Here is a 163,705-nt window from a genome sequence, read left to right on the forward strand (position 1 = left end):
TGAGGAGATCAAACTGGTGCTCCTGACACACCTCTTCAATAATTTGTTTGAGTCGTGTATCTATTGGTTCCACAAGGACTTTCCGTCTGTACTTGGGGCACCAGACCACATGATATTTGCAAGAATAGAGCACATTCTTGTTTGATTTGTAACTCATCCTACTCATGGGAGTAGTATACAGCATGAGGCTACCTATTGTCAATATCTTGAGCTATCTAGTGTTGCGACTTTGACGCAATCCTCCTACGCGGCCCTTCCACAATCACCCCATAAGGAACGCCCCTTCTATCCCCATAGCTAAAGCCAGGGGGGGTACGGGGCGCTTTGCTAAACATAGTGAAACCTTTAAGGTCCTGCCCGAGCAAGAAGCGACCGTTACCGCTGTGGTACAGATGTATTCAGAGCCAACAGTGATCCCTACGGGTCCTGAAACCAGTACCGGCGGAGGCGGAAACCCGGGCGGAACTATCCCACCGGTTGAAGATTCCTCGGGGAACCATTTCTACCCCTGAAACTGTACATGGTGGGCGGCACAATACTATCACAGGGTGAATAATGTCTGGATCCCCTGGTATGGAGATGCCTACGAATGGGTAGAGGGCGCAAGGGCCGCGGGCTGGCATGTCTCGACGACACCCGTTGTTGGCTCGATCATTGTTCTGATGGCGGGCGTGCAGGGAGCTGGCTCGGTCGGGCATATGGCCTATGTTGAGGGCGTTTCTGGCAATGTCGCTCATACCAGCAATATGAACTGCGCGGCGAATGGTGGCGGTTTTGGCATCGTATCCAGCTATGATTTTACGGCCGGTGATGGAGTCTTCTTTGTCTATCAATAATGAAAAAAGAGAAGAACCAGAAATACGAGTATATCGGTTCTTCTCCCCTGTTCCTCGCATCAGTTATGTAGTGGCGGTTTACAGGTAAAAATCGGAATTTCGCCTGTATCCTGCTCCTTTTGCTGCAATTCCAGTGCCAGATGCGCGGCGGTTTCGGATGGTGTGGTCTGGGTGGCGCTGGGCCACGGCTGGAAGGCATCTGCATAGTCGGTCTGTGACTGTTTATATGTTGGAACGCGGTGAGCCGTTGTACGTTGGTAGGCTTCCGCTTTGTCTGGCTCCATGATTTGCTCTAACCAGAGTGCACCGCAAACTCCACAGATGCCATGACTGGCCTTATAGAGCTTGGGTAGTGGGAGATGAGACACGCGCTCGCCCTCGCTATCTATCAAGCGCAAACACCATGCGCACTGTCGCACCATATCTTTTTTTTCCTTTCTTAGAGGATCGGCAGAGGGAACGGCTGGCCTGCTCTGGTAGATCCGAAGCATAGGGGGATCCGTAACGGTCGTTCCATATCTGGTTTTGCTCCCTCACGGTTTATCAGGTTGAAACCCCTCTTCCTCCTACTGTACAGAATACTGCTGAGCTAAAATACTCCTGCCCCGGTTGGTTTTGCGGTCGGTCTTTTGCTGGCATGCTGAAAAGGGAAAGCGGCTCACTGAGCGGTCTGGAGAAGAAAACAAGAAGAACCGCTTCCACTTTGCACCCCGAAAAGAAGAACCAGGGAAAGAGCATCATAAACTTTACCCTGTCTTAAAAGCACAGCTTACACTGCATGTCGCTTTGTCGTTTGCGCCGACTGCGACATTTCACGACCCCTTTTTATCATAGCGAAGCAGGCATACAGGCTTTCTCTTCCTGGAAACCTTTGTGCCCGTCCTACTAAGGTAACGAATAAGAAGCGGAAAAGTCTCGTTAAAATTCTGTATATTGTGTAACAAATTGCGCAACTCAGGAAGATAAAGAGAGCAGATGTAGATGTAAGAGGGAATGACGTGAGCATGAGCCTGAGAGTGTTTTGCTCTCAGGCTCGTTTCGGCTTTTTATTGATTGTTTGCGGTCTCGGTTTGGAGGACGGGAACAAAGCCCTCACCCGGCTTGTAGTCGGGTGATTGGTGTCGGAAGTAGGTGTTATAGAGTTCCGCATAGTGGCCGCCACGATGCATCAAGGCCTCATGGTTGCCCTCCTCCACGATTCGGCCACCGTTCAGCACAATAATGCGGTCGGCGTGCTTGATCGTTGAGAGGCGGTGTGCGATCAGAATCGCGGTCCGGTTCTGCAAGATCACGTCCAGCCCTTCCTGAATCTGGGCTTCGGTCAGCGGGTCGACACTTGCTGTTGCCTCATCCAGAATGATAATGGCGGGGTCTTGTAGGAGAACGCGCGCCAATGCGACAAGCTGGCGCTGGCCCATTGAGAGTGCCTTTCCGGCCTCACCAACCATTGTGTTCAGCCCGTTTGGCAACGCTTCCAGCCAGTCACCCTGGCCAATCTTGTTGGCAACCTCGATAACCTCATTCTCGGTCGCGTCCGGGCGAGCGTAGCGGATATTGTCTGCGACGGTTCCCGAGAAGAGGAAAGGAACCTGTGGCACAATGCCCAGCCGCCGTCGATAATCACGCAGGTTAAATGTACGAATATCCTGTCCATCAATCAGGAGTTCTCCCCCCTGATACTCATAGAAGCGGGCGACAAGGCGGGCAATACTGGACTTTCCTGCCCCGGTATGCCCGACAAAGGCCACTGTTTCTCCCGCTTTGATCTTAAGCGAGAAGTCAGGAAGTACTGTCTGTCGATCGTCGTAGCTGAAGTGCAGATGCTTGAACTCAATCTCTCCACGCAGGTTATGAACCGGGACATCATCTGTCTGATGTACGCGTGGTTCAGCATCCAGCAAGGCAAAGATACGCTCGCTGGCCGAGAGCCCGAGCTGGAACTGGCTCCAGAACGAAGCAATACTGGTAACTGGTGCCCAGAGCGCTTGAATGCCCTGTGTGAAGAGGAACCAGTCTCCGGCTGAGATCGAGTTATTCAGGACGCCTTTGCCGCCAAAGTAGACGACCAGCACTGTTCCGAGGTTGGCGATCGCAACCAGTACCGGAAACACGCCATTGTAGAGGAACCCGGCCCGAACGTTGACATGATAGGACTGGCCATTGATCTTTTTGAACTCGTCATACATGTTCTGTTCCTGCCGGAAGTTTTTGGCGACGGTAATGCCGCTGATCACTTCCTGCACGGTCGAGTTCACGCGGGCAAGCGAGCGTTGAGTGCGCTGGGTGGCCTTACGGGCGATGTAACGGAACCCGAGCGCCACTGCCAGAATCACCGGGATGATTGCCATTGAGATCAACGCCAGTTGCCAGTTACGGGTGAACAGGATGCAGACGATCAGGATGAACAACAAGACCTGGCTCAGCAGGTTCACTGAGAGTGTGACCACGGTCGCAAAGCTATCCGTATCGGATGTCACGCGGCTGACAATCTTACCTGAGGCAAACTCGTCAAAGAACGACATATCCCGATCCATCACTGCGTTAAAGGCATCTGTGCGCAGTTTCAGCACGACATCCCCGATCGCTTTTGCGGTCAGCCACTGACGCAGCATGTTAAAGACCCAGGAAAGCACGCTTGATAGCAGGATCAGACCTACAATCCCGAGGGCAAGATTCCAGGCATCTTTCAATGCAGTAAGGGCATCCAATCCCTGCGAAACCAGGATCGGAAAGGCGGTATCCAGGAGCGAACGCAGGACCACCAGAACCGCGACAAAGATTACCAGCCCGAGTTTCGGTTTAAAATAGCCAATAATGCGCTTGATAAGTGTAATGTCTGAATATGTACGGTCATATGCTTCGGCGTCGAGGCCGTCCATAATAAAGCCCATAGAACCTTCGCTCCTTTCCTACTCTCCACCAACTGCGGTTGCTTTTTCGACTTGCTCTGTTGCCGGAGCTGAATCATAGTGTGAGAAGATACGGCGATATGTGTCGCAGCGCTCCATTAATTCATCATGGGTTCCCTGATCGATCAACGCGCCGTTTCGCATGACCAGCACTTTATCTGCCCAACGGATCTGTGAGAGTCGATGGGTAATCAGCAAGGTTGTGCGTCCCTGAAGTACCCGCTTGATTGCTTTTTGAATCTGATCTTCGGTGGCGCTGTCGATGGCGCTGGTCGAGTCGTCCAGAATCAGAATGCGCGGATCAGTCAATAGTGCACGCGCGATCGCTATCCGCTGACGCTGACCTCCGGAGAGCATGACACCGCGTTCGCCAACCACCGTGTTATAGCCTTCTTTGAAACTCATAATGAATTCGTGGGCCTGAGCATCTTTGGCTGCATTCTCGATCGCAGCCTGATCTGCTTTACTGCCGAAACCATAGGCGATGTTTTCAGCAATGGAGCGAGAGAACAGGAAGATATCCTGCTCGATGGTTGAGATCTGTGAGCGCAACGAGTCAAGGTTCCACTGGCGTACATCCTTGCCGTCAATCAGGACACGGCCTTGTTGAGCGTCATAAATGCGGTTTACGAGCTTGGTCAGGGTACTCTTGCCCGAACCCGTTTGGCCGACAATGGCGATGGTCTGCCCCGGTTTGGCGTGGAAGGAAACGTTCTTCAGAATAGGGGTTGTGCCATAGCCAAAGGAAACGTTTTCAAAGACGATATCGCCCTGCATCTCGCCCTGATAGCCGCCATCGTTTTCATCAAGCTCGGTTTCTTCTTTCATCAGGTCAATGATTCGCTTTGAGCCTGCCACACCGAGCTGAACCAGGTTGAAGCTCCAGGTGGACATATCGGTAACAAAGCGCAGGTTCCCGGCCAGCGCCATGAAGGAGACGAGCGTACCCAGGGTAATCTGGTGGTTCAATAGCAGGAAGAGACCATGCAGGAAACACAGCGCCAGTGCGATGCCAAACAGCAGGGTTGGCAGGTAGCGTCCCTGAATCTGACCGCTGCGCACAAAGTAATCACGGTATTTGGTGGCATTCTCGGCGAACTTCTGCTTTTCCTGTTCTTCCTGTGAGGTCGATTTGACAACCTCAATGCCCGATATAGCTTCGTTTAATACCGCATTGGTGACGCCGAACTGCTCGCGGAGCTTCCGCGAGACCGGGTTCAGTGTGCGTGAGTAGAAGTACAGCGCGATCAGGAAGCCAATTACGTATAGCACAGGAACCAGTAGTAGCTGAGGATTCAACAGACCAATATAGATGATAACCACAGCCATGCTGGAAAAAGAGTCGAAGATCACATCAAAGCCCGGCACGACCATATCCTGTAGCTGATTCATGTCGTTTGCAGCGCGGGCCATAATGTCGCCGACGCGCTGTCGGTTGTGAAAGGTCTGGCTTTTCCCGAGCAGGCTGATATAGAGCTCCTCGCGTGCGTCTCGGGCGAAGCGGCTGCCAAGCAACTGGACGACGCTGCGCGCACCAAGATCGACGCATGCGCAAAGAAGAATGGATGCAAGCATCGCAACGGCTATGAAGACAAGTTGACCTTCATTGTGCTGTAGCACTGCGTCAAAGGCACTGCCTGTAAAGACCCGCAACTGTGAGTAGAGGGTATTTGTCGCCAGGGCAAGGACAATGAATGTGATGATTAGAAATTTATAGCGAAAAAGGTGTGAAATAATCCAGCGTGTTGGACTGGATGTGTTGTAGTGATATTCGTTCGTGACGGTGAATTCGCGTTTAGCCAAGCATATACCTCCGCCATGTCAAAAACGGCCTACAAATAGACGAATTGTTCCAGGAACTGGCAAGAATCCTGTACTTTCTTCTTTCCGTGGGACGGGTCGAAATACGGAAAGTGGCTTCCCCATTGCCTTCAGGAGGAACAGCAATCGCTGTTATGATGTGTGTGAAAGAAGTGTGTCGTGTTTCCTCTACTTCACCATGCTCTGAAAACTCCCTGCAAGCTCTTCTATCAGAGCTCTTCTACACTCCCGATTCTACTAGCGGTGTTCTTTACTACAATTGAACGAGTGTTCCATATGGGAGGGTTTGAAGTGCTATTGATATACCCCGCTTATTTACTATACACTATATTCCTGACATCTGCTGTCAGGATTTTGTGTTAGTATTAATGACATCTGGAAAAATGAGCGAGGGCTATTTTAGTGACAGATCTGGTGACAGAATGACACCCTGTCCATAAAATCAAGGAGTAAGAAAAGGGGGAGAACACGTATGCGCCTCGGCTTACAATCACTATTTTACAAAAATGCCTGGCATCCGAACGATAGGTACCGGGGGAAAACCGATACCAACAGCAAGGAACGCGTGATCTATAGCGGACGACGGGATAGTAGCGCCCTTCAGGCGATTGTCTGGGATGAAGACGCGTTCCTGCTCACTCTCAGTAAAGAAACGGTGTTCTGGAAGGGAGGAGCACTGCCTATCGGACGGCTTGAGGTGACGCTTGATGCCCCTTTTCCGGTTGAAGTGAAACTGGTAGGCCGTGTGGGCGACAACCTGCATACGCCAACCTCGGATGTGCTGCTTGAACAGAAGACAATCTATGTGACAAAGCAGCGGCTTCAGCAGGTCTGGATCGAGTGCCATGTCCCTGTAGAGGCCATGTCGGGCACCTATACGGGCACAGTGAAGCTCTATACGCATACGATGTTTGAGGATGAGCGGCTTGAGGATGAGGCCCGGTTTACCCTGATTGTGAAGGATGTTGTCTTACCCGAGGCCCGGGACTATCGCTTCTATCTGGATCTCTGGCAACACAGCTCGAATATTGCCCGTCAGTATCAGGTTGATCTCTGGTCGGATGAACACTTCACGCTTCTTGAGCGCTACCTTGCGGTTCTGAGTCAGCTCGGGCAGAAGGTCGCGACGCTGATAGTCTCGGAAATTCCCTGGTCGGGGCAGGGTAGCTTCCATGACTGGGAACCCGCTGATTTTTACGAGTACAGCATGATCGGGGTGACGCGCAAACGGGATGGCTCTTTCCAGTATGATTTCTCGGCGCTTGACCGCTATGTGGCTCTTGCCGAACGCTATGGCATGGCTCAGGAACTTGAGGTCTTTGGCTTGCTGAACATCTGGCAGATGCCCGAAGATGGTTATGGGGCCATTGTCGAGGGCTACCCTGACGGTATCAGGGTGCGCTACTATGATGAGGCAAGCGGCATCTATCGCTTTATTCGAGAGTATGAGGCACTCGCGGCCTATATTCGAGCGATTGAGGCGCATTTTGTGGAACAGGGCTGGACAGAACGCGCTCGTATTCTGGCCGATGAACCGGCGGATGTGGCGGAGTTTATGAAGCGCTGGAAGAGTCTGAAGCAGCTTGCTCCCTCTTTTCGGATGAAGGTTGCAATCAACCATGTCGAGTTCTTGCAACAACAGATCCCGGATATGTATGACGCTGTACCGGCTCTGAATTATGCGGCGCTGGAATATCACCAGTTGATGGAGGCACGCGCCCAGCTTCCCGGCAAGATCCTCTATTATGTTTGTTGTTCACAGCCGCATCCCAATACGTTTATTCACTCGCCTGCCTTTGAAGCGCGGGTGACGCCGTGGCTGGTTGAGCGGCTGAAGCTGGATGGCTTCTTGCGCTGGAGCTTCACCTGCTGGACAGATCGTCCGCTGGAAGATGTCTATACGCGTGGTGGCAACTGGCCTGCCGGTGATACACATCTGGTGTATCCGGGGGCACAGGGGTGGCCAATGCTCTCGTTGCGCTATAAATGGTTGCAGCGGGGGATCAGAGATTATGAGTTGCTGCAAATGGCGAAAGAGGCCGGGCGTGAGGCTTGGGTTGAGGAACTCATCAACGGTGTGTTCCGGTTCACGGACCCGACTGAAATTAAAATGGAAGTATCGGCAACCAAATTCTACAGCGACAATCTGGAAGACTATGAGCGCCTGATACGGGAGTGGTAGTCTACCGGAGAAAGGAACAGCCATGCGAGCTGATCGCTTGCTCTCTCTCCTGATGATCTTACAGATACATGGACGTATGACTGCCCGTGAATTGGCGCAACGACTTGAGGTATCTGAGCGTACGGTCTATCGAGATATAGAGGCGCTGAGCTCGTCTGGTATTCCTGTGTATGCTGAGCGGGGACCCGGTGGAGGCTGCATTTTGCCTGAAGGATATCGAATCAATCTGACCGGCCTGACCGAAGATGAGCTACGCACGCTGTTTATCACGCCTCTGGCAGATCTGGGGATGGAAAAAGCTCGCGATGCCGCGCTGTTAAAGCTGCTGGCAGCGCTGCCCACGACCCAACGCCAGAGCGTCGAGTATACCCGTCAGCGGATGTATTTTGACCCGGTTGGCTGGTTCTACTCCACCGAGGCCTCGCCGTTTATGCCGTTGCTTCGTGAGGCTGTGTGGGGAAATCGGCGCGTGATCTTGCGGTATCGCAAACGTAATACCGATCTGGTTGATCGCCTGGTTGAGCCGCTTGGCCTCGTCTGCAAAGCCGGAATCTGGTATCTGGTCGCGCTATCCAATGGCAACAACCGGGTCTATCGTATCTCTCGGGTGCGAAATGTGGCCCTGACCGATGAACACTTTCAGCGACCTCATGACTTTGATCTTGAACACTACTGGAAAGCGTGGTGCGTGGAGTTTCAGGCGCGGCTGCATCCCTATGAGGTTTGTTTGCGGATCGCGCCGCAGTTCGTCCCGATTTTACCCTATGTCATGGGGGAGTCCATTTATCAGGTACTGGAAGAGGCAGAGCCGCCCGATTGTGAGGGCTGGCTGACGATCAAGTTGCGCTTTGAGTCGCTAGAAGTAGCCTGTGGCTTCGTGCTTGGCTTTGTCTATAATGCCAATGCGGGGACGACGGTCCCTCCCGACTTTGAGACGGTGGTTGAGGTGCTGGAACCGCAGGAGCTTCGGGAGGCGATTATTCAAATCGCTGACCGGCTGTATACCTTTTATCGCAAGCGGGAGTAAGCCGTTTGGGCTATGGGGGAAAAGCTCCGTATCGTTGCGGTTGATGTTCCATTCTGCGTGAGAACGCTTCCTGCCTATTTGACGATTGGGAGTTGAGCGTTTATAATCGGGCCGGACGGATTTTTTTGTGTATTGATGACTTTGAGTTTCTGAACTCCACGATTTGTTGCTACATCGAGGGAAAACTGATGCCAAAACTATATGGATGGGTGCGTGAGGTTGTACCTGAAAGCCCGGCTGATCGTGCCGGCATACAGCCAGGAGATTTGATTAAGACGATTAACGGCCACCTGATACGTGATCTGGTCGACTATCGTTTCTATGTTGCCGATGAAGAGCTTGTGATAGGTTTGGAGCGCCAGCAGGATCAGCACGAGATTCGTCTGACGAAGGCTGCCGACGAGAATTTAGGCGTGCTTTTTGGCGAGGAGCCGACGCCCTACATTCGTCAGTGTGCCAACAAGTGTGTGTTCTGCTTTATTAAAGGGCTGCCGGAGCGCTATGCACCGCAGCGTGGCCTGCCAAACGGAATGCGCTCTTCTCTGTATATCAAAGATGACGATTACCGCTACTCGTTCCTTTTTGGCAACTTTATTACCCTGACCAACCTGAAAGAACTTGACTGGCAGCGCCTCGATGAGCAGAAACTGACCCCGCTCTATGTCTCTGTCCATTGCACCAATCCAGAGCTCCGCCGGAAAATGGTTGATGGTCCGCGAGCTGGAGAGATTCTTGAGCATATTCAGCGACTCGGCTCAATCGGGATTTCCTGTCATACACAGCTTGTATGCTGTCCGGGAATCAATGACGGCGCGGAGCTTGATCGCAGTATCCGCGAGCTGGCAGAGCTGCGCCCGATTGTGGAATCTATCTCGGTTGTGCCTGTTGGTCTGACCAAGTTTAACAATATGATTAAGACCGGCGAGTTGCCTCCCTTGCGCCACTACACACGTGAAGAAGCAATCGCTGTTGTGGAGCAGGTAGAGGCCTATCAGCGCGAGTTCAGCGCCAGCGACCCCGAAGGCTCCCCCTTTGTCTATCTTTCCGATGAATGGTACTACCTGACCGGTCGCGAGTTCCCGCCTGCTCAGCACTATGGGCTTTATTCTCAGATCGAAAACGGTGTCGGGATGACCCGCTTCCTGCTTGAGCAGTGGGGCCGCACAAAGCGTCGTCTCCCTCATGCAATGCCAGAGCCGCGCCCGAAGCGTATTACACTGGTTACAAGCACGATGGCTGCTCCGATTATCGAGCAACTGGCCGAGGATATACGACAGATTGAAGGGGTTGAGGTTAAGGTCCTGCCGGTAATCAATAAGTTCTTTGGCGCTGAGGTCACGGTTGCGGGCCTGCTGTGCGGTCAGGATGTGCTGGATACTCTGCATGCACAGGAAGAGATCGGGGATCTGGTGCTGCTGCCGCGAGTGATGCTCGATAACGAGGGTGTACGTTTCCTTGATGATGTCACCGTTGAGGACTTTAAGGCGCAGCTTCCTGCGAAGGTCGAGTTTGTGCGGAACGCGCAGGAGACCATCGAGGCAATTCGGTTACTTGCTGGACTTCCCGGGGCTACCCGTGGACGGCAACTGGTGCGCTTGCAGTCACGTTTGTAAACGCATCAGAGGAGAAGAACAAAAAGAACAGGGCACATATAGCGGCCCTGTTCTTGCTTTTTTGGCGTTTTACCCGTTGAGATGGGCTTAGAGGCTGTTGCCACGAATGGCGCGAACCAGATGCCATATAGTGGGCATAAGAGCAGCAGCTACGAAGATCTTCAGGATATCGCCGGGAATGAAGGGAACAGTACCGGCCATTGCCGCGCTTTGCAGGCTGAGCCAGAGATTATGGCTTACGTTCAAGCTGAGCAGGGCCAGCCATGCGACGCCGAAGGCGTGAATGATGAGCGAGGCAGGAATCATTGCCAGCACCGAGGTCAGGTAGCTGCGCTCAAGTCGCTTTTCGCAAAGCAGACCGACGACAAACGCGGCGATTGGCCAGGAGATGATATAGCCTGCTGTGGGCCCGAGGAGATACACCAGACCACCGCCACGTGCGAAGACGGGCAGGCCGATAGCCCCTTCTGCCAGATACAGCAGGATTGCCAGCGCACCGCGCTTACTGCCAAGTGCAGCGCCGATTAGCATAACGACCAGCGTTTGCAATGTGAGGGGGACCGGGGTAAACGGCAGGGGGATCTGTGCTTTGGAGGATAGCGCGAGCAGCAGACTGGCCCCGATAATAAGTCCACTATCACGGACGAGTGCGAGCCGCTGTGAAGAGGGCTCTGGAAGCACATAATCTGCAAGGGTGGCTTTGCGATACATTGCCATAGGGAAAAGCTCCTTCTTACCATAGCAAGATGAAATAGCGCTCAATACATTCTCAAGCTACATTGAGATGTATGAGCATGTGTCAATATATGCACATTATATCGCATAGCCTTTGGGTTGTGGCAACTCGGAGCATGGGGGCCCGGCGCTATTGCACGGTTGCGATCAGCTCCGGGCTATCATAAGCCGGGTTATTGACTTGCCGCGAGACGGGATGCGCCGCCATTTCATCCGAGGCGTAGGGTTTGAGCAGTGAAAGCAATGGCCCGGCCTCGTGAATGGTGGGATCAAGCCAGATATCACGCTCCTCTGCTGTCAGAATGGCGGGCATGCGGTTGTGAATCGGGTTCATAAACTCATTGGCATCGGTGGTGATAATGGTGCAGGTACGAATGATCTCTCCATCGGGGTTTTTCCAGGCATCCCAGAGCCCGGCAAACGCGAAGATATCCTGATCTTTCAACGTGATGTACATGGGGGTCTTGGTTTTGGCCTCTTTTTTCCACTCATAGAAACCATCGGCGACAATCAGGCAGCGCTTATGACCGAGCAAGCGTTTGAAGCTTGGCTTCTCTGCCAGAGTTTCGGCACGTGCATTAATCATTCGTGAGCCAATGCTGAGATCTTTTGCCCAGGAAGGTACCAGACCCCAACGTAACATGTCCAAATGCCGCTCACCATTTTGCATCACTGTCACGATGTTCTGAGTCGGGGCAATATTAAAGCGCGCGCTGTTCTGGAAGGAGGCGGGAACTGTGGCTTGAAACGCTCGCGCAATCGCATTGGCATCTCTGGTTAACGTAAAACGTCCACACATAGGGATGTGCTCCTTTCGCTTGTCTATCTGGTACGACGGTCTCATCAGTATACAGGGAAAAGGACTCTTCTTTCCTGTTCTTTATGAGATACGAAGAAGCGGTAACGAGCGGCTACGCTGCGTTTTTTTTGTGGGGGGCAGTCGAAAATTCTTTTTTTTCTTTGGCAACCGACAACGGGAATTCTTTTTTTTGAGGCCCACGCTTTTTTTTATATGAGGCAAGCTGTAGAGCGGGTTCAAAGGGGTAATCGCTACGACGTTTTTTTTCTTTGGTAACCGAAGTTGTGGAACAGTAATGATGCCAGAAGGCCGCCAGATCAAACTGTTCCGGGCGCTGGAATGACTGATCTGTGGGTGCCAGCCGAAGGATAGTATGGAGCGCGATCGCGGTGATCGTCTCGCCCAATTGGCCGACAAGATGCCAGCTCTGCTCTTTCAGTACCAGCCCATAAGGAGCAATGGTTCCAAGCACAAGCGCTCCATCGGGCTCACGATAGAGAAGGCTGAGCCTGTGTTCCTGCCAGAGAGCCTGCTGTATCAGATCGAGATACTGACGCTCCTGTGTCGACTGCTGTGCTGTCGCTGTGTCCAGATGGAAATAGCGGTGTGCCTGTTCTGCCTCGGCGCGTGAGGGATGGGGCAGAGCTGCCGCCAGTTTGAGCATAGCAGAATCTCGTGCCTGTTCCAGTCCGAGGGTATCCAATGGAACCGCTTTTGCTGCCAGGAAGAGGGCTCGTATTTCTGGTGTGGTCAGGCCAGTCAGGCGCGTCTGATAGCCACCAATTAATGAGATGCCGCCACCCGGGCCACGTTCGGTATAGATGGGAACACCGGCAGTGTCGAGGGCTTCAAGGTCCCGATAAATGGTGCGCTCGGATACTTCCAGACGCTGAGCCAGCTCTTGCGCCGTCATACGGCCTTTACTCTGGAGCAGCATGAGGATCGAAAGTAGTCGATCCGCTCGCATAAAGAAGACCTCCCTTGCTGAGTGAGTCACAGGGAAGTGTACCATAGAAAAGTGGAAAATTCCAGAGAAGAGCCGAGAAGAGAGGAGCTCTTCCCGGCAGTTATTTAACGATTGAGGAAAGAAACCGCGGAACGGATCAGGACTTCCGCCGCGATGGGCAGAGCATCCTCATCAAGATTGAAGCGTGGGTGATGATGCGGGAAGGTTGTTTCCTTCTGCTCGTTGCCCATGCCAACCACGAAGTAGCAGCCGGGAACCGCGTCGAGGAAGTAGCCCATATCATCGCTCCCAGTCGTTTGAATGTTCTCGCTGCTGTCAACGTGTTCCTCTCCGACCGTTTCGATGGCTGCGCGATGCACATACTCGGTCATTTCCGGGTTATTGATGCAGGGCGGACAGCCTTCGTGGAAATGCACCTCGCAGGAGCCGCCCATAGCGCTTGCCACCCCATTGATGATCTCGGGAATGCGCTTGAGCAGGTAGGCGCGATGCTCTTTGGTGTAGGCGCGCATCGTGCCGGTCAGCGTGACCTCTTCAGGGATGATATTAAAGGCGGTGCCGCCGTTGATTGTGCCGATGGTGATCACTGCCGGGCTAAATGGAGAGGTCTCGCGGCTAATCAGCGTTTGCAGGGCCTGAATCACATAGGATGAGATCACGATAGGGTCGACGGCTCCATGCGGCATCGCGGCATGTCCACCTTTTCCTTTGATGATAATGTCCATGTGGTCGGCGCTGGCGAAAACGGTTCCTGCTCGCACGCCAACAAGGCCAATCGGGTAGTTGCTGAACAGGTGCAGGCCGATCACGCCATCGACACCCTGCATCACTCCAGCCTCAACCATTGGCTTCGCGCCCCCGATCCGCTCTTCGGCTGGCTGAAAGATAAATTTTACATCTCCCTTCAGTTCGTCCCGGTGCCTGGTCAAAATATCGGCCACAGCCAGCGCAATCGCGGTATGGCCATCATGACCACAGGCATGCATCACTCCATCATTCTGTGAGCGATACTCGACGGTATTTTGCTCGTGGATGGGGAGCGCGTCGATATCGGCACGAATTGCGATGGTGCGCGAGGTATCGCTTCGCTGCCCCCCTTGCAACAGGCCAACAACGCCGGTTTTGGCGATGCCCGTCTGAACCTCCAGCCCAAGCTTTTTGAGGCGCCCGGCAATAATGCCGGATGTTCGCACCTCTTCAAAGGAGAGTTCGGGATGCTCGTGCAGGTCACGACGCATCGCAACCATATCGGGAACGAGCTCATCGATTTCGGCCTTCAGATTCTCGATCATAGCAGCTCCTTCTACAGAGATTATGAAAGCAAGAAGTGGATAGCTGTTTCCCAGCCTGCGTTTTACCATATCCAGTGTGAAGCGCTCGTGTGGTCGAGTGAAAACGCGCACTATCAGTCGGTCACGCGGGAATCCTTTTTCCGTGCTGTAGCAAGGCGTGTTGCGCACGCGCTTTGTTACAGGTAGATGAGCTATCACTTCTTCTGTAACAGACACAATACGGCGAAAAAGCGTACGAGTGTGAACGCAAAATTCGGATAGATATTGTTTGACTGGTGTTCTATCATAGTATCATATTCATTCGGGATGTTGCCTGATCGGGCGTTGAAGGAGGTGCACAGTATGCAAGCGGAAGCATATAGAGCAGATCAGCAAGAGCGATACTGGCAGGCAGTACAGGAAAATGATGTAAGGATGAACGGAGTGTTTGTCTATGCGGTTAAGTCAACTGGCATCTATTGTCTGCCCTCCTGCCCCTCGCGCCTTCCCCGGCGGGAACATGTCGCCTTTTTTGCGGGTCCAGAGGATGCGGAACGGGCGGGATTTCGGCCCTGTCGACGCTGCCAACCAAAGCGTGAGAGCGCAGAGAGCGAGCATATTGCTCTGGTAAAGCGGCTGTGCGCCTATATTCAGGAGCATCTGGAAGAGCCGTTGACGCTTTCTGACCTGAGTGAGCAGGCCCATATGAGCCCCTTCCATTTGCAGCGGGTGTTCAAGCGAGTGATGGGGATAACTCCCTATCAATATGTGGAGGCAAGTCGGATGCGCTATCTGAAGGATCGGTTGAAAGATGGTGAGCAGGTGACGACAGCGCTCTATGAGGCCGGGTTCAGCTCACCAAGTCGCCTCTATGAGCGGAGCGCTGCTCAGATGGGAATGTCGCCCGTAGTGTACAGCAATGGGGGAAAGGGTATGACCATTTCCTATACCCTGGTCTCTTCACCCCTCGGGCGTCTGCTTGTGGCCGCGACAGAGCGTGGCATCTGCGAGGTGCGTATTGGTGAGAACGATGAAGAACTGCTTGCAGGCCTGCGTGCCGATTATGAGGCGGCCCAGATGCAGAAAGATAACGTTGTGCTCACCGAGTGGGTGACGGTACTGCTTCGACATCTGGAAGGCCAGCAGCCTGATCTTCACCTGCCTGTTGATGTGCAGGCAACTGCCTTTCAGTGGAAGGTCTGGAAAGAGCTGCTCAAGATCCCCTATGGAGAGACGCGCTCGTACGGAGAGATTGCCCGGGCGCTTGGTGATCCAAAGAAAGCGCGGGCTGTGGCAAATGCCTGTGCCTCAAATCCGGTCGCGCTGGTGATCCCCTGTCATCGAGTGGTGCGCAACAATGGTGCGCCTGGTGGCTATCGTTGGGGGATCAAGCGAAAACAACAGTTGCTTGACCAGGAGCGCCATCACAAAGACGTATAGGCCAATTGGCTCGCATTCTATTCACATTGGCTGTAGGAACCACCTTCAGAATCGGGTACTCTATAGGCATATGTGTTCTAGTTCTGGTACACCGTTCCTGTATGGTATTTACCCGTAGCATTTTTCCCTTTGTCTTATATTGAAGGTGATCTATGGAGATGCTTTTTGTCCTGTCGTTCTTTCTTCTGCTTGCCCTCGCTGCCCGGATATGGGGTGCTGATAGTCGAGACGGTCTCTGTAGCCCTGAATGGGAGAGAAGGCGCTACTGGCGGGGGTTTGCTGGTAGTTGATAGATCAGGTAGAGTGGAAGTAGATCAATGAGGTAGGTGAAGAAAGTCTGATGAAGAAAGAACCTGGAAATCTGACACTGGCTGGTAATGCGAATAGTACGCTTGAGGTGAGTTCCCGGCTTCAGGAAGCTAGCACGGTGCAAGCAAAACAGGAGCGGCTCCTGATTGGGCTGTCGTTGCTGACGCTCTTTGTGATCTGGGGCTCCACGTATCTTGGAATGCGGATTGCCATCGAGACCTTTCCTCCCTTCTTGATGGCTGGAATTCGCTTTGTGGCTGCGGGCGCGATTCTCTATCTGATCTTGCGGGTACGTGGAGCGCCTGCGCCGACGCTGAAACAATGGGGGGGAGCGGCTATTATTGGTTTCTTCTTGCTTGTTGGAAGTAACGGCCTGGTCTCCTATGCGCAACAATGGGTGGCATCCGGCATATCGGCCATTGCGCTGGCAGCGGTGCCTCTGTACACGGCGCTGATGATGGGCGTATTGGGGCGCTGGCCCACACGCCTGGAGTGGGTGGGGCTCGCGATCGGCTTCTGTGGCGTCGTCCTGCTGAACTTGCAGAAGGGGATCTGGGTGAATCCACAGGGAGCGATTGCCTTGCTGCTAGCTCCTCTTAGTTGGTCACTTGGCTCAGTGCTCTCTACGCGTATCACACTGGCCTCGGGGCTGATGGCAAGCGCGATGCAGATGTTGCTTGGTGGCCTTGAGCAACTGGTGATGGGCGTTTCGCTTGGCGAGCGCCTGACAATCTGGCCGACATGGCGTTCGTTGACTGCATTGATCTATTTGATCCTATTCGGGTCACTTGTCGCGTATTGTGCGTATGGCTATCTGTTGCGGAAAGTCCGCCCTGCGCTGGCGACAAGCTATGCATATGTGAACCCCGTTGTCGCCCTGATACTCGGTGTGGGGCTCGCGAACGAGTCGTTTACTCTGATGAGCGCCGGAGCAATGGTCGTGATTCTGCTCGGGGTGGCGCTGGTATCGCTCCGCAAGAAACGAGAAACATAATAAAGTGGCCGGGTGCAAGCTTGCTACCCGGCTTTCTGATCTTATTTGCCCTTGTTGAAGCGGAAGTGGGCAATATCGCCATCTTGAATGACGTAGTCGCGTCCCTCCAGGCGTTGCACGCCTTTTTTGGCGGCAGCGGCAAAGGAGCCACATGCCATAAAGTCGTCAAAGCTGGTAACCTCGGCGCGGATAAAGCCTTTTTCAATATCGGTGTGAATCTTCCCGGCTGCTTCAGGAGCCTTCGCGCCTCTGGTGACGGTCCAGGCGCGCACCTCATCCTCTCCAGCGGTCAGGAAGGTAATCAGGTTCAACAGGCGATAGCCAACCTGAATGACGCGATCAGCACCCAGTTGTGGGAGCCCGAGCGCCTCAAGATACTCGTTGGCCTCCTCCTGCGGCAGCTCATTCAGCTCGGCCTCCAGCTTGGCTGAGACAGCAACAACCTCAGCACCTTCCTCTCTGGCTCGTTGCGCGATCTGGGCAAAGCCTTTGGCCTCGCCCTGGAGTGCATCGATCTGTACATTTTCTCCTGCGCGGATCTTTTCCAACAGCTCGTTCGCGGTTGCCAGCATGTCCTCGCTGGTGTTCAGCACATACATACGGGGCTTCATCGTGAGCAAGAAGAGCTCATTCAGGACAGCCTGATCTTGCTGGCTGAACTCAAGGGTGCGTGCAAGCTGCATGTCTTCCAGGGTCTCCTTGAGGCGCTGCAACAATTCGAGTTCCTGAAGATACTTCTTATCGCCCGATTTGGCGGCTTTTTTCGTGCGCTCAATGCGACGCTCGACGGTGCTCAGATCGGTGAGGGCCAGTTCAGCATTCAGCGAATCGAGGTCGCGGTTCGGATCGATCGTGTTATAGATATGGGGGACGTTCTCATTCGCAAAGGTGCGCAGCACAATTGCAAGTGCATCTGCATTGCGGATATGCCCCAGGAATTCGGGGCTCAGGCCTTCTTGTTTGTCTTTCCCGGCGGCTCCTGCCTGTCCCATACCAGCAACATCGACAAACTCGACGGTCGTATATGTCTTCTTCTTTGGCTGAAAGATTTCTGCCAGAGCGTCAACGCGTGGATCAGGTACCGGGACCACTGCAAGGTTTGCCTGAACTGTTGTTGTGGCGTAGCCGCTGATCGGGGCGTTCGATTTGGTTAACGCATTGAAGAGCGTTGTTTTTCCGCTTTGCGGCAAGCCGATGATACCGATTGTAAGAGCCATAAGTGTCCCTTCTTTAGAATATCTGAAACCATGAAAACGAGTATGCTATATCGGGAGGTTTTTCGTAACGCCCCCTATTGTACTATCTTTGCCCTGATTGTGGTACATCTTCGGGAAAGCGGCTCATGTAGCAAGGGAAGCGGGAGAGGCGCTAGCCTGACCTCTCCCTGCACCTTATTCGTTTTCGACCTCGACCCGCGTGCCTGTCTGGGAGGCTTTCAGCGCAGCTTCAATCACAGACTGGACATGGAAGCCCTGAACGAAGTCGGGATCATAGGGCTCATGGTTGACCGTCTTGCGGATAAACTGGGCCATACTATCGATATAAAAGCGCATCTCGCCAACCGGAATATCAGCACCCGGCACAATCGCCCCTGGATAATTCTGGAAGGTGGGAATAGCCAACCAGCCGCGCTCATCAGAGGGCATACGCTTTTCGGCAAGATACAGATAGTTCGGGTTGGTCACGGACCAGCGCAGGCTGCCCTCACTGCCATAGATCTCAATGGAGATATCATTGATGGAGCCGGTGATCAGGCGACCGGACTCGATGGTTCCGATGCCGCCATCTGGCAACTCTGCTTGAATGATAATATGGTCATCGGTGTCAATCGGGGTGCGTTCAGCACTTCCTTTTGCCACCGGACGCTCTTTAATAAAGGTGCGAGCCTGTGCTGTCAGGCGCGCGGGCTTGCCTATCAGCCAGAGAACGAGGTCTGCAATGTGAGGAACCAGATCGTTGCTGACGCCGCCACCGCTGGTCTTCATGCTGCCCTTCCAGCGCAGCGGCTTCTCCGGGTCGATATAGCTCGGGCGATAATAGACCGCGCGGAACGCGTAGATATCGCCAATGCGCCCCGCCTCAATAACCTTCTTCGCATACGCCATTGCGGGGCTGTGGCGCAAGTTGAAGCAGATCTGGCCGTTTCGGTTGCGCTTGCGAGCCTCTGCAACAATCTCACGAGCCTCGGCCAGATTATTGGCTAGTGGCTTATCTGCATAGATGGCTTTATCGGTTTGCAGTGCCGCTAGAAGCATCTCGCGGTGAAGGTGATGGGGCGGTGCGATGATGACAGCGTTAATATCGTCGCTGTTAAGTAGCTCCCGATAATCGGTTGTGTAGCGCTGAAATCCATATTGTTCAACAGCCGCCTTGCCGCTTTTCTCGCTGGTGGTGGCAACGGCGACCAGATCAACCGGAGGGAGCTCAGGATAGTAGAGGCCAGCGCTGCGAATGGCTGCCGTGTGCAGTTTGCCAATACCATACCCGATCAGACCGATACGGAAGCGATCGTATTCAGGCATATTCTCTCTTCTTCCTCTCTCTCTAGTGTATCGAGCAGACAGTTTTCTTTCTATTGTATCCTCTTTCCTTTATGAGAGAAAGCAGAACGCAAGATCCCTCAACCCGGGGAGGGAAGAGGGATCTTGCTGAAGGCCCGTGCGGTTCGTGTTAGTCTAGCAGATACTGAAACAGGAGTAACGCAAGCGTACTCAGTGTGACGACAAAAAGAATAAGAATGATGAAGAGAAGCAAGCGTACTGTATATCTATGCTTTGTTGAGAGAAATGACATCTCTTCCTCTTTGAGAAGTTCCGTAGAGATTTTCTGCTATTGACTATGCATATTGAGAAAAGGCATCTATCCACAACACTCAACCTCCTACATAGAAAGTATGGAATTTTTTGGCGTGAAATACTGTGAAATACATCACAGGAAATGAGTGAAATTGCTTACATAGTGTAAGATTATGCTTCCTGCCTGCGATGCGCGTGTGTGGACGGAATCATTCACACGTTTTTGCCTTGACGAGAGGTAGGTCAGCAACTACAATATTTTTGTAGCGACGAGTTCCCCATAGTGAATGGAGGTCATACTACTTATGCCACTTTACGAGTATTATTGTTCTGATTGCCGTTCAAAGTTTGAGCTTCTGGTAAGCCATAAGCATGCTGATGATGTGGTCTGCACCAAATGCCATAGCGAAAACGTTCGCCGAATGCTTTCCCTTTTTGCGGCTCGTGCGGGAAACAGCGAGGGTGATTTTGACGATTACGCGCCTTCGATGGGCAGTTGTGCCTGTGGCGATGGAGGCTGTGGCTGCCACTAGTCCCGAAAGAAGGATATTGAAGCGTCTGGCACGTTGATGAACGGGCGCGAGGAGCCTGAATGTGCTGACGCTTGTACAGGGATGGATATCTTCCTATGTTCAATAAGACAAGTTATCGTCGAGGTATTATCGAAGGCGTTATTCTGTATACGCTTGGTCGGCTTGGATCATTAATCAGCCCCGTGGTATTTCCCGGGTGGCTTTTTTTGATCCTGCCGTTGATATTCCTTGTGCTACAATATGTGATTGCTCCTGTCTGGGCAACGCGGCGAATCGCCTCGACAAAGCGTGAGCGCTTGAGTAAGCGTTTCTGGCTGCTTGGTCCACGAATGGCGCTTATCTGTTTTGGAATTGACCTTGTGCTCTCTTTATGCGTGGGCTTGCCGACAGGCCCCTTTGGGGTGCAGCTTGGCCCCGGGATTATGCGGCTGATGAGTCATGGCAAAGAGGCGCTTACATGGCTTGATTTCGCGGGGACTGAAGTGCGCTCGTTGGTCACGCTCCTGGCTTTTTATGTCATGGCGGTGGTCTGCTCACGTCTGGCAATGGGCGGCTTCCTGCGCTTTACGATGCCAGCAGGGGGGAACCGGGTTACGCTCTAGGTCTCCCCTTTTCTCTCTCTTTTTCTCCTGTCAGGACCGTATCGTTTGTAAAAACGGTTAGATGCTCTCCTGTGTCGTTCAAAGGTAGCAGGCAAGTTTTCCCTGTACACCGGGACTTCTTGCTTACAACTGGACCATTTGTTACAATGTCGAACAGAGAGTGTCTTCCTGATTATTTTCCTCTGGCAAGGCGAAACGGAAGGGACGGTAGCAACCCGTGTCAAAAGTATATGCGATTACCAATCAAAAAGGTGGCGTCGGCAAGACGACCACTGCAATCAATCTGGCTGCGTATCTGGCCGCCGCGGGACGCCGCGTTTTGCTAGTTGATATAGATCCACAGGCAAACACTTCGAGTGGAATTGGCGTTTCAAAGAAACGACGGAAACATACTATTTATGACTTGCTGATCCAGCAAGATGAGAAACTGTCTATCTTTGATGTCATCGTGCCCGGTTCGCGTCGTGAATTGGTCGTTGCTCCCTGCACGGTTGATCTGGCGGCTGCTGAGATCGAACTGGTGGGAGCTATTGCGCGTGAAAGCCGCCTTCGCCAGGTCTTAGAGCCCATTCGTGAGCGTTGCGACTATATCATTATCGATTGTCCTCCGTCGCTTGGCCTGTTGACGATTAATGCTCTGGTTGCTGCTGATGGCATTTTGATCCCCATTCAGTGTGAGTATCTCGCGCTTGAGGGGTTGACGCAGTTATTGAATACCGTGAACATTGTCAAAAGTAAGTTGAATCCATCGTTGTATATTGCGGGTGTGGTGCTGACAATGTTTGATCCGCGCACCCGGTTGGCTGGTGAGATTGTGCGCGAGGTTCGTAATTATTTCCCGAAAGAGGCTTTTCAAACGATTATTAACCGCAGTGTGCGCTTGAGCGAAGCCCCAAGCTTCGGTCAGCCCATTCTTGATTATGATCCTACGTCGCCCGGCGCTCTGGCCTATCGCGCACTCGCTGAGGAGGTTATGGCTCGTGGCTAAGCAGAAATTCGGCCTGGGGCGCGGCCTGGATGCGCTCATCTCCGGCGCATCTGAAGTGATATCGGCACAGCAGCAATCTGGACAGGCCGCTTCGGGTGCACTCCCTCTTCTCCCCATTGAGAGTATTATTCCCAATCCCCAACAGCCGCGTCGGACATTGCGTGATGATGACCCGCGACTGTTAGAGTTAAGCTCTTCTATTAAAGAGCATGGACTGCTGCAACCCATCGTCGTGAAGCGCCTTGAGCAGGCAGACACAGAGGCAGCTCCCCCTGCATGGTTCTCGGCCGCTGAGGAGCAGCCGCAGAGTGAGCCAGAGCAACCGGCGCCCCAATATCAGATTATTGCCGGTGAAAGACGCTGGCGAGCGGCTCGTCTGGCTGGATTAAAGCAAGTTCCGGTGGTGATTAAAGAGGTCACGCCACAGCAGATGCTGGAATTAGGGCTGATCGAGAATATTCAGCGGTCCGATCTGAACCCGATTGAGGAGGCTCTGGCCTATCAGACCTTGATTCAGGAGTATGGCCTGACACAGGAGAAGGTCGCGCGCCAGGTGGGAAAGGATCGCTCAACTATCGCGAACTCCCTGCGGCTGTTGCAGTTGCCTGAAAAGATCCGCGAGGCGCTTGTTACGATGCCCGATACCTTCACTGAAGGGCATGCCCGGGCCCTGCTTGGCCTTGCCAACGAAGAAGATCAGCTTGCGGTCATGAATCAGGTGATCTCGCTCCGCATGAGTGTACGCCAGACCGAGGAACTGGTTGCCAGAATGAAGCAGGTACAGGAGGTCGCTTCAGAGGTCAAGCCCGCTTCCCTATCAGAGCAGCGAGCTGCGGAGCTTGAAACCTGGGAAGAGCAGTTTCGCAATGCTCTGATGGTCAAGGTTGAGCTGAAGTGCAATCAAAAAGGCAAGGGGACACTGGTCCTGCATTTTAATGATCAGGATGAGCTGGAGCGCCTGTACAATCGGATCCTCAATCGAGGACAGGAGTAAGCGCGAACACGTTGTTCTGTTGAGGGAAGTGTGAGGTGTATGGAGTGGGTGAGAGACCATTTGAACTGGTTCGTGGCAAACTGGTATCCGCGCGCATTGAAGTGCTGGCTCAGTTAGCGAAATTCTCGCGTGAAGAACAAGCGTTGCGTCCTGCAAGGGGGAAGTGGACACCCTTGCAGGTTGCCAACCATCTCTATATCTGTGATGGGCTGATTCTAACCCAGATGCGGCGTGTGCAAAGTGAAGAGAACCCGCTGCTCCCTGCAATAGAGGAAGATTCTTCTACCTTCTACGAACCCCCTGATATTCCTTTAACCCCCGAAGTTGTGTTGAACGGGATGGCGGCCCGTCGTGAGGAACTCTATCATTACCTTTCTACATTGCCTGCGGAGGTCTGGCGGCGCCCATTTCGCCACCCCGAATGGGGGCAATGTGCCTTCTATCAGTTGATCGATTTTCTGATTGACCATGATCAACTGCATGCACACCAATTGGTCGCGATGAAAGCTGCTCGCCAGTAGGAGGGCAGCCTTGCTTCCCTTCTCGAAATCTTTGTAAAAAGTGAATTTGAGATAGAGGTTTATGAAGATTTTGGTAGATTTCCTGTTGTCAAAAGCGATCACTCCACGCTATTATATGTGAGAGAAAGAAAGTTGAGGGTCCAGGAGCGTAATCGGTCAGGCAAACCGGTTTCTCTGCAATGCATGGACCCCGGAAAATGAAGGTTTATCGTATGCAAGAAGGACAGAAAACACCGCATACCGGCGTGGCTCGCTTTATGGCTGCATGCCGTCGTGAACAGCCGGATATGACCCCTGTATGGTTTATGCGTCAGGCCGGGCGCTGTCTGGCTGAATATCGCGAGATGCGACGCAAATATGACATTCTCTATATGGCGAAAAATCCAGAACTGGCCACTGAAGTCACGTTGATGCCTATCAAAACCTTAGGTGTGGATGCGGCTGTGCTCTATGCTGATATCATGTTGCCCCTTGAAGGAATGGGAATCTCCCTGGAAATCCAGCCAGAAGTGGGCCCGATTATTCATAATCCGGTGCGCTCGCTCAAGGATGTGGAGGCGTTGCGGGTTATCAAAGCGGAGGAGAGTGTTCCTTATGTGCTGGATGCACTGCGCCTGGTACGCCGTGAGCTTGATGGTAAACAGGCGGTCATCGGTTTCTCTGGAGCTCCGTTCACCCTGGCCTGTTATATGATCGAGGGAAAGCCCTCTCGCGATTATGGGCTTGCCAAGTCGTTAATGTATGGGCAGCCGGAAATCTGGGACGCCTTGATGAACAAGCTCAGCGATGTGGTTGCCGATTATCTCGTCGCTCAGGTGCGAGCAGGCGCCCAGGTCGTTCAGCTCTTCGATAGCTGGGTAGGAGCGGTGAGCCCGAGTGTGTATCGACGCGCTATCCTGCCGTATACCCGTCGTATCTTTGAGACTGTTAAGGCTCAGACCGATGTGCCCACGATCCATTTCGGCACTGGTACAGCGGCCCTGCTGGAAGCGATGACGGAGGCAGGAGGCGATGTCATCAGCGTTGATTGGCGGGTTGACCTGGATGATGCATGGAAACGCATTGGTTATGATCATGGCATTCAGGGGAACCTTGATCCAACCCTGCTGCTTGCTGATTGGTCTGCTGTTGAGGCAGGCGTCAAAGATATTCTGCGGCGTGCAGAGAACCGCCCTGGCCATATCTTTAACCTCGGTCACGGAGTGCTGGCCCAAACTGAGCCGGACCGCCTGCGCCGCCTGGTTGATACTGTCCATGAAATGAGCAGACGATAAAAGACGCTCTTGTTGAATTGAAGAGGGTTGCATATGAAACAGATAGGCGTTCTGTTGATGACCTATGGCTCGCCCGAGCGCTATGACGATGTTCCGGCATTTATGAAGAATGTGTATGGCGGGCGTGAGCCTTCTCCTGAACTGGTCGCCGAGTTTCGGCGGCGTTATGAACTGATTGGTGGTTCTCCGCTGGTTCGGATTACGCGTGAGCAGGCTGCTGCTTTGCAGGAAGAACTGAACAGCCAGAGTACAGACGGCACCCGCTATCATGTCGGGGTCGGTATGCGCTTCTCTCCGCCGTTTATTACCGATGCTGTCCCTGAGGTAGCGGCGGATGTACAGACTCTGGTCGGGTTGGTGATGTCGCCACAATTCTCGCCAATTATCATGAATGGCTATGTACGGACACTGGAAGACGCAGTAGCCGATCTGGAGCGTTCAGATCTTTCGCTGAAGATTGCTCGTGACTGGCACCTGCAACCATACTTTATTGAGGCGACGGCCCGCCGTGTGAAGCAGGCGCTTGAACAGTTCCCGGCAGAGATTCGCGAGAAAGTACCCGTGCTGCTCTCCGCCCATAGCATGCCGAAGCGCGTTGTTGAGAACGAGCCCGACTATATCAACGCCTTAAAGGAGACTGCCGCAGCGGTGGCGCAAAAAGCTGGTCTGGCTAATGATCGCTGGATGTTCTGCTATCAGAGTGCCGGACACACCCCTGAAGAGTGGCTCAAGCCAGACTTCGCTGACCTGATGCCTGAACTCAAGCAGGCAGGTCACACGCATGTCTTGATCGCCCCGGTACAGTTTCTGGCCGACCATCTGGAAATTCTCTACGATATTGAGGTTGGAGCCCGCGAACAGGCTGAAGAACATGGGCTGGTCTTTGCACGGACCGAATCGCTGAACACAGATCCGCTCTTTATCAAGGCCCTGGCCGCAGTGGTACAGGAGACGCTGACCGCGAACAGCTAGAACAAGATATTTGATGCCGCTCTCATTGCAGAGCGGCTTTTTATTGTGCGGTGATTTCAAAGGTGACGGTGATCGGTTGCTCTCCCGAAATAGCGATGCGGGTATGTAAGAGCCAGGGACCACTCATCGAGAAGCGAAAGTGGGCAAGGTACAGATTGTTGTTCTGGCTTTGAGCTTCAAGCGGCGTTGTGCCCATATCCATTGCTTGCATTGTTGTTTCGAGCGTGATGCGCGCGTTGGTGATTGGCTGCTGCTCGCGTAGCACTTGCAGGGCAAGTGTGGCTTCTCGGGATGGCGTGGGCGGATTTGGATCAACCTGTAAGCGGATCAGGTATGGGCCACTGTGCGCCTCTTGAACTGCCGGTGAGGGAGCAGTGGTATGAGGCGTTTCCATGTTCGAGACCCAGGCCCCAAACCCGCTCATCACGGCGAGAAAGAGCACGCCTGCCAGCAGGATCAGGAGTTTTCGTTTTCGCTGCATATAGTTTTTCTCTTCTGGTTCTGATTGATTTCTGCTTTTCAGAGTATCTCAATGGAAGGGGAGGACGCAAGAGGCCGGCGTTGTACGCCAAAAACGAAAGGTGGGTCACGCTTTCTCACCCTCGCACAAAGAGAACCATTCTTGCCATTTCGCGGTCAAAGCACACAATGAAAGGGCAAGTGTTCTACTATCTTCTGTGGCGAGGGCGAAGCGCGACCCACCCGGTTAATGATTCTGCTATTTCTCTGTAAAAATACGTTCGGCTCTCTCTACAAATCTATTATAGCGTATTTCGACAAATTTTGAAAGGGTGAGGGAGCCAAAAAAGGAGAAAGCAGCGAAATAAGGTGAATACCCGATGACAGGTGATGTGACTATGCTATAGTATGAAAAACTGTCCTATCAACTGTTATTGCCAGGTCAAAGAACGATGCTTGGGATGGCACCAGTTAGCTAGAAAATGTGATAGGAGAAGGCATTATATGCATGACATCGCGCCAGAGGTGGTCTCAATAGCGGAAGCTTGCCTCGGTGGTCTGCAAGGTCGTTCAGCATTACTGATCGGGCCGAAGGAACGTCGCTGTCCGTTTATTGCACTGTTGCAAAGATCTCGCATGAAATCAATCTATCAGGAAGACACGCCGGTTCGTGTCCCTTTGTTGTTGCCTCAGGTTGAGCTTGTGATCAGCACTCCCTCGATGGCTGAGAGAGAAGCGGACAACTGGTTAAGCGCTGCCAGCATTGCAAAAGGTTGTGAGGGTCGGCATTCGCCATTGTTGATTTTCGATTTAGCGGCCTCTTCCTCGGTTGAAGAACTGGTGGGTTTGTTGCCACCGGTGTGCCTGTATACGCCTGATGATCTGCGTCAAATTCTGAGTAGAAGGCGGGAGATGAAAGCGTCTTGAATTTGTGGTACACTCGGGATAATTCTTGCAATCTAAGGTAGACACCTTAAGGTATTGGGATGGCATGACCATCTCTCTATGTTATAGATCGAGATAGAGGACGCAATGGAAGTAATCAAAATCTCTCCTCGTGGCTATTGTTATGGTGTAGTAGATGCCCTGACGATCGCGCGTAAGGCCGCTAAGGATACGGCACTTCCCAGACCTATCTATATTATTGGTCAAATTATTCATAATCGCCACGCTATTGAAGAGCTCTCGGAGATGGGAGTGATAACGCTCGATGGTCCAAACCGTCTGGCAATTCTGGAACAGGTGCAGGAAGGCACCGTTATTTTTACCGCTCATGGTGTCTCTCCCCAGGTGAAGCAGCGAGCTCAGGAGCGCGGCTTACATTGTATCGATGCGACCTGCCCGGATGTAACGGTGACGCATAATCTGGTGAAAAAGCTGGTAGCCCGAGGTTTCTATATTTTATATATCGGCAAAAAAGGTCATCCAGAGCCTGAAGGCGTCATGGGAGAGATTCCCGGCCATATCAGTCTGATTGAGACAGAAGCCGATGTTGATGCGCTGCAACTTACACCCGAGCAGGCGCAGAAGATCGCGGTTTCTACCCAGACCACGCTCTCATTATGGGATACACAGCGGGTGATTCGCTATATCAAGGACAAGTATCCACAGGCCGAGGTGCATGTTGATATCTGCAATGCCACGCAGAAGCGACAGGAAGCCGTTGCGGAGCAGGCAAAAGGCGCTGAATTGACGATTGTCGTTGGCGATCCACGCAGCAACAATACCAATCGGCTGGTTCAGGTGTCACAGGAGCTTGCCGGAGTGCCAGCCGTGCGTATTGAGGATCTCTCACAACTGGATGTCAGCCTGTTGAAAGGCAAGAAGCGAGTCGCGGTTACTGCCGGAGCATCAACGCCAAGTCAGTTGACGCGTGAGGTTATCCGTTTTCTGGAACAGTATCCAGCGGAAGAGGCCTGAAAAAAAGCGGAGAGTGTTTCACGTGAAACACTCTCCATTCTTTTGTGCGTTTCTCGGGAAAGCGGTTGGATGACGATAAAATAAGGGCGATCCGCTTTTTGAGTTGCCCTTTCTTGCATAGCCGAAAAATAAACGTTCACTGACAAAGGGCACTGATCGAGAATACTTATTGACGGCACGCCTCGATGATCTGCATGGCCTGTTCACGGGCGCCGAGCTCGGTGAGTGTGACAAGCTGCTGAAAGATGGCGTGGCTGAGCAGGTTGCTGCGCTCTTCATATTCGTCTGCCTGCAACGAGATCTTGTTCTGTTCAAGCTTGCGCTGCTTCAGGGCGAAGAAAGCCAGGCGAAGAAGCTCAAAATTGCGAATCTGCTCCCCTGACTTGAGCTGACTGCTATCCGGTAAATGTGAGATACTGAGCGGAGCCAGATCTTCTGTGATATTGGGTTGAGTTGTCGTTCCGGGCTGTTGGGTCATGCCTGTTCCCCCCTTTTCCTGATAAACTGAGTACGCCACTACCGTCGTTACTCTAGACTCTACCATGAGAAATCCAGCATTACAAGAGTATGCCTGAGTATCAGCAGCAGATAAGAGGAAAGAGACCGTCTGCGCCGGCTTCGAGAATCATTATTCGCGTCGTATCAGTCTGTTTCTAAGGCCATGCGGAGAGAGACCCCGCTTTTTCTCGCTCTGGACAACAGCCGGGGTAGTACTTTTGGAATATTTGCTTCGGATCAGGCGGAGATATTATTCCGGGATGCCCGGACCGAGCAAGGTATGGCGTAACAGTGTCAGATGGATGATCGGTCCCAGGCCACCAGGAACCGGAGTCAGGAACGAGGCGACCTCCCGAACGTGCTCCGCATCGACATCGCCAACAATGCGACCCTCAACCGGATTGATGCCTGCATCAAAAACGATAGCGCCCGGCTTGAGCATCTCGGCGGTCAGAAAATGCGGGCGCCCGACGCTCACTACCACGATATCAGCGCTTCTGGTGATGCGGGCAAGGTCTTCGGTCCGCGAGTGGCAGATGGTCACGGTGGCGTCCTGCCCGAGCAGGGCAAGTGCTATCGGTTTTCCCCCAATATTGCTTCGCCCGATAATTACGGCATGCTTTCCTTGAACCGGGATCCGCGCGTCTCGGATGACCTGTAAAAGCGCATCAGCAGTTGAAGGGACAAAGTTTGGAAATCCGAGTAGCAGGTTGCCAGCATTGCGGGGCCCCAGACCATCAACATCTTTTTCAACAGGGAAGACGTCAGTAATGGCTTGCTGGCGGATATGCTCGGGGAGTGGGAGGAGCAGGAGCACACCGTTGATCGTGGGATCGCGCATGAGTGTAATCAGGTATTGACGTAGCTCGGCTTCGGTGGTCGCGAAAGGGAGAGCAAGCGTCAGGCTGTTCATGCCAATGTGGTAACAGGCATGCTCAAGCTGCTGACGGTAGACCTCCGCCGCATCGGCTTGTCCTACAATCACCTGGGCCAGACGAGCGGCACGCCCGTGCTGCTGTTGAAAACGCTGTGCCTCGTGACGCAGTTCAGTGAACAGATGATGGGCTAATGGCCTGCTATCATAGATTGTGGCTTCCATAAGGCAGACCTCCTTTCCTGGTGCAGCTTCTTAATCATTATATAGAGAAGCTCGGAGAGGTATCGAGTCTCCCGATAGCGTTTTTTTATGATAGGAGAGGTGAAATAGGCTTTCTCTGTCGTAAGGTGTTCTTCTTGTGAAAATGTGCCAGATATCACCAGAATGTACCCTCTTGGGGGAGGAGAGTGGCAATCATGAGAGAAATGAGTTACAATGCCTCCAAAAGAAGACAGGACAATGAAGCCTCAAGACTGACTCTTTTGTGAATGAACAATTCCTCTCTTTCCAGTTCTTATGACGGGCCTCTTTGTTCTGATGCTGGAAGTAAAAGAAAGGGAACTCATGGCTTCCGAGTGTTCTTTTGATATAGTATCACAGTTTGATGAACAGGAGCTGGTGAATGCTCTGGATCAAGCGCAGCGAGAAATAAAGACGCGCTATGACCTGAAGGATACCGATACCCAGATTGAGCATAACAAGGATACCGTGACAATTGTGACGGCTAATGCACTGGCTCTGAAGAGTGTTCGCGATATTATTGAGTCAAAAGCCGTGCGGCGTGGGCTCTCGCTCAAGATCTTCAAGTTCGGGAAAGAGGAACAGGCCGCCGGTGGTCGCGTGCGCCAGACCGCGCAATTGCAGCAGGGGATCACACAGGATCAGGCGAAGGAACTGAGCAAGTTCATCCGGGAGAAATTCCCGAAGGTCAAGCCGCAGATTCAGGGACAGGCTGTGCGCGTAAGCAGCAAGAGTCGCGATGAGTTGCAGGCGGTGATCACGATGCTCAAAGAGAAGGATTATCCGATCGCGTTGCAGTTTACCAATTATCGCGGGTAACGCTCTACGGGTAAGGTCTGTAGATAGGAAAAGAACGCGAACAGCATAGACGTTCTTTTTGTGGGTGGAAGGGATGGGGTGGGGGGCATCTCTGGTTGTGTTTAAACTACTACAATAGCGTATATTCCGGTTTTTTCTAAGTCGCAGGTACTTTAGTACCAAAACGAGTGTCCAGGAGGGGGAATTGTAGTACCCTGATTTTTGATTAGACCAAGCCTGCTAATACACCTGAGTGTAGAAATCCTTTTGTTTTGTGCGTACAAGCGCTCTTAAATAGAGAAAGAGACTATATGCCTGGGAACCGAGAAGTTTATAGCGCAGCAATAAATGCAGCCGACCGCCATCGTTGGGATAGTCAGTGGATGGAGGCGTTGCGGGAGTACCAACGAGCGCTTGCGGAGTTCCCAGAGGATGCGACCGCACGTAGTGGGCTAGGGTTCTGCTACATGCAGCTAAAGCAGTGGCAGCAGGCGCTCAACGAATATGAATATATCCTCAGGCGCGACCCGAGCAACATCATTGCGTTAAGCAAAACCGCGGAACTATACGGGATTCTAAACAGGCGTGAGGATGCATATCAAGCATATTTACATCTAGCAGATCTTTATTCTCAAGCCGGACAAGGTGCGCGTGCTGAAGCAGCCTGGCTCAAAGCAGTGCAGTTGTCCCCTGGCAATCCTGAGCCTCATGAACGACTCGCCAGCTACTACTTTGAAAAGAAAGATATCGCTGCAATGATGCAGCAGCGTCTGGCAGCGGCACAGGGATATTTATATCGAAATGAGCTAGAACTGGCACGCCAGCAGTGTGAAGAGGTTTTACGCGCTGATAATTCAAACGTCCAGGCTCGCCAGTTGCTCGCACAGATCCAACAGGGATCGGGGCCGCCTTTGGGGACAGCCTGGCCTGACTCCGTATCGAGTGCAGGGCCCCCGGCTCACATGCCTCAAACGACGAACAGCCCTTTCTCTCAAACAACGAATTCAGATCATTCTGTAGCCAATACCGTTTCATCGGGTAATACAAGCGGAGGTAATACTGGCATCATGGGTAACATGGGTAGCGCGGGCAACTATGGCGGAGTGAATAATATGGCCTCTTCCGCCGCTCTTACCGGCTCCGGTGGGATGCCTCGCAGGCGCATTACTGCCAGTCAGGTCACAGAGGCGTTGAAACAGGCCCAGATCTTTCAAGATCAGGGACGATACAATGAGGCCATTGATCTCTGTGAACAAATTTTAGAAAGTGGCTTTGACCGTCCTGATGCCCGCTACTTTCTAGGATGGCTCTATCAGGAGCAGCAGCGCTGGGATGATGCTATTCGGCAGTTCCAGATGTTGCTGAATGATCCTGATTATGCTCTTTCTTGCTATTATGCTTTAGGCCAGTGCTATCGAGCACGTGGCGATCTTCGTACTGCGACGGTTCATTTTGATGAAGCTGTTGACCGGGTTAATCTGGACGCGCTTACCGTTGAAGAGGCTGACCAACTGGTTCAGCTCTGTCAGGAAGCCGCGGAGGCTCATCGCTTGCTCGGTGAACAGGAACAGGCACTGACCGTTTATAACGCTCTTCTTGGTTTCCTGCGTAGCCGTGGTTGGAACGACAAAGTTGCTCAGGTAGAGTTTATGTTGCAACAGGCGCAAAATGCACCTGCGCCTGCTCGCCCTGTTACCCCCCCTGTCACTCAGAATGGCTCACCGATGCAGGGGCCGCCATCACAGATGCCGCCACAACAGCCGATGGCCGACGCGGCAACGATGATGTTTAATGCTCCTCCACAGGCCCCTATGCCGCCGCAGCAGCCACAGCAGCCACAACAGCCAGCGGCAAACCAGGCGAATAATAACGTGGGCGAACTTCCAGATTGGTTGACCGGCATCCTGAATGAAGGCGAACAACCACAGATGGCGGCTCCACAACAGCCACCAATGTCACCGCCGCAGGCTTCAGTGGCCGAACAGCCAACAATGATGCAGCCGAGTATTGGCGATCAAATGGCGCCTCAACAGTCAGTTCCTTCACAGCCGTTGCAGGCTCCACAGCCTGAACAGCAGGCAGCTCCTTCCTGGCTAACAGAGGATATTCCGCCTGCCGCGCCAAACTCAACGCGGGTGCTGCCACAAGATCAGTTTGGTGGCGATATCTTTGGCCAGCCGATGCAGCAGCCGACGCCGCCTCCGGGGCAACAGCCAGCCGTACAGCAGCCGACACCACCTCCGGGGCAGCAACCAACGGTCCAGCCGATGCAGCAACCGGCAGCACCGCAGTCGATGCAGCAGCCGACGCCGCCTCCGGGCCAGCAGCCGGCAATGCAATCAATACCGCAACAACCAACTATGCCGCAGCAGCCGGCACCTGCACAGCCAGCGGCGCAACAGTCGAGCTTCTTGTTTGAGCAGCCGACACCGCCGCCAGGCCAGCAACCGGCAATGCAGCAACCGGTGGCACCGCAGCCGCAGCAACCGACACCGCCTCCAGGTCAGCAGCCGGCTGTCCAGCCGATGCAGCAACCGGTGGCACCGCAGCCGCAACAGCCGACACCGCCGCCGGGCCAACAGCCGGTGATGCCGCAAGGCTTCCCGTTTGAGCAGCAGCCGCAACAGCCGACGCCGGGCCAACAGCCGGTGATGCCGCAAAGCTTCCCGCTTGAGCAGCAGCCGCAACAGCCGACGCCGCCGCCGGGACAACAGCCAGCGGTCCAACCAATGCAGCAGCCAGTGGTAGCACAGCAGCCAGTTATGCCTGCTCCAGCAGAGAAATCACCGGTTGTCTCGCAGCCGTTACAGGCCGCGCCAACTCCTGCCGACCAGGTTAGCTTGTTGCTGCCGAACACGCCGCAGGAGCCACAGCTAAGCACACTGGCGGGCATGATTGCGGGGACTGCGTCACCTCAGCCGGAGACAAAGCCTGCTGAAGATCTGTTGAGTCAGCTCGCTGGCAGCACAAATACGGTTCAGGTTGAGGATGCCATTACGGCAAGTACCTATAATCTGCCGGAGAATGTGCGGGGGCGGGTTGCCCAGTCGATGCGCGACATTCAAAACTATGTCAATCATGGCCTGCTGACACCTGCAATGGAAGAGTGTCTGCGCGTGATCGAGATGGCGCCACAATATCTGGATGTCCATCAGGTACTGTGTGAGATCTATGTGCGACAGGGTAAAATCGAGCAGGCCATTACCAAGTATGCCATTCTTGTTGATACCTATATTGTGAACGGGCGTACCGAGGATGCGATTGCTACCTATCGGCGTATCTTGCAGCTTGAGCCAAATAACCTGACCTATCGCATGCGTCTGATCAATCTTTTGTCGTCGCATGGGAATAAAGAGGATCTCTTGCGTGAGCGAACGCTGGCAGCGGAAGCGTATCTGCGCCTGGGCTATATGGATCGTGCGCTGACCGAACTGGAGCAGGCGCTACAGGAGAGCCCGACCAGTGTTCCTACCCGCCTGAACTATGCACTGGCTTTGCAAAAGCTCGGACGCAGTCAGCAGGCGATGGCTGAGTATCAGCGCGTCTTGCAGGTTGATCCTCGCAACATCACCGCGTTGGTCAGGCTACATATCATGCAGATTACGGCCCTCGGTACTGCACGCTCGAACTCGTTGGAACTGCTTTCTCGCATTCGCTGGCAACTGCGTGGTGAAGGCCAGAAGAACGCGAACGCGGTTGTCCGTGAGTATCTGCAGGCAGTTGATATCTATCCGAATAATGCGGATGTTCACTATTCGCTCGGACAGATTTACCAGCAGTGTGGCCTGTTTGATAAAGCGGTCGATTCGTACAGCCTATCGCTGCGTGATAGCTCGGTGGAAGTGCTGGCACGGGTTGCGTCCGCGCATTGTCTCTTGCAGCAAGGGAAGCCCGAACCTGCAATTCAGCATCTCGAACAGGCTCTTCAGGCCGTCCGGCGCTCGCCCGTGGCGATTGATCCGGCTACCTGGGCCGCCCGTCCCCGTGAGGAGGGTGAGGAGCATAAAGCGCCAGAGGTCGAGATCTCGAAGTTACTGGCGGATGCCTATGCTCGTACAGGTCGTATGGAGCAGCGCGATGCCCTGTTACGCCAGTTGAAGCAGACTCGTGCCGCTCAGGATGAGGTTGCCTCGACACTGGCGGAGATCTCGGCGCGTCAGAGCGACCCTGAGACAACGCTGCGTGAGTATCTGGAGCTGGTGAACCATTATCGGAGCAGTCGACAGGGAGACAACGCGATCAAGGTGCTGAACGAGATGGTGCGGCTTGCTCCTCAGGATCCTCGCGCTCATGAGGAACTGGCCGAGATCTATATCAACCGTGGTCTACTCGAAGAGGGCATTGCAGAGCTACGCCTGCTGGCCGATATCTACTTACGTCGGAATCGCTCGAGTGATGCCGCGCTGGTGCTTCAGCGTATCGCCAGTATCTATGATGAGATGGGCGACAATGATGAGGCTCTGGCGAACTACTGCCGGGCCGCCGAGCTTGACCCAACCTCAATGGATCTGATGCGCGAGGTGGTTGGTTTCTGTTATCGTGTTGGCCGATCTCATGAGGCCGCCAGATATCAGGAAGCGATTGCGCGCCACTACTACGAAACCCATCAGGTGAAAGAGGCGGTCGCCGCGCTACAGCAGTTAATCACTATCGATCGAACGAACTACGATGCCTATGATATGCTCGGTCAGACCTATCAGTCTGTTGGTGAGTATGAACAGGCAAGCAGGGTATATCGTAACCTGGCAAAGGTGAATCCAGGGAGCACAGTAGCGCGTGAACGCCTGGCGACATTGCAGGAGTTGCGTTCAAGTTCCCGCTAAGGTTTGTTCTTGGAGAGGGGCAATAATTTGCCTCTCTCTTTTTTTATTTTGACCGGGCTCGCTCGTGGTTCTGCTTCCAGGAAGGGCTTGACGAATCATGTTAGGGTGTGCTAATATCCGAGTAGGTTGGTAAGATTTAAAGGGGAAAATGAAGGCCAGATATATTCCATTTTCCCTCCTTCTCGCTGTTTTTCACGTCAGGGAATGTGTTCGGGAACTCGTGGGTACCGAAACACATTCCTTTCTTTTGGGGATCAGGCGTCATCTGGCGAGAATGCTTCTTATATGCAAGCGAGTAAGAAGAAGTATTTGGTCCTATCAGTATAATATCCTTAAATGCGTAATAGTACCCATTCTTTCATGTGCATATGCTTTACCTCCCCTCGCCTCTGCTAAGCCTCCTCTAGCGAGGCGAGGTTTTTTTTGCCGGAGGGAAAAAAGAGCGCAAGAGGAATCCCTTCAGAGGGGAGGCCTGCCCTTGCGCTTTTACTCTTTTGAGGGTGAAGAGTTTACTTGCCTGGTTTTTCGCGGGCTTTTTCCGCGTGAGCCACGGTACGGGCGGCAGCGGCTTTACGGTATGCCATCTCATCGCGTTTTGTCTTGATCTCAAGCAAGGCGCGATAGGTCTGATAGACGACCGGACGGTAGGCGAGGTCATGCGTGTCCATAAAGCGGATGGGATAGCCGCCAAACCCGCGCTTGAATTGATAGACGCCCCAGAGCTCCTGACCTTCTTCGAGGATATCAGGAATACCCCGGAAGTTGTAGTACCAGCAACCATGTTGTTTAGCCCACTGGATGCCAGTCCATTGCAACAGGTGGTTTGGCATGCGCTCACGATGCTCGTTGCCCGATGCTCCGTACATATACCAGCTCCAGCGCCCGAAACACAGAACAATGATCGCAGCAATGGGCTTGCCTTCATATTCGGCTACAAAAAGCTGACCCATGTCCTGTGAGCGGAAGGTTTCGAGTACGTTGCGGTAAAACTCTTTGCTATTAATATGGAAGCGATCGCGCTCGCTTGTTACCTGATAGAGACGGAAGAAGGCATCAAAATCAGCGTCGCTGGTTCCGGGACGGACGGTGACGCCTTTCCGGCCTGCCAGCCGAATATTGTATCGCCACTTCTCTTTCATCTGAGAAAGCAGCGTTTTCTCGTCTGGCTGGATATCCAGCACCCATTCGTGACGGATATGGACATAGTGCGGGTTTGCATGAAAGCCAAAGCGGCGCAAGGCCGAGGACCATTTCAGGTTGCGATCAGCAACGCTTGGCTCCACTTTTAGCATAAAAGCGCCCCGCTTATGCGCCTCTGCCTTCACGAAATTGAGGAGGACGGTCATTGCGGGAGAATGAGGGTCCTCAATAATCGGTCCACGTGGTGCGTAAAAGTAGGTCTGCTTGATAATTGGTGCCTGAGAGACCAGGATCAGCATTGCGGCGCATAGCTTGCCGTCGTTGTCTACAACGCCGACACGAAGTGTTTCCTGCACGCCGTCAAGCTGAGTGGCGTAGTCTCCCCACTCATAGGATTGTGTAATATTGCAGCAGACTGATGAGGCGACGAAATCGTTCCACTGCTGACGGTCAGTAATAATACGGGCTTCCATTTCCAATCCTTTTATTCTGTGTCCTGTTTTACGCCGATTTTTCCGCCTTCTTTTGCTGTTCTACGGGCGGTTTCTTCTTGCTACCGGCTATCTGTTTCTCGGCGGGATTCTGCGCTGATTTGGCCCCATTCTGGGCGGCTGCCGGTGAGGTTTTCTCAGGGCGTTTGGTCTGAAGCTGACCGCTGGCGGCTCGCTCAAGCTCGACTTTTCGGCGTTCGCGTGCGCGGCGGGCGCGTTTCCATTCGACAAGCGTTGTCCAGAGCGTATAAATGGCTGGCCGGTACACAAAGTCCTGTGTAGGGATATTCAGGCGGGAGAAGCCCCCAAAGCCCTTCTTATATTCGTAGACGCCCCACATTTCCTCGCCGGGCTCCAGAATCTCTGGAATGGTACGGAAGTCAAAGTGAGTGCATCCCTTTGACTGTGCCCACTGGATACAATGATATTGCAGCAGGTAGGTGGGCTTGAGATTGCGCTTGTGGTTGCTTGAGGCGCCGAACATATCCCAGCACCAATCGCCAAACCGGATCAGCATTTTCGCCGCGATCGCTTCGCCCTCGTGTTCTGCGAGGAAGAGTACCGCATCACCCTTGCTGGCAAAGTGCCGCAGGATCTCCTTATGATACGCTTTGTCGTGAATGAAGAAGGCGTCACGCTCGCTGGTAATTTTCATCAATTCGTAGTAGGCATCGAAATCGGCATCGGTGGTTGCCTCACGAATAACGACGCCTTTACGGGCGGCGGAACGCACGTTCTGACGCCATGTCATCTTGAATTTTGCAAGCAGTTCCTCAGCGGGAGGGCGGATGTCCAGGACCCAGCTTCTACGCCCGTGAACGGCTATCGCGTTGTTACGGAAGCCGAGGCGCTGATAGGCGTTGATCCATTCCTGCTGATTGGGATCGTCATCGGCGATATTGGGTTCGATACGAAGAACGACGGCCCGTTCTTTGCGAGCAATCAGATGAGCATGCTGGATCAACGCTGGCAGTGCAGGCGAATCGGGGCTGGTAACGGTTGGCCCTCGAACGCTATACAGCCACTTGAGCTCGACGCCCGGGATTTTGACAGGCAGAGGAACCGGATTGACGGTCAGTAGCATCGCGCCGATCATTTCGCCTTCCTGAAGGGCGCCCAGACGGTAGATGCGCCCTCCGAGATATTTGTTGAGTTCTCCCCACTCATAGGACTGTAGAAGATGCCCGCGAGGCTGTGCCTGAAGGAAGTTATTCCATTGTTCGCGATCGGTGATTTCTTCTATGGTAAGAGACATACGCAATTACTTCTTTTCTTCTTGCTCCAAAAACTCACTTCTCAAAAGGCTGTATACACGAACGTTGTTATATTTGCCGAAACGGAAAATGGCTTCGCGCAATGTACCTTCATACTTGAAGCCCGCTTTTTCATCGGCTTTCCATCCGCCTATATTCTCTTCCATGTCCTGCGTCTGGATGCGGTTCAGATTTAATTCCATAAATCCGTAGCGGATCATAAGCTTTGTTGCCTCAGTGCCGTATCCCTGCCCCCAGACGCTGCGATCTCCGATAATGACGTAGAATTCGGCTGTCTGATTGAGGGTGTTGATGTCCTTTAAGCCAACCAGACCGATGAGGCGATTATCACTCTTCCGCACGACACCAAAAATAATATGACCGAAGCTTTTGTACAGGTTCTCGATGCGTTCTTTTCCGCGGTAGTCGCTTGTTGGGTAAACGGAGAAATAACGGCGGATCTCCTCATCATTTAGCCAGGTGGAATACAGGTGGTTGTCCTGGGCCGGTTCCAGAGGACGGAGGTAGAGACGGTCTCCAATAATAAAAGGGTTTTGCATCTCGGTAATATTTTCAGACATAGTTTTGTACTCCATAGCTTCAATGTTCTCATGCATACAAGTTACTGGTTTTGAGGGCAGTATAACATAGCGAAAAATTCGAGGCAATTTGATCGTGCTTTTCTAGGGAGAAAGGGATACTATGCACAGACAGGTATCCTATTTCGCTCTTTATCCTGCGGCCTCACTCCTGTTTCGTCAACTTGCTGTCTATCTTTGCTTGCTTGCCTCTTGACAGCGAGATTTCTCTATGTCTATAATTGACTAAACTGATCAACTAAATTAAAAATCCAGGTAGCGTGCCCCTTGGTACGACTTCAACAGGGAAAAGTAGGTACGGAAAAATGTTTGTGATTGAGTCCGAGAACCCCCTTCGGAGGTTCGCTTTGACGCCGCTTGCGCCACGCGTCAACCTATCTATGATTCGTGCTATTCCTCATATGTCCTCCCTCTCTCAGCGTTGTATGCCCTGTTCCATGTGTGCCTGTTGTTGTTAGGGCCTGGCTGCATTCTTTCATTCCTTTCTCTTGAGTCTTCTCTTTTCATTCTATGGCATGGAATAAAATCCTGTCATTGATGTGTCTTATGTTATAAACTAGAGAAAATAACACCGCTCGGTTATTTTCATTCTTTTCTGTTCATCCCTGAAGGGAAACACTATTTCTCAAATAGGTATTCCCTGGCTGGCAGTGTAAAGGAGTTCTTATCGATGTCATTACGACGTAGCCCAATGCGAAAATACTCTTACATCCTGTTGGGCTTTCTGGCTCTGCTCGTCGTCGCCTGTGGAGGCGGGAACACAACCACAGCAAATGATGGCGGGAAAGCACCCGAGAACAGGCAGGTTCTGGTTCAGCCGATGGTCGGCCCTGGATCATTGAAGACGCTCGATCCGCCGATCGCTGGCGGTCCGCGTGTGGTGAGCATGCTCTATACCGGCCTGGTGCAGCTTGACGAGAATTTACAGGTGATTGATCAGCTTGCACAGACACACGAGGTGGCAAGTGATGGCGTGACCTGGACATTTAAGCTGAAACCCAATCTGAAGTTCAGCAATGGAGATCCCCTGACATCTGAAGATGTTGTCTACAGCATTGATCGAGCTCTCCAGCCTGCGACAAAGGCTCCAGATGCGCTTTTCTATTTGCGCCTTATCAAAGATGCGGACAAGCTGGCAACAGGCAAAATCAAGACGCTGATCGGTTCCAGTCTGCTGACTCCTGATCCGCAGACCGTGAAGATCATCACCAGCAAGAAGGCCAGTCACTTCCTGTATGCGCTGGCCTATGAGACGGCTTTTGTAGTGAATAAGAAGGTCGTTGAGAAGTATGGCTCAAGCTATACCCACCATATCAAGGAGGGCGCTGGAGCCGGTCCGTATATTCTCTCTGAGGCTGATGAAAACAAAGCGTTCGTTTTTGTTCCCAATCCGAACTACAATGGACCAAAGCCACAAATTAAGAAGGTGATTATTCCTTTCTACAAGAGCCAGGACACGATGTATCAGGCCTACCAGACCGGTGAGGTCAGCTACACGAACGTGCCTCCCTCTCAGCTCGAAGCTGCCCAGAAACTGCCCAATAACCAGTTCTACAGGGCAGCTATTCAGGGGACCACGTACTACACGATGAACTATCTGATCAAGCCGTTTGACAATCAGAAGGTTCGTCAGGCTTTTGCCCTGGCCCTGGATAAAGAGCAGATCGCGCGCTCGGTGTATAAGGATACGATTATTCCGACAAACCATATCGTCCCTCAGGGAGCGAACAGCTACAACCCGAATCTCAAAGGTCCGGCTGGTGTGAATGATTTGAAGGGCGATAAGGCCAAAGCAAAAGCGCTCTTTGAAGAGGGACTCAAAGAAGAGGGCCTGAGCCGCGATAAACTGCCCCCGATCACGCTTTCGATACCCCAGGGTGATACGCTGGTGCAGCGTGAGGCTGTGGTGGTGCAGCAGATGTGGAATGAGACGCTTGACCTGGACGTCCGGGTGAGCGTTGTTGAGACCTCGAAATATTACGAAGATATGGACGCCACAAAGAACAATCCACATGGAATGATGATCTGGCGCTCCTACTGGAAAGCAGATTATGCGGATCCGCAGAACTGGCTGACCTTGCTGTTCGATAAAGAGTCGACTTTTAACAATGAGAACTATGGTGCAAACAATGCCTCCAACAAGGCAGAGCAGCAGAAGGCCATTGATCTCATGTATACTGCTGATGCAAACTTCAATCAGGATGAGCGCATCAAGCAGTATCAGGAGGCGGAACAGATGGTTGTCGATCATGCTGCCTGGATCCCTCTGTTCCAGATGACAAAGGTTCAGGTGCGCAAGCCGTGCGTAAAAGGCATGATCAATTCGGCCCCGTTTGATCCGGCTCCAGACAACTGGTCGAAGATCTACATTTCAAACGACCAGCCGTGCATTAGCTCAAGATATACTGTCTGAAGAGACTTTCTCACAACTTTGACGGCGTAGCGTGTATGTCTTGGTGACGATGAAGAGGGACAGCGAGAACAATGACGTTCTCCTGTCCTTTTTTTCTGCGTTTTGGCCTGAGGAGGAGAGACGCTGACCTTGAATGGCCCCGGCATCTGGTTCTGCCAGCGCGACGGAAAGCAGCTCTGAGAGAAACGGTGAGAGGGGGGAACAGAAAACGAGAGAGAAACAGTCTGCTGGCTGTTTCTCTCTCTGCACGGGCTCAATCGGTATCTTTGGTTTCCTGGGGGGTATCCGTGCCATATGGCCTGATGGGAGGCGTTGCATTGATGATGCCTGCCTGTGTTTCAGCGTCATAGGCCCCGTGTTTGCGCATAATTGCCAGGGCATCACGATACCCTTCCGCACTTGGCGTTTTTACGACGATAACGGTATGACCGGCTTCCAGTTCCTGCTGATAAAACTGTGCATCTTTCTCTGGAATGCCGAATTTGACGAATGAGCCGATAAGCCCGCCGGCGGCTGCTCCGAGCGTGGCCCCGCCAAGTGTGGTCGCGAGAATGCCGCCTGCCACTGCCGGGCCAATGCCAGGAATGAGTAATGAGGCGGCTGCACCCAGAACGCCTCCGATGACACCTCCTTCGAGGATACCGGCGGCAGTGTTGGCTGCTTTGGCTGCATCTTTGCCGACCACGCGGCTGCGAGCTAGAAAGCCGATCTCATCATCATTGAAGCCTGCCTGCTTGAGCTCTTCTATGGCCTGGTTCGCCTGGGCTTTGTCATAGAAAACACCCACGACAACGGTATTTTGTGTCATTGCCATCGCCCTTTGCTCCCTTCCTGTACGGCTGTTCCAGGGCTACGAAAGGCTACTTCCTGTGTGATTAACACGGGAATGGTTCGGGTAAAGTTTCACAAAGCGCTTATTGATTCTGTGGCGTTTCCGGGGTTATCAGATTGAGGCGAGCGGCGTAAAGTGCTGCCTGAGTGCGACTCTGGACACCGAGTTTCGCCAGAATATGGCGTACATGTGTCTTCACGGTATCTTCAACGATGTGCAGGTGTCGGGCGATGTCTTTGTTAGTCTGCCCCTGGGCAAGCAGCCGGAGCACATCGGCCTCACGCTCCGTCAGGCGATCAATACGGTTTGGGATGCGCATTTCCTGACGCAGAAAAGCAGTGGCCTGAGGAGACATATGGAGTTGCCCTTTGCTGGCCGCTTTAATGGCTGTACAGAGCTCCTCGGCCTCAGTATCTTTAAGCAGGTAGCCAATCGCTCCCGCTCTGACAGCCGAGATTACTGCCAGACGTTCCAGAAAGCTGGTCAGAATAACCACTTGCGTTTGCGGAAATTCCTGACGAATTCTGCTTGTTGCTTGAATGCCATCAATAACAGGCAGAAGGAGATCCAGTAAGACAACATCCGGGTGATGCTCTCGTACAAGTTCCAGCGTTGCTGCTCCATTGGCAGCTTCTCCAACAACCTCGATTGCTGGATCGTCTGTAATGAGATGGCGTAATCCTTCGCGTACAATGCAGTGGTCATCTGCGATCACCACGCGAATCATCTCTGTTCCTCCTTCCGGGTACAGGCTTCGTGCTCCTTTTTTATTCTACACCGTCTGACGAATGCTTTTTCGTGCATGTTCTGCGAGTGATCTTGACTCCTGTTCTCTCGCTGGAGGGGCTGTCATTCGGGCTAGAACTTGTGATAACGGACAAAGATATGCTGTAATAGTTCTGGGCAGGCCTACCAAACAAATTGTATGTGTATTTTGAAGCACGATCTGGAACAAGAGAAAGTATTGTAATGGAGAAAGAAATTGTATTACGGACAGAAGGGCTGTCAAAGCGTTTTGGAAAGCGTGTTGCTGTTGATAATCTGCCTCTAGAAGTATATCGGGGTGATGTTTTTGGGTTACTGGGGCCGAACGGATCAGGTAAGACAACGACGATTCGGATGATCCTCAATCTGATCCGGCCAACGAACGGGCGGGTGATTCTCTTTGGCTGTCCTTCGACCGAGAAAGGAGCCTATCGCGAGGCATTGCGCGGTGTGGGCGCGATTGTTGAGCAGCCGCTCTTCTATCCTTTCCTTTCGGGATGGGAGAATCTGCGGGGGATCGCGGTCTTTGCCGGGCTCCCTGATAACAGTCAGACAAGAACTCGGATTGACGAAGTGTTACAGATGGTCGGGCTTGCGGAACGGGCGCGGGACACCTTTCAAAAGTATTCATTGGGTATGAAGCAGCGTCTGGGGATTGCCGCGGCCCTGCTCAACAATCCAGAATTGGTCATCCTCGATGAGCCAACAAACGGCCTTGATCCGGCCGGGGTTGTGGAGATCCGAAACTTTATTGGGCTGCTGGCAAAGCAGGGCATTACGGTGATTGTGTCCAGCCATATCTTACATGAGATCCAGCAGGTCTGCTCGCGGGTTGCCATTATCAAATTCGGGCAATTGCTGGTACAGGGCGACGTGCATTCGCTGTTGGCCTCTCAATCGGGGGTACGAATGCTCTTCAGGAGCACGGAACAGGCGTACATGGCCGAAAAGTTGCTCAATGCTTTGCGCGGTGAGCGCGCTCCCTGGCTAAATGGTGCGCACTGCCTTCAGGCGGAAGCAGGGTCGTGGGCTCCGCCAGGCAGTGTATTGTTGCATGTTGATGTATCGGTTGAGCACTCGGCTGATCTCAATGCGTATCTCTGCTCTCAGGGAGTGGTGCCTGCCGAGATTCGGCGTGTAGAGGCCAGCCTTGAACGCTACTTCCTGGAACTGACGGGCGAGGCTGCGGGCTATATGACGAACCATATACAGGGAGCCTCAATGATGGCTCTGGGGAGGAATGGCTAAGATGCAGAATGCATGGATAGAAGCGTCGCCGAGGCAGAGACGGCGAAGAAGCTGGTTTGGGGAAGTTGTGAGCCTGATTGGCTGGAACTGGTTTGTGCTGCGTCGTCGGGCGAGCATGACCGTAATTCTAACGCTTTTCTTTGGAATCGCAGCGCTGATCGTGATTGGCCTGTTTCTGTTGGGAAGCGGGTTGTTAGCCTATCCCGGCTCATTGAATATCCTCTCACAATATACGGTAAAGCTCGGTGCATTTCTCTTTCCTGTGCTTGCAGCTATCCTGGTCGGGAGCGAATACAGTCAGGGAATGCAGCGTCAGATCCTTTCTCGGGGCTTGAGTCGAGCGCAGGTGTTGATTGCGCAACTTATTTCGCTCTTCCTGCTCCTGCTTGTACTGGTGGTGATTATGTTTCTGCTGGCGCTGCTCATCGGATTCGCTGTGCCAATGCTGAAACAGATGCAATGGGCGGTACCATCATCATATCACTGGGAGCTCTTGCCGGTCTTTCTGCTTGGCTGTGTGCTGGATCTCTTCCTCTATATGACGATGGCCGTCTTCTTTGCGACGCTTGCGAGAACGCCGGTTGGTGGCGTGGCCTTTGTCCTGGTTTATGAGATGCTGGAACTGGCCCTCTGGGGGACGCTTCAGGCCTTTCTCGCGATGGGAGTTATTCAGGAGGATGCGGCTCGTTGGATTCAGAACATCGGCCCCTGGCTCCCGGGCAATGTAGCGAATCGGGTTGCAGCGTTGACCTCGGATCTTCTGCCAGGCAACTTTGAGCAGGCGACTTCGCTGGCTGTTACAGGGCTGCCAATCTCGCTGTTGACCCTGCTTGGCTATTGTGTCATTCTGATTATCGCTGCCTATCTGCTCTACAGCCGACGCGATATTCTTGAATAATATCCAAACAGGAGGCTGACAAGCGCAAGCTGCCGGCCTCCTGTTTTTGTTGTCCGCTGCTATTCGACTGTTACCGACTTGGCAAGGTTACGCGGTTGATCCACGTTACAGCCACGGGCGACGGCAACATGATATGAGAAGAGTTGAAGCGGAATAATAGCCAGTAGTGGGCTGAACGCTTCCAGCGTGGCCGGAACATACAGCACATCGTCAGCGAACTGCTTCACCCGCTCATCTCCTTCGGTAGCAACCACGATCGCACGGGCGTCTCTGGCCCGAACTTCCTGAATATTGGTGATGACCTTCTCATAGATGTGTGAGGAGGTGGCGATACCAAGCAAGGGTGTATCAGGGTCAAGGAGCGCGATTGAGCCATGTTTGAGCTCGCCAGCAGGAAACCCTTCGGCATGAATGTATGAGATCTCTTTGAGCTTGAGTGCCCCTTCCAGCGCGGTGGGATAACCAACGCCACGCCCGATGAACATCATATTGCTAACGGACGCCATGCGCCTGGCAAGCGGTGCGATCACATCATCTGGGCCTGCTGCCTGATCGAGAATGTGCTGTACCTGATCCGGGAGATGCTCAAGCGCGGCCAGAAAGGCGCTCATCTGCTCCGATCGAATGCGCTTGCGTTGCTCACCCAGATAAAGCCCGAGCAGGTAAAGGACCACCACAGAAGTGACGAAGGTCTTTGTTGCCACCACGCCGATTTCTGGACCGGCCTGTAAGTAAAGTACCGCATCTGAGAGGCGGGTGATCGCACTGGCGACAATATTGGTGACGGCGATCACCGGTGCTCCTTGCTCACGTGCCTGCCGAATGCCGACCAGCGTATCAGCGGTCTCGCCTGATTGGGTGACAGCGATACAGAGGGTTTCGGGTCCAACGATTGGGTTGCAGTAGCGGAACTCTGAGGCGGTAATAGCCTCAACCGGAATGCGGGCCCATTGCTCAATCACGTATTTCGCGAGCAGGCCCGCGTGATACGAGGTGCCGCAGGCCACGATAATGATGCGCTGAACTCGATCAAAAAGCCCTTCTTTGCGTAGCTTTTCCAGTTCTGGCAGATGAAGCTGTCCATCTCGGATGCGCCCGAGCATGGCCCGGCGTAGGGCGTCGGGCTGTTCATTGATCTCTTTCAGCACAAAGTGAGGATAGCCGCCTTTTTCGGCAGCTTCGGCGTCCCATTCAATAGTGATGTGGTCGCGCTCAACGACTCGCCCATCCAGTTTCTGTAAAGAGACACCGTTTGAGCGCAGAGTGACGACCTCCCCGTCTTCCAGAATCAGGATCTTGCGCGTATGCTTGAGGATCGCCGGGATATCTGAGGCCAGAAACTGCTCGTTCTCTCCCAGACCCACGATCAGGGGCCCATTGCAGCGTGCACCAACCAGAATATCAGGTTGTTCGCGACAGACCACAGCGATGGCATAGGAGCCAATCACGCGCTGTAATGCCTGGCGAACGGCCTCGGTCAGATCGCGCTTTGCCGGGCCAAAGTAGGTCTGTTCGATGAGATGAGAAAGCACCTCGGTATCGGTTTCTGAACGGAAGGTGTGCCCGAGGAGTTCAAGTTCCTGGCGCAACTCGGCGTAGTTTTCGACGATACCGTTATGCACCACAGTAAGGACTCCCGTGCAGTCGGGGTGAGGATGCGCGTTATCGTCGCTTGGACGCCCGTGGGTTGCCCAACGGGTGTGGCCAATGCCCAGGCCGCCTTTCTGAGCTTCCAGGCGGGTGGTAATATGGGCGGCCAGATTGGCGATTTTGCCAGCTCGACGATGGAGCTCGAGTGTACCGTTTGCTGTCAGAACGGCTATTCCAGCGGAATCATATCCGCGATACTCTAATTTGCTAAGGCTTTCAAGCAATATGTCAGTAACATCAGAGCCTTGAGGCCCGACGTATCCTACGATGCCGCACATGGATGACTGGCACCTTTCTCTATTGTATTCGGGTTCTGCCTGAAAAGGGCAGAATACACCCGGCTACATCACTGTGAGCGTTTTGTTCCGATCGTTACCAACCGGGTTTGTGCGCCCACTTCACAGGGACGTGATCGCCCCTGGAGGCTCCCCGCTGATGGTCCGAACAGCCTCCACCTCGTCAACCGGGCTTCCTCCAGAGCCCGGCCCATGCGCTACTCTCTCTACAACACTACAAACAATAGACTTGATAGGTTTAGATCTACAGTTCTTTTGGCGCGTATCCCCTGCTCGAAGGGGGGCACCTGATCCTCTCTAAAGTGAGTATATCATATAGGTGGTTGAGATATTAGGAAATAGCACATTTAGATGAGGCAATCTTCTGACGCATTCGTGATGAGAGTTTCCTGTGCGGTACGATATACTTTACAGAGACCCTAGAAAACATCCCCTGGAGGCGATGAAGTGTCTGTTGATTATATCATTCTGGGTATCCTCAGTCTGGCGCCGCGTTCTGGCTATGATATGAAGGCTGAAGTGGAAAAGGGCAGTGTAGGCATGCTCTCAGCGTTAAGTTTTGGCAGTATCTACCCTCGGTTGAAATCGCTGGAACAGGCAGGCCTGATAACGGTTCAGGAAGAAGAGCAAGCAGGCCGTGGCAAGAGAATGTATGAGCTGACGGCGGAGGGCTGGCGTCAGCTTCAGAACTGGCTTGATTTGCCCTCGGAGTATCCCATTCCCCAAAAGGACGAACTGCTCCTCAAAATGCTCTTCTGGGGCGCGGCAGGGGCTGACCGGACAACGCTGATCGAGCACCTGAAGCGGCGGCGTGACGAATCCTCTGATTTCTTACGTTATCTGGCAGAGCGTCCACAGGATGGTCGTTCTTTTATTGATGAGTATGGCATGCTGGTGCTGGAATACATGCAGTCAAGGTTGGAAGCTGAAATAGGCTGGATTGATAAAGCGATTCGGCAGCTAGAGGGTGAGCCCGCTGTACCGATTCAGGACCCGCACTGGCTCTCAGTCTTACAGAAATCGCGGCGCACAAAGGCTCTGAACCCTGAGGCGGATGAGGAGCCCGAAGCTAAAGAGTAGCGGGCTGTTGAGAGGGACAATACGTTCGGGCGAGGCGCTGTGCTTTCGCGGAGATATCGAATGGTCTCCTCTTGACGAAGGGACGGAATCCCATTACTGTATGCGGTAAGGAATAGAATTGTTTCCATTATCTGCTTGAACGAAGAGTTAGGAGCATCTCTCGCATGGAGGTTTTAACCTTTGCCGTTCTGGTCACGCCATTTATTATTGTTTTCTATCTAGCCGTGCTCTTGATTGTACGTCCATCGAGGGCTGTGCTCTTGTCATCTTTGCTTGGTGGCCTGATTCTCGGCGTCGTGAATTTCCTGTTTGATCTAGCCGCATCCTCTGCTCATTGGTGGCATTATAACCTGACAATACCAAGCCCACAGCAGAAGATTCCGTTTGATATCCCGGCTGAGACGTTTACTCAGTTTATGTCACATCTTCCCTTTCCGTATTATCTGACACCTATCCTGATCTTTGGCAGCCTTGCCTACATGGTCATCTGGAAGCTGTGGCGGGGGCCAAAGCACCGCATTGCCCAGATTGTTCTGTTTGGTGTTCCTGTGTTTTGTATTCTGCGTGATATTTTGGTGGCGCAGAGTGGCGGAACGTATGCCACCAGTTGGGATAGCCCCATTGCCCCGCTGATGGTGGTGTTGATGTGGCTGATTGGCTTCTTCGTCGGCTATCTGGTCTTTAAGAAGCTCTCTCCCACGCGCGAGAGCGTTGAGGCGCGTCGTCAGGCCGAGCATGAGCGTCTGCTTGCCGCCATTGAGGCACGAAAGAAAGCAATGCAGCAGAGCTAAAGAAGAGGAACGAATTCAGGCGGGTTGCACCAGATGCAGCCCGCCTTTTTTCTGGAAGAGCACAGTTAGCCGTACAGCGCATGATCGATTGCGATCGCCTCGCCATTCCAGATCTTTTGTGCGGTCCACGGGGCCGATCCCTGCCAGAAGGGGTCTTGCTCTGGCAGACCGAGGGGCAGGAAGATCAGGGAACTGAGGTACAGGCTGCCAGTTGAAATATATTCTTCGGCTAACACGGCCTGATGTCCGCAAACACCGATCTGAAGCCAGCCATGCTCATCAAAGGTGCCCGGCGCCTCAAGCATGCGCTTCATCAGAGCGGTGAGGGCGCAGCGTACCTGAGCGGGTTGCAGGGTCTCATCAAGGCGATGTTGTAAGGCTATCTGGCTGAGTGCATGCATCGTGCCGGTTCGATAGGTGACAGAGCGCCCGATAACCGGAATGGTGCCTTCTGGCGAGATGAGCCGTTCAAGGATGGTGGCATAGCGTCTGGCTCGCTGGATAATGGGCTCTTTAAGGGCTTTCCAGTCGTGATACTGGTCCCCAACTGTCTCAATAATATCGACAAGCATAGGATGGATGACGTAGCTGTTATAGTAGTCCCAGTGGAACTCGACCCCATCTTTATAATGGGCATCTCCCACATACCATTGCTGGAATTGTTTCAGGGCAAAGTCAATGCGCATCGGGTCCCACTCTGCCCCCATACGGAAAAGAGCGGCCTCAATGGTGGCGCTAAAGAGCAGCCAGTTGTTATATACCGGCTTGCGGCTGCGTGTCATCTGAAGCGCCTTGATCACATTTTGTTGAACACGGGGTTCCAGCTTTGCGTAGAGCTCGTTTGGCGCACGTAGAATGGCCTCAGCGACATAGGCTGTATCTACGATCGGCTGCGAGCCCTCAGAGAAGTTCAGGAAATCCGCTGAAGCGGGTTCGGTTGCCATATCCAGCGCTTTACGGGTCAGCTCTATATACGCGTGGCGCAACTCGCCCTCAGCTCCAGTGTCCGGCCCGGTTTCCAGCCAGGGCGCGAGACCTGCGAGCAAGCGGCCAAACGCCTCAAGATGCGAGAACTGGCTGCGTGAATACTCATCCCATTCCCATTCGCCCGGTTTGCCTTCAACAGGCATGCTCGCTCTCAATTGCTGGTTTGCCAGCGCCTGTAGAACCGGAGACGCAAGCTTGCAGAGCATCTGTAGCCAGTAGCATCTATCGGCGTTGTTAATCTGCGCAAGCAGGTGTTGGTCATCGCTCATTTGCTATTCCTTGCACTCATTTCTTCAAAAAAGTGGTTGTTTGCTTGTAGTTTATATCGACTGATATCGTTCTATAGTCACATCTTTCCGCAATGGGCATGGAGTTTCGATCTGTGATACCGTATTAGGAGAGAATGAAGCTGTTCTATTTTGTAGTGTAGAGGGAAAGGCTATGGAATTCACTCAAGAGGAGATCATTGAACGGATAAACAGCAGCCGCGCCGGGTCTGTCTGGGAGGTGCTTGACATCAAGCTGGTTGTCGCAGAAAAGCAGCGGGTGGTGGGAACCATGCCCATCGGACCGAATCAGCGGCAACAACTGGGGTATCTGCATGGAGGTGTCTCGGTCGTGCTGGCCGAGTCGCTGGCCTCATTTGGTAGTGTGCTGAATATTGACAATAGGCGACAGATGGCATTTGGCCTGGAAATCAACGCGAACCATATTCGGGCCAAACGCGATGGGATGCTGACCGGAACCGCGATCCCGCTGCATCTCGGACGAACAACGCATGTCTGGGAGGTCAAGATCACCGATGAGCAGGAGAAACTGATCTGTGTTTCTCGCTGCACCATCGCGATCGTGAATCGACCGCCCGAGAACGACAATATTTTGACTGTCGAGCGATAAGCTATTCCAGGACATCAGCCAGAGCTGCGCCCAGATTCTCATACACCAGATCGGGCTTGATCGGTGAGCGAGCCAGACTCTCACGGCTCTCTTTGCCAGAGAGAACGAGCATGGTATGGGTTCCGGCAGCTTTGCCTGCCTTGATATCGATCTCCAGACCATCGCCGATCATCACCGTTTCTTCAGGGGTGCTGCCAAGCAGGTTCAGCGCCTCTTGCAGCAGCGCAGGCTGAGGCTTGCCGATCACTTGAGGGGTCACGCCACTGCCCGCCTCAATCGCGGCAACCATTGTTCCGGTTCCGGCGGTAAAGCCACCTGCGACGGGCAGCAGCGGATCACGGTTGATGGCAATAAAGTGCGCTCCGCGCCGGACCGCGAGAACGGCGGCTGTCAGCTTCTGATAAGTGATGGTGCGGTCGAGGCCGACCAGAACAACATCTGCATCGCTGGCGTCCTCTCGGGCAAGCGGCAGGTTGTACGCGATGACCATATCAATCAATGGTTGCTCGCCGATCACAAAGACATGGGCGCCGGGAAAACGGCGGGCAATGTTGCGGACCGAAGCCTGACCCGCACCAAGCACATGCTCTTTGCCGGCGGGAATGCCCAGGCGGTTCAATTTTTCCACAACCTGGGCCTCGCTGGCAAAAGAGTTATTCGTTGGGAAGAGATATTTTTTGCCAGTGCGCTCAAGCCAGGAAATAAAGTCTTTTGCGCCCGGGACAAGGGTCTCGCCTCGGTAGACGACGCCATCAAGATCGATAAGATAAGTCGTATATGGTGGTAACATAGCGCTCCGTTGTTTGTGTGTTTACTCTTTATTCTCTAGAAAAAAGACATCCTTGCGGCTGCTCAAGAGTGCCGCAAGGCTGGTAGAGTACTTGCTATCAAGACAAAATGCTGCTTACAGTTCAAGCCCTAATCGCGTAAGAGCTGTTCGCGAATGGCCTCAATCTCCTGACGCAAGGTTGAATTGTTTTTCAGCGCCTTCTCAATTTTTTCACAGGCATACAGAACTGTGCTGTGATCGCGTCCCCCAAAGAGCTGCCCGATTTCCAGCAAAGACGTCTGGGTCTCATGGCGGACCAGATACATCGCGACCTGTCGTGGTTTCACAATGAACTTGTCTCGTTGCTTGCTACACATCGCCTCAAAGGACACATGATAGAAGTGGGCGACGGCCTGAGCGATCTGCTGTCCACTGAGTTGCATTTCACGCTGATCGCTGTCCAGCGATGACATTGCGGCCCGAGCGATATCAAGGGTCAACTCGGTGCGATGCAACTGCTGGTAGGCGATCAAGCGGTTCAGGCAACCTTCCAGTTCGCGGATGTTCGTTTGAACCCGGCTGGCGATATAGGCAATCACCTCATCTGGAACGCGATAGCGCAGCATCTCCGCTTTGGCCCGTAAGATGGCCATACGGGTTTCAAGGTCGGGCGGCTGAATATCCGCGATCAGGCCCCATTCAAAGCGAGAGCGGAGGCGCTCTTCCAGGCTGACAATGGCCTTTGGTGGGCGGTCACTGCAAATCACAATCTGCTTGCTCATTTCATGCAGGCTATTGAAGGTATGAAAGAACTCTTCCTCGGTTGATTCCTTGCCTGCAATAAACTGGATATCATCGACCAGCAGAATATCAACTGAGCGATACTTGGCGCGAAACTCTTCGGTGGTACGATAACGAATAGCATTGATGATTTCGTTAGTAAATTGTTCCGAAGAGACGTAGAGGACAGCCAGACCGGTACGCACACCCTGATGGCCGATAGCGTGTAGCAGGTGTGTTTTGCCCAATCCCACGCCTCCATACAGGAAAAGCGGGTTATAGGACTCTCCCGGAGCTTCTGCGACGGCCAGAGAAGCTGCATGGGCCAGCCGGTTGCTATTGCCGACAATAAAGGTCTCGAACGTGTACCGCGGATTGAGCCGATTATGCATCAGAATGTTAGCGCGTTGCTCGTTGTCCCACTCTTCGAGTGGGGGTGTTTCATAGCGTGGCTCTGCCTGTTGCGCAGGTTTTCGCATTGTGTAGAACGAGTAGCCATTCTTTTTTGCAGGCTCATCGGCCGGGGGCTGCTCGAAGGAAGCAGTGCTGCCTCGCGTGCGTGTGTCTGCTGTCCGCTCGTCGGCTGGTAGGCGGACCGTAAGCGTGACTGGGAGCCCGGTAACTTCTTGCAAGGCCTCCTCGATGGTCGGGCGCCAGCGGGTATTAATGACATCTTTCGCGATCTCATGGGGCACTTGCAGTTCCAGATACAGGCTATTGCCCGGGCTCTCGCCATCCGAGATATTGGTCAGATGAGCTTCCTGAAGCCAGACCTTGCTGGTAGCGTCAAGTGACGCATGCTCTAGCCGTTCAAGGGTTGTACGCCAGATGGTAGCAGTGTTCACCGTTGTCTCCCAGTGGCTAATCTTCAACCAGGGCAACGCACTCAATTTCGACTAATGCCTTGCGCGGTAGTTCAGCGACCTGAATCGTTGAGCGGGCCGGAGTTACCCCACTGTTGAAATACTGAGCATAGATGGCGTTCATGGTCTGGAAGTCACCCATATTGGCAAGGAAAACGGTGGTTTTGATTACCTTGTCAAGGGACGTGCCGGCGCTTTGGAGGACGGCTTGCAGGTTCTTCAAGACCTGATGAGTCTGGGTTTCGATGTCGGAGCCGACCATCTCACCGGTAGCAGGGTCCAGGGGAATCTGTCCGGACGTATACACAAATTGGCCGCAGCGGATTGCCTGGCTGTAGGGACCAATCGCCGCCGGCGCTTCCGTTGTATTGATCTTCTTGATCTCCATAGTTTTTTATCCTGGTCTCTCTCTCTTAGTAGTGGTTTTAGAGCGGGCAAAGGCTGCCCGAATCGGCTGGCTCTTTTTCCTTGATTATATCTGATGCGCAGACAGACAGGCAGCAATGTGCAGGCTGCATGTCTGGAAATTTCGGGCGCACCGCGCTGATAGAAAAGGAATGCCTGTTACTCAGGAATACTGCCGAGGTCCAGCGGGAGGGATCCTTCCCTGACCGTCGGCACCAGGGTACTGGTGAGGGTACATCTGGCTCTGCTGTGCCACTGGCGCGTTTTGCTGTAATAGCTCGCGGGCACTGCGTTTCAGGGCAAGCTGCATATCCGAGGCGGAAGAGAAGCGGTCTTCCGGCTCTTTCTGAAGTGCCTTACTGATAACGCGCTCGACAGAGGGCGGGACGGTCGGGTTAAACTGGCGCAACGGTGGCGGATTGGCCGTTGCATGTTGCATGGCGATCGAGACGGCAGTTGGCCCGACAAATGGGGGCCGTCCGGCAAGCATCTCAAACATCACAACCCCTAATGAGTATAGATCGGAAGATCCGGTGAGCGTTTCACCGCGTGCCTGCTCTGGAGAGAGATAGTCTGCGGTTCCCAGAACAATACCGCTATTGGTCAGACCGGCATCCTCCGCGACACGGACAATACCGAAGTCAGTTAGCTTCACCCATGCCCCCCCGTCACTGAGTCCTCGACCGCCTCCACTGCGGGCTAGCATAATGTTTTGCGGCTTGATGTCGCGGTGAATGAAACCTCGTGCATGGGCTACCTGCAAGACCGAGCAGACCTGAATCGCAACTTCGAGCGCCTCACGCGGCTGCAACTGACGGCGCTGACCAATCAATTGCTTGAGCGTAGGTCCGTGAATGTATTCCATGACAAGGAAATACTGGCCTGCCTCTTCAACAAAGTCATAAATAGTGACGGCGTTCGGGTGCGCAAGCGCGGCCGCTGCACGGGCTTCACGGCGGAAACGCTCTACGGCTTTTTGATCGTTCTTATCCAGGGACCGCAGAACTTTAATTGCAACAATCCGCTCTACGCGATGATCCCAGGTTTTAAAGACGCTTGCCATTCCTCCGGTCGCGATATGCTCACGTATTTCGTACCGTCCAGCAATGAGTTTGCCTTCGATTTGATTCAATGTTCTAACCTCAAGCGACCTGGGCGACTAGACCACAAGACAAATATACAACAAGAGTCCTTCTGTCTCACGCTAGTATACCATCATTGCGTTATGCCGTCGAGTTTTGTGACCTTCAGTATACCTGTCTCTTTTTGCCTGCATGGTCCCCTTGGGTTCGGTAACACCGGAAAAGAGTGGCTGGCGCTTTATCCTTTCACCCAGGCAATGCGCGAGTCCGCGTCAAGTCTGGCCTGCTGATCGCTGGCCTTCAGCAACAGTATCGGGTCGCCTTTCCTCTGATAGGTGTCATTTGCTTTTTGGACCTCAAGCAGGTACAGATTGAAGGTGTTGTCCTCATATCCAATATAGGCGATATACTTGCTGTCAGGAGACCAGACAGGCTGACTGATAAGATCGGCTTTCAGCAGCAGGGTTGAGTGATTATAGGGCTCCAGCGCCTTTTGTGCAGTTGCTTTATCATCGGGCCTGGTGATGACGTCTTCAGCGATTGGCATCACATAGAGCTCCATGCCGGGCGTCGCAAGATCGGGCTTGCGCACATAGGTCAGAAATGCGCCATCGGGCGAGAAGGCGGGCTGAATGTTCATCAGATCTGCTTGAGCCGGAGTCAGAGCAACCGAGGGATCACGATGCACGCCCGGAGCTCCGGGCTGATAAGTTCCCGGCTCAGCTTTTGCGATAGCGTTGATGTTCTGGGTGAAGAGTTGAATCAGTTGCTTGCTCTGTTGATCCTGGGTGTATTGATAACCTGTAAAGACAATCTGATCGGGGTGGTTCGGACGGATAATCAGGTCTCGTTGGCCCCCATCTCCCAGGACCGCGTAGGTGACATGTTGCAGGACACCGGGATAGTCGTCAACGTTTTGCGGATTGATGCGAGATAATTGCGGGTTGTTGATATCGATGCTATAGGCCATCAGATCCAGCATAAAGGTATCCAGTCCGGAGTTGATCTGAAGCTTGCGAATGTCGCTGAGAAAAACAAGGTGGGTATTATCGCGCCAGGTCGGTTGGGCGAACCAGGTATGTGTACTGATCGCTGAGGCATAGCGGGGATTGGGTGTAAAGTCACCTTTGCCCGTAAGCAGGACGCGAGGCTTCCCGCCGCTGGTTGGCATAATGGCAAGATCCGCATAGTTCTTGTAGCGGATCACGAAAGCAAGCATCTTCCCATCGGGCGAGACTGCCGGGTCGCGGATATCCATATCATGGGTCAGCCGGCGGGGTGTACCTGAGGAGTCGAGCACATAGAGATCGCGGCCAATGGTAAAATAGAGCTTTCCCGGAAGCTTCAACTCGTTGTTGATGTCGACGCTGGTCCCATTGCCGAGGGTGGTTGATTGGCTTTTCCGAACCGGGCTCTGGCAACCAGCCAGCAGAAGCAGAATCAACAGAAGAAGCCCTGTTTTGATATACTTCGATGTTTGCATGATAACGCTTTCCTGTCAGGGGGTATGAGTGGTCTCTGAATTCACTACGTTTCGGGTACCAATTTGGTTGACGAACACAAACGTTTCCTGAGAAAAACGCAGGTGTGTGCGGTCTGATCAGACAGGAGACGAGAGAAGAGCCTTCCCCTTCTCTCGCCCAACGGGTTTATTTCGTCCAGATGAAGCGTGAATCGGCGTTGATCTGCGCTTTGGGATCGGTTGATTTGATCAGGGTGGTAGGCTCCCCTTTTTTGCTATATTTGCCGTTCTCTTTCGCTACCTCGATAAGTGAGAGCTGAAAGGTGTGATCGCTATAGCTGATGTAGGAAATGTATTTGCCATCGGGTGTCCATGCAGGTTGTGTGACATACTCGCCACTGAGTATGAGCGTTGACTGATCGTAGGGCTGGAGCGCTTTTTGCGTCGTTTCCTGTTCATTGGGTGTCTGTAGCAGGCTGTCATCAATCACAGGCATGACCCGAAGCTCGGCCTGGGAGTTGGTAACGTTAGGCTTTTTGATATAGGCGATCGTGTTGCCATCGGGTGAAAAGGAGGGCAACATATTCGCCATATCGGTCTGCTGCGGGGTCAGTGCGAGTGAGGGATCTCGCTGTATGCCATTGAGTCCCGGACGATAGGTTTCGGTGGGTGGAGCGTTCTTGATCCCGTCCACGTATTGCAGGCAGATTTGAATCAGTTGATGCTCGTTGCTGCTGTCATATTGATAGTTGGTAAAAATGATCTGGTCAGGGTGGTTGGGCCGCAGGCTGATGTCCCGGTGCCCGCCATCACCAGTAATAGCATAGGTGACCGGTTGTAACACATCGGGATAGTCGCCGACAGTGTACGCGTTGATCTGTTGAAGTGTCGGGTTGTTGATATCGGCGCTGAAGGCCATGAGTTCTAGCGAGCGTGCGGCAAACGAGCGCCCCTCGTCGGCATTGGGCCAGTACTGGTATTTCCAGATATCACTGAGGAAAATAAGGTGTGTATTGTCGCGCCAGATGGGTTGTGCATACCAGGCATAGGATGTATCAACAAAGTCATCTGTGCCATCTCCGTTGGTATCATGGCCGACAAACTTTCCGTTCCCGCTCAAGATAACCTTCGGTGTGCCCCCCCCTGCCGGCATAATGGCGATTTCTGAGTAGTTTTTGTGGCGAATCTCAAAAGCGATATTTTTGCCATCAGGTGAGATCGCCGGGTCGCGCACATCAAGTCCCTTTGTCAATTGTTTCAGGCTGCCGGATGAATCCAGCATATAGAGATTGCGGTTCAGTGTAAGATAGAGCTTCCCCGCAAGCTTGATATCTTTATTGATTTCGATATTTGCGCCGTTGTCCAGTTTGGTTTGCTGGTTGTTTGGGCCAAGACAAGCCGTCAGGAGCAGTGAGAGCGCCAGTAGTAAGAGCGGTGTGTGAAAATATCTCGATCTTTTCATCTTCTGGTTTTCCTGAGATACAGAAAATAGTGAACAAAAATGGGGAGGGTAGCCACAGCTACCTCTCCATCACCTTCTACTTAAAATATATCCCTTAACTATTCAATTCGGCTATTTCGTCCAGATCAAACGAGAATCAGCATTCAGTTGTACTTTTTGACCGTCGGTCTTGATCACTTGAATCGGATCGCCGTTTTTTTTATAGGTTTTCCCCTCCTTGACGACTTCGAGCACATACAGGTTAAAGATGTTGTTTTCATAGCCTATATAAGCGATATATTTGCTGTCCGGTGACCAGATTGGCTGACTGATGTACTGAGACTGGAGCAGCATCGTCGACTGACTATAGGGTTGCAGCGCCTTTTGTTCTGTCGCTTTATCATTGGGTGTGGCTGTGACATCTTCGGCCACCGGCATGGTGTAGAGCTCCATATTGCTGGTGGGGTTGGGTTTGCGAATATACACAAAGGTATTGCCATCGGGCGAAAACGATGCCTGCATATTGAACAGATCTGCCTGATCGGGTGTCAGTGCCACGGCGGGATCTTTTTGTATCTCCTCAATGCCGGGCTGATAGGTGCCCTGTGGCGCATGCGCGATTGCATCGGCGTCCTGTAGAAATAGTTGTACGACCTGATGCGTGCGAGAAGCATCATATTTATAGCTGGTAAAGACGATCTGCCCGGGGTGACCGGGGCGCACGCTGAGATCACGGTGTCCGCCGTCGCCCGCGATGGAATAGGTCACGTGCTGGACTACATCGGGGTAGTCATCCACAGTCTGTGCATTAATTTGCGATAATCGGGAGTCATTGATATCTATACTGAACGCCATTAAATCCAGCATAAAGGCATCCTGCCCCGGGTTGATTTGGAGCTTGCGCAGATCGCTTAAAAAGAGAAGGTGTGTATTGTCGCGCCACGCAGGCTGGGCGTACCAGACATGGGTGCTTTTGGGTGCCGGATAGTTTGGATTGGGAATGTATTCTCCCTTGCCGGTCAGCAGCACTTTCGGCTTGCCACCTGTTGCGGGCATGATAGCGAGATCCGAATAGTTTTTATAGCGGATAATAAAGGCAAGCGTTTTGCCATCAGGTGAAATGGCAGGATCAACAACCTCCATTCCTTTGGTCAGTTGTTTGGGCCCCGATGCATCCAGCACATAGAGATCATGATTCAAGGTAAAATACAGCTTCCCCGCTAAGGGAACCTGTGTATTGAGTTCTAGCGTCTTCCCATCACCGAGATCTTTTTGTTGATAGGTTGTATCTGTACCCAGACAGCCCGTCAGCAGCAGTGCGACAAGCGTCAGGAGAACGAATAGCTCTCTTTTTTTCTTCATAATGATAGCCTGTTTTCCCATAACCACATGCTATTTTAGAACAGGGGAGAAGGGGGCAGTATAACCTTGCTCCCCTTCTCAAGCATTGTTATTGTTGACTCTTCTGATGATAAGAACGCCAGTGTGTGGACATTTGTTACGGCCTGTTTATGACCAGACGGAAAAGGACCCTGTGACACCCATCAGCATCAGTTTGACGATGTTCTGGGCTCCAGTAATCTCATCATTGAGCAGGAGCGGTTTCTGTTGCGGAGATGAAGCGGTCACAGCGGAAGGCTGCTGTGCCTGGCTGGCGATCTGGTTTGGCGTGCTGGTGTTCCCGGTCTGGTTGCAGGTGCCGGTGCCGAACATCTTTTCCAGAACCGGTTGCATCTGCGTGCAGACCGGGTAGTAATCTTCGCTTTTCTCATCCAGTTTCTGAGAATAGGGCGGGCTGAAGACCATGCGATCAACTTTGTTCATATCGACCTCGCGGCCAAAGTTCCCGAGCTGAATCAACTGGTTCAGGGAGAGGTCAGTTTTCACATAGCCTTCCATATCTTTCATCAGTTCAGGAAGCTTACCGATCGTGTCGATGGTAGCGAGCTTGGTCTTCAACTGGTTCAAGACCTGCTGCTGGCGCTGGGAGCGTCCAAAGTCACCGATCAGGTCTGCGTGGCGGGTTCGCACATATTGCAGCGCTTCCACACCGTTGAGGTGCTGAGGGCCGGGAGCGATGTAGAGGCGCCTGTACCCTGAATGGTCAGAGCTATGCACATCGTCAGGGTAGGTATCATCAACCATCGGGTGGATGACATCAACATCGACGCCGCCCGCAGTATCAATCACCTTAATAAAACCATCAAGGCCAACCCAGGCATAATAGTCAATGGGGATGCCAAACTGATTCTCGATGGTATCCATCGTAATGCCTGCTCCGGCGGCCAGAGCCTTATCTTTGCTCTTTGTCTCGGCAAATTTAGGCGTGTAGCCCGCTGAGAAGACGCGCATCATTTTCTCAGTGGTGCCGTCTGGCATGCGGACCATCAGGTCACGAGGAATCGAGAGCATACCCACGTATTTTGTTTGTGGATCGATCGTGACGATAATCACCGATTGAGTGAGCAGATCTACTTTAAATTTATCGTCATTATCGCTTCCAAGCAACAGAATATTGAGGCGTTTCCCGCTGAGAATATTATTTGGGTCAACATTATGATCCACTTTGTCATTCTTGTTTTTTCGGTCTGCCTGCTGCCCGAGAATGTTCCCGATGGAGCTGGCAAAGTTGATCTGGTAGTAGGCAAAGGCGCTACCACCCAGAATAACCAGGACCGCCAGGACAGCAATCAGGATCCGTGCCCACATGGGGAGGCGCTTCCCTTTCTTGTTTTTACCTGTTGGAGGCTTTGTCGATGGGGGTTCTCCTGCTGGTGAAACCAGATTCCCCGATATTTTTACATTACCAACCGGTGGAAGCGTCACCGGGCCTGGAGTCTGTTGAAGTTGGCCTGATTTGGTCGGACTGACAAAGGGAGCCGCGAACGAATGATTTGCCTGGGAAACCGGGTTCTTGACGGCTGGATGGCTATGTTGTGCAAAAGGACCTGTGACCGGCCTGTTCCCCTGCGGAATACCGGATAAGGAGGTTGCAGAGCCACCAGGAAGCTGTTGTGAGAGTGTTTTCTTTTGAATGGCGGACTGATCGGGCGAGAACGCGCCTCCCCAGCTCGGGCCGATGCCTGGTAGGGTTGATGGATGTTGCTGTTGGGTTGTATGGTTTTGATCCAGGTTCCCGGTCAATGGCCTGGTAAATAGTGGTTGTTTTCCGGGTGCCTGAAATTGTTGTCCCCATTGTGAAATAGGCCCCGCTCCCGAAATACCGGAAAGGGATGCGGGATGTGCTGCTTGAGACTGTGCTTGTTCGGGGGGAATCGTAGGTGTCGTCCCGGCTTGCGACACCTGTGGACTGCTAGACGCTTTATCTTTCAGTCCAGGTTGTATTGGTTTAAATTGCCGTTTCACAGTCCTTTACCTGCTTCCTTTTCTGTGCTGCGAGTATATTACGTTTGCTGTTTTCTATACCCTCTTCTTTCCTATTCGTCATCGTATAGGGTTTCGTCACCCATTCCACGTAGTCCCTGTGTACATATTTCTCAGTCTGCTTAGAAAGTAGCTTTGCTGTTGAGTATAACGTATAAGATTGTTGAACCATGACGATCTATTGTGGAGAATAGGACATTTGGTATAAGGCATACGCTGCCTTTAACCTCTTTTTAGCCATGTTTTTACATTTCTATTACTGTGACTTAAAATCCCTCTAATGAATACCGAATATGCTGGAAACGAAGTCACCTGTCTTGTCTTACTTTCTGCGTTCTCTGGCATATTTGCTGACCGAAAGAGGGGGGTTATGCGTGTTGCTCTGATTACTGAAAACTTTCTACCTAAATTGGATGGGGTCACACGCACGCTTGCCCGTCTTCTGGAACATTTACAGCTCACCGGCCATCAAGCGCTTTTGCTTGGTCCTGACTCTGGCATGGAACGCTATGCAGGAGCTGAAGTACTCGGGACTGCCGGTATCCCGCTGCCTTTTTACCCTGAGCTGCGAGTCAACTTCTTTCGACCGCTCTTTGTACGCCGTCTCTACGAGTTTCGACCTGATATTATCCATGTAGTTGATCCGGTGATTCTAGGCGCTACTGGCCTGGCGGCAGCTCGGCTCCTTGGTACACCAATTGTTTCGTCATATCATACCAACCTGGCGGCTTATTGTACACACTTCGGTTTTCCCCTGCTGACTCGACCCATGTGGTTCTATAACCGTTTTATTCATAACCAGTGCGAACTGACTTTCTGCCCTTCCGCGTCAACTGCGACGATGTTGCGGCAGCAGGGCTTTACGCATATACGCATCTGGCCTCGTGGCGTGGATACAGCACTCTTTACGCCTCAGCGGAGAAGTGCCGAGCTTCGGGCCCGCTGGCTTCAGGATAAGCGTGACAAGTGCCTGCTGCTCTATGTCGGGAGGCTTTCGTACGAGAAGAATCTGCGCCTGCTGGTTGAGGCATATAAGGGGATGTCTCATGAGCGCTGTCATCTGGTGCTGGTCGGGGATGGGCCGGCGGCGGCCGAGTTGCGGCAGGAGCTGGCGACTGTTCCGGTGACATTTACAGGCTATTTGCAGGGGGAGGAACTGGCAACGGCGTATGCCTCGGCTGACCTCTTTGCGTTTCCCTCAACAACCGAGACATTCGGGCAGGCGGCACTTGAAGCGCTGGCTTCGGGCTTGCCGGTGGTGGGATTACAGGCTGAGGGCATCTGTGATCTGGTAACGGATGGCTCTAATGGGCTACTGCTTGAGCTTCAGGGGAAGCAGCCAGAAGAGCAGATACGGCTCTATCGGGCTGCACTTGAGCGACTGATTGAACAGGAGCCTTTTCGCCTGCAACTGGGCGAAAACGCGCGCCGGGCTGCCAGTCGATATAGCTGGTTTGAGGCAATGGAATGCCTGCTTCAGGGCTATCGTGATGTGATGCAGAGGACCGCGCCGCTGGTTGCGGCCTGAGGCCCGGGAAGGAAAAGGGCGATTATCCCTTTTCTTCCCGCTGTTTCTCTTCTCTCCAGGTCTGAATCAGGGAAAGAATCAACGATCCCAGCAGAAACACGAGCAAGAAGAGCTCCATTGAACTAAAGACTTTTTTCTTTTGCATGCTCCCTCCTCTCGCGCGTAAGACCCGCGCTCTTTATATTTTAACCCATAGCTCTTTGTTTTGCCCGTACGATTTGACAAGCCTATAGTGCTGCTTGACCCAGGTATGGAACGCGGAATCCTTATCGAGAATCAGGCGTCCGGTATAGAAGAGGACAGCCTTGACCTCTGTTTTACTGGCTTCCTTTTGCAGCATCTCTGTGGTCAGATAATGGGATGTCAGCCGTACCGAGGAGGTGTCAACCAGATCGGGTGGCGTGTCGCGTCCCGCAAGGGCGACAAGGAATTGTGCGTCGCTGATGACGTTTTGTCCACGCTGTGTATAGCGCTGCAAATCATTGATGACCTGCTGATCCTGACGCGAGATGCCATGTTGCATCTTATAATAGCCACGAATGGGGCGGGCATTGGTTGCAGCTGTTAGCGCGACAAGCACCAGCATTGCAGCCATCGTAATCTGAAGCGCCGATTGCCACTGCTTGAGATCAAGCTCCCATTTCGCGGGAGCCAGCCCGATCACGGCCAGGCTGATCAGCGGCACAGTGATAGCAACATAATGATGTGGGAAGAGAGGCACTTGCTGCCAGAGCACATAAATAGTGGCAAGCGTCCAGGCAATCAAGGGAAGTACGCGCCAGTCCTTGCGCAGACAGGCGATCACGGCCCCGATCAAAGCAGGGAACGTCAGAAAGCCGGTCAGCAGGCTGCGAATCGCACCAAAGTTCTTGCTATGCTCTTGCTTTAAAGCGTCTCCTGCAACCACGTGGAAGGAGACAACGCTATCCCAGAACTGGGGCCAACTGCCAAGAAAGGGGAGAATCAGCAGCAGACAGGTCGCCGCGCAGGCCAGCAGACCAAACAGGATGGGCCTGAATGGTTTGGGCTTGACCGGCCCCTTCTTGCGGATCTGGAGCCAGCTAAAGGTGAGAAGCAGCAGGCCAATGGGGACTACTGCACCTACCGTTAAGAGCTTGCTCATCAGGCTCAGGGCCAGAGAGATGCCGCAACCGATAGTGTACCAGTATGCCAGGCGTCCTGTTGGCTCTTCCCACCACATCAGGGCCAGCCCAACCGCCAGCGCGGCGAACGCCACACAGGGGACATCTGCCTGTAGCGTCTGCGATTGTGCCAGATAGCGCTGATCGGTGACCAGAAGAAAGAGGGCAACCAGTGCCCCCATGCGTCCTGCCAGTGCTCGACCGATCAGGAAGACACCGACCAGACCGAGAAGAGAGATCAGGACAATACCAAACCGGGCCGCCCAGAGCGAGTGGCCGAAGAGCACATAGGATGGAAAAACCGATAGAATAAAGAAGGGCGTCTGTGAGTAAAATGTTTCCTTATATAGCGGGTGTCCGGCACTCATCGCACGTAAGGTTTGCCAGTAGACACCTTCATCGTAGGTATCGCGATCAAAGGGCGCATCCAGATGATACAGCCGCATGACGAGGCCAATGAGGAGTAAGAGAACGGCACTTCCATAAAAAAGGATATGTTGCCATTGCTGAGATATGGTGATGCTTCTGGGTATAGAAAGCTTTTTCTTCTTGGTTGCTGCTTTGCTACTCATTCACTTTTACTTCACTCTCTTCAATCATACTCTGGTCTGGCAAATTGCCGCTTTTACGATAACAAAAATAGAGGATATCTTCAATATCGAAAACGGAGCAGTCACAAAAAGGTGCAGGCAAGCGGGCCTTATCTCCCATTCCAGAGGGCTGGTTCATCAGTACTGGTAGAAGCCTTTCCCTCTCCCTGCTGTCCGTTGTACAATACCGCTGTGATGCGTTCACACCGTTGATTTTGCCGCTTTTCATATGCTGAACTGTTTTTCGCAGCTTGCTCAAGAGAGCATACGTCCATTTGTGAATAGGGATTGTTGACGTTATAATAAAGATCCGAAAACTCGAAACAGCTTGAAGTGCGCCCGCGAGCGGGATGCATAGCCTATGTGCAGGAGCATGTGTAATGAATATGAGAGTTGAGAAGCCCGAGGGGGGAAAAGACTATATCTGGCTTCGTTATGCCACAGAATTTATAGTTGAGGGTCGCAAGCAATCAGTGGAAATGGGCATCCCCGTGCCGCTCGGGGCAACCGCCGAGGCACGAGAACAGCTCTTCCGTGAAGCAGAAGAGGGGATGGAGCAATTGATTGCTCATGTAGAGCAGCGCCTTCCCTTGTTTCTTCAAGAGAAACAGACAGCTCCTGCGATCCCGGCCCGTGCCAGTCGTGCTATTCAGAGCCAGCCGCCAGCGGCAAAGCCTGCGTCCGAGGCGGCTCCACAGACGGTCCAGCTACCGGCGGCCGAACCGGAAAAGCCCATGCCGCCTCGTCCAGAGCGTCGCGCGACGACTCCGCCTTCTCCGCGCTCTTCTTCTGGGATCAGTATGCCGACAGTCGCGGCAGGACCCTCGGAGGGGGTAGCCAATATGTCGCTGCCCGAGTTCTTGCATGTGGCGCAGGAAGAGCTGAACTTGAAGCCCCGCGACATTCTGAATCTGCTTGGGCTTCGCACATTACAGGGTGTAAACTATCGACAGGCGTTGCAGCAGTTACGGATGGTGCAGGCTCACAAAAACGGAGAGAATTCGGCGGGTCGGCAGGCTGAGCCAGAGCGACGGCAGTCTGCTCCTCAGGCACGCATCTTGCGCGAGCAGGGCGCCGAAGAAATCGCTATCGAGCAGAAAAAAACGGAAGCGCTCGAACGGCCATCTGCTCCCTTGCGTTTTGCTGAAGAGACGGAGCCGGAGGAGGAGGAAGAGATCTTTTTTGACGAGGAAGAAGATGAACCCTATAGCGAGGACGAGGAGGAAGAGGAGATCGGGCCGCCTCCTGCTACCTCAGATCCAGTGGAGCGGGCTCACTATCGCTTGCGGCGCTTGCGGGCGGTTCGCGGGCGGGAGGCCCCGTCTGCTGATCGCTGGCGCGCGTTTCAGAACCTGATCCTCTCTTCTTTGAGCGAGCAACAGGTGATGACGCTGGTTCGGGGCGTCTGGAGTGTTGATTCGCCCAGAAAGCTGAAGGCTGAACAATGCGAAGAATTGATCTCCTGGGCGAAGGAGGACAACTTTCCTGCTGAGGCCGAGGCTCTGATCCAATTGTTAGAGGAGGAACATTATGCGCGTGGTAACTGGTGAGGCCAAAGGCCGGAAGCTCAAATCTCCGAAGTCGGCAGGAACACGTCCGATTATTGATCGGGTGAAGACCGCTCTGTTCGACATCCTTTCGACGCGGGTGGAAGATTGCCGGTTTCTGGATCTGTTCGGAGGCGTGGGGAATGTGGGGATCGAAGCCCTGAGCCGGGGCGCGGCCCATGCAACCTTTATCGAGATGAATCATAAGGTCCTGCGCATCTTGCGGGAAAATCTGGATATTACCGGGCTGGCTGATCGGGCGGAGACGATTCGCGGCGATGCCTTTAAATTCCTGCAAGCTCCTGTCGGGGTGCGGCCCCCGTATGACATCATCTATGTCGCGCCACCTCAATATCAGGAGATGGCTGCCCGGGCGCTGGCGCTCCTGGATGGCTCTCCACTGGTTGCCCCCGCTGGACTGGTGATTGTGCAGATTCATCCGAAGGAGCGACCTGGAGTGGCCGCGGTGGCCTGTCAGCAGCTTGAGCTCTATGATGAACGTCGATATGGTAGCTCATTGCTGATGTTCTATCGGGCCGTTTCAGAATAGGATGACGATTTCTCACTGTATCGTTGTTGCCCGATCCCGGGGAGGGTGAAGCAGAAACTGCTCCCTTCCCCCGGAATACCCCGGCTCTCAACCCAGATACGCCCACCCATAACCTCAACCAGATGCTTGCTGATATAGAGCCCCAATCCACTGCCACGAACCGGCCCACCCAGATCGCGCTGTAAGCGGACAAACTGCCCGAAGAGCAGCGGAATCTCTTCCGGAGGAATACCCGGCCCGGCGTCCTTCACGCAGATACAGACGTTCCCTGTTCCCTGCTCAACATGGGCACTGACACGCACCTGACTCTGTGGAGGTGCATATTTGAATGCGTTGGAGAGCAGGTTATAAAGGACATGGCGCAGGCACTGGGCGTTCGCATGCACAAAGAGGTGGCGGGAGATCTCAAGCTGAATCGACTGCTGGCGCTCTCCAAGCGTGTTAAAGTGTTGGATTACCTCCTCGACGCTTTTCAGGAGATTGAGCGTCTCTACCTGAAGCTGACCGTTGTCATTGCCGATTGCCATGCTATCCAGCACATTATTGACCAGCCGGGTGAGCTCCTCACAGTAGTTTAATGCGTTTTTGATATATACGCTGTGCGCATCTTTTTCAAGCGTGCCGTTTTCTTCCAACAGGTGAAGCAGGAGCTCAAGATAGCCATAGGCGGCGGCCAGTGGAGTGCGGAGCTCATGGTTGACGTTCAGGATGAACTGATTTTTGAGCTGGTTGAGTTGTCGCTGCTGTTCATACGCCGCTTTGACCTGTTGAATCGCCTGGTTGGTCGTCTGTCTGGCAGCCTCTGACTCATTCAGAATATATCGAAGCGAGACCATCAAGCAGCCCTCGATGCTGAGCAGCAACGTGCTCCCGATGAAAGAGGTCAGGTAGGTGGCGGGCCAGTAGTGCAGCCAGAATATGGCATAGAGGCAGCTAAGCAGCATGTGACCAAAGAATACGGTACAGGCTCCTCGCTTCTCAAAGGTCCAGCTTGCCAGGAACATAGGTATAGAAATAATATATCCGCTGTTTATTTGAGGAATAACCAGCATATGGAGTATGGCACAGATGAGGAAACTGAAAATACAGAGTGAGAGGCGCACTAGAAGCGGGCTCTTGAGGAAATAACGTGGCCATGGTCCGGTAAGCCATTTGCATATAATCATCTCAGCTTCTCTCCCTTCCCACATAGATCTGTTTGGTCTCTCCGCAGTGCTATCACACAATGCACTTCTTCCGACAAGTATTCTAACATGCTACGCTTCGGTTTTATAGGGGATAGACATTAATATTGTATTATTATTTCTGCTCTCCAGATAGAAAATGAAGTTTTTGTAATAGAGGTTCTACTGCAATGTACTACAAAGTTCTATGTCTGGTAGGAAAAACGAGAGTCGCTTTGGCCATCCGGGGAGAGTCGAAGTGGAGCAGTTGAATGCGCTATAATAGAAACCAGAGACAAAGCAATTGCGAGAAACGGATAGACTTTTTGTCTGTCCTGAAAGGATATCAGTACAATGTCAAAACAGTGGCGAGAGCCGGGGGTTCTCTTTGCTGGCATACTAGTACATGGAGGGATATGCTGATGCTTGGAAGACCGAGCCGCTTTGCGTTTATTGATGCCAGTGAAGCCGCACGGAAGCTAGGTATTACTCGTGTCACACTGGAGCAGTGGGTCAAAGATGGGCGTTTAAAGCCAGTGCGCGGTATGGGCAAGGAGACGTTTTTTCGTGCCTCTGATGTGGATGCGCTCTACCGTGAACTGCATCCTGATGTGGAGCTGGCGGAAGCGATTGCTGCTGATGAGCAGGAAAGCGCGGGCGATGCCAAACAGCAGGCCCTTGCCCGACGCAAGAACGATCCGCAGATGCGCGTCTATTTGCGTCTTCAGGCCGATGCAAAATGGTATGATACCTCGGACGAGGATATTCGTGCCTGGTTTATGCAGCTTGATCCTGATGGCTATGAGCGCAACAAGCGCAATGCTCTGCATGCGATCAAGAAGCTGCAATATCTGGTCAGTCTGATTGAAGAAGAGCAGCAAAAGCTGTCAACCGGGGAATAAGGCGTTTTCCCCGGTCTTCTCTTATTCCGCAACACCTTCGGGCAGGCACAAGAGCAGATCATCTATCGATTTGACAATGAGATCTGCGCCGCGCTGCTGGTACAGCTCTATCTCTGAGGGATTGACCATCATCGCACTGAGAAATTCTGGCTCGCCTGCCTGACGGCTTTCCATATAGTAGCGAACGAGATCGCGGTCATCCGCAGTATCGCCGATAAAAAGCCCTCCCCTGGCACCGGTTTGAGCGATCGCCATACGCAACGCTCGCGGATCGGGCTTCGGACAGACATCCCCCGGGATCACCACCTCCCACCAGCGTTCTTCGGTATACCGTTCGAGCATTGCCAGAGCGACCTCTACTTCTGGCCCCACACGTCCTGTAATCAGCCCCATATGTTTAATGCCGCTTGCACGGAAGCGCTGAAAGATATCTGGCTGAAACAGGAAGTGTTCGCGCAGATAAAGTCCCTGCTGGTTCTGGACATAGCGCGGTTCGCGCCCATAATAGGTTCTGATGCCCTCGGCCCCCCAGTAGTATTCATGATAGATATCGCCGACAATGTGATAATCCAGGCGAGCGCTTTCCGGCACGACAGTATTGACCCAGGTGCGCCCTCCACGGCCCGCTAGATGAGCCTCCCGGGCCAGATTTGCCCATTCCTCTGTTGTACGTGCCGCCAGGGTTGTACCGCGCCACTCGCGCCAAATCGCGGTATAAAGCGAGGAAAGCAGGTAGCACATATCCCAATCATTGTTAAAGCCGCCTGCCAGCTTAAACTGTTCGATATCCTGGAGGGTAACCAACGGTTTCCCCTCGTGTTGCCCCCAATCCAGCCCGTGCAGTGTCCCGACGACATATTCAGCGGTCGCAATATCGGTCGCATGGAAGGAGTCAACGGTGTAGAGCAGAATGCCATCCACATCAAAAAAAAGCGCGTCAAACGGCTCTGGATAGCGCAGACCCGGTTTGCGCCAGATGCGCTGGTTCGTCATCTCGGACCAATCCTTTCAAATAGCGTGTATTTCCGGACTGGAATGTATCGTATCACATTCGTTGCCGAACGCTGTGGGCGAATCAGCGGGGCTCGGTGATCAGCAGGGTCAGGAAGCGGCGTAGAATCAGCGCCAGAATACAATAGACCACAATGGCAAGAATCAGCGAGCCATCGATCAGAAAGCCCTGATAGCGTGTGTGAGGGAGTACATTTTGAAAGGGGAGTGCCAGCGGATCACTGCACAGATACATCCACTGGACAAAGAGGCTTGGATGTCGTTGCAGATGGAAACCTGTCAACACAAAACGACCACCAAGCAGCAGAAATGTAACCAGCAACGCCAGCCCGAGCATCTGGTTGATCTTGCGCACCAGGGCGACGCCAAACTGTTTGCAGGAGTGGCCAAACGAGCGCCAGCGTGACTCCGCGGGCAGATGCAGCGGAGGAAGTGGTGCTGTATTACTGAACGTTACGGGCTGCGTATGCATACTATAGAAGCTGGACGTATGTTGCTGGTTCTCTGGCTGTTTTTTCTGTCTCATAGTTTTCTCCGTACGCTTTTTATGCATCACAGGAGCGGCGGATACTGCTTCTATTGTACCATACCAGAGAACAGGATTCGCGCCAACATGCAGCGAAAAGATAGATAAAGGGAGCGGCCAGGCAGGATGCCTAGCCGCGTGTATTCTCTCCGCTAGTTGATTTCTCTTGCTGTGGTTCTGCTAGCGGAGGTGGCGGGGGAAGAATCCGAATGCGAATCAGATTGCTATTTAAGGTCAGGTGTTCTTCGTGGAGCACATGCACCTGTTTCCAGGGCTCACGCTGTGAGTCCTCAATGGCTTTACGAAGCTGTTCTTGATGATAGCTGATGACCTCGCTACCCACACGTCGGTGTCGCTGCTCTTCGTGCTCAAGACAGACATCCAGCGGTACATCAAAGATGAGCAGACAGGTATGATAGTGGTACTTTGCGGCCAGATCGAGCAAGTTATAGCGTGCTTCTGTGGAGAGAGCCGTACTATCTGCGATTGTGAAGCGATTCTGATACATACGTTTGCGAATGATGTAGTGGAAGATATCAAATGCATCTTTGCTGACAAACTGGTTGGTTTCGTCATCGCTGACCAATGCACGACAATAATCGGATGAGACGATCATGGTTGGCGCAAACTTGCGGTGTTTGTAGCGCTGGATCAACGAATGTGCAAATGTGCTTTTCCCGGCTCCTGCCGGACCACACAAAACAACAAGCGAACGTTCGGGTATGGTGATGAAGAGTGGAACTCGCTTCTCCTGAGGGGAGTCGGCTCTGTCCATTGCGGTACTACTTCTCCTTTGATATAATGCGCATGCGCAGATATACAGTATTCATTATATTGCGCTATAATAAGGCTGAATATGCTCGGTGAAGTGCTGTTCGGGGGGGCCCCTTCCTTCTACCGTGTAGCTATCGCCACAGCGAATATTTTTCTTTAACAAGACTGTTTCAGTACACAAGTATGTGGCGTGCTTTATCTTACAACACTTTAGAGAAAGCCGCCAGTGGCGTTCTCTGCATATAATAATGACGGGAATTTCCAGGCAATTGTAGAAATCATAAATCCGTTTTAGAAAGAGAAAAAAGGTTTTCAGAGGAGTCTGCCTATTCTTCCAAAGAGAACGCTCAGCCCGGAGTCTCTGAAACCCATACAAGGGGGTGAAGCCCTTCTCCTTCTTCTCTCGCCTCTGCTATCGTGGTTGAGGCTTGCAGCAGCCTTAGAAGACTCCTGAGGCTTGCATTTGAGGCTGCTGAGGATTGAGACCAATAAAGCAAGGAAGATCCGTCAGAAAAAAGATGCTCCTACCATTTTGAGGAGGGTTGCTGTGTCTGTCAATACAACACTAACAGGCGCTGAGATTCGAGCGCGATTTCTTGATTTCTTTGTCAGTAAAGGTCATGTCAAGGTCCCCAGTTCCTCTCTTGTCCCTCATAATGATCCCACTGTGTTGCTCACCACGGCCGGGATGCAACAGATGATTCCGTACTTTCTGGGACGTGAGACTCCTCCGGCGACACGGCTGACCTCGGCGCAGAAATGTTTTCGTACAACCGACATCGATATTGTTGGCAATCAGCGGACGCTGACATTCTTTGAGATGCTCGGTAACTTCTCTGTTGGTGACTACTTCAAGCGTGAGGCAATCACCTTTGCCTGGGAATTCCTGACAAAGGTGCTTGGTCTGCCCGCTGATAAGTTGTATCCGACTGTCCACCCTGAAGATGATGAGGCCCCCGCTATCTGGACCGAAGTGAGCGGAATTCCCGATGAGACCATCGTGCGCCTTGAAGACAACTGGTGGGGCCCTCCGGGCGCATCCGGTCCCTGTGGTCCTGACTCTGAGATCTATTATGATCGTGGTCCCGAACATGGTTGTGGACGGCCCGATTGTAAGCCTGGCTGCGACTGCGAACGCTTCCTCGAAATCTGGAACCTTGTCTTTATGCAGTATTATCAGGATTTCGACGGAACCCGGGAGCCTTTGCCTCGCAAGAATATTGATACCGGCATGGGTCTTGAGCGCCTGACGATGGTGCTACAGGGACGTGAGTCTGTTTTTGAGACAGACCTGTATCGCCCGATTATCGATCACTTTGCCGGGTTGACCGGAACCGAGTACGGCAAAGATCCGAAGACTGATGTCTCGCTGCGTGTGATTGCTGACCATGCGCGGGCGCTGGTCTTTCTGGCGGCTGATGGCGTGCTTCCCAGTAACGAAGGGCGTGGCTATATCTTCCGACGCGTGCTGCGTCGCGCTGTGCGACACGGCAAGCTGCTCGGGCTGGATAAGCCCTTCCTCTCGATCGCGGCTGATACCGTCATCAATTTGCTTGGAGACTACTATACCGAGCTGCGGCAGAAGCGTGATCGGATCGTTGAAGTGCTGAGCATGGAAGAGAAGAAGTTCAGCCAGACGCTTAATACCGGTTTACAGTTGCTGAATGAGCTGCTGACCGAACTAAACAAGAAGCAGGAGCGGGTCATCCCCGGTGAGCAGGTCTTCAAGCTCTATGACACACATGGTTTCCCGGTGGAACTGACCCAGGAAATCGCCGCTGAGCAGGGCTTCACGATCGATACCGCCGGCTTTGAAGAGGCGATGCAGCGGCAGCAGGAGCGCAGCCGTGCCGCCAGCCAGTTCGTTCAGAAGCAGGATGATCGGGTGCTGACTGAGATCTTACAGCGCCACGGCCCGACCGAGTTTACCGGATATCAGGGTGTGGCCGGGAATGGAAAGGTACTGGCGCTGGTCGTAGATAGCCAGGAGGCCGAGGATATCAGTGCTCCACAACAGGCGCTCCTGATTCTTGACTCGACACCATTCTACGCGGAAAGTGGAGGCCAGATCGGTGACCGGGGCACCATTCAGGGGCCGATGGGACTCTTTGAAGTGCAGGATACGCGCCGTCCGATCAAGGGGCTGATTGTTCACTATGGAAAGCTGACCGAAGGCCATTTGCGTGTGGGTGATGAGGTGCAGGCATCCGTGATCGGGGATCGTCGTGAAGACACGATGCGCAACCACAGCGCGACTCACCTGTTGCATAAGGCGTTGCGTGATTTGCTCGGTCCGCAGGTTGAGCAGCGTGGATCGCTGGTCGAACCCGAGCGGCTTCGCTTTGACTTTAGCTCTCCGCGTCCGCTGACTCCGTCTGAGATTGCTCAGGTTGATGCCCAGGTTAATCGTTGGATTCGCGCCGATTATCCCGTTCATATAAATGTAATGCCTTTACAGGAAGCGATGCAGACGGGTGCAATGGCGCTCTTTGGCGAAAAGTATGACGACGTTGTACGTGTTGTCTCGATGGGAAGCAGTAAAGAGCTATGTGGCGGCACGCACTGTGCCTCTACCGGCCAGATTGGCATCTTTGTCACTGTTCAGGAGGGCAGCGTTGCGGCTGGTGTCCGGCGCATTGAAGCTCTGACCGGACGTGCGGCGGAGGCCTACTTGCGCCAGCGGAGCGCCCTGGTTGATACGCTGGCCACCAAATTGCAGGTGCAGCCCGACAAGCTGGAAGCTCGTATTGAGCTGCTTCAGCAGGATCTGGCGGCGGCTCGGCGGCAGATAGAGCAGTATCAGCGTGAGGCGGCGCAGCAGCAGGCCGAAACGCTGGCGAGCCGGGCTCAGGATGTGTCCGGTGTGCCGGTGGTGGCCGCGGTGGCGCAGGTTGCTAACGATAAAGTCTTGCGCGAGATGGGCGATATGGTGCGAGCGAAGCTCAATCAGCCCGCTGTTGTTGTTGTTGCGGCGGCCTTCGGTGAGCGTGTCGCGATTCAGGCGAGCGTTGACCCGGTTCTGACAAAGCGCGGACTGCACGCCGGGAAACTTGCTGCGGCAGTGGGCCAGCGCCTCGGCGGCAAGGGCGGCGGTCGTCCAGATTCCGCGCAGGGTGGTGGCAAGAATAAGGCTGAGATGGGGGCTGCGCTTGATCTTGTCCCTGTCCTGGTGAAAGAGAATCTTAAATAATCAAGCGAGGCACGTTGTGAAGGGGAGTCATCTGACTCCCTTTCCCCCGTTCGTTCGTGTCAGGAACAAGGAGGGAACTGGTTTCGCTTTTGTCGCTTTCCCACAGGCGCAGGGATGTAGTTTACACAATGCTCTCTCTTGTTGCCGCAACGTGTATTATCACTCTTTGCCACAAGCGCTATTTTTGTGTTATAAAGTAACGTGCATAATGCTGACAATAGACCGGGCATCATCTGTTTTTCCGCTTGCCTGTGCGAAGCCAGCGGCTTCCTGAAGCGCTCGCCCTCTCTCTTGCGTCTGTGGCCTGTTCCAAAGGAGCAGCCCGCAAGAAAGGATTGCAGGCGAGAGCAGGGATCTCCCGCCACTACAGGGCGAAAAGCAATAAAAACGGGAACGTGCAATGATGGATCTCTTTCAAGGTTGGCTCAAGAAGCTGTTTACACGAGGTTCCGACGCGGACGGCTATTATAGCGAAACAGAAGTAGGGTATGATGAGGCTCTGGATACCGGGCAGAGTCAGCTCTTTACCGCTCTTGATGTTGGGACGGCCTATGCTAAAGCCATGATTATTGAGGTACAGGGAGACCATGCAGAGGTTCTGGGGGTCGGTCGGTATCCTCAGAGCTATTCTCATATGGCTGATGGTATAGTGACGGATATTCAGGGCGTCATTGCGAACTGTAATGAAGCTCTCTTACGGGCTGAGAAGTCGGCGGGGACCATGGCCCCGGCGGCGGTGATTGGCATCGCTGGCGAACTGGTCAAAGGAGCATCGACCCACGTCAGTGTAACCCGCCAGCATCCGACCAGGCCGATTACACGGGAAGAGCTGGAACAACTGATTGTGTCGGCACAAAAAAAGCTTTTGAAGAACGCGAAAGCGCGTATTGCCGCTGAAACCGGGCTGAGCAATGTTGAGGTCCGCCTGACCAATGCCGCGGTGATCTCGGTGCGCATTGATGGGCAGACCGTTACCAATCCGATCGGCTTCCCTGGTCGCTACTTCTCGTTGACGCTCTTCAGTGCCTTTGCGCCGCTGATGCAACTGGGGGCACTTGAAGCGGTGGCTCAGGGGTTAGATCTCTCGCTGATCGCGATTGTCGCGGAACCCTATGCTCTGGCCCGTTGTTTAAGCATGAATGCAGGCACAGATAGCGGCGCGATTTTTATTGATATTGGTGGAGGCACCACTGATATTGCCCTGGTACGACAGGGAGGCATTGAAGAGACGCGCATGTTTGCGCTTGGGGGGCGCACGTTTACGCGCCGAATTGCAAATAGTAAGGGCATCTCGTTGAAAGATGCAGAACGCTTAAAGTTAAGCTATAGTAGTGGTGAGATGAAGGGGAGTGCTGTTGAAGAGATTCGCTCGATTCTAGAGCCGGAATGTGAAACATGGATGGATAGCGTCGAATTGCTGGTTGAGGAGCTGTCAAAAGGGGAGCTTCTCCCACCTGCCATCTATGTTGTTGGCGGTGGTTCCGGGCTCTCTGATATCCAGCGAAAGCTAGAAGCATTCCCCTGGACGGAGCGGCTTCCGTTCTCGCGTCAGCCGATTGTGCGTACTGTGCTGCCGGAGATGGTAAACCATATTCTTGATCCACAAGGACTGTTGCAGGATGCTCAGGATATCACACCGATGGCGCTTGCATTTCAGGCGGTGGAACTTCAGAATGAGAACTCTGTGCTTGAGAATGCCCTGGACAATGTGATAGATCGCATGCACATCTAAACGGGTATGCAGGAGGCTCGCCCGGTCAAATCTGGCTGCGTTTTGTGGTAGTTCTCGAACCTGTACTTTGATTGGGGTTTTTAGGGCTATGAGTGACGAGCAGACGATTTACATAGGACCAGAAGACGACTTAACCAGCGTCAGAGAACGCCTTGAACATATAGAATCTCGTAGGGTAATCATGGTCATTCCTGCGCAGACGCAGCTACGGAGCCATGTGGCCTGGAAGCTCCTGCATGCCCGTGCTCGTGAGATGGGCAAAGATGTTCTGATTATCAGTTCCGATCCTCAGATCCGTTCGGTTGCACAGGCCGTCAAGTTCCGGGTGGCGAACTCTTTGGAGGCGGCACCCATTGAGCGATCAAAGCCCTTACAGGGAGGAAGCAGGACCGGGCGGACCTCTTCTCTGAATAAAGGTCGCTCTGTGGGCACGCGAAAAGCTCCTGCCGAAAACCGTCCTGTGCGCAAGGCCCCTCCAGAGCGCCGTGAACCCTGGAACTCACGTCGTCCCGCGAAAGAGGCGTCTCGTCCCCTACCCTTCTCCGGTGCTGCGTTTGATGAATCTCCCTTTGAAATTCAGGAAGATCCGCTGCCCTCGTATGAGAACAAACAGCGAGAGATCACGCCTCCGATTCGGCCCCTGACGCCCGAACAGATTGATGAGGAGCCTGATCTACTAATCGAGGATTATCATATATCGCAAGATATTCGTCAGGCTGCGATGAGCAGCCAGCCGGGGTCTACTCCGGTCGATGAGGACGAGGTGCTTTCCGCATACCCTGCATCTCCCTCAACACCCGCCTCTGAAGATCCGTTTGAGTATCTGGATGATACCACGTTCTCACAGCGCAATGAGCAGCGGGCCGGTGTCCCGATGGATATTTTTCCTGTGGAAGAGGACTACCCGCTTGAAGAGGCTCCGACCCGGATTGAACGTCCCTCTCGTTCAGCCAAGCAGGATATTTCGGAGGCCGAGACAATTGATATATTTCCAGAAGCGCCTGTACAACGGGAACGGCCTCGCAAAAAAGAGCCGATGGCACCTCGTCAAAATCGCCGCTCGCTTCCTCTCACACCGCGTGAGCCGCTGGAAGAGGAAGAGGGCGTGCCGCTAATCGAGGAAGAGCCGCCGCGGGCGGTCCCGCCACGCCAACACTCACGCACATCGCGGGCCTTGAATCGTCAGCCTTCCATTACCCCGCGGACTGCTCGCCCGGAGATGGAGCGCACCGATCTTTCGGGGGCTCTGCGTCCCATGACCCGCAAAGGGCGTCCAACCTCGCGCAAACTGGAACCCATCTCGCGTGCCAGTTCTGTACGAAAGCAAACGCGCCAGCGCAGGCGCTTCCCCGTCCTGATGTTCAGTATCATTCTTCTGTTCATTCTGGCGCTTGGCTCTCTGGCTTTCTTCGTACCTGCTGCTGATATCACATTACTGGTGAACCTGCGCGACTACAGCCACGCGGTCAAACTGACAGCTTACCCCCACGATCAACAGGGACCGACGGGAGCGATTGGGGTTCCCGCCGATGTGCTGAAAAATACCTTTACCGGTGAGGGCACCGGCGTTGCGACTGGCTCCAGGAAAGTTGATACCAATGTTGCGACCGGAAGCGTCACCTTCACCAATAATGGGACGGGGTATGTCACCATCCCTTCCGGAACCCTCATTGAGACCGAAAATGGCGAGAAACAATATAAGACAACTGCTGAACTGACACTCAGTCCGCAGGGAAGCGACGTTCCCTCTATCACCGTTGATGTGGTGGCGATCAAGGCCGGTGAAACGGGCAACACCCCGGCTCGTACGGTCACGGTTATTCCCGATGAGAGTAAAGCGCAGATCGCGAAAAAGAGCAGTATGAATGTATCGGATCTTCGGATTCAGGTCATCAATGCTGCCGAGATTAAAGGGGGAGGCGCCGGTATGGCGAAGGCGGTAACGCAAGCTGACCGCGAGAAGGTGACGAAGAAGCTTCAGGATGAGCTACTGAACACCACTGTGAAGGACTGGCTCCAAAAACAGAAGACCTCTGAACAGGATGTTATCGGGAAACCGGCATTCACAACGACGCTGGTGAATGCGCCGAAAGTGGATAGCGTTGTGAATGGTGATGGCTCTTTTCGCGCGCTGGTACGCGTTAGTGTAACAGTAATGGTGGTGCGGGCAAAGTCGTTACAAGATGCTACAATGAAAGCGCTCAATGTTTCACTCCAGGCTGAAAAAGACCAATCGCTCAAAGGGTATACTATAAACGAAGAGCTTGCACAGGATGTTGACATCAAAGGCTTGAAGACCGCGGGTGAAGGCTCCAATCTGGCCCTTGAATTTACTGCTGCGGGGAAAGCTGTTCCACCCATTCAGCAGGAGGATGTACAGAAGCTCGTTTCTGGAAAATCGGTTGAAGAAGCACAGTCGCTTTTACAGGCAAAATATCGGCAGTACCTTCAGAAAACGGAGGTAACGATTCAGCCGACATTTTTCCCGAGGATTTCTTATTTTCAACCGAATATTCATGTTCATCTGAAACCCGCTCTAGTACCATTGAAGCCGAAACCGTAACTATCATTTGGAACAGGACGTAGTATGGTTATAAAGCTGTCATAAGCTTACCATACAGCCTGTCCCTGCCTGTGAGGAAGCGGAGAACAGAAACCAAAACGGCACAAAGGTTTTTCTCTTTATGACTCGATTACTCGCATTAGATGTGGGTGAGGTGCGCATTGGTGTGGCTGTCAGTGATGCCACCGGCCTGCTGGCTTCACCCTATACGACACTCCATGTCCCTCGCAGTGAAAAACAGTTGTGGACGGCATTACAACAGATCGTTGACGAAACAGAGGCGGAAGGGATCGTTGTTGGCCTTCCCGTGAGTCTGGATGGCGCTATTCACGCTCAGGGAGAGCGCATTCTGGCGTTTGCTGAGCGCCTGAAAGCACACATATCCCTCCCCGTTTCATTCTGGGACGAACGACTCTCGACCGTAGAGGCCGAACGTCTTTTGCTGCATCGGCCAAGTGGTGCGGGCAGAAAGCCGCGACGTTCGGGCCAATCACACTCCCGGAAGTCTCGCCAGAGAGGGCATGAGCTGGATGCTCTGGCGGCTACTGTGATCCTGCAAGAATATCTGGACTCTCTGCGGAGTAGCAAACAAGAGGAAAAGGAACTATGAAACGACCTGGAGGATCAAAGGCTGCTGTTATCTCCATTATCCTGGTGGCAGTAATTATCTTTATCGGTCTCTATTATGCCTGGTCGACGGTAACGTCTATATTTCTTCCTGTGAGTGATGCAAAGAATGCCAAAACTGTGTCAATCACTGTTAAGCCGGGGGAAACAACAGCCGATATCGCTGAAAAGCTGGAGAAAAATGGCATTATTAAGAATGCCTTTGCTTTTCGCCTGTGGTCGCGGGTGCGGGGGTTAGACGGAAAACTACAGGCGGGCGTCTATAATAAACTCAATTCAAGTATGACAATTGATAAGATTATCGACGAATTTATGAATGCGCAGCCTGATGCAACCCAGGTTCTGGTGAAAGAGGGATATCGCCTCGAAGAGATAGCAAATGCGGTTGCACAATCCAGTCCAGTGCTGGTGAATTTCAAGAAGGACGAATTCCTGAAATATGCCCACAATATCAAGAGCTTTCCTGATTATGGGAAATATCCTCTGCTGAAACAGATCAGCCAGCAAAGCGATAGCATGGAAGGCTTCCTGTTCCCGGCTATCTATGAGATCCCTGTTGATGCTGATGCCCGCGTGGTGATCCAACGCATGATAACGAAGACGACCGAAGTCGTGCAAGAGAACAAGCTGGAAGCGCTGGCGAAGCAGCATCAAATGTCGCTGTATGATCTAGTGACACTGGCCTCGGTTGTGGAGCGCGAGACCGGAAAAGTGGAGGAAGATCGCCCGAATATCGCCAGCGTTTACTGGAACCGGCTCTACAAGGTGAATCCAGAGATTGGTAAACTGCTACAGGCCGACCCGACGGTACAGTATGCGCGTGATAATCAGGAAAAGCCAGCGAAATACTGGACGCCGTTACAGGATAGCGGCGGGAATGTCTACCCTGATAGCCCGTACAATACCTATACGCAGGCAGGCTTGCCGCCAACACCGATCTGTAGCCCGGGACTGGCAAGTCTGAAAGCGGTCGCTGAGCGACCCGATACCGACTACTACTACTTCTTTGCTGACAAAACAGGGAAGTCCCATTTCGCAAAGACACATGCCGAGTTTACGCAGCTCATGGCGCAGTATGGCGTCAGTGGTGCGTAACGCAAGCTGAAACATCAGGAGGTACGGAAGCTTTGTGCTTTCCGTGCCTCCCCGCTTCTATACCACATCAGGCCTGTGAAGGTGCTCCCAGTACCTCCCCGACGATCTGCCGATAGCCCCGCAGAAACTCTTCGGTGCTCATTGCCTTTTTGCCCTCCAGTTGTAACTGCTTGATAAGCAGATAGCTGCTCCCGGTTACCACGCCCATATAGACATGGCCTGCCTCCTCTCGAACGGCAACCGTTCCGGGAGGAACAGGCTTGGCAGGCTCAAGCGCGACGGCTTTCGCGGCATGGATTTTGAGCAGTTTGCCGCGCCAGTAGGTATAGGTCCCCGGCCAGGGTGAATAAGCGCGTACCTGGCGGGCAATAACTCCGGCTGGCTTCGTCCAGTCAATCAGGCCATCCTCTTTCTGCAACATGCGCGTATGGGAGGCTCGCTCTTCGTCCTGTGGCTCTGGCTGAATCTCACCTGCGATCCAGCGGGGCAGGGCCTCAAGCAGGGCCTTCGCGCCGAGCTCTGCCAGCTTGCCCGTCAGGGTTCCAGTGGTGTCGTCTTCGGCGATAGGAATAGATCTGCGCAGCAGCACCGGCCCGGTATCGATGCCCGCATCCAGGAGCATGATCGAGACGCCGGTCTCTGTGTCTCCCTGTAAAATGGACTCCGCTATAGGGTCTGCGCCCCGATATTTGGGGAGCAGCGAGGCGTGAATATTGAGTGTGCCATAGCGGGGCTGATCTAAGACGGCCTGTGGCAGAATCTGGCCGAAGGCGGCGACAATATAGAGATCGGCTTTATAGGCGGCCAGCTCTTCCCGGTTCGCTGCTTTCTTGAACGAGCCAGGCTGCCAGACCGGAAGATGATGAGCGAGCGCGGCTTGCTTGACCGGAGAGAAGAGAATCCCTCGTCCGCGGCCTGCTGGTTTGTCGGGCCGGGTGATGACGGTGGCAATCTCATAGCCTTCCGGGAGCAGTTTGCCCGGAGCCGAGTGTTGTACTAATGCTTCCAGTGCGGGGACGGCAAACTGTGGTGTCCCCATATAGATGATTCGTAACAATGGCTACCCCTCTATTCTACTGAATCCGCTCGATAGTAGTGCTTTGTCTCGCAAGGCTGTTCTCTGAGTCTATTTTATTGTATATTGACTTACGTTGAAATGCATCGGGTGTTGGATCTCTGAATCAGTTTCTGTAGAAACAAGCTGAGCATGAAAATATTGTTTTTCTGGATGCATAGAGTATAGCACAATCAGGCTACTCTCTCAGGTTTTTTTGACAAAGAAGAGTATGCTATATTTGCATGTACCAGAGTTTTTCTGGGAGTACTCTTGTAACGAGTGGGGTGTCAACTCACTGCATAACGGAGCAAGTTGTGAAGACGGATCGTGATATAATTCTTCCAACAAATCAGCTTATTGAACAGGCACAGACAAGCCTGCACGAGCAGCTTGTGTCTCTGACTCCTTTTGGCATTATTGCAACAAAGCCACCCGCGACAGATCCTCCAATGACGATGCAGCGTGCCGACGAGGTCCATATTCTCCTGCGTATGGTCAGCGATACGGAGACCAGCTCAGTGGTGCTCACCGGGAATCCCGGGGCCGGAAAGTCGACGCTGGCTGCACTCCTCTACAATGGCTTTGAGCTCTCGAAGCGTTCCGGTCTTCCAGCTCCTCGCTATCTGGTCTGGCTTGGTCTCAGTCCGTTTACCACCATCCCTGATATGATTGCGGCAATTCTCCAGGGCCTGGAGTATCCTGTTGAGGATTTTGTGCTGCTTCGGCCTGCTGAGCAGATCCAGGTGCTGTTGCAGGCGTTACGGCGTCCACAAGAAAGTGCGCTGGTGATTCTGGATCAGTTTGAGGCGCTGCTGTACTCGGATACCAGTCAAAGCGGGGGGGGACGCGGGATGTTACCGCTGTTCCTTGAAATGTTGCAGCAGGACATCGGGACGAGCCGCATTATTCTGACCAGTTATCAATCGCCTTTTGATGAGCGCCTGGAAATTCCCCGGGTGCGCTCATGCCTGATCTCACGGATCAGTATTCCTGAGGGGCTTGGACTGCTGCATGAGCGTGGGCTGAGGGCTTCCCCCGAGGAATTGTCTCTGATCTGGCAGCGCTGTACCGGGCATATCTTCTCGCTGGTGCTGTTTAACGCCGTGGTCCAGCTCAGTGGTATTTCCGTCAGCTATCTGCTCAATTCTCCGGATTATCGTCCGCTGTGGAGCGGTGACGTAACGATGCAGCTTATCGCAACGCTGTATCACTTTCTGAATCCGACGCAGTTTGCGCTCTTTCAGGCCATGAGTCTGTTCTATCAGCCAGTCCCGCTTCAGGCGTTGATTGCGATTGTTACCGGGAACAATCAGATCCAGAAACAGAGCTCGCAGTATCTGCTGTTTGAGAAAGAGTTGGATACGCTGGTGCAGCTCTCGCTGGTGCAGTGTTCGACTGATCGCTTCGGGACTCCCTGCTATATGCTGCATTCCCTGCTGCGTCAGTATATGTTTGAAAACTTCCTGGATTCCAATCCACAACGGCGAGGAGAGAGCCTGACCGCGTATGGCATTACGTCTCCGCTATCTCAGGTGCCCAGCGGTTCCGATGGGGTTCGCAGCGCGATTGCGGCGGGCCATAAACGTGTGGCTACCTATTATCAGGAACTGGCGCGAACCGCGTATCCACCGAAAGGGAAGCGCCAGAAGATGCACGATGTTGAGCCACTGATTGCGGCGGTGCGTCACCTCTGTCTTGGTGGGTTCTGGCAGGAGGCCTGTGATCTGCTGTTTGCCGAAGGATTGCACGAAAACTTGATCCAGTGGGGAGCCTGGAATACATTGATAGGCATATATACATCGCTGTTGCCTCCCTTTGGTGATATTGCGGCCCGCGATCAGGGGATTGTCGCCAGTTATGTGGCGATGCTCTATGCTCGTCTGGGTGAGTTTCCGCAGAGTCAGTCGTACTTTGAACAGGCGCTATCGTTGCAGCGTCGTATCGGGGATCGCAAGGGAGAGGTCGCGACGCTGGTCAATCAGGGCGAGATGTTTCGTCTGGCCCGTGACCTTGAGCATGCGCTGAATTGCTTTGAGGCAGCCAGTCAGTTGAATGCGGGGAGCGATCGACAGGTACAGTGTGTGATCTTGCACAATATGGGGCTGCTCTATCACCAGATTAAGGATTTCGATCAGGCCTATCAATGCTATATCGAGGCTCTGGATATTATTAACGAGACCAATGCGCCCGAAAGTGCTGGTATGGTGCTGACCAACCTGGGAATGTTGCTCTATCAGCAGAAGCAATTTAAGAAGGCGCTGGCGATTCTCCTGACGGCGCTTCGTATTCGCAAGAAGGTTCAGGATACCTCTGTTGTCGTGCTGGAAAAGTTCTTAAAGGCTGTTGAGCAGAAACTGGGGCCGGAGAAATACGGAATTCTCTGTCAGGAAGCAAAAGAGATGCAGAAGCAGGTACTGAGCCGCATTCTACCCGCGCATCCGCTACCGTGAATATGATTTGACAAGCTATGCCATATTGTCTACATTACGTGATAATGTTACTCGTTTTCAACATGGCTCTTGCTTTGTTTTTTTGAACAAAAACGACTTCCGGTACTGGAAAGTGAGTTTCTCGTTATGTCTACCGCTACCCCAAGTCCACAAGAGATTCAAGAAACCAGTGCGCCACCCGCGCAGGCTGCCGGCCGTCCAGCGCAGAGCTGGCTGGTTATCTTGCTGGTCTTTGTCTCTGGCGGTGTCTCTCTGGGCGTTGAGATGGCCGCCTCACGTTTGTTGGCCCCTTACTTCGGGACATCGCTCTTTGTCTGGGCGAACCTGATTGGCCTGATCCTGCTGTACCTGACAGTGGGCTATTATGTAGGTGGTCGCCTTGCGGATCGCTTCCCCCGGCCCACTGTTCTCTATGGGATAACCGCGCTTGCATCATTGCTGGTTGCCTTGATCCCGCCGCTATCCCGGCCTATTTTGCACTGGTCGCTGTCGGCTTTTGCCACCTACTCGGTCGGCGTCTTCTATGGCTCGCTGGTTTCGGTTATTCTGCTCTTCTTGCTGCCAATGGTCTTGCTTGGCTGTGTTTCGCCGTTCGCGATTCGGTTGAGCGTCGATCAGGTTGGCAAATCGGGACGCATCGCCGGTTTGCTCTATGCGATTTCGACCGCCGGCAGCATTCTGGGCACCTTCCTCCCAGTGCTTGTGCTGATCCCGAATTATGGCACCGCGATGACCTTCATTATCATGGCTGCCGCCCTGTTGCTGGTCTCGATCATCGGCCTGCTGTTCTCTGTGAAGCCGCAGCAAAAGAGCCCTGCTGAGAAGGCGCGCTTCCTCTCAATCTTGTTGTTGTTGCCTCTAGGGGGTGCTTTTCTGGCATCTCAGGGCAACATCAAACCTGCCAGTGGGATCGACGATAATGGCAATATTGGAGGCAAGCTACTTGAGGAGCACGAATCGGGCTATAACTATATTCAGGTGGTGCAGGTAGGAGAAGAAACCCAGTTGATTCTTAATGAAGGATTGGGGGTGCATTCCATCTATAACCCAAAGCGCGTGACGACGGAGGGAGGCGGTCCCTGGGATTATTTTTTAATCGCGCCCTTTTTCAATAATTCGTTCAGTCCCGATCAGGTCAAAAAGGTCTGCATTATCGGTCTGGGTGGTGGAACCTCTGCCCGGGGCTTCTCCGAGGCATACAAATCCGTTGCCATTGACGGCGTTGAGATCGATCAAAAGATCGTCGATATGGGCGAGAAATATTTCCATCTGGGCGAGACGAATACCAATGTGATTGTGCAGGATGGTCGCTATTTTCTTGAGTCCACCACAAATAAGTATGATGTGATTGGTATTGACGCGTATCAACAGCCCTATATCCCCTTTCAGTTGACCTCGACTGAGTTTTTCTCTACGGTTCGTTCTCATCTGACTCCCAATGGCGTGGCGGTGATTAACGTCGGACGCACAAACGATGATTTCCGGCTGGTCAACGCGATGGCCCAGAATATGAAGACCGTATTCTCAAACGTCTATATTGTGGATACACTGCGTTTTACCAATAGTCTGATTATCGGGACAAACGCGAAAACCAATCTGGGCAACTTCCAGAAGAACACCATGCTGGTTGATAATCCCCTGCTCAAAGAGATTGCCTATCAGGCGTTGGTGACCGGGAAGCTGCGAGAAGAGAAGCAGGCACACGTCTACTTTACTGACGACCTTGCCCCGATTGAACAGATGATTGACCAGATTATCTTCAATGTCGCGCAGCACTCACTCTAAACGGGTAGAGGAGGAGCAAGAGCCCTCCTCTATTTCTTCTGGGTAAGCGCCTGCTCCAGGGCGAAGACATGTGGTTCATTGGGTGCTTGCTCTTTGCATTGCAAGAATGTACTCCTGATCCGCTCCTCTTTCATCGGCAGGTCCAGCGCGCGCACAATTTTCAGGGCTCGCAACAAAAAGAGCGCGCAATCACTGTACTGTTGTAGCGCGTAATGGACACGTGCCTCTTCCAGCAGCAGATTTATCTGCCAGCGCGGCAAGCCTGGCTTCAGCCCCTTGCGTGCTACCAGCAAAGCGTGTGCAGCCTCATCATAGCGACCGAAGAGGGTCAATGCTTTCGCTCGTTCGATATACAGGCTGGTGATATCAAGGCGAACGAAGCTCCCATCCGGTTCGAGTCTGCCCTTTCGTACGATATGTCCGGCGGTGTTGAAATAGGTCAGGCTCCTTTCCTGAAGGCGTTCGCTCTTGCCCGCAAGGTATGCTTGCGCTTCACCGGCGATCTGATAGACTTTCCCTTTCAGAGGATCGCGTGAGAGGTCGGCATAGGGGAGAGCCTGCATGGCATCCTGATATGCAGGCTCGAATTGTCGGCTCTGGATATAGATGCGGGCGCGGCGTAACAATGAGGCCGCGATAAGTTCGGTGTTTCTGAGGTGAAAGGCGATCTCGATAGCCTGATTCTCGTAGGCTAATGCCTCATCAATATGCAGGCGGTCGCGCTCAAGCAGTGAATAGAGCTGATAGAAACGACAGAGAAGCGCTTCAAACTGATCTTTACAGACCCCTCTGGCGCTCTCCACTCTTCTCCTCAGGCTGGAAAAGCAGAGATCGATTGTACAGGCAGCCCGCTGAACGCTGCTGCTATAGTAAAAGTCCCAGCTTAGTGCAAGCAAGTTCTCGTAAAAGGTGATGATCTTCTCATCTGCCATCAGATCTCCAGTTATCACCTCGGTGAGCGGCTCCGGCTGCTGCTCAAGCAACGCGATTGTTGAGAGCCCGAGTAGAACCGGGGGAATGTTCAAGGCTCTGCTGATCCGCACCCGGCGCGGGATAAGTTCGGGCATCTTCTTGTTTTTTGGGCTTTCCAGCATCTTGATATAGCGCAGTGACCAGCCGAGGATGCGGGCCAGCTCTTCCTGTTCCCAGCCCCGGAGCTTACGGTAATGCTTGATAACCTGACCGATATGCGGAAATTGCCCTTCTCCCGGGTCAAACGGCCCATACGTATGCCACCAGTAGTAGTCTGTTTTTGTCATAATCGCCACCTACCCTGCACTACAACGCTTCCTTTTCTGATAAAGTCTAAACCATGCTCTGCTGTATTTCAATAGATGTTTGCTCATATAAGGGTGAAAGTTCTTTTCATTATAATAATTGCGTGCATTGGCGAAAGTTGAAATAAGGAGTAATGTGCATGTAGCACTTTTGCCGGGACATTCTCTGTTCGGTTGCATGGGAAAAAGAGGAGAGAAAAAGACGATTCATGTGACAAAGGACGGTATATGATGAAACGTGAAGAGACTCTGGTATCTTTCACGGCAACCCATAGCGAAATCATTGCACTTGGCGTTGCGATCCTCGCATATCCCCGCTATCTTGCCACACAGGGACAAATAACGCAGGAGCAGCGGACCGTGATGCAGTTGCTGGATAGTTTCCAGCGCCGCCTGGCGCTTCAGGCACAGAGGCCCTCTTTGCGCCTGCTCTTAGAGCGGCACCATGTGAGCATTAATGACCTTGCGCGTGCCAGTGAAATTGAGGTGTTGCTGGTCTGGGCTATGTATGTTGGCAGGCCGACTACGCGCGAGGATGCGCAAGCAATTGTACAGGGACTCAATCGGCTCTGTAACACCCGGTATACACTTGACGATATTTCGGTTGTGTTTGCCTCCGGGGAGTAGCAGACGCAGCTACTTCGCCCGGGAGGCGAAGCAGTGCGCCGCGTTTGAGGGGTTCAGGCGCGTTTGCGCTGACTGGCAAAGATGATAAGACAACCGATAAGAATGCTGATGCCGTAGCCAATCCCGTTCACGACGAGTGGCAGCCGGAAGTTCAGATGATAGAGCGGCAGGAATAGAGTGCTACCAACGAATGCCCCCATAAAGCCGAACATATTATAGAGGCCCTGAATCTGCGCTCTGGTGTTGGCTGTTGAGGATGTCGCGACGTGAGCGTCAAGGGCTGGAAGCATCAGGCCATAGACTGCCCCGTGAATGACGAAGAGGATACCAACCAGGGTGGCGCTGTTTGCCAACCCATATGCCATATAGAGCGGCACTTGAAGCAGGCCGCCCACAAGAATGATCCACTTGCGGCTCAAGCGATCAGCAAGTCTGCCCCCCAGTGGCGAGAGAATGATGTTTGGCACCGACCAGAGCATATAAATGATTCCTACTACCGTCACCGTCGCCCCCAGATCATTATGCAGCCAGATCGGCATAACAGTCTGATCGAAACCCAGGAAGAGGTAATCACCAAAGGCAATCACATATGCGCCGATCAGTCCGAGCGGGAAGAGCATATGCAGCGGAAGCTTTGTTTTCTGCTTTGTTTGTGTGATTTTGTGGGATATCCCGCCTTTGACCAGCGTGATAATCAGCACCAGACCGATCAGGCGAGTGACAACCGAACCAATAAAGGTATTGGTATATCCAAGCAAGCCGCCAAGTCCGGGACCAAGCAGAAAGCCTACATTCAAAGCCGCTCCAAATATGCCAAAGGCCTCACCCCGCTGGTGCTCCGGTACGGCTTCGATGACCAGTGCGCGGCCTGCCGGAGCGACTGCGGCTCCAACCATGCCTTCGAGGAAGCGAAGGACAATAAAGAGGATCGGGTCTGTAATAACCAGATAGATGATGGTTAATATCGCCTGTAGGATCAGGCCAATAATCATCAGACGCTTGTGTCCGAGTTTATCTGAAAGCCAGCCGGCAGGGAACTGGAAGGCGAAATTTGAGATCAGAAAGGCATTCGCCATCATAGAGATAATGGTAAGAGAGGCCCCCTGCTGTTCTGCATAGAGCACACGAATCGGTGTCACCATACTCAAACCGATATACGTGACGCATACAGCGAGTGATATAGCCAGTAGTGTGCGATTGCGCCAGACCGGGGTATCTGGAATGGTAGGTAACCCGCTTTGCATATGCTCAGATACGGATGTATTGGTAGATGAGTGATTGGCAGACATAAGACTCCTTTGAATAGTAGGGTGGCTGGCCAAAAACGCTACACGGAGATGAAGTATTCTCAGTATAGCTGATGCAGAGTATTTGGGCCCTGTCCTGAAGGACAGAAACCGGTCCGGGTGTGGCCGGCAGTTCCATGTACGCTGGAATGAATGTATTGTGGTATACTGAGCTTAATTTCGCGTGCATGACCAGCCTTGCTCAGAAAGGATGTTTGTATAGAATGAGTAATCAGACGCTTCCCCCGAATTATTTCTTCCACCGGCTCCCAAACGGGATTGAATTAATCGGGCAATATATGCCAAGCCTGAGCTCAATTACGCTCGGCTTTCAACTCAATGCTGCGGTGATCCATGAGCCTGCCGAAAAATATGGGCTGGCTCATCTGTTTGAATATATGCTGCTTCAGGGCACTAAGCAGCGTGATGCCCGTGCACTTAACGAAGCCTTTGAGTCGCTTGGAGCACGCAAAGGGGTAAGCACCAGCCTGGAAATCTCCCAGATCTGGGCGCAGATTGTGCACAATAAGTTTGATGATACGCTGGCACTCTTGCGTGATGTCTTGCTCACGCCGACTTTTCCGCGCAATGAGTTAGAGCAGATGCGCAATATTATTCTGCAAGAGATTCGCCGCCGCGATGATGAGCCCATGAGCCGCATCTTTGAACTGGTGCGCTCAAAGTTCTATGAAGGGACATCACTTGGCCGCCCCATGCTTGGTACCAACGAGAGTGTACGGGCGTTGCAGAAACAGGATTTGCAGGAGTTCTGGCGCGAGCGTTATCAGCCCGATAATGTGCTGTTTGCAATTGCCGGTAAGTTTGACTGGGATCATGTCGTTGCCCAGATGGAGACGCTTTTCGGCGATTGGAGCGGTCAGGCAAGCGCCGTCGCAAAACAAACCCCAAGACCGCAAAATGCGATTGTGCTTGATCGACAGGAGGGCAAGCAGGAACATATCTGTATGCTGTGCCCATTCCCTAATTATACCGATCCTGATTACTATGCGGCAATGATTCTCGCTGAGGTCCTCGGTGGCAATATGGCTTCACGCCTCTTTGTCGAGGTGCGTGAGAAGCGCGGTCTGGTCTACGGCGTCTCCGCCAGCCTGGCAGGCAACAGGCATATCGGGGCCCTGCGCATCTATGCCGGAACCACGCCAGAACAGGGACGTGAGTGTCTTCAGGTGATTGTAAATGAGTTGCGCAAATTGGAGCAGGACGGCATTACTGCTGACGAGCTGGAACGCGCAAAGGTGCAGTTGAAGAGTGAAAACGTCATGCGCAGCGAGGGCTCTGGTTCCCGTATGGGTGCGATTGCCCGTTCATGGTGGTATGAGCGCAAGGTCAGAACGGTACATGAGGTGAAAGATGCGATTGACGCTGTCACCGCCGATCAGGTTATGCAGGTCTTACAGCGTTACTCTCCGTTGAATCCGCTGACCGTTGCCGCTGTCGGCCCGCTCTCCCGTGATGAACTGGTTGGCGATACCTTGCCTTTCTAGCGGTGAGGATGAGTCTTGAGCAGTTGCTGAGGCTGAAATAAAGCCATCAGCAATGAGCCTGTGATCTCAAGTGTGCGTACAGTATCGCTTCCCGTTCACCTGGAGAAGCGATACTGCGGCCTTTTCTGCGCCGTCCTCATATCTCGTCAGGATAGAGACTTATGAAAAAGGATTGCAATGTTGTTCTACTTGGCTCAAATGGCTATCTTGGACGCACTCTGACCGTGCGTTTGCAGCGGGATGTCGCCGTATTTCCCACCCATCGGCAAGGCGCGCTTTTCCCCTCGTCGCTTCAGTACGACTTCTGGACGGACGATCTGACTCCGTTGCTCAGCCTCTGCCAGGCTGACATTGTGGTGATCGCTATGAATGTCGCCTATGTGGCGCAGGATCCCGTCGTTGATAGTCGCCTGTTTCGGTTGCGCGTGGGTAAGCTGGTTCATGCCTGCCGTGAGCGCAGAGTGATCTATATCTCCAGCGACGGTATTTTTGATGGCCGATCAGGCATGTATACCGAGACGGATGTACCGCACCCGATTACACCCTATGGCAAGAACCTGCAATTTTTCGAGGAACGTGTCAGAGAGTTCTGTGACGACTACTGTATTATTCGTCCTAGTTATCTCTTCGGTTATGCCCATGCCGAGCTTGATCGGCGCCTGGCACGGGTGCGTGCTGGTTTACTTGCAGGAGAGCATTTCACCTTTTTTAAAGATATGATCAAAAGCCCGCTCGACGTCAATCAGGCGGCGGAAGCGATCGCCCAGATTACGCTTTCCAACTATATTGGCGTCGTGCATGTCGGCGGGGTTGCGATGTCGGTCTATGATTTCTACCATACCGCGATGCAGACGTTGCAGGTTCCCTGTGAGGGGCTCAGTGCAAGCATGATGCCCGCTGATAGCACTATGCCGAAGAATACGTCGCTTGATATTCGCTTGATGAAGGGACTGACCGGAGTCAGACCCTATACGGTGCAGGAGGCATTGCAGCGGATCCCTGTTGAGTAGCGACGATGCGGTAGATCAACCCTGCTTTGTCATCGCTTACGTATAATGCCCCATCGGGACCCACGGCCAGCCCGACCGGCCTACCTGTCGCTGCGTTCTGCTGTAACCATCCTGTCGCGAAGTCCTGGGCTGGTCCGGACACGTTGCCCTGCGCGTTCAGCGGCACAAAGACGACCTTATAGCCGGTGGGTACACTGCGGTTCCAGGAGCCATGAAAAGCGATATAGAGCCCATGATAGTGTTCGGGGAAAGCCTGTTGTCTGTAGAAGGCGAGCCCTAACGGTGCGGAATGAGCCTGCATTTTCAGCAATGGCTTGATGATTCCGTGACAGGAGTCGGGTTTTCCCAGTTCGGGATCAGGAATGTCGCCCGCGTGGCAGTAAGGCCAGCCGTAGTGGCCGCCATCTTGTAGCGCATAGACCGTCTCGGGCGGCGTGTCATCCCCGAGCAGATCGCGCCCATTATTGGTGACCCAGATTTGCTGGTTCCAGGGATTGATAGCCATGCCAACAGCGTTCCGTAGACCATCGGCATAGAGCCGCCCCTGGCTGCCGTCGAGGGCATAGCGCCAGACCGATGCGCGGCGCTTATCCTGCTCCACGCAGTTATTGCAACTGGACCCGATAGAGACATAGAGGGCATTGTCTGGCCCAATCAGGACCGTTCGCGTGGTATGATTACCTGTTGCTGGTAGGTCCGGGATAATCACGCGTTGCTGTATTCCCCGGTAGTCCGACCCGAGAAGCAGGCGCGTGATCTTTGACGTTTCACCTATGTAGAGCTCATTCTGGTGAAACGCGAGGCTGGTCGGACTATCGAGCCCCGAGGCCACCACAACATGGCGCGTGGCCTTGCCGGTATGGTGTGGGTCCGGGAGCGCTGTAACCTGATCCGCCCCGCTTTCGGCGACAAAGAGCGTGCCATCTGGACCGAAGGCCAGAAATCGTGGAGCTGAGAGCCCGTCGGCAAAGATAGAGGCCTGAAAGCCTGGTGGCAGGGTAAGTGTGGTGGCGCCCGGCATACCGCTGACCCGGCTGGAGCCAAAGATCCAGGAACGGAGTGCATTGAACCGGACATAGACCAGTAGCCCTCCGACAACCAGCACGATCAGACTGACGACGATAACAAGACGTATGATTCTGGTGCGACGCTCTGTCATCTTTTCCCTCTTTTCCTGTAATCTGTCCTTGTCTGCTTCCAGTATAGCGCTTTTTGGCTCTGAGGTGAGCTTATAATGGAGGCAGGTAAAAGATTGTTCCCCTGTTTGGCTTTTTTCTTGACAGCACTGACAATGCATGCAACAATGGCACTCACCAGGAATGATAACCGTTGAAACCTGTACAAAAACGAGAGAAGAGACGAGCGCTGTCGGGGTTGGCAGCAGTTGGAGAGCTCGCAGGGAGGAGCTTGAACAATGGCCGGTGAACAGGGTTTAAGTATGTATGAGAAAGTGATGGCAACCATTGAGCACGAGCGCGTGCGCTTTGTGAATCTTGAATTTACAGATATTGTCGGCATGGCAAAATGTGTGACGATTCCCGTGGAGCAGTTTGTTAATAGTGTCCGTTACGGGAAATGGTTCGATGGCTCCTCTCTTGAAGCGTTTGCGCGGGTGGCCGAAAGCGATATGTATCTCTTCCCGGATCTCAGCACCTTCGCCGTGCTGCCGGATAAGGTGCGTCCGGTGCCGACGATAGAGGCCACACCAGATGAAGAACTGAGCGCCAGTGATGTGGTGGCGCGGGTAATCTGTGAAGTGCGTACGCCGGAAGGAGAACGCTTTGACGGTGATTCTCGGGCGACACTGATGCAGGCGCTCCAACTCGCGCAGGAGATGGGTTTCTTTTATCGTGTTTCCCCCGAGCTGGAATTCTTCCTGTTACGTTTTGAAGGCAAGACGCCAACGCCGTTACCCCATGATCGCGGAAGCTACTTTGACCTTTCGACCGATCTGGCAACGGTGGTACGCCGCCAGATGGTGCGAGCCCTGCAAAAGATGGGTTTTACGATCGAGGCCAGTCACCATGAAGTGGCCGAGGGACAGCATGAGCTCGACTTTGAGATTGCGGATGCCCTGCATATCGCTGATGGCCTGATGACTGCCAAGTATGTGCTCAAGGCGATCGCGTCGCAATATAACCTTTACGCAACCTTTTTGCCCAAGCCCTTCTTCGGGATCAATGGGTCTGGATTGCACACGCATCAACAACTGATCTCAAAGGAGACGGGGAAAAACGCCTTTGTGGATATGCAGGCCGAGTATGGGCTGTCGCAGATCGGACGCTATTTTATCGCCGGGCAATTGGCGCACGCTCCGGCTATGTGCGCGATTCTGGCGCCGCTGGTCAACTCCTATAAGCGATTGGTGCGCGGCTATGAGGCTCCGGTCTTGATTAATTGGGGCCGAATCAATCGGCAGGCGCTCATCCGGGTGCCGCATTTGAGCAAGGATCCCGAGACCTCTATGCGCATTGAGCTGCGCTGCGCCGACCCGAGCTGTAACCCCTATCTGGCCTTTGCGGTGATGCTGCGGGCCGGACTCGATGGCATTCAGCGGAAGCTGGATCTGCCGGGACCAATGGAAGAGAACCTTTTCTTGCAGGATGAGGGGGGGCGCCTCCGTCCACGTGCGCGTCTACTACCTGCGACGCTTGGCGAGGCGCTTGACGCCCTGCGTAGTGATTCGCTGATTCGCGAGACGCTCGGCGACTCCATTTATGAAGGCTTTATTGATGCCAAAAGTATTGAGTGGACCGAGTATCGCGAGCAGGTGCATGGTTGGGAAATTGATCGGTACCTGCCCATCTTCTAGCGTGTCTGGCTGCGTGAGTGCAGTCTGAATATGGAGGCAAGAAAGAAGGCGACGGGTTCTGAACCGCCGCCTGTTTGTTTAGATCAGGAACTTTCCGTTCTCATAGAAGAGCTCACCATCTGCGGTGATGCGTCCCTGCCGTAGATCACAGATCATATCCCAATGCAACCCGGATTCGTTCTTGCCACCGGTATCAGGATAGGACTGACCGAGCGCCATGTGCATCGTGCCGCCAAGCTTTTCGTCAAAGAGGATGTCCTTTGTAAAGCGCTGAATGTCATAGTTTGTGCCAATGGCAACCTCACCCACAAAGCGGGAACCCTCGTCCATATCCAGCATGGTGTTCAGGAAGTCCAGGCCACGATCAGCGCTGCTCTCAATCACTTTGCCATCTTTAAAGACAAGGCGCACATTCTCGACCTCGTTTCCCTGATAGATAGCGGGATAGCTGAAGGTGACCACACCATTGACCGAATCCTCAATTGGGCCGGTGAAAACCTCGCCATCCGGGAAGTTCACCTTGCCATCGGCACTGATCCAGGTGCGCCCCTTGACCCGGTAGGTCAGATCAGTTCCGGGAGCCTCGATATGAATGACATCGTGCTGATTGAGATAGTCGACAATGCGCTGCTGTTCCTGGCTGACCTTTTTCCAGGCGGCAATGGGATCCTCTTCGTTGAGCTTGCCTGCTCCGTATACGAACTCCTCATACTCGCTCAAGGCCATTCCGGCTGCCATTGCGTGTCCCTGTGTCGGGAAGCGTGTCAGACACCAGCGTAGCTCTCCAGTGGCGGCTCGCTCCATATTGCGCTTGCCCAGTTCACGTGTGGCGCGGCTACGAAGGGTTATGCGTTTGGGATCGACGCCGCTGAGGGTGTAGATGTTTTCGGAGGCGCTGATGTGGAGCGTCTTGTTGAAATATTCAAGCTCATATTTGGCAAGTTCGGGGACCGTGGTCAACAGCTCGTCGCTGGCCTCTTGCAGAAAAATCGAAGCGAAATCCTCGACCTCAATGCGCGTGCTAACCTCTGCTCCTGCTCTGACTGCTTCGCGATAGACTTCGCGCAACAGGGGCAAGCTGGCAATAGATCCGCTCAGACGAAAGCGGTCTCCGGGCTGCAATTCCAGCGAGTAATGGACCATGATCTTAGCCAGTTTCTGTACACGAGGATCGGTCATAACGGCAAATCTCCTTCTTTTATGGTGCCTCTTCTTCTACCACCATATGTATAAATGGGCATCATAATTTCTGGTTGGATACGATCACGTGGTGATCTCCGGGTGGATGTTTTTCAGTATATCATTCAAGACGATGTGGGGCTATGCTTTGGGGCATAGCGAGTAATAGAGCTGCTCGTAAGCGGTGAGCATGCTCTGCAAAGAGAAGTGACGCTCCACGTGAGCGCGACACCGGGCCCGCGAGAGGGTATGGAGGTTGTGCACCGCTTTTACGGCTCCCGCGATATCGCCGGGCGTGACCAGGAAGCCTGTTTCTCCATTGGCCAGCACTTCGGCAGCTGCCCCGCGCTGATACGCGATGATAGGTGTGCCTGTTGCCATCGCTTCTACGGCGGCCAGCCCGAACGGCTCTTCCCAGGAGATCGGGAACAGGAGGGCCCGCGCTTGCCCCATCAGACGCCACAGATCCGCATGCGGTAGCTGACCCAGATAGTGGACCTGGTTCCCCTGGATTCGGGGCTTGATGCGCTGCTGATAGTAGTCCTCATCATAGATGCCTCCGGCAAGGAGCAGGCGCACACCAGCCTGTTCGGCGATCGCAATGGCATCTTCTACACCCTTCTCAGGTGTAATCCGTCCGGCAAAGAGCAGAGGGGCGTCGGTGGCGACCTCTTCTTGATAGGGAATCGCCGAGAGGTTCAGCCCGTTGTAGATCACGCGATCAAATGGGGTATAGTCAGCATAGCTTTGCGCACAGGCCTGCGATACGGTGACCAGCGTTAGAGGATGACCCTGTTGGTTGAGGACACGCAGACAGTCGTTGATCTCTGGTGTGACGGCAGGCAGATGTATGGTATGGACCACCGGAATTTGATCCAGTAACGTACTACAGGCGAAGGCGGGCCAGTCGAAGGCGTGCGCGTGAACCAGATCAAATTCATGCTGCCGCTGTTTGAGGCGCAAAAAAAGGTCAAGGAAGAGATTGGCCTGTGCGAAGAATCCCGCGTCAGCAGGGCGCTCCTGAGGCGGACCCGAGAAGCGGGCTGGAACCACGCTCTCGGGCACAGCGATCTGTTCGATCACGATATCGGGAAGGATGGAACCCTCGCGGGCAAAGAGCGTCACCTGATGACCATCTCGATGAAGGCCGGTGGCCAGTTCAGCGACTAACGCCTGTGCACCGCCCACGAAGGGCTGTGCGATAGGGGTAACAAGTGGGGCGATCAGGGCTATTCGCATGCGGGACCTCGGTAGGTGGCAACGTTATTCTCAGTTTCGTGCAGTGTGACTTCATAGAGCATATGCGCGGGAAAGGCGCTCTCCAGGCGCTCCCAGAACTTGATAACCAGCATTTCGGTGGTGGGGATTACTCCTTCAAGCCAGGGAACATCATGGTTGAGATGCTTATGATCGACCCAGTCAACAACCTGTTCATTGACGATGCGCTTGAGATCTGTCAGATTGATGATCATGCCAGTTTTTGGGTCCGGCTGACCTTGCACGGTGACTTCCAGCGTATAGTTATGTCCATGCCCGTTGGGGTTGGCGCATTTATCATAGATGGCGTAATTCTCTTCGTCGCTGAGATCGTTACTCCAGAGGCGATGTGCGGCGCTGAAGGTTACGCGCCGTGTCAGAAACACCATAATGTTTGTTCTCCTATTACAACACGCGGGACGGTGCCCGAGCCGGGCGGATAGACGCCGTGTGGTTGTTCAGGCATTGGTGAACAGTTCGATATTACTGCCGTTAAACTTGCTGCCGCTCTCGTCGGCCAGGAACAGGAGAATCCGGGCCAGTTCTTCGGCTGTCATGCCTGCTTGCAGGTGCGGAGCCGCCTGACGAAGCATCTCGGTATCAATGGCTCCCGGACTGACCGCACAGACGCGAATATTATGCGGCTTCCCTTCGACTGCCAGAATCTCGGTCAGGCTGGCAACTCCGGCCTTCGAGACATTGTAGGCGCTTAACCCGGGAAACTTTTCTACCCCTTTGACGCCCGAAAGCGATGAGATGTTGATAATCACGCCCTGGTGTTGCGCAATCATCATCCTGAAGGCCTCACGGCAACAGAGGAAGGTGCCACGCAGGTTGACAGCAAGCACGCGGTCCCAGGTGGCGCTATCCATATCCTCGAAGGGACGCGTTGCAACAAGACCCGCGCTATTGACAAGAATATCGACCCGTCCAAACTGTTTCCTCATTTGTTGGAACAGCGCCTGAACGTCGTCTTCGTTTGCAACGTCGCCGCTAACGGCGATGGCGGTTCCGCCTTCCTGGCGAATCGCGGCCAGGGTCTCTTCAAGGTGGGCCGGCGTCTGACTGAAAAGGACAACTTTGGCCCCTTCCCGGGCAAAGAGCTGCGCCGTTGCGCGACCGACTCCACGACCCGCACCGGTAACAATAGCAATATGATTTCTTATACTCATAACGGCATTATAACACGCGTGGCCGGTGGATGGTGTCGCTTGTCTGCTGCTCCGCACATGGCTGGAGTTTATTTGTTGATCTATAAATAAAAATATGGTATTACAAAAGAAACAGAAGAAATTTGAAAGTAATGCCTAAAAGTTAAAAGGGAGAGTACCGTTGGATGAGATAGATCAAAAGATCCTGAACTTGCTTGCTCGTGATGGCCGGATGACACATACCGCACTTGGAAAGGCGACCGGATTGAGCGCACCTGCCGTTTATGCACGTATTCAGCGCCTGGAACAGGAAGGTGTGATTACCGGCTATACGGTGTTGCTCGATCCCACGAAGATTGGCTGCGGACTGACTGCGATTGTCCGGGTGGTGTTACAGGCATGTGAGGGAGAAAACGAGCTCTTTGAGGACTTTGTACGCCGGGAGCCGCAGATTGTGGAGTGCTATGATGTTGATGGCGAGGATTGCTTTATTTTAAAGATCCGGACGGCCTCTCCTCAGAGCTTACGGGAGCTGGTCGCCCGCATCCGCAGTATTCCGCAGGTTACTCGTACTATCACCTCGATCGCTTTGTTAACTATCAAGGAGCCTGGCGTCAACGGCCCGCTTCCTGAATACTAGAGAGGGTTCTGTATTTTTATGGCAACCGAGATGCAATCAAACGTGCAGCCCGGCCACGGGAGCGCACTGCATACACGAAACGGTCATCATCTGAAATATATTCTGTTGCCGCTCCTGGTCTCGATGATCTGGGGTGGAACCTTTATTGTGGTGCAGCGTGCGGTCAGTCTGAGCGGGCCTTTTACCTTTCTAGCGCTGCGTTTTGGGATCGGGACGCTGATTCTGGCGCTCTTCTCATACAAGCGGCTGCGCAGGATTACCCGACTGGAACTGATCTCAGGTTCCTGTATCGGCGTCATTCTCTTTGCCGCTTATGCATTGCAGACTGTGGGTTTACAGTTTATGACATCGAGTAAGGCAGCGTTTATTACCGGGCTCTACGTGCCGTTTGTGACGATCCTCTCTGTCTTGCTGTTGCGCCAGAGGCCGACGCTTGCCGCGCTGGTCGGAGTGCTGCTGTCCTTTCTCGGGTTAACGCTATTATCGGTGAATGATCAATTGACCCTGACGTTTGGTCTGGGGGAGGCGCTGATGCTCGGCTGCGCCGTAGCAAATGCACTGCATGTTGTCAGTATCAGCAAGTTTGCGGCGCGCTCGGATGCACTTAACCAGACGATTATTCAGATGGGAATGACGGCGCTTCTGAGTGTGATCGCGATGCCGCTAGCTGGTGAGCGCTTCGTCTCTCCTGATTGGACAGTCTGGCTTGCCGCGCTGGCGATGGGGTTGATCGCGACCGCATTCTGTATCGCGGTGATGAACTGGGTGCAGAAGTTCTTGAGCAGCACACAGGCAACGCTGATTTACGCGCTTGAGCCTGTCTGGGCAGCTATCATCGGAGGGGTGATCGGGGAACCAATGAGTATCCCGACAATTATCGGCTGTGGGGCAATCTTTCTCGGTATGATTGTTGGCGAACTGGATTTGGGCCGCTTCAAAAGAAGGAAAAGTGGATAGTTCATCTTATCATTGCACGAACCCTTGTTTCAGATCACTTTAAGTGTGAAGGTGAAAAAGAACACATACTGGTAGAAAAGGGGAATAACAGAGGCAATAAGATACTTGTTGAAACAAGTTGAGCTTGTTATAATGAGGCAGAAAACAGTGTTCCGACACGTTTTCTTCTTCGCAGAAACGACTCGGATTCGCTACAATCAGGGTAGATGTTTTCCAGTGTTCTTTTAAACTGATCTGGCCCACGGGGGATATATGAATACAGGCACTGTCTTATCTGGATCACTCAAAGATTTTGGCCTGGTGGAAGTATTGCAGATAGTGGAAATGGGAGGGATGACGGGCGCTATCCATCTGAAGCAGAGCAACGGGCGAATGGGTATCCTCTATTTTAATGAAGGGAAGCTTGCGAACTGCTCCGAATTTGACCCGAGTGCTTTAACGCTTGGTGATGTCTTGCAACAGCTTGGTATGACCACGTATCACCATATCGAGCAGGCCTACATGCAACAATTACAGGATCCTATTGGGAAGCGTATCGGGGAACGGCTTATCGCAATGGGGGCGATTACGGAGGATCAGTTACAGCAGGCACTCAAGACAAAGGTCTTATGGACGGCCCGCGAACTGGCTCTATGGAACGAAGGCAATTATGAGTTCATCGCCAGCCCGAATGTACAGAAGCTGTTGCCGCATGGAGAAATCTCGTTAGACATCGATGTTCTGCGCATCACGATGGAAATGGTGCATTATGGCGATGAGTGGCAGACGCTCCGGCAGTTTTTACCGCAGGGCATGCGCACCATGCTTCAGCTCTCGCCTGCAATCCCGTTTACCATCCGCTTTGATCTCCGCGCTCTGGAACTGTTCACCCATGTCAATTTGTATCGGCGGGTGCGGCGGATTGCGACCGCTATTCGTCGTCCTGAACTGGAGGTTGCGCAGGATCTGGCGCAACTGGTACAGCAGAAGTTCTTGCTGGTCGCGCAGCAGGAGGCGGTGCCACCCAGCGAGCGCAATGTGCGCCTGCCGGATCCGGCGGAAAAGCTGCGTCTCGAAAACTTTGCGCTGTTAGATCTCATCAGCCGGATGGAACAGGAATGGGATAAACGTAGAACGCCAATGGATCAGCTTCCGGCGCTGGCTGAGTTTGTTAACTGGACGATGGACGCGCTGGCCGAATTGCAGCGCTCGAATGGCCTGGCGCTTGATCCGAATGCGCTCAAGTCCTTGATGATGAATGAAGGGTTGACGAACGTTGGCAATTATGAGTTTAAGGTTGAGCATAATCATGTCGACGTCGAGAACTTCACCAGCCTCTGTTACGAGATTATGAGCGGCGATGTGCATAAGGCTGAGGCTTTTTACGATCAGGCCGCGATGATCCTGCATCGATTGTTATGTTGTATCTTTGAGATGATCAATGCTCGTGTTGCCAATCCACGCGAACGATTGGAGAACCAGGAAGTCTGGGAGGCTATGTTTGAGCAATTCGCTTTGCAGAGTAGTGGTGCCTGAGCTGAGTTTGTGAAGCTACCGAGCTCGCCAGAAACTCGGTAGCTTTTTGCTTGAATGAGCCTGTTATTTATGAGGCGGATAGGACACGAATATACTCTTGACCTCGCTGAACTCATCAACGGCGCTGCTGCCTAGCTCACGATGCCCGTTGCCGCTCTGCTTCATGCCGCCGAAGGGTAAATGAATCTCCGAACCGGTTGTGCCCGCATTGACGTAGACCAGTCCTGACTCGATATCCCGGATGGCACGGAAGGTATAGCGCATGTCCTCGGTGAAAATAGCAGTCGAAAGCCCGTACTGGCTGCCGTTCGCGACCTCAATAGCCTCCTCATAGTTGGCCACCGGAATCAACGAGACGAAAGGCCCAAAGATCTCCTCGCGGGCTATGCGCATCTCGGGCTGAACCTCGGTAAAGATGGTCGGCTGATAGAACGCGCCCTCGCTGTGTGCACCGTCGGTCAGGGGTGCTCCTCCCGTCACCAGTTTGGCGCCCTCCTGCTTGCCAATTTGCGCATACTCGTGAACCGCTTTGACACGTCCCATATTGACCAGCGGTCCCATATCAACCTGTTCATCCAGGCCATCACCAATGCGTAGCTTCTCGGTAATGGCTAGCAGGCGCTCGGTGAAAGCTTTGAGGACCGAACGCTGAATAATCACGCGGCTGGTTGCTGTGCAGCGCTGACCGGTTGTTCCGAATGCTCCCAGGGCGACGCTTTCGGCGGCAAGGTCCAGGTCGCCATCTTCAAGAATGATGACGGCATTCTTGCCCCCCAGCTCCAGGGCACAGCGTCGTAGATCACGCCCGCAGATCTCGGCAACCTGCTTGCCGACCTCAGTTGAGCCGGTGAGCGAGATCATATTGACCCGCTTATGACTTGCCAGGGCTGTGCCCAGGGTGCCGCCTGAGCCAGTTAATACATTCAGCACGCCATCGGGAAGCCCGGCCTGTTGTAGAATCTCGGCCAGCTTGAGGGAGAGCGCGGGGGTATCGCTGGCGGGTTTGAGTATCACAGCATTGCCTGCCATCAGGGCTGGAAGCGTTTTCCAGACAGGGATGGAGAGCGGGAAATTCCAGGGGGTGATAATGCCGACGATGCCAAGCGGATGCCGTACGGTCATACAGAATTTATTGGGTAGGCCGGAGGGAACAGTCTCGCCTTCTGCACGGCGACCTTCTCCGGCAATAAATCGAGCGACATCGATAGAGACCTGAACCTCGCCACGGGTCTCTTTCAGGATCTTGCCCATTTCACGGGTCATGAGGCGGGCAAGCTCCTCACGCTGTTCGTCCATCAATTGGGCGGCCTTCATCAAAATCTCGCCACGGACCGGGGCTGGCGTGCTCGCCCATCCTTTCTGGGCCCTGGTGGCGGCTTCAATCGCTGCTTCCAGGTCTTCCACGGTCGAGCTCTGATAGGTGCCAATGGTGTCACTGGTACGAGCCGGGTTAGTGCTGAGAAAGGTTTTGCCGCTGCTGGAAGCGCACCACTTGCCACCGATAAAGTTCTGAAACTGCGTTGGGGAAGTTGTTGACATAACATCTCCTCACTGAAGTGAATCGGTCATCTTTGATCGAGTTCGAGGGCGCTTCTCTGGCATGGGGCTGGAGAAGCGCTATCTCTCTGTCATTATAGCATGTGGAAAGCAAGCGAGGACTTCATGGGCTTATGTATTCCAGAACGGATTGATCAGAGGACGCAGCGTGGCGATATGCTCATCAATGCTTTTCACCGACGGAAGCTTTTGCCAGGAATCAAGCTGACGGCGCATGTTCAGGAAGCGTTGGAAGACACGTGCCGATTTGATCTGACCAATCAGATAGAGGGCTTCCTGCGCATAGAGACAGGCTTCGCTCATCTCATTCGCCTGACAGTAGGCGCTGGCAAGATCGATATAGACAATTGCTTTCTGACGTGTGCGCGTTGCATCAAGCCGTAATAATGACTGATGCAGCGTCTGAATCGCAAGCTCAGTCTGATGCAGCCGGAGACGGCAGGTTCCTTTATAGTTCAGCAGCGTGGTGCTATTAAAGCGGGTGTATGGCAGGTTGCCGGGCTGTCCACGCTCAAGGAAACACTCCGACATATCCAGCGCTTTCTGACAGGCCGCCTCGTTGCGCAACAGGGCATGTGCTTCGGCTTCAATTGCCCAGAGCCAGGCTCGCGTGACCTCAGGAAGGTAGAGCGGCGAGAGAGTATGTGCTTCCTGCAACAAAGTGAGTGCCTGCTGAGCGTTCCGGTTGTAGAGCGGAATAAAGCATTTGCGCCCGAGGATAACCGCCTGCATAATCTCGTCTTTGATCATGCGAGCCGCTTCCAGCGCGGCGTTATAATAGTACTCTGCCTGCTCATGCTCTTTCAGATCAAAGAAGATCTCACCGGCAACTTGAGCCAGCTCACCGGCAACGCGAGCGAGGCGGTGACGTGCCTCGGCTGAGAGCGGGCTTTCAAGGAAGGTGGTGACGACTTCCAGGCGTTGCAAGACATAGTTCAACATGCCCTGCGAGAAGATTCCGAGCATATCAGATAGCACGGACCAGCAATCTCTAGTGATAGCTTCCAGATGCTTGAGCGTCATATCATCCAGTTCAGTTGGTTTTTTGAGGGCCAATGTCAATCGCTGCCAGAGTGGAGGAGCGTCGGGAAGAGGCTATGTGAGGTGCGGTGCAAGCCCGTATCGTTGTAACACATGAAAACGAGTGTGTGCCATGTCGGCGCTTTCAAGCTGCTTCGAGGCCAGAACGATGCCCTGAGCAATGGCCTGGGCGATCGGTGAGGTCGGGATTTCCGGTAGCGCAATAGCGGGAGTGTCGGGAGGACGCCTGTTGCCGACTGCTTTCTGCTCGTTGCTGACCAGTCCCAGTGCTTCCGGCGTCATTCCAAAATAGTCACAGAGCAGGCGGCGCGATTCGGCATTGATAGGCTTGTTATGCTCGGCACGCAGGATTGTTTGTGCGCCAACTCCAGCTTCTTCTGCGAGGCGTTTCTGTGTCAGGTTCAGGTGTTCGCGCATAGCGCGGAGTGGATGGATTGGTCTTTTCGTCACGGTTACTTCCCCTTCTTCCACATATTCCCATGTTCGGCTTCAAGAGGGCCAGATATGAAAGCGGTAATTGTGAGATGAGGTCCTCTTCCGTATACAGAGTAGCATAGAAATAGAGATATGCAAAATAGTAGGAAGAATGTATAAAAGAGAAATGGTAAAAAGTATGATGTGTGAGCTGGTTGAATAGTGCAATAAAAACCTGAGTGTATCTGAAGGGTACAGATACGCTCAGGAAAACCAGAAACTCAACCCGGTAGATCAGGCATTCTCGACGGTCGGGCCGCCACTTGCGGGAGGCGTTTGTTCCTCCTGAGGTTGCTTTTCAGGGTGCTCGTCTGCGAAGTCGCCCTCTTGTGCCGGGCGTTTAAAAACATAATATGCGGAGTTGGTAGTCAGAGGCTGAACGGCGACCAGCTCCCAGCTTTCGCGTCCCAGACTGTTCAGGTAGCGACGGGCAAAGGCGCTGCGGCGCTCATTCCCGATCAGGGTTTCCTGCCCCTCACAGGAAATACGGCCCCGGTAATCGATATAGACCACTTTGTAGGCCCACTGTGTCATATGATCTCCTTCTGCATTGGCGCTCCAATCCCGAGGTAATAGACAAGGATAGGGAGCCCTGCTCTCTCTATGCTTTGAGAGCGGCAAAACAACGCTGTACGCAAGAACCGGGACAGAGAATGAAGAGTCCCTACCAGTAGCACCATACCAGAGTTTCAACCCCGGTACGGGCACCGTCCCCGTCGTGCCCTATTCCCACTCGCGCCGGGTTCCACAATGCAGCGCGGGCGAGAAATGATGCGTTACTGGTAGGTTTCCTCGCACAGTTGCCAGTATAGCCGTTCCCCAGACCAAAAACACCGCTCATCTCAACGGTTTTTGGTTCCCGAGAAATAGACAGGGCCTCCTGTCAGATTCTACAGGTAAGCTATGTTGAAAAAGCATGATGTGATATGTGGAAAAATGTCACTATCTGCATGAATAATTTACCATTCATAGAACCGACTTTTTAAAAATAAAATAGTACTACATGTGCGGTGTGAGCTCATAATTTTTGATTTAAAATATGCTGTCATGTATAATGCATTGTGAGCTACTGTGGTACAGAGTGAGACATTTGTGGTTTGTACTATATCTGGATCACAAGGCTCGATGATGCAGGCCATTCGCAGTGGTGGCAACTGTGGAGAGGGATGGCAGGGAAGATGGTCGGTCAACAACGGGCCGTCTTGCATATCTTCTTCCTTTACTTCTAGTTTTTCAGGAAAGGATTAAGTGAGTATGCGACAGTACAAACGCCTCATGCTCTTAGTCGTACTGGCTGGTGGCTTACTTGCCGGTGCTGCAACGTTTGGTTTTCACCGAGCTTTTGCCGTTCATGATTCTCAGCCGAACAAAAACAAGGCGCATACGGTTGCGCCTAAGGATGATAAAAAGAATCCGCCTGCCGGTGTGTTTACCAATTATCCTGCGACAAAAGATCTGAAGCCGATTGCGGTGGATGATCTGCCCGGCTTGACTGCCCGCCTGCTGACGGATGACAAGGGCAAGCCCGAGGCGGTCACGTCGCCTGAGAGTGCGGGATTGCTTGGTGAGCTGCTCGGCGGTCTGGGACTACAGCAGATGCTTGGTGATACTAAGCTCTTGAAATCTGGCTCCATTCAGACGGGTGATCCCTCGAGTGTGCTTCAGACCGATCCTCAGCTTGAGTCGATGGCAATGCAGGCCCCTGGAGTGGGTGAGGTGCCTTTAAAGGATATTACGAGTCTGCTCGGTGATGTTGGCATTGATAAGCTCGGAAACCGGCTGAACAACTTCGGTAGCATGGAAAATGCCCTTGAAGTGGTCGAGAAGCTGAAGAACGCGCAGCCGGGACAGCGCATCACCTTGCGCAACAATCACGGCGCGTTTAAAGAATATCGTATCACAGGCACCTCTGAGATCAGAGACGGTATGGCGTGGATACCCTCGGATATGCCGGTCGGAGAAGCAAACCAGTATCTTGCGTTGATTGCTGGCACAGCAGAACTGGTGAAATCCACAGGGACAGACCAGTTACTCAAAGGGGTTGTTGTGCTTGCTCAGGCAGTCTAACATAAATCGTATCCTGCTGTCTCCTCGTGTTTGTCTTTTCTGTTTTGTACAAGGCGCTTCCAGAGTTACTGGAGCGCCTTCAGTTTGTGCTCAAGCCGAAAAGCGTGGAGCGACGCTTTGCTGTTTGGTTGGAGGGGGAAGCGGGCTTGAGGGGAATGCTCTACGGGCAGAATGAGGAGGGAACGTTTAGCCATCCTGCAAGGGCAGATCGAAGCAGAACGTGGTGCCACTTTGCCCTGGCTCTGGCAATTCCAGCCGTAGCGTTCCTCCATGCGCCTCGATGATGGAATGCGTGATGTAGAGCCCCAGGCCATTTCCTTTGCGCCTCTCCCGGGTTGCTTCCAGCCGCACAAAGGGCTGAAACAGGTGGCCCCTTTCCTCCGGAGGGATCGTAATGCCCTGATTATGGACACTGACATGTACAAGAGCCGGTTGCTCCGCTGTTGCCGAGGTGAGCCATACTTTGACCGTGATGGTGCTTCCCTCATCCGAATACTTGATCGCGTTATCCAGCAGATTCCCGAGTGCCTGATGCAAGCGCCCTTCATCCCAGTTACCCGGTACAGAAGTATCGGGCGTTTCCACGACGAAGGTATGATAGGGAGCGACGGGCCGAAGCTGCTCAACGCTCTCTTTGACGATGGTCACAAGATCACATGGCCTGGGTAGAATGGAAAACTGGTTTGAGGCGAGTTTGTTCGCATCCAGGAGATCATTGACCAGGCGGGCCATTCGCTGGGCCTGACTGACAATGATACTGGCATTACGCTGCATTCCCCTGGGACGGCGTGCCGTTGTTGCAGGCTCCTGATCTTCTACGTTGGCAAGATGACGGTGCAGCATCTGCGCGTAGTTAATGATAGGCGCAAGGGGATTGCGCAACTCATGGGCTATCATCGCGATAAATTGTTCTTTTCGCTCAATCTCCTCCTGTAATAAGAGGTTACTTGCCGTAAGTTCTTCGATCTGTTTCTGAAGAGCCTCTATCGTCTCTTGCTGTACCTGTGTCGGCTCGTGCTGCACCTGCATACCCTGTAACTCCTGCACCTCTCTATGTATTATTGTTTGCTTCCTTGTCTCCCTGCTACAGATTGTGTAATTTTAGTATACACTCTTATGCTGTTTCGAGTGCCATAGTAAGATCTGTTAATAGGAATATTGGGTGAATAGATTGCCTTCTACAATTTTGTGCAGATGGGTTTTGGTTGGTAAAAAGAGGTGTAAAAGTGCGAAGAAAGGGGATCAGGCACAGGATAAACAGAAGGTAGGATGGGCTATTCAGGTGAATGGAAGAGGTAAGCGATGAGAAACGCTCAGATGCGCCAGGCAAAAAAAGAACCTCCTTTGAGTGGAGGTCTATTGAGCGTCGGGCGGAGCTGGTAAGAGGCGAAGGGCCCGGAGCTCCTCCTGTGCCATTTCACTGAAGAGAGAGGGATCTAATGACGGATCGGCATGACCGATCAGGTGGCGAATCTTCTCAAGGATGCCCTGCCGAATATAATAATCATCGGTAAGCAGGAGTTCGCCGATCGCAGCTTCAATCTGCTGTCGTTGAATGGAGGCCAGAACCGATTCTCCCATATGGTCTTGCTTGCTCCTCTTTTCTTATCGGGCGGCGGTAGGCTCCGCCTGAAGGCGGAACCCTACGAACCCGCAGCGGTTGCTGTTTTGCTCTCGCTGGATGATGTGCTGTTGTTTGTGCTTGACGAAGAAGAGCTCTCTGTGGAGCTCTTGCTTTCGGTAGAGCTCGTGCTGCTTCCGTTAGAAGAGCTGCCGGGATGATCGGTCTTGTAGAAACCGGACCCCTTGAAGATGATTCCCGACGGATACAGCACTCTGCGGATATGTCCACCACACTCAGGGCAGACGGTCAGCGGTTCATCGGTCATTTTCTGCCACGTTTCAAAACGGTGGCTACAGGCTTGACAGAGATACTCGTACGTTGGCATATACCAATCACCTCTCTACAAAGCGGCCATAACAACTGCTTGTTTTTCTTTTCTTGTCTGAAAGAGCAGTAAAATAGCAGCGCAGAGTCAGAACAACTCTTTTGTTGCCAGGTATTTGTTTACTATGATATTACATAAGAACGGGGGAGACTGGAAAAGTCGCCCTGCATTTGTTATAGTAACGCGAAACCGTTGTGTTGTCAATCGGAGCTTGTGACTGCTAGCACTCCTTATTGTATAACGTTATGTCTGGCTTTTTTTATTCCTGGCGCCCGATGTATTCCTTGACTTTTTCAGCGGCCTCTCGCGTCATTCCTTCTAGGGCTGCCAGCTCTTCAACACTGGCGTTACCGATCGCCTTCAGCGAGCCGAAGTGACGCATCAGCGCCTTTTTACGTTTTGGGCCGATGCCGGGTATCTCATCGAGCTGAGACTTAAAGGTTCGCTCCGAGCGCACTTTGCGATGGTAGGTGATGCCGAAGCGGTGCGCTTCATCGCGAATGCGTTGCAACAGATACAGCGCCTGTGAGGTGCCGGGAAGCAGGATCGGCTCGGTGGCCCCGGGCACAAAGATAGCCTCATTTGTCGCCAGTTTGGTATGTGAACCCTCTTCCTTTGCCAGCCCGATAAGCGGAATGTCAAGGTGAAGCTCCTGGAGCACTTCCATCGCCGCATGTAGCTGTGGCTTACCGCCATCGATGATGATGAGGTCCGGCAGGCTCCAATCATGCTCAAAGTGCTGCTCATCTTCGGTTGCGGGAGCGATGTCGCCGTTTACTGGAACCGCAGGGTTTTCCAGTGTTGTGTTCTCTATCATTGTATGATCGGCTTTTTCTTTCGCAACCTTACGGAAGCGGCGACGCAATACCTCCTGATGGCTGGCGACATCATTTGCGCCCTCAACGGTCTTGATTTTAAAGCGGCGATATTCGCTGTTCTTCGGCTTGCCGCCCTCAAAGACAACCATCGCCCCGACCGAGTTGGTGCCCTGGGTATTGGAGATATCGTAGCATTCAATGCGCTGTGGCGGGCTGACCAGATTCAGCGCTTCCTGCAATTCGTCCAGAGCAAGCTGTGTTTTCTGGCTATCGGTCAGCCATTTGATCCGCTGCTGTTCCAGCACTTCCTGTGCGTTGCGCCTGACCATCTCGATCAGGCGGACCTTGTCTCCACGTTTGGGGACAGTCAGGGTAACGCTGGTGCTTCTGGAGGTGGCGTTGCTGCTTTTGCGCCGCTCTTTGAGCCAGTTCTGAAGCACCTCGCGGTCATCCGGCTCTGCTTCGAGGATGATTTCAGAGGGAATGTGTGGTGACGTTTCGTAGAATTGTTGCAGGAACGAGGAGAGTATTTCACCCTCGCTGCTGTCGCGGGTTCCCTGAAGAATAAAGGATTCGCGCCCTATGAGCTTACCGCTGCGGAAGAAGAAGACCTGCGCACAGGTTTCATCATCCCCGCGGGCCAGAGCGATCACGTCCTGATCTTCCTGTCCTTCCGTGTTAATGATGCGCTGTTTCTCCAGCACGCGTTCAACGGCCTTGATGCGATCGCGGATGCGGGCGGCCTCCTCGAAATTAAGGTTTTCGGCGGCGGTCTCCATCTGGTGTTGCAGATCTTTCAGGATCTCATCATGCTTGCCCTCAAGGAAAAGAATCACCTGCTGAATCACCGCGTCGTATTCCTCTCGGGTACAATAGGCCACACAGGGAGCCAGACAGCGGTGAATATAGTATTGGGTGCAAGGACGCGTGAGAAGCTTCTGTTTCCAGCCGGCGGGCACTTCGCCTTCGCGCGGGGGAGCCCAGTTGCTGCCATCATAGCGGCAGGTGCGGAAAGCAAAAAGTTTATTGAGCAGATCTAATGTGGCATCGACCGCGCCCGAATTGGTATAGGGTCCAAAATAGCGGTTCCCATCACGCTGGTAGCTGCGGACGCGATAGACACGCGGAAAATCTTCGGTGAGCGAGATTTTGATATAAGGATAGTTCTTGTCATCGCGAAGCAGCACATTATATTTCGGGCGATACTGCTTGATATAGTTGCTCTCCAGTACCAGCGCTTCGACCTCGTTTTCAACTACCAGAAACTCGATGTCGTCAACACGAGCGACCATGCTTTGATTCTTGGGGCTCAGGTCGGCGGAAGGCTGGAAGTAGGAGCGCACGCGATTATGCAGCGAGATCGCTTTACCAACGTAGATAATCTTGCCCTCTGCATCCTTCATCAGGTAGATACCGGGCTTGTGTGGGAGTGAGTTCAGGACGGATTGTATCTTTTCATTCATTGCGTTTCTGCAACATCCTCATCATCAAGGCTAACCAGGCGGAAAATCTGTTCGTACGTCCCCCATTATACTACAAAGCTACTACAAAGCTACTACAAAGCAGCTACAAAGGGGTCAGCCTCCGCGTTTGGTCTCTGGAGAATCGGAAACGCGGGGATCAGGAAGGGGGCCGGTACTGAGACAGTTTTGCGACAATTATGCGATACCTGTGCGACAGCTCTACAGTATCGTTTCTGACTAGATTGATTGAGTGATTGAAGGCTATACGCTGAACGTGTGTATCAAGGCTTTTGTATGTATGATTTTCTGAAAAACACATGGCATGGACGAATTGAGGAGTACTGAGTATGGAGGTGTCAAACGTACAGGGGCACATGGCGATAGGTATGTTCCCGAGCTTCCCCGGGCTGGTTCGGGGCGAAATAACGAAGCTCATGCGGCATCCGCTGACCTGGGTGGCCGGCCTGCTTTCGCTCTGTGGGCTGGTAGGTGTGAATCTGCTGATTCTGCTTACGGATATAGGGAATGATGCCAGGAGCCCGCTCAAAGATCCTGTTGGCTTCTGGACGAACCAGTTTGAGGGGCTGATGTTTGTGCGGGTGTGTGGTGGGCTCTTCCTGATCATGATAACGGCCTACTTGATCGGGATGGAATATCACTTCGGTACGATCCGTGTGGTGCTTGGTCGCGGTGTAGGGAAACTACAGCTTCTGTTCGCGAAACTGACTGCCCTCTTGATTATGGCGCTTGGCATGCTGGTTATCAGCGTCCTGGTCTATGCTCTGGGTTCAGTCGTGAACGCCTTGATTCTGGCCGGGAATCTGAACAGCCTGAGCGCGTTGAAAGGCGAGAACTGGAAATTTGCCAGCTATTTTCTCTCCTCGGCGCTGATTAGCCACGTAGTGACCATTATAATGGCTGCGGCAATGGCGGTCCTCGGGCGCTCGCTGGCATTCGGGATGACAGCGGCACTCTGCTGGTTTGCCGTCGATAACATGGCAACAATCATGCTCTACCTTGTGGCAAGCTTTACCCACAACGACATCTTCCTGAAGATTCAGACGTATCTGCTCGGGCCTGATCTGAACGCGCTGGTTTCTGCCTGGGCCGGTCAGGAGCACGTGCGTCTGGCGATGTTTACACCGATTGTCAACGGGAGCTACTCGTCTACACAGTTCTTGCTTGTAATCGCGGGCTATACGGTTGCCTTGCTGGCTATTGCCGTCTTCTTCATGGCCAGACGTGATGTGAAAGAATAACCCTTTTTTTACCTCTGCCCATTGTTGAGGGGGACGATGTTTCGGGCATCGTCTCCCTTTTTTATGCGCTCGATTGGGCAGAAAGGGCTTGTTGTAGTATACTGAAACCGTCTGGGATTATCCTTGATCCATCGAGAAACAAGACTTCTGATAAGGGCTAAGGAAGCGTAGCAAGAGGAACTATGAGTTGTATTGGTACTGCCGGGCATATTGACCACGGAAAGTCGACGCTGGTGCAGGCGCTCACCGGAATTGATCCTGACCGATTGGCAGAGGAAAAAGCGCGTGGCATGACCATTGATCTGGGCTTTGCCTGGTTGACGTTGCCAGGCGGGCGTGAGGTCAGTATTGTGGATGTACCCGGTCACGAGAGCTTTATAAAGAATATGTTAGCAGGAACAGGCGGCATTGATGCGGCGCTGCTGGTTGTTGCCGCTGACGAAGGGATTATGCCGCAAACGCGGGAGCATCTGGCAATTCTCGACCTGCTGCGGGTTCCCCGTGGTGTCGTGGCTTTGACAAAGGCCGACCTTGTGGATGAGGAATGGCTGGAACTGGTGCGTGAGGAAGTGAGCGCGCAACTTCGGCCTACCACGCTGGCTCAGGCCCCGATCCTCCCTGTTTCTTCCTATACGCGAGAGGGGTTGCCGGAACTTCTGAGCACACTTGACCGTATATTGTCAGAAGAGGAAGTGCGGCAGGATATTGCCCGCCCACGCCTGTTTGTTGACCGTGTCTTTACGCTCACCGGCTTTGGCACGGTTGTGACCGGGACGCTTCTTGATGGGACACTCCGCGTTGGACAGGAGGTGGAGATCCTGCCTGCTGGCTTACGTACACGTATTCGAGGCATGCAGACGCATAAGCAGGCTGTCGAGGTGGCTCGTCCGGGGAGCCGGGTCGCGCTCAATCTGGCGAACATTGCTCGTAGCGATGTCAGGCGTGGAGATGTTGTGGCCCTGCCGGGGCAGTTGCGTCCGGTCCAGCTCTTTGATGCGCGGATACGCTTGTTGCCCGATGCACCTCGTCCGCTAACGCATAATACAGAGGTAGAGGTGTTCAGCGGCTCCCAGGAGATTCCGGCGAAGGTGCGCCTGCTAGATGTGGAGACGTTGCAGCCGGGAGCGAGTGCCTGGGCGCAGTTTCGCCTCAGCCGTCCGGCGGTACTGGTGCGACGGGACCCGTTCGTCCTGCGTATCCCTTCGCCAAGCATGACTATTGGCGGCGGGGAGGTAGTAGACACACGGCCCCGGTATCATCGACGCTTTCAGGCTTCGGTGCTTGAGACGCTGGAACAGATGCTTCATGGCACGCCGGAAGATCTGGTGCTGGCTGCTCTGGAAACCCGCCGGGTCGGAGCGAAAAAGGGCGCCTCTGCGTCGGGTGGAAAAGGATATGAGCTGAGAGATCTGGCCCGACAGTGTAATCTTGCAGAAGATGTGACACAACAGATATGTGACACGTTGTTATCTGAAAGAAGAGTGCGTAAAATAGGCAATTTCTGGGTCGCGCAGACGGTCTGGGAAGCCCTGGTTGAGGAGAGCGTCCGTCTGGTGAGTGATTTCCACAGGCGCTATCCGTTGAGAAGCGGACTCTCCAAAGAGGAGTGGCGTACTCGCCTGCATCTGACGCCCCGTCTTGCTGCCGATGTATTTGCGACGTTACAGAGAGAAGGCGTGCTGGAACAGGGAGAGATACCGGGCACAGGGGGCCTATCGGAGACGCGGGGAGCGGGCACGGTCCATCTTCCGGGCTATGCACCGCAGTATACAGAACAACAGAAGAAGCAGGTGGTACAATTATTGGAGAGGTTCCGGGCCAGTCCGTTTACGCCGCCAACGCGTGCCGAGGCCGAGAAGATTGCAGAGGCGGAGGTGGTCACGGCCCTGATAGAGCAGGGAGTGCTTGTCAAGATTGGTGACGGCCTGCTCTTTTTGCGTGAAACCTATGAGGAAATGCTGCGCAAAGTGCTGACCTATCTGTATCAGCATGGTACGATGACGGTTGCCGAGGCGCGGGACCTCCTGGGAACGACACGAAAATATATTTTGCCTGTGTTAGAACATATGGATATATTGCGTATTACAAGGCGTAACGGGGATGAGCGCGTTCCGGGACCGAATGCAGCCCTGCTTGTGCCAGATCAGAGTGAGTTTCTGGAGCGTAAGGAAGAGAAATAATCGAGCGGTAATAGCTGAAGTTGATTGGCGCTGGCATACAGTTGTAAACTCCTACTTTTGTGTAGAATGTTCCATTCTGTCGCAGAATAGGTTAAAATAAGTGACGCAATGCATTTTTTCCCGGCCGGGCCGGAGGCTCTGATCTGTAGTCAGCTTATCGTATCACCGATCAGAGAAAGCACTTACGCCTTTTCGTCGATAAGGTAGCAATAATCTGTATCCTGAATTGTTGGTGGAGTGTGGTGTGTGTGGAAGGCGCATCGGAAGAAGGTGCGATCAGGCATCATTCTGTAGAACGCTTCTGAGAAAGAGAGTTGCCTGATTTCGGAAAATAGGCAACCGATATCTTGCCTGTACAGTGCGGAGAACTATGCAAATCGAAGTTTTGGCTGAGCGATACCAACTACTCGAACCAATAGGGCGGGGCGGCATGGCGACCATTTACCGTGGGCGTGATATGCATATGGAACGCGATGTCGCTATTAAAGTGCTGCGCGATGTTTATAGTACCGATCCGAAGTTTGTTACCCGCTTCCAGCGCGAGGCGAAAGCGGCTTCATCTCTCCAGCATCGCAACATCGTACAGGTCTATGACTACGGCCAGAGCGACGGTAATTATTTTATTGTCATGGAGCTGGTCGAAGGGACTGACCTGCGCCGCTATCTGCGGACTCGGGGGGTACTGGCTGTCGATCGGGCGATTATTATTGCTCATGATGTGGCACTTGGTCTGGGCGCTGCTCATCGACGGCAGATCGTGCACCGCGACGTCAAACCGCAGAATATTCTGGTTGGGCGTGATGGTTCGATCAAGTTAACCGATTTTGGTATTGCCAGTGTCTATAAAGATATTAATGCCGAGCGTCTGACAACCACGGGGATGACACTTGGTACGGTGCAGTATTATGCGCCGGAACAGGCACAGGGGGAAATCGTCAGCCCTGCCGCTGATGTGTATGCGCTGGGAATCGTCATGTATGAGATGCTGACCGGGCGCACACCATTTGAGGGTGACACACCTGTTGCCGTTGCAATGCAGCATATTCAGGACCCCCCCACGCCTCCCAGTCATTTCAATCCGGGCATTCCTCCGGCCCTTGAAGATATTATCTTACGCTGTCTGGAAAAACAGCCGGAGATGCGCTATCGAGATGGCAATATGCTTGCGCGAGCCCTCGAAGCGCTGGAACAGGGGGATGCCTCCCTGTTTCATCCGCTCCATAATAGTGGCCTGCTGGTCGCGACTGATAGTGCGACTGTCATTTCGCCTCCTGTCGCAGGAGGGCCTTCCGCTGGTGGTGTCTACCAACAGCCCTATCAACATCCGTCGAACCCGCAACATATGCTTCCTCCTCAAGGGGAGCCGGTAGATCCCGCCTACGCTCAGGCGCCGTTGATGGTTGGGTCGCAGTCAGGAACCTCTATGGACCCTACCGGGGCAACGCGTCCGTTTCAGCGCGATACCATGATGCAGTCAGATGCAGCTGCTGAGGTCCCACAGAAAGAATCCCGTGCTGCCGGTATTATCACTGTTCTTATCTTACTTGCTGCTGTCGTCTTACTGGGATTCAGCGCCTTTCTGGCCGGTGAGCTTGGTCTGATTAAGCTGCCGTGGACGCAATCGGCAACGCCGACGGCTTCTCCGACGCAAGAACAGGTTCAGGTTCCCGATTTTCATGGGAAGAATTGGAGCGAGGCCGAAAAGCTGGCGAAAGAGAAGAAGCTGGTCATCAAGCCCGAGGATAATGTGAAAACGGGTGTAGTGATCGCGCAGTCCCCCGATCCGAATATGAACATTGCCGCCGGGGGAACGGTGACGCTGAAGTTCGGCCTGAAGGTGCCGAGTGGCATCACCAATGTCAACCTTGATATTGCGCGCCAGAAGTTGCGTGAGGCCGGTATTCCGCTTGATCGCATTCGTGAGCAGGATGCGGGCGTAAACGCGGCTCTGAGCGATGATACCGTTGTGCGTGTGGAGCCCGCGGAAGGATCCGAGCTGAAGGAAGGTGATACCGTGATCCTTTATGTTGCCAACTACTCGAAGGTTGAGCCAACGCAGGAGCCGACCGCGGAGCCAACGGAGACGGCTACCCCATCGCCGACGCCATCACCAACGCCGACTTTGACGCCATCACCAACACCGACCTTGACACCTTCGCCCACTCCAACGCCGACGGAGCTGCCAACTGCGATGCCGACGCTGCCTATAGGGGGCAAGACCGATCAGGGGAATCCGTCCCAGAACGGCCAATAAGCAAAAAGCAAGACCCGTCAGCAATGGCGGGTCTCTTTTTGTCTGGTGGGAACGCGCAGGGAGGGTTGAAGTGGCAAGCATCCCCTTTCGCACACTTGATTGCTCTTCCTGTATATATGAGTCTGACTATCACCTCCCTATCGTATTACCTTTAAATATAAAAGAAATTCATTTCTACAGTACTGTAAGCTTTCTTCAAAGAGGCCGGAGAAATACAGGATTTCAGGCATGGATGCCTGCTTTCTGTGATATACTGGCAGTGTTGTATAGTGATGCTACCTGACATGCTATACTGAATAGTAGAGTTATTCGCTGCACACTTTTCGTGCTGATCGATATCCGGTGCGAGAGTTCGCGATGCGGCACGTTTTCAAATGTTGTTTCCGTCACCTGACAGGGATTGCAGGTCTTTGCGCTGTCGATTTTCAGGCTCGCTGCAATATATGGTTTCTGGGGCCGGACGTTCAATGGTGAACAAGAGCAACAACCTCTTCCCTCACCTGTAGATCAAAGGACTATCTGCTTATGTTAAAATTAGAAGGTGCAATTACGCCTGAAAACACGCTGTTTGTGCTCCTGTGTTTTGAGGGGCCGGATGTTTATTCAACCGCCGGGGGACTCGGCACACGCATTACTGAACTCAGTGAGGCGCTGGCGGTACAGGGATATACGACCCACCTGCTCTTTATCGGTGATCCCGATAAGCCCGGCATCGAAACCCGGGTAGAAGGTCGCCTGATTCTCAAGCGCTGGTCTCAGTGGATCAGCAAGTACTATCCAAATGGCGTGTATGATGGAGAGGAACAAAAGCTCTACGATTATAATGAGAGTGTTCCCTACCATATCTATGAAGAGATTGTGCGCCCGGCTGTTGCCGAGGGTAAGATGGTAGTGATTATGGGCGAGGATTGGCACACCGCCGAGGTCATGTGCAGAACGTCTGATCTGCTCCATTGGTTCGGTTTGCGTCAGAAAGTTCTCTTGCTCTGGAACCTCAACAGTCTCATGTCGCTGCACCGGGTGGATTGGGCCCGGCTCAATTTTGTCTCAACCCTCTGCACTGTCAGCAAATATATGAAGCATAAAATGTGGGATCTGGGTGTCAATCCGCTGGTAATCCCGAATGGTATTCCCTCACGGCACATGGAACCCGTCGATCAGGACGCTATAACGCGTTTACGCCGCTTTGCCCGTCAGGGGGACCCGAACCGGCTGTTTCTCTTTAAAATCGGGCGTTTTGACCCTGATAAGCGCTGGATGATGGCCGTTGAGGCGGTCGCCCGTCTGAAAGAGAGCGGCTATCCTGTGACGCTGCTGGTTCGTGGCGGCATTGAGCCACATGGCGCCGAGGTCTTCTCGCATGCCTATCGGCGCGGGTTGGTCATTCGTGATGTGGTTGCGCCCCGCCGTCCCTCGACGGTGAACGAATGCCTCGATCTGCTGGAAGGGGCGGGAACCGCTGACATCTATAATCTACGCTTCTTCTTGCCTGAAGCTTTCGTCCGCTCAATTTATGCCTCGGCTGATGCGACGCTGGCGAATAGCGGTCATGAGCCGTTCGGCCTGGTCGCGTTGGAAGTGATGGCCGCGAAGGGGATCGCGGTGACGGGATGTACCGGCGAAGATTACGCGGTCTCCTTTGAGAATGCGATTGTGATCGAGACAGATGATCCTGATGAGATCGTGGGCTACCTGCTGTACTTGCAGCGACACCCGAATGAGCAGGAGCGTATGCGCAGGGAGGGCTATCGAACCGCGCAGCAGTTCTTGTGGGAGCGCGTGCTTGAGAACCTGTTCGGAAAATTAGAGTTTCTGGCACGAAAACAGAATATCATTCTATCACCTCGCCAGTTGGAAGAGCAGGCTCCGGCCAATGGGCAGCATGGCGCTTCGTCCACTGTTGTTGAACGGGAGAAGGTGGCGGGTAAACCAACCGCTTAGTTTGTGAGGGCCGTTGTATGGTTGCGAATCTGGCGATTTATACTGTTGTGCATCAACCACGCCGCTTGAAGTTTCCGGCGCAACCAATTCCGTATGGGGCATCGAGTGAGGATATTGCGCGCTGCCTCTTTGATGAGCGCCTGAATGAGCAGTGTTTTCATCAGGTCGCGCGCGAGTGCTACTATCCGGCTGCACAGGTGTTCCTTGAACTGGTGCGGAACGAGGGGTTGAAACTCTGCATGGGGGTTCCCCTCTCTTTTGTGCAACAGGCGCAGGTCTGGGAACCCGCGCTTCTGGAGCTCTTCCGCGAATTGATTGCGGAACCCAATGTAGAGTTAATCGGGGTGGAGCCCTGCTATAGCTATCTCTTCTTGCTGGACCTGCCTGCTTTTGTCAAGGAGATGCAGCGCATGTCTGATGAGCTGTATACTGTTTTTGGCAAGCGTCCACGAGTTACTGATACCACCTCGCTGTGCATGTCGGCCCCGCTCTATGATGCTCTGGATGAGGCTGGCTTTCAGGGGGTGTTTGTTGATGGCAGTTCCGCAATGCTTGGCTGGCGACAGGCAACCTATCTTTATCGCAACGGGGATGAGGGCACCTATACCCTTCCTCCGGTGACCCCGAAGAAGATACGCCAGGCAACGCCTGCTGCTCCCTATCTGCTCTGTCGTCATCAGGCTTTGAGCGATGATGTTGCGGTCCGTTTCTCAAACCAGGACTGGTCTGAGTTCCCGCTGTATGCCGACACGTATGCCGAATGGATCGCGCGTACGCCGGGTGATCTGGTGGTGCTGGGGTGGGATTTTGAGGTATTTGGTATCAGGCAGAGCATTGATAGCGGTATTCTCTCGTTTCTACGCGCCCTACCAGAACAGCTTGCGCGTCGAAATATTGTCACCTGTACCGCCAGTGAGCTCATTGAGCAATATCAGACGCAGGCGTATTATCTTCCCCTTTCTGTGTATCCGTCAGCACGCGACTTTCTCCCGGACACCAGGGCGTCCCAGCAGTTGTTTTATCTGATGCACTCCCTCTATGGAGTGGCGAAGCTGACCGAGAAGCCTGAGTTGCTGGAACTGGCTCACTGGCTGGCGCAGGCCGACCATTTTCTGTACTCTCCCCGTGATATGCTGGCTCCGGTTCCGCGGCTGAAGCACTACGATACTGTGCAGGAGCAGAAACAGATCTATCTGAACGCGCTGCATGCGATGGAGCCCTATCTTCCGGCTCGCCTGTCGCGGCGGATGGAAAAACGACGACGTGCCTCAAAAGCATCAAAAGAAACAGCAACGAAACGAAAACAGAAATCCGTACCTGGCAAGCGTATCAAGACGAGCATGCGCTAACGAGAGCAATGCGCATGAGAAGGGCTACACTCGCTGTGGCCCTTCTCATGTTGAGACCGGCAGAATACCTCTGCTGTATCAGCCCGATGAAATCCGCTTTGATTGGTAAGAATCGGTTAAGATAGATCATTTTTACATTACTTTTCGCCCCTATTCGGCACAAAACGTTGACGCCTCCGTGTTTCTTTGGTTATTCTCAGACATGAAATGGTAGCTGCTGGCGCAGGGGGGCTTATGGTTGTATCGACAGGAAGCAGCTAATGTCAATGATGATAGTAAAGAGAGTTGTTTGAGGTAGGATATGTCCCAGTTCCGTTCACGTGTGCCGTTTCAGGTTGAGGAGAAGCCGTCGCCTCCTCCTCTTTCCGGTCCGCATCTGCCATCTTCGCCCTCATTCGTCGGGGGAAAAGCAGGGACAACGGAAGCGTTTGAATTTAGCCCGATTGCCAGCGCCTCAAATCCGGTTCGTGTCCCAACAGGCCAGCTTAGTACGACAAAAACACCAACAGGGCAGTTACTGCCGACACCATATCAGCCCACCACTGGACAGATGTATGTGCTGACCGGGCCGTTGACCGACGGTCTTGTGCTACCCCAGAATCGGCAGGCTGTGGTTATTCCCGGCTCAAAGAAGAAGCGCCAGAACACGACAGTGCAGCGCCAGCCTTTGCCTGCACGTGTTCGCTTTTCGATTGTGGCGATTATGCTGTTCTGCTTCTTTATTGCAACGCTGGTTTCGTTCTCTCCTGTGGGCACCGGTCAGAAGACGACTCCCTTTTCGGGTTCCATCGCAGAATGGTTGCAGCGCCAGCAGAACTGGAATACGATAGGCAACAGTGGCGTACCGGTCAGGACAAATCAGGAGAAGCCACCGGCCAATGTTCCTGATGGCGATTATGTTGCGATGGCTCGCGCTGCTGCTCGGGCGGCGGGCATCCCCGAAGAGTACTTCGTGAAGCAGATTGATGCTGAGACTGGCTTTAATCCGAACGCCATGTCGCCGGTTGGGGCGATGGGCATCGCTCAGTTCATGCCTGATACGGCTGCCAGCCTGGGAATCGATCCCTGGAATCCTGAACAGGCGCTCTATGCTGCGGCACGAATGATGTCGAGCCTCTATAAGACGTATGGCGATTACGCGAAAGCGCTTGCCGCTTATAACTATGGCAGTGGCAACTTACAGACAGTTTTGAATGCCTGCGGTTCGGGCTGGATGGGATGTCTCCCCGGAGAAACCCGAGCCTACATTTACAAGATTATGGGAATCTAGCAGGCATTTGGCAATACGGATCAAGAGAAACGCGCATAACCTACCACCTGATGGCAACCCGGTATCCAGCCGGGTTGTTTTTTTTGTCCGTAAACGTTCGGGGCACTTTTGCTGTTGAACAGCTTTTTTTCCTGTCAGGCTATCTGACCTATCAGCTTGACTTTCCCCTGCTCTGCGGCATACAATTGATATGTCCATATGGAGATATGACACTTCGTTTTGTGTGAACAGGTATGCTGAAAGTGACGCTTGCGACGTCTCTGGCCTCCCTCATCTGGAGGGGGCCCGTTTGAGTAAAGGAGTCTGGCGATGGTGACGCAGACCCCGGCTTTGCAAAGCGAGGAGGCTTTGCAGCAACGGCTTCGTAAACAACAACTGGTCGAATCCCTTGAGCATATGAGCCCGGTGTATCTGGAAGGGATCAAGCGCATTCTGACCGTCTCTGCTGACACCGAGCTGATTAGCTCTCCTGCGTATTATCATGCCGCTGTGCATGCACCCTCGTTAAATGCCTTTGGTTCCGCCATTTCTATTATTCAGGATGAACTCGGCCATGCTCATATTGCCTATCGGCTGCTGCGTGACCTGGGCGTGGACACCGAGCAACTGATTTTTGAGCGTGAGCCAGCGAAATTTAAGTACCCCTATGCGTTTGATGTGCCTCTGGAAAGCTGGGTTGAACTGGTGGTTGCCAACGCGTTCTATGATCGGGCTGGCTTCGTCCTGTTGAGCGATGTCTTCCAGAGTACCACCTTTGGCCCCTGGAAACGTGCCCTGCTGAAAGTTGATAAGGAGGAGACCTTCCACCTGCGCCACGGTGAGCAGTGGATGCGTCGCCTGAATAAAGATGCAGAGGGACATGCACTCCTTCAGCAGGCGGTGGACTGGATGTTCTTGCTGACGGTGGAATGGTTTGGCCTGCCCGATGACCTGAAGAAGCACACCGAGCAATTGAACTATGGCTTTAAGGGACACAGCAATGACGAACTACGCCAGATCTGGATGTCAACGGCTGTGCCGCTCTGTAACGAGCTTCAGCTTCAGATTCCAGCCCATTATGATGAGGAGCAGGGAAAATATGTCCTCGAGTGTCCTTTCCCGGCCTATTTCAACGCGGAGAAGAAGCGCTGGGAAGAGTCCTGTTCCTGGGACGATGTCATGAAACGCTGGAAAGCACGGGGCCCAAAGAATGAGGAGTTTGTTGGTATGATACAGCGCGGCAAGAAAGAGATGCTGCGCCTGTTGGAGCAGAAATAACGATGCCTGCACACTATCCATCTCTCAAGGACTATCCACGCGATCACACGTCGTGCCCGGCTCTCTGGGACGCGCTCCGTGAGGTGATGGACCCGGAGATCCCTGTAAGCGTCGTTGATATGGGGCTGATCGTGGCAATCAGTCAGCAAGATGGGGTGGTTAACCTCAAGCTGACCTTTACTGCGATGGGCTGCCCGGCAACGGAGTTCATTCTTGAGGATGTGCGAGAACGCCTGTTGCGTGAGCCCGGGGTCAAAGAGGTACAGATTGAGGTCGTTTGGGACCCCATCTGGACAAAGGCACGTTTGAGTGAAGAGGGCGTTGAGATCATGCGCTCCTGGGGTATATCTGCATGAGTACAAGCACAATCCGCTCGCAAGCGCCTGCACGCCGCGAAGCGCTCAATGAGTCGCAGGTCTGGTGTGTGTATGCCCGGCGCAAATATGAGGAGCCGCTACATGAGATTGGCAATGTGATGGCCGATGATGTTGAGCTGGCAAAAGTCTATGCTCGCAGTATCTATGATGAGTTTTCCTGGGTTGAAATGGTACTGGTTCCTCGTGAGAGCATTGTTACCGTCATTGCATCGTGAAAAGTGAGGCGGATCTTTCGCATGAGTACAATATCTCGTATCAATCATGCGGCTTTATTTGCTATTCTGTCGTCGCTTGCCGATAACAAGCAAGCGATTGGGCGGCGCTATGCCTACTGGTGTAATGGCGCTCCGGCTCTGGAAGCGGCGGTTGCGGCTGCGGCTATGACGCAGGATGAGCTCGGCCATGCCCGGACGCTCTATCCTTTACTTGGTCACTTCGCGCAGGCCGAAACGATGCCCGAACAGGTCGAGCCCGAGACGCGCACACTGCGCTATCACCTGGCCTATCTCGATCAGGAGTTTCAGGGCTGGTGCGATTTTGTGGCGACGAATTTTCTGCTCGATACTGCCCTGACGACCTTCTTTGAGGCAGCACAGAACTCAAACTATGATGCACTCCGCGCCCGCTCTCGCAAGATTGTGCAGGAAGAGCGCATTCATGCGATGCACGCGGATGGCTGGGTGCGGCGTCTGGCCCGGGCCGGTGGCGCGGTGCGAGAGGTGTTGATTGCCTCGCTAGAACGTCTCTGGGATGAAACGCTGTGCTGGTTCGGCCCATCTGATGATGCGGTGATGCTGCAACTCGTTCAGGATGGCATGGTCGAGGCTACACCTGATGAACTGCGTGACCGCTATCTGCGGAAGCTGTTACCCGTACTGCAAGCGACAGAGATCGAAGTCCCGATCCGGTTTGAGGAGCGCATACAGCGCTGGCTTCCCGTGCGGCCCTTGCCCTGGGCATGCTGGAAGCAGGAGGAGCGGCGCTTTCAGGGGGATCGCTGATGAGTGAGCAATCCGAGGTAACCTGTCCTTTTTGTGGCTCCACTGAGACAGAGCTGTTTTCATTGTTCGGGCAACAACTGTTGACCGTGCAATACTATTGTCGTTCCTGTCGTACACCGTTTGAGCGCGTCAAAGATGACACGGTGCTTGATGAGTATGTCGCACGAAAGGAAGAAGAGCAATGACGACACAGACTGAACGGACACTGGTCAACTATAATGTGACCGATGGGGTTGCGATTATCGAGCTATCCAATGCTCCCGCAAATACATATAGCTACGAGATGATGAGCCAGCTTGATGCGGCTATCCTGCGCGCTCGTTTTGATGAACAGGTGCATGTGCTGCTGCTGCGGGGCGCTGGCGAGAAGTTCTTCTGTGCCGGGGCCGATATTTCCATGCTGAACGAGGTCACGCCCGCGTATAAGTATTATTTCTGTCTGCATGCAAATGAGACGTTGGTCCGTCTGGAGCAGACGCCGAAACTGGTAATCGCGGCACTGAATGGCCATACGGTTGGCGGTGGTCTGGAAATCGCGCTTGCCTGCGATATTCGTATTGCGCGGCGCAATGCCGGGAAAATTGGCCTACCTGAAGTGAATCTTGGCGTGTTGCCGGGAACCGGCGGCACACAGCGAATGGCCCGTGCCCTGCCCAAAAACAAGGCCATTGAATATATGGCTGAAGGCAAGCTGATGAGCTTTGAAGAGGCGCTTGAACTCGGCCTGATCAATTATATCTATGAGTCCGAACACTATTGGGAACAGGTGCTTGACTATGCCCGATCGTTCTGTCCGCCGCATAAAGCAGCCCGTACAGTTGGGCGTATCAAGCGTTCGGTGCAGTCCGGAGCTGAAGTCACGCTGGCCGAGGGGTTGGCACTTGAACGCGAACTCCAACAGCTTTGTTTCCAGAGCGAGGATGCAAAGGAAGGCATTGCCGCCTATGTAGAGAAACGCAAGGGGAATTTCAGCGGGCGCTAGCAGCAGAAGTTGAGCTATCCTCTCTTTGCGCACCTCTTGAATGTCATCCAGAGTCCCATTTGTGGGCTCTGGATGATATAATAGTTGCTGGTAGAGACAAAGATGAGCAATGAGGGTGCAGGGTCAGAGAGCGGTTATGGCTGAGATACGAACGCGAGTGCAGAAGGATGTCTGGTGGATCATTCTCGATAATCCACCGTTAAATCTCCTGACGACAGAGATGCTGGTACAATGTACAGCGGCTCTGCAAAAAGCGCTGCGCCTGTCCCCACGCCTGATCGTACTATCCGGTATTGGTGAGCAGGCTTTCTGCTCTGGCGTTGACCTCCCCTCCGAAAAGCAACGTTCAAAGCTATTGCATGCTGCCCGGGAGACGGACGTGATGTTCTCAACTGTGCGGCAGAAAAAGATTCCCACCGTGGCATTGATTAAAGGGAACGCCTTTGGTCCCGGCTGTGAGATCGCGTCTTTGTGCGAGACGATTATTGCACGTGAGGATGCTCGGTTCAGGCTTCCCGCGCCCAATGCACAGGTGTTTCCCTCGGCGGTCACGACCTATTTACCCTCTCTGATTGGTCAGGAGCAGACAACCTTTCTCGGGCAGAGCGGCAAAACGCTTTCAGCCCGTGAGGCGTTGCATCTGGGGCTGGCTCATCAGGTACTCCCGGCGCGTCGCTTCTTGCAGGATACAGAAGAACTGCTGATTATGTTGGCTACAATCGGCTCTCCCGCCTGAATATGGTATACAGAGGCGCTTCTTCCTCGCTTACTATCCATGGCGTTTTGTGGCCCAATCCCTACATGAGTGAAACGGGAACTTTTTGAGCAAGCAGAACGTCTTGTCTGTGAAGGCTTATTGGTGCAGAGGATGGAGGTGAGCGAGAAGGAGTATCTTTTGAAGAAGGAGAGCTATGATGCAGAAGCTCAAATCAATACCGTATCTGACACACTGGCTGCTGGTGCTTTCTCTGGTGTTGGTTCTGGTACTTGTTACGGCATGTGGTTCAAGGCCAACCACGGGGGGACAGCCAGCACAGGGAAGCCCGACCGCAACCCCTCCTGCTACCACGCCTGCTCCCGATAAGGGAGACAAGAACGCGCTTACAAACGGCTGCCCTAGCGATATCACGATGAAGACCGTGCCATCAAAGGCGGATGTCATTGTGAAGAGAAGCGATATTGGGAAGACCATTGTTGTGCATAAAGGCAATATTATCGAATTTGATCTCCCGTTCGGGCAGCGCTGGCTTGGGCCGACCGCTACACCAACCATTCTGGAAATTCAGCAGCCTGCTGGCTTTGCTGCCTCTGAGAATAAGGCCTGTATCTGGCGCTTTGTGGCCAGGGATACAGGAAAGATCGAGCTTGACTTTACGGCGCGGGCGATCTGTCGGCCCGGTAAGATGTGCGCCATGTATATTATGGATCTTCCATTTACCATCGAAGTACAATAAGACCTCGTTCATCTCTCCAAGCGGGCGTATACGGGACGCCTGCTTTTTTTATGCGGTGTAAAGGTTGCTTTTGGGTCCCACTTTGTGCTGATAATGAATGGAGGTACCTGCTAAGAGAATGCGAAGCGGAAAACAGGGAAGGTCATAGTCGCTCAGGATGCCTGTTGAGCCGGAGCCAGATGTGATTGCTCCCGTGGCCACCTGCTCTTATTGCCGAGATCCTCTTTTTCTTCTCATCGGTTGTCCCGTTTCTTCCTGATCGCTGCTGCGGTGGCCTGCTTTCTTATCTATGCTGCTCAAACGAAGCCCCGGTGTGCCCATAATCATATCTGGACCGGGGATAGATCGATATGTTCAGTAATATCTCTTTTTGTTGGTGGTGGAACATATGAATATCCAGGAGCAGGTGAGGAAACCTGCACAGAATCGTATTGCCAGGCTGCTCTTGCGCCCATTTCAGGCGTTTTTTGATGCGGAAGTCACAGGAGGAGTCATCCTGCTCTGCTGCACCGCGCTTGCTCTAATCTGGGTCAATTCGCCATTTGGGCCGCTTTATGACGCACTCTGGCAGACACATGTTATGCTCGGGATCGGACCTTTTGCGCTGGATGAAGCACTCCATTTCTGGATCAATGATGGCCTTATGACGCTCTTCTTCTTTCAAGTCGGGCTGGAAATCAAGCGTGAAGTGCTGGTAGGGGAGCTCTCGTCGTTACGAAAATCGGCCCTGCCTGTGATTGCTGCCCTGGGCGGTATGATCTTTCCGGCCTTGATTTTTCTTGTATTCAATTTCAACACCAGCGCTCATAGTGGATGGGGTATCTCGATGGCGACCGATATTGCCTTTGCACTCGGGGCCCTGGCGCTGCTCGGAAGCCGTATCCCTGTCGGGCTCAAGGTATTTCTGGCAGCTTTTGCGATTGCCGACGACCTCGGCGCGGTTCTGGTGATCGCGTTGTTCTACAATACCGGGATTGATCTGCTTGCGCTTGGGCTTGCGGCGCTGTTCCTGATGAGCCTGATTACAGCGAATATGCTCGGGATTCGGTGGCGCTTTGTCTATCTCGGGTTGGGTGTCTGCCTCTGGCTGGCGTTGTTGCGCTCTGGCATCCATGCCACACTGAGCGGGGTGTTGCTGGCGATGACGATTCCCGCCCGCGCCTTTATTGATGGACATGATTTTGTCAGGACCGGGCGCGAATTGCTGGATGAGTTCGAGAGCTGCGATCCCGGTCAGGTTGGCCTGGCGATGAGTGATGAGCAACAGGCGGCAACGCAGGCGCTTGAGGTGGTCTGTGAGAAGATTCAGGCTCCCCTGCAACGGCTGGAACGTGGTCTGCATCCGTGGGTCAATTTCTTGATTATGCCCCTGTTTGCGCTCTCGAATGCAGGTATTCATCTTGAGGGGAATGTGTTGAGCAACATTGTCAGCCCTGTGTGCCTGGGGGTTGTCCTGGGGCTTGTCTGTGGCAAGCAAATCGGGATTACGCTGTTCTCCTGGCTCGTGGTGAAACTGGGCGTCTCCGAGCTTCCAGAGCGCGTCTCGTGGCGGCATATTTATGGCGCGAGCTGGCTTGGTGGAATTGGCTTTACTATGTCCCTCTTCGTCAGTGATCTGGCCTTTGGCGCGGGGCAGGAGGTCCATATTGCGGAGGCCAAGCTTGGCATTCTGATTGCTGCACTGCTGTCGGGCGCGGTTGGTTGTGCAATTCTGTTTGGATGCAGGAAAGAGGCGGCTGAGTGGTAGTTTTTTCTGTCTGGCTGCTGTAGAATGGTGCTGCAAGAAGATGCAGTTTCTGGCTGAGGAAAAGAAGATGACAAAAGCGCTTTATTTTGACTGTTTTTCTGGTATCAGTGGAGATATGACCCTGGGGGCGTTGTTGGATCTTGGCCTGTCGCTGGATGAGCTGCGGAGAGAACTGGCGAAACTGAATCTCTCTGGCTGGAAGATCGCGGCACGCCAGGAGATGCGCGGGTATATTTCCGGGACGCGGGCGCTGGTTGATGCACCTGAGCAGCACCATCATCGGCATCTGGCGGATATTCGGTTGATTATTGAGTCAAGCACCCTTTCCGAGCGCGTTAAGGCACAGAGTATGCATATCTTTCGGTTGCTTGCTGATGCTGAAGCAAAGGTGCATGGCCTCTCGCCTGATGAGGTTCATTTTCATGAGGTCGGGGCTCTGGATGCAATCATTGACATTGTGGGTACTGCGATCGGGCTGGAACTGCTGGAGATTGATGAGGTGTTCGCGAGCCCTCTGCCTCTCGGCTCTGGCTGGATTCAGGCTGCTCATGGCTGGTTGCCGCTGCCGGCGCCTGCGACGCTGAACCTGCTTGCCGAGGCGGGCGCACCGACTGTTCCCGATACGTTGCGGACAGAACTGGTGACGCCGACCGGAGCCGCTATCCTGGCCGCGCTGGCGACCTTTGAACGCCCCTCACTGCGCTTGCAAGGTGTGGGGTATGGGTTGGGCATGCGTGAGCTGGAACGACCTAATGTGCTACGCGTCTGGCTTGGTGAGCGGTTGCCCCCGGAAGGGGAAGAGCGACCAGAAGAACATCACCACCATCACCATCATCGTTGAAGGATAGAGAGAAGAGGGTGACTCTCGTTGTGCTGAGAGCCACCCTCTCCATTTTACCACTGGTCCCAGTGGATCAGTTTCTCAACGTTCTCGCGTTTGGCTGGTTGAAAGTTGGTGCCAATGGTGTAGGCAATGGGCAGGAGCGCGGCCTGCTGAACCCGCTCATAGGGAATCCCGAGGAGCTCGGCAGCTTCGCGTTCATAGCGCAAGTGAAGCGTTGTCCAGGCGGTACCGAGGCCCCGAGCGCGAGCAGCAAGCATAAAGCTCCAGGTTGCCGGCAGGATAGATCCCCACATCGCAGCCTGGCCCTCTGCTGGAAGGGTATCGGTTCGGCCTTCAAAGCACGGAAGCACCATTACCGGAACCTCATGGAAGTGCTCGCTCAAGTAGATCGAAGATTGCGCGATGCGCTGCTGTGTAGCAAGTCTTTCAGAAGGCAGGGTGCTCATTGCCTTTTGAGCTTGCTTGATATAGATATTGAACGATTTACGATAGAGTTCCGCAAGTCCTTTGCGCTTTTCTGCGTCAGTGACTACCATAAAGTGCCAGCTCTGCCGATTGCTTCCGGTTGGAGCCTGAATCGCGATTTCAATGCACTGGCGAATGACCTCCGGTTCGACCGGACGCGAAAAGTCGAGCCGCTTCCGAACAGTGCGCGTGGTAGTTAGAAGCTCATCCGGTGTCAGTTCAAGGTACATCTATTGCTCCTCCTCTTGTGTTGTGGGTAGGTGAAGGGCAGGTTGTTGGGCGCTCCACTCGCAGGCCTGTTCATAGGCTGTTGCGGCGCAGAGGATACGCGGTTCATTCCAGGCATTGCCGACAATTTGCAGACCTATCGGGAGGCCAGTCTTGCTGAAGCCACAGGGTAGTGTCAGTGCGGGCAATCCGGTCAGGTTCCAGGCTGCCGTGAAGCAGTTCAATCCGGCGCGTTGCTCCTTCTCTGCCTGGGTTTCGGCCAGTGGGGGCGAAACAACGGGCGTGGTGGGAGTCAGCAGCAGGTCATAGTCCGCAAAGAAGCGCTGCATAGAGCGGCGGATCCGGGTCTGTTCATGGCGGGCGCGAGCATATTCGATACTGGCAATTGCAGCACCGTAGGTCAGGCTCTCCCGCACTGAGTCGCTGTAGGCTTCCGGTTGTTTTTGCAGGCGTTCATAGTGATAGGCGGCAGCGTCACATGTCAGAAGCAGTCCGTTGAGGCTCCGCACACGGCTGTCAGCCGGTGGTTCGACCTCGTGCAGTCGGGCTCCCAGACGCTCGAAGACGTGAAGTGCCTGCTCGAATGCCTCGGCGATGTCGGGTTGAAGTTGCTCATCCTCGTTGAGGAATGGGGCGCGGGCAAAGGCGATGTTCCACCCTCTGACCCCGTTTTTGAGGGTGGAGCGGTAGTCGGGTACGGGCATGTTGCTTGTGTATGGATCCTGCGGATCGAAGCCTGCAAGTTGCTGCAAGAGTAGTGCAGCATCTTCAACCGAGCGGGTGAACAGGCCCGCGGTATCCAGGCTCCAGCTTAACGGGATAACGCCCCGGTTGCTTATGCGCCCGAGAGTGGGTTTGAAGCCAACAATGCCACAGAACGCGGCGGGAATACGCGTGGAGCCGCCCGAATCGGTGCCCAGAGAGGCAGCAGCCAATCCCGCGGCAACCGCGACCGCCGAGCCACCCGAAGAGCCGCCCGGGTCGCAGTCTGTATTCCAGGGATTGCGACAGGTGCCAGAAAGCGGGTTGGAATTATCGGCTTTCATTGCCCATTCGCCCATTGTCTGCTTTCCCAGCAGGACCGCGGTTCCGGCTTTGAGCTTTTGAACGACGGTCGCATCTTCCTGCGCGATATTGTCGAGCAGTGCCGGAGAACAGGCTGTTGTGGGAACGCCTTGCACATCAAAGAGATCTTTCAGGCCCAGAGGAATGCCGTGCAGGGGGCCTGTATAGGTGCCGTTCGCTTGCAGGTCGTCGGCCTGTTGTGCCATACGCAGTGCAAGCTGTTCTGTCACGGTGGCGTAGCTGACAAGCAAGGGGTCATAGGTAGTGATCCGTTCCAGGTAGGCCTGTGTGACCTCCAGAGAGCGTACCTCGCCTTGCTCAATCAGGGGCGCCAGCTCGCTGATTGTGTATGCTGTCAGGTGTTGCGTCAAAGAATCTCTCCTGCTTTTTGGTTTGTTCTTCATGCCTTTATGCTACTATATTAGCAAGATATGAATCAACAAAGAAGGGTGGATGTTTCGCATGTCTGAGACACACGCTGCAAGGAGGCAGTATCGCGTCGGCTTTGTTGCTGACTCTCCGAATTTTCCCGCTGCCTGGAACGATGTTGTAGAGAAAGTACGAATCGCGGATGAACTGGGCTTTGACTCTGTCTGGCTCGGGGAATCCTGGGGGTATGAACTCTTTACCTCGCTGGCTGATCTTGTGCGTGCTACACAGAGAATTAAGATCGGGGCCGGTATCGCGAATATCTACTCGCGCAGTCCTGCCGTGCTGGCGAGTAGTGCGGCAACGCTGGATGAGCGCTCTGGCGGGCGTTTCCTGCTTGGTCTGGGCCCCTCGGGAGCGAATGTCATTGAGCACTGGCACGGCGTGCGCTTTGAGAAACCGTTACAGCGTACCCGCGAATATATCGAGATTATTCGGATGATCCTGCGGGGCGAGAAGCTGATTTATCATGGCACCTTCTTTAAACTTGAGCGCGGGTTCAAGCTCCGCTTCACGCCGCCTCGGAGTGATCTGCCGATCTATGTTGCCGCGATGGGACCGAAGAACATTATCCAGACGGGTGAGATCGCGGATGGAGTGATGCCGATCTACTGGCCGTGCACTAAGTGGGGCGACCTCCGGGCGCTGCTGGATGAGGGGGCACGAAAAGCCGGACGAGTGCCACATAGCGCGATGATCGCACCCTATATTACGACGGCGCTCTTGCCAGAAAACGTTTCAGAGGAACGACGTCAGGAGGCACGTAGCGCGGCTGCAATGCCCCTGGCCTACTATGTTGGCAAGATGGGCACCTACTATGCTGATATGCTGCGCCGAAATGGCTTTGAGGCGGAGGTGCAGGCGATTATCGATGGCTGGCAGAAGGGCATAAAGTCGGCTATCGCCGCTGTGTCTCCGCGTTTGCTTGATGCGGTGGCACTGGTCGGGACGCCCCGGGAAGTGGTGGCACGGCTCGATCAGTGGGCTGAATGGGGTGTTGATGAGCCACTGTTAACCATGCCAGAGGGCCCGGTTGATGAGGTGGCTGCCCTGTTGCAGGACTTGAAAGAGGCGCTGGCATAGGATGAGGAGAGGAGCCGTTCCGCGAACTCGTCCGCATGCCTGAGACGGCGGTGTACGGCAGGATGGGAATACAGCCAGAACTCGACGAGGGGTGCGGGCACGATCTCGGTAAGGTTCTGGCTTGCCAGACGGCGCATGACGCTTTTGAAGGCATCTACCTTTTGTGTAACCTGAAGGGCGTACTCATCGGCCTGATATTCCATATGGCGGCTCAGAGTGTTCCGAATCGGCATGATCAGCACATGAAAGCTCACGACAAGCAGGGCAAAGAGTGGAATGGTGGCCGGATCTGTCAGGGAGAAGTACATGTTTTGATTGTCCATCAGCCAGCGCAGGAAGAGGTGCGTCAGCGAGAGGCCTGCGAGCGTCAATACCCCCTGGCTGAAGAGCATTTTCCAGATGTGATTGTGGACATGGTGCCCGATTTCATGCGCAAGCACTACCTCGATTTCATCAATCGTGTAGCGGTCTGTCATGGTATCGCCCAGAACGATGCGTCTGGTGTTGCCCAAACCCATGAGAGCTGCGGTGGCCGCTGTCGTCCGATGGCTGAGTTGAATCGTGAAGATACCCTGTACCCGTGTCGCAGTGCGGCGGGCCAGTTCAAGCAGCCGCTGGTTCAGCTCTCCTTCAGGCAGAGGCTTGAAGCGATAGAACAGAGGAAAGATCAGGACCGGGGCCAGATTGGTCATGATAATCGAGAAGAGCAGGAGGAGCAGCGCAAGCCAGAGCCACCACCAGTGTGGTTGACTTGCCAGCAGGCCATAGGTGAGCAGCAGTGCTCCTGCCTGGAGTGCGAAGTTAAGTAGGAGGTTCTTGCCTGTATCATGCAGCCAGGTTGAGCCATCGATGAGCGCAAGTCCATAGCGAAATGAGAGACGATATCGCAGATAGGCGAGCGGCAGACTGAGGCAACAATAGCCACAGAACGCAATGGCGAAATAGGCTACCAGTTGTGCCGGGTAGTAGCCGGGAAAAGGATGCCAGGTCAGGATAGGAGCCCAGAGCACGGCCATATAAAGCTGATCTCGCAGTAGCTTATCAAGTCCCGTTGCTATCGTAAGCGTCAGGCAGGTGAGAAGCAGAACAAGATCCAACAGAGAGAATACCAATTTTTGCCGGGCATAATGGCGCGCTTTCCGTTGTCGAGCTTTATCTATCTCCATGCGATTGCACTCCTGAAAGGCCTGGCAGCCTCTTGCCTTCTATGCCACATTCTGGTGACAGCAGTGTTTCAACAAGCTCAGGGTCTCATTCCGTATTGGAGATGGATGGTGTTGCGGCTTTACTTCAGTCCTTTTAAATAGGCCAAAGAACGCTGCGCGCTTTCGAGCGACGGGATCTGTGGCGCGTCATTCTCCACCAGATACCACTGGCTTTGGGCGGCCTGAGCCGCCTCAATATAGGATGGGATCGGCAGCGTACCCGCGCCCGCCTCGGTAAAGGTACGCTCCGGTGTCATATCTTTGATATGGACCACGGGAACCCGTCCCGAAAGCCGCTTGAGATAGGCAACTGGATCGACGCCCGCATACGCAGCCCAGTAGGTGTCGAGCTCACATTGCAGCGTCTCGGCGTCAACGGCCTCAAATAAGCGATCAAGCCAGTATGCGCCTGCGACCTCGGTAAATTCGGCGGCATGGTTATGGAAGGCAAACGTGATGCCCTGGTCACGACAGCGCTTGCCGAGCTCATTCAGGATCGGAGCCAGCTTCTTCAGCCCTTCCTCGTTGATCCATTCCTGCCCGAGCCAGGGGAGAACGAGATGAGGACAACCGATTTCACGGCAATACTTGATCTCGCGCTCGGCATCTTCCTGCAAGGCGAGCAGACTGACATGTGTCCCTGCGGCCTTCAGACCTGTTTCCTGAAGCAGGTCGCGCATTTCGGCGGCGGAAAGATTGCCATATCCGGCGAACTCAACCCCCTCGTAGCCCATTTCGGCAACGCGGCGGATGGTTCCCTTGAAATCCTGGGCCGTCTGGTCTCGCACCGTATAGAGTTGTAGTCCAATGTGCATTGTTGTAAATACTCTCCACTTCTAATTGAATTGGCTTTGAGCTCTGGCCGTTCTTCGGGGCGGGAGAGAAGAGCATTCTAGCCTTGCTTCTTTTCTTCCTTGAGTAGTTTTTCCTGCCGAAGAACTACTTTAGTATATCTCTTCTTGTGGCTGCCATGCCAGTTGTCTGTAAATCTTTAGCGTGTGTTGATCTCCTGGTACATAGCTGACCATCGAATAATTCGCGATGCCGGTAAAGACAGTCGTTGCGGTTCGCAGTGTCAGGCGTCCAAGCTGACTATGCTGAATTTGAAAGACAAAAGAGGGGGCAGGTTTGCCTGCGGGATAGGTTGCGGCGGCGATGCGTTTGAATTCTGGAAGTGTGCGCAAACGCTTGCGGAGCTCCTTGTATCCCGGCAAATGAGTGACGGTGCTGGTGTTGTACTGGAAGTCGCTGACCAGACGCCGCGCCAGATGTTCCCAACCATGAAAGCGTTTACGCATATGCGGATCAAAGACGAATTCCAGCAAGTGTAACGGTAACCCGGGCGGTGCAATCTCAAAGAGCTCAAGGGCAGCTTTATTCCATGAGTGGAGATACCATAAGCGGTTCAGGGAGTGCGCCGGATACGACGTATTATGGACCAGTAAGCGGGCGAGCTCTCCCAGCTCAAGGAGCGCGCTTTCCGTCGCTGTTTCCGTATCGACAAGTTGTCCCGTGAGCCGCGTATAGGCCTGATAAAACTGCTCTTTTTCGGCTCCAAAGAGCTCAAGGGCTCGTGCGAGCAACTGAGCAACATGGGGCGAGGGATTGTGCCGCTGCCCGGATTCCAGGTGGTAGATATAGGTCCGGGAGAGGCGTGTTGCCTGTGCCAGTTGCCCCTGGGACATGCCCTTCTGCTGCCTGTATTTCGTAATGAGCCTGGCAAAATCTGATTCTAGGTGTTGAACCATCCTTGCGCGATCCTGTTGCTATCATAGCGTGAAAAAGAAAACTCTGCAATGGAGAGTCGCTTCAATAGCGTCAGGAGTCAGTCAGACGAAAGCGAACTATCTCTGCACTTTCTCCTGAGAAACCTGGAAGTTTTGGTAAAAACGTTAGCTACTTCTCCATTATCGCGCAAAATCTGTTAGCTGGCAACATGGCTATTACTCAACGGTGGCCATATAATTAAAGAAATGGGTCTTTCACATAGCGGTGCGTCATAAAAGTGGAACAACGTTGGTTGAGCGCACGATGTGGCGTCAGGCTGAGCTAAGCGTTTGTTGTTGCTTATAGGGTGACAAAGAAGTCGCCGGGGGTGGTTCCCCCTGTAGGAGAGGAGCATACACCATGTCTGACCCATCTTTAACAAACAACACTCCTGCTGAGCAGAATTCATCTTATGTGGGCGCGGCGGATGCTGAACTCCTGGCTTCTCGCCCCTGGGTACGTCACTATGAAGAGGGAGTTCCTGTCACTCTGGAACTACCCGAGCGCCCTTTGACCTACCTTCTCGATAATGCGGCAAGCCGTTATCCCGGTCATACTGCGCTGTACTATTTTGGCACCAGGATAACCTATGCCCGGCTCTCGAATCTGGCGAATCGTTTTGCGATCGGTTTGCAGAGACTGGGCGTACAGAAAGGGGATCGGGTTGCTATTTCTCTCCCTAACATTCCGCAGTATCCGATCGCCTTTTTTGGAGCGCTGCGGGCAGGTGCAGTTGTTGTTCCTACCAATCCTATGTATACCTCGCATGAACTCAGACACCAGCTAAAGGATTCAGGCGCGAAAGTGCTGGTTGCGCTTGATATGTTCTATCCCAGAGTGCGAGAGATCCGCCACGAGACTGCCCTTGAACATATCATTGTGACCAGCCCTGCTGATTATCTCCCCACCCTACTGCGTACGCTTTATCCGCTCAGCCAGCGCAAACAAAAGCCAGAGAAACCTTTGACGGACAAAGAGATACAGGACGACCCCGGCTTACATGTCATGCGCACGATTCTGGCAGAACAGACCAGAGGCGGCGTCGAGCTCTTCAATCTCCCGGTACCGGCGAGAAGCAGCGATCTGGCTGTGTTGCAATATACCGGCGGCACAACCGGACAGGCAAAAGGGGCGATGCTTACGCATGGCAATTTGCTGGCAAACGCCTACCAGACACGCTATTGGACCCCGAAAGCCCAGGAGGGGACAGAGGTCACGCTGTGTGCGGCCCCCTTTTTCCATTCGTATGGGCTGACCGTCGGCATGAATCTGTCGCTGCTGATCGGGGCAACGATGGTGCTGGTACCGCAGTTTAAGGCCCGCCAGATTGTAGATGTGATCCGGCGCACGCATCCGACGCTCTTTCCGGGTATTCCAACCATGTATATCGCGATCATGCGGGAGGTTGGCAAGCACACCGACTACCTGCAATCGATCAAGTTTTGTATCAGTGGAGCCGCTCCGCTTCCGGCCCAGGTACAGCATGATTTTGAGGAGATGTCGGGGGCAAAGGTGGTTGAGGGCTATGGTTTGAGTGAAGCCAGTCCTGTCACTCACTGTAATCCGCTGACCGAGGCGTGTCGCAATGGCAGTATTGGCCTGCCTCTGCCCGGCATCGATGCCCGCATTATGGATGTGACCTCGCATCAGTTCTTACCTGTCGGCGAAGTGGGCGAGATCGTGGTACGTGGACCCAATATCATGCAGGGCTACTGGAACCGCGAGGAAGAGACCCGTGACATCTTTGTCGATGGCTGGATGCGCACCGGAGACATCGGCAAGATGGATGAGGACGGCTACTTCTATGTGGTGGACAGAGCGAAAGACCTGATCCTTGCCAGCGGGTTTAACGTCTATCCACGCGAGATCGAAGAGGTGCTGTTTCGGCATCCCCGCGTAGCTGAAGCCGCTGTGATTGGGATCCCCGATGAGTACCGTGGTGAGACGGTTGCCGCCTTTGTTGTCCTGAAGGATGGGAACAAGCCGTCAGAGGAAATCAGGCAAGAAATTATTGCCTTCTGCAAGCAAGAATTGACGAACTATAAAGTCCCGAAAGTTATTGAGTTCCGTGAGCAGCTTCCCAAGTCGATGGTCGGGAAAGTACTGAGAAGAGAGTTACGAACAACCAGGCAGTAACAGCGCTGACCTGATGTGTGAGCATAAAGGAGTGATACGGTCTATGTCGACAACTATCAAGCCTACCGAGGTTGGTACTGCGTTTTTGACGACGCCCGTTACCGAGAGCGCAGAGAAGATCTGGACTCTAGAACAGCGCACCGAAGAACAGCGCATGATTCAGGAGTCCTGTGAGACATTTGTTGAGCGTGAGGTTCTGCCGAAACTCGATGCTATCGAGCATCAGGAGCCCGGTGTGATGCTGAACCTGCTTAAGAAAGCGGGCGAACAGGGGCTCCTCTCGATCGAGATCCCGGAGGATTTTGACGGGGCCGATCTTGGCCTGTTGACCGCTGTCCTGATTGCTGCCTCGCAGAAGGAAGCTTCGTTCAGTGTGGCCTATGGGGCGCATACGTCTATCGGCTCACTGCCGATCGTCTACTACGGGACGGAGGAGCAGAAGAAGAAATATCTCCCGAAAATCGCGAGCGGCGAGTGGATCTCTGCCTACGCGCTGACCGAGCCTGGCGTTGGTTCTGATGCCATGCACCTGAGCACGCGGGCCGAACTGTCACCCGACGGCAAGCACTATATCTTGAACGGAACCAAGCAATGGATCACCAACGCCGGTTTCGCGGATGTGATGGTTGCCTTTGCGCGTATTGGCGATAACAAGCCCTCTGCCTTTATTGTGGAAGCGTCCTACCCGGGCGTTTCGACCGGACCAGAAGAGCGCAAGATGGGTATTAAAGGCTCCTCGACCCGGCAGGTAATCTTTGACAATACGCCGGTTCCAGTTGAAAACCTGCTTGGCGAGATCCATAAAGGGTACAAGATTGCTTTTAATATCCTCAATATTGGGCGCCTGAAACTGGGGGCCGGAACGGTTGGCGGGGCGCGTAACGCGTTGAAGCTGGCGGCTACCTATACCACAGAGCGCAAAGCGTTCGGTAAGTATCTGCATGAGTTCGGTATGATCAAGAAGAAGCTGGCACGGATGGCTGCGGAAACGTATGCGGCAGAGAGTGAGGTCTTCCGTACGGCTGCCAATATCGATAACGCGCAGCGAAGCTCTGACGAGAACACCGAGCATATGTTTAAGGCCGTGGAAGACTACGCTGTCGAGGCCTCGCTTGCGAAAGTGCACGGTAGCGAAGTGCTGGCAATGGTGGTCGATGAGGGCGTGCAGATCTTCGGTGGCTATGGCTTTATGCAGGAGTACCCGATTGAGAAGGCGTATCGCGATGCTCGGATTCAGCGCATCTTTGAGGGAACCAATGAGATTAATCGCCAGGTTGCCTCTGGTACGCTGTTCCAGCGGGCTATGTCAGGCAAAATCAACCTGATGGGCGTCTATCCGCAGGTAGAGGCGCGGGTGAAAGCCGGGCAGGCGGCCAGTGTGGCCGGAGATAGTGTCCCGGCCGAATTGCGCGATGCGGTGAACGCACTTGAGCGGGCCAAAGATGCAACCATCTATAGCGCGGTACGCATCGCGATGAAGCATATGCAGGCGCTGCGAGACGAGCAGGAGTTTATCGAGTATCTGGCTAACCTGCTGATCGATCTCTACGCGACCGATAGTGCACTTGCGCGCGCGATTCAGGCGGTACGGCGGGGTGATGCCGAAAGCGCGACCCATGTCAAGCTGGCACAATTGGCCTCATGGCTGGCATTCTCGCGCATTCGCACCAACCTCGATCAGATGATTATGACCTATATCGATGAAGCACGTGTGGCCAAAGAGCTGGAACGCGTCCGCTCGTATGTTGGAGATTATCAGTTGAATGGCGTCGCGCTGCAAAGAACCATTGCCGACATCGTGGTAGAGAAGCAGGGATATCCTCTGTAGTCCTGACGAGGACAAGCAGACAAAAAGACCTACTCCTTTTTTACCTTCTTGGGCTCCTGGTGTAGAGAGAGGGGTATGGAAGCTCCCACCGCTCCATATCCCTTCCCTCTCACGGCCTCTTATGTATTTGAATGGCTCGCGGTATGTCAGGTACCGTGATACATAAAGGAGAAATGAACCTATGGCTGAAGCCGTAATTGTGAGTGCCGTTCGTACTCCGATAGGACGAGCAAACAAAGGTGTTCTGAAAGATGTTCGCGCCGATGATCTGGCGGCGATAGCGGTCAAAGCGGCAGTTGAACGGGTTCCGGCTCTGGACCCGGCTTTGATCGAAGATGTGATTCTTGGCTGTGCCTTCCCTGAGGGAGAGCAGGGCATGAACCTGGCACGTATCGTTACGGCGCTGGCCGGGCTCCCGGAGACGACCGGAGGCGTCACGGTCAATCGCTTCTGCGCGTCCAGTCTCCAGGCGGTCAATATGGCGGCGCAGAGTATCATGCTTGGCCTGGGAGATGTTGTGATTGCGGGTGGCGTCGAGAATATGTCACGGGTGCCGATGGGAGGCTTTAACCCGAGCTTTAACCCGCGTCTGGTCAGCCCGCGCGAGGGAGAGCGGATCTCATCGCCATATCCTCCCTGTGAGCTGGAATACGGGTATGCAAGCTATATGCCGATGGGCATCACCGCTGAAAATCTGGCAAAGCAATATCAGATCAGCCGTGAGGAGCAGGACGCGTTTGCGTTACGCAGTCACCAGCGGGCAATTGCCGCGACGGATCAGGGTATTTTTAAACGCGAGATTGTGCCGGTTCCCCTGCCTGATGGCCGGGTTATGGAGATCGATGAGGGCCCGCGCCGTGATACATCAATGGAGAAGCTGGCGACGCTTGAGTCTGCCTTCCTCAAGGGAGGAACTGTCACGGCCGGAAACTCCAGCCCGTTAAACGATGGCGCGGCTGCTGTGGTGCTGATGTCGGCTGAGAAGGCGCAGGAGCTTGGTATTACGCCGCTGGCGAAGGTCCGCACAATGGCGGTTGCGGGCGTACGACCCGATATCATGGGTATTGGCCCGGTGCCCGCGGTTCGCAAGCTCTTGCAGCGTGCAGGGTTGCAGCTCAGCGATATCGATGTGATCGAGCTCAATGAGGCTTTTGCGGCACAGAGTCTCTCGGTTGTCAGAGAACTGGGAATCGATGACGAGAAGCTCAATCCGCATGGTGGAGCAATTGCGCTTGGTCATCCGCTTGGTTGTAGTGGCGCTCGCCTGATTGCGACGCTGATAAACGACCTCCAAACCCTGGATAAGACTCTTGGAATAGCGACCCTGTGTGTAGGTGGTGGTCAAGGTCTGGCTACCCTGATTGAGAGGATGTCATAGCATGTCTGAAACCACATATCAGATTCGGAAGGTTGGTGTGCTTGGTGCAGGCGTGATGGGGGCGGCAATTGCCGCGCATCTGGCAAATGTTGGTATCTCCTCTGTGCTGCTTGATATTGTGCCTCCAGGAGAGACAAAAGATCGCAATAAGATCGCTCGAACCGGCCTTGAGAAAGCTCTGAAATCCAGGCCTGCCTCATTTTATAGCAAGCGCTCTGCCAGCCTGATTACAATTGGCAATATTGAGGATAACCTTGCCGATCTGGCGGAGGTCGATTGGATCGTTGAGGCTGTTGTGGAGCGGCTGGACATCAAGCAAGCGCTCTATAGCAAGCTGGAAAAGATCGTCAGGCCCGGGATGATTCTGAGCTCCAATACCTCTGGCCTGCCCGCGCATATGCTGATAGAGGGGCGCAGCGAGCTCTTTCGTCGTCAGTTCCTGATTACGCATTTCTTCAACCCTGTGCGCTATATGCGCCTGCTGGAACTGGTCCCGACCGCGGATACAGATCCCGAGATTGTGGCTGCAATGCGGCGCTTTGGTTCCGAGACGCTGGGAAAAGGGGTAGTTCTCTGTAAGGATACCCCGAACTTTATCGCGAATCGTCTGGGTGTCTATGGCTTCCTTTCGACGATCCATCGGGCCCTCAAAGAGGGTTATGGTATTGGTGAGGTGGATACCATTCTTGGGCCAGTAATGGGACGACCGAAATCGGCGGTCTTTCGCACGGCTGATCTTTCAGGGCTGGATACCCTGGCCCATGTTGCCGATAACCTGTATGAGAATGCGCCCGATGATCCTCGGCGTGAGGAATTCAAACTTCCGGAAGTGGTGCGCGATATGGTCAGTCGGGGCATGCTTGGCGAGAAGAGCGGTCAGGGCTTCTATAAGCGGGTGAAGGAGCAGGGCGCTACTGTCATTCTGGAACTTGATTTTAACAGCATGGACTATGTCGCGAAGTCGAAGGTCCGTTACCCCTCCATCGGGGCGGCACGCGGCTATGATGACCCGGGACAGCGCATGCTAACCATGCTTGATGGCGATGATCGTGCCTCACAACTGGCCCGTGAAACGACCGCCGATGCGCTGACCTATGCAGCGGAACTCGCACCAGCGATTGCCTATACCATCGTTGATGTGGACAACGCGATGCGCTGGGGCTTTAACTTTGACCTCGGTAGTTTTGAGGTCTGGGATCTGCTGTTGCAAAAGCCTGCTGTGCTACAAAAGGTGTTCCCTGATGGGAGGCTGCCCGAGCTTGTCAGGCGGGTGCAGGAGAGGGGGCAGGGAACCTTCTACATTGGAGGTGCCGGTCAGAAGCAATATTTTGACTTTGAGACCGATACCTATAAGCCCGTGCCCGTACCTGAGGGAGGCATCACGCTGGTTGGCCTGAAAGCGCAGGAGAAGGTGGTGCGCGACAACGGCTCGGCGGCACTGATCGATATGGGTGACGGCGTGGCGTGTCTTGAGTTCCATACCAAGATGAACGCGATCGATGAAGGTGTGATCGAGATGATTCGCTATGCCGTGGAAGAAGGGGCAAAGCAGTTTCGGGCGCTGGTGATTGGCAATGAAGCGCCTGACTTTTCTGCCGGGGCAAACCTGTTTCTGGTCCTGATGGGAGCGCGTCAGGGCGCATGGCCCATGATCGAGAACGCGGTCAACGGGCTGCAACAGGCGAATATGCTGCTGAAGTATAGTCCGATCCCGGTCGTGGCTGCGCCTGCCGGTCGGGTACTGGGCGGCGGCTGTGAGATTGTGCTGCACTGCCATCATACGCGAGCACTGGCCGAAACCTATGTTGGACAGGTTGAGGTCGGGGTTGGTGTTGTGCCTGCGGGCGGTGGCTGTAAAGAGCTGCTTCTACGTTACAAGGCCGATGTAGAGTCGCAGAAAGCGGGGAAGACGGGTGGCCCATTTCATCCGGTGCGCAAAGTGTTTGAGCTGGTCGCACTGGCAACCGTCTCGACCAGTGCGGTTGAGGCACAGGAGCTTCGCTTCTTCCGCAAGACGGATGCAATCACGGTGAATCGCGATGTGCTGCTGCGCGACGCGAAGAACGACGCTATCAAGCTGGCTGAGGCCCAGGCGGCAGGTCAGTGGCAGCCTCCAAAGCCGCAAATGCTGCTGTTACCGGGTGCGGGGGCACGCCTGGTGCTTGAGCAGCAGGTTGAAGGCATGCTGCTGGCGGGCAAGATCAGTGAGCATGACGCTGTGGTCGCCTATCACCTTGCACGTGTGCTGACCGGGGGAGATTGCTCACCATTAGAGCCTCTCACCGAGCAGCAGGTGCTTGACCTGGAACGAGAGGCATTCCTGAGCCTCTGTGGCATGGAGAAGACGCAGCAGCGTATGGAAGCGATTCTGACAACTGGAAAGCCGCTTCGGAACTAGATAGACCGATCTTCTTGTAGCCTTCCGTAAAGAGATATCGGGAAACGCGTCCTTCCCGATATCTCCTGTTTTTCGCAAAAAAGAGATCCGTCAGCCATGCTAACGGATCTGTGCTGTACTTCTGCGAAAGGAGTATTAGAAGTATGCCTTCTGAGACTCGCTGTCGAAGAGGTGAATTCTCTCGCTATCAACGTACAGCCGGATGCTCTTTCCTGGTGTGATGTTGGCGCGAGGATCGAGGGTCGCGATGAAGTCCTTGTTGCCAGATTTGAGGTACGCCTGAAGCTCGTTACCGAGGTTTTCAACGACATCAACCGTAGCATCGATGCTGGAACGGGTTGCGCCGTTCTCGCCGACCAGGCGGGCATCTTCCAGGTGAACCGGGCGGATACCGAAGGTAAGCGGCTTGCCGGAAGCGGCTGCCTCGCGAGCTTGTTTCTTGTACTGCTCGGGAACCTCAATTTTACCCACGCCTTCGAGCACGATATGGGTGTTCTCACCCTCGGAGACGACCTTTGCGCCCTCGAAGAAGTTCATTGCCGGGGTGCCGATGAAGCCTGCAACGAACATGTTGGCGGGATGATCGTAGAGTTCCTGCGGGGTGCCGAGCTGCTGAATGATGCCGGCATTCAGAACGGCAATGCGGTCGCCCATCGTCATCGCTTCAACCTGGTCATGTGTCACGTAGATAGTGGTTGTCTGAATGCGCTGGTGAAGCTTGATGATGTTTGCGCGGGTCTCAACGCGGAGCTTTGCGTCAAGGTTGGACAGAGGCTCGTCCATCAGGAAGACTTTCGCTTCGCGAACGATTGCACGTCCAAGGGCAACGCGCTGGCGCTGACCACCGGACAGCTCTTTCGGCTTGCGCTTCAGCAGGTTTTCCAGACCGAGGATACCAGCAGCCTCTTCTACGCGTTTCTTGATCTCTGCTTTGGGGAAGTGGCGCAGTTTCAAGCCGAAGGCCATGTTGTCGAAGACCGTCATGTGGGGATAGAGAGCGTAGTTCTGAAATACCATTGCAATGTCACGATCCTTAGGATCGACACCATTGACCAGCTTGTCTCCGATGTAAATTTCGCCGTCGCTTGGCTCTTCCAGACCTGCTACCATACGCAGACAGGTACTTTTACCACAACCGGAAGGGCCGACAAATACCATAAATTCCTTGTCTTTGATGTCGAGGCTGACGTCTTTGACGACTTCGACTTTACCAAACCGCTTGTAAACGTTCTGAAATTGAACACGAGCCATGAAGGACTACTCCTTTCGCTTCATAACAGGAACGTTCCTGTTATCCTTCGCTTAGTATTTGAAGCTTTCGCTTGATGCCCCGCTGCATCGAACCTGTACGAGGTTGACGGGAGTCAACGTGGCTTCTTACCGCCTGTCGCTACAGGGTTGTTTAGCTCTACCTTAGCGAGCTAGCGATAAAATTAGTATAACATATACTCTCTGAAAAAAGGAAGAGCCGTTGTCGCCTCCCTGAATATTGCCGGTTTGTTCCTGTTTTGGCTGTGGTAAAAAAAGAGGGGGTATTTGTTTAGCTCTATCCTGAAAAAGAGGGCTACAGGCTCTGCTGTGCCCTCGGGAAACAATCAGGCCTGCATGCATTCTCGGGCGAAGAGATCCAGCACATCAGGATTGGTTGCGGAATCCACAAAGCGGATAATCAACTCCTGAATACCAGCCGCTTCGTATTCTTGCAGGCGGGCACGGATCATCTCGGGTGTGCCGATGAGGGCTGCCTTGCGCATCGTATCAACCCGCTGTTGCTCTTCCGGCTTGAGTTTGGCAATCGCTGCCTCTTCCGTTTCGGCAATGGCGCAGTGGTCAACAATAGCGGTCTTCCAGATCTCGTTATAGTCGCGCCCGATGGCCTCACAGTGCTGGCGCAGGACATCAAGCTTATGGGTGATATTGGCGATATCGCCGCCCAGATTACATGCATCCGCATATTTGGCGACCAGGCGTAGCGTGACCTTTTCACCGCCGCCACCGATCAGCAAGGGAATATGGGGCTTCTGTACGCCCTTTGGCTGATTGATTGCACCCCGGATCTGATAGTACTTTCCTTCAAAGGTGGCCTCTTCCTGGGTCCACATCGCGAGGATGACCTGAACGGCTTCGCGCAGTCTACCGAGGCGCTCTTTGGTCTCAGGATAATCATAGCCATAGGCGCGGTATTCATGTTCATACCAGCCTGCGCCGATGCCGAAATACAGGCGTCCATGACTCAGCACATCAACGGTACTTGCCATTTTTGCCAGCAAGGCAGGATTGCGATAACTGTTGCAGGTAACGATCTGCCCGAGCTTTACTTTTTTTGTATCGCGGGCCAGCGCTGCAATGCTGGACCAGCACTCAAACGTAATTTCCTGTTCGGGACGGGGAACGGTGTGAAAGTGATCGTACAGCCAGATGGAGTTGAAGTTCAGGGCATCAGCGCGCTGAGCAACACGCGTCATTGCCTCGTATGCCTCAACGGGATCAGCAATATCGACCAGATCAAGCCTCCATCCCTGGGGAACGATAACACCGAATTTCATGACATGCTCCTTGAGTGTAGTGTGAGATAGAGTGTCCTGCACAAAGAGACTTTTGCGCGTGAACATATCCTTCTAATTACATTTGTAACATCATTTTGTTATCGATAGCAATGGATTTGAAAGGACATTTTAATAGGGCTGCTGGACGCCAGTCTATATGTAGTAGAGGAGGAAAATACCACTGTACAGCCCTTCTCGCGACTGCTGGTGAGCGACTGGGGAGGCCTTTCCCGGGAAGCGTGCTCTATGCGGGTCAGCGGAAAGAAGAGAGGCCGAGTGCAAAATGTTTGCAGATTACAGGACAAATGGAGAACACTGTGCAAAGAGTTTTCCCAGTGTATGTACCTGTTTTCTTATATAAACTGACACGGTTTGTATACTTTGACATCTAAATGTTGTATAGCATGAATAAGCTTATATAGCTATTCTACTGCTTTTCTGGTGCTGTGTCAGGAACAATCCGGCCTATAAAAAAAGTATAAAAAATCATGGTAGTACAGGAAAAAAGTCACAGGATAACTGGACAGGAACAGAACTCCTCATGCATACTATTACAGTGTATTTGGTATCAAAATACAGCTTGTTCTTACAAAGGAAATACATTGTAAGGCACTTGTCAAAACAGGTGCTGACATGCGAGGGAAAAAGGAGAGCTCGCATGGTATGGTAGGAAGAAAGGAAGAGAAGATTATGTTAGAAGCGCAAAAGCAGCGCAGTGAAGTTGCTCGTTTGTTATCGCAAATCAGCGCGGAGTATGAGGCGGCACAACGTGGCTTGTCTGGTCTCTCCTATGGCACATCACAGCATGAGTTCATCACAACGCGCATGGAGAATATGGGGCAGCTCCATAGTCAGTTGCAGGCGCTTGTTGGTGATGCGGCGATTGCCATGATTGCGGATCGGCTGGCGAATTGTCATTGAGACGAGAAGGCGCAATGGAGGGAACGGGTGAGGTTCTGCGACATTGCGTACCGGTGATGAGGGGTGGAGGAGGAATTATGCTGGCTGCTTGCCTGCATGATCCTATTCCGCTCACCTTTTTTTCTTGTTGGGTGGCGCATAAAAAAAGCTCTTATGCCACCGAGCCGGGGTCTCAGTGACATAAGAGGAAGCTACCTGAAAGACTGACTATATGTCTGGATGCCTGGTTGTCATTGACTGATAGTCGCTATCTGGACCTCTTGCAGAACGTTGTCTGATGGTTGATGCCATTCCCCGGTGACAACGAACTCGGTCTCTTCGCAGACAAAGTCTTCTCGTTGCAGGACTGAAGCCTCGGAGAAGAAACAATTCCACCACTGCTGAACATCATCGGTTGAGAGATGAGGCGCACCTTCACAAATGAACCAGTCGGCAATTCCCTGGATATAGTGTATATAGGATTGTGGGAGCGGGTATTTGCGCGTGATCGTATAGGTGCGCTCCTGAATATTGGTATAGCCGGCAGCATGCAGGTAGCTTGCCAGCTTGGAGCCGACCCAGCTATCTTCAAAGGCGTAGCCCAGATGCACACGTTCCTGTTCCCAGCGTTCGCGAGCCTGAAAGACGCGGGCCTGAAGGGCAGTATCAATATTATGGAAACGTAAGGTGCCAAAATCGATATCTTTGATAACGAGACGCCCTCCATCTTTTAAATAGGGTCCCATAGCTGCAAATACAGAGACGGGCTCGGGCAGATATTGAGAAACATTTGCGCTGAAAATGATATCGGCCACCCCATAATCAAGCGGTAAGCGATCAAGAGATGCTTTCTTGTATTGCACAAAGGAGTTATACCAGGAGAAATTGCTGCGCTGTCGAGCAAGAACCAGCGATTCAGTGGAAATGTCTATGCCGAGAATATGCCCTTCCGCACCAACTACCTCCGCCAGAAGTGGAGTCCAGAGGCCAGGTCCGCAGCCTGCATCCACCAGGAAACTACCCTTTTTGATCTGAAGATCCCGAATCATTTGTTGACGTTCAGATGCTTTGCTGGCATGGTGCGTTTCCAGCCATTGGGTTGCATTTAGCGGTAGACCGTACTCGTTTGCATGTATGGTCCGATTCACTGCCATAACTTCTACCTTAACCTTCCATCCACTAGTTCGTTTGCCTATTCGTTTGTCTCATCTCAGCAGCCAGACAAGGACTGCTGCACCCCCCATCCCCAACGGTAGAGATAGGAGAACGGGCCTCGTTCCTCTTTCATGAAAGGTTCTCTTGGTATTGTGCTTTCCATGAAAGCGAATGAAGCTGCCTCTAAGATCTCCTGTTCCATTCCCGGGCCAGGTTCATTGTTCTATACAGGAATACATGCATTACAGTATCGAGAACTACTAGCAAATGCTAGCTGACTCGTTGATGCCCCTCAACAGGAAGAGGCATGGGGTGAACTGCGCACCCTCTCCCCCTGGCAGAAACGCCGCAGGGGCTCCTTTTCGGATCATGTTGTAACTGCCATTGACATTAGCATTGATGAGCGTGCCGAACTGTGACCGGAACAACCCACGTTTGATCCGTTTGCCACAATACGCCCCTTCTGTTTGTCCTTGTACTTCGGCAACTTCGGATGTCCTGGAAAGTTCTCAGGATGTTCCTGATATGCTTTACAGGCAGCGAAGTAGGACTTCCAAATCTTGTCCAAGAGTCGGAGTACAGCGTTGCTCACCTTACGTGGCAAGGCTTCGTGATGTTTGATGCGATGAAAGACTTCTGCATAGCCCAGGTATAGACCCTCATGAAGAAAGGACTGGAGTGCAAGGTAGTTCGCGGCATTGTAGAGGTTCTTCGAAGCAAAGGCCGCACAGTCTATAGCTGCATAGCGCGGATCACTCGTTCTAATGACATGCCGCTCAATCAGTTGCATCTACCGTTCCTCCTGCTTCAATTGCTCCATTAAGGCTTTCGTCTTGCGCTTTGCCCGGCTCTATCCATAGAGCCGAGCAGTGAACGACCTGCTGTTTCTGGTAATAATATTACATGTAGATTTACGGAAAAGCAATACATGTATGACATTGTAGTACTTTCGTATAAACATTGTTGAAGAAGAGAAAATTGAAAGGAGGAGTAAGGATATTCATTGTAATAAAAAAGAATGAGAGAGGAAGGGATATATGATAAAATGTGACAGGGGAAATGAAGAGAAAAGTTAGAACCGTTTTCACAGAGGAACAAACAAATATGCTGATCTCACATGCTGGTATGTGGTCTCTTTTAGGGACAGTACGGTACATTTTTTGTGTATCTTTTCATAAAAGGGGCTACAAGTTTCATATTATATGGTATAATTTAAAGGCCAAAGTTTTGTAGTGGGTACTGTATTTTTTTGTTAAAGGACGGATTACGATGCAAGGACGTACTGAAGACGATTTGCCCGTAAAGAAACGTCGTCGCTCAACACGCCGTAATATGATCGGTGGAAACAAAGGTCAGGACCGCACCCGAGAGAGACGTGTACCTGCTACAGATGAGAAGCAGCCAGGGGAACGGAAGAGGCGCGGGAGCAAGGCTGCCTCTGCTGAAGCAAAGGGACAATCGGTGTTTTGCACTACCTTGCGTTCACTATTGCGGCGTGACAGAGCTCAGGTGACCCGGGTATCCCGGGCGCTTGAAGTGGCTGAAAACACGGTCTATCGCTGGATGAGCGGTGCTTCTCGGCCCCGGCCCGTCCATCTCAAGGAGTTGCCGGACGTCCTGCCGGAACATCGGCAGACGCTAATTCAGGCCATTAACGAGACGTTTCCTGGAACGATCAGCGAGGCGACTGAGGACGTTCCCGAACTACCGGGCGATGTCTACAGGCGGATACATTATCTGGCTGCGACCATTCAGGATGCAGACCAGTGCTTTTTTACGATTGCTCGTGAACTCTTTGAGCAGGTGCTGCAACTGTTGGGTAAGCCGCAACAGGGCATGGCGCTCACCTATGCCAGGTTGATGCCGCCGCGCCCTGATGCAAAGGTCCATTCTCTCTATGAGATCTTTGTGCGTGGAACGTATCCCTGGGAAAATGAGGCCGAGGGAAAGGTGTTTCTCGGGCGGACCACCCTTGCGGGAAACGCCGCACTGACGCTTCGTACACAGACATGGGATAGCAGTCAGGAACAGCGGCAACCAGTTGAGGTTGATGAGCATGAAAAAAGTGCTTGCGCCGCACCGGTGATGTGGCGTGGTAAAATTGCTGGCGTGATTATTGTTTCAAGCAACCGGACGGGAATGTTTAACAACCCGAAGATGCGTCTTCTCGTAGAAGAAATAGCGCGTCTTCTGGCCATTGGGCTAAGCGAGCATGATTTCTATGCGCCTGAACAGATCCAACTGCGCCCGATGCCGCCATTGCGGGTGCAGCGTGAAAAAGTGGCCGCCTTATATGTAGAGCGTGCTCTGGCATATGCACGCAATTTTAAAGTGTCGGGGAAAGATGCCGAGAGACGTGTGCAGGAGGAACTGGAAAAAGAATTTGAGTTAATGGTCCAATAGTGATAGAGTGAGTTATGAACCGGTCTCGGTTTGTATCCTATTTTGAGAAGTATATCAGGAGCAGTAATCAGTAATTTATTATGCAAACTCCTCATCATTCATCAGAAGAAGAGCCCACTTCGGGTTCTCAACCATTTTTTGAATATTCTCGGGAAGAACTGGAGCCGCCTGCTGAGGACGTGAAAGCGGAGGAACAACAACCCGCTCCCGCTGAACAGAAGCCGAGCGAGGGCGAGAAAGGGACATTTGTCTATCCTCCGCCACCGGATTTCTACCAGAATATGCCCGAGCGAAAAGAAGCTCCTCCCGAGCCGGCCGCTCGCCCGGCTGAGCCCATGCCCGAAATACAGTCCTATCACGTGACTCCTGCGCCGCCACCTGTTATGGCTGCACCACGGGGACGGAAGCGCCCTCACACGTGGACCTGGATCTCCTTGGGGGCCTTTGTTGTCTTGATCGTGCTGAGCTGTTCACTCTGCTCGATCCTGACGCCGACGATGTCTTCTGCTTTTTCCAAGTCGGTCGCCAGCACGATCGTGAACCAGTATTATATGGCGATTCAGAACAAGGAGTATGAGAAGGCCTATAGCCTCCTCAGCCTTCGAGATGGCGGTAGCCTGACAAAAGAGCAATTTGAGACGATGGCGAAGGAGCGCGATCAGCAGTATGGAGAGGTGCGCTCGTTCTCGCCGAAGCCGGGACAGGCAACCGGTGATACCAACCTGATGGAGATTCCCATCCTCTATGAGGTTACGAGGGACAGGCAGACCTACACGGTCAAGCTGGACGTGCGGAATGTCAATGGTGAATATAAGATCGTCGGGTTTGATGTGATCTGAGGCCAGAACAAAAGATAAGCGGCGTATAAATAGGGGATACGCCGCTTTTTGTATGCAAATGAAAGATGGTTATTGGTTGCTCGGAATCAGATAAAGGAAAAGGGATGAAAAGAAAAGGAGTTTCCTTGTTACTGGTTCTGAGCCATTCCCGTTGAGGAAGTCTCGCGGCCAACGCACGCGCGTAGATCCTCACGATAGAAGCGCCATGTGCTGCCAACCTTGTGACCGGTAAGCTGGCCGGACCACATCAGGCGATAGAGCGTGGAGCGGCTCACACGCAGGTAGTCCATTGCCTCTTTGAAGGTCAGAAGGGTATCGTCCTGGATCATCTGAACAACCATCTGTAGATCTCCTTAATATCTTAGATAAGTACACTTGACACTAGCAATGTAAAATGAAAAGACGACACTATGAGATACATAAATTTGTCTCATTGCATATTATAGTAACCAATGGTGACTCTGGTCCCAGTTAAGGAACAGTTGCGATCTGGTTAATTTTTGTGTTCATGTGATTAAATATTCATCACCACGGATTTTAGTAACCTGAATGCGGTTACCACGGCGTTTCCAGCAACTCATCAAGCTCCTCCAGTGCACAGGCAACAGGGAAGATCAGCATGCCAGTGAGTTGTTGTAGATAGCGAACAGCTTCTTGATCGGTCGGATGTAGCATCGCCACGGTCAGATGTCGCTGTTCTTTTCCGACAGGAGCGCAGTGAAGTTGCCGGGCGACAGAATACGGAATATACCGTGTAAGGTGATCCGAAAGCCGTTTCGGCAGCTTGAGAAACGGAATTCCCGGATACACGCTTTCCGGTTTTCGGGGCTGCTGTGGCAGCAGTGCCGACCGAAAAGTAACCTGGCGCGTCACTTTCCCGCACTGATAGAGCAGGCGTTCCAGTGATTTGCCATCTTCTGGAAAGGAGCAACTACCCAGTACGATGTGCGTTTCATGTGCCAGTGGCGGAATGAAGGTTTCGGGTTGGAGCAGTTGAATGCTCTGCACAAAACGCTCAAGAATGCGACTGGCGTCCTGTTTGTTCGCTCCTCGTAGCAGGTAGATGGATCCCGTTTCATTGTCGGTCAGGGGCCTATCTGTGGCCCGTATCCCTCGCTGTACTGCCGCAAGAAGCTGCTTGAGCTGTCCGTGCGCCAGGTGCGAGGGCTGCGCATCGGTAATGAGCTGATGAGCGTGAAGCAGAAAGATACTGAAGCATTCTTCTGACTTCAGCAACTCGGTCAGATGCTGTCGTAATTGTGCCAGCAAAGGGGAGGCGACTGGAACCCAGCGCGCCGCTTTGCCGCTCTGAAGCCGGGGAGAAGCGGCAGTACAGGAACAGAGACCGGACCGAGAAGGGAGAAATTCCGTTCCTCGGGGACCATGTGGCGTTGACTGCTTGATCTGTCCCTGGATGGTCGCTCTGGCCGATGAGAGCTGTTGCGTTGAGAGACGCGTTCTCTTGTTCTTAATGTCCATAGCCATATCTATAACTGCTTTTCCCCATTTGCTTCATTCGCTGCTTCTGCTGTGCAACTCCTTGTTTGATAGTGTACCTGTTTGGAGCAGGGCAGTCGGGCATGTGTCTGGTTGTGTTCCGGTTAAGATTCTCCTCTCTCCGGTTAAGAAGCCTGAAAGCAGGGGGATAAGAAGATCCCCCGGTTTCACGGCTCGATGGTGATGGGAGCCGTAAAGGTGTAACCAACGCCCGGAACCGTCATAATAAACTGGGGGCTGTTGGGTGCGGGTTCAACCTTCTGGCGTAAATGTCGGATATGGGTTTTCACCAGGCCGGAATCTCCGGCATCGTCATAGCCCCAGATCCGCTCGATAATCATATCGGTGGTGAGTACCTGCCCTGTATGACTGATTAACAGGTGAAGTAAGCGGCTTTCGGTCGGTGTCAGGCGGATTTTCACCCCATCTCGTGTGACCTCATGCCGCATCGCGTCCAGGGTAAAAGGGCCGACCGTGATGGTGGATGATCCCGTTACCCCACGTACCGTATTGGCCCGCCGCATCAGCGCCTTGATCCTGGCAAGCAACTGGCGGGGGCTGAACGGCTTTCGTAAATAGTCATCGGCCCCGAGTTCCAGACCGCGAACTTCATCGTCTTCTCTATCATGAGCTGTCAGGATGAGGACCATGGAGTTTGTTTCCATCCTCATCTGACGGCAAACTTCAAAACCATCGAGTTTGGGCATCTGGATATCCAGGATTACGAGGTCAGGGAGCGTTTCACGCCAGCGCTTGATGGCCTGTTCTCCGTCGAACGCCCGCACCACGTCGTATCCATGCCCCTTGAGCCAGTAACTCAACATATCTACCATGTCGCGGTCATCATCCGCTACCATGATTTTCACGTATGAGCTCCTCCTACATTACAGTCCTACATTACAAAGCAAGGATGTACTGATGTAGTCCTTACAAAAAATGCGGATAATTCCTGATATTCTCTGCTAACCCTAACGGGATAAAGGGATACCGGTAACATAATGATACAATTTGGTCCAGAAATATTCACGATAAATAGGCTATATTTCCCGTTTTTGTTCTTGCAGGAGAGGGGGAGATTGCAATGCAGGTTGAGTGGCGGAGCGAGATGGACCCCGCCACTTCCAAACTACTCTATGACCGGGCGAGCGCGTACCAGCAGGAAGAGCAGTGAGAGGAACACGCAGGCAACGCCAGCGACGCTGAGGGTGAGCGGTGCGCCAAAGAGCTGCGCCATCCAGCCTGCGCAGAGATTGCCGAATGGCGCCAGGCCCGAGGTAATCAGGATCCACAGGCTGAGCACACGCGCTCGCATTTCCTGCGGCACCATTGTCTGAATGGTGGTGTTGGTCATGGTCGATGATATGACGGTGCAGGTGCCAAGCAGCACAAGCAGTGCCAGCGATAGTGACAGGTTTTGTGAGAGCGCAAACACCAGGCTGGTGACGCCTCCGATGCTGGACACGATGATCAGCACCCGCAGCCCGTTACGCATGCGCGAGGTCAGCGAAACAAGCGTGATTGAACCAAGCAATGCACCAATACCGGTTGCTGAATTGAGGAGGCCCAGACCGTTCGCTCCACTGTGAAAGATTGAGTCCGCGAATACCGGAAGTAGTGTGCTGAACGGGTAAACAAGGAATGCCACTACGAATTGCACGCCAAGCAGGGCCATCAGGGATGGGCGGGAGCGCACATACTGCAATCCCTCGCCCAGGCTCTGGAACAGGCTTTGTCCTTTGGGGCGCTGGATGTTCTGCTCACTTCTGGGACGAATCAGGAGTAAAGGAATGATAATAGCCAGGTAACTGAGACTGTTTAAAAAGTAAGAGCCAGCCACACCGACAGCGCCGACCAGAATGCCACCGATGGCGGGACCGATCACACGGGAAAGATTGAACTGCATCGATTGAAGCGCGATACCCTGGCGCAGCATGCTTGGCGGCGTAATATCCGAGGTGAAAGCCTGCCATGCAGGAAAGCTGACCGTGCTGACCAATCCAATCAGAAAGGCAACTGTGATAATATGCCAGACCGTAATCAAATGTAAGAATGAGACAATACTGAGAAAAAGAGTAAGCAGCATATAGGTTGCTTGCGTGCAGATCAGGATATGCCGGCGTTTGAAGCGATCCGCGATCACCCCGCCAATCGGAGAAAGAACCAGGTTGGGTACGGTGGAGGCGAAGGCGACCAAACCGAGGAGAAATGGGGAGTTTGTCAATCGCAACACCTGCCAGCCTTCACCGATGCTTTGAACCCAGAAACCAATGCTGGAAATGAACGCGCCCCCCCAGAAAGTGGCAAAATGGGCGTCGGTCAAGGGACGTAATGAGGACGGAAGTACCGGTCCTTTTGAGCGCTTTGTAATACTGTTGAGTCCATTTGGCGCTTGTATACGTGTTGGAGGAGAAGCCATGAGAACCTCACTAAGAACTAAAACAGGGAACCTACGAAGACAGCATGAAGGAATAAAGTCAGTTATTACTCTAGTTGGTTCTCGGGCATATGACAATGTACAAATCCTCCTGTAAAAAAGGAAGTGTAATGTGTACAATTACCAGCCAGGCGAGAGAAGGCTGTAAAGAATCACCCACTTTTCCTACCTTTTTGTCTTGAATGAAACAAGATGATATGATGCCTGCAAAGTTGTCTTCTGTCAGAACCGCAAGTGCATTCTGACAATGGCAAGGCATGACCAGCGTTTTGCTGCTGCTTCTTGCGCCGTGAAAAGAAGGTTGCTGTCATCTGAGCGCTTGAGCATCAGGAAAGGCTTTGGTGATGTAATGGGAGAACGGGTTCGAGCATGAATCCTGTGATAAAGAGATGCAAATACCGTCTGCTCTAGATTGTCATATACGACAGACATCCTCAAATAATCCCGCAAAAAGAAGCCGCAGACAGGCGGTGGGAATAGAGACTGCACAAAATCCCGGTGGCTGGTTCGTTCTACATACATTGTCTTCTTGTGGACGATGTAGGTTCTATGTGTAAGGCAGGAATAGGGTGTGAGGGAGGATGGAGACAAGTATTGTAGGATTCCCCATCTGGTTTTATGGCGGTTTTTTTGGTGGTTTTGCCTGCTGTACACTGGCTATTCTGGGAACCTCGTTACATACTGTCTTGCGGAAACGAGGAACTCTCAGGCAGTTGGTCGGTGTTATCGGCGTATGCCTTGTTGTCGGTGGCCTGCTTGTACCGGCAAAGGTCTGGTTTGATATGTGCTTTGAAGATGGTGGTGTGGTTTCTCAGACCGAAAAAGGGGTCGTGCTAGTCTACATGCTTGTGATGGGCTGGTTGGTGCCGCTTGGTGGCGCGCTGGCCTATTGTCTCTGGACTGCCCCTCGCGCACCGCGCAAAGAAGAGCGTTTATCACAGCCATCTGAGGCAACTGGCAAGTATTTTCCCCCACGGAAACAGCCTGGTGTCCCTGTCCCTTTTGTGTATGGCGAGGAGATTCCCTGGGGTTGGCTGGAGTACCGTAGCGGTAACTTTCAGGGACAGCGCCTTGCACTGAAACGGGCAATTATGACTATCGGGCGTGATGAGGATAATGATATCTGGCTGGATGATGAGCTTGCCTCACGCCATCATGCCGAAATTGCCTGGGTTCAGGGAACCGTCTATCTCACCGATTGCGAAAGCCTCAATGGGGTGCTGCTGAATGGACGACGGGTGCGCGGCTATGCTCAACTAGAATCAAATGATGTGCTGGAAGTTGGTGAGCATCGTTTCACTTTCTCGCTTGCTGAACAGAAGGACATGCCGTTGCTGGACGTTGATCCATTGGCCCATCATCGCTGGCTCTCCTCTGATGATCTGGCAATGGATGATGATAGAACCAGCGAGAAAAGCCGAGTGCTTCCGCCTACAAGGCCGCTCGGACAGAATGAGAAGCTGGCAAGCGGTGTCACTGAGGAATGGAAAGAGACGGCTGAGCTACAGCAGGCCGCGCCTTTGCCGCTGACTGAGACCGCTTGCGCGGTGATGGTGATTCAAGAGGGCAGTATGGCGGGCAGCAGCTTTCTGATTGATCGCTCGTTGATTACACTCGGGCGAGGCATTGAGAGCGATATTGTGATTAATGATAGCTCTATTTCGAGACGGCATCTTCAGTTCTTGCGACAGGCCGACGGAGACTATGTACAGGATATTGGCAGTCGCAATGGCACAAAGGTGAACGATGAGCCGTTGATGATGCCGCGCCGTTTGCAGGAAGGCGATATTGTCATTATTGGTAACCTGAAGATGGCCTATCTTTCCGCTTCTGCTGCTCGAACGTCATCGCTACGCCAGATCATTACGCCGCGCCCGTTTGCGGCACCCATCAGCGGCATTGGTCCTTCTCCTATCAAGTTGCCTAGCAGACAGAAATAGGGCAAGTCTACCATTGGATCTCGGTGTGCTGAAGGGGATGCATGGCCAGAATGGGCCGTCCGTGTCCGGGATAGAGATAGCGCACCGGGAGCTCACGAAGCACCTGAAACGTTTCGTAGAGGCGCTGGCGATTGGCCCCGACATGCAACAGCGGACCATGACCTTCAACAGTTGAGATGGTATCACCGCAGAGCAGCTCAAGCGTGAAGGGATTGTACAGGCAGATGCTTTCGGGGGTATGCCCCGGGCTGGCAATAACGCGCCAGTCCGGATGCTCGGGAAGCCCACTCACATCGTCAAGCCAGAGCTCAACCCAGTGCAGATGGGCGCTATAGCTTGGAGGAAGTAGATCAACGTGGGGTGCGGCATGACTGAGCAGCTTTTCTGCCATATGGCTGAAGTACGGGAAAATGCTTCCTCGCTCTTCTTGTGCCAGCGTGCGGATGATGGCTGAGGCTGCTACCGGAGCCTGGCAATAACGCCGTAACAGAGACAGTCCGGCAAGGTGAGGCTCGTGCAGATGCGTGAGCACGATCAGGTCAATATCGGAGACCGACCGCTTGAGAAAACGCTGTATATAGGTCAATAGCAGGCGTACAGAGGTATCTGAGCCAGGATCAACAACGATCAATTTTCCATCATCAAGCAGGAATGTATTGGCAACAGAATAACGGTCGGTGATCGTGTGAACCTGACGGGGGCGACGTTCCGTTTCTTCAGTTTCTACTGGATGAACCGTTGCGGTAGCCATTATGCTCTTCTTCTCCGGCTGAATCTGATGTAGGCACCTCTCATGTATCGATCGTGCATCTATATAGTAGCATTTTCGGTCAAGAAGGGGAAAGCAAGGGGTCCGGATGCGAAAACGCGGTTCAGCAGTATAGCGCGAATGGGGGAGATGCAGGAGGGAAACAGAAAGAGCGAGTGCGGATCAGTAAGTAGCCATTCTTGCGTTTTTTGGGATGCTCAGAGACAAATGAGATGTGCTATACTTAGCGTACAGTATGTTCTATTCCATCCTCATTATGGAGGTTTTTTTTAAGAATGACTTCTACCCCTTCAGGTCAATGGCCTGCGTATACGTATATCGTGCCACAGATCTACACTCGGGCGAAAGTGCGCCTCATCGGGTTGGGGAGTTACGCGCCTAAAGGCATTATCACAAATGATTTTTTTGCTTACATTTCAACCCAGTTAGGTGATCCCCGCAAAGCGGCAGACCTGGAGCGAGTGACCGGGCTCAAGACCCGACATGTACGTGTCAGCACGCTGGATCTGTGTAAAAGGATGGCTGGCGAAGATGCACCCGGTTTGATCTATCCGTCAGATGGTTCCCAGGACGAGACTCTGACCGATATGGCTGTGATCGCGGCTCAACGTGCTCTGGCAAGCGCGGGCTTGCAGGCAAGCGATATCGATACGGTTATTGGTGCTTCCTCCTCGGATAATGATGCCTTCCCCACCATTGCTGGTCTGGTACAGCACCGCCTGGGCATTCCCACGATCAGAGCTACAATGCTGCGAGGCGCCTGTGCCTGTCAGACAGAAGCATTTCAGATGTGCTGTGAAGTGCTGAAGGCCGGTTCTGCAAAGCGCGTCCTGCTCATTACCTCAGAAGGACTGCTGCCGAATATCATGCATGTCCTGGATTGGAAGACAAGCTCCCTCTTTGGTGAAGGCGCGGCTGCTTATATTTTGGAAGCGGTGGAAGCGGGCGAGACGGAAAATTATGAGACGTTTGCTATCAATGGCTCCGATGCCGGACAAGCGAGCTCCCTTTACTACCAGACACCGTTGCGTAAAGATAGTATTGAGATGGCCGAAGTTGACCTGAAGATTCAGCAACTCTTTAAGGAAGGGCGCGGAAAAGAACTCAGCGTTCTACTCTCTCAGTATCATGTCGGCTATACCAAGATGAACGGTAAAGAGGTGTTCCGCGAGGCCCCACGCGCGATGGCCGAAAGCACCGATGCGCTGTTGCGTCATTCCGGTCTGTCCTATGATGACATCAGCCATATTGTGCCGCATCAGGCCAACTCACGCATGACGCGCCGCCTGGGTGAGCTGTTGATCAATGACTATGGCTGGCCGCAAAATACTATGGAGAAGCTGGCCCATAACTTCAGCTACTACGGCAACCTGTCCAATGCCAGCATTGGCACTGCCCTTGTCGAGCTCTTAAAGGCTGAGAAACTGAAGCCCGGACAGTGGCTCGCGCTACCGGCGGTTGGTGGCGGGATGAACTATGGCTGCTGGCTTTTACAGTATCACGGGTTGAAGAATGTGGATGCGGCGATAGAGACCGAGTAGGGAAAACGTCAAGAAAAAAGGGTGGTTTGTTTTGTAGAACCACCCGTTGTTTTTTTGGAGCGTCCAGAAAGGCTTAGAAAAGACCTTTCTCATAGACAAAGAAGAGGTTATCGTTTTCCTCGAAGCTGGCTCCAGTGTAGCCCACGCCAGAGAATGCGTCGCGCATAAAGACCTGATCGGGCAGGTAGACACGCACGCGATCCATCTCCTGTGTAATGGCATGATGAAGCAGCTCATAAGCCAGTAAGCTGACCGGCTCAATTGAGGTGCCATCGATGTAGCCAAGCGAGATATGTGTACCATAGTAGTTGTTGGGAGGACAAACGTCAAAAATGGCAAGGCCGTCCAGCTTCTCCCAGCGCCTGGTGAGATAGATCTGTTGCTCTTTGATTTTCTCTTCAAGGAATACAGCTGTGATCGGGATAGCGCGGAACCGGTGGAAATAGAGTCCGGCCATGATTGGAAAGACATTGGAGGCATTGAGGAACGAGATAATGTCATCCAGATCCTCTATCGTTGCCGGGCGGGGCCGGTCTTTGGCCGAGATCTTCTGTAGCTTGTCCAGTGCCGGAACGGTGCTGAAAGGCAGGAAGCCTGCTACCTTGCGAAAACCACCGGCTTCGGCCAGCTCCAGAGAGCGCTGATTCTCATGCGAGATTGCCATGCGAATATATTGAGCTCCTCGGCGCATGGCCTCCAGCAGCGCGGCCTCATTCATGCGTCGGGCCAGGCCCTGACGTCTATAGGTTGGATCAACGCGCAGGCCCTCAAGCCAGGCATCGGTAGGGGTGAGCATCTCCATATGGAGAATACCTGCCGGGCGGTCGTCAACTGTGACGACGACAAGCTGTCCCGCCGGATTGTTCAACCATTCATCCCAGACTTCTTCAATATAGTCACCGTCTTCCCATGTATGGGCACAGAAGGCCAGGACGATATCTCGGTCCTCGGGCCGTGCGGGTCGAGTCTCGATTTGAGGCATGCAAGAATACTCCTTCATAAAAGTATAAAATAGAAAATTTCTGATTTTGCCATATGGCAGATTGGCACCCGTGAGATGGGGAACTGCCCTTTCTCTTCCATCACATGCTGGCAGGGCAGGAGGAATAGAGGCTACCACAGCAAATTGTACAATGCTTGCTTGCTGAAGCGCTACTGTAAGAATATCTTCTTATTTGTCCTTGTTATACAACAAATGGGAGGATGCTATTTATGCCTCCGTTGACGGAGCCTGTAAGAGGAAGCAGGCCTGTCTCTCTTTCAAATGGAGCACGGAACAAAGGAAAGATCTCCCCCAAATTGGGGGGAGGAAGGGTTGACAGGAGCCTGACCTGATAGTAATATAATGACTGGTAAGTCACAGAATAGAACTGGTAGTCATATAGTGAGCATAAGGTCAGAAAACTACCCGGGAGGGCAGCCAGCCTCGGCTGAAGAAGAAAATATGCAGACGATGCAGTCGCATTGTTCATTACGAGAGAAACAGAGACAGGAGAGAGAGCAGCTTATTCTGAAAGCGGCAGAAGAGATACTGCTTGAGAAGGGGTACTATGAGACCTCAATGGATGAGATTGCTGCACGGGTGGGAATAGCGAAGGGGACTATTTACCACCATTTCCCGAGCAAAGAAGAACTGGTTGCGGCTCTGATTACCTGGAATATTGAGGCTGCTTTGCGTGAGGTAGAGGCTGTTGTTGCTGCCGACCTGACCCCAAGCGAGAAGCTTGATCGGCTTATCGAGCATGTGTTTACTGGCATCTATAGTAAGCGAGCTCGGCTTTTGTCATCCATCTACAATGGAGTCGATATCAAGCGAGTTTTCCAGGAAAAAGAGCACGGTATAAAAGAGAAAATGGATACATTATGCCGATATACCGTTGAGATTCTGGAAGAGGGGAAACGGGTTGGTGAGTTCGAAACATCGATCTCGACGCAGGCGATGATGTATGCATTTTTCTCGCTCTTTTCTATACGCCGCTATGACGCTATTTTGCTTGGCGGAAAGGAAGTGCCGCATCGCGAGCTCTTTCGCCAGCTTCGACACATCTTTTTACAGGGCATTACAAGAAAACAAGAACCAAGTGACAAAGAATAAGTAGCAATGTGGTTGTTTTGTTTGAAACAGTAGAGAAGGTGGAACAAATTCTATGAAAGAGGTTACGGGGCAAACAGTGGATATGGACAGCGGCCGCCCCGAATTTACCAATCGGGAGAAGCTGCTGACCATGTTTGGTGTTCTCCTGGTAATGTTGCTGGCATCGCTGGACCAGACCATTGTTTCAACCGCGATGCCGCGTATTATCGGTGAACTGAATGGTATTGATCGCTATACCTGGGTTTCAACTGCGTATTTGCTGGCTTCGACCGTCATGATTCCGATCTATGGTAAGTTATCGGACATGTTCGGTCGTAAATTGATCTTCTTGATTGGAGTCATCTTATTCCTGGCCGGTTCGGCAATGTGTGGCGCTGCGCAGGATATGAACCAGCTTATCGCTTTCCGCGCGTTCCAGGGCCTGGGCGCAGCCGCGTTGATGCCTATCGCGATGGCTGTGGTTGGAGACCTGTTTACTCCGCGTGAGCGCGGTAAGTGGCAGGGCGTGACCGGCTCAATCTTTGGTCTCTCATCAGTGCTCGGTCCTACCGTGGGGGGATGGATTACCGAGAACGTTTCCTGGCGCTGGGTCTTCTATGTGAACCTGCCGGTTGGCGTGATCGCGTTGTTAGTGCTGATCTTCCTGATGCCTGCACTGCACACGCGCGGTAAAGACGCACGCGTTGACTACATCGGTTGTTTGTTCCTGGTCGCCGCGACCGTCCCTATGATGCTTGGTCTGAGCTGGGGTGGCTCTGAGTATCCCTGGCTTTCCTGGCAGGTGCTTGGCCTGATCATCTTTGGCCTGGTCTTCTTTGTCGTGTTCTTCTCCTATGAAGCGTTCCTGGCACGACGTGAGAAGCAGCCGATTATCGATCCTGGTCTATTCAAGAACAACATCTTCAGCATCTCCGTTGTGATCACGATGCTGACGAACATGGGGCTGTTTGGTTGTATCTTCTTCCTGCCGCTGTATGCTCAGGGCGTGCTCGGCATCTCTGCAACCAACAGTGGCCTGATCCTGTCGCCGATGATGATTTCGATGATTATCACCAGCGTCTTTTCGGGCTTCCTGGTCTCGAAGATTGGTAAATATAAGATCATCGCTATCAGTGGTATGATTGTGGCCCTGGGTGGCGCGTTGCTTCTGTTGCGGTTGGATATCAATTCGGTCTGGAACGATCTGCTCATTGCCATGATCGTGATGGGCCTGGGTCTGGGCTTCGGTATGTCGCTCTACACGCTGATCGTACAGAACTCGGTTCCGTACAAGAAGATGGGTCAGGCGACATCGGCGTTGACCTTCTTCCGTCAGATCGGTAGCACGATTGCCCTTTCAGCAATGGGTTCGATCATGAACACCGGCTATGTCGATGATTTTCACAATGCGCTGCCAGCCAAGTTACGCCAGTTGCTTGAGTCCATTCCTTTGCCGACCGATCACTCGAAGACGCTGTTGAGCGCATTTGATAATCCAAATGTATTGACGTCGCCTGATATGCAGGAAAAGATGAAGACCGGCTTTATCGCTGTGGGTAAGGCAATGCATGTCGATGGCTTGCAGATGTACAATCAGGTGATGGAGGCGGTTAAAGTCGGCCTGACACAGGGTATTCACAACGTCTTTATTCTGGGTACGATACTGATGGCGCTTGCGCTCGTGGTGGTCTTCTTCCTGAAGGAAATCCCGTTGCGCGGTAAAAGCAAGGCCGCCGAGGCAGCGGAGGACGCCGCCAATGCGGTGAGCCCGGTCGCAATTCACTAAAGCAGATAGTTCTCTTTTTACGTTACGTACTGCTTCTGGCTATTGAGGGATGCCGCCCATACAGTGTATGGGCGGCTTCTTTTTGTCAGGGATGGGACTTGACGGGCTCTTCCAGGGGCCTGGCCTGAAGCTGTTCAAGCTGCTGCTTGAGGTTGTTGAATTCCCGGAGTGCTTTTTCGTACTTTTCAGCGGCTTGGGCCAGTTGTGTCTGACGATGTTCCAGCTTCTGCCGGCTTTTGTTGACTTCCTGGCGGAGCTCTTCAAGCTGTAGCATCATTCTGGCTTCTTGCCGGGCCTGCTCTTTGTTCTGATTCAGGGTCGTGTTCTGCTCGGTATGTGTCATGGTTGTCTTTCGTCCTGTCTGCTAAGTTGATGGATTCTGAATGAACATGCTCCTGCTAACAAAGCATACTCTGTTTGCTTGCACGTAAGCAAGCTGAAGCAGTACATTGTTTGCTTCCTTGAGATGTGGTAGACTCGACCGCAGAGGCGTACAAAGACCACTCGCTCAGTATTTTGTGCTCTTTTCTAAAGCATATATGGGGAAATAAAGAGATGATTACAGATTTAAATGATCGTTCGGATTATCAACTCTGTTTCGCCTGTGGGAAGCGTAATCCCTATGGATTACAGATGGAATTTCGGCGCGAGGGCGACACCGTGGTTTCCGATTTCCGCCCGCAGGCCGAGCATCAGGGCTTTCCGGGTGTGATTCATGGTGGCATTATTGCAACCGTGCTCGATGAAGCACTGAACCGTACCTCTATGTTAACGGATAGTCCTGCCTGGTCAATGACAGGCAGGTTGGAGATCCGCTACCGCAAATATGTGCCATATGGGCCCTTGCTACGGGTGCGTGCGGAACTGGGGAAACAGAAGGGGCGCCTGATGCAAGCATCGGGAAAAATCACTCTGGCCGAAGATGAGAGTGTGGTGCTTGCGGAAGCACAGGGAACCTTTATGGCGCTGTCCTCCGAGATGCTCGATTCCGTAATGAAGGAGTACCCTTTGATGCGGAGCTGGCTGGAAAGGGATGAAGAGGCGGAATAAGCTGGTCTGCAAAAAAGAACGGGACAGAGGATCGCTCTGCCCCGTTTCTTACTTTATTCGGTCTGCTGGTGTTCCATCTCTGGCGGCTGTGGACGCTCCGGCGGCGGAGGTGGTGCAACCGTCGTCGCGATCTGTGGCACCCTGGGTCGTTTCTGTGTCGACGCGAGTGGTGCACCGGTCTCCTCACAGATGGCATGCAGAACTTTTGCATCGATCGTCTCTTGCTTTCGCAGCTCTTCCGCGATGCGGTCAAGTGTTGGGCGATATTGCTGCATGATCTGATAGGTGCGCTCATAGCATTCACTCACGATCCGTGAGATCTCTTCATCAATGATTTGAGCCGTTTCCTCACTGTAGTCGGTCGGGTTGCCAACATCGCCACCCATGAACGGGCTTTGACGCTCGCTGAAGGAAACGGTTCCCAGGCGCTCGCTCATACCCCAGCGTGTGACCATCTGGCGTGCAATCATAGTAACGCGTTGCAGGTCGTTCTCGGCTCCGGTCGTGATACGGTGAAAGACGGCCTGTTCAGCGGCGCGGCCACCCAGAGCGTACACGATTTGCGCAAGCAGGTACTCTTTTGGATAGTTATAGCGATCATCAAACGGCGTTGCCATCGTGACACCAAGCGCCTGACCACGCGGGACAATCGTCACTTTGGTGATCGGGTCTGCACCTTCGGTAACCAATGCAGCAAGCGCGTGACCGCCTTCATGATAGGCGGTGACTTGCAGGTCTTCATCGCTCAGGACAAGCGGGCGTTCAGCACCGAGCAGAATTTTATCCAGCGCGTCTTCAAAACAGCGCTGCGTCACAAGATCCTGATTACGGCGTGCGGCCAGCAAAGCGGCCTCGTTGACCAGGTTTGCCAGGTCTGCGCCAACCATGCCGGTCGTGCTGCGCGCAATTGCCTGCAAATCAACATCAGAGGCCAGTGGCACGTTGCGTGTATGGATCTTCAGAATAGACATGCGACCGTTCCAGTCAGGACGGTCAACAGTGACGCGGCGGTCAAAGCGGCCCGGGCGCAGGAGTGCCTGATCCAGTCCCTCGGGGCGGTTGGTCGCGGCAAGTACAACCACTGCCTGACGGGCATCAAAGCCGTCCATCTCTACCAGCAACTGGTTCAAGGTCTGCTCACGCTCATCGTTGGTATTGATGCTGGAACCACGCTGGCGACCAACGGCGTCAATTTCGTCGATGAAGATGATGCTCGGTGAAGCTTTCTTGGCCTGATCGAACAGGTCACGCACGCGACTGGCACCAACACCGACCAGCACTTCAACAAACTCAGAGCCGCTCATGGAGAAGAAGGGCACGCCTGCTTCACCAGC

At 53.3% G+C, this 163,705-nt stretch carries 139 protein-coding genes and 2 pseudogenes; 72 read left to right on the plus strand and 69 right to left on the minus strand.

The features are described from left to right. The coding region (gene tnpA, locus EI42_RS34415; protein WP_282957328.1) for an IS200/IS605 family transposase at nt 1–157 on the minus strand (157 nt) is incomplete at its 3' end. Nucleotides 158–524: 367 nt separating this feature from the next. Here tnpA and EI42_RS34420 point away from each other — a divergent pair. After that, nucleotides 525–836: pseudogene (locus tag EI42_RS34420) on the plus strand (CHAP domain-containing protein); the annotation flags it as partial. Between the two features lie 59 nt (nt 837–895). Here the strand turns inward: EI42_RS34420 and EI42_RS18345 are convergent. From EI42_RS18345 to EI42_RS18355, 3 genes are all read right to left on the minus strand, one after another. Further along, nucleotides 896–1,258, minus strand: a complete 363-nt coding sequence (locus EI42_RS18345) for a hypothetical protein (protein WP_111324087.1) — start codon at nt 1,256–1,258, stop codon at nt 896–898. A 624-nt stretch (nt 1,259–1,882) separates the two neighbouring features. Next, nucleotides 1,883–3,727 (minus strand): ABC transporter ATP-binding protein, encoded by a 1,845-nt coding sequence (locus tag EI42_RS18350; RefSeq protein ID WP_111324088.1) that lies wholly within the window; start codon nt 3,725–3,727, stop codon nt 1,883–1,885. Nucleotides 3,728–3,745: 18 nt separating this feature from the next. After that, nucleotides 3,746–5,548 carry an ABC transporter ATP-binding protein gene (locus tag EI42_RS18355; protein ID WP_111324089.1) on the minus strand — a complete coding sequence of 601 codons (1,803 nt, stop codon included), beginning with the start codon at nt 5,546–5,548 and terminating at the stop codon, nt 3,746–3,748. 490 nt (nt 5,549–6,038) lie between these two features. Here EI42_RS18355 and EI42_RS18360 point away from each other — a divergent pair, with 490 nt between their 5' ends. The 3 genes from EI42_RS18360 (at nt 6,039) to EI42_RS18370 (ending at nt 10,388) form a co-directional block, all read left to right on the plus strand. Continuing rightward, the gene (locus EI42_RS18360) at nt 6,039–7,748 is read left to right on the plus strand and encodes a DUF4091 domain-containing protein (RefSeq protein WP_111324090.1); all 1,710 of its coding nucleotides are present in this window, start codon (nt 6,039–6,041) and stop codon (nt 7,746–7,748) included. 22 nt (nt 7,749–7,770) lie between these two features. After that, the gene (locus EI42_RS18365) at nt 7,771–8,775 is read left to right on the plus strand and encodes a helix-turn-helix transcriptional regulator (RefSeq protein ID WP_111324091.1); all 1,005 of its coding nucleotides are present in this window, start codon (nt 7,771–7,773) and stop codon (nt 8,773–8,775) included. 188 nt (nt 8,776–8,963) lie between these two features. Further along, the gene (locus EI42_RS18370) at nt 8,964–10,388 is read left to right on the plus strand and encodes a DUF512 domain-containing protein (RefSeq protein WP_111324092.1); all 1,425 of its coding nucleotides are present in this window, start codon (nt 8,964–8,966) and stop codon (nt 10,386–10,388) included. An 87-nt stretch (nt 10,389–10,475) separates the two neighbouring features. On the opposite strand, the gene EI42_RS18375 is transcribed toward EI42_RS18370, so the two are convergent. The 4 genes from EI42_RS18375 to EI42_RS18390 form a co-directional block, all read right to left on the minus strand. After that, nucleotides 10,476–11,105 carry a biotin transporter BioY gene (locus EI42_RS18375; RefSeq protein ID WP_211326244.1) on the minus strand — a complete coding sequence of 210 codons (630 nt, stop codon included), beginning with the start codon at nt 11,103–11,105 and terminating at the stop codon, nt 10,476–10,478. 148 nt (nt 11,106–11,253) lie between these two features. Further along, a complete protein-coding gene (locus EI42_RS18380; RefSeq protein ID WP_111324093.1) occupies nt 11,254–11,922 on the minus strand; it encodes an SOS response-associated peptidase in 669 nt (222 codons plus the stop codon). Nucleotides 11,923–12,034: 112 nt separating this feature from the next. Beyond that, on the minus strand, nt 12,035–12,889 hold the full coding sequence (locus EI42_RS18385) for a helix-turn-helix transcriptional regulator (protein WP_170142735.1): 855 nt from the start codon (nt 12,887–12,889) through the stop codon (nt 12,035–12,037). A gap of 104 nt (nt 12,890–12,993) precedes the next feature. Next, entirely contained in the window at nt 12,994–14,181 is a 1,188-nt protein-coding gene (locus EI42_RS18390) for a M20 metallopeptidase family protein (protein ID WP_111324095.1), read from the minus strand. Between the two features lie 342 nt (nt 14,182–14,523). On the opposite strand from EI42_RS18390, the gene ada reads away from it, so the two are divergent. Both ada and yedA read left to right on the plus strand, forming a co-directional pair. Next, entirely contained in the window at nt 14,524–15,600 is a 1,077-nt protein-coding gene (gene ada, locus EI42_RS18395; RefSeq protein WP_111324096.1) for a bifunctional DNA-binding transcriptional regulator/O6-methylguanine-DNA methyltransferase Ada, read from the plus strand. 340 nt (nt 15,601–15,940) lie between these two features. Beyond that, on the plus strand, nt 15,941–16,903 hold the full coding sequence (gene yedA / locus EI42_RS18400; RefSeq protein WP_111324097.1) for a drug/metabolite exporter YedA: 963 nt from the start codon (nt 15,941–15,943) through the stop codon (nt 16,901–16,903). A 41-nt stretch (nt 16,904–16,944) separates the two neighbouring features. Here the strand turns inward: yedA and ychF are convergent, their stop codons facing one another. Continuing rightward, entirely contained in the window at nt 16,945–18,120 is a 1,176-nt protein-coding gene (gene ychF / locus EI42_RS18405; protein WP_111324098.1) for a redox-regulated ATPase YchF, read from the minus strand. A gap of 174 nt (nt 18,121–18,294) precedes the next feature. Then, nucleotides 18,295–19,425, minus strand: coding sequence for a Gfo/Idh/MocA family protein (locus EI42_RS18410; RefSeq protein ID WP_111324099.1), 1,131 nt, complete (start codon nt 19,423–19,425; stop codon nt 18,295–18,297). A 578-nt stretch (nt 19,426–20,003) separates the two neighbouring features. Between EI42_RS18410 and EI42_RS18415 the strand changes: the two genes are divergently transcribed. The 7 genes from EI42_RS18415 (at nt 20,004) to hemH (ending at nt 25,582) form a co-directional block, all read left to right on the plus strand. Continuing rightward, entirely contained in the window at nt 20,004–20,231 is a 228-nt protein-coding gene (locus EI42_RS18415) for an FmdB family zinc ribbon protein (RefSeq protein WP_111324100.1), read from the plus strand. Nucleotides 20,232–20,326: 95 nt separating this feature from the next. Next, the gene (locus EI42_RS18420; protein WP_111324101.1) at nt 20,327–20,833 is read left to right on the plus strand and encodes a hypothetical protein; all 507 of its coding nucleotides are present in this window, start codon (nt 20,327–20,329) and stop codon (nt 20,831–20,833) included. 217 nt (nt 20,834–21,050) lie between these two features. Then, entirely contained in the window at nt 21,051–21,821 is a 771-nt protein-coding gene (locus EI42_RS18425; protein ID WP_111324102.1) for a ParA family protein, read from the plus strand. Then, on the plus strand, nt 21,814–22,815 hold the full coding sequence (locus EI42_RS18430) for a ParB/RepB/Spo0J family partition protein (RefSeq protein WP_111324103.1): 1,002 nt from the start codon (nt 21,814–21,816) through the stop codon (nt 22,813–22,815). The genes EI42_RS18425 and EI42_RS18430 overlap by 8 nt, the downstream gene beginning before the upstream one ends. Before the next feature lie 44 nt (nt 22,816–22,859). Then, a complete protein-coding gene (locus EI42_RS18435) occupies nt 22,860–23,336 on the plus strand; it encodes a DinB family protein (RefSeq protein ID WP_170142736.1) in 477 nt (158 codons plus the stop codon). A gap of 212 nt (nt 23,337–23,548) precedes the next feature. Further along, a complete protein-coding gene (hemE, locus tag EI42_RS18440; protein WP_111324217.1) occupies nt 23,549–24,610 on the plus strand; it encodes a uroporphyrinogen decarboxylase in 1,062 nt (353 codons plus the stop codon). A gap of 33 nt (nt 24,611–24,643) precedes the next feature. Further along, nucleotides 24,644–25,582 (plus strand): ferrochelatase, encoded by a 939-nt coding sequence (gene hemH / locus EI42_RS18445; protein ID WP_246046326.1) that lies wholly within the window; start codon nt 24,644–24,646, stop codon nt 25,580–25,582. Between the two features lie 40 nt (nt 25,583–25,622). Here the strand turns inward: hemH and EI42_RS18450 are convergent, their stop codons facing one another. Next, entirely contained in the window at nt 25,623–26,063 is a 441-nt protein-coding gene (locus EI42_RS18450) for a FixH family protein (RefSeq protein WP_111324106.1), read from the minus strand. Between the two features lie 482 nt (nt 26,064–26,545). Between EI42_RS18450 and EI42_RS18455 the strand changes: the two genes are divergently transcribed. Both EI42_RS18455 and EI42_RS18460 read left to right on the plus strand, forming a co-directional pair. Then, complete coding sequence (locus EI42_RS18455) at nt 26,546–26,968, plus strand: glutamyl-tRNA reductase (protein WP_111324107.1); 423 nt, start codon at nt 26,546–26,548, stop codon at nt 26,966–26,968. A gap of 105 nt (nt 26,969–27,073) precedes the next feature. Beyond that, the gene (locus EI42_RS18460; RefSeq protein ID WP_111324108.1) at nt 27,074–27,961 is read left to right on the plus strand and encodes a 4-hydroxy-3-methylbut-2-enyl diphosphate reductase; all 888 of its coding nucleotides are present in this window, start codon (nt 27,074–27,076) and stop codon (nt 27,959–27,961) included. 166 nt (nt 27,962–28,127) lie between these two features. Here the strand turns inward: EI42_RS18460 and EI42_RS18465 are convergent, their stop codons facing one another. Together EI42_RS18465 and EI42_RS18470 are read right to left on the minus strand one after the other, a co-directional pair. Continuing rightward, on the minus strand, nt 28,128–28,439 hold the full coding sequence (locus tag EI42_RS18465; protein WP_111324109.1) for a hypothetical protein: 312 nt from the start codon (nt 28,437–28,439) through the stop codon (nt 28,128–28,130). A gap of 270 nt (nt 28,440–28,709) precedes the next feature. Next, nucleotides 28,710–29,558, minus strand: a complete 849-nt coding sequence (locus EI42_RS18470) for a bifunctional 5,10-methylenetetrahydrofolate dehydrogenase/5,10-methenyltetrahydrofolate cyclohydrolase (protein WP_111324110.1) — start codon at nt 29,556–29,558, stop codon at nt 28,710–28,712. A 342-nt stretch (nt 29,559–29,900) separates the two neighbouring features. On the opposite strand from EI42_RS18470, the gene EI42_RS18475 reads away from it, so the two are divergent. Beyond that, entirely contained in the window at nt 29,901–30,395 is a 495-nt protein-coding gene (locus EI42_RS18475; protein WP_111324111.1) for a YajQ family cyclic di-GMP-binding protein, read from the plus strand. A 290-nt stretch (nt 30,396–30,685) separates the two neighbouring features. Beyond that, nucleotides 30,686–35,197: a tetratricopeptide repeat protein gene (locus tag EI42_RS18480; RefSeq protein WP_111324112.1), complete on the plus strand. Its 4,512-nt coding sequence runs from the start codon at nt 30,686–30,688 to the stop codon at nt 35,195–35,197. A 509-nt stretch (nt 35,198–35,706) separates the two neighbouring features. On the opposite strand, the gene EI42_RS18485 is transcribed toward EI42_RS18480, so the two are convergent. Genes EI42_RS18485 through EI42_RS18495 form a run of 3 tightly spaced genes read right to left on the minus strand, consistent with a single transcriptional unit; the run spans nt 35,707 to nt 38,662 of the window. Further along, nucleotides 35,707–36,810: a lipid II:glycine glycyltransferase FemX gene (locus EI42_RS18485; protein WP_111324113.1), complete on the minus strand. Its 1,104-nt coding sequence runs from the start codon at nt 36,808–36,810 to the stop codon at nt 35,707–35,709. A 28-nt stretch (nt 36,811–36,838) separates the two neighbouring features. After that, nucleotides 36,839–38,083, minus strand: a complete 1,245-nt coding sequence (locus EI42_RS18490; RefSeq protein ID WP_111324114.1) for a lipid II:glycine glycyltransferase FemX — start codon at nt 38,081–38,083, stop codon at nt 36,839–36,841. A gap of 6 nt (nt 38,084–38,089) precedes the next feature. Continuing rightward, on the minus strand, nt 38,090–38,662 hold the full coding sequence (locus EI42_RS18495) for a GNAT family N-acetyltransferase (protein WP_111324115.1): 573 nt from the start codon (nt 38,660–38,662) through the stop codon (nt 38,090–38,092). 688 nt (nt 38,663–39,350) lie between these two features. On the opposite strand from EI42_RS18495, the gene EI42_RS18500 reads away from it, so the two are divergent. Continuing rightward, nucleotides 39,351–41,093: a peptide ABC transporter substrate-binding protein gene (locus tag EI42_RS18500; RefSeq protein WP_111324116.1), complete on the plus strand. Its 1,743-nt coding sequence runs from the start codon at nt 39,351–39,353 to the stop codon at nt 41,091–41,093. A 253-nt stretch (nt 41,094–41,346) separates the two neighbouring features. Here the strand turns inward: EI42_RS18500 and EI42_RS18505 are convergent, their stop codons facing one another. Then, entirely contained in the window at nt 41,347–41,907 is a 561-nt protein-coding gene (locus tag EI42_RS18505; protein WP_111324117.1) for a general stress protein, read from the minus strand. A 100-nt stretch (nt 41,908–42,007) separates the two neighbouring features. Next, the gene (locus EI42_RS18510; RefSeq protein ID WP_111324118.1) at nt 42,008–42,652 is read right to left on the minus strand and encodes a response regulator; all 645 of its coding nucleotides are present in this window, start codon (nt 42,650–42,652) and stop codon (nt 42,008–42,010) included. A 242-nt stretch (nt 42,653–42,894) separates the two neighbouring features. On the opposite strand from EI42_RS18510, the gene EI42_RS18515 reads away from it, so the two are divergent. Beyond that, entirely contained in the window at nt 42,895–43,938 is a 1,044-nt protein-coding gene (locus EI42_RS18515; protein WP_111324119.1) for an ABC transporter ATP-binding protein, read from the plus strand. A gap of 1 nt (nt 43,939) precedes the next feature. Continuing rightward, entirely contained in the window at nt 43,940–44,836 is an 897-nt protein-coding gene (locus EI42_RS18520; protein ID WP_170142737.1) for a DUF2705 family protein, read from the plus strand. A 59-nt stretch (nt 44,837–44,895) separates the two neighbouring features. Here EI42_RS18520 and glmS read toward each other — a convergent pair whose 3' ends face one another. Beyond that, nucleotides 44,896–46,764 (minus strand): glutamine--fructose-6-phosphate transaminase (isomerizing), encoded by a 1,869-nt coding sequence (gene glmS, locus EI42_RS18525; RefSeq protein ID WP_111324121.1) that lies wholly within the window; start codon nt 46,762–46,764, stop codon nt 44,896–44,898. 465 nt (nt 46,765–47,229) lie between these two features. Here glmS and EI42_RS18530 point away from each other — a divergent pair, with 465 nt between their 5' ends. Together EI42_RS18530 and EI42_RS18535 are read left to right on the plus strand one after the other, a co-directional pair. Continuing rightward, a complete protein-coding gene (locus EI42_RS18530; RefSeq protein ID WP_111324122.1) occupies nt 47,230–47,862 on the plus strand; it encodes a PadR family transcriptional regulator in 633 nt (210 codons plus the stop codon). Between the two features lie 164 nt (nt 47,863–48,026). Beyond that, nucleotides 48,027–48,653, plus strand: a complete 627-nt coding sequence (locus tag EI42_RS18535) for a hypothetical protein (RefSeq protein ID WP_111324123.1) — start codon at nt 48,027–48,029, stop codon at nt 48,651–48,653. Nucleotides 48,654–48,718: 65 nt separating this feature from the next. Here EI42_RS18535 and EI42_RS18540 read toward each other — a convergent pair whose 3' ends face one another. Continuing rightward, on the minus strand, nt 48,719–49,909 hold the full coding sequence (locus EI42_RS18540) for a DUF2264 domain-containing protein (RefSeq protein ID WP_111324124.1): 1,191 nt from the start codon (nt 49,907–49,909) through the stop codon (nt 48,719–48,721). A gap of 172 nt (nt 49,910–50,081) precedes the next feature. Between EI42_RS18540 and EI42_RS18545 the strand changes: the two genes are divergently transcribed. After that, nucleotides 50,082–50,537: a PaaI family thioesterase gene (locus EI42_RS18545; protein ID WP_111324125.1), complete on the plus strand. Its 456-nt coding sequence runs from the start codon at nt 50,082–50,084 to the stop codon at nt 50,535–50,537. A 1-nt stretch (nt 50,538) separates the two neighbouring features. Here the strand turns inward: EI42_RS18545 and EI42_RS18550 are convergent, their stop codons facing one another. The 8 genes from EI42_RS18550 to EI42_RS18585 form a co-directional block, all read right to left on the minus strand. Beyond that, nucleotides 50,539–51,327, minus strand: a complete 789-nt coding sequence (locus EI42_RS18550) for an HAD-IIA family hydrolase (RefSeq protein ID WP_111324126.1) — start codon at nt 51,325–51,327, stop codon at nt 50,539–50,541. 128 nt (nt 51,328–51,455) lie between these two features. Continuing rightward, entirely contained in the window at nt 51,456–52,931 is a 1,476-nt protein-coding gene (gene dnaA, locus EI42_RS18555; protein WP_111324127.1) for a chromosomal replication initiator protein DnaA, read from the minus strand. 16 nt (nt 52,932–52,947) lie between these two features. Then, nucleotides 52,948–53,337, minus strand: coding sequence for a RidA family protein (locus EI42_RS18560; RefSeq protein ID WP_111324128.1), 390 nt, complete (start codon nt 53,335–53,337; stop codon nt 52,948–52,950). Nucleotides 53,338–53,517: 180 nt separating this feature from the next. Beyond that, nucleotides 53,518–54,486 (minus strand): protein kinase domain-containing protein, encoded by a 969-nt coding sequence (locus EI42_RS18565; protein ID WP_111324129.1) that lies wholly within the window; start codon nt 54,484–54,486, stop codon nt 53,518–53,520. 188 nt (nt 54,487–54,674) lie between these two features. Continuing rightward, nucleotides 54,675–55,919, minus strand: coding sequence for a PD40 domain-containing protein (locus tag EI42_RS18570; RefSeq protein ID WP_111324130.1), 1,245 nt, complete (start codon nt 55,917–55,919; stop codon nt 54,675–54,677). A gap of 166 nt (nt 55,920–56,085) precedes the next feature. Beyond that, nucleotides 56,086–57,360, minus strand: a complete 1,275-nt coding sequence (locus tag EI42_RS18575) for a PD40 domain-containing protein (RefSeq protein WP_111324131.1) — start codon at nt 57,358–57,360, stop codon at nt 56,086–56,088. A 111-nt stretch (nt 57,361–57,471) separates the two neighbouring features. After that, nucleotides 57,472–58,701: a TolB-like translocation protein gene (locus tag EI42_RS18580; RefSeq protein ID WP_170142738.1), complete on the minus strand. Its 1,230-nt coding sequence runs from the start codon at nt 58,699–58,701 to the stop codon at nt 57,472–57,474. A gap of 147 nt (nt 58,702–58,848) precedes the next feature. Beyond that, nucleotides 58,849–60,705 (minus strand): LCP family protein, encoded by a 1,857-nt coding sequence (locus tag EI42_RS18585; RefSeq protein WP_111324133.1) that lies wholly within the window; start codon nt 60,703–60,705, stop codon nt 58,849–58,851. A 388-nt stretch (nt 60,706–61,093) separates the two neighbouring features. Here EI42_RS18585 and EI42_RS18595 point away from each other — a divergent pair, with 388 nt between their 5' ends. Then, entirely contained in the window at nt 61,094–62,251 is a 1,158-nt protein-coding gene (locus EI42_RS18595) for a glycosyltransferase family 4 protein (RefSeq protein WP_170142739.1), read from the plus strand. A 22-nt stretch (nt 62,252–62,273) separates the two neighbouring features. On the opposite strand, the gene EI42_RS34425 is transcribed toward EI42_RS18595, so the two are convergent. Genes EI42_RS34425 through EI42_RS31985 form a run of 3 tightly spaced genes read right to left on the minus strand, consistent with a single transcriptional unit; the run spans nt 62,274 to nt 64,212 of the window. Then, nucleotides 62,274–62,396, minus strand: a complete 123-nt coding sequence (locus EI42_RS34425) for a hypothetical protein (protein ID WP_281278940.1) — start codon at nt 62,394–62,396, stop codon at nt 62,274–62,276. Nucleotides 62,397–62,429: 33 nt separating this feature from the next. Further along, nucleotides 62,430–63,965, minus strand: coding sequence for an ArnT family glycosyltransferase (locus EI42_RS18600; RefSeq protein WP_111324136.1), 1,536 nt, complete (start codon nt 63,963–63,965; stop codon nt 62,430–62,432). After that, complete coding sequence (locus EI42_RS31985) at nt 63,958–64,212, minus strand: hypothetical protein (protein ID WP_137686133.1); 255 nt, start codon at nt 64,210–64,212, stop codon at nt 63,958–63,960. The genes EI42_RS18600 and EI42_RS31985 overlap by 8 nt, the downstream gene beginning before the upstream one ends. Before the next feature lie 151 nt (nt 64,213–64,363). Here EI42_RS31985 and EI42_RS18605 point away from each other — a divergent pair, with 151 nt between their 5' ends. Both EI42_RS18605 and rsmD read left to right on the plus strand, forming a co-directional pair. Next, complete coding sequence (locus tag EI42_RS18605) at nt 64,364–65,533, plus strand: hypothetical protein (RefSeq protein WP_111324137.1); 1,170 nt, start codon at nt 64,364–64,366, stop codon at nt 65,531–65,533. After that, nucleotides 65,514–66,080 carry a 16S rRNA (guanine(966)-N(2))-methyltransferase RsmD gene (rsmD, locus tag EI42_RS18610; protein ID WP_111324138.1) on the plus strand — a complete coding sequence of 189 codons (567 nt, stop codon included), beginning with the start codon at nt 65,514–65,516 and terminating at the stop codon, nt 66,078–66,080. The genes EI42_RS18605 and rsmD overlap by 20 nt, the downstream gene beginning before the upstream one ends. On the opposite strand, the gene EI42_RS18615 is transcribed toward rsmD, so the two are convergent. Next, a complete protein-coding gene (locus EI42_RS18615) occupies nt 66,059–67,024 on the minus strand; it encodes a sensor histidine kinase (RefSeq protein ID WP_211326247.1) in 966 nt (321 codons plus the stop codon). The two genes, rsmD and EI42_RS18615, sit on opposite strands and share 22 nt — an antisense overlap. A 641-nt stretch (nt 67,025–67,665) precedes the next feature. Between EI42_RS18615 and EI42_RS18620 the strand changes: the two genes are divergently transcribed. Beyond that, nucleotides 67,666–68,145 carry a helix-turn-helix domain-containing protein gene (locus tag EI42_RS18620; RefSeq protein WP_170142741.1) on the plus strand — a complete coding sequence of 160 codons (480 nt, stop codon included), beginning with the start codon at nt 67,666–67,668 and terminating at the stop codon, nt 68,143–68,145. A 21-nt stretch (nt 68,146–68,166) separates the two neighbouring features. On the opposite strand, the gene EI42_RS18625 is transcribed toward EI42_RS18620, so the two are convergent. The 3 genes from EI42_RS18625 to EI42_RS18635 form a co-directional block, all read right to left on the minus strand. After that, a complete protein-coding gene (locus EI42_RS18625; protein ID WP_111324141.1) occupies nt 68,167–69,138 on the minus strand; it encodes an HAD family hydrolase in 972 nt (323 codons plus the stop codon). A gap of 82 nt (nt 69,139–69,220) precedes the next feature. After that, entirely contained in the window at nt 69,221–69,682 is a 462-nt protein-coding gene (locus tag EI42_RS18630) for a YggT family protein (RefSeq protein ID WP_170142742.1), read from the minus strand. Nucleotides 69,683–69,812: 130 nt separating this feature from the next. Continuing rightward, a complete protein-coding gene (locus EI42_RS18635) occupies nt 69,813–70,457 on the minus strand; it encodes an AAA family ATPase (RefSeq protein ID WP_111324143.1) in 645 nt (214 codons plus the stop codon). A 546-nt stretch (nt 70,458–71,003) separates the two neighbouring features. On the opposite strand from EI42_RS18635, the gene alaS reads away from it, so the two are divergent. From alaS to mltG, 5 genes are all read left to right on the plus strand, one after another. After that, entirely contained in the window at nt 71,004–73,646 is a 2,643-nt protein-coding gene (gene alaS, locus EI42_RS18640; RefSeq protein ID WP_111324144.1) for an alanine--tRNA ligase, read from the plus strand. 400 nt (nt 73,647–74,046) lie between these two features. Further along, a complete protein-coding gene (locus tag EI42_RS18645) occupies nt 74,047–75,378 on the plus strand; it encodes a cell division FtsA domain-containing protein (protein WP_111324145.1) in 1,332 nt (443 codons plus the stop codon). Nucleotides 75,379–75,559: 181 nt separating this feature from the next. Beyond that, entirely contained in the window at nt 75,560–77,941 is a 2,382-nt protein-coding gene (locus tag EI42_RS18650) for a baseplate J/gp47 family protein (protein WP_211326248.1), read from the plus strand. A gap of 121 nt (nt 77,942–78,062) precedes the next feature. Then, on the plus strand, nt 78,063–78,551 hold the full coding sequence (ruvX, locus tag EI42_RS18655; RefSeq protein ID WP_111324147.1) for a Holliday junction resolvase RuvX: 489 nt from the start codon (nt 78,063–78,065) through the stop codon (nt 78,549–78,551). Further along, nucleotides 78,548–79,663: an endolytic transglycosylase MltG gene (gene mltG / locus EI42_RS18660; protein WP_111324148.1), complete on the plus strand. Its 1,116-nt coding sequence runs from the start codon at nt 78,548–78,550 to the stop codon at nt 79,661–79,663. Before ruvX ends, mltG begins: the two co-directional genes overlap by 4 nt. A gap of 67 nt (nt 79,664–79,730) precedes the next feature. Here the strand turns inward: mltG and fmt are convergent, their stop codons facing one another. Then, on the minus strand, nt 79,731–80,720 hold the full coding sequence (gene fmt, locus EI42_RS18665) for a methionyl-tRNA formyltransferase (RefSeq protein WP_211326249.1): 990 nt from the start codon (nt 80,718–80,720) through the stop codon (nt 79,731–79,733). Between the two features lie 314 nt (nt 80,721–81,034). Here fmt and EI42_RS18670 point away from each other — a divergent pair, with 314 nt between their 5' ends. Together EI42_RS18670 and EI42_RS18675 are read left to right on the plus strand one after the other, a co-directional pair. Continuing rightward, on the plus strand, nt 81,035–83,170 hold the full coding sequence (locus EI42_RS18670; protein WP_170142743.1) for a tetratricopeptide repeat protein: 2,136 nt from the start codon (nt 81,035–81,037) through the stop codon (nt 83,168–83,170). Nucleotides 83,171–83,296: 126 nt separating this feature from the next. After that, the gene (locus EI42_RS18675) at nt 83,297–84,955 is read left to right on the plus strand and encodes a spermidine synthase (protein WP_111324150.1); all 1,659 of its coding nucleotides are present in this window, start codon (nt 83,297–83,299) and stop codon (nt 84,953–84,955) included. A gap of 29 nt (nt 84,956–84,984) precedes the next feature. Here the strand turns inward: EI42_RS18675 and EI42_RS18680 are convergent, their stop codons facing one another. Beyond that, nucleotides 84,985–86,214, minus strand: coding sequence for a helix-turn-helix domain-containing protein (locus EI42_RS18680; RefSeq protein WP_111324151.1), 1,230 nt, complete (start codon nt 86,212–86,214; stop codon nt 84,985–84,987). 246 nt (nt 86,215–86,460) lie between these two features. On the opposite strand from EI42_RS18680, the gene EI42_RS18685 reads away from it, so the two are divergent. After that, nucleotides 86,461–86,859, plus strand: coding sequence for a hypothetical protein (locus tag EI42_RS18685; protein WP_111324152.1), 399 nt, complete (start codon nt 86,461–86,463; stop codon nt 86,857–86,859). Between the two features lie 53 nt (nt 86,860–86,912). On the opposite strand, the gene EI42_RS18690 is transcribed toward EI42_RS18685, so the two are convergent. Then, entirely contained in the window at nt 86,913–88,148 is a 1,236-nt protein-coding gene (locus tag EI42_RS18690; RefSeq protein ID WP_111324153.1) for an MFS transporter, read from the minus strand. Between the two features lie 221 nt (nt 88,149–88,369). On the opposite strand from EI42_RS18690, the gene EI42_RS18695 reads away from it, so the two are divergent. After that, the gene (locus EI42_RS18695; protein WP_170142744.1) at nt 88,370–89,650 is read left to right on the plus strand and encodes a M16 family metallopeptidase; all 1,281 of its coding nucleotides are present in this window, start codon (nt 88,370–88,372) and stop codon (nt 89,648–89,650) included. Nucleotides 89,651–89,811: 161 nt separating this feature from the next. Continuing rightward, nucleotides 89,812–90,660 carry a sugar nucleotide-binding protein gene (locus tag EI42_RS18700; protein WP_111324155.1) on the plus strand — a complete coding sequence of 283 codons (849 nt, stop codon included), beginning with the start codon at nt 89,812–89,814 and terminating at the stop codon, nt 90,658–90,660. Here EI42_RS18700 and EI42_RS18705 read toward each other — a convergent pair. Further along, nucleotides 90,611–91,819 (minus strand): PQQ-dependent sugar dehydrogenase, encoded by a 1,209-nt coding sequence (locus EI42_RS18705; protein WP_170142745.1) that lies wholly within the window; start codon nt 91,817–91,819, stop codon nt 90,611–90,613. The genes EI42_RS18700 and EI42_RS18705 overlap by 50 nt on opposite strands. A gap of 255 nt (nt 91,820–92,074) precedes the next feature. Here EI42_RS18705 and EI42_RS18710 point away from each other — a divergent pair, with 255 nt between their 5' ends. Beyond that, nucleotides 92,075–93,472 carry a glutamine synthetase family protein gene (locus EI42_RS18710; RefSeq protein WP_111324157.1) on the plus strand — a complete coding sequence of 466 codons (1,398 nt, stop codon included), beginning with the start codon at nt 92,075–92,077 and terminating at the stop codon, nt 93,470–93,472. A gap of 78 nt (nt 93,473–93,550) precedes the next feature. Here the strand turns inward: EI42_RS18710 and EI42_RS18715 are convergent, their stop codons facing one another. The 4 genes from EI42_RS18715 to EI42_RS18730 form a co-directional block, all read right to left on the minus strand. Then, on the minus strand, nt 93,551–94,651 hold the full coding sequence (locus tag EI42_RS18715; RefSeq protein ID WP_111324158.1) for an aminopeptidase: 1,101 nt from the start codon (nt 94,649–94,651) through the stop codon (nt 93,551–93,553). Nucleotides 94,652–94,792: 141 nt separating this feature from the next. Next, nucleotides 94,793–95,890, minus strand: a complete 1,098-nt coding sequence (locus EI42_RS18720; protein WP_111324159.1) for a glycosyltransferase family 4 protein — start codon at nt 95,888–95,890, stop codon at nt 94,793–94,795. Then, nucleotides 95,881–96,297: a 6-carboxytetrahydropterin synthase gene (locus tag EI42_RS18725; RefSeq protein ID WP_111324160.1), complete on the minus strand. Its 417-nt coding sequence runs from the start codon at nt 96,295–96,297 to the stop codon at nt 95,881–95,883. The genes EI42_RS18720 and EI42_RS18725 overlap by 10 nt, the downstream gene beginning before the upstream one ends. Nucleotides 96,298–96,366: 69 nt before the next feature. Beyond that, on the minus strand, nt 96,367–97,080 hold the full coding sequence (locus tag EI42_RS18730; protein WP_111324161.1) for an SDR family NAD(P)-dependent oxidoreductase: 714 nt from the start codon (nt 97,078–97,080) through the stop codon (nt 96,367–96,369). A 160-nt stretch (nt 97,081–97,240) separates the two neighbouring features. Here EI42_RS18730 and EI42_RS18735 point away from each other — a divergent pair, with 160 nt between their 5' ends. The 3 genes from EI42_RS18735 (at nt 97,241) to EI42_RS18745 (ending at nt 100,171) form a co-directional block, all read left to right on the plus strand. Then, nucleotides 97,241–97,699: an Lrp/AsnC family transcriptional regulator gene (locus tag EI42_RS18735; RefSeq protein WP_111324162.1), complete on the plus strand. Its 459-nt coding sequence runs from the start codon at nt 97,241–97,243 to the stop codon at nt 97,697–97,699. Nucleotides 97,700–97,717: 18 nt separating this feature from the next. After that, nucleotides 97,718–98,656: a DMT family transporter gene (locus EI42_RS18740; protein ID WP_111324163.1), complete on the plus strand. Its 939-nt coding sequence runs from the start codon at nt 97,718–97,720 to the stop codon at nt 98,654–98,656. Nucleotides 98,657–98,908: 252 nt separating this feature from the next. Then, entirely contained in the window at nt 98,909–100,171 is a 1,263-nt protein-coding gene (locus tag EI42_RS18745) for a DUF4388 domain-containing protein (protein ID WP_111324164.1), read from the plus strand. Between the two features lie 63 nt (nt 100,172–100,234). Here EI42_RS18745 and EI42_RS18750 read toward each other — a convergent pair whose 3' ends face one another. The 5 genes from EI42_RS18750 to EI42_RS33365 form a co-directional block, all read right to left on the minus strand. Continuing rightward, the gene (locus EI42_RS18750; protein ID WP_111324165.1) at nt 100,235–101,710 is read right to left on the minus strand and encodes an aldehyde dehydrogenase family protein; all 1,476 of its coding nucleotides are present in this window, start codon (nt 101,708–101,710) and stop codon (nt 100,235–100,237) included. 129 nt (nt 101,711–101,839) lie between these two features. Next, nucleotides 101,840–102,784 (minus strand): NsdA family TPR-like regulatory protein, encoded by a 945-nt coding sequence (locus EI42_RS18755; RefSeq protein WP_137686130.1) that lies wholly within the window; start codon nt 102,782–102,784, stop codon nt 101,840–101,842. Nucleotides 102,785–102,823: 39 nt separating this feature from the next. After that, nucleotides 102,824–103,219, minus strand: a complete 396-nt coding sequence (locus EI42_RS18760; protein ID WP_137686129.1) for a helix-turn-helix transcriptional regulator — start codon at nt 103,217–103,219, stop codon at nt 102,824–102,826. Nucleotides 103,220–103,477: 258 nt separating this feature from the next. Further along, entirely contained in the window at nt 103,478–103,777 is a 300-nt protein-coding gene (locus EI42_RS18765; protein ID WP_111324168.1) for a hypothetical protein, read from the minus strand. A gap of 130 nt (nt 103,778–103,907) precedes the next feature. Continuing rightward, nucleotides 103,908–104,084: a hypothetical protein gene (locus EI42_RS33365; protein WP_211326250.1), complete on the minus strand. Its 177-nt coding sequence runs from the start codon at nt 104,082–104,084 to the stop codon at nt 103,908–103,910. Between the two features lie 413 nt (nt 104,085–104,497). Between EI42_RS33365 and EI42_RS18770 the strand changes: the two genes are divergently transcribed. Continuing rightward, the gene (locus EI42_RS18770) at nt 104,498–105,310 is read left to right on the plus strand and encodes a hypothetical protein (protein ID WP_111324169.1); all 813 of its coding nucleotides are present in this window, start codon (nt 104,498–104,500) and stop codon (nt 105,308–105,310) included. Between the two features lie 186 nt (nt 105,311–105,496). Here EI42_RS18770 and EI42_RS18775 read toward each other — a convergent pair whose 3' ends face one another. Together EI42_RS18775 and EI42_RS18780 are read right to left on the minus strand one after the other, a co-directional pair. Then, the gene (locus tag EI42_RS18775) at nt 105,497–106,339 is read right to left on the minus strand and encodes a sensor histidine kinase (protein WP_111324170.1); all 843 of its coding nucleotides are present in this window, start codon (nt 106,337–106,339) and stop codon (nt 105,497–105,499) included. A 327-nt stretch (nt 106,340–106,666) separates the two neighbouring features. Next, complete coding sequence (locus EI42_RS18780) at nt 106,667–106,891, minus strand: hypothetical protein (protein ID WP_111324171.1); 225 nt, start codon at nt 106,889–106,891, stop codon at nt 106,667–106,669. Between EI42_RS18780 and EI42_RS33955 the strand changes: the two genes are divergently transcribed. Next, nucleotides 106,892–107,092: a hypothetical protein gene (locus EI42_RS33955; RefSeq protein WP_246046421.1), complete on the plus strand. Its 201-nt coding sequence runs from the start codon at nt 106,892–106,894 to the stop codon at nt 107,090–107,092. Between the two features lie 26 nt (nt 107,093–107,118). Here the strand turns inward: EI42_RS33955 and EI42_RS34430 are convergent. Together EI42_RS34430 and uvrC are read right to left on the minus strand one after the other, a co-directional pair. After that, nucleotides 107,119–107,259 (minus strand): annotated as a pseudogene (locus EI42_RS34430) (FmdB family zinc ribbon protein); the annotation flags it as partial. A 259-nt stretch (nt 107,260–107,518) separates the two neighbouring features. After that, nucleotides 107,519–109,540, minus strand: a complete 2,022-nt coding sequence (gene uvrC, locus EI42_RS18790; RefSeq protein WP_111324173.1) for an excinuclease ABC subunit UvrC — start codon at nt 109,538–109,540, stop codon at nt 107,519–107,521. A 347-nt stretch (nt 109,541–109,887) separates the two neighbouring features. On the opposite strand from uvrC, the gene EI42_RS18795 reads away from it, so the two are divergent. The 16 genes from EI42_RS18795 to larC all read left to right on the plus strand — a co-directional run bounded on the left by EI42_RS18795 (nt 109,888) and on the right by larC (nt 127,452). Continuing rightward, nucleotides 109,888–110,799, plus strand: a complete 912-nt coding sequence (locus EI42_RS18795) for an ABC transporter permease (protein WP_111324174.1) — start codon at nt 109,888–109,890, stop codon at nt 110,797–110,799. A 182-nt stretch (nt 110,800–110,981) separates the two neighbouring features. Further along, nucleotides 110,982–112,979, plus strand: a complete 1,998-nt coding sequence (selB, locus tag EI42_RS18800; RefSeq protein ID WP_111324175.1) for a selenocysteine-specific translation elongation factor — start codon at nt 110,982–110,984, stop codon at nt 112,977–112,979. A 370-nt stretch (nt 112,980–113,349) separates the two neighbouring features. Beyond that, a complete protein-coding gene (pknB, locus tag EI42_RS18805) occupies nt 113,350–115,233 on the plus strand; it encodes a Stk1 family PASTA domain-containing Ser/Thr kinase (protein ID WP_111324176.1) in 1,884 nt (627 codons plus the stop codon). A gap of 525 nt (nt 115,234–115,758) precedes the next feature. Then, nucleotides 115,759–117,174: a glycosyltransferase family 4 protein gene (locus EI42_RS18810; protein ID WP_111324177.1), complete on the plus strand. Its 1,416-nt coding sequence runs from the start codon at nt 115,759–115,761 to the stop codon at nt 117,172–117,174. A 17-nt stretch (nt 117,175–117,191) separates the two neighbouring features. Continuing rightward, on the plus strand, nt 117,192–118,523 hold the full coding sequence (locus tag EI42_RS18815; protein WP_111324178.1) for a polysaccharide deacetylase family protein: 1,332 nt from the start codon (nt 117,192–117,194) through the stop codon (nt 118,521–118,523). 301 nt (nt 118,524–118,824) lie between these two features. Then, nucleotides 118,825–119,793 carry a lytic transglycosylase domain-containing protein gene (locus tag EI42_RS18820; protein ID WP_111324179.1) on the plus strand — a complete coding sequence of 323 codons (969 nt, stop codon included), beginning with the start codon at nt 118,825–118,827 and terminating at the stop codon, nt 119,791–119,793. Nucleotides 119,794–120,102: 309 nt separating this feature from the next. Next, nucleotides 120,103–121,050 carry a Phenylacetic acid catabolic protein gene (locus EI42_RS18825; protein ID WP_111324180.1) on the plus strand — a complete coding sequence of 316 codons (948 nt, stop codon included), beginning with the start codon at nt 120,103–120,105 and terminating at the stop codon, nt 121,048–121,050. Nucleotides 121,051–121,052: 2 nt separating this feature from the next. Then, nucleotides 121,053–121,406, plus strand: a complete 354-nt coding sequence (locus EI42_RS18830; RefSeq protein ID WP_111324181.1) for a metal-sulfur cluster assembly factor — start codon at nt 121,053–121,055, stop codon at nt 121,404–121,406. Continuing rightward, the gene (locus tag EI42_RS18835) at nt 121,403–121,642 is read left to right on the plus strand and encodes a hypothetical protein (protein WP_111324182.1); all 240 of its coding nucleotides are present in this window, start codon (nt 121,403–121,405) and stop codon (nt 121,640–121,642) included. Before EI42_RS18830 ends, EI42_RS18835 begins: the two co-directional genes overlap by 4 nt. Before the next feature lie 21 nt (nt 121,643–121,663). Beyond that, nucleotides 121,664–122,428 carry a Phenylacetic acid catabolic protein gene (locus EI42_RS18840; protein WP_111324183.1) on the plus strand — a complete coding sequence of 255 codons (765 nt, stop codon included), beginning with the start codon at nt 121,664–121,666 and terminating at the stop codon, nt 122,426–122,428. After that, nucleotides 122,428–122,613 carry a PaaD-like zinc ribbon domain-containing protein gene (locus EI42_RS18845; RefSeq protein WP_174843901.1) on the plus strand — a complete coding sequence of 62 codons (186 nt, stop codon included), beginning with the start codon at nt 122,428–122,430 and terminating at the stop codon, nt 122,611–122,613. The genes EI42_RS18840 and EI42_RS18845 overlap by 1 nt, the downstream gene beginning before the upstream one ends. Further along, entirely contained in the window at nt 122,610–123,410 is an 801-nt protein-coding gene (locus EI42_RS18850) for an enoyl-CoA hydratase/isomerase family protein (RefSeq protein WP_111324184.1), read from the plus strand. Before EI42_RS18845 ends, EI42_RS18850 begins: the two co-directional genes overlap by 4 nt. A 136-nt stretch (nt 123,411–123,546) precedes the next feature. Further along, on the plus strand, nt 123,547–124,146 hold the full coding sequence (locus EI42_RS18855; protein ID WP_170142746.1) for an enoyl-CoA hydratase/isomerase family protein: 600 nt from the start codon (nt 123,547–123,549) through the stop codon (nt 124,144–124,146). A gap of 175 nt (nt 124,147–124,321) precedes the next feature. Next, nucleotides 124,322–124,864 carry a hypothetical protein gene (locus EI42_RS18860; RefSeq protein WP_137686128.1) on the plus strand — a complete coding sequence of 181 codons (543 nt, stop codon included), beginning with the start codon at nt 124,322–124,324 and terminating at the stop codon, nt 124,862–124,864. A gap of 388 nt (nt 124,865–125,252) precedes the next feature. After that, nucleotides 125,253–126,611 carry a Na+/H+ antiporter NhaA gene (nhaA, locus tag EI42_RS18865; protein ID WP_111324187.1) on the plus strand — a complete coding sequence of 453 codons (1,359 nt, stop codon included), beginning with the start codon at nt 125,253–125,255 and terminating at the stop codon, nt 126,609–126,611. A 67-nt stretch (nt 126,612–126,678) separates the two neighbouring features. Further along, the gene (larC, locus tag EI42_RS18870) at nt 126,679–127,452 is read left to right on the plus strand and encodes a nickel pincer cofactor biosynthesis protein LarC (RefSeq protein ID WP_111324220.1); all 774 of its coding nucleotides are present in this window, start codon (nt 126,679–126,681) and stop codon (nt 127,450–127,452) included. A 53-nt stretch (nt 127,453–127,505) separates the two neighbouring features. Here the strand turns inward: larC and EI42_RS18875 are convergent, their stop codons facing one another. Together EI42_RS18875 and EI42_RS18880 are read right to left on the minus strand one after the other, a co-directional pair. After that, nucleotides 127,506–128,150, minus strand: a complete 645-nt coding sequence (locus EI42_RS18875; RefSeq protein WP_111324188.1) for a nitroreductase family protein — start codon at nt 128,148–128,150, stop codon at nt 127,506–127,508. Further along, nucleotides 128,151–129,584 (minus strand): amidase, encoded by a 1,434-nt coding sequence (locus EI42_RS18880; protein WP_170142747.1) that lies wholly within the window; start codon nt 129,582–129,584, stop codon nt 128,151–128,153. A 91-nt stretch (nt 129,585–129,675) separates the two neighbouring features. Between EI42_RS18880 and EI42_RS18885 the strand changes: the two genes are divergently transcribed. Then, nucleotides 129,676–130,725 carry an LLM class flavin-dependent oxidoreductase gene (locus tag EI42_RS18885; protein WP_170142748.1) on the plus strand — a complete coding sequence of 350 codons (1,050 nt, stop codon included), beginning with the start codon at nt 129,676–129,678 and terminating at the stop codon, nt 130,723–130,725. On the opposite strand, the gene EI42_RS18890 is transcribed toward EI42_RS18885, so the two are convergent. The 3 genes from EI42_RS18890 to EI42_RS18900 all read right to left on the minus strand — a co-directional run bounded on the left by EI42_RS18890 (nt 130,620) and on the right by EI42_RS18900 (nt 133,678). Further along, entirely contained in the window at nt 130,620–131,891 is a 1,272-nt protein-coding gene (locus tag EI42_RS18890) for a M48 family metallopeptidase (RefSeq protein WP_111324191.1), read from the minus strand. The genes EI42_RS18885 and EI42_RS18890 overlap by 106 nt on opposite strands. A gap of 119 nt (nt 131,892–132,010) precedes the next feature. Further along, nucleotides 132,011–132,745 carry a sugar phosphate isomerase/epimerase family protein gene (locus tag EI42_RS18895; RefSeq protein WP_111324192.1) on the minus strand — a complete coding sequence of 245 codons (735 nt, stop codon included), beginning with the start codon at nt 132,743–132,745 and terminating at the stop codon, nt 132,011–132,013. 129 nt (nt 132,746–132,874) lie between these two features. Then, the gene (locus EI42_RS18900) at nt 132,875–133,678 is read right to left on the minus strand and encodes a helix-turn-helix domain-containing protein (protein WP_111324193.1); all 804 of its coding nucleotides are present in this window, start codon (nt 133,676–133,678) and stop codon (nt 132,875–132,877) included. Between the two features lie 379 nt (nt 133,679–134,057). Between EI42_RS18900 and EI42_RS18905 the strand changes: the two genes are divergently transcribed. From EI42_RS18905 to EI42_RS18920, 4 genes are all read left to right on the plus strand, one after another. After that, nucleotides 134,058–135,833 carry a long-chain-fatty-acid--CoA ligase gene (locus EI42_RS18905; protein WP_111324194.1) on the plus strand — a complete coding sequence of 592 codons (1,776 nt, stop codon included), beginning with the start codon at nt 134,058–134,060 and terminating at the stop codon, nt 135,831–135,833. 43 nt (nt 135,834–135,876) lie between these two features. Then, nucleotides 135,877–137,661, plus strand: a complete 1,785-nt coding sequence (locus EI42_RS18910; RefSeq protein WP_111324195.1) for an acyl-CoA dehydrogenase family protein — start codon at nt 135,877–135,879, stop codon at nt 137,659–137,661. A 181-nt stretch (nt 137,662–137,842) separates the two neighbouring features. Continuing rightward, nucleotides 137,843–139,039, plus strand: coding sequence for a thiolase family protein (locus EI42_RS18915; protein WP_111324196.1), 1,197 nt, complete (start codon nt 137,843–137,845; stop codon nt 139,037–139,039). A 1-nt stretch (nt 139,040) separates the two neighbouring features. Beyond that, nucleotides 139,041–141,437, plus strand: coding sequence for a 3-hydroxyacyl-CoA dehydrogenase/enoyl-CoA hydratase family protein (locus EI42_RS18920; RefSeq protein ID WP_111324197.1), 2,397 nt, complete (start codon nt 139,041–139,043; stop codon nt 141,435–141,437). Between the two features lie 135 nt (nt 141,438–141,572). Here the strand turns inward: EI42_RS18920 and EI42_RS18925 are convergent, their stop codons facing one another. Together EI42_RS18925 and EI42_RS18930 are read right to left on the minus strand one after the other, a co-directional pair. Then, entirely contained in the window at nt 141,573–142,688 is a 1,116-nt protein-coding gene (locus tag EI42_RS18925; RefSeq protein WP_111324198.1) for an ABC transporter ATP-binding protein, read from the minus strand. 344 nt (nt 142,689–143,032) lie between these two features. After that, on the minus strand, nt 143,033–143,983 hold the full coding sequence (locus tag EI42_RS18930; RefSeq protein ID WP_111324199.1) for an LLM class F420-dependent oxidoreductase: 951 nt from the start codon (nt 143,981–143,983) through the stop codon (nt 143,033–143,035). 690 nt (nt 143,984–144,673) lie between these two features. Between EI42_RS18930 and EI42_RS18935 the strand changes: the two genes are divergently transcribed. Then, a complete protein-coding gene (locus tag EI42_RS18935) occupies nt 144,674–144,904 on the plus strand; it encodes a hypothetical protein (RefSeq protein ID WP_246046325.1) in 231 nt (76 codons plus the stop codon). Between the two features lie 230 nt (nt 144,905–145,134). Here the strand turns inward: EI42_RS18935 and EI42_RS18940 are convergent, their stop codons facing one another. Beyond that, nucleotides 145,135–146,037 (minus strand): methyltransferase domain-containing protein, encoded by a 903-nt coding sequence (locus tag EI42_RS18940; protein WP_111324200.1) that lies wholly within the window; start codon nt 146,035–146,037, stop codon nt 145,135–145,137. 368 nt (nt 146,038–146,405) lie between these two features. Next, complete coding sequence (locus EI42_RS18945) at nt 146,406–146,828, minus strand: hypothetical protein (RefSeq protein WP_111324201.1); 423 nt, start codon at nt 146,826–146,828, stop codon at nt 146,406–146,408. A 479-nt stretch (nt 146,829–147,307) separates the two neighbouring features. Here EI42_RS18945 and EI42_RS18950 point away from each other — a divergent pair, with 479 nt between their 5' ends. Both EI42_RS18950 and EI42_RS18955 read left to right on the plus strand, forming a co-directional pair. Then, on the plus strand, nt 147,308–148,441 hold the full coding sequence (locus EI42_RS18950; protein WP_111324202.1) for a GAF domain-containing protein: 1,134 nt from the start codon (nt 147,308–147,310) through the stop codon (nt 148,439–148,441). Nucleotides 148,442–148,521: 80 nt separating this feature from the next. Then, nucleotides 148,522–149,280, plus strand: coding sequence for a hypothetical protein (locus tag EI42_RS18955; RefSeq protein WP_111324203.1), 759 nt, complete (start codon nt 148,522–148,524; stop codon nt 149,278–149,280). Nucleotides 149,281–149,408: 128 nt separating this feature from the next. Here the strand turns inward: EI42_RS18955 and EI42_RS18960 are convergent, their stop codons facing one another. The 4 genes from EI42_RS18960 to EI42_RS18975 form a co-directional block, all read right to left on the minus strand. Further along, nucleotides 149,409–149,621, minus strand: coding sequence for a helix-turn-helix domain-containing protein (locus tag EI42_RS18960; protein ID WP_211326251.1), 213 nt, complete (start codon nt 149,619–149,621; stop codon nt 149,409–149,411). Nucleotides 149,622–149,835: 214 nt separating this feature from the next. After that, the gene (locus EI42_RS18965; protein WP_211326252.1) at nt 149,836–150,759 is read right to left on the minus strand and encodes a GspE/PulE/PilB domain-containing protein; all 924 of its coding nucleotides are present in this window, start codon (nt 150,757–150,759) and stop codon (nt 149,836–149,838) included. Between the two features lie 185 nt (nt 150,760–150,944). Then, nucleotides 150,945–151,634: a response regulator transcription factor gene (locus EI42_RS18970; protein ID WP_246046401.1), complete on the minus strand. Its 690-nt coding sequence runs from the start codon at nt 151,632–151,634 to the stop codon at nt 150,945–150,947. A 269-nt stretch (nt 151,635–151,903) separates the two neighbouring features. Further along, nucleotides 151,904–153,193: an MFS transporter gene (locus EI42_RS18975; protein WP_111324206.1), complete on the minus strand. Its 1,290-nt coding sequence runs from the start codon at nt 153,191–153,193 to the stop codon at nt 151,904–151,906. Between the two features lie 599 nt (nt 153,194–153,792). On the opposite strand from EI42_RS18975, the gene EI42_RS18980 reads away from it, so the two are divergent. Beyond that, nucleotides 153,793–155,151: an FHA domain-containing protein gene (locus EI42_RS18980; RefSeq protein ID WP_111324207.1), complete on the plus strand. Its 1,359-nt coding sequence runs from the start codon at nt 153,793–153,795 to the stop codon at nt 155,149–155,151. A gap of 7 nt (nt 155,152–155,158) precedes the next feature. Here EI42_RS18980 and EI42_RS18985 read toward each other — a convergent pair whose 3' ends face one another. Beyond that, nucleotides 155,159–155,902: an MBL fold metallo-hydrolase gene (locus tag EI42_RS18985; protein ID WP_111324208.1), complete on the minus strand. Its 744-nt coding sequence runs from the start codon at nt 155,900–155,902 to the stop codon at nt 155,159–155,161. Nucleotides 155,903–156,195: 293 nt separating this feature from the next. Here EI42_RS18985 and EI42_RS18990 point away from each other — a divergent pair, with 293 nt between their 5' ends. After that, nucleotides 156,196–157,461 (plus strand): 3-oxoacyl-ACP synthase III family protein, encoded by a 1,266-nt coding sequence (locus tag EI42_RS18990; protein WP_111324209.1) that lies wholly within the window; start codon nt 156,196–156,198, stop codon nt 157,459–157,461. 73 nt (nt 157,462–157,534) lie between these two features. Here the strand turns inward: EI42_RS18990 and EI42_RS18995 are convergent, their stop codons facing one another. Further along, nucleotides 157,535–158,443 (minus strand): GNAT family N-acetyltransferase, encoded by a 909-nt coding sequence (locus tag EI42_RS18995; protein WP_170142749.1) that lies wholly within the window; start codon nt 158,441–158,443, stop codon nt 157,535–157,537. A 471-nt stretch (nt 158,444–158,914) separates the two neighbouring features. On the opposite strand from EI42_RS18995, the gene EI42_RS19000 reads away from it, so the two are divergent. Both EI42_RS19000 and EI42_RS19005 read left to right on the plus strand, forming a co-directional pair. Beyond that, nucleotides 158,915–159,556 carry a TetR/AcrR family transcriptional regulator gene (locus tag EI42_RS19000; RefSeq protein WP_211326253.1) on the plus strand — a complete coding sequence of 214 codons (642 nt, stop codon included), beginning with the start codon at nt 158,915–158,917 and terminating at the stop codon, nt 159,554–159,556. A 52-nt stretch (nt 159,557–159,608) separates the two neighbouring features. Then, on the plus strand, nt 159,609–161,321 hold the full coding sequence (locus EI42_RS19005) for an MDR family MFS transporter (RefSeq protein WP_111324212.1): 1,713 nt from the start codon (nt 159,609–159,611) through the stop codon (nt 161,319–161,321). 85 nt (nt 161,322–161,406) lie between these two features. On the opposite strand, the gene EI42_RS19010 is transcribed toward EI42_RS19005, so the two are convergent. Then, nucleotides 161,407–161,664 (minus strand): hypothetical protein, encoded by a 258-nt coding sequence (locus EI42_RS19010; protein ID WP_111324213.1) that lies wholly within the window; start codon nt 161,662–161,664, stop codon nt 161,407–161,409. 212 nt (nt 161,665–161,876) lie between these two features. Here EI42_RS19010 and EI42_RS19015 point away from each other — a divergent pair, with 212 nt between their 5' ends. Continuing rightward, entirely contained in the window at nt 161,877–162,371 is a 495-nt protein-coding gene (locus EI42_RS19015; RefSeq protein WP_111324214.1) for a PaaI family thioesterase, read from the plus strand. 53 nt (nt 162,372–162,424) lie between these two features. Here the strand turns inward: EI42_RS19015 and EI42_RS19020 are convergent. Further along, nucleotides 162,425–163,705, minus strand: a 1,281-nt coding sequence (locus EI42_RS19020; RefSeq protein ID WP_146505377.1) for an ATP-dependent metallopeptidase FtsH/Yme1/Tma family protein, incomplete at its 5' end; no start/stop codon positions are given.

It is taken from the genome of Thermosporothrix hazakensis (genome assembly GCF_003253565.1).
Lineage (GTDB): Bacteria > Chloroflexota > Ktedonobacteria > Ktedonobacterales > Ktedonobacteraceae > Thermosporothrix > Thermosporothrix hazakensis.

Excerpts from the sequence above, each read along its gene's own strand:
- EI42_RS18500 (WP_111324116.1), top strand. The coding sequence starts at position 39,351 with ATGTCATTACGACGTAGCCCAATGCGAAAATACTCTTACATCCTGTTG.
- EI42_RS18575 (WP_111324131.1), bottom strand. The coding sequence starts at position 57,360 with ATGAAAAGATCGAGATATTTTCACACACCGCTCTTACTACTGGCGCTC.
- EI42_RS18940 (WP_111324200.1), bottom strand. The coding sequence starts at position 146,037 with ATGGCAGTGAATCGGACCATACATGCAAACGAGTACGGTCTACCGCTA.
- EI42_RS18945 (WP_111324201.1), bottom strand. The coding sequence starts at position 146,828 with ATGCAACTGATTGAGCGGCATGTCATTAGAACGAGTGATCCGCGCTAT.
- EI42_RS18835 (WP_111324182.1), top strand. The coding sequence starts at position 121,403 with ATGAGTACAAGCACAATCCGCTCGCAAGCGCCTGCACGCCGCGAAGCG.
- EI42_RS18690 (WP_111324153.1), bottom strand. The coding sequence starts at position 88,148 with ATGTCTGCCAATCACTCATCTACCAATACATCCGTATCTGAGCATATG.
- EI42_RS18490 (WP_111324114.1), bottom strand. The coding sequence starts at position 38,083 with ATGTCTCTTACCATAGAAGAAATCACCGATCGCGAACAATGGAATAAC.
- EI42_RS18485 (WP_111324113.1), bottom strand. The coding sequence starts at position 36,810 with ATGGAAGCCCGTATTATTACTGACCGTCAGCAGTGGAACGATTTCGTC.
- EI42_RS18350 (WP_111324088.1), bottom strand. The coding sequence starts at position 3,727 with ATGGGCTTTATTATGGACGGCCTCGACGCCGAAGCATATGACCGTACA.
- EI42_RS18995 (WP_170142749.1), bottom strand. The coding sequence starts at position 158,443 with ATGCCTCAAATCGAGACTCGACCCGCACGGCCCGAGGACCGAGATATC.
- EI42_RS18470 (WP_111324110.1), bottom strand. The coding sequence starts at position 29,558 with ATGGAAGCCACAATCTATGATAGCAGGCCATTAGCCCATCATCTGTTC.
- EI42_RS18545 (WP_111324125.1), top strand. The coding sequence starts at position 50,082 with ATGGAATTCACTCAAGAGGAGATCATTGAACGGATAAACAGCAGCCGC.
- EI42_RS18540 (WP_111324124.1), bottom strand. The coding sequence starts at position 49,909 with ATGAGCGATGACCAACACCTGCTTGCGCAGATTAACAACGCCGATAGA.
- EI42_RS18550 (WP_111324126.1), bottom strand. The coding sequence starts at position 51,327 with ATGTTACCACCATATACGACTTATCTTATCGATCTTGATGGCGTCGTC.
- hemH (WP_246046326.1), top strand. The coding sequence starts at position 24,644 with ATGAAACAGATAGGCGTTCTGTTGATGACCTATGGCTCGCCCGAGCGC.
- EI42_RS18700 (WP_111324155.1), top strand. The coding sequence starts at position 89,812 with ATGAAAAAGGATTGCAATGTTGTTCTACTTGGCTCAAATGGCTATCTT.
- EI42_RS18495 (WP_111324115.1), bottom strand. The coding sequence starts at position 38,662 with ATGTCTGAAAATATTACCGAGATGCAAAACCCTTTTATTATTGGAGAC.
- EI42_RS18960 (WP_211326251.1), bottom strand. The coding sequence starts at position 149,621 with ATGGTTGTTCAGATGATCCAGGACGATACCCTTCTGACCTTCAAAGAG.
- EI42_RS18460 (WP_111324108.1), top strand. The coding sequence starts at position 27,074 with ATGGAAGTAATCAAAATCTCTCCTCGTGGCTATTGTTATGGTGTAGTA.
- glmS (WP_111324121.1), bottom strand. The coding sequence starts at position 46,764 with ATGTGCGGCATCGTAGGATACGTCGGGCCTCAAGGCTCTGATGTTACT.
- EI42_RS18825 (WP_111324180.1), top strand. The coding sequence starts at position 120,103 with ATGGTGACGCAGACCCCGGCTTTGCAAAGCGAGGAGGCTTTGCAGCAA.
- EI42_RS18815 (WP_111324178.1), top strand. The coding sequence starts at position 117,192 with ATGGTTGCGAATCTGGCGATTTATACTGTTGTGCATCAACCACGCCGC.
- EI42_RS18635 (WP_111324143.1), bottom strand. The coding sequence starts at position 70,457 with ATGGACAGAGCCGACTCCCCTCAGGAGAAGCGAGTTCCACTCTTCATC.
- EI42_RS18915 (WP_111324196.1), top strand. The coding sequence starts at position 137,843 with ATGGCTGAAGCCGTAATTGTGAGTGCCGTTCGTACTCCGATAGGACGA.
- ada (WP_111324096.1), top strand. The coding sequence starts at position 14,524 with ATGCAAGCGGAAGCATATAGAGCAGATCAGCAAGAGCGATACTGGCAG.
- EI42_RS18955 (WP_111324203.1), top strand. The coding sequence starts at position 148,522 with ATGCAAACTCCTCATCATTCATCAGAAGAAGAGCCCACTTCGGGTTCT.
- EI42_RS18580 (WP_170142738.1), bottom strand. The coding sequence starts at position 58,701 with ATGAAGAAAAAAAGAGAGCTATTCGTTCTCCTGACGCTTGTCGCACTG.
- EI42_RS18390 (WP_111324095.1), bottom strand. The coding sequence starts at position 14,181 with ATGATCGAGAATCTGAAGGCCGAAATCGATGAGCTCGTTCCCGATATG.
- EI42_RS18680 (WP_111324151.1), bottom strand. The coding sequence starts at position 86,214 with ATGACAAAAACAGACTACTACTGGTGGCATACGTATGGGCCGTTTGAC.
- EI42_RS18705 (WP_170142745.1), bottom strand. The coding sequence starts at position 91,819 with ATGACAGAGCGTCGCACCAGAATCATACGTCTTGTTATCGTCGTCAGT.
- EI42_RS18480 (WP_111324112.1), top strand. The coding sequence starts at position 30,686 with ATGCCTGGGAACCGAGAAGTTTATAGCGCAGCAATAAATGCAGCCGAC.
- EI42_RS18710 (WP_111324157.1), top strand. The coding sequence starts at position 92,075 with ATGGCCGGTGAACAGGGTTTAAGTATGTATGAGAAAGTGATGGCAACC.
- EI42_RS18730 (WP_111324161.1), bottom strand. The coding sequence starts at position 97,080 with ATGAGTATAAGAAATCATATTGCTATTGTTACCGGTGCGGGTCGTGGA.
- EI42_RS18380 (WP_111324093.1), bottom strand. The coding sequence starts at position 11,922 with ATGTGTGGACGTTTTACGTTAACCAGAGATGCCAATGCGATTGCGCGA.
- EI42_RS18990 (WP_111324209.1), top strand. The coding sequence starts at position 156,196 with ATGACTTCTACCCCTTCAGGTCAATGGCCTGCGTATACGTATATCGTG.
- EI42_RS18890 (WP_111324191.1), bottom strand. The coding sequence starts at position 131,891 with ATGGAGATAGATAAAGCTCGACAACGGAAAGCGCGCCATTATGCCCGG.
- EI42_RS18900 (WP_111324193.1), bottom strand. The coding sequence starts at position 133,678 with ATGGTTCAACACCTAGAATCAGATTTTGCCAGGCTCATTACGAAATAC.
- EI42_RS18950 (WP_111324202.1), top strand. The coding sequence starts at position 147,308 with ATGCAAGGACGTACTGAAGACGATTTGCCCGTAAAGAAACGTCGTCGC.
- EI42_RS18860 (WP_137686128.1), top strand. The coding sequence starts at position 124,322 with ATGATGCAGAAGCTCAAATCAATACCGTATCTGACACACTGGCTGCTG.
- EI42_RS18415 (WP_111324100.1), top strand. The coding sequence starts at position 20,004 with ATGCCACTTTACGAGTATTATTGTTCTGATTGCCGTTCAAAGTTTGAG.
- EI42_RS18630 (WP_170142742.1), bottom strand. The coding sequence starts at position 69,682 with ATGAGACAGAAAAAACAGCCAGAGAACCAGCAACATACGTCCAGCTTC.
- EI42_RS18905 (WP_111324194.1), top strand. The coding sequence starts at position 134,058 with ATGTCTGACCCATCTTTAACAAACAACACTCCTGCTGAGCAGAATTCA.
- EI42_RS18820 (WP_111324179.1), top strand. The coding sequence starts at position 118,825 with ATGTCCCAGTTCCGTTCACGTGTGCCGTTTCAGGTTGAGGAGAAGCCG.
- EI42_RS18985 (WP_111324208.1), bottom strand. The coding sequence starts at position 155,902 with ATGGCTACCGCAACGGTTCATCCAGTAGAAACTGAAGAAACGGAACGT.
- EI42_RS18695 (WP_170142744.1), top strand. The coding sequence starts at position 88,370 with ATGAGTAATCAGACGCTTCCCCCGAATTATTTCTTCCACCGGCTCCCA.
- EI42_RS18645 (WP_111324145.1), top strand. The coding sequence starts at position 74,047 with ATGATGGATCTCTTTCAAGGTTGGCTCAAGAAGCTGTTTACACGAGGT.
- uvrC (WP_111324173.1), bottom strand. The coding sequence starts at position 109,540 with ATGAATGAAAAGATACAATCCGTCCTGAACTCACTCCCACACAAGCCC.
- EI42_RS18745 (WP_111324164.1), top strand. The coding sequence starts at position 98,909 with ATGAATACAGGCACTGTCTTATCTGGATCACTCAAAGATTTTGGCCTG.
- EI42_RS18935 (WP_246046325.1), top strand. The coding sequence starts at position 144,674 with ATGTTAGAAGCGCAAAAGCAGCGCAGTGAAGTTGCTCGTTTGTTATCG.
- EI42_RS18410 (WP_111324099.1), bottom strand. The coding sequence starts at position 19,425 with ATGCCTGAATACGATCGCTTCCGTATCGGTCTGATCGGGTATGGTATT.
- EI42_RS18975 (WP_111324206.1), bottom strand. The coding sequence starts at position 153,193 with ATGGCTTCTCCTCCAACACGTATACAAGCGCCAAATGGACTCAACAGT.
- EI42_RS18365 (WP_111324091.1), top strand. The coding sequence starts at position 7,771 with ATGCGAGCTGATCGCTTGCTCTCTCTCCTGATGATCTTACAGATACAT.
- EI42_RS18650 (WP_211326248.1), top strand. The coding sequence starts at position 75,560 with ATGGTCATTCCTGCGCAGACGCAGCTACGGAGCCATGTGGCCTGGAAG.
- EI42_RS18360 (WP_111324090.1), top strand. The coding sequence starts at position 6,039 with ATGCGCCTCGGCTTACAATCACTATTTTACAAAAATGCCTGGCATCCG.
- EI42_RS18375 (WP_211326244.1), bottom strand. The coding sequence starts at position 11,105 with ATGGCAATGTATCGCAAAGCCACCCTTGCAGATTATGTGCTTCCAGAG.
- EI42_RS18830 (WP_111324181.1), top strand. The coding sequence starts at position 121,053 with ATGCCTGCACACTATCCATCTCTCAAGGACTATCCACGCGATCACACG.
- EI42_RS18895 (WP_111324192.1), bottom strand. The coding sequence starts at position 132,745 with ATGCACATTGGACTACAACTCTATACGGTGCGAGACCAGACGGCCCAG.
- EI42_RS18595 (WP_170142739.1), top strand. The coding sequence starts at position 61,094 with ATGCGTGTTGCTCTGATTACTGAAAACTTTCTACCTAAATTGGATGGG.
- EI42_RS18840 (WP_111324183.1), top strand. The coding sequence starts at position 121,664 with ATGAGTACAATATCTCGTATCAATCATGCGGCTTTATTTGCTATTCTG.
- EI42_RS18570 (WP_111324130.1), bottom strand. The coding sequence starts at position 55,919 with ATGCAAACATCGAAGTATATCAAAACAGGGCTTCTTCTGTTGATTCTG.
- EI42_RS18685 (WP_111324152.1), top strand. The coding sequence starts at position 86,461 with ATGATGAAACGTGAAGAGACTCTGGTATCTTTCACGGCAACCCATAGC.
- ychF (WP_111324098.1), bottom strand. The coding sequence starts at position 18,120 with ATGGCTCTTACAATCGGTATCATCGGCTTGCCGCAAAGCGGAAAAACA.
- EI42_RS18455 (WP_111324107.1), top strand. The coding sequence starts at position 26,546 with ATGCATGACATCGCGCCAGAGGTGGTCTCAATAGCGGAAGCTTGCCTC.
- EI42_RS18370 (WP_111324092.1), top strand. The coding sequence starts at position 8,964 with ATGCCAAAACTATATGGATGGGTGCGTGAGGTTGTACCTGAAAGCCCG.
- EI42_RS19010 (WP_111324213.1), bottom strand. The coding sequence starts at position 161,664 with ATGACACATACCGAGCAGAACACGACCCTGAATCAGAACAAAGAGCAG.
- EI42_RS18795 (WP_111324174.1), top strand. The coding sequence starts at position 109,888 with ATGGAGGTGTCAAACGTACAGGGGCACATGGCGATAGGTATGTTCCCG.
- EI42_RS18535 (WP_111324123.1), top strand. The coding sequence starts at position 48,027 with ATGGAGGTTTTAACCTTTGCCGTTCTGGTCACGCCATTTATTATTGTT.
- EI42_RS18520 (WP_170142737.1), top strand. The coding sequence starts at position 43,940 with ATGCAGAATGCATGGATAGAAGCGTCGCCGAGGCAGAGACGGCGAAGA.
- EI42_RS18515 (WP_111324119.1), top strand. The coding sequence starts at position 42,895 with ATGGAGAAAGAAATTGTATTACGGACAGAAGGGCTGTCAAAGCGTTTT.
- EI42_RS33365 (WP_211326250.1), bottom strand. The coding sequence starts at position 104,084 with ATGAGCGGTGTTTTTGGTCTGGGGAACGGCTATACTGGCAACTGTGCG.
- EI42_RS18420 (WP_111324101.1), top strand. The coding sequence starts at position 20,327 with ATGTTCAATAAGACAAGTTATCGTCGAGGTATTATCGAAGGCGTTATT.
- EI42_RS18675 (WP_111324150.1), top strand. The coding sequence starts at position 83,297 with ATGTCTACCGCTACCCCAAGTCCACAAGAGATTCAAGAAACCAGTGCG.
- pknB (WP_111324176.1), top strand. The coding sequence starts at position 113,350 with ATGCAAATCGAAGTTTTGGCTGAGCGATACCAACTACTCGAACCAATA.
- EI42_RS18385 (WP_170142735.1), bottom strand. The coding sequence starts at position 12,889 with ATGCGAGCGGATCGACTACTTTCGATCCTCATGCTGCTCCAGAGTAAA.
- EI42_RS18810 (WP_111324177.1), top strand. The coding sequence starts at position 115,759 with ATGTTAAAATTAGAAGGTGCAATTACGCCTGAAAACACGCTGTTTGTG.
- EI42_RS19015 (WP_111324214.1), top strand. The coding sequence starts at position 161,877 with ATGATTACAGATTTAAATGATCGTTCGGATTATCAACTCTGTTTCGCC.
- EI42_RS18600 (WP_111324136.1), bottom strand. The coding sequence starts at position 63,965 with ATGAGTAGCAAAGCAGCAACCAAGAAGAAAAAGCTTTCTATACCCAGA.
- EI42_RS18770 (WP_111324169.1), top strand. The coding sequence starts at position 104,498 with ATGCGACAGTACAAACGCCTCATGCTCTTAGTCGTACTGGCTGGTGGC.
- hemE (WP_111324217.1), top strand. The coding sequence starts at position 23,549 with ATGCAAGAAGGACAGAAAACACCGCATACCGGCGTGGCTCGCTTTATG.
- EI42_RS33955 (WP_246046421.1), top strand. The coding sequence starts at position 106,892 with ATGGTCTTGCTTGCTCCTCTTTTCTTATCGGGCGGCGGTAGGCTCCGC.
- EI42_RS18765 (WP_111324168.1), bottom strand. The coding sequence starts at position 103,777 with ATGACACAGTGGGCCTACAAAGTGGTCTATATCGATTACCGGGGCCGT.
- EI42_RS19000 (WP_211326253.1), top strand. The coding sequence starts at position 158,915 with ATGCAGTCGCATTGTTCATTACGAGAGAAACAGAGACAGGAGAGAGAG.
- EI42_RS18715 (WP_111324158.1), bottom strand. The coding sequence starts at position 94,651 with ATGACCGATCCTCGTGTACAGAAACTGGCTAAGATCATGGTCCATTAC.
- EI42_RS18505 (WP_111324117.1), bottom strand. The coding sequence starts at position 41,907 with ATGGCAATGACACAAAATACCGTTGTCGTGGGTGTTTTCTATGACAAA.
- EI42_RS18780 (WP_111324171.1), bottom strand. The coding sequence starts at position 106,891 with ATGGGAGAATCGGTTCTGGCCTCCATTCAACGACAGCAGATTGAAGCT.
- EI42_RS18910 (WP_111324195.1), top strand. The coding sequence starts at position 135,877 with ATGTCGACAACTATCAAGCCTACCGAGGTTGGTACTGCGTTTTTGACG.
- EI42_RS18920 (WP_111324197.1), top strand. The coding sequence starts at position 139,041 with ATGTCTGAAACCACATATCAGATTCGGAAGGTTGGTGTGCTTGGTGCA.
- EI42_RS18475 (WP_111324111.1), top strand. The coding sequence starts at position 29,901 with ATGGCTTCCGAGTGTTCTTTTGATATAGTATCACAGTTTGATGAACAG.
- larC (WP_111324220.1), top strand. The coding sequence starts at position 126,679 with ATGACAAAAGCGCTTTATTTTGACTGTTTTTCTGGTATCAGTGGAGAT.
- EI42_RS18605 (WP_111324137.1), top strand. The coding sequence starts at position 64,364 with ATGAATATGAGAGTTGAGAAGCCCGAGGGGGGAAAAGACTATATCTGG.
- EI42_RS31985 (WP_137686133.1), bottom strand. The coding sequence starts at position 64,212 with ATGAAAAGCGGCAAAATCAACGGTGTGAACGCATCACAGCGGTATTGT.
- EI42_RS18850 (WP_111324184.1), top strand. The coding sequence starts at position 122,610 with ATGACGACACAGACTGAACGGACACTGGTCAACTATAATGTGACCGAT.
- rsmD (WP_111324138.1), top strand. The coding sequence starts at position 65,514 with ATGCGCGTGGTAACTGGTGAGGCCAAAGGCCGGAAGCTCAAATCTCCG.
- EI42_RS18750 (WP_111324165.1), bottom strand. The coding sequence starts at position 101,710 with ATGTCAACAACTTCCCCAACGCAGTTTCAGAACTTTATCGGTGGCAAG.
- EI42_RS18875 (WP_111324188.1), bottom strand. The coding sequence starts at position 128,150 with ATGTACCTTGAACTGACACCGGATGAGCTTCTAACTACCACGCGCACT.
- EI42_RS18740 (WP_111324163.1), top strand. The coding sequence starts at position 97,718 with ATGGCAACCGAGATGCAATCAAACGTGCAGCCCGGCCACGGGAGCGCA.
- EI42_RS18885 (WP_170142748.1), top strand. The coding sequence starts at position 129,676 with ATGTCTGAGACACACGCTGCAAGGAGGCAGTATCGCGTCGGCTTTGTT.
- EI42_RS18775 (WP_111324170.1), bottom strand. The coding sequence starts at position 106,339 with ATGCAGGTGCAGCACGAGCCGACACAGGTACAGCAAGAGACGATAGAG.
- EI42_RS18510 (WP_111324118.1), bottom strand. The coding sequence starts at position 42,652 with ATGATTCGCGTGGTGATCGCAGATGACCACTGCATTGTACGCGAAGGA.
- ruvX (WP_111324147.1), top strand. The coding sequence starts at position 78,063 with ATGACTCGATTACTCGCATTAGATGTGGGTGAGGTGCGCATTGGTGTG.
- selB (WP_111324175.1), top strand. The coding sequence starts at position 110,982 with ATGAGTTGTATTGGTACTGCCGGGCATATTGACCACGGAAAGTCGACG.
- EI42_RS18345 (WP_111324087.1), bottom strand. The coding sequence starts at position 1,258 with ATGGTGCGACAGTGCGCATGGTGTTTGCGCTTGATAGATAGCGAGGGC.
- EI42_RS18980 (WP_111324207.1), top strand. The coding sequence starts at position 153,793 with ATGGAGACAAGTATTGTAGGATTCCCCATCTGGTTTTATGGCGGTTTT.
- EI42_RS18465 (WP_111324109.1), bottom strand. The coding sequence starts at position 28,439 with ATGACCCAACAGCCCGGAACGACAACTCAACCCAATATCACAGAAGAT.
- EI42_RS18450 (WP_111324106.1), bottom strand. The coding sequence starts at position 26,063 with ATGCAGCGAAAACGAAAACTCCTGATCCTGCTGGCAGGCGTGCTCTTT.
- EI42_RS18720 (WP_111324159.1), bottom strand. The coding sequence starts at position 95,890 with ATGCGAATAGCCCTGATCGCCCCACTTGTTACCCCTATCGCACAGCCC.
- EI42_RS18925 (WP_111324198.1), bottom strand. The coding sequence starts at position 142,688 with ATGGCTCGTGTTCAATTTCAGAACGTTTACAAGCGGTTTGGTAAAGTC.
- nhaA (WP_111324187.1), top strand. The coding sequence starts at position 125,253 with ATGAATATCCAGGAGCAGGTGAGGAAACCTGCACAGAATCGTATTGCC.
- EI42_RS18970 (WP_246046401.1), bottom strand. The coding sequence starts at position 151,634 with ATGGTAGCGGATGATGACCGCGACATGGTAGATATGTTGAGTTACTGG.
- EI42_RS18930 (WP_111324199.1), bottom strand. The coding sequence starts at position 143,983 with ATGAAATTCGGTGTTATCGTTCCCCAGGGATGGAGGCTTGATCTGGTC.
- EI42_RS18855 (WP_170142746.1), top strand. The coding sequence starts at position 123,547 with ATGGCTGAGATACGAACGCGAGTGCAGAAGGATGTCTGGTGGATCATT.
- EI42_RS18965 (WP_211326252.1), bottom strand. The coding sequence starts at position 150,759 with ATGGACATTAAGAACAAGAGAACGCGTCTCTCAACGCAACAGCTCTCA.
- EI42_RS18625 (WP_111324141.1), bottom strand. The coding sequence starts at position 69,138 with ATGACGAACCAGCGCATCTGGCGCAAACCGGGTCTGCGCTATCCAGAG.
- EI42_RS18560 (WP_111324128.1), bottom strand. The coding sequence starts at position 53,337 with ATGGAGATCAAGAAGATCAATACAACGGAAGCGCCGGCGGCGATTGGT.
- EI42_RS18615 (WP_211326247.1), bottom strand. The coding sequence starts at position 67,024 with ATGCTGCTTAGCTGCCTCTATGCCATATTCTGGCTGCACTACTGGCCC.
- EI42_RS18845 (WP_174843901.1), top strand. The coding sequence starts at position 122,428 with ATGAGTGAGCAATCCGAGGTAACCTGTCCTTTTTGTGGCTCCACTGAG.
- mltG (WP_111324148.1), top strand. The coding sequence starts at position 78,548 with ATGAAACGACCTGGAGGATCAAAGGCTGCTGTTATCTCCATTATCCTG.
- EI42_RS34425 (WP_281278940.1), bottom strand. The coding sequence starts at position 62,396 with ATGCAAAAGAAAAAAGTCTTTAGTTCAATGGAGCTCTTCTTGCTCGTG.
- EI42_RS18725 (WP_111324160.1), bottom strand. The coding sequence starts at position 96,297 with ATGGTGTTTCTGACACGGCGCGTAACCTTCAGCGCCGCACATCGCCTC.
- yedA (WP_111324097.1), top strand. The coding sequence starts at position 15,941 with ATGAAGAAAGAACCTGGAAATCTGACACTGGCTGGTAATGCGAATAGT.
- EI42_RS19005 (WP_111324212.1), top strand. The coding sequence starts at position 159,609 with ATGAAAGAGGTTACGGGGCAAACAGTGGATATGGACAGCGGCCGCCCC.
- EI42_RS18620 (WP_170142741.1), top strand. The coding sequence starts at position 67,666 with ATGCTTGGAAGACCGAGCCGCTTTGCGTTTATTGATGCCAGTGAAGCC.